Here is a 230686-nt window from a genome sequence, read left to right as displayed (position 1 = left end):
TGCCGCTATGGAAGGAGGAATGGCTTTAGGTTCTACCGCCGGGGTAATGTTGGAACCTTATACAGGCTGGCGCATGTTATTTTTGGCAACTGCACTATTGGCCGCTTTGGCATTATGGATACAAGTAGCCCGAATGGGCTGGAAACAGGAACCTCATAAATCCGGCCATACTTCATTAAAAAACATGTTAGGTGGGTTTTACAGGCTACTTGCTTTCCGGCGGGGGCTAAGGACGTATTTATTCGTATTCTGGAACGGGATCTTCCATTCAGGTATTTATACCTGGTTAGGGGTCTATTTTGTGCAAAAGTATGATCTGGGGCCAATAGAAATTGGTTTGGCCATTCTCGGTTATGGCCTGCCAGGATTTTTCTTTGGTTCCCTTATAGGGCGCACAGCTGATCGTAGGGGGCGTTATCCGATTATTTTAATAGGTTTGGCAACAGCAGCCATAGCAACAGCCAGTCTCGCTCTGGAAATACCCGTTCTTGTTGCAGCCCTTGCAGTCACCTTGATTTCTTTCGGATACGACCTCACGCAACCTTTATTTGCAGGTATAGTAACCGAATTGGGCGGCAAAAAACAGGGTGGACAAGCAATGGGACTCAACGTTTTTGCATTGTTTACGGGCTTTGGTATCGGTAGTCTGATTTTTGGGGAATTATTGAAACTAGGGTTAGATCAGGCGTTAATTATTTTTGCGGGCGTACAGGTAGTATTTACGATTGTAGCCGCACAACTTTTAAAAACAGAAATAAAATTATCAACTAAATGATAAAATACAAAATCCATTTTAATTCTGGTAAGGCCATAACCTTTTTAAGGTGGAGCATTGGCATAATTTTCATCTGGTTTGGGATGGTTAAATTTTTTGTTGGGCTAAGCCCGGCGGAAGATTTGGCTTCCTCAACCATTTGTACCCTCACCGGCCAATTCTTTCCACAAGGAAGTTGTATGCCTATATTGGCTATTTTTGAAAGCCTTATTGGCATATCCTTGTTATCGGGGAAGTTTTTGAAATGGGCTTTAGGCTTACTTTTCCTGCATATGTTAGGAACTTTTTCAACCTTCTTCATTTTTCCCGAACAAATGTTTTCCCATTTCCCATTTGTATTAACCATGAAAGGTCAGTATGTCATGAAAAATATAATCATACTGGCAGCAGTGATCGGTATTTGGAACTCAACAAGAAAAATGGTGTCCATAAGGGATGATCCCAAAAAATAGAATGTGCTGCAAACAATTTTTTAAAGCCTAGTTTAAATATAAAATTTTTAGCCTATGAGAACTACAGAAGAAGTATTAAAAGATCATCTGGAACTTTCTAAAAAGGGATCTATAGAAGAGGATCTGCAGAAAAACTTTTCCAAAGATTTGATCCTGCTTACTACGCATGGTATTTATAAAGGACATGAAGGACTAAGGGAATTAAATAAAATGCTGATAAAGGATTTCCCCGAAGCGGAGTTTAACTATATCAATTTTCTTTCTGAAGATGAAATAGCTTTTCTGGAATGGACTGCATATTCAGACAGTTCACAAATAGATGACGGAGCAGATTCCTACATAGTGCGCGAGGGGCTGATAATTGCCCAGACCATTCATTATACTATCCGAAAGATAAACTAATCATGCTACCCCGAGCAGCCCACTCCATTAGTTAAAAAAGCATATCATTCTTAAAAATAGGTGCTAAAACCTAGGTACCAGGTGGCCGTTTTTGTGGCTGGATTATTTAAAATGTCATTCTGCCACTGATAACGATAATTCAACCTTAAAACCGTTGCAGGTGACGGTCTAAAACTTATGGAAGGAGTAACCGCAATTAAATCATCCCCTATATTTGTATTAGTTTGAGTGAAGTTACCAATATTAAAATCAACATAATCTGTCCGAGCGGAGACGTTTAAGGATGCATTTTCCCAACCGAACATTTTCTTTTGCAACACTGGTTGAACTACATCCAGAAAAAATCCTGCTTGTTTATTTCCAAACTGTTGCGTAAATGTTTTTGGCACATCCACCCACACATAAGCGCCTTCTCCAACAATATAAGTGCCGGTTGATTCAATAGTAGTGCTAAGATCAATAGCGAAGACATCCACCCTCCTATTCTTTTCATCTATCTGTAGTCCATCTTCCATTACACGATTGTATGTACCGCCCATATAAGAAAAACCAACCTCACCTATATTTCTATTTCCTATAGCGAGTTTTGTAGTAATTAAAGGGTCACCGCTGAAATTTTCTTCAAAACGCTCTTCATTTTCTTTAACGGATGAAAGAGAGGTTCGATCTTTTGAATTATTAATTATACTATTGTCAAATCCATTTGAGAGGTATGCTTCATATCCGATAATCCAATCTCCAGTATTTGTTTTACCATACATTCCAAAACCTGCATTAGAAAAAGTGGCGGGTAGTAATTTTACTGCCACATCAGGTCTTTCTACAAACTCCCATTTAGGACCATCGTGATTTTGATTAAAAGCACCGATTGGATTCAAGATTATTCCACCTCGTAAATTGAGAAGAGGATCAAAGGAGATATCCATAGCAGCAAATTCTATGGCAATCTCTTTACCTCCCTCTTCAAACTCTACTTCCGTTAAAAATTTAATTCTTTTGTTAATTGAGGCAGACAGAAATAATGTTAAACGTCGTGCTTGAAAAGATAATCCTTCTGTCAATCCATCTTCCACTGCATATATCGAATTGGCTTCAAGATATCCCCCAATAGATACCGGAGCTTTATTTATTGTTAGAGCTGGTCGATTGTATACCGCATCCATGTTAAGTTGAGTATCTGTTGTATCTGACTTCGTTCTTTTAAGTATATCATCCTCGTTTTGGGCTATTAAATTTCCACTGAGGGTGAACAATATTAAGGTAATGATCAAATAATTAGGAGAATAAAATATAGATGTTTTCATCGTCTGTTTTCGTTGGAAATGTTTTTAGTTTTTGTTCAGCAGGTCCTTGTAATACGGTTCCTTCATTGGAAAATTGGCTTCCATGGCAAGGACAACTATAGATACCCCCACCAACATTAAGCTCGCACCCTCGATGAGTGCATTTTAGTAAGGAAGCTATATAGTCTTCACCAACTTTATATAGACAAATAGGGAATCTGTATTTGTTATTTTGTATAAGGACAAACTCTCTTTTAGACACCTTGTTATTTTTTTCAAGAATAAACTCATGCTTCGCTATGGTTAACTTATCTACCTCTTCCTTTGCTGTAGCATAGTAAATTCCACTGCATGAATGTAAAAAACCTAAACTTGGTATTGTTATAGCAACAGAGGAAAGGGTTTGGATAAATTTTTTTCTTTTCATCATAATGAATTTATAAATTCAAGTAGTTGCTTTTTTTCCTGATTCGATAGGGCATTGAACTCATCCCTTGAATTTTTGGCTTCACCGCCATGCATCAAAATGGCTTCCTCAATACTTCTTGCCCTGCCATCATGTAAAAGAAACAAACCTCCTCCTTGTGAGTTTTCAGAAAGGCCAATTCCCCATAGCGGAGGGGTTCTCCATTCGGATGTTTCAGCAAAACCTTCGGTATATCCATCGTCCAGACCAGGACCCATATCATGAAGTAGTAAATCTGTATAGGGATGAAATCCTTTATTAGATAGTGCTTCGATAGGCGAATATCCCGTTTTCATGCTTGGGGTATGGCAGGCAGCACATTGAATTCGGGAAAAAATTTGTTTGCCAGATACAACATCAGGATCATTTTGATTTCGAGGTATCGGAGCTTTTAAGGTTTTTAAATAAAAAACCACCTCGTTAACTACCTGAGTACTGATTTCCGGGTCCTCTTCCAGCCCGCTATAAGGATCTATAGGTTCAAATAATGATGTAATACCTATATCTTGATTATACGCACCTACTGTTTGATGCAATAAGTCATAACTAATTGCCTTTTTACCAAACCTAAAAATATATTTACCTCCACGTGAAATACTATTTGGCCGAATTTGAACATATTCAGGAGGATATGCGAAATGAGCTCTACCACTTATTCCGTCGCCATTCTCATCATAAGGATCGGCTAGAGAAAGTATACTTTCATCTGGAACAGCATCCAAAAAACCTAATCCTGTGACCGCAGGCGCAACCAAGGTTGTGAAGGGTGCTCCTGGAGGTAGCTTTTCAGGCTGAAACCCCTGAATTGCTTTATTCTGTAATTGATTTTTACCATCCCCAAAGTCTGCAAAAGGATTTCCTAAAGTATCACTTTGACCGAATCTTATAAATTGATTAAACGGGTGACCTTTACCATCCCCAGAATGACAACTAACACAGCTAGTACCTACGAAAACGGGGCCGAGTCCAGTTTCTGCGGTAAATACTTCATCATTGAACGCTATATCCCCATTCAAGAACTGAATCTGCTCTTCAACTGATAATCCTTCTACAGGGCCATCAAGAAGTTCATTTTCCTTTGGAGGAACAGGACCATATTCATCAGCTAATTTTTCACAGGATGTAAAAAAAGCGATAAAAATAATTAGACTTAACCATTCTATTTTCATTACCTAAAATATTATTTAGACAAATCTAAAATTTATTTTTTAATAATCTAAATATTGAAAGTTATTATCTTAAGAATATATTTTTAAAGTTGTAGGAATATATAGTATTAAGCTTCTTAAAAGATTTACCAACGGCGAAAACCTCGTTTGTACGTTTAAAGTTTCTAACTTGGAAGCTTTGTATTTACTCCTATGAGACAGCCTACCTATTAGGAGTATTATGAAGGTTCTCAATAATATGAGTATAATTCTGGTCGCCCCTCCTTTAGAAGTACTTGAATTGAAATACCAGAGAACTCCCGATTCCTTATATTACAGGGAATCGGTTTTTAATTGAAGTATTTTGTTTACAAAAGGTCAATTTTCTACGCCTCTTAAAACTTCAACTTTTAAAAAGAAAAATAATGAATTCCATAGAATCATTAGATTAAGAAAAAGTTGGTAGGTAAACATTTTTAAATAATCAGGGCTTATGAATAAAGTCTTTTAAGACAAAAAAATACAATAAAAATGATGCAATGACCAAAAGGATTAATGAAAAAATTCCAAAAAGCTTTTCTTTTTTAGTTATTTTATTCCGGGAAGATTTTTGACCCTTCTTCTTTCTTCTATTTCTCCTATATTTTGACATTTTTCTTCTACACTTTCTTTTGGGTAAATTGCAAACTTATCGCTTTAAAAAGGGTTTATTCCCTCTAATTAGATAAAAATTCATTGTACTGTAGTCTTACAATTGCCTTAATTTAGGGCACCTAGGATACCATAGGAATATTTCACAAATAATTCTGTGGTCTTACTGAAGGTATGAAGCTCAGGAATTCAGTTAATTTCTAAAAAATAGTGACTTCATAAACTTAAAAATGCAGATTTGTTTTCAATCCTACTATCATTTTAAAATAAGTACAGGAACTTCTGATTTGAAAATCATTTTCCGTCTCAGCCCCAGTTCAGTTAGTTTTTCTATAAAGGCATGTTTCCTGTAAAGTAGCGCCAAAATATCTATGGCATTATCTTTCAAAAAACCGGTTATTTTATCTTCAGTTTTCCCTTCGGAAAAAAGGTGAACAGAAATATTCTGTAGATTAAAAAACTCCTCATAATAGTTTTTTATCTCCTGTTCTTTAATAACTTCATCTTTACTTTTAGCAAAATGAAATATAAAAAGGCGCGCGTTAAATGCCTTTAATAGATCAGCCAGAACCTTTAGTTCCCTATCAGGTTTCAGATTATCTGAATCCAGCGCCAGACAAATTCTTTTTAAACCAAAAGTTTCTAAATCTTCAGGTACAACCAGCACAGGGCAGGGTACATCCTTGCTCACTTTTTCACTGGTAGTTCCTGCAAGGTAACCTTCTACCTCACCTGCACCTTCTGTCCCCATAATTATCAAACCTGCTTTTTCTTCTGTTGCTAATTGATAAATTATATCTGAAGGTCTTCCTGGGGCTACCATACTCTTATATTTTATTGTCGCCAGACGTGGAAAATTTTCGAGAAATTCCAGCATTTTTTCTTTGTACAATTTCTGATAAGAACTAAAGTTGTCGGGAACCGGATAAACTATAGCCCCGTATCCGGCATATTGATAACCTTCAGAATAGGCATGAACAAAGATAATTTCTGAATTTAAAGATTCGGCCACCTTTATGGCATACTCAACTCCAATTTTGGAACTTTGACTAAAATCAATCGGAACTATTATTTTCATGGTTTTTTAATTTTAATTATACATTCAGTTTTTCAATTAATTGTTTAAATAAAAGCTTTATTGTTTAATCCACTTTTTGGCAATCTCCTTTTCCTCTAAGTCAAAATATTTTACTTCAGCATTGGTAAAAGGTTTCATGAACTTTGTAATCCAGTCCTGCCATTTTTTATCACCTACCATGGCGATTTTTTCATAATCTTTTGCGTGGGCAGTATCCATTTTTAGATCTTCCCACAGGCCTGGAAAATCCCAGCCGGTAAAATTCTCCATTTCAAAATACCAGCGTACGTTTAATCCTTTGTCCAAAATAGCATGAATAATGGGATGTACCTTCTCAATATCCATTTCGGATAAATCTCCCGATGCTCTGGTTGCAATAATATTATCTCCTGAAATCTCTATAATTTGTAACATATCTATTTTTATTAATTATTAACCGCCTAAATCGTAAAACCATTCTTCAGCTTTCATAATTCCTTCTTTTATGGCATTTCCCTTAGTATAATTCTTTTCTATAACCAGACTTTTAGCAATTTCCAGGGCTTTTTGCTTCACTGCAGGATGGAGGCCATCCAAACTGGTTTTAAATTCTTCAAAGGTCCATTCCATAGCTTCATTTTAATGGTTGAACAGTTCTTTTTCTTTTTCGGGATCCATCTCATTCTTTGACTTTTTGTCCAAAAAATAATCCAGCACGATGCCCACTATAATTGCTCCCACAAAAGCAACATACACCTGCCAGTTAAACTGAACTACCAGAGACAGGCTAATAATTATGGCCAAAATGGGTAGGATAGGTACTTTCCCTATGGAAAGGGGAACTTTAAAAGGTCTTTCTTTGTCAGGTGCTTTATAACGCAAAACGATGAGTGCAATATTCACAGCTACAAAAACGAGTAACGCCCCTAAAGAGGACATTCCTGCGACAATTTTAATATCTCCCAATAACAAAAATGCCGCTACCGCAGCCATAACCACCAGTGTAGTTACCCAGGGTACTTTCTGTGCATTGGTCTTGGTCATAAATTTTGGAAGCTCGCCCACGCTTGCCATACCGAAAAGCAACCTGCTAATGGAAATAATGCCACTAAAAGCCGCATTAGCCGTAGCAAAAAGTGCCGCAACTGCCAGGGCTACGGGCAACCAGGAATTTAAATTTGAAGCGGCCAGCGACAATGGGGAATTTACCTTTGCTATTTCTGCGGGGTCACTTATATTGAGTACCGTAAAAGATATTAGTAGGTATATAATTGTGGTAAACACCATTGTCAATAAAAATGCCCTCGGAATCGTCTTGCCCGGATTTTTTACCTCGGAACCCAATGCTGCCATATGCTCAAAGCCGGTATAAACAAAAAATAAGGTAGCAGTCGCTGCCAGGGTGCCGGAAAAGGACTCCACTTTAAAAAATTCTGATTTTGGTGGTCCTGTTTCCAAAAGTCCGACCGCAATAAGAATAAACAATCCCAATAGCTGAATACTGACCATAATGATATTGGCGGTAGATGATTTTTTGATGCCCGTAATGCTTATAAATGCAAGAATCAGTAGCACAGCATAGCTAACCAGTAAGGAAGGGATGTTAAAAAACGTATTGAAATACCCTGAAAAAGCAAGTAGCACCGCGGCGATGGTGGCCGAACTGTGAAATGCAATCGTCCAACCTGTTAGAAAAGATGGAATGTCGATTTTTGGAAAAGCTTTCCGTACAAAAATGAATTCTGCACCGGCATTAGGATAGGTAGAGGACAGCTCTGCATACGACATTGCCGAGACACTGGCCGCAATGGCGGCAAAAATAAAACTCAACCAAAGGTCTGTTCCCGCCTGTCCAGCGGCTGCACCAATTACAGTATATATTCCAGCACCAACAATGGTACCTACACCATAAAAAGTAAGGCGAAGAGTACCCAGAGATTTTTTTAATTCTGCCATAATACTATTAGTAATATATTATCCATTTCTATCTAAATTCCTTTTTTCCATCTCTGCCTTTACGATGCCACGCTCAATAGCCTCTTCTTTTGAACAATTTTTGTTCAAATAGAAATCCCTTGCATATTTTAATGCTACTGCTCTAATATTTTCATCCAGCACATTAAGCCTCTCCTGGTAATCCTTAAATAAATCCTCCTTCATTTTTTAAAATAGTTTTAGAACAAAAAACACCATAGTTAAAAGATATACAATATACGCTGCATCGAAAACGAATATCTGCCATCTGCTGAACCCGTGAAGTTCCTTGCTTTGATGGACAAATACTGAATATAAAAGCGGCATCAGTCCTACAAAAGCCAGGTTGACCCAAAACAACTGGAAATCTTCGATTGGGGTCGTTACCAGTGCCAGGGGGAAAAATGCCACTGTCATGGTAACGGCATTATCTGCAATCACACTGGTGGTACCCGCAGTCACTTCACCTCCCTTTACCACACTCCATGTTTTGAATATTTCAGGGGCGGTAGTCATAATTCCGGTGATAAACAACCCTCCAACAATTTCGGAAATATTCAGTGCCGAAACAATATTTTCGGTAGCTTTTACAATAAAAAAAGCCCCCACGGCTATGGCCAGGGCCCCTGCAACCGAAAGCCATATTTTCTTTTTATCCCATTCTACCTTCTGACCCTTTTCCCTGCCTTTTATAATGGCATGCGTTAAAAAAGCCGCATAGGCAGCCAGCATGATCCACCCATCAATGGGTTGTAATCCACGCCAGGCTTTGGGAAGCGTTAATATAGCCACCAACCCGATAATTACCAGATAGGGGATAGATAATACCGAGACGGAACGTTTGTTCAGGGCCAGCAGGTTGGCATCCAAATGTTTTTGATGCTCCTTATTGTTTTTAAACTTTCTTCTGGAAGCAAAGTATGCAATGGTTACCATGAGCGGAATGGAAATGATATTGGAACCAAGCAAATTCCCCAACCCGATATCAGATACCCCACGGGCGGCGCTCGTAATATTTATCGCCACTTCAGGGCTCGCTGTTACAATAGCCAGGAAAGCTGCCCCTGCAGAAGCAGTAAGCCCCCATTGTTTGCGCAGCATCTTTAAAGGGGTAAGGAGTTGATCAGCACCCCAATGGGCAGCCCAAGCTGCCAATCCCAATACTACTACCCAAAGCCAAGCGTTCATAACTAATCGATTTTTATAATTGTCCTGTTACTTTCAGTATATTTCAACTTTTTCTTATCCGATATTTTCTGGTCTTTTTTTTGTTGGCTTTGAAAGATCAGGAGTAAAATCACTCCCGTGCTAATCCAAACATCTGCGGTATTGAATACAGGGTCGAAAAAAGTAAATTCATTACCTCCCCATAATGGCAGCCATTCCGGAAGCCTTGTATCAATAATAGGGAAGTACCACATATCCACCACATTGCCATTTAAAAATCCGGCATAACCACCGCCTGAGGAGAATATTTCTGCAATATTGCGAAGTGCGGGATCACTTTTTTCAAAAATCAGTCCGTAAAATGCACCGTCAATCAAATTGCCCAATGCACCTGCGTATATAAATGCGGCACAGATTATAAAGACTTTTGCATATCCTTCACGTATCATCTTTTTGATATAAAAGGTCCCCCAAATAACGGCTACGAAGCGAAATAGTATTAAAACAAATTTGGCCAGATAACCTTCGCCAAATTTAAAGCCCCAGGCCATGCCGGCATTCTCCAAAAAATGTAAGCGAAACCAATCCAGGCCAAACACAAAATATTCCTCGCCATAATAAAAATGGGTCTTCACATAAATCTTTATGGCCTGGTCTATTACCAACAACAGTAAAATTAATAATGCTACACTACTTTTATTCATAATTTCCTTATTCTTGCCCAACGTCTTGTGCAACATATATTTGCATTATTTAGATAATTTTAAAATTCTTATGGCGCCCCGCATTACAAACGTGAAAACGATGCCGCCAATTACCAAATCGGGCCATTTGCTATCCAGAAAATAGACCAGCACCCCGGCCAGTATCACCCCGCCGTTTACGATGATATCATTGGACGTAAAAATAGCACTGGCCTGCATATGCGCCTCCTTACTTTTGGCCTTATTTATCAACCAGAGCGAAATAAGGTTCCCCAGTAAGGCTAAAATGGAAACTATGATCATCCATTCGAACATTGGTGTTTCACTACTTGTAAAAAACCTTCTTAATACCTCTGCAAAACCAAGTGTTGCCAATGCAATTTGAAAGTAGCCGCTGAATTTTGCCACCTTCTTTTTTCTGGAAATGGCACCACCTACTGCAAATAAACTTAGCGCATATACTATCGAATCTGCCAGCATATCCAAAGAATCTGCAATTAGGCCCATAGAAGAAGAAATCCACCCCGTGGTCATTTCGATAATGAAAAAGCCGAAATTTATCCCCAGGACCCACCAAAGGATTGTTTTCTGTTTGGATTGGTCTTCTATTACGGGAGGCTCGGCTTCTTCGGTCCCCATAAATTTATCACCTAATTTTAATTCTGAAATCGAGGCTTTGATTTCCTCATTCCCTTCAAGGTGATATACTTCAAGTTTTCGATTGGGTATATCAAAATCCAAATATTTCACTTGAGCATAAGATTCCAATTTCATCCGGATCATCTGTTCTTCTGAAGGACAGTCCATTTGACTTACTATAAAAGTACTTTTGTTCATTTCTCCCATATCACTTAACTATATTTTTCCTTCCTTTATTGGAAGTTAATAAGAGAATTACCGCACCGCCAATAGCTGCAAGTAATGAAGCTATCAAAATGCTTATTTTCGAAATTTTAATCAATTCCTGATCATTAAATGCGAGATTGGTAATAAAAAGGGACATGGTAAAGCCAATTCCCGCGATCATACCAATTCCAATTATATGTTTCCAGTTTAGTGTAATATGTAATTCGGAAACTCCAAGTTTTTGCCCGATCAATGTAAAAATACCAATCCCTGTTACTTTCCCAATAGCTAATCCCAAAAGGATCCCCAGCCCTAAAGAACCGGAAACAACCTCAATTAAATTTACATCGAGCTTTACTCCCGCATTCGCGACTGCAAAAATTGGAATGATAAAGAAAGCATTGAAATCAACAAGGGAATTTTCCAGTTTGAGCAAAGGAGGCCTTGAATTCTCAGTATCTGTTTTAATAGCTTTTAAAATTATTTGTTGTTTTTTATCCTGAAGAGGATTTAATTTTTCCAGCTCTGTTTTCTCAAGATTAGTAACGTTTGTGGCGGTCCTTTCTTTTAATATTTTACTGTCTAATTTGGGCACTATTGGAATGGTAATGGCAAAAAGTACTCCCGCAATAGTTGGATGGATCCCCGAATTAAGGAAGCAATACCATAAGATGATCCCAATAATAATATACCAAATCAAATTTTTGATCCCAGTCCAATTCATTAATAATAATAACCCAAATGCCCCCATGCCCGATCCAAGGTATATCCAGCTCAACTCGTTGCTATAAAACAATGCTATCACCAATATGGCACCTATATCGTCAGCAATAGCGAGGGCTATTAAAAATGTTTTTAACTGCCTGGGGACATTTTTTCCCAGTAGGCCAATAATCCCTAGTGAATATGCGATATCGGTAGCCATAGGGATGCCCCAACCCTTTATATTTTCAGTGCCTAAATTTAGGCTAATAAAAATGAGGGCCGGAACTGCCATGCCACCTAAAGCTGCCAACAATGGGGCTGAGGCTTTTTTAATTGAAGATAATTCCCCCACCATAACCTCCCTCTTCAATTCAAGGCCGGCAACCAAAAAGAAAATTGCCATTAGGCCATCATTGATCCATTCTTCAATTGTTAGCCCAAAACTAAGATGCTCGGAAAATTCAAAAAGCAATTCATCGCCAAGAAAATGATGATAGGCACCTGCCCACTTTGAATTAGCTAAAAGAAGGGCAACTATAGTAGCAATTATTAAAAAAATCCCCCCAGCTGTTTCCCTGTCGAGGAACTTTGTTGCCGTTTCCCTGATATACCCAATAGTGGATTGATTTCGAACTGATTGCCCCATTTTATCTTATCTGTTTTTTGAGTTCATTACTTAAACCTTAATATTTCAAAAAGCTCAGTAGCGTCTTAATTTTTAAGAACTTACTGTTAGGTCAACTTTAAATATGCAACGCCCTGTCTTCGGTAGCTGCCAGACAGGCCTCCTTAAAGGTCTCGGAAAATGTGGGGTGACCGTGTGACATTCTTGCAATATCCTCGGCAGCCGCCCTAAATTCCATCGCTACCACCGCTTCGGTATAACTGTCTGCTATGCGAGGGCCTATCATATGCACGCCCAATATCTCATCGGTTTCCTTATCTGCGATTACCTTGATAAAACCATCCGTATCCATACTTATCTTCGCCCGTGCGTTTGCCTTATAGGGAAAAGAGCCCGTTTTTATACTTCTATTGGTCTTCTTCAGTTCTTCTTCCGTCAAGCCTACACCGGCGACCTCAGGCTGGGTGTACACGATATTTGGGATAAGGGAATAATTGATATGTGGCTTTTGACCTGCTATGCTTTCGGCTACAAAAACGCCTTCTTCACTGGCTTTATGGGCAAGCATTGCCCCCCGGATTACATCCCCAATGGCATACACACCCTTGACATTGGTTTCAAGGTTTTTATCTACCGTTATCTGTCCTTTCTCATTGGTTTCCACTCCTATATTTTCAAGCCCTAAACTGGCGGTGTATGGTTTTCGGCCAATGGCCATAAGACAGTAATCGCCATCTAAACTCATTTCTTCTTTATCGGAAAGATTTTCCGCTTTCAATTCTACTTTATCCTCAGTTGCCGTTGCGTTTGTCACCTTATGTTCCAAATAAAAATCAATTCCCTGTTTTCTAAGGGAACGGTGCAATTGATGTCCCAGTGCGCCGTCCATAGTGGCGATAAGGCTATCAAAATATTCTACTATGGAAACCTTTGAACCCAGGCGGGCGAATACGGAACCTATCTCAACACCGATAACGCCACCCCCAACGACCATTAAGTGCTTGGGGATTTCCTGTAGGGCAAGGGCTTCGGTGGAAGAGATGATACGCTTTTTGTCTATTTTAATATTGGGCAGTGAAGCGGGTTTGGACCCTGTGGCAATGATGATTTTATCGGTTGTTATGGTTTCCGTTTTGTCCCCGCCCTTAATCTCAATCGTGTTTTTGTCCTTGATGGTGCCGTGGCCTTGATAGACGGCAACCTTGTTCTTTTTCATCAGATAATCAACACCATTGATGATTTCCTGTACCACATCCTGAACCCTTTGGTTCATTTTCAGGATATCGACATTGGCCTCTTTAACATCAATCCCAAAATTTTCGAATTGATGCTTGAGTTTGTAATAATGCTCAGAGGCTTCCAACCAGGCTTTTGACGGGATACAGCCCACGTTAAGGCAGGTGCCGCCAAGCGTGTTGTACCTTTCAATAATGGCTACTTTTAATCCTAATTGGGCGCAACGGATCGCACTTACATACCCGCCCGGGCCAGATCCTATTATAGTTACATCAAATTTTTCCATATTCACATTTTTTTAAGTTAGTTACGGTGGAAAAAACCTTAAGCTTGACCATTGGGGGCTGGGATTCAGGCTTAAGGCACTCCCACCTATTATTTTTTACTACAGTTTTTACATATCCCTTTTAAAACTAGGTTCACATCGTTCACCTCATACTGGTTTGGCAAACTCTCTTCCGATATTTTATTTGGTAAACAGATTGTTTTCTTACAATTGGTACAATGAAAGTGCATATGTAAATCTGTACTGTGTTTACCTTTGGCGTTTTCATCGGAAATCGCATATTTTGCAAAAGCAGTTCCATCGTCAATTTGGTGCACCATGCTTTTTTTCTCAAAGAGCTTTATCGCCCTGTAGAAAGTGGTCTTATTGGCTGTTTTGATATTTTTATTGATAAAGACTTTTTGCATTTCATTTAAACTTACTGCATAAGTTTTCCTTTTGAGGTATTTGTAAATTTTCAACCTCATTTCAGTGGGACGTATCCCTTTTGACGATAATTTTTTTTCCGTTTTTGTCATTTTATATTCTTTCGAAAAACAGTCTAAGTCCGGATCTAATCTTTTTTATAAGCCAAAAGCCTTAACGCATTAAAAACCACCAGAAGCGTCGAACCTTCATGGATTACTACCGCCACTCCAATATTTGCCAAGCCGAATATGGTTGAAGGTATAAGCAGGGCCACAATACCAAGGCTAACCCAAAGGTTTTGCCTGATAATCGCCTTTGCCTTCCTGCTTAAACCTATGGCAAAGGGCAGGGTTTCCAACTTATCGGCCATTAGCGCAATATCCGCCGTTTCCAGGGCTACATCACTTCCCGCAGCACCCATAGCTATTCCTACAGTGCTGTTTGCCATGGCAGGGGCATCATTAACGCCATCGCCCACCATTGCCACCTTGGATTCCTTTTCTTTTAATTCTTTTATAGCATCCACTTTTTCTTCCGGTAATAAACTACCCCAGGCATCGGTCAATCCTATTTCTTCTGCTACTGCGTCTGCTACCTTCTGGTTATCACCAGTAAGCATGATCATTCGTTTAATTCCTATTTCTTTTAATTTTTTAAGGGTTCCCTTGGCGGCTTCACGAGGGGTATCCATTAATGCAATGATGCCTATATATTCTTCATTTTTTCGTATAAGCATTGTTGTATTTCCACCACCTTCAAGACCACGCACTTTCGTAGCTATTTTTTCGGAAGGTGTACTCTCATCAAGCCCTTCGTACAGGTCGAGGTTACCTATATAGATTTTATCATTGCCAAATGATGCTTTAATCCCTTTACCCAGAACTGCCTCTAAATTAGAGGCATTTGGGATTTCCTCGCCTTCCAGACGCTCTTTTCCATCACGAACTACAGCTTTGGCCAGGGGGTGATCACTAAGACCTTCCACGGCTACTGCTATTTTGAGAAGTTCATTGTCTGAAATATCCCCAAGTGGCACCACTTGGGTAAGTTTTGGCTTTCCTTCCGTTAGAGTTCCGGTTTTATCAAAGGCTAGGGCGGTAATAACCCCCAGGTCCTCCAGAGGGCGCCCTCCTTTAATTAATACCCCGCCACGGGCAGCTCTGGCCACTCCACTTAATACAGCACTTGGGGTCGAGATTGCCAACGCACAGGGACTTGCAGCTACTAATACGGCCATCGCCCTGTAAAAGCTGGCGCTAAAGGGTTCGTCAATAACTAAAAAAGCAAACAAAAGAATCCCGACCAAAATAAGGACGGACGGCACAAAATATTTTTCAAATTTATCGGTGAGCAACTGGGTAGGCGATTTTTGAGTCTGAGCTTCGTTAACCAGTTTCACCAATCGGGAAAGCGTTGAATCTTTGGCTGCTTTGATAACTTTAATCTCCAAAGTATTGTTCCCATTGATCGTTCCGGCAAAAACGCGGTTTTCATCTTTAATATCATCTACCTCTGAGTAATCCTTCTCAACATCTTCTACGGGAACTTTATCTACCGGTACACTCTCCCCGGTTATTGGAGCCTGGTTAACACTACTCTGCCCATCTACCACTACGCCATCTGCAGATATTTTACTATTTGGTTTCACCACAATGATATCCCCAATATTGAGTTTTTCGATACCAACTTCTTCCGTTTTACCATTTTTCTTAACCAAAGCTGTTTTTGGCGCCAGTTCTGCCAGTGCAGCTATAGATTTTCGTGCTTTGTTCATTGCATAATGCTCCAAGGCATGCCCCAGGCTAAAGAGAAATAATAACAAAGCTCCTTCAGCCCATTCCCCAAGAATAGCTGCTCCTATAGCTGCGACCAACATGAGAAAATCAATTTCAAATCCACCTTTGGCTACGGTCTGTATGGCTTCTTTTGCTGTAAAGTAACCTCCAAAAAAGTAGGCACCTATGTATAGGGATAAGCTGACCCATTCCGGTATTGATGTTACGTAGGACAAACCAAAACCAATACCCAAAAGAGCACCACAAATAATAGCAAAAATAAGTTCGGTGTTTTTCCCAAAAATACCTCCGTGGGCGTGGGAATGTTCTTCCCCGGCCCCGTGGCTATCCGCTTCTCTATGATTCTGGAGATCAGTATCTTTATGCTTTTGTTCTTCTATATCCCTTACCTTTTCTTTATTTAAATTTTGAGGATTCTTTTCGGCAGATTTAAAGCCCTTATTCTCAGCAGAGGAGCTTTTTTTAACTTGTAGGTTTTCTTTTTCGAGCTTTGTAGTTATCTCATCAAAACTTGTTTCCCGTTTATCATATTCTAAACGGATCATTCCTCCGGCATTGGCGGAAGCTTCCAAAACGCCTTTGATATTCAGCAGACTCTTTTCTAAAGTCCTTGCATGCCGGGTATGCCTAATCCCCTCAACCTCTATAAGCAAATGTCCATATTTCGCGGTAATTTCAGCCCCGGTTCTTTCTGCCAATGATTGAATGCTGTCAATAGAAATTATATCCGGATCGTAATGAAAGCACAATTGTGGCACCGTATCTTCCTGATCGTCTTTTATATGCACTTTATCAAGACCTTCTTTGGCTTCTAATTCTTCAATGAGCCTTTGCACACAAGTGTCTTTTTCATTTGGCACCTGTGGAAGGATTACGGGAATTTTGATTTTTAGTTTTTTCATATCCTTAGTTATTTATATCCAGTTTTTTGCTTGTTCTTTATCCTGAAGGTCAAAATATTTGACTTCTGAACCAGTAAAGAAATCAGTAGCTTTAGCGACCCATTCCTGCTATTTTTTTCGCCTACAAATGCCATTTTACACCTTATGATATTTACCGATGATGTTGTGGATGAGCGGATGGATTTTTTCTATATCCTTCTTTGTGATTTTACCATTGACTTTAGCGGCAATCAAGTTTTCTTTTTCTATGTCCAATACCTGTATCATTTTTTCAATTTTATAGGGTCTATATTAATTTAAGTGTATCTCCAAATACTCCAGAGCCTCAGGCATATCCAACTCACGGGTACCATTCCCGGTTCTGATAAAGAAATGCGAACGGTCACTCAAATTCAAATACACAGGTTTTTGTGATTTATGAACCCTTACATAACAGATATCCTTTTCTTCAAATTGGTGAAAAGACACTTTAACCAAAGTGCAAAAATGGGTACCCAACTTGAGGGACACCAATTGCATTATATATTGCTCAAACCCGTCCTTGCCAGGTTTTTTTAAAGTACCATAATCCTGTTCCAGCCCCAGAATACTACCTTCATCATCAATTCCGATAATTAAATGCCCTCCTTGGGTGTTCATAAACCCGGCAATTGTTTTTGCTATTACGTCTTCCAAAGCCTTATTCGGTTTAAACTGCCTCAAATCCCATCTCAAGGTAGATTTAAATTCTACTTGCTGGTTTTCTCCTGCCGCAATCAGCTCTCTGATCTCCTCCAGCTTATCTCTTCTTCCGGTCAATTGAAATATTCTTTGCCTGACCATAAACATAAGCGACAAGGCAATGCCCAGCAGTCCAAATAGCAATTTGATTATGGCTTGATCCAAATCCCATACTCTAAATTCCTGCTGATATGAAGCAAGCAGGTATTTCCACCATTCGCCATTATCTCCCTGCATGTCATACATGTGGAGTGAAATAGCCAGGGGCTGTATTATAAATAAGCCAAGGGCTAATCCAATGAATATAAAAACAAATACTTTCCGTTTTTTCATTTTTACCTTCTTTTATATGCCATAGGTGCCATCGCCTTCGATACCTGTGGCCTTATAACTACTTCTTCTTATCCTGAAGGACTTTCTTCTTTTGTTCAAATTCCTCATCGCTTATCTCGTCCCGGGCGTATCGATCTCTCAGGGCTTCCATAGCCTTATCCTTCCGTCTGTTTTGTCCCGGGGTGGGATAAGGAATTAAGAATATCCAAAAGATAAGGATTATCCAAAGCCCCCACCATATCCAGTGCATTCCCCCAAAATATCAGTCGTCCATCATAATCTTTCTGTTTAAATTTATTTAACTTTTTTAATGATTTCCTTTCTCCATCCATTCCTTGGCCAAATCTTTTTCTTCAGGGCTAAAGAATTTAATATGTGCCCTTGTAAAGGGAATCAAAACTTCCGTAAACTGTTCCTTCCATTTTGTATTTCCCACCAATGCAACCTTTTTAACGCGTTCTTCGTTCGGAAGTTTCAGTTCAATGCTCTTCCAATACGCACTTGCGGTCCACCCCTCAAAATTTTCCATTATTAGTAATAAGCGAAAAATGATAAGACGGAAATATTTATATATCACATCTATGTCCCTAATTGCGGTACAAATTTTGTACGGCAGGAGGATATTTTATTTACACTTATTACATCTCCCCAGCGCTATTTTAATAAGGCACTACTGGAAGAGGATGGGATTCTATTTATACTTTTTCATCTTTCTATGTTATTTTGAATTAAATGGCATTCACTCTTTCTTTAAAATAAGCTGGGCAAATTTTATTTCTATGGATCCTTCAAGTCCAGGAACCACTTGATTTAAGCTTGGGCTTATAGTTTTCTCTATAAATCCACCGGCACTTAAAAGACAGGAAAATGTAGGACCTTGGGGGATGTGGGTCAATGTCGCTTTAAAGTAGTTTTGCACTTCTTTATTAGGAAGCCTGATCGTTACCAACCAATTAAAATCAATTGGTTCATGTGGGCGCAAAAGGAAATCCTCAACCGGGACCTTCCCGGAAAATCTTATCCATATAGGTGCTTGAGTACTTTTAAGATAGGTGGCTAGCTGTGGATTATTTGTGTCTATAGTTCTCAAATCTATGGAACCCGTAATTTCTTTACTTGTGTAATCAAAAAACATGGAAAGTTGATGGCTTTCCGCCTTAAATGCATTGCCATCTATATTAGCTTTTATAAGGATATGCCCCTCCCGTGTACTGTATATAGTTTGGGTATGCAGGATAGGAGCCAGCATTAAAAAAAATATAGTTAGTTGTCCTTTTCCCATTATTTTTCCTGCCTAATTTTTTTCTGGCCCTTTGGTTCATTTTTATTTTGAAGTATATTTACCCGGTGTTTATATTCTTCCTCGCTTATTTCGCCCCGTGCAAAACGCTCCCTTAGAATTTCCATTGCTCCGTCTTTTTTCCGTTTTTGTCCCGGGGTGGGGTAAGGAATTAAAAATATCCAAAAGATAAGAATTATCCAAAGTCCCCACCATATCCAGTGCATTCCCCCAAAATTCCAGTTGTCCATCATAATCTTTCTGTTTAAATTTACTTAACTTTTTTAATGATTTCCTTTCTCCATCCATTCCTTGGCCAAATGTTTTTCTTCAGGGCTAAAGAATTTAATATGTGCCTTTGTAAAGGGTATCAAAACTTCGGTAAACTGTTCCTGCCATTTTGTAATTCCCACCAATGCAACCTTTTTAACGCGTTCTTCATTCGGAAGTTTCAGTTCAATGCCTTTCCAATACGCACTTGCAGTCCACCCCTCAAAATTTTCCATTTCAATATACCAGTATACTTTATGGTTTGCCTGTATATGGTTTTTTAATTGAGATATCAAATTGTCATAATCGGTAGCATCCAATCTATTTTGAGCTACCATATATACCTTGTTTTCTTTTTTATAAATTTTCATCATTGTTCCAATTTTTTAAATCAAAAAACTTAATCCAAGTCATTGCTACATTTCTCACAGACTCCCTTGGCCACCAGATTGATATCCTCTGCCACATAGCCGTCGGGCAGGTTTATCTGAGGGATTTTGTGCTCTGTAAGGCACACGGTTTCCCCGCAACTATTGCAATGAAAATGTAAGTGAAGGTCGTTTCCCACCTCACATTCACAATTGTCTTCGCACAGGGCATATTTAATGATGCCGGTGCCATCCTCAATTTGATGCACGATTCCTTTTTCTTCAAATGTCTTCATAGTACGGAAAAGCGTACTCCTTTCCGAGCTTTCGAAATCCTTTCCAAGGTCGCCTAAGCTAACGGCCACATTCAGTTGTGCCAGCCGTCTATAGGTCATCAAGCGCATTGCCGTAGGGCGGATGCCTTTGCTTTCCAACTTTTTTACTATTTTTTCCATTTGCTATAAAAGTATTTAGGGGTCGTAACGCTTTATGGATTCCCCGGTTTTTATCTGGAAGGCATCTTCAATATCGGAAAGATAAATTATTCCGTCACCGGGTTCAGTTGTTTTTGCATTCTCAAGGATAATATCTATTGCTGATTGTGCTTCTTCGTTTTGACATACCAGTTCTAACTTTACAACCGGACTGTCTGTTACACGGAAATCTAAAGAAGGTGATGCGCCTTTTGCTTTAAAAGCCCCCGTTCCTTCTCCCTGGGAAAGGGTCATACTTTTAAATCCGCTTTCACTAAGAGCTTCAATTACATTTTGAACTCGTTTCGGTTTTATAAATGCTTTTATTTCTTTCATTGCTGTAATATTAATTTTAGTATTAAGGATGAACCCTCTGGAATTTTAATTAAGACAAACATTTAACAGAGAGTCCATCCATCTAATTTTTTTAATTTAATGACCATGGGAAGTCTGGCTTTTCTGCATTTCAGAAACCAGATAATAGGCATTATTATAGGCAACCAACGTACCTTCAGGCAGAGGCTCCAGCAGTTTAATTTCAACCCAACCATCTTCATTTATTCCCGTTCTAACCTGCACTGGTTTCAATTCCCATTCGGTTTCACCATCTTCCTGGTGTTTTTGGGCCGTAAAGATGTAGGGATTTCCTTCTTCTTCAATTATTGCTTCTTCCGGTAAGGCAGGAACAGCTTCTTCACCGGTCCTGATTTTTCCGTTTATATACATCCCCGGAATTAGAAAATCTTCTTTATTATCGATTTCTGCATGCACATGTACCGCTTTGGGGTTTTGTTCAAATTGTTTCCCCACTGAATAAATTTCCCCGGTTAAATTACTGCCTGGAACCGATTCCAGTGTAAACGCAATCTTTTGGCCTTCTTTCACCTTATAAATATCTTTTTCAAAAACCATTAGATCGGCATGAACATGTTCATTATCAACTACCATAAACATACTGGTCTGAGGGTCTACATATTGTCCTACCTGTACCAGTACTTTTTCAATATAACCTCCAATTGGGCTTACTACCGGAATATATTCATATAATTCACCGTCTCTAACCTGGGAAGCATTTAGGTTTAACTGGCGCAATTGCGATTCGTACCCCCGCACTTCACCTTGTACAGACTGGTAATCTGATTGGGTTTGTTGAAAAGATTTTCCAGATCCTACCTCTGCTTCATATAAACGTTTCTGTCTTTCAAATTCCTTTTCCAAAAATTGCATCCTACTATATGCATTAATATAATCAGACTGCATTCTGGTTAAATTTGGGTGAGAAAGATAAGCCAACACCTGACCTTTATTTACCTTATCCCCCTCAATAACCTTTATAGAAGTTATATTACCGCCTAAAATTGCCGTAACGGTAGCTTCATATTGTGGCGGCACTTCTAACTGGCCATTGGCTTCCACAATACCCGACAAAGCTTTTTTAGGCAAGGTATCTACTTTAATCCCCAGACTATTGAATTTCATTTCTGAAAGATGTACCGAACGCATCCCACCTTCTTCTTCACCGTGTTCTTCATCTCCTTCCTCACCGTGATTTTCACCTTCTTCGGTATTAGTAGTTGCAGTTTCACTGGAAGCATCTTCCCCTGCCGCAGGATTTTCTTTACATCCAAAGAATATGCTGAGCGTTAAGGCAAGCATTAGAATATTTATTGATCTTGTATTCATATCGATTTTCTTATTTTAATTTTTAATTTGAATTCTTAAGGTAATATTCCAGTTGGTAGCGGCTGTCGAGATAATCGTTAAAAGCACTCCAGGCATTTACCTCGATTCTAATGGCATCTCTTATATTTTGGAGAAATGTCACATAATCGATAGCGCCTTCCTTAAAGGCCAGCACTGATCCACCTTGTTGCTCTTTGGCCAGCGGAAGTGCTTCATCCCTATAATAATTCCATGAGTTTCTCCATTTGATGTAGTCTTCACGCATATTTTTATAGGCGGTTTCCAGTTCGATTTTATCCTGATAAAAGTTTTGCTCTGCAATCTGTCTATTTACTTGTGCTTCCTGTGTACGGCCTAATTCCGGCCCAAAAAACAGCGGAATTTGAATTCCTATTTGATATTGGAAGAAACCCGATTGCCCGGCTATTTCCTGCCTACCGTACTGACCCTGAAATTTGGGCAAAAATTCAGATTTTCGTTCTCTGGTAACCGCTTTGGCAACATCTATCCTTTGTTCCGAAACCTGCAGCAACGGATGATTTTCAAGCGACTCTACCAGAAAGTTTAAAGGTTCGTCTAAAGTTTCAACAGGCAAATCTGGTACATCATAGATCGTATCACTAACAAACCATAAATTTAGACGCTGTAATGATTTCAGGTAATCTCTATAAGCTTGTTCTAACTGTATTTTCACCTCATTCCCCTGATTTGAAGTAGCAAGATACTCCAGTTTAGAGGTAGCTTCTGTTTCATACCTGATTCGTGCTGCTCTTTCAATGTCTTCAAAAATTGAATCCATTTTCTTATATACCCGATACCTCTTTTTACTTGTATAAACTGAAGCCCAGGCCCTGCTTACTTCACGTTCCACTTCTAAGGTATTTAGTTCTAAAGCATTTTCAGCAAGGGCCACCCTTTCTTTCTGTAATTTCAAACGGGGAGCTATTCCAAAAACATCTATGCCTTGTTGTTGAACACCAATTTGGGTATAGATCCCATCAGAGCCATTTCCTACCTCTTCTTTTCCTGTAAAGATTTGGGTATTCCCAAAATCATAGGCGGTTTTACGCAATACTTCCTCACTTTCAATTTCAAGTTGGGCAGCTTTTAATTGTGGAAAGTTTTGGATTGCCATTTCTTTAGCCTCTTCCAAACTAATAGTTTGTAAAGAATCCTGTATTGGATTTTCCGATGACATTTCATCAGATTGTGCATTTACGGAAAAGGTTCCGCCTAACATCAAGCCAATTATCAAAATTGTGGCTAAAGATCGTGAATTGGAAGAACCAAGCTTGTTCTGTTCCTTTTTCTCTCGTCTCTTCTCTACAAATGTATAAAGGACAGGAAGAACAACCAGCGTAAGTAAGGTAGCTGTAAGCATGCCACCAATAACAACCGTAGCAAGGGGTCGTTGTACTTCAGCTCCTGCTGACGATGAAAAAGCCATCGGCAGAAATCCAAAAATATCTGTTGTTGCTGTTAACATAATGGGACGTATTCGTTCTTTGGTTCCTGTAAAAATTCTATCTTTTATACTGGTTACCCCTTCTTCTTTTAAGGAATTAAACCTGTTAATAAGCACCAGCCCGTTTAAAACGGCAACCCCAAACAATACAATGAAGCCTACACCAGCTGAAATACTAAACGGCATATCTCTTAACCAAAGAGCAAATATTCCTCCAATAGCCGCCAGTGGAATGGCTATATAGATCATAATTGATTGGGAAAAAGATTGGAGTGCAAAGTACAGAAGCACGAATATCAGAAATAGAGCGATGGGCACTACTATTTGTAAACGCCCTTTTGCTCTTTGAAGGTTTTCAAACTCCCCACCATAAGTAATGTAATATCCTGGAGGTAAATCTAACTCTTCATCCAATTTTTGCTGGATGTCATTTACCACAGATTCCACATCCCTCCCGCGGGCATTAACTCCCACATAGGTTCTTCTAAAGGTGTTATCCCTGGAAATTTGCATAGGGCCCGGTACATAACTAATATCAGCTACTTCCTTAATCGGAACCTGAGTGCCATCCGGCAGATCTATATAGAGGGTACGTAAATCATCAATGCTTTGGCGGTGCGCCTCATCAAAACGTATTACCATATCAAACCGCTTTTCCCCTTCAAAGATCACTCCGGCCGTTCCTCCAGCAAAAGCTGCACTTATATAATCGTTAATCTTTTCAATGTCCAATCCATATTGCGCAATTTTTTTACGATTAAACCGCACCGTCATTTGTGGAAGACCAGATGTTCGTTCAGGGTTCACATCTCCTACGCCCGGTATAGTCTGTATTATTTCAGCCATTTTATCAGCTTTTTCAGCAAGAAGGTCTAAATCTTCACCATATAATTTTACCGCAACATCTTCCCTGACCCCGGTAAGCAGTTCATTAAAACGAAGCTCTACAGGCTGGCTAAAAACCAGGTTGACTCCCGTAAGTTCTTCATTAAGTTTCTCTTTGATCTTTTCTATCAATTCCTCTTTAGAACTTGCCGAAGTCCAATTATCCATATCCTTCTCTAATACAATAAACATATCGGCAATATCCATAGGCATTGGATCAGTAGGGATATCGGCAACCCCAATCCTCGCTACGGCGGTTTCTACTTCCGGGAAATTCTCAAGAAGGATATCTTCTATTTTTGTGGAAACATCAATTGCTTCACTCAAACCACTTCCAGGTCTTATTAAAGCCTGCATGGCGATATCCCCTTCATCAAGTTGAGGGACAAATTCCCCTCCCATTCTGGAAAAGATAAAACCGGCTACTATAAGTAAGACAACCGCAGACCCCAATACTATGAACTTCAATCTTAAAGCTCCTTTTAATAAAGGCATGTATCCTTTTTGAATCCCTCCAATAATTTTATCACTAACTTTTTCCAGCCAGCGTTCAAACTTTCCAAACCAGTTCTTTTTATTCTGAATTGGTTTCATAAATAAAGCAGACATCATAGGGACATAGGTAAGGCATAAGAAAATAGCACCTATCATGGCAAAACCAAAAGTAAATGCCATTGGCCGAAACATTTTCCCTTCTACCCCCGTTAGAAAAAGAATGGGCGCAAATACGATAAGAATGATAATTTGTCCAAAAAAGGCGGAACCCATCATCGTACTTCCGGCATCATAGGCTACTTCATCCATTTTAGCCTTATTAAATTTTATTTTGCCGGAACGCATCCGTTTTTGTATTTCATATACCGTACCCTCAATGATGATCACAGCACCGTCTATAATAATTCCAAAGTCAATAGCTCCCAAACTCATTAGATTGGCCCAGACATTGAATTGCTTCATCAATATAAAAGCAAAAAGAAGTGATAATGGAATGGTAGTAGCAGTTATAAGACCGCCTCTCAGACTACCTAATAATATTACTAAGGCAAAAATCACGATTAAAGCACCTTCCAGAAGATTCTGGGTCACGGTACTCGTAGTTCTTTCAATTAAAACACTTCTGTCAAGGAAGGGTTCTATTGATAAACCTTCAGGCAAAGATTGTTCTACCGTCTCCATACGATCCTGAACATTTGCAATTACTTTATTAGGATTTGCACCTTTCAACATGAGCACCATACCGCCAACAGCTTCACGGCCATCCTGGGTAAAAGCACCATAGCGTACCTGGCTACCAAACTGGACCTCTTCAGCTGCATCTCCAATTGTTACAGGCACTCCATTTTCATTCTTGATAACAATAGATTTTATATCATCTAGTGACCTGATTAAACCCTCACCACGGATAAAATTGGCCATATTATTTTTTTCTATATATGCACCGCCTGTATTAACATTATTTTTTTGCAGGGCATCGAAGACTTGGGAAATAGAAACGTTTAACGCATTCAGTTTTTCGGGATTAATGGCAATTTCATATTGTTTTATAGAGCCCCCAAATGAATTTACCTCTACTACACCTTCGACTAGGGTCATTTGACGCTTTACGATCCAATCCTGGATGGTACGCAATTCCGTAGGGGAATAAACGGTGTCATACTCTTTTTGGGGCTTTATCGTATATTGATAAATCTCACCCAAACCTGTAGTAATGGGTCCCATAGCGGGACTTCCAAATTTTTCAGGTATTTGGTCCCTGACTTCGTTTAGTTTTTCCTGAACCAGTTGACGGGGTTTGTAAATGCCCATATCGTCCTCAAAAACAATTGTAACCACGGAAAGGCCAAATCGGGAAACAGATCGTATTTCCGTAACCCCGGGCAGGTTCCCCATTGAGAGTTCTACAGGATAGGTTACAAATTGTTCAATATCTTCTGTTGCAAGATTAGGTGATTGGGTGATCACCTGAACCTGGTTGTTAGTAATATCTGGCACCGATCCCAGGTTGACGGTCATCATGGACCAAATACCCGTCCCTATCAGCGCTAAGGTAAGTAGTCCAATAATAAATTTATTATTAATGGAAAATGCGATTATCTTATTAATCATATAAATAAAAATTTAATTCAGTTAAAATTCTTGATAATAATTTTGTGCCTAACAAAATCTATCAATAGGACCAAGGATCTAGTATGAGAACCAGGATTTGGTCAAAAAAGGATATAATTATCCTTTAAAAAAACTGAATTAAACTTTTGGAGGATCTAAAAAGGAAAGAATAGGTTCTTCCACTGAGCTGTCAAAATGGACAAAGGCTTTTGATGGAATTTCAATAATCAAAGCCTTGAAATTTGAAGAACCGAAATCTACTGTATGCACATGGCAGCAATGGCAACTACAAAAAGGAGGGCATAAATCTGCTACTTTATCATGTGAATAGTCGATATCTAAATTCTGCGTAGCAACCACTGTTACTTCTGAATCAGAAATCACTTGTGAAGTGTCACTATCATTACAGGCTAATAAGTTAAGCCCGAATATATATAGAGATAATATGACAGCGATAATTTTCACACTACAAAGATAAAAAAAAATCAATGCACAGATTGTGCAAAAAGAATAGGAACAGATTTCAAAAGGTTTATCACATAATTTGATAATAATTTCAATTAAAAAATTACCAAGATCTTATACTGAAGAATTAGAACATTGTTTTTTAATAAGCTATTTAATGAAATAGAGAATTATACAAATCCTTCAAATTACTAAGTTACACTTCGAATGAGATAGGAAATATCCCCAAATAATGTTAATTAACATTATTTTCTATTCAAATTTGGCTTTCCAAAAATGTTGTACCTATGTTGTACCCAGTCCATAAAAAAAGGCCTTACATTTCTGTAAAGCCTTGTCATTGCTAGTAGCGGGAACAGGACTCGAACCTGTGACCTTCGGGTTATGAGCCCGACGAGCTACCTACTGCTCTATCCCGCGATTTCGACTGCAAATATAAGGCATTTAAATGATACTAACCAAATAAAATTTTAGATTTATTTCTCTATCTTCAGATTAGAAACATAAACTCAATATAAAACCCTGTTATAGAAATCAATATAGCTTTCAATCATTTTTTTATAATCAAATTTTTCCATCACATACTCCCGACAAGTTTTTCTTGATTTGCTGGCAGCATTCACGAAAGCTCTCCTCAATTCCTGCGGATCTGAAGTGTTCACTTGAATACTACAGCTATTAGGCAGGTAGTCCGTATTCAGGTTATCTGAAATTATCACCACCGGAGTTCCACAGCTAAATGCTTCTAAAACTAAATAGCTGGAAGACATAAATATTTTTTTAGTAATAACTGCTAAGCTTGCATTCTGCAAGCATTGCTTATAATTGTTTTCTTTTAAAGACGTATAAACTTTAATTTTATCGTTTACCTTAGGAACCACTACTTTCTCATGATAATCGCTATTTATAACATCACCATAGACAGCTAGTTGAAAGCCTCCGTCCTCTGCGGCTTCAATTATATTTTCAATATGATTTTCAGCAACAATATCACCCGCAAAAAATAGGGTATTACTTTGCGGCTTAAGATTAAAAGACCAAGCATTATAATCAATTCCACAGTAAATAATATCATCAATTTTACTATGCCCTGTACAGGCATTAGCTATCGCATGATCAATAGCTATATAAAAGTTATTGGAGGTTTGATTTAGCTTAAGTGCGCTTTGTAATAATCCCTGAGGTCTTTTAAATAAAGTAGTTATTGTTGGTATTTCTAAAAACTGAGCTGTAAAGACCGGGATTTGATTTTGAGAGATATTATGTACCAAATCAAAATCTGTTTCTTGTAAATATTTAAAGATTTCAAAATAACTATGTTGTTCTTCTCCAAATTGTTTGAAACCGTCAGAAACATTTTCATCATAGCTCCAATCTATAGAATTTAAATTTAAGGGATAAACCTCACAAGGCAGCTTAGAACCGTATAACCCAAAATAAGTCACCTCATAACCCAAATCGACCAAGCCTTTAATTAAATGATAGGTATATTCTTGTAAATAATTATTAGCCTTGGGAAGGACGGGAAATCCGCTAAAACCGATAACAGCTATTTTCATTAATGGAGTTTAGTTTGAGTTTATTAAAAATTATGTAATTTAGTTATCAAATTTCATAAGAAAGTAGACAACCTATTAACTCATTTCAAATAATAAATACCTTAAATACATCGATGAAAGACCTTTACGTAAAATCATTGCCATTAAAAGACGTAATTTTAGATTTATCTAAGGAGTTTTCCTGTGGTATTATAGAACATTGTGATGAATTTATTTTAGAAATACCCAAAGAATTTGGCAATGGCTTTATAAGAGGTATCAATTTTGGTAAAGGACTCGGGGTAATAGAATACAATTGTTCTTTTAAGGAAGACCTACAAATTCATTTCTCCTTAAGCCAAGTTCACCCTTTAAAATTTATTTTTTGTAGTGAAGGCTCTATGAAACATTGTTTTGAGGAACTTGAGCAAGCCAATACTATTGAGACCTATCAAAACGTATTGGTGGCCAGTAGCGATTTTAATGGACATATACTCCATTTTGAGGCTAACATAAAAGTACATATCAATAGCTTGGAAATTAACAGGCAAGAATTTGCCAACTATTATCATTGTAGTTTATCTAAATTTGATCATCCCCTAAAGCCTTTACTTCAAGATGTTGACGCTAAAAAGCTATTTTATTATCAGGGTAATTACAGTCTTCAAACCGCCGATATAATTTCTGAAATGAATACCGATTTATTTTCAGACTTCTTAAGAGCTCTCAAGCTTGAATCCCAAGCCCTTAATATGCTTTGTGTACAAATAGACCAGTATGCAGACGACTTAAAAATCAGTAAGAATCAGTCGGTAATCAGAAAACAGGAAATTGATAAGATTGTAGATATTACTCAACGAATTACCGATGACCTTTCTGTAACCTATACGGTACAAGAATTAGCTGATAAGATCGGGATGAATATTAACAAATTACAAGAAGGTTTTAAATACTTATATAAGGATACGGTTAATAACTATATTCAAGCCTTACGCTTGGAAAAAGCTAAAGATCTACTATTGAATACAGACTTGAGTATTGGTGCCATTACAGAAAGAATAGGATTAACAAACCCAAGCTACTTTTCAAAAGTATTCAAAGAAAAGTATAAAATAACACCAAATCAATATAGAAAAGGCATTATTAACCCCGAAAAACAAAATAATTCTTAATTTTTTTAAGAATTACAAATTCTCCACGTTAAATTAAAGCCAAACTAGCGTTCACCGATTGACTAATAATTCTTTTAAATTTACCTTTAAACAAAAAAAGTGAAGGTAAAAGAATTTTATTATGAAAGTGAGATGATTTCTGAAATAAGAAATTCTCTCCCATTGGAAAGTTCTTCTATAAAGAGAACTTCAGACAAGCTTTATTGTTTTTTAATCAAAAACCACTTTAAAGCAGAAAATGTAGTGATTGACTATCAAAGAAAAATTGCTTTTTTGCAATTTAGTCATACCAATCCATATGTGACTGATGATAAAATTTTAGTAGCTAACACAAGAATTGTAGAAGTACATTATACAAACTTAAAAACCCTACTACTGTCTTGTATTAAAAAGAATAACAAAAACCTTTCTTTTTATTATCAGGTAAAGCAGGGGTTTTCAACTTTCAACAACAAATCAATACTAACCACTAAAAATTAATTATTATGATACGATGGATTGTAATTTTCTTAATCATCGCTTTAGTAGCTGCAGTTTTCGGTTTTGGCGGAATTGCAGAAGGAGCGGCTGATATTGCCAAAATCATTTTTTACATTTTCATAGTCCTCTTAGTGATTTCACTAATTTCCAGACTATTTAGAAGGTAAGTTTAATTTTGATAGATTTTGAAAAGGATGCCATTGCATCCTTTTTTATTGTTCTATATTTTCTGCTTGAAAAGAAATCAATTCACCATTTTCAAAACTCACACTTACCTTAATTGGATTGCAGCAGACTTCACAATCTTCTATATAAGTCTGATTTTGAGAAGGGTCTAATAACATTGAAACCTCTTCCCAACAATAAGGGCATTGAAAAAAATGTTCAAGCATAATCTTATTCGTTATATTCTTCAAACTGAAGCTGAATATCTTCCCAATCTTCCATCAAGGCACTTAAGGATTTCTTTTTGGCCTGGTATTGATCGAAAAACTCAGGATCGGCAACGGTTTTATCATAATTCACCTCCAACTCCACATCAATTTCTTTAATCTCTTTTTCTAGCTTGCTAATTTTTGTTTCAATATTGCTTAGCTTATTTTTTAACGCTTTAATTTTCTTTTGGTCTTTATAAGAGTTTTTAGACTTAGCTGGTTCTTTCTTTTGTTCCTTAACGACGGTTTTCTTTTCTGCATCCCGTAAATCTTCGATACTACGTTCTTTTAAGTAGTAATCTATATCACCTAAAAACTCTTTTATTTGATGATCTTTGAACTCATAAACTTTTTTAGTTAATCCTTGAAGAAAGTCACGGTCGTGAGATACCAAAATTAAAGTACCCTCAAAATTGGCCAGCGCATCTTTTAATACATTTTTTGACTGTATATCGAGATGGTTTGTAGGCTCATCCATCACCAGTACATTAAATGGTTGCAAGAGCAGTTTTGCAAGTGCCAAGCGATTTCTTTCACCTCCAGAAAGCACTTTTACATACTTATCTACTTCTTCCCCACGGAATAGAAAAGCTCCTAATATATCACGTACTTTTGTCCTGTTAGTTTCATTAGCGGCATCAATCATCGTTTGATGCACGGTTTTGTTTCCATCTAAGTATTCGGCTTGATTTTGGGCGAAATAAGCAATCTGTACATTGTGTCCTAACTTTAAATGTCCTTGATGGGAGATTCCCCCCACAATAATTTTCGCCAAGGTAGATTTTCCTTGTCCGTTTTGACCTACAAAAGCAGTTTTGGTATTGCGCTCAATCATTAAATCTACTTCTCGAAGTACTTTCTTATCACCATAAGATTTAGATAGTTTTTCTGCTTCAATAACAACTTTACCTGGATTTACTGATACCGGAAAATTTAATGTCATTACCGATTTATCAACTTCATCTACTTCTATCCTATCTATTTTATCTAGTTTCTTAATAAGGGATTGGGCCATAGAAGCTTTGTTAGCTTTTGCCCTAAACTTCTCAATAAGCTTTTCTGTATGCTCAATTTCTTTTTGTTGATTTTTCTGCGCAGCTAATTGTTGCTCCCTTCGCTCTTGACGCAAGACTAAATATTTAGAGTAAGCTTTGTTATAATCGTAGATTTTACCCAAAGAAATCTCGATGGTACGATTGGTTACATTATCTAAAAACATCTTATCGTGAGAGACAATCACTACAGAACCGGAATAGTTTTTAAGAAAACCTTCTAGCCAAATTATACTTTCAATATCTAAGTGGTTAGTAGGCTCATCCAACAATAATACATCGTTATTTTGAAGCAAAAGTTTAGCCAACTCTATTCGCATACGCCAGCCTCCTGAAAAAGTATCGGTGAGCTTATCAAAATCTTCTCTTTTAAAACCTAAGCCTTGTAGAATTCGTTCTGTTTCCCCTTGGTAATTATAACCTCCCAATATTTCATATTGATGCTGAACCTCATTTAAATCTATCATTAATTGATGATAAGATTCACTTTCATAATCGGTTCTTTCAGCCAATTGCTGATTAATTTCAGCTAGTTCTTTTTCTAACTTTTTAATCTTTTCAAAAGCTTCATAAGCTTCTTCCAAAACCGTTCTTCCTTCTACAAAATCTATATCCTGTTTCAAAAAACCTATACTTAAGTTTTTCTCACGGGCAATTTGTCCCGTATCTGGTTCTAATTCACCCGCCAATATTTTTAGCATGGTAGATTTCCCGGCTCCATTTTTACCTACCAAACCAATGCGATCCCCCGCACCTAAACGATAAGTAATCTCTTCAAACAAAAATTCTCCTTGAAAGGAAATAGATAGATTATGAATATTTAGCATATGTGACTTTAATTACCTTTATATTGTGCAAAGATGCTTAAATTTGTATTGGTATAAAAATTATGAAATGGGCTTATTAAAAGGAACTAAACTTTATAGCATTTTTACAGGTACTTGTCCTGTATGTCAAGAAGAAAGCATGTACAAAGAAAGTAATCCATATAAGCTATCCAGCATTCACGATATGCACGAGCATTGTAGCCATTGTGGGACAAAATATAAAATCGAGCCTTCTTTTTTCTACGGTGCTATGTACGTGAGTTATGGGGTTGGAGTCGCTTTTGCAGTAGCAACTTTTATAATTGCACACGTATTTCTAGGAGCCGGTTTGCTAGGTTCATTTATTTCTATTGTTGCTGTACTCATTTTAGCAATGCCATTAATTATGCGTTTATCCAGAAATATTTGGATAAACTTTTTCTTCAGCTATAAAGGAAAAGATTAATAGAAACGTTTAATATCTACTTCTTTTGGCAATTCTATTCCCTTTTCTATAAAATTAAACATCCAATTGGCTGCGGATGGAGCCATAATTATTCCGCGGCTTCCAAAACCATTATTTACATAAATATTTTTATAGGTTGGATGTTGACCTAAAAGTGGACGTCTATCTTTAGTTGTAGGCCTCACTCCGGCTTCTTGTTTGACAACTTCAAAAGGAACGCTTAATACTTTTTCTAATTTTGAAACAATTTCTTCTTTAGCTTCAGAAGTAGCATACCTATCCTGAAAATCCCTATTATAAGTAGCACCAACCTTAAAAAACTGATCGCCTAAAGGAATAACAAAAAATGAAAATTTGAGCATACAATCTTTTAATTCTAAACCATCACATTTAATGGTTATATACTCTCCTTTGTTTCCCACTAATTGTAAATGATCAAAATACGGATTTTGCTTTAATCCAAATCCTTCACAAAATACAATCTGTTTTGCAGTGATTTCTTTATAATTTACTTTAGAAGAATCCATTGATAATTCATCATAATCAAAAGACTTTTCAACTAGTAAATTTTCATTTAGTAATTTCTCTTTATAAGCAGCAACTAATCGATTTGTATCAAGAATTCCTGTTCCTACGACTTTCCCAAAAGAATAAGAAGAGTTCACGCCTTCTACCTCTTTAATTAATGAAGTATTTAGATAGTCTTCCAAAAAAGTTTTATCAGCAGCATCAAACCAATTATTCTGTTCTTCTACGGAATTAAAACGTCGTAAAATTGGCAAAGCTTTTACCAGTTTTACTCCCAAATATTGCTCTAATTCAGTATAAAAATCTTTTGCAAGAGGCGCTTGTTCTTGAGCATTCCAAGCTAATGTAAAGCGCTTTAAAATTACGGGGTTAAAAATACCTCCTGCCACTAGAGAAGCGTCTTGTGACTGATTATCATAAACCACAAAAGTTTTATGCTCTCTTCCAAGCTTTTCAGCTAAACATAATCCGCTTAAACCGAATCCAACAATAATATAATCTACGTTCATAATTTTGGCTATAAAAAAACGCCCTTTTTCAAGGGCGTTTGTATTATTTTGATGAAACAATAATTAGTAATTCCACATATCAGATTCAAAGTTTCTTATAGATTCTTTGATTCTTTGGGATTCTAACAATTGCATTAAGGAGTTATCTACAATGTAATCATCTACAGCTCTATCACCTTGTACATTATCTTCTTTATAAATAGTTGCATCAAAGCGTCTAGCATTTAAAAGATAATCAAAAGTAATTGGATTAGCAGAATTCTTACCATTAAACACATAATGTCGGTGAAGCTTATTTCTTATTTGGGGATAAAAAACCCAAAATAATTCTACTCCCTGAACTTCAATATCAGGATTTTCTTGCTTTTGCAATAAGTTCTGAGCTGAATAAACAATTGGTGCAATAGCAAGTAAACGATATTTTAATTCACCTTGACGTTTATCAAAATACCAATATCCTCTAATTCTATATGCTTGAACTTGAGCTGCAGTAGTTTCTGCAATATTATACATCCAATCTTGCACTTCTTCACCTGCATTTTGAGCTTCCAATCCAGCATTACTTAATTCTTTAGCCTTTAAGTTAAGGTTAATTTCTTCAGTAGTCATTTCCTGATTGAAATAAGAATCTCTATAGGCTTTAATGCCGTCTTCGGTAACTGCTTCCACTAAAAGATCAAATAGTGCTTTTCTTTCACTACTTACTTTGTCTATAGGATAAAGCAAAGGAAAATTAACCCGTTGATCTAGATCTATCTCTTCCCAAGTTGTTTTTGCCCATAAAATATCACGTTCTCCAACATATCCATAGGGTAGTGGTTCGTCATCATTATTAGCTTGCGTAGCAGCTTCACTTATTTTCCCAATTTCATCAGGCTTACCTGCATTAAGAATATTAACCTGTCCATAAGAATAAATGGTAGAAAATATTAATAATGCTATAAAACAACTCCTTTTCATCGTTTAATTTTTTAATCTTAATTAGTTAATTCAATAACAAGTGGGGCTACTTTTGGTAATTTATACGAACCATTACCAGCTATTTTTGCTTGGATGTCGAAAATTTGAACGGTAGCACCTCTTTTAGCTCCTGCTAAAGCAGATTTTGCAGAACCATTTAAACGGGTTCCACTCACTTGAATTACAGGCTGACCAATTACTTGGAATTTAAATCCACTTACAGTTAAATTTAAATCGAAATCAAAATCTGGTAAGGTAGCTGAAACAGGACTAATTTCTACTTGGTTTCTGTTCATTCTTATAATTCCACCTGAACCATCTTTAGCTCCAATCACACCAACTGGTCTTGGGATCTCTTTAATTCTAAACTTCTTACTATCTGAAACAGTTTCTCCTGTAGGAAGCTTCCCTGAAACATTAATAGTAACTTCTCTAGATTTTACATTAGTAACATCCATTACATAACTACCAGCTCCTCCACTTTGAGATAAACCAGGTGCATTTGCAGTTACAGATGGCACTCCAGGAATAGAAATAGTCATTGGGTTTTTAACACCACGGTAAACTACATTCATTTTATCTGCAGATATTACAGCTGAATTTGGTTTAGGAATTACTGCGTAAGAAGTGGTAAATGGAAGGTCTACAATAGAATCCCCTTCTTTAAATTGAAGTGTTCCTTGTATTTTTTGCTCTCCAATATTCCCAGCAGGAAAATCAAGGTTAACAGTTCCTGTACCAGGATTATCAATTTCCTTTTTATTAATAACTACTTTATCAAAACTTAAAGAGTTATCAAAACGACCTAATACAACCTTTCCTTTAAAGTTTTCACCACTAAAGAAAGCTGTTTTATCTGGAATAACGATTGCCTCGTAATTACTCATAGATAATTGACTGGCTTGCTCTCCTTGTAACATTTTAGAAAGCACTTCGTTTTCGATAGTTTTGATATCGTTTTGCATTTGAGTCAACTTTGTGATCGATGCAATTAAAGGGAAACCTACGAAGTTATAATAGATCCATTCTTTCTTCACCCCTTCATTATCTTCAACTTTTTCTGTAGAGAATTTACTCTTTACCTCTTTAGTTATATCAGGATAATTTTCACCTATTAAAGCAGTCATTTGGTTTCGGTACTTATCGACTTGAGCGACAAAATCCTCACCATCTTTAGTTACTTTACTTTGGTAAAACCGCTCATTAAAGTAATTAGCTTTATCCATTGCTTCATAATCCTTAGGATCTTTTTCTGTTGCTAAAGCTCCCTCTTTTAACTGAGCAATATAGTTATTCAAATCTGAAGAAACCTTCTGGATTTTTTGAGCTTTTTCCTGTAAAGGCTTATATTGTTTTGGCTGCTCATTTGCTTTAGCTGCCAAACCTGCCATAAAAGCCGTATTTCTCTGCTCTGCATTTTGATTAGCTTCTGTTAAACTTTCGTTTATTAAACCAAATGCAGTAAGCACTTCCTTCGACATATTTAATGCCATCATCGCGATGAACACCAAATACATCAAGTTAATCATTTTCTGTCTTGGGGTTTGTTTTCCTCCTGCCATGTGTAGTAATTGTTTTTAATTATTAATTAGGCTTGAGGTCTCATTGCGGTTAACATACCTCCGTAAACATTATTTAATGAAGATAAGTTTGTAGTTAACGACTCCATTTCAGCTTTTAATTTCACAGCATTATCTGCTACTGCCTGATTAACTTCAGCTTGTTTACTTGCAGACTCAACTTGAGCTTTATATAGATTATTTAAAGACTCCATTTGAGAAGCTGCCAAGGTCATTTCTTCACTGTATTTCTTTTGAGAAGCCATTGCATCAGTAGTTGGGGCAATTCCTTTTGCTGCTCCTTCAAAGTTTTTAATGCTTTCTCCAAGACTGTTCATTAAAGCTCCATCAATTTTAGCTTCTTTCAACATCTCATCTAATTTTTTAGATAAAGATACTTCCGCTTCTTTTACATCTCCTTTTTGAGCCACATTCATAGGACTTCCAGCTCCTCCTGCTAATTCAGGATAAACCAAAGACCAATCGTATTCATCATCTACAGATTCGAAAGCTGAAATAGTAAATACCAAAGCCTCTGTTACCAATCCTGCAATAAGCATCCCATTACCTCCTGGCCAGTGCATAATTTTGAATAATGCACCTAAAATTACTACGGCCGCTCCAAGACCGTATACCATATTCATTATTTTTTTTCCTTTTTTAGACTTTGCCATAATTAAAGTTTTAGTTGTTTAAGTTAAGTTTAGTAAAATATTAAAAATTAAGGTTCTCAAGTTTATTTTGACTATCGTGGAGGCTGGTTAAGATCTATATCTTCACCTAGATAATCTTGAACGGTTCTAAAACCAATGTAACTTCTAGCTGAATCTTGATATTCATAATCTCTAGAACTTACCTGAAGGAAGTAGGAAACATCTTTCCAAGAACCTCCCCTCACTACCTTACGACGATTCTTAGGATCGTTTACCGTAGGGTTCATAGAAGAATAAAATTCGTATGACGAAGGATCGTAAGAAGAGTTAACCCATTCTGAAACGTTTCCTGCCATATTGTATAAATTATAATCGTTAGGCTCATAAGAATCTGCTTCTACTGTGTATAAAGATTGATCTGCAGCGTAATCACCTCTCAAAGGTTTAAAATTTGCCAAGAAACAACCTCTATCATTTTTAGCATAAGGACCACCCCAAGGATAAGTTGCAGACTCCAAACCTCCTCTTGCTGCATATTCCCATTCTGCCTCAGAAGGTAAACGGTAAGTATTTACATTATGCAATCCTTTAGATTTTCTGTAACCATTATGAAATTGAGTTCTCCAATCACAAAAAGCTTTAGCTTGTGTCCAAGTCACCCCAACTACCGGATAATCATCATAGGCCGCATGCCAAAAGTAATCATTGTGCATAGGCTCATTATAAGAATAATTAAAGTCTTTTATCCATACTGTAGTATCTGGATAAACAGGTACTTTTTCTTCTTGAATATATTTTTCACGATTCCCTTTATCTCTTGCCGCAGCTTCAATATCCATTGTCTTGTAACTATACACAAATTTAGTTACATCCATTAGACGCTGACCGTTATATGATTGACTTGGTGGAAGATAAATTTCATCCATTACCTCAACATAATATTGATCAGGATAATCTGCTGTTGCCCATAAAATTTCTGGATCCCAATTTAATCTTTGGTTAGTTGGATCGTAGTGAATTGAATATTGTTGATAAGGAGTCTCAGTAGTTTGCCCTGTACCATTATTACGTCTACCTCCATTCTGATTCGCTCCTTTAAAAGCATAATCATCGATAGAACCAGATTTACCTCCATTATTTCCTTGGGCACCGCCACCGCCTCCAAGCTCGGCTGCTTCTGCTAATTTCTGTCTTACGATAGAATCTCTAACCCACTGAACAAACTGACGATATTCGGCATTCGTAATCTCGGTTTCATCCATATAGAAAGAATTCACCGTTACAGTTTTTGTAGGAGCATTATCAAGACCAGCAATATCATCATCAGACTTCCCCATAATGAACGATCCTCCAGGCACTTCGGTCATCCCGTAAGGCTTCACCGGATGCCACTTTTTACCTCGGGCACCTACCAGTTGACCTTGATTACCACTATTACAACTAGCCAAAAAAGAAGCTACTGCAATAATTAAAAATACTTTCTTCATAACATTTAGGTTAAGGGTGATCTTAAATTTAAGGGCGTAAACCTATTTATTTATTTCCTAAAAAACAATTTTTTAAGAAAAATATTTATAAAATAGACTTAATAAAATCACAAAATTAAATTTCATTTTTTCTGCAAGCCTTGTACCATCTTTCTGGAATTAAATGATTGCAAGCATCCAGATAATCCTGATGGCTACATGACAATAACGATTGTTTATTTAATTTATTGTTAAAACTTTTTGAATTTGGTATTTCAACCCACCATCTTCCCGATAATTCACTTCGATAAAAAACAAGTGTTTCATCTTGCAATGGAACCGTAAACTTTGTAAACTCTTTTAAGAACGAATTATTGTATTCTTTTTTACGAAAATTAACGCCTTCAATAAAGTACCATAAAATTTGGGATACCAACATAGCACTATTTTTAGAGATATGCAAATCCTGAATTTCATAAACCCCAAAGGAACTTACTTTATCACTTATTCCGGCATAACGAGCCAGCGCACATATTTCTTTTCCATTAAAGCCATTAGGCATAGCAGGATTAACACCAGGCATTGCCACAGAGGAAACATCAAGGCTCACTATATTTGCATCCCGCATAACGGGTTCTGAGAGTGTAATATCAGAAGAAATATCTCCTAAACGATAAGCCTCAAAAAAAAGTTTTTCTATTAAGTTTATTTCTTCCTGCGGATTAAAATAGGTCTGATAGCCAATATTCGCATAATTAAATAAATTGTAAGGCTCATTCACTACCATTTTCCCCACATAGGACTTATTGCATAATTCCTGCTCAGTATCTCCTAAATCAAATTTCGCATCTACGTTTACCAAATTCACCATTTGTCCGTAATCATCGTAAGCACGATACTGCGCATAGGCTAAATCTTGACTCCCGCCTAAAATAATGGGTATTATACTTCTATTAAGTAAATCTTCGGTAATAGACTTTAGCAGAAAATATGTATCATCAACACTTTCTCCAGGATAAATATCTCCTAAATCGGCAATTTGCTCATTCCAATTACCGGAGTAAAGTTGGTAAAACTCTTCCCGCACTTGATTGTAATGAAAAGGGATGTCTTGTGGATGCTGACTTCTTCTATCTTCAATCACTCCCACGATTGCCATTTTCACATTCGACAAATCAGGCATTCCTTCTTCAGAATGAAATAAAATTTGATTTCCAAGTGCAGATTTATGAAGCGACGCGGCTTTTTCAACCAAATTGCTATCTACAGGACGCAGAAACTCAAAACTCATGCACGATTATTTTTTGGTAGTTTTCTTTTTTGCTGTGGTTTTTTTCTTGGTGCTTTTTTTAGCGGTTTTCTTTTTAGGAGCTTTTTTCTCGATAAGCTTTTTCACCTCTTCTAAAGTAAGCTTAGCAGCATCTACCGTCTTAGGCAATTCTATTTTAGTCCTTCCTTTGGTAATCTTACTTCTACCCCAACGTGCTTTTTCCACTTTAATTCCTTCATCTTCCCAATGATGAATTAATTTCTCTTTCTCTTTCTTTTTCTTATCTTCAATCAATTCAACGATATCATCTTCAGAAAGATTATCAAAATCGTATTTCTTACTAACGTTAATAAACATTCCGTCCCATTTTAAATAAGGACCAAATCTACCAACCCCTTTTTGCACGTCTTTTCCTTCGTGATTATAAATAGGAGCGTCTGCTTTTTCTTTTTCTTTAATCAGCTCTAAAGCCCTATCGTAAGAAACATCTAACGGGTCTTCTCCTTTTTCTAAGGAAACATATTTTTTTCCAAATTTCACATAAGGACCATAGCGACCATTATTCACCTCAACTTTCTCTCCTTTATATTCTCCTATTTCTTTTGGAAGCTGAAACAAATCTAAAGCTTCTTCAAAAGTTATAGAATTTAGGGTTTGATCTGGACCTAAACTGGCAAACTGAGGTTTTTCTTCATCTTCCACAGAACCTATTTGAACCATCGGACCAAATTTACCCAAACGCGCACTTACCGGTTTTCCGGTTTTAGGGTCTTTACCCAGCACACGCTCCCCTACTTCACGTTCGGCATTTTCTGCTACATCTTGCACCGTAGGATGAAACTCTTTGTAGAACTCATTCATCATTTCGGTCCATTTCTCATTACCTTCAGCAATATCATCAAAATCCTGCTCTACTTTTGCCGTAAAGTTATAATCTAAGATATTTTTAAAATGCTGAACCAAGAAATCATTCACCACCATTCCCACATCGGTTGGTATCAGCTTCCCTTTATCTGAACCGACCATTTCGGTCAATGTTTTTTCTGAAACTTTATCCTTCTTTAAAGTAAATTTTGAGTAGTTACGTTCTTGACCATCAATTGAACCTTTCTCTATATATTTTCTATTTTGAATAGTGGAAATGGTTGGCGCATAGGTGGAAGGTCTTCCTATCCCCAATTCCTCTAACTTTTTAACCAAAGAAGCTTCAGTATACCTAGAAGGCGGTCTGGTAAAACGCTCCGTTGCGGTGATGTAGTTATTTTCAAGCGAATCATTCACCTTCATTGCAGGCAACAATCCTGCTTGCTCTTCTTCTTCGTCATCGGTTCCTTCTAGATAAACTTTTAAGAAACCATCAAATTTTAAAATCTCTCCGTTCGCTGTAAACTGTTTATCGTGATTATCAGCTTCAATCTTCACGTTGGTTCGCTCTAATTGAGCATCACTCATTTGCGAGGCAATTGCACGCTTCCAAATTAATTCATACAAACGTTGCTGATCTCGCTCTACATTTACCGTATGGTTTTCAAAATGGGTAGGCCTAATTGCTTCGTGAGCTTCTTGCGCTCCTTTAGACTTCCCTTTATAATTTCTAGGCTTTAAGTATTTTTCTCCATAAGCCGAAGAAATTTCTCCTGCAGCTCCTTTTTTAGCTTCATTTGATAGATTTACACTATCAGTTCTCATATAAGTAATATGACCGGCCTCATATAGTCGTTGCGCCATGGTCATGGTTTTACTTACCGAGAAATATAATTTTCTGGCGGCTTCCTGCTGAAGCGTAGACGTAGTAAATGGTGGCGCTGGAGTTTTCTTAGCAGGTTTTTTAGTTAAATCTGCGACTTTAAAATTAGCTCCTATATTTTGTTGAAGAAACTCTTCTGCTTCTTCTCTCGTATCAAAATTCTTAGGGATTTTTGCTTTAAACGATTTCCCCTCTTCGGTAGAAAATTCAGCATCAATACGATAGCTGGCGGTAGTTTCAAAATCTTGAATTTCCCGTTCGCGCTCTACAATCAATCGTACTGAAACCGATTGTACACGCCCGGCAGAAAGACCACCTTTTACTTTTCTCCATAATACCGGCGAAAGTTCATAACCTACCAATCGGTCTAAAACCCTTCTGGCTTGTTGCGCATTCACCAAATCATAATTGATCCCGCGTGGATTTTCTATCGCTTTTAAAATGGCATTCTTAGTGATTTCGTGAAAAACAATACGTTTTGTTTTATTTTTATCCAGCTTAAGTTCTTCCGCTAAGTGCCAAGCTATCGCTTCTCCTTCACGGTCCTCATCACTCGCTAGCCAAACCATTTCAGATTTATCAGCTAAGTTTTTCAACTTTCTAACAACATCCTTTTTGTCTTTACTAACAATATATTTAGGTTGAAAATCTCCATCTACATCAACCCCCAACTCCTTGGTAGGCAAATCGGCTATATGACCAAAACTGGACTCTACCTTGTAGTCTTTTCCTAGAAATTTTTCAATGGTTTTTGCTTTCGCAGGTGACTCAACTATCACTAAATTCTTCGCCATAGATCAATAATTTATTGGATGCAAAAGTAGTTGATTTTTTTTATTTGAAATTTTTTCGTGTTAAAATCCTGAAATACTTTCAAATCATTCATTAAAAATTTATTTCAAAAAAAGGTTTTCATTTGCATCACCCCCAACAGTTTCCTTTGCTAAATTTCCTTCAAACCCAATGGTCTTTTTATATATAAAATATTGTGGTATCAAACTAAAAGATGCAGTAAAGAAAATCCCCACAAAACAAAGCATCATCCCTACAAATTGAGCTAAAATACCGGAGATAAACATTAAACCGAAAGCAAGAAACCACTTTTTTGTACCAAGTTTAAAACTTGCTTTTATGATTTCTTGAGCAGTTAACTCTGGATTGAAAGCAAAAAACAGCGGAATAAAATTAATAGGTATTGCCGCATAAATCATGGGCAAACCACAAAGCAATAACGCCACAATTGAAATACCAGCAGTCATTAAACCTAACAAAACCGCCTTACCTAAATAATCTTTTTTGAAATAATAGAAATAATCTTCAGCATCAGGAATTTCTAAATCTTTGTTTTTACAAATCCTGTAGAAGGCGGCCCGCATTAAAAAACCAACTACTGAAACAAATATGAGAAATACTACATAAAAGCCAATCATAGGAATGATAAGCCACCCTGAAGGTTCCGCATTATTTTCAAAAAATTCAGGATTAATTAACCCAATAGAAACCATTGGCAAATACAACACAAAAATCAATGGTACGATTAATAAAGCAGATAGTAAAATTACCAGAAAACCCTGCACCCAAACTTTTTTAAAAAGTTCGATAGAATTATTAAAAATATCACCAAAATCTAAATCAGGTGCTTTTTCTATTTTTTGTTGAAGCGTAGTTAAATTCATACAAAGAGAGGTGTAAATTAGTTTTTCGCCAAAGAAAAGGCTTTTTAGCTATTTAAAACAAAAAAGCCCCCTATAAATAATATAGAGAGCAATTTTCCATAGCAATTGAACCAACTTAATTTAAACTAAACGTACTTAATAATTGAATACCTTCTGAAGTATAACGATATTGATAAAGTTTCTCTCCACCAACCATTAACAACACATCTTGTAAGGGAATCACATCAAAAGTTTCAATATCCTCAAACCGATCGATTAACGTAAGTTCCGGTGAAGCTGAAGCGTCATAAACTTTTAAACCTGCACTTCCATCACATACAAATAAGTGATTATCTTTTATTCCTAAACCGTAAGGTTCTTCCATTTCATAAACCGCAATACGCTCCGGCATGGCTTTATCTGAAACATCGATAATCTCTAGCTGACTAAAATCTTGACCGCACATATTTCCGCCACGAATAGTCACATAAGCTAAATCTCCTTGAACCACTACAGGATCACAACCCATCACATGGCTTATTTGCGAAACATAAGTAGGGACTGTAGCATTTGTAATGTCATAAATATACATTCCATCAGCACTTCCTAAATACAGGTAATCGCCTTGATTAAAAATGGTTTCTATTTGCCAACCTACATATTCAGTATTTACTGCTGTCGGGTTTTCAGGAGTCGAGATATTAAATATATGTATTTGGTTTTCGGTAACACTATAGAGATAATCTTTTATAATCTTAAACCTCGCCATAGAACCTCCGGTTCCACTTCCACTTAAAGCATCTGAATTTTCAACTCCATCAAACACCCTTACATCTTCGATCTTTCTAAATTCCGTCTTCACTTCATAACCTATAATAATTTCAGAAGCAAAATCAATTTCAGGATAATCTACATAATCGGCTTCCTCCATAACCGGTGGATAGTAATTCGGAAAAACATGTTCCATCCTTGTTTCATATTGGATTCCATTCACATTACTAATATCGAACACCACTAAATCGGGACCACTATTCGCATACAGCTTGTTATCTTTAACAGCAACATCGGTATTCTGCGGAATTTTCAAAAAGTTTTTCTGAACAGGGTTGGAAGGATCACTATTGTCTATTACGTGAACTCCTTTTAGATTATCATTAATAAAAATTAAATCTTGATAAGTATAAATTTTACCAGACTCTTCAATAGATTGAGCACTCTCTACACTAACAGACGACCTCAATTCATCTAAAGACATGGTTAACGGAACGGCTACTTGCACCCGCTCTAACTTTGAATTGTTATCATCATCACAACCCAAACAAAGACCAGCAAAAACAAAAAGTAGAAGTATTTTTTTCATTAAAGTTATAATTAATTGATTAGCTACACTTTGTAGATACTTGTTGAATAGAAAGGTTGCGTAATAAAAATTAAAAATTCTTAAAGCTGTCAGTTTGTCAGAATTTGTATTTAACTGTATCTTTGCCGCTCAACTTTTAATAAGAACCTTGATTTATGGAGAAGGTAATTGACGAAAAAAAACAAGGAAGCCCATTGGTGATGGAACCAAAGAAAGAGAACGGCCGTAAGCTTTTTATCGAGAGCTATGGTTGCCAAATGAATTTTAGTGATAGTGAAATTGTCGCTTCCATTTTAGCCAAAGAAGGGTTTAACACTACCGACCAGTTAGAAGATGCAGATTTGGTTTTAGTGAACACCTGCTCTATTCGTGAAAAAGCAGAACAAACCGTTAGAAAACGTCTAGAAAAATACAATGCCGTAAAACGGAAAAACCCGAAAATGAAAGTAGGCGTATTAGGTTGTATGGCAGAACGCTTAAAGGAAAAATTCTTAGAAGAAGAAAAAATCGTAGACCTTGTTGTTGGTCCCGATGCCTATAAAGATTTACCCAATTTAATTGATGAAGTTGAAGAAGGGAGAAATGCGGTAAATGTGATTCTTTCTAAAGAAGAAACTTATGGAGATATTTCTCCGGTACGTTTACAAACCAATGGTGTTTCCGCTTTTGTATCGATTACTCGAGGTTGCGATAATATGTGTACGTTTTGCGTGGTACCTTTTACCCGCGGAAGAGAACGTAGCCGAAACCCGCAAAGTATCTTAGAAGAAGTGAACGATTTAGCTGAAAAAGGGTTTAAAGAAATTACGCTTTTAGGTCAGAATGTAGATAGTTACTTATGGTATGGTGGCGGACTCAAAAAAGATTTTGTTAAAGCTTCTGAAATGCAAAAAGCAACTTCAGTAAATTTTGCCGGACTGCTTGATATGGTAGCCAAAGCACAACCTAAAATGCGCATACGATTCTCCACTTCTAATCCGCAAGACATGACCTTAGACGTGATTGAAGCAATGGCGAAACATAAAAATATATGTAAATACATTCACTTACCGGTACAAAGTGGCAGTGATCGTATTTTAAAGAAAATGAATCGCTTGCATACGCGCGAAGAATATTTTGAACTAATCGATAATATCAGAAACATCATTCCTGATTGTGCCATTTCTCAAGATATGATCACCGGTTTTCCAACAGAAACGGAAGAAGATCACCAAGACACCCTCTCGTTAATGGAATATGTAAAATACGATTTCGGATTTATGTTTGCTTATTCTGAAAGGCCCGGAACCATGGCTGGTAGAAAGTTTGAAGATGATATTCCGGAAAAAGTAAAGAAAAGGCGTTTGCAAGAAGTAATTGATCTTCAACAAAAACATTCTCACTACCGTACCCAACAACATTTAGGAAAAGTAGAAGAAGTACTCATTGAAAAAGAATCTAAAAAATCTGATTTACACTGGAGCGGTCGAAATACCCAAAATACGATGGTTGTTTTCCCAAAAGAGCATTACAAAGTGGGTGATTTTGTAAACGTAAAAATTCTTGACTGTACAACAGCAACATTAATTGGCGAACCTGTAGGCTATTCAGATAACAACTAACAAATGGAATCAGTTCAAGCAACAAAACAACGCTTTGGCATTATCGGTAATGACAAAGGTCTTAACCGAGCCGTCGAAAAAGCGATCCAAGTAGCTCCTACCGATATTTCCGTTTTAGTCACCGGAGAAAGTGGAGTTGGTAAAGAAAGTATTCCTAAAATAATACATTCCCTATCCCATCGTAAACACGGAAAATATATTGCGGTTAACTGCGGTGCGATTCCTGAAGGAACGATAGATAGTGAACTTTTTGGTCACGAAAAAGGAGCCTTTACCGGAGCTACACAAACCCGAAATGGTTATTTTGAAGAAGCTGACGGCGGCACCATTTTTTTAGATGAAGTAGGCGAATTACCATTAACCACACAAGTACGCTTGCTACGTGTGTTGGAAAACGGAGAATTTATTAAAGTAGGTTCTTCTAAGGTACAAAAAACCAATGTTCGGATTGTCGCAGCGACCAATGTGAATATGTTTGAAGCTATTAAAAAAGAAAAGTTCAGAGAAGATTTATACTACCGATTAAGCACGGTAGAAATTCACCTTCCACCATTGCGCGAACGTGATGATGATATTCATCTATTATTCAGGAAATTCGCTTCAGATTTTGCACTAAAATATAAAATGCCATCCATCAGGTTAGACGAAAACGCTGTACAAGTACTTCAGAAATACCGTTGGAGCGGAAATATTAGACAATTACGCAATATTGCCGAGCAAATTTCAGTTCTAGAACAAGAAAGGAGTATTGGCGCAGATAAATTACGCTCGTATTTACCCAATGTAGGCGACAATCTTCCGGCATTGGTAAACGAGAAGAAAAGCAAGAGTGACTTCAGCAATGAGCGTGAGATTCTTTACAAAGTTCTTTTTGACATGAAAAATGATCTTAACGATCTAAAGAAACTTACAATGGAACTCATGCAAAATGGAAACAGTGAAGAAGTAAGAAGTGACAATGAAGGGTTAATTCAGAAAATTTACGGAAACGACGAAGAGCAAGCACAATATGAAGAAGATTTAGAAGAACAAATGCAAGTACTTCAGATTCCAGAGAAAAGTCAGAAAGCACCCGTGTCGCAAACGCCGCAAGAAGATAAATACTCTTTTGCTGAAGAAATTGAAGAAGAAGAAACCTTATCACTTCAGGATAAAGAAATAGAGCTTATTAAAAAATCTTTAGAGCGTCATAACGGAAAACGGAAAGCTGCCGCTGAAGAATTAGGAATTAGTGAACGTACCCTTTACCGAAAAATAAAACAATACGATCTATAAATGAAGCTACGCCTATCTTTTCAACTCAAAGCCCTTTTTGCGCTTATCTTCATGGCGGCCACTTTACAAGGTTGCGGAATTTATTCTTTTACGGGAGCAGACATTGGTAATGCAAAAACTTTTCAGGTAAATTTCTTTCAAAATAATGCCGATTTGGTAGAACCTGGAATTGACAGAACATTCACCTTTCAGCTTCAAGATTTAATTCAGAACCAAACCAGTTTAAGTTTGGTCAATTCCAGTGGAGATTTAATTTACGAAGGAGAAATTACCCAGTATTACATTTCTCCCATGACGGCGACCAGCGATAACCGGGCAGCACAAAACCGTTTAACTATTGCAGTCAATGTAAGGTTTTACAATAATTTAGATCCTGAAAAAGATTTTGAAAAACAATTTTCGTTTTATTATGATTACCCCGCGGGACAACAATTGACCGGTCCACAATTAGAAACAGCCATAGATGAAATTTACACAAGAATCACACAAGATATTTTTAATGCATCGCTAACCGATTGGTAATGACTTCAACTGAATTTTTAGAACTCATAGAAGAAGAAACTGCGCTTACCCAATCGCAGACTCACCAATTGGAAGCTATTGTTGAAGAATACCCGTATTTTCAAGCAGCGAGAGCACTTCTTTTAAAAGGGCTTAAACAAAACCATCATTTCTCTTATAATGCTGAATTAAGAAAAACCGCAGCATATACTACGGACAGGAGAATTTTATTCGATTTTATTACTTCCGAGCATTTCAATCAGCACCAAATTTCCGCAGTAATAAAAAATAGAAGTGCCAAAGAAGAGCAACAGGAAACTTTTGACGAAGCAGTTAAAATGAACATTTCTGAAGCCAATCAGGTATTAGACCCTGACCTTTTTAAAGCTTCAGAAAAGAAAAAAGCTCCACCAAAAGAAAAAAAGGAACCAGACCAACTGGAAATTGGCCAACCGCTGGATTTCAATAAAAAAGAATCGCATTCTTTTTCAGAATGGTTAAAACTCACCAGTGCTAAGAAAATAGAACGCAAAGAAGAGAATTCTTCTGAAAATCAAGATCAAGAAGTTTCTAAAAAATTTGAATTAATAGATAATTTTATAGCCAATAATCCTAAAATTGTTCCGAAGAAAGAAAATAGCCCTAAAGAGCTAAAGCTAGCAGACAAAGGCCCTAGCAATCAATTAATGACAGAAACTTTGGCGCGTGTTTACCTAGAACAAAAAAACTATTCCAAAGCAATTCAAGCATATAAAATTTTAATTTTGAAAAATCCCGAAAAAAGTGGTTTATTTGCAGACCGAATTGAGGAGATTAAAAATTTACAAGAAAATAAAACACAATGAGTACGTTTACAATATTTTTAGCTTTAATCGTTATCGTAGCATTTTTACTAATAGTTGTTATTATGGTTCAAAACCCTAAAGGAGGTGGTTTATCTTCTTCGTTTGGAGGAGGTGGCACTCAACAACTAGGAGGTGTGAAGAAAACAACCGACTTTTTAGATAAAAGTACTTGGACATTAGCTACTGTTCTTTTAGTACTTATCTTATTATCTAATGTTGCCATTATGGATACGAGCGGTGCTAGTGGCTCTAGAATTATTGGTGGTGATGAAGCTCCGGCAGCTCAACCAGCAACAGAAATTCCTGCTACAGATCAAGCTCCGGTAACTCCACAAACGGAAAACAATTCAGAAGAGTAAGAGAGTATATTTACAATTTCATAAAAAATGCCAACTGTCAATGACAAGTTGGCATTTTTTTTTGCCTTCTGGCAGCAAACTTCTATTGGCATAATTTTCGAATCATCTAAAGCCAAACAATCAAAATATATTAACTAAAATATTTAACAATATGGGATTAAAATTTAAACCTCTAGCCGATAGAGTTGTAGTAGAGCCGGTAGAGGCAGAAACTAAAACCGCTTCTGGTATTTACATTCCGGATTCTGCAAAAGAGAAACCTCAACATGGGAAAGTAGTAGCCGTAGGTAATGGTACTAAAGATTACGATATGACCGTAAAAGAAGGAGATCAAGTTCTTTACGGTAAATTTTCTGGTACCGAGCTTAAATTAGAAGGTAAAGATTACCTTATTATGAAAGAAAGCGAAATCTTAGGTATTCTTTAATTAATCTCAATTCACAAAAATTCAAGTAAGAATTAATCAATTAAAAATTTTAAGAAAATGGCAAAAGATATAAAGTTTGATCTCGAAGCAAGAGACGGTATAAAACGCGGCGTAGATGCTTTAGCAAACGCAGTAAAAGTTACGTTAGGCCCAAAAGGACGTAACGTAATTATCAGCAAATCTTTTGGTGCCCCAGTAGTAACCAAAGATGGTGTTTCTGTAGCTAAAGAAATTGAACTAGAAGATGCATTGGAAAATATGGGAGCGCAAATGGTAAAAGAAGTGGCTTCTAAAACCAACGATCTTGCCGGAGACGGAACCACTACCGCAACTGTATTAGCACAAGCAATTGTTGCAGAAGGTTTAAAAAACGTTGCTGCCGGTGCTAACCCAATGGATTTAAAAAGAGGTATCGATAAGGCAGTAGCAAAAATTACGGAAGAACTAGCTAAGCAAAGTAAAGAAGTAGGAAGTACTTCTGAGCAAATTAAACAAGTAGCTTCTATTTCTGCCAACAACGACGATGTAATTGGTGATTTAATTGCTCAAGCTTTTAATAAAGTAGGAAAAGAAGGAGTAATTACAGTTGAAGAAGCCAAAGGAACTGACACTTATGTAGATGTTGTGGAAGGTATGCAGTTTGATAGAGGTTACCTTTCTCCTTACTTCGTTACCAACAGCGAAAAAATGACCACCGATTTAGAGAATCCGTACATTCTTATTTACGATAAGAAAATCTCTACGATGAAGGATTTAATGCCGGTTCTTGAGCCCGTTGCTCAAAGCGGAAAGCCTTTATTAATTGTTGCGGAAGATGTAGATGGTGAAGCATTGGCTACCTTGGTAGTAAACAAATTGAGAGGTTCCTTAAAAATCGCTGCCGTAAAAGCTCCAGGATTTGGAGATAGAAGAAAAGCTATGTTAGAAGACATTGCTATCTTAACCGGTGGAACTGTCATTTCTGAAGAAAGAGGATTTACTTTAGAAAGCGCCACTATCGATCAATTAGGTACTGCAGAAAAAGTAAGTATCGATAAAGATAATACTACCGTAGTAAATGGTGCTGGTAATGATAAAGCTATCAAAGCTAGGGTAAACCAAATTAAAGCTCAAATTGAGAGCACAACTTCAGATTACGACAGAGAAAAGCTACAAGAACGTTTAGCGAAGCTTGCCGGTGGTGTTGCTGTACTTTATGTAGGAGCAGCTTCTGAAGTGGAGATGAAAGAGAAAAAAGACCGTGTAGATGATGCACTTCACGCAACGAGAGCTGCGGTAGAAGAAGGTATTGTCGCCGGTGGTGGTGTAGCTTTAGTAAGAGCCAAAGAAGCGCTATCAAAAATTAAAGCTGAAAACAAAGATGAAGAAACCGGAATTCAAATTGTTAACCGTGCTATTGAATATCCATTAAGAACGATTGTTGAAAACGCAGGAGGAGAAGGTTCTGTAGTCATCAACAAAGTGCTTGAAGGTAAAAAAGGATTTGGTTACGATGCGAAAACCGAGCAATATGTAGATATGCTTAAAGCCGGAATTATCGATCCTAAGAAAGTAACCCGTGTTGCTTTAGAAAATGCAGGATCTGTATCTGGAATGATCTTAACTACAGAATGTGCATTAATCGACATTCCTGAAGAAGACAAAGGTGGTGGAATGCCACAAGGAATGGGAGGCGGAATGCCAGGAATGATGTAAGATCAAGCATCTTAAATTTACAAACCCTGCTGAAATACAGCAGGGTTTTCTTTTGTTAAAATATAGTTTACAAACAGCAAGCCTAGTTTTTAAATAACTACTTTTAGAAAAAACTAGGGAATGACCAACTTTTCTGAAAAACTTCAACACTATCAAAAATTTTTCAGCTTTATGCTGAAGTATTGGAATAGTGAACTGCTAAAATACACTTCTTCCCAAGCGATGGAAGAAACTCAAAGTCGGAAAGATTTTCACTTTGAACATTCTCCTGAAGAGTTAGCAGAAGATTTAAAGAAAATGGGGCCTACCTATATTAAATTAGGCCAATTACTCTCTACCCGACCCGATTTACTGCCCGAGCCTTATTTAAATGAATTGGCTTGCTTACAAGATGATGCGCCTACCATTCCCTATGAAAAAGTGCATGAAATTGTTGAAGCAGAATTAGGCACGCGAATCTCTAAAGCTTTTGAAGAGTTTGACGAAAAACCTTTAGCCAGTGCTTCCATTGGTCAAGTGCATATGGCCCGCTTACGATCAGGTAAAAAAGTAGTGGTTAAAATTCAGCGCCCCAACATTCAAGAAGACTTTTTAAAAGACTTAGATACGCTTTCAGAAATTGCAGATTTTGCAGTTAAACATTCTAAAACCGCTAAACAATACGCTTTTAATGATGTACTGGAAGAACTTCGGTATATTCTTTTACAAGAATTAGATTATGAAAAAGAAGCCCGGAATTTAACTATCCTGAGTAAGAACCTGCAACATTTCAAAAAAATTAGAATCCCCAAGCCCATTCAAGATTATTCCACCAAACGCGTATTGACCATGGAATATATGGAGGGTGTAAAGGTGACTTCTATTTCTCCCTTCAAAAAAATTGAAGAGAATTACACTCCACTTGTAGAAGAATTGGTAGAAGCCTATTTGCAGCAAATCTTAGAAGATGGTTTTGTACACGCAGATCCTCATCCGGGAAATATTCATCTTAACAAAGATTCTGAGTTAGTCTTACTCGATGCAGGAATGACAGCTCGGTTTTCTTCAACTTTAAGAGAAAACATTTTACAGCTTTTAATGGCTGTCAGTAAAACTGATGGCGATAAAACAGCAGACCTTTTACAACAAATAAGCGAAATAGATAAAGATGCCGATATCGAGCATTTTAAACATATCTTAAATCGATTATTATTTGAAAGCGAAAACAGCAAAGCTAAAGATTTAAAAACCGGGCGATTGCTTATTCAGATTAACCAAGTAGCAGCTCAAAACGGAATTCACATCCCTGTGGAAATCAATATCCTTGGAAAAGTACTGATGAACATGGACCAGATCATTGCTGAATTAGATCCGGAATATGAATTACAACCTGCCATTAGACATCACCTAAAAAAATTAATGCAGAAGAAAATGTGGGAGGAATTGAAGCCGGAAAACTTCTTCCACGTACTTATTGATTTAAAGAAGTTAATTGAGCAAGCCCCAAGCCGATTAAACAAAGTCTCCAGTTTATTAGCGAATAACGACCTAAAACTAAACTTAGAAGTTCTAGATGAAAAACAACTCACGCAAGGCCTTCAAAAAGTTGCCAACAGAATTACACTGGGCTTAATTCTAGCTTCCTTAATTATCGGAGCAGCTATGCTGATGCAAGTTCCTACCAGTTTCACTATTTTTGGGTATCCCGGCTTAGCGATTATCTTGTTTCTTCTTGCTGCACTTGGTGGGGTAATATTAATGTTTAATATTATTTTTAAGGATAGGTAGTATTAAGAAAAATCACTTCTCGACTACACTCGAAGACACGTCATTTTTGAGATTCTAATTTAAAAAAAATTACCCTAAGACATCTTTACACTGAAACTTCCCTTCTAGACAGGCGAGGCTTAATTTAGCTTCTTAACAACCTTAAAGTTTTATTTTTAATACGATATGAGATTCAGGATCAAGTCTGGAATGACGGAAAAATATCAATAAGAAGTTGGATTTCTTATGAAGTTAAAAATTTAACTTAAAAAAAAACCCACTCAAAATGAGTAGGTTTTTAAAATATCTGCTTATACAATTCTTAGGAAACTGCTTTCAATTTCTTGATGGTTGATTTCTGCAAAGCTTTTTCTGCATAAGATTTCGTAACCTTAAATTCAGTTTCATCACTTTCAGGTAAATCGAACATCGCATCGGTTAGGATAGCTTCACAAAGCGAACGTAAACCTCTTGCTCCAAGTTTATATTCTATAGCCTTCTCCACAATATAATCTAAAGCACCTTCGGTAATATCAAACTCGATATCATCCATAGCGAATAGCTTTTTATATTGTTTTACCAAGGCATTTTTAGGCTCGGTAAGAATCGCTCTTAATGTTTCCGCATCTAGTGGATTCATAAACGTTAATACAGGAAGACGACCAATAATTTCAGGAATTAAACCGAAATCTTTTAAATCTTTTGGAATAATATACTTTAAAAGATTTTCCTTTTCAATTTGATCTTCACTTCGGGAAGCTGAATAACCTACCGCCTGAATATTTAATCGCTTAGATATATTGCGTTCAATACCATCAAAAGCACCACCGGCAATAAACAAAATGTTACTGGTATCTACCTCAATAAATTTTTGATCTGGATGCTTTCTTCCTCCTTTTGGCGGAACGTTTACAGTGGTCCCTTCTAATAACTTCAACAATGCTTGTTGCACTCCTTCCCCACTTACATCACGAGTAATGGAAGGGTTATCGCTTTTACGGGCAATCTTATCGATTTCATCAATAAAAACAATTCCTTGTTGTGCTTTTTCTAAATTATAATCTGCTGCTTGAAGCAAACGGGTAAGAATACTTTCTACATCTTCCCCTACATAACCTGCTTCGGTTAAAACAGTAGCATCAACAATTGCCAAAGGTACATTAAGCATCTTCGCAATGGTTTTTGCCATTAAGGTTTTACCGGTACCGGTTTGCCCCACCATAATGATATTACTTTTTTGAATTTCAATATCATCTTCATCTTGTGGTTGCAACAAACGTTTATAGTGATTGTAAACCGCCACAGAAAGTACTTTTTTAGTATAATCTTGACCAATCACATAATCTTCTAAAAAGGCATGTATTGACTTCGGCTTACGAAGCATTAATTCTGAAGTAAGTTCTTTTGCGCCTTCTTGCTTAGATTCTTCCACCACAATACCGTGTGCCTGTTCAATGCAACGATCACAAATGTGCGCATCAAGTCCGGCAATGAGTAAATTGGTTTCTGGTTTTTTTCTTCCGCAGAAGGAACATTCTAATTCTTCTTTCGCCATAAATTATTCTTTCTCTCTAACTAAAATTTCGTCGATCATACCGTATTCTTTAGCTTTATCTGCCTTCATCCAGTAATCACGATCACTATCTTCATGAACTTTATCATAGGATTGACCACTATGCTTAGCGATAATCTTATAAAGTTCTTCTTTTAAGGTTAAAATCTCACGAGCCGTAATTTCAATATCGCTGGCTTGTCCTTGAGCTCCACCTAAGGGTTGGTGAATCATCACCCTTGAATGAGGCAATCCGCTACGTTTTCCGGCTTCTCCAGCACATAATAGCACGGCTCCCATAGAAGCTGCCATTCCTGTACAAATAGTAGCTACATCGGGCTTGATAAACTGCATGGTATCGTAAATACCTAAGCCCGCATAAACGCTTCCTCCCGGTGAGTTAATGTAGATTTGAATATCTTTATTGGCATCGGTACTTTCTAAAAAAAGTAATTGTGCCTGAATGATATTTGCCACTTGCTCGTTAATAGCAGTTCCCATAAAGATAATACGGTCCATCATTAAACGTGAAAAAACGTCCATCGCTACTGCGTTCATCTGGCGTTCTTCGATAATGTTGGGTGTCATGCCTTGCGGCATCATACTGCTTACAATTTTATTGTAGTAATTGCTGTTAATTCCTTGATCTTTTACAGCAAATTTTTCAAATTCTTTTCCAAAATCCATAGTTATAAATTCCTTTCGGTTTTTGCACGGGAAATCCGTGTATTTTGACTAAAAAAGGCGTTATTCCTTACTGGTTTAACGCCTTAAATATAGTTATAAATTATCAAAAAAATTACTTATAAACTTCCTTAACAAAATTTTCGTAAGTAACTTCTTTTTGTTCTAAGTTAGCGTTCTCTTTGTAGAAATCCAATAACTTTTGGTTCATTACCTGTTCTGATATTTTCTTCACCTCATCTTGGTTAGAAAGCACTCTTGCTGTAATATCTTCTAAGTCTTTTTCTGAAGGATCCATTTGACCAAACTGAGCCATTTGCATTTTAATGCGGTCTTTGGTTAAGTCTTTGATTTCTTCTAACTGAACCTGAAGCTCATTTTCTTGGATTAATTTTCCTTCTATTAACTGAAAACGTAGCCCTTTTTCGCTCTTTTCGTATTCTTCTTTTGCTTCGTCTTCGGTAAGTTCTTTCTCTCCACTTACCATAATCCAACGTTGAAGAAATTCTGAAGGAAGATCAAAATTTGTTTTTTCAATTAAAGCTTCCGTTACATCATTCAATAATTGTTGATCGCTTTGTTGCTTAAATTGATTTTCTGCGTCTTCTTTGATTTTCTCTTTTAATTCGGTAGCGGTTTTTACATTATCTTTTCCGAATAATTTATCAAACAATTCCTGATCTAATTCTGCAGGTTCTTGTTTATTGATTTCAGTAATTTCAAAAGTCACTTCAATATCTAAGTCGTGTGCTTTATCGTGTTCAACTTTTAAGAATTCGATTAAATCGTGATCGTCTTCAAAAAGGCCTTTTGTTTTTAATTCTAAAACATCTCCAACTTTAGCACCTACAAATTTATTTAAGTTACGCTTTCCTTTAATTTTTTCTAGTGGAAGCGTCGTAGTGTTTTCAATTCCTTCTTCTTCATTTTTGAAAGTACCGGCTACTAAATCTCCTTCTTCTGCTTCGTCTTTAGAAACTAATTTCCCGTATTGCTTTTGAATGGTTTTAATTTGATTTTCTACCATCTCCTCATCAGCAACAATTTGATAATGGGTAATAGGTTCTTTGGTTTTTACATCTACCTCAAACTGCGGAGAAAGCCCTAATTCAAACTCAAAAGAGTAGTTGTCTTTATTCCAATCGAAATCTTCTTGCTCTTTTGGAAGTGGATTTCCTAATACATCCAGTTTTTCTTCGGTTAGGTATTTATTTAAGTTTTCCTGAAGAAGTTTGTTCACCTCATCTACAAGTACCGCTTGCCCATACTGCTTTTTAATTAAGCCCATAGGTACGTGACCTTTTCTAAAGCCCGGTATATTGGCATTTTTACGGTAATCTTTTAAAACTTTTTCAACTTTTGGATTGTAATCGTCTTTTTCTATTTCAACTTTCACTACAGCATTAAGCTCGTCGATATTTTCTCTTGTGATGTTCATTCTTTAATCTTCTAAAAAATTGGTGTGCAAAATTACAATTTATTTACCTGCCAACCAAGTTTTTAATCCTTAGGATTTCTTTTCATCAAAAACCGAAAATAATACGGCTTGAAAAAAGGAAAGCAAAATACTAAAAAGTAATGCCCACCAGAAACCATCTACCACAAAACCACCTATTAAACCGTCGACCATTAACACAATAAAAGCATTAATTACCAAAAGAAACAAGCCCAATGTAACGATGGTTACCGGTAGGGTAAACAAAACGATAATGGGCCGCACAATTAAATTCATTAAGCCCAGAACAGCTGCTACCAAAATACCGGTAAAGTAATTTTGAATTGCTACTCCCGGCAACAAATGAGCTAATGCGACGACGATAAATGCCGTAATTAAGATTTTTAGTATTGTCTTCATGATAAAACTTTATGTTATAAAATTAAAAAAGTGTCTACATTTTGCAGACACTTTTAGCTATTTTTTAAAACTTTTACAGTTATTTATTATTGGGCTGAACCGCTTCCTATCGCAGGACCTCCACTATAATACCCAATATTCACTACGGGTATTGTTGCATTATAGGTTTCATTAAGCTGTTTAATAATTTCATTAGCAATTACAGCATTTCCTCTTGGTGTTAAATGAATTCCATCCAAAGAGAAAGCGCCACCTGTAGCAAACTCTGCAGTAATAACCCCTCCATCATAAGATATCCCACCATTGGCGACTTTATTTAAGATAGCATTCGCATCTACCATAGCCAAACCATTAGCATCGGCAACATTTTGAATGGTTGCATTGAAAGCTGCTGTGGCTTGTGCTACTATTTGTTGTTCTTCTGTAGTTAACACATGCTGATCACCTAACGGAACACTTACTCCATTTATTAGAGTCGGGTCATCATTGACTAAAGTCCCTAAAAATGAAGCAGAAGTAAGAGGTATTAGATCTGCATCTGTCGCCTGTCTTAATTGCCCTAAAACAGCTGCTTGCTGTGGACTCAAATTAAATGGAGGCCCTTGAAGAATCTGAGTTAAATCTGTTAAATCTTCATCTGCAATTGTTACATAATTTTGTCCTTCTTCAAAATTAATTTGTCTTGCCTGAGCTTCTTCAGCAGTAATTACACTTTGTTGAACCATTCCTGGAAGGACTTGTTGATTATAAGCCGCAAATTGAGAATTCAAAAAGGCTGCTGTATCCGCATCTAAAGGTATTGCATTTACAGGTACTGTTGTAAAAAACGGTGTATCGGTTACACTAGGTATATTGATCACCACACCACTTGAAGCTGATTCCATTAATGCTGAAACTTCAGAAGAATAAACCTGAGCAAATACATTCGGATCTGTAATATCATTAGGACCATAGGTAGTTGGATCGAAGTTACCTTGCTGATTAACACCTATTCCTCCAGAAGTTGCAAAACTCAAAACATCGTTATTTCCTATCCATAAAGAAAAGAAGGTAGGATTTTGTGCTACTGCATCTCCTAATACACTTGCCTGTTCTGAGGAGCTGAAACGCACAAAATATGGATTTGCTTGTCCCGTAGGAACTCCAGCAGCATTACCATAACCTTCTGCCACCAAATGAAAACTTTTTGCACCCGGCACTCCCATATTATTAAAAGATCCCGAAAGTTTATTGGTGATTTCTGTAGTTGGTGTACCCGGAATGTTACCTGGAGCCGGTGAGCCATTAGCGCCTAGTTCTAAAATTAAACGTGTATCTTGAATTTGAGTTCCATTTAATAAAAGACCTCCTAAATTATCATTCATTAAAGGTTGGGTAAACTCACCTCCATCTACTTTCTCTAGCTGGTGAGCTAAAATGTTGGGGTAAGAATTTTCTTGTCCTTGAATGTAAAGCGCTCCATCAGCATAACCCGCAGTTAAGGAATTTCCCAAGGCTACATAAGTACTAAAATCTGCTTCTCCACTATCGTAAAAACCGTCATTATCTTCTACAGAATTGTCAAACTCCGGTTCACAAGCTACTAGCCCCAAAGCTAGTACTGCCATATATTTTATATAATTCTTCATCGTTGTATTCTTTTATTATAATTTAAGTGTAACTCCTAATCCCGGTAAGAACGCATTACTTTTATAAGTTCCTCTAAAGGAAACTTCCTGACCGTTTTCTTGATAATGATCGTAAGACTCATTTACTTGTTTAAATCTTAAGTAAACAAAGGAAGCATCGATAGCAATTTTAGGGGTGATATCGAACGAGAAACCTCCTGTATATCCTTGAGAGTCGTTACGTGGAGTTTCTGGAGCAAAATATCCTGATTGTACAGGAGATTGATCATAGTAATACCCCAACCGCAGCGCTAGGTTATCTAAAGCTTTGTACTGTACTCCAAATCGATAGGTAGAGGAATCTTTGTAATTTCTCGGGTTAATAGAATCTGGAATATCATCGGGAATAAAATCAATATCTAATGATTCGTAAACACTCCAAAAAGTACGATTATAATCAAAGGCAAAAAGCCATTTATCAAATTCATAAGAAGCTCCGATAGCTAGCTCTGCAGGCAATGGTAATTCTGCATTAAACGCAACTGTTCCATTAGAAACCGGTGCTAAAGGAGAATTGGGAACATTACTAAAAGTAGCATCACCATCTTCCGCCTTTAATATAATTTCAGACCTATAATTCACACCAATTCTTAAACTATCAATAGGAGAAAACATAGCACTAACAGACCATCCAAAATTGGTTACTCCAGAGGCATCTATTTCTACATTAGACCTTTTTCCTTCTTCATTAGTAAGTGTTCTATTAAGATTTCTATTGAAATTCACAGAACCTGTAACAAATATTGGCCCACCCCCTACACTTAAGTTATCTGTTATTTTATAAGATATTAAAGGTTGAATATAAATAGCTTGTAAATCTATATTATTTACCAAGTGAGAACCAGACCAGTCAGTTGGCCATTCTACACTACTCCCATAAGGAGTATAAATACTTAAGCCTAAGGCTAGTTTTTCTGAGATACTATAAGATGCGTACAAATAAAATGGAGTTCCTAAGCTACTGTCTGTTTTAGCAAATGCCCCTGTCATTTCATTTTGATATTTCACGTTTGAAATAACTCCCGTCATCCCCGCAGAGATGTTCAATTTGTTTTCCAAAAAAACCAAACCGGCAGGATTAAAAAAAGCAAGTTCTGCAGAATTCACCACCGCAACTCCGGCATGTCCCATTGCTAAGGCTCGTTGTCCTTGCGTACTCACACGGTATCCTCCTGCATAAGTTGCTGCTGCAAATAACAGGAAAACCATCACTAAAGAAAGTTTCTTCATAATTAAAGCTGATTATATTTTTCTAAAAATTCGTTAATCAAATTTAGTAGAATAAAAATTTTATGCAACTAAAATTACGAAATATTATGCAAGCACAGTAATTTTTTTACACATTCTCAATAAATTTCACAACTGATTGATAAAATTCACCTGCTTTTTCAGCGTGTAACCAATGCCCTGCATCTTTAATGGTGACCAGTACAGCAGCAGGAAAATGTTCTTTTATTAAAGATTTATCTTCTTTTTTAATGTAATTGGATTTGCCGCCATTCAAGAAAAGGGTTTTGCCTTCATAAACATCTTGTGAAGTTAAAGCTTGGCCTATTTCATTTACTTTTTCTTTTAAAACCTCTAAATTCATTCGCAAAGCAAGCTTTCCTTTCTCTTTCCAATACAGGTTTTTCAAAAGAAATTGCCGCACACCCCACTCTTTAATATATTCTTCTAACTTTTCATCGGCTTCACCCCTACTGGTCAGTTCAGAATTACTGAGCATGGTAAGCCCTTCTAAAATGGTTTGATGATGTGGTGCATAATATTTAGGAGCTATATCTGCAATAATCAATTTTTCGACTAAATCAGGATATTCGCAAGCGGTTTTCATAGCGGTTTTCCCTCCCATGGAATGACCTAACAGAATGATATCCTTTAAATTATTCTTATCGCAATATTCTTGAATATCTTGAGCCATGAGCTCATAGCTAAATTCTTCTGTATGCGGACTCCTACCATGGTTCCGTTGATCTACTAAGTGCACTTCAAAACCCTCATCAGTAAAACGCTTTCCTAAGGTTTTCCAATTATCACTCATCCCTAAAAACCCATGAAGAATAATAAATGGCTTTCCTTTCCCTAAAACATTGGCATATAATTTCATCTAAATTATTTTAAAAGTTGAAGATATTTTTTAATAACCGTTTCGAGTCCTTGGTAAAGTGATTCTGCAATAAGGGCATGCCCTATAGAAACTTCGTCTAAACCTGGAATATTCTCTTTAAAAAAACGAATATTTTCAAGTGATAAATCGTGGCCAGCATTTAAACCTATCCCAATATCTTGAGCCACTTTTGCGCATTCCATATAAGGTAAAATTCCGTTTTTGTTGCCCTGCGCATATTTTTCTGCATAGGCTTCGGTATATAATTCCACCCTATCAGTACCGGTATATTGTGCAGCTTCTATTTGTTTAGGGTTTGGGTCCACAAAAATGGAAGTTCTAATTCCGTTTTGTTTGAATTCCTGAATCACTTCTATTAAAAAATCTTTATGTTTTACTGTATCCCATCCTGCATTGGAAGTAATCGCATCTTCAGCATCAGGAACCAATGTTACTTGGGTCGGTTTGTTTTGAAGTACTAAATCTATAAATTGTGGAATTGGGTTTCCTTCAATATTGAATTCTGTAGTTACTGCAGGTGCCAACTCCCGAACATCTTGATAACGAATATGACGTTCATCCGGTCGCGGATGCACAGTAATTCCTTCGGCTCCAAAGTTTTCAATATCCTTGGCAGCCTGTAAAACGTTGGGAACATTACCTCCGCGGGAATTACGAAGGGTGGCAATTTTATTAATATTCACGCTCAATTTTGTCATTTCAATCTTTTTAGATCACAAAAATACAAAGTAGAAAAGCTTTCTTGTGCTATAATTTCCTTAATTTGCATAAAAAGCGGCTATGAATATTAATGATTATATTATAAACGATTTAGAAATACAATCGGTTAACCAAAAGACAAAAGAATTTAAAAAGCTATTTGATGAACTTACCTATTCTCATATTCCCATTGAAAAAAATAGAGAGTTCATAGGTTGTATTTCAGAAAATGATGTGCGCTGTTTTGACAACGAGAAGAACCTAGAGGATTACCAATATTCTTTAGAACACTTTTCTGTACGCGAAACCAATAACTGGCTGGATATCTTGGAAAGTTTTGCTGAAAACAACACGAATTTAATGCCGGTACTTTCTGAAGAAGAAAACAAATACTTAGGTTATATTGAATTAGGAGACATTTTGATGTATTTGGGAGAAACCCCTTTTATGGATTCACCCGGAGCTATTGTCGTCATTGAACGCGGCTTAAAAGATTATTCCTTTAGTGAAATAAGCCAGATAATAGAGTCTAACGACGGCAGGATGCTTGGTGCCTTTGTTAGTAAAATAAATAACGACGTAGCAGAAATCACTATTAAAGTTGGCTTATTAGGTTTAAATGAAATCATCCAAACCTTCAGAAGGTATAGTTATAAAATTGTAAGCGCTCATCAAGAAGACGTTTTCTTAAAGAACCTCAAAGAACGTTCTGATTACCTCGACAAATACCTCAATATATAACTTATGAAAGTAGCTATTTACGGACAGTTTTACCATCAAAACTCAGAAAAATATGTACAGCAACTGCTGGATGCTTTAGAAGAAAGAAATATTGAAGTACACATCGAAGAAAATTTTCTTCAAATTATCAGGGAAAACGAAGTCATTAAAAAAGATTACCAAAAATTTAAAATCTTTACTCAATTAGATAATAGCTACGATTTATTTTTCAGTATAGGTGGTGATGGCACTATTTTGAAAAGTATAAATTATGTAAAAGACCTAAAAATACCAATTGTAGGAATAAATACCGGAAGATTAGGCTTTTTAGCAACTATTCAAAAAGAGGAAATAGAACAAACGATTGCTTCTATACTTCAAAAAAATTATAATATTTCTCAACGGGAATTGTTAAGCATTGCAACATCTCCCAAAAACGAAAGTCTCTCTGATGTCAACTTCGCCTTAAACGAAATAGCGATAAGTCGAAAAAATACGACATCTATGATTACAATTAAAACTTGGCTAGACGATAAATACCTCACCGCTTATTGGGCAGATGGTTTAATTATCACCACTCCCACAGGCTCGACAGGTTATTCCTTAAGTTGTGGCGGACCGGTAATTACCCCAGAAACCGATGCTTTTGCCTTAACCCCGATAGCCCCACACAACTTAAATGCCCGCCCCTTGGTAGTCCCTAAAAAAACGGAGATTAAATTAGAAGTTTCTGGACGGGAGGAAGAATACTTGGTTTCTTTAGATTCAAGATTAACCACGCTAACTAACGACACCACAATTACCATAAAAAAAGCCCCATTTACCATAGGATTGGTTTCTTTGCATGAAGACAGCTTTATAAAAACCCTTCGGCAGAAACTTTTATGGGGAGAAGATAAACGTAATTAAAACAATAATTTTTACTGAAAAGTGTTTTTATACCAAATAGACACCTATATAATTAAGTGAGTGAGAACTTAATTTATATATTTGCAAACTTTTAGAAATTTATGAGGTATATAACAGCACTGATAATAATGGTATTATTTAGCTCTACATCATATTCGCAAACCTATGAAATAGGTATCATGGCTGGCGGCGCCAATTATATTGGCGATGTAGGGAGCACTAGCTACATCTCTCCTAATAAATTTGCTTTTGGCGGTATTGCCAAATGGAACCGAAGTAACCGCCATTCATTTAGGGCAAGTTTACTGTACACCTCTTTGTCGGCAGATGATGCTGATGCAGACGATTCTAGAAGAAACCAAAGAGGATACGAATTTGAAAATTCTATACTGGAAGGATCTTTGGGATTGGAATATACTTTTTGGGAATGGAATTTACACAACTATAAACCCCAATTTGTTCCTTACCTATACACAGGGATCACTGGTTTTTTAAGTAACGAAATGGCACTTGATAGAAATAACGAAATCAGTGAAAGAAAAAGAAAAATAGATTTCGCCATTCCGATGGTGTTAGGGGTTAAATGGACATTTGATACACATTTTGTTTTTGGCTTTGAAGTGGGTGCGCGTTACACTTTTACCGATAATTTAGACGGAAGTTCCCCGGAAGAGTTTGATGGCGGCGAAAATTTGCCTTCCTTTGGCAACCCAAATACAAATGATTGGTATATGTTTACAGGTTTCACCATAACCTATACCTTTGGAAGAAAACCTTGTTATTGTAATTTTTAAATGAATTTAAAAGCACAAATAAATAGAGAAAAATTACCCAAGCACGTTGCAGTCATTATGGACGGTAACGGCAGATGGGCTAAAAGACAAGGGCTGCTAAGAGTAAAAGGGCATGAAACCGGAACTACCGCTGTACGGGAAACCGTAGAGGTTTGTGCAGAAATTGGTATTAAAAATTTAACCTTATTTGCCTTTTCTACTGAAAATTGGAACCGACCAAAACTGGAAGTAAAAACCCTAATGAATTTATTGGTCTCTTCCCTAAAAAAAGAGATTTCAACCTTGATGGATAATGACATTAAATTAAAAGCCATTGGTTGCATTGACAATTTACCTTCTAAAGCCAAAAAAGAACTAGAGGAAGTTATCCAAAAAACTTCCAATAATTCTATGATGACTTTAACCTTAGCACTTAGTTACGGTTCCCGTGAAGAAATTGTAAGTACTGTAAAAGCTATTTCTCAAAAAGTAAAAGAAGGTAAGATTTCAGTAGAAGAAATTAACGACGATATTATTCAGCAAAATTTATACACCCATAATCTACCCGATGTAGATTTACTTATAAGAACAAGCGGGGAACAACGCATTAGTAATTTCTTATTATGGCAAATTGCGTATGCCGAATTGTATTTTACCCCAACTTTATGGCCAGACTTTAGAAGAGAGAATTTGTTAGAGGCCGTATTAAATTATCAAAATAGAGAACGAAGATTTGGAAAAACGAGTGAGCAACTTAGTTAATGTAATGATGAACAAACAATTTTTACTACTTATAATCTGCACCATTACATTTGGTTTTAAAAGTATAGCCCAAGAAGATATTCCTATTGCAAATGGTAAAGAATACACCATTGCAGATATTAAGGTAACCGGAAGTTCTAATTATAGCGAAAACACAGTAATTACCTTTACCGGCTTACGTGTAGGAGAAAAAATATACATTCCGGGAGACCGCATGAGTAATGTTATTAAAAAGCTTTGGGACCTAGGGCTTTTTAGCGACATTAATTTCTATATAGATAAAGTTGAAGGAAACGATGTTTATCTGGAATTGGAAATTCAAGAAGTTCCTGAACTTAGAAATGTAAAAATTAACGGGTTAAAAAAGAAAAAACACCGTGAAGAAATACTCAAAAAGAATAAGCTCAAAGCTGGTACAAAAGTCACCGAAAACCTTATTGCTACCACGCGTGCTAACATTAAAGAAAAATACACCAGCGAAGGCTACCTCAATACTGATGTAAAAATTGTTACCCGTGAAGTAAAAGACACTGCAGACGTTCAACAATCCAACAGCAAAGTTGATATGATTGTGAATGTAGAAAAAGGCGATAAGGTAAAAATCAAATCGGTTAATATTTCAGGAAATGAAGTTTTCAGCGATTGGAAAATAAGACGACAAATGAAAACCAAGCGTAAAAACTTTTTACGCTTTTGGAAACGCTCTAAATTTATTGACGAGCAGTACGAAAAAGATAAAGATAAAATCGTAAAAAAATACAAGTCACAAGGTTATCGTGATGCCAGAATTGTTTCAGACTCCATCATCCGATTAGATGAAGACGATATAGCTATAAACCTAAAAATAGAAGAAGGCAATAAATATTATTTTGGTAATATTTCTTTCTTAGGAAACAGTGTTTATTCAGATGAACAATTAAAACAAGTTTTAGGTATTCAAAAAGGCGATGTTTATAACGGTGTCTTATTAAAGAAAAAAATTGCCGATACCGAGAGACCGGATGGAGACGACTTAACCAATCTTTACCAAAACAACGGTTATTTATTCTCTCAAATCAATCCAGTTGAAACAAGGGTTTATAATGACACCATTGATTTTGAAATAAGAATTGTTGAAGGAAAAGAAGCTTATTTTGACAATGTAGTGGTAAAAGGAAACGATAAAACCAACGATCACGTAATTTATAGAAACCTAAGGACACGTCCCGGTCAAAAATACAGTAAAGAAGATGTCGTTAGAACCGTTCGTGAATTAGGGCAATTAGGCTTTTTTGACGCAGAGCAATTAAGCCCTGAATTTAAAAACGTAAACCCTAACGACGGTACACTAGACTTAGAATACAATGTAGTAGAAAGCGGTGCCAGCCAAATTGAATTGCAAGGAGGTTATGGCGGCGGTGGCTTTGTTGGTACATTAGGTTTATCTTTCAATAATTTCTCTTTAAAAGGAATTTTTGATAAAGATGCTTACAAACCCTTACCTATGGGAGACGGTCAAACGCTTTCTTTAAGAGCACAAGCAGCAAGCTACTACCAAACCTATAGTTTATCGTTTTCTGAGCCTTGGTTGGGCGGTAAAAAACCTATTAGGTTAACCACTTCATTTTCCCATACCATTCAGTATTACTATGATTTCTACAACAGGGATAAAAATTCCAATAGAAGTTTCTTAATTACTGGAGGTTCCATAGGACTCGCCAAAAGGTTAACTATACCCGATGATTACTTTACACTTTCAACAGCATTAAGTTTTCAACATTTTAACCTTAAAAATTACAACGTAGGTCTGTTTAATTTCCCTGATGGATATTCCAATAATTTCGCAATTACTGTTGGGCTAAGCCGTGATAATACTTTCACTAATCCTATTTACCCGATGGGAGGTTCTAAATTTAGCATTACCGCAAAATTCACCCCTCCTTATTCACTTTGGAATGGTATTGACTATGGTAACCTAAAAAACAAACCGGAATATCAAGATGAAAACGGAAATCCTGATTTAGCTAAAATCGATCAGCAAAAATTCAACTGGTTAGAATATTATAAAATTAAATTTAACGGAGATTGGTACAATAATTTATTCGATAAATTTGTTTTAAGAACTAATGTTGAATATGGTTTCTTAGGAGCTTATAACAATGATCGTGGAATCCCACCTTTTGAAAGGTTCTATCTAGGTGGTGATGGTTTAGGAGGCTACAGTCTTGACGGAAGGGAGACTGTTCGTTTAAGAGGTTACCCTAACCAATCGTTAACACCTATCGACAGAAATTACACAGCTACCACACGTGGTGCTACAAGAAACGATGGAGCAACCATCTATAATAAATATAGTTTAGAATTGAGATACCCTATTACCTTAAAGCCATCAGCATCTATTTTCGCTTTAACCTTTGCAGAAGGAGGAGCATCATACGATGGATTTAGAGATTTTAATCCTTTTGAATTAAATCGTTCTGCTGGTTTTGGAGTTCGTATATTTATGCCGGCCTTTGGTCTATTAGGAATTGATTTTGGATATGGTTTCGATCCTATTCCAGGAACCAATTCTGGACCTAATGGATGGGAAACCCATTTTATTATCGGTCAACAGTTTTAAGCTTTGGCACGATATTTTCTATAAACAAAAAAATTATGAAAAAAAGATTTTTATTTGTATGCTTGCTTTTTCTTAGCTCCTTAGCGATAACTGCTCAGAGAGGAATTAAAATGGCCTATATTGATATGGATTATATTTTAAAAAATGTACCGGAATATCAAGAAGCCAGTCAACAATTAGAAGCAAGGGTACAAAAATGGAGATCTGAAATTCAGAAAAAAATGCAGAATGTCGAAGACATGAAGCAAGACCTAAGCAATGAAAGAGCACTTTTAACCAAAGAGTTGATTGAAGAGCGAGAAGAAGAAATTGCTTATGAAGAACAAGCGATCTTAGAATATCAGGAAGAAAAATTTGGACCCCAAGGAGCTTTTATTGTTCAAAAAAGACAATTGGTTCAACCGGTACAAGATCAAATTTTTAATGCCGTGCAGGAAATAGGCGAGAAAAGACAATATGACTTCATATTTGAAAATTCTGCCGATGCGCTTTTACTTTTTTCAGCAAAAAGGCACGATATTAGCGATCAGGTTTTAAATATCATTCAACGTTCTTCTAGAAAGTTAGATTTAGAAGATAGAAGAAAACAAAAGGAAGAGGAAGAAAACAGCAAAATTGAAGAGCCCTATAAGTCTGTTGAACAAGCGGCAGAAGACAAAGAAGAAGCTGCTGAAAGAGATGCCATAAGACAAGCAAAAGAAGATGAAAGAGAGCAGATGCTTAACGAAAGACAACAAAGAAGAGATTCAATTAGAGCTGCAAGGCAAAAAGAATTTGAAGAAAGAAGAGCTAAATTATTAGAAGCACGAGAAAGAAGAAGAGATTCTTTAGAAAAGCTAAGAAATCAAAAAAATAATACCACGCCACCAGGCAGATAAAAGTTTAAATAATAATCAATTAAATAAATCTAATTACCTTAATTTTTATATCAATGAAAAAGTTTAGAACATTATTAATAGCATTATCTTTTGTTTTTGGAGCAGTAGCATTAACAAATGCACAAGATTCCAAAATTGCTCACATAAACACTCAAGAGCTAATTGAGTCTATGCCCGCCTACAAAGATGCCATGTCTCAATTACAAAAACTAGAAAGCACCTACAAAGCAGATATCGAAGATTTACTAAAAGAAGCGCAAAGCAAAAATCAAAGATACCAGCAAGAAGCTGTTAACAAAACAGAAGAAGAAAACGCTAAAAGAGCGCAGGAGTTACAGGAAGATCAACAGAAAATAATGCAATTCCAACAGAATGCCCAAAAAGAGCTTCAAAAGAAAGAAAATGAATTACTGAGACCAGTTTATGAAACGGCTCGTAAATCTATCCAAAAAGTAGCAAGAGAAAAAGGATTTGATTATGTATTAGATTCTACTACAGGAGCAGGTGGAGTAATCTTGGCAGACGGATACGATTTAATGCCTGATGTTAAATCTGACCTAAAAATCTAAAGAAAAAATAAAACTTATATTTATTTTAAGCACTTTCATTAATTTTGAAAGTGCTTTTTTATTTATGAAGAAATCTCAACCCATAGGCATATTTGATTCCGGTATTGGCGGCACTTCCATTTTTAAGGAAATTCACACACTACTGCCTTCTGAAGATATTATTTATCTAGCAGATAGTTTTAATGCCCCCTACGGAATAAAATCTAAAGAAAAAATTATAGCGCTGAGTAAAAAAAATACAGAGCTATTACTACAAGAATCTTGTAAAATTATCGTAGTAGCATGTAATACCGCAACAACTAATGCTATAGATTTTCTAAGGAATAATTATGATGTACCTATTATTGGGATTGAACCTGCCATTAAACCTGCAGCTTTAAAAACCAAACAAAAAGCAATAGGAATCTTAGCTACAAAAGGAACTCTTTCGAGCGAATTATTTAATAAAACTTCCGGATTGTTTGCCAAAGATGTTGAAGTTATCGAAGTAATCGGTTCAGGATTAGTAGAAGCAATTGAAGCCGGTGAAGAAAACACGCCATCCACAAAAAAATTACTAGAAGAATTGCTTCAGCCTATGTTAGCAAAAAGTATAGACTATCTGGTCCTGGGTTGCAGCCACTACCCATACCTTATCCCAATCTTACAGGAACTCTTACCAAAGAATGTGGTTATTATCGATTCTGGAGAGGCTGTAGCGCGTCAAACAAAATTTATACTTAACAGCCTCGGACTTTTAAATGAAGAGCAAAAAAAAGCTTCTATTAGTTTTTACACCAATAAAAGCCCTGAAATATTAAAGCATTTTGTACCCGATCATCCGGTACACTATTTAGATTTTTAGTAATTAATCGCTGGACAGTTACATTCGTAAGGTTTAGAATCTTCACCAAAGTTGTAACCTAGGGTAATTTGATGGAAACCAGAATTAGATAAAACGATAGAATTTGCTTGATAAGTATAAGTATAAGCAAACATGAAGTTACCATAGTTTATTCCCACAAAAGGAGAAACATATTGTAGTTTTTGGTTATCTACAGAAGTACCATTTGTTGTGTATTCTGCCCCATCAAAACTTCTTCTATAAGATAAACCTCCCCAAAGTTTACCAAAATCAAAATCACGGTAAGCCTTAAAATTCACATCAATAGAAGCCTCTGAGGTTTCTTCTTTTACCTTAAACAAAATAGAAGGCTCAAAAGCCCATTCGGTACTGTAAGGATCGATTATATAGCCGGCAGAAAACAAGTATTGCCTTTGATTATCACTTTCAAATTCTTGAGAAAAAATATCTCTTTGTTGCGGGATTAAGTTATTTACCGTAAAGTGAGCATAAAACTCAAAAAGGTAATAAGACATCCCAAAATCTACATTAAAAAAAGAATCCCTTTGTCCTGCACCAGAAATAATTGGATCGTTAGGGTTAGGACCTCCTATTAAATCACTTTCATCCAACTTTTCCTGTAAAACTCCAACATTTAAACCAAACGAAAGCTGGTTTAAGTCAATCCTATTTCGAGATAAAAGTAAATGATAGGCAAAAGTAGCATATACCCCTTGTTGGGAAAACCTACCATTACTATCATTGTATAAAATGGCACCGAGACCAACATTTTCCCCTACTCTACCATTTAAACTCGCTGTTTCAAGTGTTGGAGCATCATCTACACCAAACCATTGTCGTCTTCCCGTAAGTCTTAATTTGGTTTGAGAAGCCGCTCCTGCCATTGATGGATGGACTAAATAAAGATTATCTGTTAAATAATCTGAATAGACTGGAATCCCACGCTCTTGCGCTTGTAAACCAAATGAACCAATAAAAAGTAGAAGTATTAATAAAGGGTTAAGTTTTTTCATGGGTAAAAAAGGGTTATTTCGTCACTAAAATAAGCTTTAAAACAACTTTTGCAAAATTTGTTGCTAAATTGTTAAAGTCTTATAACTATCGGCAAATATATTAATTCTAATTAAACCACCTAAAATAAGATAAGTTAAGCAATTAGATAAATTTAATAATAAAATATTGCCCGTAAATATATTGATTTCATTGTATTTCTTTTAGTATTTTTGTCGAAAATTTATGTTATGAGTAATTATTCTATAGAAATAAAGCCTACCAATAATACTTCCATCATTAAATTTGAAGCCAATTCATTCTTAATAAAGGGAGAAGGCTTTGAATTTAAAAATATAGACGAAGCCAAAAATTCTCTACTTGCGCAGCAATTATTCCATCTTCCTTTTGTTAAAACGGTTTATTTAGCACAAAATTTTGTTGCCATCGAAAAATATAACATTGTTGAATGGAAAGATGTAGAAAACGAAGTTGCTGAACAAATTGAAAATTACTTAAATTCTGGTCAAGAAATCGTAAAAGAAACCAAGCAGAACATCCCGATTACCGTTTATGCAGAGAGCACACCCAACCCAAAGGTGATGAAATTTGTAGCTAACAAAAAATTAGTTTTACAATCCATTGAATTTAAAAATATTGATGATGCTAAAAATTCTCCTTTAGCACAAAAATTATTTCACTTTCCTTTTGTAAAAGAGGTGTTTTTTGACGAAAACTATGTTTCTATCAATAAATACGATATGGCTGAATGGGAAGAAATCACCATGGAATTACGCGAATTCATCAGAAATTTCTTGCAAGAAGGAAATGATGTATTATTAGATGACATAAAAGCAGGAAACTCTTCTTCAGCTACTACAGAAAACACCAGCCAAGAAGTTTCTACTGAAAATTTAGACGATATCTCTAAACAAATTGTAGCGATTTTAGATGAATATATAAAACCTGCCGTAGCAAGTGATGGCGGTAATATTATGTTCAATTCATATAATCCCGAAACTAAAAATGTAAGTGTCGTTTTACAGGGAGCTTGTAGCGGATGTCCTTCTTCCACCATTACTTTAAAAAATGGAATTGAAACGATGTTAAAAGAAATGCTTCAAGGAAAAGTAAATACTGTAGAAGCGATTAATGGGTAAAACTGTTATTGATTTCACACCAATAAAAAAGGAGAATCAAATTTGATTCTCCTTTTTTTATTTAAAGTGTTTTATACTTAAAACTCTCGTTTAGCATCTTCATAATATTCTTTAAACAGCTGAAGAAGACTCATGGTAGAAGTTACCAAATCTTTTGTCTCCAATAGCAGACCAAAGTACAGCTTTGTATTTTTTGGACTGGTTTCAGAAGTTCTAATACGTTCAATTTGTTTTTGAATTAATCCTGAAACTTTATCTACAAGGGCTTGTTTATCGTTTAAAATCTGATCGATCCTAGAGAAAGAGTGATTATCAAAAGTTTCGATGATTTCATCAAAAAGCACTTGCATTTCCCTATCAATACTCTTTAAGTCCCTAATCTGATTAAATTTCAAATTCTTATGATTGTTATTCACGTGGCGATAACTAGAGCGTGTAATCTGCCCAATTGACTGAACCATATCTTGAAGGATATCTAAAAACAAGATATAAAATTTACTTGCTCCTACTGAATTATCTTCCAATGACTTTATAAAGTAGAACACGTTATCTTTCAACTCATCCACTTCATCTTCTAAGTTATTCAGCTTCTTGGTATCTTTTCTGAGTTTACTTAAATCGTGATACCCAAGGTGATCTACCGTTTTACTGTAACGCTTATTAATACCATTAATTACACTAGAAATATTTTGAGAAGTTTCTATGGTAATTTCATTAATCGTAATAATATCATGACGATTAAAACGCTTCTTGCTTTTTTCTTCTTTAACCTTTTTAGAATGAATTATTGCACTTCTAATGATTAAAACAGCCGCTAAAACTACTAAAATCGCTAAAGCAATATTACCGCCATACCAAATGATAGCTGCAAAAATAGCAGCAGCTAAAAATGCTACCCCAGCAGTAACAAACCAACCACCAACAACATTCACCACTCCGGCTACACGATAAACAGCACTTTCTCTATCCCAAGCGCGATCTGCCAAAGAAGTACCCATCGCTACCATAAAAGTAACATAGGTAGTAGATAATGGTAATTTTAAATTAGTACCTATTGAAATCAATATACTTGCCACTACTAAGTTGACAGAAGCTCTTACGGTATCAAAAGCTGGAGCATCAACTCTTCTATCAGCTAATGCTGAGTTAGGTTTCTCAAACTTAGATTCTATTTTGTTTTTTACACGTCCGGGAAGTATGCTTGTTACCACATTACTTGCCACAACAGAATACCTTACTAAAATTCTAGCTAAAGAATTAGGTTCAAACCTTTCTGCTCCGTCTCCCTGCCTTGCTAAATTCACACCTGTATCAACGACTGCCCTAGCTTTACTGGACAACCAAAGCGTAAGCACCATTACTCCTCCAGCAATGATTAGTAAAAATTCTGGGGTTTGTACACTTCCGGCAAGACCATTCATCGCAAATTCTGAAGGCAAAACACCTGAAGTCTCATAAGCCGTTTGCCACAATCCAAAAGATTGCCATGCGGCTATGGGAACTCCTATAAAGTTCACCAAATCGTTTCCGGCAAACGCTAATGCCAAGGCGAAAGTTCCTATTACAATAATCGCTTTTAATATATTGGTTTTAAAAACAGACATTAATAATTGAGAAACCAAAGACCAAAAAACAAAGCTTATTAAGATTATTAACCAAGTATGCTCATTCACATAGTCTTTTAAATCAGAAGATAAAAAAGTAATACTTTTCATCCCTTTAATAAAGATGAAATAAGAAATGGAAGCCATAGAAGCACCTCCAAAAATAGCACCGAAGTATTTTAATTTCTTTTCATATTGAAAGGTAAATACCAATCTCGAAATATATTGTACAACAGCACCAATAGTAAACGCCACTACTACAGAAAGCAAAATACCCAATACAATTTCAGTTGCTTTAGCTGTATTTATATATTCTGAAAGTAAAGAAAGGGACTCTTCTTGCGTATAAAGTTTAATAACCGCTATAGAAACTGCCGCACCCAATAATTCAAAAACAATAGAAACCGTGGTGGAAGTTGGTAAGCCTAATGAATTAAAGAAATCAAGCAGCAAGACATCGGTAATCATCACCGCCATAAAAATAATCATGATTTCATCAAAATAAAACTGGCTAGGCATAAAAATACCTTTTCTGGCTACTTCCATAAGTCCGCTGGAAAAAATAGCCCCTACTGCTACCCCTAAACTCGCAACAATCATGATTGTTCTAAGAGAAATAGCCTTAGACCCTATAGCAGAATTTAAAAAGTTAACAGCATCGTTACTCACTCCTACTACCAAGTCTGTAATTGCTAGGGCAAAAAGCACCACAAGCATTACAATATAAATATTCTCCATAAATAGCTTTTATTTACAATCTGCAAAAATGCCCTAATAATTTAAAATTTTTCAGCTTCCATTGTTATCAAAACATTAAATCAAAAGCCTATTCTTATTAGACACAAAGCTTGTAACTTTATCATTTTGATGCCAATATTACTCAATTATGCAAGAACTAAAAAATATACTTTCTAAAGAATCCAGTCCTTATTTATTACAGCACGCACAAAACCCCGTAGCTTGGCAGCCTTGGGACGATAAAGTTTTAAAACTTGCTAAAGATAACAATAAACTTTTATTAATAAGCATTGGTTATTCTGCCTGCCATTGGTGCCATGTGATGGAACATGAATGTTTTGAAGATAAAGAAGTTGCTCAATTAATGAATAAAAACTTTATCAACATTAAAGTTGATCGGGAAGAACGCCCGGATGTTGACCAAATCTACATGAATGCTCTACAAATTATGACCGGGCAAGGCGGTTGGCCATTAAATATTATAGCTCTTCCTGATGGTAGACCGGTTTGGGGAGCTACTTACCTGCCTAAACAAAAATGGATGGGAACACTTCACCAACTAAAAGATCTATTTCAGCAATCACCGGAACATATGGAAGAATACGCTGAAAAATTAGCAGCTGGAATGAAGCAATTGAACCGACTGGTTGTTGAAGAAGTAGAGGAACAAGAATTCTCTTCTTCTTTTTTAGAGGAAGCCATCCACCAATGGTCAACAAAATTTGATTTAGAGAATGGAGGCTTTAAAGGTGCTCCAAAATTTATGATGCCCAACAACCTTTCATTGCTATTACGCTACGGATTTCAGCTCAAAAACAAAGAAGTTCAAAATTTTGTTGAATTCAGTTTAGAAAAAATGGCAAAGGGCGGAATTTACGATGCAATTGGTGGCGGATTCTCACGATATAGCGTAGATGAACGCTGGCACATCCCACATTTTGAAAAAATGCTTTATGATAACGCTCAATTAATCGAATTGTATACAGAAGCTTATTCCGTTTATCAAAATGAGATTTTTAAAAATGTAGTAGAAGAAAGCATAGAATTTATAGAACGGGAACTTACTGCACCGCAAGGTTATTTTTATGCCGCCCTAGATGCCGATAGTTTAAATGAAAACAATAAAAAAGAAGAAGGTGCTTTTTATAGTTGGAAAAAAGAAGAGCTTCAGCAAGCCTTAAAAAATGATTTTGAAGTATTCGCCGAATATTACAATGTGAATCCCTATGGTTATTGGGAAAACAACAATTATGTCTTTATCCTAACGAAAAGCGAACAAGAAATTGCAGATAAATTTTCTTTATCTCTAGAAGGACTTCAACAGAAAATTAAAAATTGTAAAAAAATTCTATTCCAAAAAAGAAAGGAAAGGCAACGTCCTGCTCTAGACGACAAAGGACTTACATCTTGGAACGCCATGATGATTAAGGCTTATGCTAAAGCCTATCAAGTTTTTCAAAAAGAAGATCATTTGCATTCGGCGGAGAAAGCAATGCATTTTATAACTGAAAATTTATTGGAAGGACTTCTGCTATTTAGAAATTATAAAAACCAAAAAAGTATTCGGGCAAATTTGGAAGATTACGCACTGTTGATTGATGCTTTAATTGAATTATACCAAACTACTTTTAAAGTCCCTTACCTAACACTAGCTAAAAATTTAACTCAAAAGGTTTTTGAAGATTTTTATGATGCAGAAAGTAATTTTTTCTTTTTCACTTCCAAAGATGTACAATTAATTCAGCGAAGCATAGAAACGCAAGACAACGTCATGCCTGCCTCTAACTCTGTAATGGCAAACAACCTCTTTAAGCTTTCAAAATTTTACCTGGATGCAGATTGGCGGAAAGTAGCTGAATTAATGCTGAAAAAAATCACTCCTCAAATCAATGATTATTTTTCAGGCTACAGCAACTGGCTTTCTTTATATTTAAATTATACAGAAGAATATTATGAACTGGTATGTTCTGTAAAGAATGATTCTGCCATTAGGAAAATTCAACAAAACTATTCCCCTCAACTAATCTGCTGTGTGACACAAGAAGAAATTCCTTTAACTCAAGGTAAAGAAAGTAACGAAGAATTTTACTTTCTTTGCCAAGAAAATTCCTGTCAAGCACCACAGAAAAGCATAGAACAGGTGCTATCTGGATTTTTCAAATAAGTTTAACAAAAATTAAACGAAGAAAAAGGTAAAAATTCATTTAAATTGAAAATTCTAAAAATTAAACTTAAAAATTAATTATGGAGAAACTTAACGATTTTTCTCAACTAGCTAAAGAATACATCGAAAAATTCATAGACTTTTTGCCCGATTTAATCGCGGCCATTTTAATCCTCATCATAGGATTTTGGATTGCCAAGCGATTGATAAAATATATGAAAAAAGCCCTTCAAAAGAAAGATTACGATCCTGCCTTAGAAGGTTTTTTAACCACTTTAGTGAGTTGGGCTTTAAAAATATTGGTAATTATTGTTGCTATTTCGCAAGTAGGTATAGAAACTACTTCGTTAGTCGCAGTACTTGGTGCCGCAGGTTTAGCTATAGGATTAGCCCTACAAGGCTCATTAGCCAATTTTGCCGGTGGGGTTTTAATTATTATTTTGAAACCTTTTAGAATTGGAGACTGGATTGAAGCCCAAGGAGTTTCCGGTAGCGTAAAAGAAATAAGTTTATTTTACACCAAAATTGACACGTTTGGCAATCAAGAAGCAGTTATCCCTAATGGAAGCTTGGCTAACGACAATATTGTAAACTACACAGTAAATGGTAAACGCCGTGAAAACTTAAGCTTTGGTATTTCTTATGATGATGACATTAAGAAAGCAAAAGAAGTATTAATGCAATTAGTAAAAGAACAAGATGGCATTCTAGAAGATCCTGCTCCGCAAGTACTCGTTTCTGAATTGGCTGATAGCTCAGTTAACTTCTCGGTACGTTATTTCGCCCCTAACGATAAATTCTGGGATATTCACTGGAATATGATTGAGCAAGGTAAAATTAGATTAGAAGAAGCTGGCATGACCATTCCTTATCCTCAAAGAGACATTTATGTTTACGATCAGACAAAAATGAACGGAACAGTAGAAAAGGAATCTAAGAAAGAGGCTTAATTTTTCTTATTTACCTTAAAATCCTTTAAATAATAAGGCTCAAAATAAGCGACATCTTCGGTGTCGCTTTTTTTGTACTTCTCTTCAGAAAGCTTCACCATTTCCCTAGCAGAAGGAAGCGCATCTATAAAAAATGCATTTTTAGCGCTAGAAATTTCTTCAAACTTCTTCACTCCGTCTCCCACAAAATGAACAGGAATAAAATCGCTAAAATAGTTTGCAAAAGAATCTTCTTCTAAAATTTTAGCTTCCACAGGAGAAATCAATACATGTCTATTAGAATAAACCGCGGTATAGACTTCCATACGACGAGCATCCAACATTGGGACAATCACTTCTTCTTCCTTAGCTGAAATTTGCTTTGCCAATACGGTTAAGGTAGAAACAGAAATAAGAGGAATATCCAAGCTAAAACACAGTCCTTTGGCTGCGGAAACACCTATGCGCAACCCCGTATAGGAACCTGGGCCTTTACTTACCGCAACAGCATCTAAATCTTTATAATCTAAATTTACTTCTTTTAAGGCTTCCTCAATAAACAGATGTAGTTTTTCTGCGTGGGAATAGCCTTTTTCTTTATCTTCTTTTAAAACGGCAACTTCTCCATTAATTCCAATTGCTACCGAACAATTGGTGGTAGAAGTTTCTAAATTTAAAATCGTAGCCAAAAAGTTTTATTTTTTGTTAGCAGATTGTACTTCAACTTTATCTCCAGATTCTAAAACTTTGGTAACGATGTTATACGGACCGGTAATCACCTCATCTCCATCTTCCAATCCGGAAATTACTTGAATATTACTATCGTCCTGAATACCTGTTTTCACCACCTGAAGTTTTGCTTCTTCTCCTTTTTTCAAAAATACGCATTCAAACGTTTCTTCACTAGCATTTTTAGAAGCTTTTCCTGTTTTGGTTGCTGTAGTATCGTTTTTAACAACAATAGAACTAATAGGTACGGCAATGATATCTTTTTCTCGATTGGTAACAATATCGACTGTAGCCGTCATTCCCGGTCTAAACGGGTAATAATCTTCTGGCTTCCCTTCAAGTAAATCTTGATAAGAATCTTCTAAAATTCGAACTTTTACATCAAAATTGGTTACTTGATCGGCGGTTAAATCGTCTGCGGCAGAATTGGAAATTTCAGTAACAATACCTGTAAATTCTTTTCCTAAGTATGCATCTACTTCAACTATAGCAGAGTCACCAACAGCAACTTTTACAATATCATTTTCGTTTACTTCTACCTCTACTTCCATTTCACCTAAGTTAGCTTCTCGCAAAATTTCGGTTCCGGCCATTTGTTGAGTTCCCACAACACGTTCTCCTAATTCTGCGTCAAGCTTAGAGATCGTTCCGCTCATCGGTGCATAAATAGTAGTTCGGTTTAAATTGTCTTTTGCTTCATTAACACTAGCAGCAGCACTTTGCACATTATAGTAGGCCGATTGTTTATTGGCTTGGGCTACTTCATATTGAGAAACAATATTATCCCATTCAGATTTCGAAATAACCCCCTTATCGTATAAGGTTTTGTTTCGCTCATAATTGGCTTTTGCTTGTTTTAAAGAAGCTTCGGTTTGCGACAAATTGGCTTTTATATTTTGGTAACTTGCTTCCGAACGCTGTAAACTACTTTGGTATAGATCTGGATTTATTTTCACCAATAAATCCCCTTTTTTCACTTCTTGCCCTTCCGCTATTGGAAGTTCTATAATTTCCCCGGAAACTTCTGAAGAAAGCTTTACTTCTACTTCCGGTTGAATTTTCCCAGTTGCAGAAACGGTTTCGGTAATATTCATCTTTTCAACAATAGTGGTTTCCACTTGTTTAAAATTACCGGTCTTCCCAAACAGTCCTGATTTTTTCCCAACAATAAGGGCAATAATCAAAACTACAACAACAAGGAGGATAATAAGAAGTGTTTTCTTTTTCATGGATTATAATTTAATATCTTCAGGATCTACTCCAAAGTATAATTCTAAAACCTTTAGCTTAAAAATATAATTATACTTGGCTTGAATTAATTGACTTTGGGTATTAGACAGCCTGAATTTAGATTGACTAAAATCGAACGCATTGGTCAAACCTACATCATAACGATCTTGAGCATAGGCATAGGCTTGCTCTTGTGATTCTAATGCAGTTTTAGCTGCTTCATAGGCCTTCGCAGAACCTTGCGCATCTACATAAGCTTGATATATGTTAGACTCTAAATCGAGTTTTGCCTGCTCTAATTGATATTCTGCTCTTTTTACGTTTATTTCATTACGCTTTACTGAATTTCTTGTCGAAAAGCCATTCAAGATAGGCACGTTAAGTTGTACCCCGTAAGAAATACCATCATTTAACCATAACTGATCAATAAATGGTCTAGGCGGAAGGGTTTCTAATGCAAAATTTGGAGCTACAACTACTTCACCTGTAGATTCAACCTGACCAATAACCTGAGTGGGTTGACTAGAATCTACGCCACCTTGGGTAATTCGTTCAGCTCCCGACTCACGCGTATTATAATTAAAAAACGCACTCAAGGAAGGGTAATAAGCCGACTTTGATATTTCTACATCCTTTTCAGCTAGTTCAACATTTTGTTCGGCTAGTTTGATTTCATATCTATTTTCTTTGGCATTATCGATGATTTCTTCTGGTTTTTGATCAAGAATACTAGCCATAGGAGTATTGTAAGTTTCCTTTACTATATCAAAATTTTCATAATCTTCAATCAATAAAGTTTGTGCTAAACTTATTAATGCTATACGAACATTGTTTTCGGCAACAATAATTTGCTGTTTTTCGTCAGCATTGGTCGCTTTTATTTCTAACAAATCTCCTTCTGGTAAAGTTCCTGCATCTACCAAGTCTTGTGTTCTTTGATATTGTTCTTTTGTTAATTGGTTTTGTTCTTTTAAAACTTCCAACACTTCTTTATTCACCAACACTTCTAAATAGCTATTGGCAACAAACAAAGCAATATCATTTTCCATTTGCTCCAAGGAATACATCGCGGCAATTCTCGAAAGTTTTGCACGTTGCAATTGCCTTAAGTTTCTTAAACCATTAAACACATTAACACTAGCAGTAACACCAGCAGATAAATTTCGCGTAGTTTGATTTTGAAGTACTCCTGTCGTCACATTTTGGGTTAAACCTGTATTCCACGAGTTAGAAGCTTGTCCATTTATACTAGGCAAATAATTTCCAATGGCATCAGATTTATCTATTTCAGCTGCTTCTAAATCTAACTGTGATTGTTTTACAGATATATTATTTTCCAACGCATAGGTAACACACTCTCGTAAAGTCCATTTTTTACCTTCTTGCGCATGGGCGGTAAAAAACACACCAAATAATGCTGCGATAAGGGTTAATTTTTTCATGCTGATTGATGATTTCTAATGAGTAAGTCTATTCTAATTTATTTTGTTACAGTTTACGATAACTATCTCCCGAAATTTTGAGAAGGTTTTACTTGGTTCCAGACTTTTATCTCATCGTCTTTACTTAAACCATCTTTAATTTCCACATAAATACCGTCACTCAGTCCAAGGCTTACTTCCCGTTTTTCAAATTTTTGATCTCCGGTTTTCACTTCTACAAATGGCTCTTGTGTTTTAGGATCAAATTGAAGCAAGGATTCTTTAATAGCCAATACATCTTCTACCTTATCTAAAATAATGGATGCATTTGCACTTAACCCGGAACGAATAAATGTGCTATCCCGATTTTTTAAGGTTCCTTCAATTTCAAATTGAATAGCTCCATTTTCGTCAAGCCCTTTCGGTGCAATATAATCTAATACGGCATCAAACTTTTTGTCTTCAATAGCTCCGATAGTTATTTCTAAAGGTAAATCTTCTTTGATTTTACCAACTTCAGATTCATCTACTTTTCCTTCAAAAATCATTTTATCCGTATTTGCCAAGGTAGCAATAGTAGTCCCTTCATTAAAGTTATTAGACTCTATTACTTGGTTACCTTCTTTTACAGGAACGTCTAGCACCATCCCCGCAATTGTGGCTCTAATCTGAGTATTCGCAGCAGTGCCTACTCCGCTTGCCGTACCGGTCTTTACAATTTCATAAGTTTGCTGTGCTGCAGCGTAAGTTTGTTTTGCTTGTTTATAAGCTACTTCTGCCTGGTCAAAATCATTAGCAGAAATCACTCCTTTATCAAACAATTCTTTTTGGCGGTTATAAACTTTCGTCTGATTATCTAATGCTATTTTTGCTGAAGTTATTTGGTTTTTACTGCTCGCTAAATTAGAAACATTAGGCACCACTTTTAACTGCGCAATTAAATCGTTCACTTTTACTTGATCTCCGGCTTCGATATATATTTTATCGATAATTCCCGAGATGTTTGGTTTAATTAAAATTTCTTCTTTAGGAACAATACTTCCTGTAGCCACCGTTTGTTTAACAATGGTTTGCATAGAAGGTTTTTCGGTTTCGTAAACTACTGGGCTTTCTTGATTTTTTTGGTATAAATAGTATAGTGCACCTCCAAAACCGACTACAATTATTATTAAAATTGAAATAGTTATAATTCTTCTCATTTTATTATTTTATTTTTAATTTATTCTGCACTTAGAGCATCTACAGGCTTTATTCTAATTGCATTTTGTGCAGGAATTAGCCCTGCCAATAATCCTGAAATCACGAGTACAAGTAATGCAATAATTACAACCACTACATTTACACTTGGATTTGCAAACATCATATCCGAAGTATTATTTGCATCTAAAAACCTATTAACAGACCATAACAGCAGACTCGCAAGTATAATACCCGCCATACCTGAAGCAATTGTAAGAACTACAGATTCCATTAATATTTGACCTCTAATTGATGCTGGAGTAGCTCCTAAAGCTCTACGCACTCCAATTTCACTCGTTCGATCTTTAACTACTATAAGCATGATATTACTTATTCCTATAACTCCTGAAAGCAAAACTAAAATACCCACAAAATAAGCTACGGCATTAAGTGCGGTAAATAAGCCTGTAATTTTATTAAACTCTTGATACAAGTCAAAATTCCCTACCGCCCGATCGTCTTCCGGGTGTATATCGTGTCGTTTTTTGATTACTTCAAAAATCTCTGATTTTAAATTGGTAATGGAATAATCGTCCTTTGCGGTGATAGCCATCCAGCCTACAATTTCCCCCATATTAAAAGCTTGGGAAAACGAGGTAAAAGGAACATAGATTTCTTTTTGATCTTCTTCTGAATTTCCACCACCGCCACTTTTTTTTCGGTAAGTACCGATCACCTGAAAATTAACTCCATTAATTTTGATATAGCTCCCCAAAGCACTTTCATCATAATCATACAAGGAATTTTTAACCCCTTCTCCAATAATAGCTACTTTTCGTTTTTCTTTGATATCGTTATAATTTAAAAACCTACCGGAAGTCACGTCCATGGGTTGCTGCTGAATAATTTCGGGATAATCACCATATACATTAAATGCTCCAGATTTTAGTCCACGGATTACATTGTTATTCCCTCCGAAACCACCTAGCTGATTTCTAGGAGAAACAAACCGCAACCCATTCACATTATCTTTTATAGCTTGAACATCACCTATTTTAAAATTATACCTTCTTCCTTTAGGCATTCCTTTATAAGATTTAGAAGTAGTTTGTGTCCACATAAACATAGAATTACTTGCCATTCCACTAAAACCTCTCATAATTCCATTTTGCATTCCCTTTCCCGCAGCCAATAATATTACTAGCAAAAAAATACCCCAAAGAACCCCTAATGAGGTCATAACTGTTCTAAACCAATTAGCACTTAGCGATTCTATTATTTCATTCCATTTATCCCTACTAAACATACTATTCGTCTCTTAATGCAACAATTGGTTTAATTCTAGCTGCCCGCCACGCTGGGAAAAATCCCGCAAATGCACCAGCAATTATAAGAATTAAAACTGTTGTAACTGCCACTTGAAAATTCACTGTTGGATTGTATATAAAATCGCTTTGAAAAAATGGAATATATGGGCTTATAAACTGAAGAAAAAACATCCCAATTAAAAGGCCTGTAAAACCTGAAATTATGGTTATAAATATTGATTCATGTAAGACCATACCAATTACAGACAAAGGTTGAGCACCTAATGCCTTTCTAATTCCTATTTCTTTGGTGCGTTCCTTTACAATGATGAGCATTATGTTACTGACTCCAACTACACCTGCAAAAATAGTAGCAACCCCAACAAACCAAAAAAATAATCTTACTATATAAATAGTGGCATATACATTTTTCATATTCTCTAGCGAATTATTTATACGTATAGCACTCACATCCTCTGGAGCTACGGTATGAAATTCCTTTAATTGTCGGGAGAGTTTTTCGGTAAAAGCTTGAGAGTTTTTTACCGCTTTTTCAAAGTTATCCTCCTGGGGTAAAGTAAAAGCCAACTGGTCAAGATTATCTCCTGCACCAAACACCTTTTGTGCTGTTTTTAAGGGAACGAAAACCCGCGCTTCTTCTCTTTCTCCTCCGGGATCGCTATACACTCCTACTACTTTAAAAAGCACCCCCCTAATTTCAATCTGTCTGTTGACTGCCGGTTTTTTATCTTTAAAAAGGTCGTTATATACTTTCATACCAATAACGGCAACTTTTCTATATTGATCGTTATCTGAATAATTGATATACCTTCCTTCGGTTAAATCTTCGCTTTCTAAAAATTGATAATCCGGCAAAACCCCTTCAACACGATAACTTCCTGACTCATTTTTATAATTTACCAATCCACCCCAAATTCGATATAAAGCCGATTTATATTCCAATTGATCTTTATATTTTCGATCGGCCAAGGCATAATCCCTGTTTTTTAGTTGAATTCTCCTACCGGGATTTAAGCCTTTATATTCTACTGAAGTAACGCCGGTCCAAACTGAAATTCTATTGGCAGCATCTCTTTGAAACTGCTGCTGAACACCATTTTGCATTCCGGTACTAACCCCCAATAAAATCACTAGAATAAAAATACCTGAAGCTACAGAAACTCCTGTTAAGAAAGTTCTTAGTTTATTTTTACTAATGGTTTCAAATATTTCTTCCCAGCGTTCTAGACTAAACATTTTCTATGGCTCTAACTTGTTGAACACGGGAATCATCTAGGATAATTCCGTCTTTTAGGTTTACAATACGCTTAGTCATATGGGCAATATCATCCTCGTGGGTAACTATCAAGATGGTTTTCCCTTCATCGTTAATACCTTGTATTAAATCCATTACTTCGTAAGAAGTTTTGGTATCTAGCGCTCCGGTAGGTTCATCTGCCAACAAAACTTTGGGGTCACTGGCAAGCGCACGGGCAATAGCTACTCTTTGTTTTTGCCCTCCGGAAAGTTCATTAGGCAAATGCTTTGCCCAATCTGCCAAACCCACTTTTTCTAGGTAAGCATACGATTTTTCCATTCTTTCGTTTCGGGAAACTCCTTGGTAGTATAATGGAAGTGCTACATTATCTAAAGCAGATTTATAATTGATAAGATTGAATGATTGAAAAATAAATCCTAAAAATTTATTTCGGTATTTGGCGGCGATTCGCTCATTTAGATTTTTAATAGGAACTCCATCAAGCGTATAAGAGCCTTCATCTGCTTCATCTAACATTCCGAGAATATTAAGCAAGGTAGATTTTCCAGAACCAGAAGAACCCATGATAGAAACCAATTCCCCTTCTTGTACGCTAAAATTAATACCTTTTAAAACGTGGAGAGAGGTTGCTCCTGTTCGGTAAGATTTATGGAGGTCTTTTATTTCAATCATAAAGTATAAATTTCTTCTGCTAAGAAGTATTTACCCATATGACTATAGAAAAGCGGAATCGTTACATTAAAAACCTTACTTAAATGTTAAAATTAACAGTTCATCAATTTTTAACAGACTTTCTAATCATTCGATAAATAAGAAAACCTACTCCTCCAATAAGCAAGTAAGGCCATATCATAAGGTAAATTATCCCATCATTAATACCTTTTGCCGCGCCTCCATCTGCATCACTTTCTAATACCGCTCTACACATAGCACATTGAGCACTTGCGGTTAATGGAAGAGCAAAGAGTAAAATTAAAAATGCTATTTTTTTAAAATATTTCATCATTAATAATAAGGTATCATAAACAAATAAACTAAAACTCCGGTAATGGATACGTATAACCAAATGGGAAAAGTCCAACGGGCAATTTTACGGTGTTTTTCATATTGTTTAGTCAAGCCTCTATACATCGTAAACAATACTAATGGAACGATAATGGCGGAAAGTACAATATGAGTTATTAGAATAAAGAAATAGATAGGACGTAAAAAACCTGTTCCTCCAAAAGGGATGGGATCGTTACTGATTTTTGAAATAACATAGCTCACTAAAAATATACAGGAGAGCACAAATGCTGAAATCATGACATTTCTGTGCGCTTTCATTTTTCCTGCTCTGATGAAGAAAAAGCCTAACATTAATAAAACTGATGTTAGCCCATTTATGATCGCGTGAAACAATGGAAACATCCCTACTTTCACGCCAAGAAAATTATAACGCTCGGGTAAATTCATTAAAACTAAAACAATTAACGGAACTAATACCGACAAAATAATAATGACGGGAATAGCAACTTTATCTTTTTTTTCAACAGCCATAGTTTATAATAGTTTATTAATATCTTCCCTTAACATTTTCAAATCATCTTCTTCAAGACCATTGTAAGCAATGATAGGATTACCGTATTTATCTAACCTAGACCTTAAATAGCCTTCTTGATCGACTAGCGCAAAATAGCCTGAGTGTTGGAAATTACCGGCAACTTCAGGGTTTTCTGCTACATATAGGTTAAAACCTTTGTTAGCTAATTCGTAGATCTTTTCCCTTTCTCCGGTTAAGAAATACCAATTGGGGTTTTTAATTCCGTATTCGCGAGCATATTCTTTTAATATTTCTGGGGAATCATTCTCAGGATTGATACTGAAAGAAGCAATAGCAAAATTAGGATTTGCCCTAAAGTTCTTTTCTACATCTTTTAAATTAGAAGTCATTTTTGGGCAAATGGTTGGACAAGTAGTAAAAAAGAAATCCACTACGTAAACTTTACCCTGCAAATCTTTATTGGAAATAGGGTCTCCTTTTTGATTGGTAAATTCAAAGTCTGGAACTTTCGCTTTTTCACCATCTAAGATGATGTAAGCTAATTCTTTTTGATGAATATCAGGGTTATTGTTTAATCGATCATTTTCTATGACCTCATTACCAACAGTTCTTTCTATTATTTTAGGAATTACGATTACTCCAAAAACTAATATAATTACCGCTAAACCTATATATGAATATTTACGCTTCACTGCAGCCCTTCTTTTTTGTTATACTTTTTCAATTCTAATCGATATTCAGCTAAAATCACCTTAACATCGTCGGTCATAACGTTACTTAATTCTGCAACAGAAGAAGTATCATAACCATATTTTACAGCTTCATCTTCTTCTTTTGGCCTACCTCTTAAATTTCTAGACTTATCGATAATAAACGCATAGGATGTACTTGTATTTTCATCTAAAGGAACATCTGCTTTCAAACTTTGGTAGAATTTTTTGATGTCGTTTTTTGTACCAAAGAGGAAATTCCACTTTTTGGTATCTATGGTGGTCGATAATTCTTTCAATAATTTTTTAGCTTGTTTTTCGGTTCCTTTTTCTGCTAAAACCACAAATTGAAAATCATTAAATTGATAGTTCTTATCGTAGATTTTTTCATTTAAGTTAAAAGCATTTCCTTCCCTCGCTTCAATATCACTTCCATAAATGGAGAGAATAGTGATTTTATCATTCAAGACCACCTGATCCCCATTAAGCAATTGGAAATTAGATAAATTATCCACATCCCTTGTTAAGATAGGAAGTTTAGCAAAATTGTTTACTCCAGAAGAAAAAAATAGATAGGCAACCAAAGGGAGAACAAATAAAACGCCTAGTACAAAAAACTTTTTCATTACCTAACTTTCAGTTGGTACAAAAATAAAAAAGACGGCTCAATTAGGCCGTCTTTTTACAATATTAATTTCTATAGGAAATCATTAAAAATCCCAAGCTATATGTCCGCTTTTATAAACTTCATAAATATAATCTCCTTCGGTCAATAAAATAAAAACCAAATAAGCTACCAAGAAGATAACCGTCCAAACTACCGACCTTCTTAAACCTTTAGTTTCGTGATCCATGTGCATAAAAGCCCAAGTAATATAATATGCTTTATAAAGTGTAAGGATAATAAAAATCCAGTTTAACAGACTCATGTAAAGCAGCGTAGTTTCGGTAAACCATTCTGGTCTAAAAATACCTAAGAGAACTTCAACAAGAGTTAATACGGAAAGTATTCCAAATACCGTCCAAATTCTTTTACTAGCTGATTTATGTTCGTGAGTAGCTTCGTGTGCCATTTTAATACTCTTTTAATTGAATTATACTAAATAGAAGAATGTGAAAACAAATACCCATACTAAATCTACGAAGTGCCAGTAAAGACCAACTTTTTCTACCATTTCGTAGCTTCTTCTTTTTTCATAGGTTCCCAACACTACATTAATAAAAATGATGATGTTAATTAAAACCCCGGTAAATACGTGGAAACCGTGGAAACCTGTAATAAAGAAAAAGAAATCTGCAAATAAAGGTGGGCCATATTCGTTATGTGTTAGGTTAGCACCTTCCACAACTCCTACTGCGTTATTCTTTAAGATTTCTAAGGATTCTTCTCTTGATAAAACTTTTCTTACTTTAGAGTGATCTTCCTCTTCATTCAAAACATGTGTTCTCACCAAGAAATCATCCTTGGTTTCAAAGCCTTTTATCACTTCTTCTAACGAATAGCTCGACATCGTAGAAGGCTCTTTAAGAAACCACACACCATTATTATTTTCGTGTTCTGTTCGTACGCCTTCAATTGGTGTTGCGACATCTTTTAAAGAAACACGCTCTCCTTCGGCATTCACAAAATGTAAAATACGACCATTAGCAGTTTCTATTGCTCCGTGCTCTCCTTTAATAAAATTTTTCCATTCCCAAGCTTGTGAGCCTACGAAAATTAACCCTCCGATAATGGTTAAGAAAAGGTAAGTAGTTACTTTACCTTTCTTTAATTGATGTCCTGCATCTACCGCCAACACCATTGTTACTGAAGAAAAAATCAGAATAAAAGTCATTAATGCCACGTAATACATGGGAGCATCTACGCCATGCAAAAATGGAAAGTGATTAAAAACTTCATCGGCAATTGGCCATTCATCTAAAAATTTAAATCTTGAAAAACCATAAGCGGCAAGAAACGCAGAAAACGTTAGTGCATCTGACGTGATAAAGTACCACATCATCATCTTACCATAACTAGCTTTTAACGGAGACTTAGAACCACCTCCCCAAGTTTTACCCTCGGTTCCTGTCCTTGCAACAGTAGCATCCATAAAGAGAAATTGTTGTTAAATATTACGCAAAAATAGTTAAAAATCTTATCTATAGAAATATAAAAACAAAAACAAGAAAATCCATAGTACATCTACAAAGTGCCAAAAGGTTGCACCCAGTTCTATACCAAGCATTTGCCCTGCTTTGTATCGTTGTTTATAATGATTATAAATTACAACCAAAAGAACGATAATTCCTGCAAAAATATGCGCTAAATGCGCAATTACAATTAAATACACGAAGGTAGTAGTAATACTACTAGCACTTCCGGTAAAGTAAAAACCTTCCGATAAAATCTGCTCAAACCCAGAAATTTGTAAATAAACAAATGCCGCTCCTAAGAGTAGAGTAATCCACATTAGATAAGAAGCTTGATCTCTTTTGTTTTTTACAATTAATTCTTTGGCAAAATGAAGGGTAAAACTACTCAACAAAATTATTAGTGTACTCCAAACAAATGCTGAAGGCAATTCAAACTCACTTAACCAATCGGGTCTTGTTTTACTTACCACATAAGCACTGGTGAGTCCGGCAAACATCATAGACATGCTAATAATTGCAAACCACAACATCATTTTTTTAGAGCGTGCCCTTTTCTCTTCTTCGGTACCTTTTGTTAAATCCATGCTCTTATAAATTTATCTAATACGTAAATTATCTGTAATAAAGTAATATAGGTTACACTGGCAAACATTAATTGCCGTGCGGTTTTTTCATCTCTTCTTTTATAAAGCAAAATAGCGTACCTCAACATTAACAATCCTAACAGAAATATTAAAACTCCTGAAACGGGTGTTAAATAAAGGCTTCCTGTTTGCCCTGTTACCGGAACTAAAGAAATGATAATAGTCCAAATGGTATAAAGTATAATTTGAACTGCTGTTCCTGTATCCCGCTTTCCGGTAGGCAACATAAAAAACCCACCTCTCTCATAATCATCGTACAACCACCAACCTAAGGCCCAAAAATGTGGGAATTGCCAAAAAAATTGAATCATAAACAAGGTGCCCGGTTCTATGCTAAAATCGTTAGTAGCAGCAACCCAACCCAACATAAAAGGAATTGCACCAGGAAATGCCCCTATAAAAACCGAAAGCGGTGTTTTGGTTTTTAAAGGTGTATAAACGGCCACATACAAAACAATTGAAATTGCGCCGAACATGGCGGTTATAGGATTTATAAAATATAAGACTGCCACGCCCAAAACTGTAAAAATACTTGCGATAATTAGAGCTCGAGTAACCGACATCCTCCCCGAAGGTATTGGTCGATTTTTAGTTCTATTCATCAAGGCGTCAAGATCCCTTTCAATTACTTGATTGTACGCATTAGAAGCCCCAACCATCAAGTACCCACCAATAGCAAGTAATAAAACCGTAACAAAATCGATTACGTTTGCACCAAGAAAATACCCTGCCACTGAAGAAAACACGACGCTTACCGCTAACCGCATTTTGGTGATTTCTTTAAAATCTGAAGTTATGTTTACGCTAGTGGTAACTGCCAAAACCTTGCTTAAGAGATATTTAATTTGCGCCTGCAAAGATAGTCTTAAAAACCCGTTTCACAAGAGAGAAAAGAAGCTTATTTTGGTTTTAACTTTCTAAGAATTAAAAGTCGTAATACCAATTAAATAAATCTGTTCTAAAACCAAAGTTCAACCAAGTAGTATTTTCCTGGAAATTTATGAAAGTATCATCTAATTCCGGTTTAATATTTCTATTGATAAAATTGGCGTAGACTTTTAAATTAGTGGCTGGATTTACTATATAGCCCAATTCTAATTCTCCATAAAGAAAATCGGCAGTATTCCCTTGATACATTTCGTTTCCGGTATCTGAAATTCGTTCTTCATCATTTCCGTAGATATCACTTCCATAAAAAGGGTTTAAATCTTCTTCTAATTCAAAACCTCTCTTTCCGGCTATTAACTTAAGGTGACCATACCACCTATTTTTTTTATAGCGTGCAATTGCAATTAATTCACTAAAGTTTGCCCCCCATAAGTGTGCCAAGGATTGGTTCTGATGCCCGTAATTCAACACAATTTCATTATGGGAATAGGTATAGGGGCGCACTCTATTGTATTCTAATTGAAGGTATAAATTTTCAACATTAAATGCATTGAAATATTTCGCCCCTAATTGAAGTCCAATTTTGTTTTTATAACTTTCATTGGTAGAAAAAATATTGGCTGAAGAAAATTCATCAATCATCACCTGCCCGTAAGTATTAAAATGGTCGCTCCACTTGAATTTATACGTTAGCCCTATCAGGGCATTTCCACCTCTTCCCCCATTAGAAAATTCCACTGCCCGATAAAAAATCACAGGATTCAAATAATTCAAATCAAAGCCTTGCCCATTGTCGTTTTCCCACACAACTGACTCAAAAAATCCAACATTTAAACGTTTGCTCACGTTATAACTCAAATAATGATTGGCAACATACTTCGTTCTGAAAGTTCCACTTTCTGTTACATCTGGTCTAACATCCCGCATAGCCATCCATGTATTGGTATATTTTAATTTCCAAAATGTGGTATTTAATTTAAAATATGGATAAAGACTTGCCACATCACTCAATATTAAAGAACGGTAACCATCCCCAATAAAGTTTTTACCGTGACCAAATTGAATATTAAAATGTTTACTTGGACTAAAGGAAAGATAACCTTCAGCCACCGGATAATCATAATCTTCCCCAAAATCTTTGGCAATTCCACGCCCAGGAATTATCGCAGGATTTCCACCATCAGGCCTAATAGATTCCGCATATTGATTAAAATATTGCGCAAAGCGTCCTTGACTTTCGTAAACTGCAGCGTAAAAATTTAAGTTCTTACCTAACCCTCCTTGAATTACCGCTGCCCGTGTATTATTATAAGTAGTATTAAAATCGGCATCAAAATCTTTACCTATTTGTAAATCGGCAGCAATATCGGCAACCAACCAATAATCTTCCCCTTGTAACCTGACTAAATGTTCATTGAAAAATTTTCTGCCCAACCAAGAATCAACATTATACTCTACTGCTTTATTTTTCTTTCTGAAGTTGTAATAAGGATTCACATCACTATAAAGCAATGGCTTAGAAGCGGTATGCGTATTAGTGCCCACCATATTTAATTCATCATCAAACCTATTATAGACTTCATGAGAAAAAGGAATATTTAATTGACTCGTGTATTGTTGATGAGTATATGGGACTTGTGCCTTAGTTATACTATCGTACTCTTTTTGAAGTGGATTTTCTTCTGATGAATTTGAAAAAGAAGTATTCTTTTCTACTATCTTATTGGATCCTTTCAATGTTTCATTTCTATCTAGAGGAATGTAAATAGGCATCCTAAATTGCATAAAAATCGGATTTCCACTATAGGTCGCCGGTTTTACAGCAGGTAATGCTTCAAAAGCTTCCTCCACCGCTGTTTTTAACTCATTGTAATAGGCATCAACGTAGATTAACCTGAATTCACCTTCCGGGGTAGTTTCAAAAAGAATAGTCATTTTCCCTTGATAACCATCTTTAGCAACTACAGAAGGAACAGTTAAATTATCTATTAGTTGGGTTCGAACTTGATTATTGAAACAGTTTTCCTGTTCGACATAGCTTGTATTTTCACAATCAGGAAAAACAGGATAACGTTCGTCTTCTGGAAGAGAATTTTGAGCTTTTAAATTTAAACCAAAAAGGGCACTCAAAATAACCACGTAATATTTCATAGAAATAATTTATTTTCAGGGGGAAATATACGTAAAAATTAGGTTATCCTGAATACCCTTAAAAGATCGGAACCTCTTTCTAAACATTATAGTTTTAATACAATGGGCAACGAATAAACAACATTAACCGGCTGCCCGTTTTGTTTACCGGGCATCATGGAAGGTAAAAGTCTAGCTACTCGCTCTGCTTCTTTTCTTAATTCTTTAGATTTTGAATTAGCTTTCACGTCTATAATATCTCCATTTTTGTTAACTGTAAATTGAACATAAATTCGTTGCTCTCCTTGCAAACCTAGTTCTGACCCTAAACTACCATCAAACTTTCTATGTACCAATTTTGCTACGTGATCTGAAAAACATTCGATACGTTCTTGTTTAGTTGCATATTTTTCGCAGCCTGGAAATACAGGAACTTCAGAAACAGTATTTAAATTTCTTGGACTATCATCTATAGTAATAGTTGGCACCTCTATATCTCCATCTTCTGGGTTTTCAAGACTATCAACATTTAAATCTTGATTAGAAGAATCACTAGGCTCAAAAATTTCAGTAATATTATCTACTTTTTTAAATTTAAGAGTAGGCTCTTTAGGTTTGCTTGTTTTAGCTTGTTTCTCTGGAACTTTCTTCTCTTTTTCTACTATTATTTTTTCATGGTAAGCCTCTTCAATTTTAAAAGTATCGTGATCTACCTTATTTGCCTCATAACTTACCTTTTTTGTGCTATGTTCAATAAAGAACAATGCTGAAGCCAATGCGATGATAAGCCCTAATTGAAAATAGATTCTACTGCTTTTTACTTTTGGTTTTTCGTTAAAATTTCTCATAATATTAAATTTTATGTTAATATTCATGAGGATATCAAGGATGCTGCCAAAAATTTAAACACAAAAAAACCTTCAAGGAAACTTGAAGGTTTTTTAAACTATAAAAGTATAATAATTTAGTCTTGAACTTGGAAGACAATAGGAAGGTTATACAAAACCCCTACTGGTTTACCTCTCTGTTTTCCAGGTGTCATACTAGGTAACATTTTCACTACCCGCTCAGCTTCTCTTTGAAGTCTTGGGTGAGGTGCTCTTGCTTGAACATCTACAATATTACCCTTATTATCAATTTTAAACATTACGTAAACTCGGTTAACACCACTTAATCCTAACTCTGAACCAAGATCTGTGTTAAATTTATTATTTACAAAATCTCTGATTTTGTCACTCATACATTGTTTACGCTTCTCGTTATTTTTAAATTTCTCACAACCAGGAAAAATAGGTACATCTTCAATCGCAGAAAAAGGCACATCTGCAATAGGCTCTTCTTCAGGAGCCTCTGCAACCTCACTAACTTCCACTATTTCAGGAACTTCTTCAGTTACTTCTGTAGATTCAATTACCTGCTCTTCAATTTCCACATCATCTTCTACCACTTCAATCACATCCGGTTCTGGAGCTGGCGGTGGCGGTGGAGGTGGTGGAGGCGTATTTGGCGGCATCACCATTACTTGTTCTTCTTCATCAAGTTGATCAAACTGAACAACCTGTTGTTCTATTTCTTTTTTCTCGTAGGTTTTCCACTCAATTGCCCGCCATACGAAAAGTAACATCAAAATAAGACCTACTTGAAAATACAGACCACTGTACTTTCTCATGTCTTTTTTTGGATTCTTTTTAGGTTCCATAATTATTTTTTATGTGTTGCTAAAGTAATTATTTTTTATAAAAATCTAAATTATAATTGGCTTTTAACTTTTTTCAATTTCTCTTTAAAAGAAACGATAAGTATAAAAGCTAGCGAAACACCAATACTATTTGCCAAAGCATCTAAGCTATCTATAGTACGGTAAGTCGTTAGTGTTCCCTGTAAAACCTCAATAAAAATGCCAAAAGCGATTATTGGTAAACAAATAATTACAATAGGCTTCAAGAACACCCAACTCCATTCTTTTCTGCTAAAATAATAAAGATACCAAGTTATTGTAAGTACAAAATAGGCTGAAAAATGCAATAATTTATCTGACTGGTTAAAGTTCTTCACAGGTAACTTCTCAGGATTCATCAAAGAAGAAACCAAAATAGCGACAGTACAAAAAATTGCCAGTATCAGCGTATATTTAGGCTCCAATAAGTTCTTGATAAGCTTTTTCATCTAAAAGACCTTCTACCTCATCAGGATTAGAAATTTGTATTTTTACCATCCAACCCTCTCCATAAGGATCTGTATTTACATTTTCTGGTTCGTCTTCTAAAGACTCATTAAATTCAATAATCTCACCAGAAAGTGGCAAATATAAATCTGAAACTGTTTTCACAGCTTCTACAGTACCAAAAACTTCTTCTTTATCAAGTGTTTCTCCTACTGTTTCTACTTCAACATAAACAATATCACCCAATTCTCCTTGTGCGAAATCTGTGATACCTACTGTTGCGACATCACCTTCAATTTTTACCCACTCGTGGTCTTTGGTGTATTTTAAGTCTTTAGGAATTGCCATATAATCGATTTTTTAGTTGTTATTAATTTCCAAAGTTATACCTTAATGTTATACCAGATCTAATTGTTGTTTGCGGAAATGCTGTTGATATAGCATATTCTGAAAACGTATGATCGTAATAAAATATAGCCGTTAAATTTTTAGACAATGCATAATCTGTTGTGAAATTAATGGTCCAGATATCTTGCCCTGCCGTGGTCTGGCTATTATTAATGTCCAAATATCGGATTATTGTTTCATTTCTCCTAAAAGAAACGTCTGCTTTAAAATTTAAATCACTACTTAAAACCCTTGGTTGTCCAGCAATTTTAGTAGAAACCTTTAAGTCTTTTACCCGATAGCCAAGTCCCAAAGTATATTCATTTCCTTGAACTTCAGTTAAAAGGTTGTTATCAAAACTTAAAGAAAGTGACCTATCTTTTCTTACTTCTGCAAGAATTTTTACAGAATTTTTCATCTCCATATCTACTTTTACAAGTGGTGAGAATTGTTCCACCAAGTTAACCGTAGAAATTAAATATTCATTTTTAAAGTTTCCAGATTGATCGCGGTTTAAATCTCCATATGGATTATTTCTATCGTAATCTAAATTGGTTTGAAACTGGTTTACATTATAAATAGAAGAATATCCATGTTGCAAACTAAAACGCCTAAATCTTTTCTTGAACCAATCTAAACGCATCAAACCGGTATATTTTACATTCCAGTTAGGAAGTGGCGTACTTTTTTTGAATCCCAAATTTACATCTTCTGCATTTTGCGTGGTATAAGCAGAAAGAAATGCAGGAAGTAAAACCGCTTGAGAATTTTTACCAAAACCAGTAGGATACCCTTCCTCATCCAAATTATCAGGATTATTGGTATCTATTCCTGCTTGCTGTGCTAGTCGATTAGCAACAGTAAGCCTATTTTCCCTAAATGTTTCAAAAGCTTCTGAAAAATCTTGGTTACTTTCACTAAAGGCTGTACCAATCATAATATTGGTGATGCTAAAATTACCAAAAGTATTTGGGGTAAGGGAGCGGTATTGTAGGTCTTGTTGATTAACCCGGTAGTTTTCTGTATAAGTTTCAGAATAGGTTCGGTTAGCATTTAAATCGATAGTTAAATCAGGCAATAAGTCCAGTTGCGCTTGAAGTGTAAGCGTTTTCATTTCGTTTTCTGTATACTGCTCGTTAAACTCTTGATACATGGTTAACCAACCATTTCTTGCCGCAATTTCCCTAATATCTGCTTGGCTACCAAAAGTAAAGCCCGCTGTTGGTTTTAAGGTACCTGCAAATCCAATATCATTGGTATAACCTGGCATATAAATACCATTGGTTTCTTGATAGTTTGCAGTAATCCTCCTAACAGCCGTAACCATATCGATTAATGTATTCTTAGCTTTATCCCCTGCAGAGAGTTTGTTATCATCATTTTCTCCTCCTTGCGAACTTTCATTTTCACCAACCCTAGAAAACCCTAAACGATTACCCGACCTTTGTGAGTTGATCCTGCCATTTCTAAGATTAGCTCTACTACTTGCTGGACGCTTCTTTTTTAACCCGACAAAGTTATACAGCTTAGCCATATCGAAAGTTGCATTGATTTGATGGGTATTGGAGTTTTGAATGGTATTCCCTAAATCTGGAATTCCTTCTAAACTTCTCAATATTTCAGAACCTTTTTGCCATTGGAAATTACCGGTATAGGAATATTGAGCTCTTAAAAACTCTAAAGGCGGAAGCTTATTAAATGGGATATCATAATTAAGCTGTAAACTTTGATAGTGCTGATTGGGTTGCCCAACATCGAAGAACCCGTCCCAAATACCGATGGAATTATCCTGAACATTGTCTTCATTGATATAATTTCTTACAATTCTGTTGTTAGAAGAATTAAAAGTAAACCTCAAAGACTCGGTTAAATTATGGTTCACGGTATATTGCCAATCGAATACATAATTTCTTTGGTAAAGTTTTGGTAAACCTAAAGAACCCGGAGGCAAATTAATTTCACGATAAACTTGTTCGTTATATTGACGAGTAATATTAGAACTTGCCGATAGACTGGTGGGCAATAAATTGAGGTTGAAATCTTTTATAGCTTTAAAATATTCACTACTATCTAAATACTTAATATTTTTAAACGGTTCTAACTTAAAAGGCTCAAAACCATAATCGTAAGTTGCCCCAACATTCACACTCTGATTTAATGATTGTTCAATTTCAAAATCTCGATGATCTACTTGATTATAAGTACCCGAAAATGCAAAATTTTCTACATCCCACGGCATTGGCTTAGAAGCTTCTTCTCCGGGTTGCGTCACCCTTTCTTTTCTTAACCCTATAACGCTAATGCTTTGTCTTCTTGTATAATCTTCAGCTCTTTCGCGTAATTCATCCTTTCTCTCTTCACTTTGGGTATTGTCCAAAAGTGTTTCCAATTCAATATCTAAATACTCCGGATCGTATTGCGGAGTTATTAGCTCTTCTCCTCTACTGTAACTTAACGGAACATTTATTCCCCAAGTTTTAGGTAGCAATTGCCCCATATTAAAATTGGTGGCAACATCATATTGTTTTACATCTTCTCGGCTTCTTTGGTTAGGACCTTGTTCTATTGAACCAAAACCAACGGTACTTCTTCTTCCTGTTGCAGTGATATTGGCAAAATCTGCAAAGTTGGTATCCATATTTACGACGGCTGCCCAACCTCCTTGATTTTTTAACCCGGCCAGTCTTAATTCATTAAACCAAACTTCCCCTGCAGCATCTGTACTTCCGGTATTTTTAACCCCAAGCATCATTAAACGGATGTTTCCAAAACTCGGATTACCTTTAATACCTATACGCATTTCACCTAAAGCAGTACCTACTGAAGGTTCTAAGTCTGAATTGAAGAAATTTAGCTCTGCTGGATTATAAGTATCATTTCCTATAATAACCGATTTTACTTTCTGTAGTAACGATAGCGGCAAATCCATATCATTTTCAATAGGCCAAACATCTCTAGGATTTGTAGAATTTAAATCACTAATGGTTAAAGGAATTTCAATTTGATAGAAGTTATCGGTTAAATCGGTTCCCATTCTTAGGAAGGCAGTTAACTCTCCATCTTGTAAAGTTGGTGATGGTGCCGGAAGGCTTTCGGCATGTAAAAACATTTTCAAGCTTTCATATTGACGCATATCTACTTGAAAGTTCTTATAAACCCCTCTTGAATCATTAGGATCCAAACCTTTTACGGTTAATGCCAAGGATTGTTCGTCTTCCCTAATAGTTTGATTATTATTCACCAACTCTTCCCTAACTACTCCCGGTGGCGTCACATAGTCTGATGTTTGCTCTTCACTTACGGCTGTTACTTCTAAAGTTGTTCCCGGAGTATTATCAGGGTCACTTCCATTAGGAACAATGGCTTGATTATATCTTCTATAATCCCCTCTTACTAAATTCAACGCTCCTAATCTTACCACTACATCGTCTTGAAAACCAGAAAGGAACATTCTCATAAACCTTATTGAACGCAAATCTGCAATACCATTTACGGCATATTCACTCTCAGTTCTTAAAGGAATTTTAAATTGAACCCAACGTACGGGAATTTGATCTCCGTTTTGCATCGTGGTATTCAATTCTTTTACATCTGTAATATAATCTTCATTTATCCCAGCGATAGAACTCGTATTGTTATCAACACTCATATCCCTAAAAATAGGAACTTCGTATTGAAAGTAACTATCAATAGTATTCATAGTGTTATCACGGTTCACATCTTCCACGGAAGGCACGGTCGAATTTCCGCGATTATTCTGGCCAACTTCGGTAGGTGAATTTCCTTGAGTACCATTGTATTTGTAATAACGTTCTAAAATTCCTCCTTCACGTGCCAAATAGTATTCATAGTTGTCATTAGAAGGATCTTCAAGCCCGGCAAAAGCAGAGAATTTGGCTTGTTCTTCAGCATCGCTAAGCCCATCTAGACCAATATCTTGATTAGTCCTTTGCTGCCCTTCTGTATCGAACGCATAAACCAAGGACTGATTGGCTGGAACTCGACCAAATGCTGTTTCTAAAGTATTCTCAGTAGATCCATCACTAGGCAGACCGTTTTCGTATTGTTTTCTTCCATCTTTTAAAACATCTTCAGAAATACTTCCGAGGTTAAAGGTCATTTTACCCTCATTAATTCCATTATTTTCATTGTAGACGAAGGGGTCCATTACCCAAACCTCAATAAACTCTACATTTGATTGCTCGAAGTTAGTGGTGGTGATTTCCCGCATAATACCCCCAAAATTCCCTTCAGGATCAGGTAAATTATTACCTCCCGAAGCTGCCGGATTGTAATTGAATTGCCCTCGTTGGCCGGGATAATAAGCTAAATCTAAAGTATATATTACTTGTGGCTGACCTTGAACGATATCTGTGTTAGGGTAAATTTCATCTATAAAAACACGTCTTGTTGCATAAGTTGAAAGGTCTTCATCACTTATTCCGCCGGGACGTTGATTACTATAAAAGATAGGATCTATATTGTACCAGTTTAATTTTGCCCGTTTATAATTTACCGCTAAATCATTATTAGCCAATTCTCCTCCAAAGCCAACAGGCGCACTAGATAAACTCCATGACAGCGGTGATAAAATAGAAATAGAAGTTTGGGAAGCTTCAAAATCATCTACATAACTGGTTACTTCTCCATTAAAATTATCACCTTTTGGTGAGCCTGGATGTAAATAAGCGAATTCACCTCTTACCGAAAGATTAGATTCTACATCGGTATCAATATTAGGAAGCTTATTAACTAAACGCGTAAAGAAAGGAACTTTGGTAGAATAATTAATATTGAAACCATACATCGAGTTATTGATAGGCTCATAACTATAATTTGCTTTCTGGGTTAATGGACGTTCATTTAGATTAACATACGTACCTCCTATCAAGAAGTTTTCATTGAATTGATGCTGAACATCAATTCCTGTAAAACGTTTGGTTTGCTGACCGAACATCGCATTATTTTCGGTGGAAACCTGTATGGGTGTATCTGAAGCTAATAATGCTTCATCTATAATCTTCACCCTTCCTAATTGATAATCTACAGTATAATCTACTCCTTCTTGAAGTACACGTCCTCCAGCGGTTACAGTAACCGATCCTTGCGGAACATTAAATGCTCCAATAGGGATACCGTCTTGACCCGATGATTTGTAACTTCCTTTTAACTGAAATTTATTTTTATCTGCTTGCTCTTGCTCGGCTTGGGTCTTGGTGGTGTTATATAAAGACCTGAAAACGTATTTTTGTTGGTTATCGTTATAGGTTACAGGATTATTGTAATCTTCCGATCCGCCATTGGGGGTATTATCTAATTTTTCGAATAAATATTCCCCAAAAGGCTCTACTTTGGTAAAGATAATTCTACCATTTTCGGTATCGATAGTAGTGTTGGGTACGTAATCAAAGAAACCATCACCTCCCACCACAGGGTCATTATTCAAGTTTAGGTTATCTAAATAGAATACCCGTAACAGGTTTGTATCTTCTACATCGCTAGGTAAAGGTGTAGATCCTGCAGGAGTAATATAGTTTAACGGCTGCGGATCTGTATAAAGAATATTAAACCTAAAATCTTCTTTTTCTAATTGATATGCTCCTAAACTATAGATGTTTTTCATCATTAAGTCCCAAATAGGTTCATTTACATTGGTAATGGGACTTTTTAGCATTTTTACAACTAAATTCTGTGTTATCGCAACATCTACATCTTGATCGTTATTGGGTTGTTGTTCAGGATTAGTAGCTTGAACTCCGTCATTGGCAAATTCTCCAACTTGAAAAACCTGACCGTTTACCGTATATTGATAAGCTACTGCTAAAACTTCATCGTTGGTAATTCTCTGATTTAAGGATATATAACCTAACTGCGGATATAATGTATATTCATTATTTTGAAGCTGTCTGGCATTTTCAAGTTTAGCATAATCTACTCCTTCGCTTACATCGCCAGAATTCACTCCAAATCCTTGTTGAACACTTGAGATATCCCTAATTGCTTGTGTTAACACCGATTGTTGTGGACCTGTAATTCCTAACGGATTAAAATCGTTATTAGCGTTACTAGGATAAGACCCAGGCGCAGCATTAAGAAAACTGGCAAATGCCGGATCGTTATTTAGATTTCCTTCTGCATCTAATAAAACACCAATATTTTCAGGATCAGACTCTCCTAAATCCTGAATCGCTACAATATTTCTGGCATTGGTTAAAGATTGTGTGTTGTTAGTTCTATTGGTTACCCAAATTTGAATTCTGGTAATCTGAACGTTACTATTTCTAAATGGATAATTCTCTAAAGCCTTATTGTAATGATCCCTAAAATAATGAGCTAAGAAAAAGTGTTTATTTTCGTCGTAGTCTAAGATGAATTTTTCAAACTCCTGTACCGCTCCGCCACCTTGCACTTGTGTTGTTTGACGTTCTGAATTTTGTTCTGAAAAGACTCCGGTAATGGTGGTTCTTCCAAACTGAAGTTGTGTTTTCACCCCAAACAAACTCTGTGAACCTTGGATAAGTGAATTATTGATAGGCATACTTACATTACCTACTTCAATCTTTCTTACAATATCATCTTCATCAGGCGTATATTCTAACTTAATCTGATTCTGGAAATCGAAGGTAGATTCGGTATCATAATTGGCATTTACTTGTAAACGCTCCCCTACTTTACCTAATAAACTTAAACTAATTCGCTGTTCAAAATCAAAAGTTAAGTTACTTCTGTTCCTCGGAGAAAGGGATGGGTTATCTTGTTTAGAATACAAAACTCCTAAATCTACTTCCACCGAACCTTGTGGAATAACTTCTATTTCAGTTCCTCCGAAAATAGATTCAAAAAATTCATTATCTACATAAAAAATAGGCAGGAGGTTTTTTTGAAATTCTTCTGAATCCTCATCCCTTCCTGAAACTGCATCAGATTTTTGTTTGAAGTATTCCCTCATTTGCTCTTCCAGAATGAGCTCTCGGTATTCTTCACGAGTTAACACAATGGGATAAGAAACATCTACATCACCAATCTTTTCTGTATATAAATAGCGATCTAAAACTGGATCATAGGTATATTTCCCGACAATACTATTGGGATTTTGCAACTGAATTTCACCTAACTTATAACCTGTTTTGGTTGAATCTTGCTCGGTTTCACTATCTTCTTCCTGAGAAAAAGCACCCATCGTTGCTAAGAAGAACGTGATTGCAAAAAAAGAAAAATTAAAATTAAAGAAATTATTTTTTCTCAAGGTACTAGAGGTTTTTTAAAGCAAGCTTAATAATTGTTTCTACAGAAGCTTCAGCATCGTTCTTAATAATTCTGTTTACCACTTTCTCTGATTGCTTTTTGGTATATCCTAAGGTTTCTAATGCAGATAACGCTTCATCTTTATACGTATTGCGTGAAGACGTTACAATTTCATTAACATCTGCTGAAACTTCTCCTAATTTATCTTTCAGGTCTATAATTACCCGTTGTGCTGTTTTAGCACCAATCCCTTTTACCCCTTTGATTACAGTTACATCTTCGTGGATAATGGCCTCAATAACTTGAGATGGCGTTAAGGAAGATAACATCGTCCTTGCCGTACTAGCTCCTATCCCAGAAACTGAAATAAGCTTCCTAAACACTTCTCTTTCAGATTTTTGCATAAACCCAAAAAGCGTGTGAGCATCTTCCCGTACTTGAAGGTGAGTATAAATAAAAATATTCTCCTCGGTAGGAAGTTGTGAAAATGTGTGTAAAGAAATATTTAAAAAATACCCAACTCCATTACATTCAACAATAATATCTGTTGGGTTCTTTTCAACTAGTTTACCCCGTAAGTGTGCAATCATTAGTTAAGCAAAAGTTAAAAATCCTTCAAATGTAGGAAAATTATTAAGATACCAAAATCCCCATGTTCAGTTTAACAACTGCTTTCTTATTAAATCCCTACAGGTATTATCCTTTTTCTTTCTTTTTCTTGGGCATCTACTACGGCTACTGCTGCCATGTTCACCATTTCTTCTACACTAGCTCCTAGCTGTAAAATATGTGCAGGTTTTTTTAATCCCATCATAATAGGTCCGATAGAATCGGTATGGTTAAGCTCTTTAATTAATTTATAAGTACCATTAGCTGAATCTAAATTTGGAAAAACCAAGGTATTCACTTTTCTTCCCGCCAATTTTGAAAATGGAAATTTGCTTTGGTGCATATTTTTATTCAATGCAAAATCTACTTGAACCTCTCCGTCAACTGTAATTTCTGGGCAATGCTCATGCAAAATGGAAACTGCATCTCTCACTTTTCTGGCATGAGGGTTTTTAGAAGAACCAAAGTTAGCATAAGAAACCATTCCTATAACAGGCTCCATTCCAAACATTTTAACGGTATGAGCCGTCATTTGTGCAATCCTTGCCAAATCTTTGGCATCTGGATCTATATTAATAGAACTATCGCTTATAAAAAGTGGCCCTCTTGAGGTGTTCATTAAATTAGTAGTAGCTATTCTGCTCACTCCTTTTTCCATTCCAATTAAATCCAACATGGGCCTTACTACTCCTGGATAAGCTCTAGAATAACCGGTTAATAAAGCATCTGCATCACCTTCATTCACCATCATGGCTGCAAAATAATTTCGTTGGCGCATCAATTTATGGGCGTCTAATTGCGTAACACCATTTCGTTGACGTGATTTCCAAAATACATCTCCATACCTTATCGTATTTTCTTTTTGATCGTCTTCTTTAGGGTCGATTATTTCAATATTCTCATCATCAAATTCTATTTCGCTCATCAACTCCAAGATTACATCTTTTCGTCCTAATAAAATAGGCTTAGCTATGCCCTCATCGTTTACAATTTGAGCAGCTTTGAGTACATCAAGATGATCTGCCTCCGCAAAAACCACTCTCTTCGGATTAATCTTGGCACGGTTGATTAATAAACGGGTAATTTTATTATCGTTACCCATACGTTCGTAAAGCTCTTCTTCATAACGTTTCCAGTCGTAAATAGGCTCTTTTGCCACACCGCTTTGCATTGCTGCTTTTGCTACCGCAGGAGGAACTTCAGTAAGCAATCTAGGATCAAATGGTTTAGGAATAATATAATCCCTACCAAAAATTAACTTTGTTTCCCCATAAGCAATATTCACTTGTTCAGGTACATTTTGCTTGGCCAAATCTGCCAAGGCCCTAACGGCCGCCATTTTCATTTCTTCATTAATAGCAGTAGCACGAACATCTAAAGCCCCTCTAAAAATAAACGGAAAGCCAAGCACATTGTTTACTTGATTTGGATGATCACTTCTTCCCGTCGCCATAATAATATCGTCACGGGTTTTCACGGCTAAATCATAATCGATTTCCGGTTCAGGATTGGCCATGGCAAAAACGATAGGATTTTCGTTCATGGTCTTCAGCATTTCTGCAGTAAGCACACCTCCTACTGAAAGTCCCAAAAACACATCGGCATCTTTTACTCCATCTGCCAATGATTTATATTCTTTTGAAACCGCAAAGTTCTTTTGCATTTCCGATAAATCATCTCGATCTTCATGAAGCACACCATTTAGATCGAACATCACGATATTTTCTTTTTTAACCCCAAGCGAACAGTATAAAGAGACGCAAGCCATTGCAGCAGAACCAGCTCCTGAAACTACAATTTTTACTTCTTTAATATTTTTTTCGGCAACTTCTAAGGCATTCAATAAGGCTGCGGAAGAAATAATTGCCGTCCCGTGCTGATCGTCATGCATTACAGGAATATCAAGCTCTTCTTTAAGTCTTCTTTCAATTTCAAAAGCTTCTGGAGCTTTAATATCTTCTAAGTTAATTCCGCCAAAAGTTGGGGCTATATTTTTTACAGTATTTATAAATTCATCTATATTCTTGGTATCAACTTCAATATCAAAAACATCGATATCGGCGAAGATTTTGAATAATAAACCTTTTCCTTCCATCACCGGCTTTGAAGCTTCGGGACCAATATCTCCTAAGCCCAAAACGGCTGTTCCATTAGAAATAACAGCTACTAAATTTCCCTTAGTAGTGTATTTGTAAACGTTTTCTTTATTTTTTGCAATTTCTAGACACGGTTCTGCCACTCCTGGAGAATATGCTAGCGACAAATCGCGTTGTGTACTATATTTTTTAGTAGGTCTTACCTCTATTTTACCAGGCTTTGGCTTAGCATGATAAACTAATGCTTCTCTTCTCTTACGTTCGTTACTCATCGTTTTAGGTTTAGATGAATAACAAAGGTAGTTAACCATTTAAAATAGAAAAACAACTAATCTAAAAAGTTGATATTTCTTTTAAGTCCTTGATATTTTGTTCTTTTTACGGCCGATTTCCGGAAGATTTCACTGAAGGTTTCCCGCGTTATCTCTTCCCAATCCTGCTTGGTCATTTGCAAAAGATCGGGATGGGGATCAAACAAGGGTTCGCTATGCGGTTTTGAGAAACGATTCCATGGACAAACATCTTGGCAGATATCACAGCCAAACATCCAGTCTTCAAACTTTCCCTTTTCAGATTCAGGAATACTGTCTTTTAATTCAATAGTATAATACGAAATACATTTACTTCCATCTACTTTGTAAGGCTCGTAAATCGCATCTGTTGGGCAAGCATCAATGCACGCGGTGCAACTTCCGCAGTGATCGGTCACCGGTGTATCGTATTCTAGTTCTAAATCGATAATTAATTCAGCAATAAAAAAGAACGATCCTACTTTTTTGGAAAGCAAGTTGGAGTTTTTACCAACCCAACCTAAACCACTTTTTGCTGCCCAAGCTTTATCTAACACGGGTGCTGAATCGACAAAAGCACGCCCATGAACTTCTCCTATTTCTTCATTAATGAAATGAAGGAGACTTTTCAACTTATCTTTTATAACGAAATGATAATCCCTTCCGTAAGCGTATTTGCTCACTTTGTAGGAATCTTCTCGCTGGAATTCATTCGGATAATAATTCAACAGTAAAGAAACCACACTTTTTGCACCGGGAACAAGTAGGCTTGGGTTTAAGCGCTTATCAAAATGATTTTCCATATAGCTCATTTCACCGTTTCGGTTTTCATTGAGCCATTGCTCCAATCTAGGTGCTTCCTCTTCCAGAAACTCTGCTCTGCTTATCCCGCAGGACATAAAGCCTAACTGCAAAGCTTCTTCTTTAATAAGCTTTGTATATTTTTCTGATTGGTTGAGCATATTATCGCGGAGTAAAATTCAAGAAAGCATTCTTAGGCTTCAAGGTGATTAGCGGCGTAATTTGTATAGGAGCTTTTTTCTCTTCAATTTTGAACTTGGCAATGACTTCTGAAATGGCCAAAATCATTTCGTACATCGCAAAATTATTACCTATGCATTTTCTCGGACCGGCACCAAAAGGATAGTAAGCAATATTTTTTCGTTGCTTACCATCGGCAAAACGTTCAGGAATAAATTTTTCGGGCTGTTGCCAATAATCATTGTGACGGTGAATCTCGTAAATGGAAAGTAATAAACTTTCGTTACCACCAATCCCGACTCCTTCAAATTCATCTTCGGCTAGACTGATGCGGTCAATAAAATAAGCGGGCGGATACAAACGCATAGACTCGTCTATTACCAAATTCGCATAAGTTGAACGCTGAATAAATTCCATTAAATTTGAAGAATTCTCTTTTGCCTGAATTACATCGGCATATAATTTTTCTTGAATCTCTGGATGCCTAGCCAGCAATTCGCAAGTAAACGTTAATGAATTTGACGTTGTTTCGTGACCTGCGGTAAAAAGAATTAGAATCTCATCTATGAGCTGTTCTTCATCCATCTCGGTACCATCATCATAACGAGCATCAAGCAACATATCTAGCAAGTCATCTTGTCTAATGGAAGACTTTTTACGCTCTTCAACAATCTCTTTTAGTATTTGTCGAGCTTCTTGCGTAAGATTGATATGTTTCTGGATTTTGCCACTTAACCGAAACCACCAGTTTTTAAAAGGTTGCCGCAACTCTTTTACCAGCATTTTTTGATCGGCCTCGGTAATGTATTGTAGTCTATTAATTTCTTTTTCACCCACGGCACTGCTAAACAATGATTTCACTACAGTTTGAAAAGCCAAATCATTAAATACAGGGAAAATATCGAATTCTTTATTGGTTTCAATTCTTTTGACTTCGGCTTGTATAGCCGAATTCACCGTATCCATTAACTTTTCTAATTGTTTTTTGTGAAATGCCGGTTGAATAAGTTTTCGCTGTTTTTGCCAATGTTCACCGTTTGCTGTTAAAAGTCCGTGGCCCACATACTTCGCCAAATCTTCGGTTTGAATGGGGGACTTATGATAATTCTTCTGATTTTTTTGAAGAATGTGCTGAGCTATTTTAGGGTTTCTAGAAAAGATAACCGACTTACTTATCCCCAATCCTAACCTTAACCTAAAAATATCTCCTAACTTCTGAAAATTCTCCTGATGAAACGGAAGCGGATTTTCAATAATTTGAGCAGCGTGTCTTAAAAATTTGAACGCTGAAACTTCAGGTATTTGATTGGAGTTTTTCAAAATAATCCTCCTTGAGAATGATGTTTTGTCTTCCCTAAATGCCGATAAGCCGCTTCGGTTACTTCCCGACCACGAGGTGTTCTAACAATAAATCCTTGCTGAATTAGAAATGGCTCGTATACTTCCTCAATAGTTTCTGCACTTTCACTTACAGCTGTCGAAAGTGTAGTGATCCCAACAGGGCCACCTTTAAATTTTTCTATAATGGTAGAAAGGATTTTATTATCCATTTCATCTAAACCATTGGCATCTACATTAAGGGCTTTAAGGCTATATTTCGAGATTTCAATATCTATTTTCCCATTACCCTTGATTTGTGCAAAATCACGAACACGACGCAATAAAGCGTTCGCTATACGTGGTGTCCCTCTACTTCTTCCAGCAATTTCAATGGCCGCTTCCATCGTTATTGGGACTTTTAAAATTTCTGCACTTCGTTGTAAAATATCTGAGAGTAATTCGGTAGTATAATATTGTAATCGGCTTGAGATTCCAAATCGTGCTCGCATAGGTGCAGTTAGTAGTCCTGAACGCGTAGTGGCACCTACCAACGTAAATGGATTTAAATTGATTTGAACTGAACGTGCATTAGGCCCGGATTCAATCATAATATCAATTTTAAAGTCTTCCATAGCAGAATATAAATATTCTTCAATTACCGGACTCAACCGATGTATTTCATCTATAAAAAGCACATCCCGCTCTTCTAAATTGGTTAACAACCCGGCCAGGTCTCCAGGTTTATCCAATACGGGGCCTGAAGTCACTTTGATTCCTGCATTTAATTCATTAGCCAATATATGGGCCAAGGTAGTTTTACCAAGTCCCGGAGGTCCGTGAAATAAAGTATGGTCTAAAGCTTCATCCCGTAAGTTAGCCGCTTTAACGAATACCTGAAGATTATCTAAGACTTGGTCTTGGCCTGCAAAGTCGTCAAAGCTTAACGGGCGCAAGGCTCTTTCTATATCAAATTCTTCTGGAGAGAAACTTTCTCCGGTAGCATCTAGGTTTTCGTTCATATTACAAATATAAAGAAAAAGCCTTTTCTACTGAGAGAAAAGGCTTTTGATATGAATGTATGTTATTCTTTTTAGTGATTCAATTCTTCTTCGTTTTTTTGAAGAGGAATGTTCTGTGGTATATAATCCTGTCCTGCAATCACGTAATCTGTTTCATCTTTATTCAACTTACTGTAATCATAAGACCAACGATATACGGATGGGATTTTACCAGGCCAGTTACCATGAATATGCTCTACAGGAGTAGTCCATTCTAAGGTATTGGATTTCCAAGGGTTTTGTGTTGCCTTTTTTCCATAGAAAATTGAATGGATAAAGTTATAAATAAACACCAACTGAACTAATGCTGTGATGATAGCAAATACAGTAATCAATACGTTTACATCGGCTAAATCATCAAAGTAAGGGAAGTTAGTATTTGTATAATAACGTCTTGGTAAACCTGCCATTCCTATAAAGTGCATAGGGAAGAAAACTCCGTAAGCTCCAATCGCGGTAATCCAGAAGTGAACATAACCTAAGTTTTTGTTCATCATTCTTCCAAACATTTTTGGGAACCAATGGTAAACTCCGGCAAATAAACCGTAAAGTGCAGATATACCCATTACCAAATGGAAATGCGCAATTACGAAATAAGTATCGTGAACGTTAATATCTAGTGTACTATCTCCTAAGATAATTCCTGTTAAACCACCAGTAATGAAAGTTGAAACCAATCCTATAGAAAATAACATTCCCGGATTCATTTGCAAGTTACCCTTCCATAGTGTAGTGATATAGTTAAACGCTTTTACTGCTGAAGGAATCGCGATTAATAGGGTGGTAAAAGTAAATACTGAACCTAAGAAAGGATTCATCCCTGAAACGAACATGTGGTGACCCCAAACAATTGTTGATAAAAATGCAATTGCTAAAATAGAAGCAACCATCGCACGGTAACCGAAAATTGGTTTACGGGAGTTGGTAGCGATTACTTCTGAAGTGATTCCTAAAGCCGGAAGTAATACAATGTAAACTTCAGGGTGACCTAAGAACCAGAACAAGTGCTCGAACAATACCGGAGATCCTCCTTGATGAGCTAACACTTCTCCTTTTATATAAATATCACTTAAGAAGAAAGAAGTACCAAAACTTCTATCCATAATAAGCATTAACGCTGCCGATAAAAGTACCGGGAAAGAAACTACCCCGATAATTGCGGTTACAAATAAAGCCCAAATAGTTAATGGAAGTCTTGTCATAGACATTCCTTCTGTTCTAAGGTTAATTACAGTAACAATATAGTTAAGTGACCCCATTAATGACTGAGCAATGAAAAGTGCCATAGAAACTAACCATAAAGTCATACCGGTACCAGAACCGGGAATAGCTTCAGGCAATGCACTTAATGGAGGATAGATAGTCCATCCTGCAGATGCTGGTCCGGATTCTACAAATAAAGAGCTTAACATAATCACACTGGAAGTAAAGAAAATCCAGTAGGAAAGCATATTCATAAATCCTGAAGCCATATCGCGTGCTCCAATTTGCAACGGAATAAGTAAGTTACTAAAAGTACCACTTAGACCTGCCGTTAAAACGAAGAATACCATAATGGTACCATGAATAGTCACTAAAGCTAAATAAGCATCTGGATTCATCACGCCATCGGTGGAATATTTATTACCTAAAAATAAATCGAACACCCATGAAGACTCTTCTGGCCACGCTAATTGGATTCTAAATAAAATTGACATTAAGATACCAATGGTTCCCATTACCAAACCGGTAATTAAGAACTGCTTGGCAATCATCTTATGATCTTGACTAAATATATATTTAGTAATAAAAGTTTCTTTGTGATGATGTCCATGATCACCGTGGTCGTGATGATCGTGAGCTGCTGTTGCGGTTGCGGTTGCTGACATATCTTTCTACTATTACTTTTTTAGTTATTGCTTGTTACTTGCTGTTCTTTTTGTTTCTCTAGGCCTTCTCCAAAAGTAGCTTGTTCACCAATCCACTCTTTAAAAGCATCTTCTTCCTCTACGACAATCTTCATTTGCATATTGAAGTGAGAAATTCCACATATCTTGTTACAAAGAAGATAGTAATCAAACTCGTAAGGATCTAAAGCTACATCTCCATTAGCTACAAGTTCTTTACTCTTTTCTTTACGAATTTTATTAAGCTCTTCAACTTTATCAAGCATAAATTCAGAATTTCTCATATTTTCTGAAGTAATTGTTGGAGTAAAACTAAATTGAGTAATCATACCGGGGACTACGTTCATTTGAGCTCTAAAGAATGGGAAATAAGCAGAATGTAAAACATCTTGTGATCTAAACTTAAATAGCACAGGCTTATCTACCGGCAAGTGTAATTCTGTTGTGATTTTATCGTCCATTGCATAGCTATCACTTTCATCTATACCCAGTACATTTACTCCTTCAATAAAACGAACATTTGCTTTACCTAGGGTATTATCTTCCCCAGAATATCTAGCTTTCCATCCAAATTGATAAGCATAAATTTCAACAACCATCGCATCATCATCTTCTTCAATATTCATGATCTCAGACCAAGTAAACAATCCGTAAATGATTAATCCTGCTAGTACAATTACCGGAATAATTGTCCAAATGAATTCTAATTTATCGTTATCTGCATAGAATAATGCTTTTTTACCTTTTTCTCCACGATATTTATAAGCAAAGAAATAAAGTAAAAATTGAGTAACTAATTGCACGAACATGATAAGTGCAATAGAGATAAACATTAAAGTGTCATAATCCACTCCGTGAGCAGAGGCAGCTTCAGGAAGATAAAGGTCACCCCAATTCCAGAAACTATAGAACATAAAAATGTAAAGCAATATAACAAAGCACAACATTAAATAGCCTTGTGTGCTATTATCTTTATCGTTAGCTATTTGGGATGAATCATGGTTCGCCGGTTTCGATAACTTGAGGATTTTTGACATCTGCCAAAAAGTAACTCCTAACAGCGCTACAACTACTATGATTAAAAATACAGTCATTGTGATAATATCTTCTTTAGAACAAATTTATTTAATAATGGTAATTTTCACTTTCCTTCAAGAATGGATTGTTCTTGATTTTCAATGGTGCTTTTCCTAAACCGCTTCCTACAACTAGTATAAATAAGCCTAAGAAGAATAAGATGGCAGCAATTTCAGTTACACCAAAAGACCAATGCAATCCTACTGTAGAAGGCATTACTAATAAGTAAACATCTATATAGTGACCTACCAAAATGAAGCATCCTGCTATAATTACAAACCAAGGAATACGTTTAAAATCACTATTCATTAATATCAATATAGGGAATACGAAGTTAATCACCAACATTCCAAAGAATAACAAGTTATACTCTTGTATTCTAATAGTGAAATAGGTTACCTCTTCCGGAATATTTGCATACCAAATTAACATAAACTGACCGAACCATAAATACGTCCAGAATACACTAAAACCAAACATAAACTTAGCTACATCGTGTAAATGGCTATCATTTACAAATGGTAAGTACCCGAATTTTTTAAGAATGATTGTTGTAATTGCTATAACAGTTAATGCAGACACAATCATTGTTGCAAAAATATACCAAGCATATAAAGTACTATACCAGTGTGGCGTCATAGACATAAACCAGTCCCATGCCATCATTGATTCAGTTAATATAAAGAACAATAAGAAAAATACAGAGTATTTATAGTTCTTTTTGTAAGGGCCATAATTAGATGCAGTTGCTAAAGCTCTAGAATTTTTAACGGCAAAATATCTGTAAAGGTTCCATCCAATTACATAGATAAACGCTCTAATAACAAAGAACGGAAAGTTTAAATATCCTGATTTACCTTGTAAGATTTTATCTTCGGCAACTAACTCATGGTCTTGCCAAGGATAAAAATGTTCTCCTGCAAATAATACAATAACTAAAACAATAATTGAACCCGGTAAAACATAGGAAGTAATTCCTTCCATTACCCTAAACAACACAGGAGACCAACCCACTTGCGCGACATATTGGATCGCATAAAATGCAAGTACCCCTAAAGCTATCATCAAAAAGAAGAAACCGGCTACCAAAGTAGCTGCCCAAGGTTTTGTTTGTAATTGATGAAGAACATGCTCTAAATGATGATCCTCGTGAGATTCACCGTGAGCCTCTTCACCGTGGTGAGCTTTTGCTGCTTCCTCTCCGTGAGCAGAATGTCCTGTTGCATTCATTTCTGAATGATGACCTTCAGCTTCCATCGAATGAGAACTCTCTGCTTCATGGCCTTCACCATGTCCACTATGTTCCGCAGCTAATATTTCTTTAGCTTCATCTATAGTAGATGGAGCTGTTAAAAAACCATAACCAATACCTAAGGCACCTATTACGATTAAAATGATAGAAATTAATTTTACTTTACCAGATAGCTTGTACATATCTAAAAAATATAATGCAGTTTAATCTTTATTTAGTTCTCTTCTGAAGTTTGCTCTGCTTCTGAATGATTTTCTGTATTTGCATTCATATCTGAATGCTCTTCACCTTCCTGACCTTCTACTTCAACAGGATCGTGACCTTCTTCTTCTATTGCCTCAACGCTCTGATCTCTTAAAGCAATACCTTTTGCCATAAATGAAGGCTCATCGGTATTTTCTTTTACAAACTCACGTTTTGGTTCTCCATTAAGTTGACGCTTAAGATCGATTACATAATGATCTATTTGCCAACGTTCAACCTCATTGGTCTGTGCAGCATACGATCCCATGTTGTTAATACCGTAATACATTACGTGGTAAACGCTTCCTTCAGTAATTGCTCTTCCCGGATCGTTATAAGCAGGAATACCTAATATTTTCTCTCGTTCAGCCAAGGTTCCTTTACCATCACCTTTATCTCCGTGACAAATTGCGCAGTAAATAGTGTAAAGCTCTTTTCCTTTATTAAGGTTTGCTTCTGTATAAGGGACTGGATTTTTAAGATTGGCTTTGGCTTGAGCATACCCCTCATTAGTATCTTCATACTCGTAAGGCAACCAACCCCTAGAAATTGTTCCTTCTACAGGAAGCTTTGCTTCTTGACCATCTTTAAAAATACTATTATCATAACCTACATAAGTTTCATAGCTAGGAGACTTGTACATGTTGGGAAAGTATTGATAGTTTCTATCTTGTTTATTATCAAAACAAGAAACCACTAACAATGAAACTGTGATTAATGTTATTATGCGGAATAAACTTTTCATGGGTTTATTTAATCTATTAATTTAACTTCAGAAGCTCCAGTATCATTAAGAAACTTAACTAAGGCTTCTTCACTATGATTAGCCACTTCTACTTCAATTAAGAAATGATCGTCGGTAGTACGAACATCTGGATTTTCTGCTTCTTTAAAAGGCCAAATCCTACTTCTCATATAAAAAGTAATTACCATTAAGTGAGCACCAAAAAACACAGTAAGCTCAAACATAATTGGAATAAATGTTGGCATATTGTCTATGAAACTAAAACTTGGTTTACCTCCAATATTTTGAGGCCAATCATCAATCATCATAAAGTTCATCATTAACACAGCAACCGTTAATCCAGTTAAACCGTATAAAAATGAAGTGATTGCCAACCTAGTAGGAGCTAAGCCCATTGCCTTATCTAACCCGTGAACAGGGAAGGGGCAAAAAACCTCTAAAATATGATAGTTCTCGTCCCTGATTTGTTTTACGGCCTGTAAAACCAAATCATCATCGTTATATATAGCATGTAAAACCTTTGCCGCCATACTAGTTGTTTTTAAGTTTTTGTGCCTGTCCCGCAAAGTCTTTTTCTTTGGCCACAGAAGCACTAAAGGTTTCTATAATTAAATCTAAATCATTGTATTCTTTCATCGTCATTTTACTCACTTGATGGTAAGTAAAAATACCTAACTCATGAAGTTGTTGAACAGTTATTGGTCCTAATCCGTTAATCTTTTCTAAATTATCTTCAGATTGTTTTTCAGGATCAAATTCTCCAACTTTATCAATTAATCTTTCAGCTGCTATACGCTTCTCTTCAGTATCTAATAAAGCATTTTCAATTTCATCTTCATCATTTTTATTAGTTGAACCAAAGCTATCTAAATCTTCTTCAGATTTATTACCTTCTATATTTGCAGAAGGTCCACCAGATGCAGGATATTGCTCTATTTCACCAATATGATGATCATCGCCGTGCTCTTCTCTTAATCTCTTATATTTATCTCCTGAAGATTTTAAGATAGATTTCACCTCTGCTTGTGCGATTACAGGGAAAGTTCTTGCATATAATAAGAACAATACAAAGAAGAACCCTATAGTTCCAACAAAAGTACCTATATCGATAAATGTTGGAGAGAACATTGCCCAAGAAGAAGGAGTTCTACCTTTACTCAAACAAAGTACAATAATATCGAAACGCTCAAACCACATTCCTATGTTAATCACAAGAGCTACGATAAACGTCCAGAAAATATTTCTTCTTAATTTTTTTACCCAAAGTGTCAATGGCACAATAAAGTTACAGGTAATTAATGCCCAGAATGCCCAAGCGTAAGGTCCTGTTGCCGCTCCAAAAGATAAGTAGGTATAGTTTTCGTAAGAAATCCCAGAATACCAACCTATAAAGTATTCAGTAACATAAGCAACGGTAACAATACCACCTGTTAAAATGATTACTTTATTCATATATTCAATATGAAGAATAGTAATGTAGTTTTCTAGGTTGATTACCTTTCTCATAATAATAAGAAGGGTTTGTACCATAGCAAATCCAGAGAAAATCGCCCCTGCAACGAAATAAGGAGGGAAGATGGTCGAGTGCCATCCCGGTACTAACGAAGTTGCAAAGTCAAAAGATACAATCGTGTGTACAGAAAGTACAAGTGGAGTTGCTAAACCTGCAAGTACTAAAGACACTTCTTCAAAACGTTGCCAGTCTTTTGCACGACCACTCCAACCAAAACTTAAAATACTATATATTTTCTTCTGAAAAGGTTTTGTTGCTCTATCACGGATCATCGCAAAATCTGGAAGTAAACCTGTCCACCAAAACACTAATGAAACAGAAAGATACGTTGAAATCGCAAAAACATCCCAAAGCAAAGGTGAGTTAAAGTTCACCCATAAAGAACCAAATTGGTTAGGAATAGGTAACACCCAATACGCCAACCAAGGACGTCCCATGTGAATAATTGGAAAAAGACCCGCCTGCACTACCGCGAAAATTGTCATCGCTTCGGCAGAACGGTTTACCGCCATTCTCCATTTTTGACGGAAAAGCAATAGTACAGCAGAAATCAACGTTCCTGCGTGACCAATACCTACCCACCATACGAAATTGGTAATATCCCAAGCCCATCCAATGGTTTTGTTTAATCCCCAAGATCCGATACCTGTAGAAACAGTATATATTATACAACCTAATCCCCATAAAAATGCCACTAAGGCGATAGAGAAAACTAACCACCAAGATTTATTTGCTTTCCCTTCTACCGGTGCCACAACATCTAAAGTAACATCGTGGTACGATTTCTCTCCAGTAACTAAAGGCTCTCTTATAGGTGCTTCGTAATGTGACGACATATTCTTAATTAATAATTGATTCTTTAACTAATTTTATAAATCTCCTGTGTTTTTTACCAAAGTTTGATACATCACATTAGGTTTTGTACCTGTACTTTCTAACAGATGATACATACGATCATCTTCTTTCAACTCAACAATTTTGGAGTCTTTATTATTAATATCACCAAAAGTCATCGCTCCTTGGTCACAAGCTCTAGAACAAGCAGTGAAGAATTCATCATCTCCAACTTCTCTTCCTTCACGCTTAGCATCAAGAATTGTTTTTTGAGTGATTTGAATACACATAGAACATTTCTCCATAACCCCTCGTGATCTTACGGTCACATCAGGATTAAGAACCATTCTTCCTAAATCGTTATTCATATTATAATCAAACTCTTCATTCTCACTGTACAAGAACCAGTTAAAACGACGTACTTTATATGGACAGTTGTTTGCACAATATCTTGTACCCACACATCTGTTATATGCCATATGGTTTTGACCTTGACGACCATGAGAAGTGGCTGCTACTGGACAAACTGTTTCACAAGGCGCGTGATTACAGTGCTGACACATTACCGGCTGAAAAGCTACTTCTGGGTTATCATAAGAAGCATTCTCTATTTTATCGTAAGTCTCAAAAGCTCCAAGGTTTTCTAAATCTTCTTGTTCTTGCTTGAAGGTATCTGCAGAAGAATAGTAACGGTCTATACGCAACCAGTGCATATCTCTAAACTTCCTTACCTCCTCTTTACCTACAACAGGAACATTATTTTCAGAGTGACAAGCAATCACACAAGCACCACAACCGGTACAAGCGTTTAAGTCAATAGACAAATTAAAATGATGTCCAATTTCTCTATCAAACTCTTTCCACAAGCTTGCTTTTTCTTCTCTTACTGAAATTTCATTATGATCGTAATCTACTTCAGGAACTGGATTCCAGTAATGCTTATCTTTAGAATTAAAAATCTCTAAAGTAGTCTCCTTAACAATATCATCACGACCTGCCATCGTACTTTGCAACTGTACGCAAGCAAATTCGTGCATACCATCTGCTTTTTCGATAGTCACATTTTGAAATGCACTAAAGTCCTTATAAAGTGGATAAGCATTTACCCCTACCTGCATTTCTTTTTGAATAGCTTCTTTTCTTCCATAACCTAAAGCTAAACCAACTGCTCCTTTTGCTTGACCTGGCTGAATAATAACCGGTACGTTTTTCACAACCGCATCTCCAACTTTCAAGTTAACATAACTTCCGTTTAACGCTCCATTAGATACTGTTGGGTTTTTAACTCCCAATTTATCAGCATCAGGTTTAGAAATCAACAAGTAGTTATCCCAAGAAACACGAGTAATTGGATCTGGAAACTCTTGCAACCAAGGGTTATTGGCTTGACCTCCATCTCCTAAAGAAACTTTAGTATAAAGACTTAATTCAAACTCAGAACCTTCATCCGAAGATAAGTTATTGACTGCTGAAGAATAATTAGGAGCACTCATCGTCCCCATTCCTGCAACATCACCTTCCTCAGTCGCTATTGATGATACAGGTGAATTTGCTTCAAAAACACCATCATGCAATGCCTGATTCCAACCTCTTCCAGAAAGATTACTAGCCCAAGTCTCTTTAATATAATCTCTATAATTCATTTCAGAACCTGTCCATTTCAATAAAGTATCTTGAAACTGACGGGTATCAAAAAGCGGTCTAATTGTAGGCTGCATTAAACTAAAATTCTTCTTAGTTAACTGCACATCCCCCCAACTCTCTAAGTAATGAGGTGTAGCCGCTATATATTTTGAAAGCTTAGCGGTTTCGTCTTTTTTCATTGAAAAAGCCACAGAAACCTCCACTTTTTTCATCCCTTCTTTAAAAGCTTCTGCATTCGGCAAACTAAAAGCAGGATTCACCCCAACAGTTAAAAGTGCTCCAACACTACCGGAGTTCATATCTTTTACCAATTGAGCCACTTGCTTAGCATTACCTTTACGAATCAGTTTAGGATTATTCCTATCCATCACCCGACTACCTAAAGCTTCATTTATCGCCAACACCAACGATTGCGCATCTACATCTGGAATACCAGAAACCACAACCGCACCGGCACCGGCACTTCTTAATTGTCTTGCCGCCTTCACTACAACATCATCCAACGCTGGCGACAATTTATTTTTTGAACCTCCACCAACTACATAACCATAAATAGCAGCTAACACCGCTTTTTGCTGAGAAGGCTTTAACGGAACACGCTTGTCTGCTTTTGCTCCTGTTTGTGTCATATTAGATTCAAACTGAATATGACGAGACATTTTTCCATTTTTAGGGATTCTACTTTTAGAATACCCTACATCGTTTCCACCGGCTTGCCAATCTCCTAAGAAATCCGCCCCAATAGAAACTATAACTTCAGCTTTTTCAAAATCGTAATTCCCTAAAGCACGCTCTCCGTATTTCATCTGATACGCATCTAACGCCGCATCTTCAGAAACCGCATCATAAACCACATGCTTTACATTACCATATTTAGCTGAAAATTCTTTGATCAAATTAGAAGTTGAAGGACTTGCCATTGTTGAAGTCAACAACACTTTTTGCCCACCAACATTTTGCAAAGCATTACCCACTTGACGATCAAACTCTTCCCAAGAAACATCCTCACCATCAATCTGTGGACGCTTTATTCTTTGATTATCATATAAAGATAAAACGGAAGCATGAACCCTAGCATTAGCACCAAGGGAAGCTTTAGCCATTTTATTACTTTCAATCTTAATAGGCCTTCCTTCTCTTGTTTTTACTAAAACACTAGCAAAATCGAATCCATCCGCCATAGTGGTAGCATAGTAATTCGCTACTCCAGGAACAATTCTATCTGGCTGTACAACGTAAGGAATGGTTTTAGTAACAGGACCTTCACACGCCGCTAAAGACGCAGCCGCTGTACTGAAACCAACGAACTTTAAAAAATCCCTTCTTGAAGTTGCTGAACTTTCTAAAGATTCTTTATCACCCAAAAACTCATCTGTAGGAATTTCTTCTACAAATTCGTTTTGTCGAAGCTTCTCAACAACAGGGCTAGTTTCGTTTAGCTCCTCAACACCTCTCCAGTATTTCTTGTTTGATGACATATTATATATAGAATTAGCTTCTTATTAAATTAGTAATGACATTTTCCACATTCTGTAGCACCCATCTGTGCCGCTGTCAATGTCTCTACACCGTATTTTTTTGATAATTGTTCGTGAATTTTATCGTAGTAACCACTACCTTCTAAATTCACATTCGTTTCTCTGTGACAGTTAATACACCAGCCCATCGTTAATGGAGCAAACTGATAAAGCACTTCCATTTCCTGAACAGGACCATGACACTGCTGACACTCGATTCCAGCGACAGTTACGTGCTGCGAGTGATTATAGTATGCAAAATCTGGCAAGTTATGAACTCTCACCCATTTCACAGGTTGTTCTTCACCAGTATAAGATTGCGTAGTTGCATCCCAACCAACTGCATTATACAACTTAGCGATTTCTTTATCGTAAAATTCTTTAGAAAAATCTTCCGTAGCCGTTTCAGGAGCAACTTCACTAATCACCTTATGACAGTTCATACAAACATTCAAGGAAGGCACACCGGAAGTTTTACTAACTCTAGCTGAAGAGTGACAATACTTACAATCCACACCATTATCTCCCGCATGAATTCTATGTGAGAAATGAATAGGCTGCACAGGCTGGTAAGTTTGATCTACACCTACCTGCATCAAATAACCATAAGCAAAATAAGCCGCTGCCAACAAGAAGAAAATAGAAGTTACAATTACCAAGAATTGGTTTTCCGCAAAAGCTCTCCAAATCGGCTTACCACTAGTTTCTTTTTTAGAAAGCTCTACGCCGCTTGCTGCTGCAAAATTGTTCAGGGTTTTGTTTACTAAAACCAAAACCACTACTAACAACAACAATACAAATGCCAGCACCCCTAAAATAATATCTGTAGAAACACCACTACCACTTCCTGAACCGGAAGCACCACCAGCACCTCCATCTACTACTGCAGTAGGTTCAGGTTTTGGCTGCTCTACATAAGCTAAAATATTATCGATATCCTCATTAGAAAGTTGAGGGAATGGCGTCATTGCCGTTTGATTAAACTCCTCATAGATAGCTACTGCCTCAGCATCACCTGACGCAATCATAGCTTGACTATTTTTAATCCAGCTATACAACCAATCCATACTATGTCTACTGGTCACACCGTTCAACGCAGGACCGGTAGATCGCTTGTAACGTTTATGACAAGAAGCACACAAAGAATTAAATAACTCCTTGCCTTTAGCAGGATCACCTAGCCCATCTGCAGCAGATTCCGCAGTATCTGAAGCTCCGGCAGTCTCTTCTTGAGCAGCCTGAATAGCCTCCCCGTTATCTTGACCGCTAGCGGATTTCTCCTGACCAAATGATTGTGAAAATGAAAATAAGACTACTAATAAGAAAAGTAGCGTTTTTGAAATTGAATGGCGGATGTTCACCTTTTCCATATTACAGCTGAATTAACATCTTAGTTTGGTACGGTTTTTATAATGAATAAGTTAGCTCGTTAACCTTCAAAACAGACCGTAAAATTCCCCGACAAAAGTAATACTTAAAGATGATTTTAGGAATGTTAGCGTATTGTTAATGTCTAATTTATAATATTTCTAAATAAAGAAGCTTGATTAGAAATACAGAATAAGTTCTATTTTTGTATAAAATTGTTTAAAATGAAAATGAAATCAATCCTTATAGCTAGCTTATTTGCAGCAACTTGTTTTTTTACTGCCAGCAAATCAAATGCTCAAAATTCAATTGAAGCCGATCCCTTAATACAAGAATTATTGGTACTAAAGGCAAAAATGACTGAAAACAATCAATTAAATGAACGCTACAAAATCCAGTTGTTTTATGGATCTAATTTAAATGAAGCAAACAAGGTAAAAGATAAATACGAAAAACTCTTTAGCGAATGGAAATCAGATATTGTTTTTGAAACCCCTAACTACAAAGTTTGGGTAGGCAATTTCAGGAACAAACTAGAAGCTGAAAGAGCATTTGCAAGGCTTCATAATGAATTTAAGAGCGCTATTATTTTCAAGCCTTAAAACTCATAAGAAATGAAAACAAAAAAGCGACTTGATGATCAAGTCGCTTTTTTTATTGAATATAAAACTTAGCTTTATTTAAGCGTTTTCTTCACCTCTACTTCTCGGTAAGCTTCAATTACATCTCCTTCTCTAATATCATTGTAATTCTTCACCTGCATACCACAATCGTAACCTTTTGAAACTTCTTTTACATCGTCTTTAAAACGTTTTAAGGAAGCTAATTCTCCGGTATAGACAACCACACCTTCTCTAATTAGTCTTATACCACTATTTCTGTAAATTTTTCCACTGGTCACCATACAACCTGCAATGGTTCCGATTTTAGAAATTTTAAAGGTTTCCCTAATCTCTGCGGTACCGGTAACTTCCTCTTTCAATTCTGGTGAAAGCATACCTTCCATCGCATCTTTTAAGTCGTTGATTGCATCGTAGATGATAGAATATGTTCTAATATCTATTTCTTCACGGTCCGCAACCTGACTAGCATTTCCTGCCGGTCTTACGTTAAATCCGATAATAATCGCATCTGAAGCAGAAGCTAACAACACATCACTTTCTGTAATAGCCCCAACTCCTTTATGGATAATATTTACTTGTATTTCTTCTGTAGATAATTTCTGGAAACTATCTGTTAAGGCTTCCACAGAACCATCCACATCACCTTTCAAGATAATATTCAGCTCTTGGAAATCACCAAGTGCAATACGTCTACCAATTTCATCCAAGGTAATATGACGCTGTGTTCTTACACTTTGCTCTCGCTGCAACTGTGTACGTTTAGCAGCAATTTCTTTCGCCTCACGCTCATCCTGCATCACCGAAAACTTATCTCCTGCTTGTGGCGCACCATCAAGCCCTAAAATAGATACCGGCGTTGAAGGACCTGCCTCTTTTACATTATTACCTCGCTCATCCTGCATCGCTTTGATCTTACCACTAGTAGTACCGGCTAACACATAATCACCAATTTTAAGGGTTCCTGCCTGAACAAGAATGGTAGAAACATAACCTCTACCTTTATCTAAATAAGCCTCTACCACTGCTCCAGAAGCTAATTTATCTGGATTGGCTTGTAGCTCTAAAATTTCTGCTTCTAAAAGAACTTTTTCAAGTAATTCATTAACCCCGGTTCCTTGTTTTGCTGAAATATCTTGCGACTGAACTTTACCTCCCCAGTCTTCTACCAATAAATTCATAGAAGCAAGTTTCTCTTTAATCTTTTCTGGATTAGAGGTTGGTAAATCCACTTTATTTATCGCAAAAATAATAGGAACTCCTGCTGCCTGAGCGTGAGAAATAGCTTCTTTGGTTTGCGGCATCACATCATCGTCTGCTGCAATTACAATCACCGCAATATCGGTAACTTGTGCTCCACGAGCCCTCATCGCCGTAAAAGCTTCGTGACCCGGTGTATCTAAAAATGCTATTTTTTGACCGCTATCCAACTCTACTCCATAGGCTCCGATATGCTGGGTAATACCACCACTCTCTCCTGCAATTACATTAGCTTTACGAATATAATCCAGTAAAGAGGTTTTACCGTGATCTACGTGACCCATTACGGTTACAATTGGAGCACGAGGGGATAAATCTTCCGGCGCATCTTCTTCCACATCAACGGTTTCTTCAAGATCTGCCGTAACAAATTCTACTTCATAACCAAATTCTTCAGCAACAATAGTTAAGGTTTCAGCATCTAAACGCTGATTCATCGTCACCATCATTCCCAGTGACATACAAGCAGAAATTACCTTTGTTACCGGTACATCCATCATCGTAGCCACTTCACTTACCGTAACAAACTCTGTTACTTTAAGTGTTTTACTTTCTTGCTCTAATTGCGCTTGTTCTTCTTCGGTTTTTTGACGGTGCTGATCTCTCTTATCTCTTCTATATTTAGCACCCTTACCTTTAGATGATTTCCCTTGAAGTTTTTCTAGGGTCTCTCTAATTTGCTTTTGTACTTCTTCTTCTGTAGGCTCTTCCTTAGCAACTTTCTTTCTTCCGCGTGCCGGTCCTCTATTGTTGCCTTTGTTGAAGTTTCCTTTTTTATTATTACCGCTACCAGAATCTTTACTAATTCTTCTTCTACGCTTCTTCTTATTATCTGAAGCTTTTTCGTTTTTCTTATCGTCTTTCTTCTTCGCAGGCTTTTTAAATTGACTTAAGTCTATCTTCTGACCTGTAAAGTTAGGACCATCGAGTTTTTGGTACTTGGTTTCCACTCGATCTTCTTTAGGCGCACTAGGTGTGCTTTCGGTATCTTTTTTAACTGAAGAAGCCACCGGTTTTTTAGTTTCCGGCTCAGGTTTTTCTTGCTTTTGAGGCTGAGGCTTATTCTCTTTTTTAGGCTCTTGCTTTTTAGGCTTTCTACCTTTATCAAGATCTATTTTCCCTACTTGTTTAGGGCCATCCAATTTACTTGTAGCCTTAACTATACGCTCTTTCTCTTTCTGCCTTTCTTTCTCCTTCTCCTTCTCTTCCTCTTCTTTCTTTTTACGCTCCTCTTCTAATTTGCGTAATTTTTCCTGCTGCTCTTTTTCACGAGCTAGACGAAGTTCTTCTTTCTCTTTCTTGCGCTCTTCACTCACTTCTTTAGAAGCTACTTTCTTACTTTTATCTGTTTGAAATTTTTCAAAGAGAACCTGATAAACTTCACCTGAAATTTTAGTGGTAGGACGCGCATCAATATCGTACCCCTGTGAAGAGAGATACTCCACAGCGCGGTCCAATGAAATATTGAATTCACGTAATACCTTATTTAATCGCACATTTTTTGCTTCAGCCATAAATTGCCTCTAAATTAACCTCTTTATTCTTAATATAATTGACTAATGGTTCAACTTAATAAATAATTAACCTTAGTCTTCAAATTCTTCTTTTAAGATTTGGATTACATTTTGAATAGTTTCTTCTTCCAAATCTGTCATTTTCACCAAGTCACTTACATCTTTTTCAATGATGCTTTTTGCGGTATCTAAACCTACACGTGAAAATTCTTTAATTACCCAATCTTCAATCTCGTCACTAAATTCCCTAAGTTCTACATCTTCTTCCGCTTCACCGTCTCTATAAACATCAATTTCATAGCCGGTAAGAAGACCTGCCAACCTAATATTGTGACCTCCACGACCAATTGCTTTTGAAACCTCTTCAGGCTTCAACATAACTTCTGCCCTTTTAGTTTCGTCGTCAATTTTCACAGACATTACTTTCGCAGGACTTAAAGCCCTAGTTATTAACAATTGACTATTGGTGGTATAATTAATAACGTCAATATTTTCATTCCCTAACTCACGAACAATTCCGTGAATTCGAGAACCTTTCATTCCCACACAAGCTCCTACAGGATCAATTCTATCATCGTAAGAATCTACAGCTACTTTTGCTTTTTCACCTGGTATCCTTACTACTTTCTTAACCGTAATCAACCCATCAAAAACTTCTGGGATTTCTTGTTCAAATAATTTTTCCAAGAACACAGGCGCTGTTCTAGAAAGGATAATTACCGGTTTGTTACCTTTTAACTCTACACTTTCTATTACACCTCTTACATTCTCTCCTTTTCTAAAGAAATCTGAAGGAATTTGTCGGTCTTTTGGCATGACCAATTCGTTACCTTCATCATCTAGTAAAATGATGGCACGATGACGAATATGGTGAACCTCAGCACTGTAAATCTCTCCTTCTAAATCCTTAAACTGTTTGTAGATATTGGTATTATCGTGTTCATGAATTTTAGAGATTAAGTTTTGTCTTAACGCTAAAATTGCCCTTCTCCCTAAATCTATTAATTTTACTTCCTCAGAAACATCTTCCCCTACCTCAAAGTCAGGTTCAATTTTTCTTGCTGCGGAGAGTGATATTTCTTGGTTATCGTCTTCAACTTCACCATCTGCCACTACGACCCTATTTCTCCAAATTTCTAAATCCCCTTTATCAGGGTTTATAATTATATCAAAATTATCATCTTCTCCAAATTTCTTTTTCAAGGCATTTCTAAACACATCTTCTAAGATCGCCATTAAGGTTACACGATCTATCAACTTATCATCTTTAAATTCTGAAAAAGAACTAATTAGCTCGATATTCTCCATATCAAAAACAGATTAAAATGTTATCTTCACTTTTGCTTCTACAATGTCTGCGTATGTTAACACAGCTTCTTTCTTAACAGTCACTTTGCCCTTCCCTACCGGTTTAGGCTCTCTTGCTTTCCAAGTAAGGGTAATCCCCTCTTCAGTAACAGCTTCTAAATTTCCTTCAAATTGTTGTTCTTCGGTTTTCACTTCCAGCTTTCTCCCCAAGTTCTTTTGGTATTGACGCGCAAGCTGTAAAGGGGAAGTAGCCCCTGCTGAAGTTACTTCTAGGGAAAAATCTTCTTCTTCCCTATCTAAATTATGTTCAATTTTTCTGCTAACCGCTATACAATCGTTCACTGAAACGCCTTGATCGCCATCTATAACAACTAAAATTTGATTATCACCCTTGATTTCAAATTCAATTAAAAACAGTGATGGGTTTTCTTCCAGCGCTTCCTCAATGAGTCTTTTTACTACTTCTTCCCGCATGAAAAACTTTTATAAAAAGAGGGGACTAGATTGTCCCCTCAATATTCATTTTTAACTTCCGCTTGCAAATATAGTAAAAATTTTGACTTAATAAACCTGATTACCAACTAATTTATTAGTAACTTTACTATTAAGAAATAATTATCCTAAAAACTTTAATCTAATTATGAAAAAAATTCTTGTCCCAACAGATTTTTCTGAGCAAGCAGATTATGCGTTAGAGGCCGCATCACAGTTAGCTCGAAAATATGACAGCGAGATTTACCTTTTACATTTACTGGAGCTTCCAGAACAACTCATAGACTTAAACCCAACTTCTACCGGGAGCAACCAAGTTCCTGAAGCCATATTTTTTATGAGAAAAGCTCATGAAAAGTTTGAAAAGGTAAAACAAAAGGAAATCTTAAATGGTATTCCGGTATACGAGACCGTTATTTTTAAAGAAACTTTTAACGGGATTCTAGAAGTCGGCAAAAAAAATGATTGCGATTTAATTGTAATGGGGTCTCACGGAGCAAGTGGACTGAAAGAAGTTTTTATTGGCTCTAATACTGAAAAGGTGGTAAGAAATTCTGATATCCCAGTATTGGTGATTAAAGAGAAAACCGATATTTTAAATACAAATGACTTAGTATTTGCGAGCGATTTTGTTCCTAACGTTAAAAACTCTTTTGTAGAGGCTACCAAATTTGCTGAAAAAATAGGCGCTAAAATACATTTGGTTTACATTAATACTGCCAATAAATTTAAAACGACCGAACAGCTTGAGAAAAAAATGAACAAGTTTTTAGAAGGTGTCGATTTTAAAAATTACACCTTAAATGTGTATAACGCCGAATCTATTGAAAAAGGAATTTTAAAATTCAGCGCTAAAATGAATGCTGATTTAATAGGAATTAGCACTCACGGAAGAAAAGGCTTGGCTCATTTTTTAAATGGAAGCATTAGCGAAGATTTGGTTAATCACGCTAAAACCCCAGTGATTACTTTTAAAATACAATAATCGATTTGCGAAGCCCAGCTTCGATGCATACCCAGAAATAATTCCAAAAAGATTTGGTAGGATCACGTTCAACAGCATCTACATGCTTTTCTGTACTGCCATTCTTTTTGGAATTTTTCTTTACAGCGAGGTTGGCAAGAAAACTCATGAAACCTTTTTTTTCTGAACTCCCTTTCTTTAACACCTCTATTTTAAAATTTTCATAATCTATACCTAAATCTCCACTTGCCTGTACAGAGTTCCCTCTAAAATTAAAATAGAGATCATTTACTTCTCCCTGTGTTTTTATGGACATAGCAGGCACAAAAAAGGAATTAATAGATTCTTGCGGAATGTTATGACTACTTCCGCTTATGGTGAAAACATCGTTGGGGTTATTCACTTTAAACCCCCAATCTACTTGAATAGGAGACTTACCCATAAATTGAGACTGAATTGAAATTTTGGTTTCAGGAAAATCCTCTCTACCTAGATTTTTATTAGTGACATGGGCTATATCTACATTTAAATCTTCAAAGAACAACTTTCCTGGCGGTCTTGATTTTTGAATTAATTCTTCATACTCAATATAAGCGCGTTTAATTTTTACGCTATCAATAGACAATTTCAATTTTAAATTCCGGAGCATTTTGCTGTAGAGATTCTTTTTCCGGGTATCATCTTTTACAGTTTTATCGCGATAAATAGTAAAATATATAGAATCTAAAACCACTTTCTTTGCATCAAATTCGTTTCCGGAATCGTTGAGTACGAAATCGTAATCTTCTATATTTAATTTCTTCAGCTTTAAATTCATCAGGTCTTTTTCATATGGAATTACTTCCACATAATCTTGTCTAGAAAAACGGGGTTTTAAATCAATTTGAGTGAATTCAACTTGAGAGGGAGTCAACTCCAAATGTTCTACTGCAATATCCTGTAATTCATTAACTGTATAATCTAACCGAGAAAGACTCACTAAAAAGTTTTTATATTGAAAAGGTACTTTTTGCTTCAAGGTGTTTTCATTAAGACCTAAAGAATCTATTTGTACAGAGAAATTTTCGACTTTTAATTTTCTTAAAGTGTCCTGCTGAAAAGATAATTTTCCATCTTCTAACTTCACATTCTTTACAACTACGTCTTTCTTAAATTTTGATGATTTAGATTTTTTTGTTGAAGTAGAATCTTTTGATGAATTTGAAGACACAATTTCGATAACGGGTTGATGAATAATAAGTTCATCTACCACTATCTTTTTATCCACTAAATAATCGTAGTAACTAAAACCGGAAGCACTAATTTTTTCAGTTTGAATGTTTTTTCCATCTCTATTGAATTTAGGCTGAAAAACCTTTACACTTCCCTTCCATAAATTTACATCTACTTCTTTGAATTCTATTTCTTTCTGCAGAAAACTTTCAATTTTACTTTCAGCAAGGCTTTGAAGTATAAAATATGCCAAGACAATAATGGCTATTATAGAGGTTAGAATAATTAAAAATTTCTTCACTAAGTATCATTTTGCTACCTAATTTATCATTCTTTTTTATTCTAAAATTCTATTTAAGAGTTTTTAACTTAAAAACATTTAGTAAGTATGCGGTTCAAGTTAAATTTGCGCTAAATAATTACAACTCCTACATTTCAAGGCATCTAACTACTATATTTGCAACAAACCAATAATCAACTAATGTTTGCAAAATTCGCCTTCTTATTATTTTTCATTATTGCCGAAATTGCTTTGGGAATATACAGTCTTGCGATGAGCGAAAGTTTAATGGCTAAATTTTTATTTTTCTTGCTTTCTGCCATAATTGTTTGTGCTTTGGTGATGAAACTTTCCAACCATTTACTTCCAGACGACGATAGAAGGGAAAAGAATCTTAAAAGAAAGACAGAATAGTTTACGTACTTTCGTTTTCTGTTTAAAATCCAACCCATGCAAATTACATGTATCTCTGATACCCACAACCTCCATGACAAACTTATTATCCCCGAACAAGGAGATGTAATTGTTCATGCAGGAGACATTACAGAAGGAGGTACACAACGGGAATTACGTGATTTTTTTAAATGGTTCGCTCAACTCCCCTTTACACATAAAATATGCATCGCAGGAAATCACGACTTTTTCTTGGAAAACATTTCAGAAAAAGCAATAAAAAAATTGATTCCCGCTAACGTCACCTATTTAAATGATTCTGGCATTTCCATCAACGGATACAAATTTTGGGGATCGCCTTATATTCCTTTTCAACAAAACTGGGCTTTCACTAAATCACCCATCGAAATTGAAGAGCATTGGAAAAAAATACCTGAGGATACTGATATTTTAATCACCCATACACCTCCTAAAGGAATTTTAGACATTACCAATTACGAAGTAGAAGTAGGTTGCCCTGCACTAAAAAAAGAAATAAGTAAGAAGAAACCAACTATCCATATTTTTGGGCATCTTCACGACAATTACGGAAAAGTAATGCGGAAAGACATTACTTACATCAACGCCACTTCCTTTTACAATCACCTGAAATTAACCAATTTACCCATACAGGTAGAAATTCCCGATTAAGCCAAACATTTCTAAAATAATAGTTAATTATATGCTAATCAACATTTCCTTAAAACTTTTTTAAGAAGATATCTTTTAAGTTTATGGTAGTAAAAAAATCATGATATGAAAACTACTTATGAAAACAACGCTATCTTACAAGAAATGAACAAACTTATTTCTTCTAGCTGCCAACAAGTAAATCCTAAGTTCGAAAAGTTTCAACAAGCATTAATCAAAAAACATTTCGGAGCCCTTCAAGCAACTAATGATTTACTAAAAAAAGAAGTTCATTTAAAGTTAATGGTTAAAGAAGGCCAATATACTCATGTAGTAGTTCAATACAATAACTTTGAAGAGTTTTTAAAATCTTGCTTAGAAGACGACCTTGGAAATTTAAGTTTTTACCAAAACATGCTTACTTTTTACAATACCAGTGTAGACGTGGCGTAAAACATTCATAAAAACAACAAATATCTAACTATAAATTTCTAATTCATTTTAGAAAAAACCCCAACCTAAAAAGATTGGGGTTTATTTTTTGCTCGCCTACAGGGCTTACCTCTACTAGTCTCCCCACATGAACTTTTCGCTCTAAAACCCTTTGTGCTTTTCAAAATAAAAAAACCCAACCTTAAAAAGGTTGGGTTTTCATTCTTGTTGGCCTACTAGGGCTCGAACCTAGACTCTTCTGGACCAAAACCAGACGTGTTGCCAGTTACACCATAGGCCAATTGCGTAATGCGGATGCAAATTTAATACATTCTTACAATCTTCCAAATAATTTTTAAATTTATTTTTTAAAATATTTTTAGCCAAGAAACGTTTCTACTACATTCAGCATTTATTCTTAAATTCGCCCAAGATTATTAAGACCTTAATGACGCTTTATGACAAATTTTGACTTTCGAAAGTGGAACAAAATATTAGGATGGTTGGTATTTGCTATTGCCCTCATCACTTATATGTGTACCGTAGAACCTACAGCAAGTTTTTGGGATGCGGGAGAATATATTTCAACTTCTTCTAAATTACAAGTAGGGCATCCCCCAGGAGCACCACTCTTCCAGATGATGGGAGCTTTCTTTTCTACTTTCGCATCAGATGCAGATCAAGTAGCGCTTATGGTAAATTTGGTTTCTGCTTTCAGTAGTGCGTTCACCATTCTATTCATGTTTTGGTCCATTACTTTATTAGTTAGAAAAATAGCCGGACCAGAAGAAACACTTTCTACGTCTTCTAAAATTGCAGTGCTAGGAAGTGCTTTAGTAGGTTCTTTAGCTTTTGCATTTACCGATAGTTTTTGGTTTAGTGCAGTAGAAGCTGAAGTTTACGCTATGGCAAGTTTCTTAATGGCGGTATTGTTCTACGCCGGTTTACTATGGGAAAGAGATATGTTTAAACCACGCGGAAACCGTTGGCTTATTTTAATTTCCTTTATTATAGGGCTTTCATTTGGGGTACATTTCATGGCGTTACTTACCATACCCGCCATTGGGTTCTTATACTTCTTTAAAAACACAGAAAAGGTTACGGTTAAAAATTTCATTATCGCCAATATTATTGTAGTGGCCATATTAATGTTTATTTTTAAATTACTTTTACCCTATAGCTTAAGCTTCTTTGCGGTGGCAGAAGTTTTCTTTGTCAACTCTATAGGATTACCATTTAATTCTGGGACCATTATTGCTGCTTTAGCTTTAATCGCGCTTTTCTATTTTGGTTTAAATTATACGCGAAAGAAAAATTACATTCACGCAAACACCCTATTATTATGCGTGCTTTTTATTTTTGTAGGCTTCTCCAGTTGGATTATGCTTCCCATACGTGCCAATGCAGGAACCACCATCAATGAAAACAGTCCCAATAACGCAAGGGAATTATTAGCCTATTATAATCGTGAACAGTACCCGGAAACAAAATTATTCTACGGCCCACAGTTCACCGATATCTATGGAGGTTTAGACCCTGACGAACCTTATATTGACGATAAGCCAAAATATGAGGAAGATGAAAAAACCGGTAAATATGTTATCGTAAACGAATGGAAAAATGCGAAGCAGAATTCGAGCGCAGAGCATAAAACGTTTTTGCCTAGAATGTGGAGTACCGATCATGTGGCTAATTACATGCGATTTACCGGCCCCATCAATTTTACTATTTTACCTGAATACCAAAGTGAACAACAACTTGTACAAACGGTAAATGAATTTAGAAGGGCTTACAATATGGGAAAAATCTCCAATGATGATTACGCAAGTTTCCTTCAGCAATTTGCCCCTTATATCAAAGTTGAAAAACCTTCTGCTTCTTCTAACTTCAGGTATTTATTTGAATACCAAATAGGCTATATGTATTGGCGCTATTTTATGTGGAATTTTGTTGGGCGTCAAGATGATCAACAAGGGCAATACGGAAGATTACACGGCAATTGGTTAAGCGGAATCGATTTTATAGATGAATGGCACATTGGTTCGCAAGATAATTTACCGAGTGATGTAGAAAACAATAAAGCTAGGAACACCTATTATTTCTTACCTCTTATCTTAGGATTAATAGGCTTTTTCTTTCATTTAAATAAAGACAACAAAAGTTTCTGGGTACTATTGGTATTTTTCCTTTTTACAGGAATTGCCTTAAAAATTTACCTCAACGAACGCCCTTTTGAACCCCGGGAAAGGGATTATGCACTTGTAGGTTCTTTTTACGTTTTTGCTATTTGGATTGGTTTTGGGGTTTATGCGCTTTTCGATTCGCTCAAAAAATACGTCACCCCAAAAATTCTGGCTCCGGCAATTACAATTGTTTGCTTATTGGCAGTTCCCGGCATTTTAGTGGCTAATAACTGGGACGATCATGACCGTTCCGGTAAATACACCGCTACCTCTATGGCCAAAATGTACCTCGACTCGGTCGATGAAAATGGGATCCTCTTTACCATTGGGGACAATGATACGTTTGCCCTTTGGTATGCTCAAGAAATTGAAGGTTATCGAACCGATGTACGCGTTATCAATACTTCTTTATTTGCTACTGATTGGTACATCGATCAAATGAAGCGTGCCGCCTATAAAAGCAAAGCGGTAAAAACTACTTTAGAGCATAGCGATTATAGCTATGGAACCAATGATTATGTCAGGTATTACAAAGACCCTAGGGTTCGTGATACGATGTTAATTGAGAATTGGATTAAATACATTAAAAGTGAAAATCCAAGTACAAAAGCTGAAATGCAAAACGGACAAATGATCAATACCTTCCCAACGAAGCATATTAGACTACCGGTAAATGCCACTAATGCTATTGAAAGCGGGATTGTGAAAGCAAAAGACAGGGATAAAATTGTGCCTTATATCGACATTAACATTAAAAGCAACGCTATTTACAAGAACAGGCTTTTAATGTTTGATGTAGTTGCGAATACCGATTGGAAACGTCCTATTTATTTTACAGGAGGAAGTTTTAACGACTCCGATTACTTATGGATGAAAGATTATTTACAATTAGAAGGGGTTTGCTATAAGCTAGTCCCCATTAAAACTCCAATAGATCCTAAGACTCCGTATGATATGGGTAGGATCGATACTGATAAAATGTACGATATTGTGATGAACTGGGAATGGGGCAACTCTGGAAGTGATGATATTTACCACGACCCAGAAACCCGTAAAAATTCGATTACCTATCGTGGAAACTTAGCAAGATTAGTAGAAAATCTTTTAGCAGAAAAAGACACCCTTAAAGCCAAGAAAGTACTTGACTTAGGAATGGAAAAAATGCCGGTAGACAAGTTTGGGTATTACACCCTATTAGAGCCCTTTATTCAAGGTTATTATGAAATAGGTGAAACTGAAAAAGCTCGGGAACTTTGGCAAAAAGTAGCTGAAAAATATCAAGAAAAACTAACGTATTTCAGTCAGCTGCCATTACAAGACCAATACCAATTAGGTGATGAAATTATCACTAATATAGAACGTTACAGAAGCTTGGTAGATATTTTGATACTTCAACAAGACGAAAAGCTAATGCGTACAAAGGCTGAAGAATTCAATAATTATTTAAAGAAGTTTAAGCACTTCTACGATGAAAATGAAGGTTTCGAAGAAGATTCTGAGCCTACCGAAAATTCAGAAATCGACGGATTGGAAAATGAGCTTATGCAGCCCAGAACATTAGATGTTGATACTACTTCACAACTAAAACCTAACTCTTAGTTGTGAAGTGGTTCAATACACTTGTTCCTTTTTTAAAAACTGTTTACCCTAAAAGACTATGGCGCTTGCCTTCAAAAAAAGAAAAGGTATTTTACCTTACTTTTGACGATGGCCCCATTCCAGAAGTAACGCCATGGGTACTTCAACAGCTAAAAAAATACAGGGCTCAGGCTACTTTTTTTTGCTTGGGGAAGAATATTGAAAAACACCCAGGTATTCTTCAACAAATAAGAGAGGGTGCACACCAAATAGGCAATCATACTTTTGACCACCTCAATGGCTGGAAAGTTAATACAGATGAATATTTACAAGATGTGACCCAATTTGAAAAGTTAGGGCACTCCACAGCGTATTTTCGGCCTCCTTATGGTAAATGCACTTCTGCTCAAGCAAAGGCAATACTTAAAAAAGGTTACAAAATTGTGATGTGGGATATAATTAGTGAAGACTACAATAAAAACCTATCCCCTGAACATTGCTTACGAACAGTTTTATCCCAAGCTAAAAACGGAAGCATTATTATTTTTCACGATAGTTTAAAGGCAGAAAAAAACCTTCGGGAAATCTTACCAAAGGTTTTAAAACACTATTCGAATTTGGGGTATGTTTTTAAAAAGCTACCTTGATTAATGAATGGTAAGGTTGGTAGAGAAGATCACTAAAGTATCTGTCCCACCCCCACTTAATCGTTCAGCATAAATCTCAATATAATCTCCGGGATCCAATTTCACCGTTGTTGTTATTGAAACGGACTGGATATCACTATCATTAATGATTCTTTGTACCGAATTACTTTCTACTAACTCAACACCATTTTTAGCGATTAAAAAAGCATAAAAATTTCCCGATGCATTGATTACCCTTTCAGAGACTGAAGCATTCACCTGAAAATTTCTGGTTTTTTCTCCTTCATAAGTCAACCTTCCCGTTTGCGGGGAAGAAAACCGAAATAGATTTGGTGCCGCTGTAGAACCATTGGTAGCAATGCTAAATGCATTATTATCACTAACGCTTATTGCATAACCAGTGGTTAAATCACCATCATAATAGATATTTCCTGTAGCATTGATATCAGACTCTAAAGGTATACCGGCACAATTTACAGCCCACTCTTTGGTAAAACTAAAGCCTGCATAAGTTCCCGCAGTGTAAGGATTTATCCTTGTTCCAGCTCCATCAAAAACAAAATCCATTATAGCCGCTGCTCTGTTAACGGTAGGATTCGCGCTTAAATCAAAGCCTACTTCTCCTGTATCTACGATAATCCGACCATTATCAAACTGAATATCGTTAAACGTACCGGAAAGTTCTTGAAACGTACCAGCATTAGATTGCTCCCAATACCCCAATTCAAAAAAGTAGGCACCTATATTTGAAGCTTGAATCCCATCGGTATTATTTACAAAATCTATGAGGTCAAAAAAAACTAACCCTAAATTAGAAAATGAACCAACACTACTCGCCCCTGCCATAATACAGGTATGAAAAGTAAACTGCTGAGAACCATCTCCACTAACGTTAAACAGCTGATTGTTATTACCGTTTAAAGTTAAGTTTCTTAGGCTGCCCCCCGAGGAAGTACTTTGAAAAAGCGTACCGCCCGTAGCATTCACCAATACATCTTCGCCAACATCTAATCCTGCTAAGTAAGCATCATTAATATCAATAGGATAATCAATGGTTATCGTTCCACTAACCTCATAAAAAAAATTAGAGCTAAGCAGGTAAGAACTACCTCCCCCAGCTACTAGTTCATCCTGAAGATCGGCGGTAGATTTTATTACTTTATAATTATCTCTTTTTACTGCATCACTCAAAATGGCTCTCCAATTAGGGGTAGAAGTAGTTCCTTCGTTATATTGATACTGTTTTAAATCGGTATCATACAGCATTAAAGAATTTGCAGGATCTACTATTGCTGTTTTTTGGGAAGTTGTCATTCTAGGAATTAATATTCCGCCGTCGGTACTTTCAATATCCAAGGCAGAAGAAGCATCTGGCGTAGCCGTATTAATACCAACTTGTGATTTACATACAGTGATATTAAAAATCAACAAGATTAAAAAATATATCTTTTTCATAATTATAGCTATTTACAACCAATTCTTCCAAATCACACTTGAAGAATAATTGGTTTTTATAGTAAATATTTATATAATTATGAGTGTATTTTATTTTTTTCGATTATTCAATAATATAAGAAGACTAAAAGCTGTTTTTACCTGATAAACAGATTGTTGATTTTAAGCGTAAAAAACAGCAGATAATCTTAATAAAGTATTTTAAATAATCAATCTAAGGTTAAACTTACCGAATAGACCCTAATGTTATTTCTTGCAGTTCCTGAATTGGAAATTAACTGTCCATATAGCCTTACATAATCTCCCGGAGCCAAGGTTACTTTTCCACTTAAAGGTATCGCCCTCACTAAATAATCTCCACTTGTCGCGTTGGAAGCGCTTCCCACTTCCTCATATACTTCTGTTCCTAATGGAATATCAATTGAATTTCCGGCATTATCAAATCTCCTAATATAAAACGCATATAAAGTAACTCCTCCTTGCGAGGTAGGCTCAAAAGCTAAATTACCATTTACACTAAATGTACGTGTTTCTTTACCTTCATAAACCAAAATATTATTGTTGGTAACATTCACATTATCGGTAGAAAACCTGAATAATTCCCCTTCAGCTATACTTGCATCAATAGGAGTTGCGGAAGCAATACTAAATGAAGGATTATTGGTGGTAGAGTTTCGTTGAATATAAATATTACCAGAAGCATTATTATCAGATTCTCTTGGAATACCAGGACAATTAACTTCCCAATCATTGGTGAAATTATACCCTGAGTAGGTACCCGCACCTGTATAAGGATTCACCCTTGTACCAGCGCCATCAAAAGTTACATCGGTTATCACGGCAGATCGATTAATAGTAGGGTTTGAGCTTACATCTAAACCGGTTTCTCCTGTTTCTGTAATAATTCTTCCACTCGCAAACTGAATATCGGTAAAACTACCAGACAAGTTTTGAAAAGTACCCGAATTAGATTCATTCCAATACGCTAAATTAAAAAAATAAGAATTAATATCTGAAGAGGTAAGCCCACCTCTATTGTTTACAAATTGTACAATACTAAAAAATACGACATTCATATTAGAAAAAGACCCTACACTATTAGCACCTGCAATCACACAATTATTCATAATAAAACTCTGAGAGCCGTCACCACTAATACTAAAAAGTTGAGCGTCATTTCCGTTTAAAGTCAAGTTTCGTAAGCTTCCACCAGAGCTTGTACTCTCAAAGAGACTACCACCAGTACCATTCACCAATACATCTTCACTAGTGTCTAAACCAACCACGTATGCTCCATTTAAATTAATAGGATTATCAATAACAACAGTCCCGTTAATCTCATAAAGGGTATTCTCTTCAAGTTCATAAGTAGATCCTCCGCCCGCTGTTAGTTCGTCTGCTAGATCACTGGTAGCATTGACCAATTTAAAATTTTTACGTTCATTGTTAGAAGTTAACAATAAAACCCAGTCTGGGTCAGCAGTGGTTCCTCCATTAAAATAATACCCCCCTAAATCAGTATCATAAATTAATAGGGAAGTTTCAGGATCTATTATAGCATTTCTTTCTGCGGTAGTCATTCTAGGAATTAATAATCCAGCTTCTGTACTTTGAATATCTAAAGCCGCAGATTCATTTGGTGAAGTAGTATTTATACCCACTTGGGCACTTACATTCAAGGTCAATAAACTTAAAAGTATAAAAGTCGAGAGGGAGCGTAATTTTGTTTTCATTTTCTTTCATTTACTCAAAAATAAAAAACAACTTCGACGAACGGTATTATAAATCCGTTAAAATAATAACTAAAATTATAAATATTTCTAAAAATTAAGCTCTTTTTCTTAACTTAATCACAGAAATCTCCGGCCAAATGCCTACTCTCCCAGGATAGCCTATATAACCAAAACCTCTATTTACATTGATATAATTTCCAAATTCTTCGTAAATCCCGGCCCAGTTTTTATACCTGTATTTCACCGGACTCCATTTAATCCATCCCGGAATTTCAATTCCAAACTGCATACCGTGGGTGTGACCACTTAAGGTAAGTTGATATTTCTTAGGATCATTTTTCAATTTCTCTTGCCAATACGAGGGATCGTGGCTCAACATAATTTTAAAATCTTCTGCTAAAAGTCCTTCAGAAGCTTTATCGGCATCACCGTGTTTTACAAAACCACCGGCTCCCCAGTTTTCAACCCCTACAATGGCTAACTGATCTTCTCCTCTTTTTAAAATTCGATGTTCATTCAGCAACAGCTCCCAGCCCATTTCTTGTTGAAGATTCTTTAAACGTTGAAGGTTTTCCGCTTTTGCTTTAGCACTGCTCCAATCTACATAATCACCATAATCATGATTTCCTAAAATGGAAAACACCCCATCTTTTGCTTTTAAGGTTGAAAACAGCGATTTCCAATCTTTCATTTCAGAAGCTAAATTGTTGACTAAATCTCCCGTAAAAAAAATCACATCACTTTGTTGTTCATTAGCCAAATTCACGGCATATTCGATTTCTTTATGATTATCAAAACTCCCGCTGTGTATATCACTAATCTGTGTGATTTGGTAGCCATCAAACGCCTCCGGTAAGTCATCAAAGGTCAATTCATATTTTAATACGCGGTAATTGTACTTTCCTTTATACATTCCGTACAATAAAGAAGCAAAAGGAATGGCTGCAATACCCAAAGCAATTTTACTTAAAAAGCCCCGTCTTGAAGGAATCATTTTTTCTGCTTGGCTACCGGAAACTTTACGAATTCCACCAATCACTAAGCGTACCAAATCTTCCCCGAACATAAACAGCACTAGAATTAATTTAGCAGAAAGCAAAGACAACAAAAACCCAAACGCATAACTTTTGGCAATTGAAAGTACCCGACCTTGTCCGGGTTGTAGAAACTGATAAAGAAAGTTACCCAATACCAATAAAGAAATGGCCAAATAAAAATAATGAACCCAACTCGATTTAGTGATGGTTTTTATGGCCTGAAACGCATAAATATCTAACACCACATAAATCACTATAAAAATTGCCCAACGCATATACTCCATTTTTTTGCGAAGATAATCTGCTTTTTATTTTTAAATTGCAAGCAACAGATTTTAACTAAAATAATTGACTAGCTTCTGCATCAACATATACTATTCCAAAAATATAATACACCTAAAATCATGAACACCAATAGAAAAAAACTTCAGCTTACTTTACTTAGTCTTTTCGTTTTATCCACCCTGTTTATTGCCGCTTGTTCTCAAGAAAAAGATCCTTTTGTGGGGACTTGGGAAAATACGGGTCACTACGGAACCTTAAAATTGGAGATTAAAAAAGACGGTAAAGATTATTTAGTTTATCATAGCCACGAACCTTTACAACACGAAGGCCATGATCACGATCACAATCATAACACAGATGAAAAAGTAGAACCCTACAAAGCTTCCCTTAGAGATGGAAGTCTACATTTTAAGATAGAAGGTAAGCAAAGGGAAATCAAGTTATCTAAAGATCAAAAAGTATTGACTGTTTTTGAAAGAAAGTATAGAAAAATATCACCTAAAGAGTAAAACACTACCAAATTTCCCTTCATTCAAAAAAAGATTTCCCCTGCTTTTTCTAATTTTAAATGTAATTTTGAATATTAAACGCTAAACCTACTTCCTAATGGCTGAACAAAAAAGACTTTTCCTTCTCGATGCTTATGCACTTATATTTAGAGGATATTATGCTTTAATCAAAAACCCGAGAATCAACTCCAAAGGTCAAGACACCTCAGCTATTATGGGATTTATGAATTCTCTTTTTGATGTGATTAAAAGGGAAAACCCAGATCATTTAGCGGTATGTTTTGATAAAGATGGAAGCGCCGAGCGTAAGGAGCTTTACGAAGATTACAAAGCCAATCGGGATGAAACGCCTACGGTTATCAAAGATTCGGTGCCCATTATTCAGGATATTTTAAAAGCCATGCACATTCCTTGTATAGAACTTTCGGGACTGGAAGCTGATGATATTATTGGGACTTTGGCCAAACAAGCCGAAAAAGAAAACTACCAAGTGTTTATGGTGACACCCGATAAAGATTTTGGACAATTGGTTTCTGAAAATATTTTTATGTACCGCCCGGCAAGAATGGGCAATGGTATAGAAATTTGGGGAATTCCTGAAATACAAAAACGTTTTGGAGTAGAACGTCCCGAGCAAGTGATTGATTATTTAGGAATGATGGGCGATGCCTCTGATAACATTCCGGGACTTCCCGGCGTTGGTGATAAAACGGCTAAAAAATTTATAGCGCAGTTTGGCAGCATGGAAGGTTTGTTGGAAAATACCGATCAGTTAAAAGGGAAGATGAAAGAGAAAGTTATCGAAAATTCTGAATTAGGATTGCTTTCTAAAAAACTGGCGACCATTTTCACCGAATGTGATGTGCAATTCGATGCAGATGATTACGAACTCTCCCAACCCAATGCCGAAAAGGTTATTGAGATTTTTAAAGAATTAGAGTTTAGAAGACTTACCGAGCAGTTTGTAAAAATGTACAATCAGGAAGGTGAAGTTTCTACCAAAGGTTTAACCACTCCGCAATCTCCTTCTGAAAAGAAAAAAAGCCCAACGGCTGGCGCAGGACAATTTTCACTTTTTGGAAACGACAGCGATTCAGAAAATATTTCTGCAGAAAACATTCAGGGCTATTTAACTATTGAAAAGACCTCCCACTTTTACCAAACGGTTGAAGAAGGTTTTGCTACTGATATTTTTATCGGAAAGTTAATGGAACAAAAATCGGTGTGTTTTGATACGGAAACTACCGACTTAAATACGCATCAAGCGAAATTGGTAGGAATTGCTTTTAGTTGGGAAAAAGGAAAGGGCTATTATTTGCCTATTCCTAAAGAGGATGATAAAGCACAACATACCGTAAATTTACTGCGCCCATTTTTTGAGGCTGAAGAAATAGAGAAAATAGGTCAAAACCTGAAATACGATATCAAGGTGATGGCTAATTATGATATTGAGGTAAAAGGGCCTTTGTTCGATACCATGTTGGCACATTACATTATTAATCCCGATATGCGCCATAACATGGATGTGCTATCAGAAACTTATTTAAACTATCAACCGGTTTCTATTGAAAGCCTTATTGGAAAGAAAGGAAAGAACCAAAAAACAATGCGTGAAGTTCCTGTAAAGGAGCAAACGGAATATGCGGTGGAAGATGCTGATATTACGCTTCAGTTAAAACGTTTTTTTGCGGAAGAATTAAAAGAGGCCAATAACGAAAAGCTATTTAACGAAATTGAAATCCCTTTACTTCGAGTGTTGGCTGCCATGGAAATGGAAGGAATTCGACTGGATAAAGATTTTCTAAAAAAATTATCGGATGCTTTAGAGAAAGATATTCTTCAATTGGAAAAAACCATTTATGAAGAAGCTGGGGAAGAATTCAATATTGGTTCTCCTAAGCAGTTGGGTGATATTCTCTTTGGAAAATTAAAATTGGTCGATAAACCTAAAAAAACCAGAACGGGACAATATTCTACGGCAGAAGATGTACTTTCTTACCTAGCTAACGATCATCAAATTGTAGCCGATGTGCTTGAATGGCGCGGACTGGTAAAACTGAAAAATACCTATGTGGATGCACTCCCGGAACAGATTGAAGAAAAAACGGGAAGAATCCATACTGATTATATGCAAACGGTAGCAGCGACGGGAAGGTTAAGTTCTAACAACCCGAACTTGCAAAACATCCCGATTAGAACAGAGCGTGGTCGTGAAGTAAGAAAAGCATTTATCCCGAGGGATGAAAATTATGTGTTGCTAGCTGCCGATTATTCGCAGATTGAATTAAGGATTATCGCTGCGTTGAGCAAAGAAGAAAATATGATGAAGGCTTTTCAGGACGGGGAAGATATTCACGCTTCTACTGCAGCAAAGGTATTTAATGTCCCGATGGAAGAAGTAACCCGCGAGCAACGAAGCAACGCTAAAACGGTAAACTTCGGAATCATTTATGGGGTTTCGGCTTTTGGCCTCAGCAACCAAACCGATTTAAGCCGAGCTGAATCGAAAGAATTAATCGACACTTATTACAAGACTTATCCGAAACTTCGGGATTATATGGATGAGCAGGTGGAATTTGCCCGTGAACACGGTTATGTTTCTACGGTAATGGGAAGACGTCGGTATTTAAAAGATATCAATGCGAAAAATCACGTGGTGAGAAGCGGGGCGGAACGTAATGCGGTAAACGCTCCTATTCAAGGTAGCGCAGCTGATATTATTAAAGTGGCGATGATTAACATCCAAGAGAAATTAAAGGCAGGCAATTACAAATCTAAAATGTTATTGCAGGTACACGATGAATTGGTTTTTGATGTGCATAAAGATGAATTGGAAGAACTAAAACCAATGATTCAATCAGAAATGGAAAATGCCTTTCAACTGGAAGTTCCTTTAGATGTAGAATTAGGTGTTGGACAAAATTGGCTGGAAGCGCACTAAACCATATTAGGTTGTAGGGAATAGGCTGTAGGTATTAGGCCGTAGGTTGTAGGGAATAGGTTATAGGTATTAGAAGTAAAAAACTATGAAATTCAGTCAAGAATTTAAGGAAGCAGTGCTGCATTTATCTGAAAGCGAAAAAGATAAGCTTCTCATTCGATTATTAAAGAAAGATGAAAACTTGGTTAACCGACTTTATTTCGAGTTGATAGACGACCAAACGGTAGACGATCATCGCTTAAAACTGGAAACCCGCGTCGCTGAAAGAGCTAAAGAAATTACCGGATATGCTAAATCGCTGAATCATCTAAAAATGCTCACGCGCTATCTTAGCGGAGAAATTAGTGAGCACGTAAGGATTACCAAAGATAGGTTTGGGGAAGTTTCTTTAAATATTTTAATGCTCAACAACTTATTACAACAATCAAAAAAACTTTATAAGCAATCAAATGCGAGACAAGCGCAAAAATTCAATTTGTATGTGATTGTAAGAACTTACCGAATTCTGATTCATATTTCCAAAATGCACGAAGATTTACATATGGAATTTGAAGAGGGTTTAGCTGAATTAGGAGAATTGATTGCGGAGCTGCCTACATTAATGCATATGGCTATCCAAAACGGTCTCGACGTAAACTGGCTCATCCAAAATCAAATTCCTGAAGATATTGCCCAATACCACAAAGATTTAAAAGCTCAAGGGTTTTTAAAGTGATTTTAATCTATTTGAAAACTCTTCAGAGGGCTTTCAATTTTTTTTTCGGGGTTACTACTTCTTGTACTTTTCTATTTAATGTCTTTATTTAATTGATGGGGTTTTGTCTCGTATCAAATAGAGTGATAATTTCAATTTCGCTAGATTCTTCTAGTAAATAAGCTAAGAGCTGGGTGGGTTTTGATTCAGCTAGTTCTAACAAAAACACCTTCATCAAGAGATTTTCTTTAGAAAAGATTCATAACAAACTCTCTTGCCGTTTTTTAATTACCGAATACCTTTTTTAATTTCTTTTTGTTCCGCAGAGCCTAACTCATTCCAAAAATCTGCTTTTTCCCTTTTCACGAAGTGAGCCACTTTTTGAATGAATTCAGAATTCTCATTTTCTATAATAGCCTTCAGTAACTCAAATTTTGTAGTGTGGATGTCCATTTACACAATCTTTATTACGAATTCACAAAAAAATACAATTTAGGCTAAAAGCAAGACAGCCAAAGTTATAGACTCTAAGAATGTAAAATGAATACAGATGAATAGAAATTCCTCTTGCTACCCTCATCTTAATATAGCTTGATGAGCGATTTGAGTAGGTAATTTTTCTTCGTTTAATCATATTTTTGCTCGGTGTATATTTCCCAAACCTTCTGGTCGTAAGTGATTAAAAACTCACTTAACTTCACTTTTTTAGAGACAGCTTCATAACTGTTATTTTTAAACTCCACTAATGGTTTTAACTTTATAGTGTCATTTTTAATCTCATAATGACCAATATACTTAGTTAAGATTTTCTTGTATTCACCATAATCAGTGAACTTAAAAACCTGTTCTCTTAATTCTAATTCTTTAAATCCGTTTGATTTAATATAAGTGAATAGTTGATGCTCTTTTTGAAAGGGAAATTTATTTTTCACATTTCCATATGCTCTTTCAATTTTACATTTTAAGGGATTATCGGTTTGATATTCGATTGCTATAGAGTCGCCTATACTCAGGTCGGTATATTTATTATTTAAAGTTAACTTTGTAAAGTATAGAGAATCTTGAGTTTTAAATAAAATATCAACATTTAGGTTTTTAGTATGGGTTAGTTTGCCTACTACAATTTTTGAATTGACGATTAATGCATCGGCTTTTCTAGTTTCTTTAAATGAATAAAAAAAGGGATTTCAAAGTTATTGACCATAAAAGCAACAGCTAAGAAAAAAAACAAAACTCCGAATGCCCAAGGATTTTTTTTCATTATGTTCCAAATTTCCCCCATAACTTTGGATATCTATTTGGTAATTCACTTTCTTCCCATTCTTTCCCAAAGATTTCTAAATTTTCTTGTATTCCTTGAGGAATTGGAGCTCCTGTTTTTTGTTCATAAACTTCAGTAGGAATATAACTTAATCCTTCCCAATCTCCCTCATTTGTATCATCAAGCATTACTAAAGTTTCTATATCCTGTACAGCATTTTCAAAAACCAATTTTCCTTGTCCAATTAGCCAAGCCCGAAAATCAGAAAAACAATCATCAGAACACCCTCCATTTATTATATAAGCAGCAGCCCAAAAATCCCATCTATAAACTTCTCCCCTTAATGTTCTAAACTTATTATCGAATTCTAAGACTTCTATGGCTGTGAGTTTTTGCAGTTCTTTTTCAAGTTCACATTGTTGTTTGTTATAATTTCCTGAACTTTTAGATTTTGTAGTTTCAATAATCTTCCAAAAGTTCTCCTCCTCCATGATTTGTTTAGAATCTTGTACTGATTCTGTTGGAGAATTTTGGAATTTAAAAAACGCCTTAAAACTTTTAGAGAAACCAAAATGATAAATAGCCATTGCATAGACAAAAATCATAACCAACAAAGGAGTTTTGTTTATGAAAAGTGAATCTAAACTTCCAACCCCGATTATTGCTCCTATAAGGCCTAAAGAAAATAAAATCACAGCAAGAATTTTCGCCCAATTCTTTCCTTTATAAACCATTATTAGAAGTCCAACAGTTAATAAAAACCGTATTACCTGTTGGATAAGCTTTTTTAAATCAATTTCAGGTCTTACAGAATGATAAAAATATATGGTGTGAATGGATACTAATAAAACACTTATTGAGATTAATATGGTTCTTTTCTTTCCTAGTTGTGCTAATTCATTCATTTTTTTAATTCAGTTTATGTCAATATTTGTAAACTCTCTAAAGAACCAAAATAGTCCATATACCGTATAGTAAATTTTAAAATTGAGGAAGCTTAATATTGCTAAAATTTAAAATTAAAGATTTGACGTTGATGGCAATTTATAAGAACAGCTCTAAAAACTTAAGCTTTCTTGCCTATGTATTGCTTATTATTTTTCATTTTTATAAAGTTCAATAGCTTTTAAATATTTTACTCCTCCGGTTTTGGTTTGATCGTGAATAAATCCTGATAATTCAGGGTGGTTATTTTCAATCCAATTTACGAGTTCATCTCTGTTTTTAACAAAGATAGCATCTTTAAAAACGACATAATTGACGGTTTCAATACGGCTTATCTTATTGTTTTCGAAATGGATAACTTGTTCCGTAATAATTGGCTCTTGATGAAGGAAGGAAATCCTTTTATCCATTTTAGAAACTTTAGCTTTTACAGTTCCGTTTTCCTGTTCAATTTCAAGTATTTTGTAAGTTGGCTCAAATACAGCATCCCAAGTTAACCAATCTACGTATTCCTTTTTCGTAAAGATTTGTTCATAATCGTATTGGGTTTCCTTTGTTAAAAGGCTATCGGTGAGTAAATTTTCAACTTCAGAAACATTGGATTGTTCAAGAACCTCATAATATTTTTTAGCAATTTCCAATCGGTCAATTTCTTTGTCTGGATTTTTACAGGAAGTGAATCCAATTACTACAAAGCATAAAAAAAGAGGAATTTTACTCATGTTTTTGCTGTATATCTTGAAATGCTTGTGATGGGAAGTAAGCCTGTTAATAGATAGCCCTATAATTCTCATACAGTATAGTATCTTTATTTGATGATTTTGAGTTGTTTTAATGCTTGAAACGTTATTTCCTTTCTCATCATAGGGAACATCTCCATATCAAATTCTTGTTGAGGTTCTACATTTGTGGCGAAAAAATAGGTTTTGTCTTGGGTTTCTACAAACCCTACAAACCAACCATTATTATTTCCGTTTCTTATGGACCAGCCTGTTTTACCACTAAGCTTATACGCCTCTTGATTTTCTATGAGCATCATTCTTTTCATAATAGCTTCGGTACGATGAGAAATTGGCAACTTAGATTCGTACAATCTTTTTAGAAAATCTATTTGTTGAAATTGATTAATTTTAGATTCTCCTGCTAGCCAAAACATATCAATAGTGCTGGAATCAACTTTTATATCTCCATATTCTAACTTATTCAAATATTCGAGCATTCGTTTAGCACCAATATTTCTTGCTATTTCCTGATAACAAGGCACACAGGAGTAATGAAAAGCTTCTTTGAGTATTAGATCTTGCTCCCAAATTGTTAACCTCCCTTCTTCTCCATTCCATTTAAAAAGCGTGCTGTCATTTTCAACTACTTTGGTTTCTAAAGCTATTATTGAATTTGCTATTTTAAATGTTGAAGCCGGCAAATATCCCTTTTTCGCCCATTGAAAATTATTGGAATAATAGGTATCCTCTTTTAAATCGTAAATTAAAAGGGAACCTTTAAGCTTTGCCGAGTCGATAATTGTTTGAAATTCCGGAATAATAATTTCCCGTTCTGTATGCGTACTTCGGTTTTTGTGAGCTTCCGTCTTTTTATGTTTGCAAGAAAACATTAGAATTAACACCCATAAAAAATAGATTTTTTTCATGCGTTTATTCTATTCTAACGTGTTTATTTCCAACTTTAGTAATTCGGCATATGGATTTCCTTTCAAGCCTAATAGTTGAGCAAAAGCTGGTTCTGTTTTTAGTCCGTTAGATTTTAGCTGTTTTATTTTCTGTTTAAAGTCTACTCCTTTTTCGTTTAAAATTCTGTCTTCAACAAGCATATGTCGATAAGCGTTTTGCTTTTCAGTGGGAATATGTTGTCCAAAGATTTCAATCAAAAAATTATCTGTTTTAAACTCAGCAATAGTAGATTCGACCCCATTTTGCGTTTTTAAACCATATATTTTGAAACCTTTTTTCTCCGAAAACTGACTTGATAAATACCTTTTAAATTCAGTATGGTTTTCGCATTGACAAATAATGTCTAAATCACTTTCGGGTAAATCAATTCCGATGGGAATAGTTCCGGTCAATATTGGGTTATACTTTTCGAGAATCTCTAAAATTCTATGCTGTTTAATTTCATGAAAAGCGAGTTTTTGTCTTTCGCTTCCAAATTTTAAATATTCTATATCTTTAAACTTTTCAATCAAATCTCGATTTTTTAAAACTTTGGTTAACGAATGGTTTAAGAACTGTTGCGTGCTAACGGCCTGTAAGATAAAAAAAGAAAACAACATTAGGAATGTCCATAGGACTTTCTGATAAGCACTGATCTAGTAATTGTTTTTATACAGTGACTGGCATTTTTCCTTTTCTTGCTGTCAGGCGTTGCTGACTTGTGAGTATACTGAAAAAATAAAGAATTTAATTAAAGGATTGCCTAAATTCTAAAGGTGATTGATTGGTTTTGATCTTAAATAATTTACTGAACGATTGTGAATGTTCAAAGCCTAGTTCATAGGCGATTTCGCCTACCGTTAATTCTGTTGTTGCTAATCTTTCTTTGGCTTTTTCAATTAACTTGTCGTGAATGTGCTGTTGAGTGCTTTGTCCTGTAAGGGTTTTAAGCAAACGGCTTAGATAACTTACAGAAACATTCAGTTCCTCAGAAACATACTGAACAGTTGGCAAGCCTTTTTGAGTTAGCGTAGCATTCTTGAAGTAATCCAACAATAATTTTTCAAACTTGTCAAGAATTTGATGATTGACTTTCTTTTGTGTGAGGAATTGACGATGATAAAAACGGTTGGCATAATTCAATAGCGTTTCTAAATGGGCTATGATGATGTCCTGGCTAAAATTATCAATGTTTGCGTGATACTCTTGCTGAATGTTTTCCATAATTCCAACAATCGTTTTTTCTTCTTGCTCTGAAAGCATTAATGCTTCATTTGCCGAATACTCAAAATACTCGTATTGCTTCATTTCCGGGTTGTGCTGCAGTGCCGTTTTGGTACATTGGTCCAAAAGGCTCTTGATGTCTTTATTGGCCATATGGCTTACCTTTGTCTTTGTCTTTCCCTTCCTATTGTCTTTTACCGTAAGGCCTTCCTGCCAAGATTCAATTGATAAATCGAATGCTTCCCTAAAGCTTAACAAAACTGCTTTTTTTATAAATTTTTTTATATTACACTTTTTTAATTAAATTTCTTTTCTAAATCAATTAGCACAGTGTAAAAAAGAGCTACATAAGGCTTTTCAAAAATCTCTATAAACTTTTAAGGATACCGGTCTTTTGAAAGTATAATAGGTGTCACCGATATTAAAATACTTATGGATAAAGTGTCTTCCTCCTACTAACCAATAGTAAAAAAGATGGAAAAAAGTACAGAAGAATATGAGATTGCTTTCAATGGGTTAAGAGAACACCCCTTTTTCAAAAATATTGATGAAAACATATTAAATACACTACTTAAAGCAATGACCCTAAAGAGCTGGGAAAAGGGTCAAGAGTTTTATAGTATTAACGATACGCTTAGAAGATTTCATATCATTTTAAAAGGAAGGGTTAAGGTTTATCAGATTGATCCTACCACCACCCGAGAATTCACCCTATACATTTTAGCAGAAAATGATGTTTTTGATGTAATTACTTTGCTAGATGGACACAAACACACAAAACTGTTTAAGACTTTAGATACTGTTACAGTTCTAAATGTTCCTATGGAAATGGCAAGAAAATGGATACAGATACATCCGGAAATTAACAAGACCTTAATGCCATACCTTGCTAGCCGCATGCGATCACTAGAAACCAACCTTACCAATAATGTTTTGTCAGACATTCCCACACGTTTGGCTAAATTGATTTTGCAAAATATCGATAAATCTTCTAATGAATTACAGCTTATCCATAATTTGACCAATGATGAAATAGCCAGTTTGATAGGTTCTACCCGTGCAGTTGTAAACAGACATTTGCAAAGACTTAAAAAAGAAGGGATTATTGAAATGCAACGGAGACACACTGTAGTTAAAGACATTGAAGCCCTCATAAAAAAAATTGAGAATCGTTTTTAAGTTATAACTTTAATTTATTCAAGATGAACGCTATTCAAATATTTTACTTTTGCTACTTAAGTAGCATTCAATCCCAATACCGGTAAGTATATTTACTCTATTATAACTAAAATTTAAACCACGATGAAAAACAAAATCTATATCCTGTTATTCTTATTTATGATAGGGAAAAGTTCAACTATTTTTGCTCAGCAAGAAGAAAATACAACTCCGCTGGAACAATCGGTTATACCAACCGCTGTCAAAAATGCAGTAAAAAAAGAGTTCCCAAATTACACCGCAACACAATACTCAGGCATACATCAAGAAAGAACAGATGATGAGTTTGTTGAAGAATCTAACGGAGGATTGATAGATAATTTTGAAGCTTTTTCAGTTAATCTAGAAGGAGATGACAATGAACTGCAACTACTTGCCACATTCAATTTTGATGGTAAACTCTTAAGTGTACTTAGCAACAAACCCAATGACACTATCTCGCCTGCCTTGAGTGCTAAAATAGCTAAAAATTATCCTGGGTGGAAAATAGTAAATAGTTATCGCCACCTTACCGGAGGTACCATTACCTATTTTATAGTACTTAATAAAAACGACAATACCATAACACTATATTCTGATGAGGATGGCAACTTTGTTGAAAATTAGAACGATGAAATTTTTGCTCAACATTCTTTTTATAGCCTCACTCACTTTTGTATTTATAGGTTGCAATGAAACAAAAGAACGAAAAGGACTCAACCAAATAGAAGAAAATGTACTGAATCGCACTCCTAATAAATCAGACAGCATCTTTAAAAAAGCCCTTTCGTTAATGAAAGAAGATAAAAAAACAGAAGCTGCAAATGCAATTGACAAAGGTATTGTGGCACTTCAAAAAGAAGGAGTAGATTTGAAAGGCCTCTATCATTTGAATCTTGAAATGGCAATAGATGAATTAAAGAAAATTTCAGCAGCACTAAAAAAAGGAACTTCCATCTCTCCGGAAATGGCAAAGGAATTTATAGCTGATGCTGAAATCAATATAGCCCATTAAAATAACCGAAACTCACAAACTAAAAATTTAAAAAGAATAATAATGAAAACAATCATAGTACCTACCGATTTTTCTGAAACTGCAAACTATGCACTGGAAGTTGCCGTACAGCTTTCAAAAAAATACGACAGTAAATTAATCGTATTGCATTTACTTGAAATACCAGACCACGTTATAGATGATAAGTACAGCACAAACGATGTTGCAAATCTAACTACCCCCAACAATCCTCCCGCTGCTCTTTTTTACATGAAATTGGCTCAAAAAAACTTTGAAAAAACAAGAAATCTCGATTTTATGCAAGGCGTTGCTTTTGAAGAAGCCGTACAAAATCACTTGAATTTCAAAGAAATAGGCATCACAGCACAAAAGCACAATGCAGACCTCATCGTAATGGGTTCTCACGGAGCAACTGGGATTAAAGAGTTTTTTGTGGGCTCTAACACAGAGAAGGTAGTGAGACATTCAGAAATACCTGTAATGGTCATCAAAAAAAGAATGGAAAAATTTAACCCTACATCGTTTGCTTTTGCTTCAGATTTAAACACCGAAGGTGCTTCAGCTTTAAAGCAAGCAAAGGAAGTTGCACAACAATTTAACACCAACTTCAGTATCATACATATTAACGATTATAATGATTCTGCGGTCGCTTCTGAAAAAATGAAGGAACAATACCATGAATTATTGGAAGCTGCTGGCATAAACTCTGCAGATGCGCCATTATTGGTACATAACGATGACGATGTTGAAAACGGCCTACACAATGCTATTACTAAAAACAACATAGAATTATTAGGTATCGCTACGCACGGCAGAAAAGGATTGGCGCATTTATTTAACGAGAATATAAGCGAAGAATTGATAAATCATTTGAGCCTACCTATAATTACTTTCAAAATGAACGATTAATTTTTTTCAAATAAATCATGAATACTATTTCAGGAAAGTTCATTGGTTAAATTGTTGCCAACATGCAGATAAATGCTATTGCGTTTATTTAGCTATTTATAGCTTACCCAAATATAAAGATTTTAGCTAATTTTATTTTACTGGCTACACCGGCATAAAAAAAGCCATCTCAAAACGGGATGGCTTTCGTAAAGATTTTGAATTTGACTCTTCCTACTTCACTATTTATTTTGAGTTGAAGTTTTTCCTTCTTGATTTAATCGAACCAAATAAGTTCCTGTTTGTTAACATCTATCACTTTTATCTGATTTTTAAGAGTTTCAAACTGCTTATTATATACTTGTTTTCATTACCCTTTTAAATATTAATTTATTAAAAAACTATATTTTAACAAAGTTTTTCGGTTTTATTATTAAATTTTTAAAGGATATTTATAGAAATTCACCATTTAACTTAAACATATTAAAAATGCCACTTATTAGAATAGATCTTACAGAAGGAAGATCAGAAAAAGAAATTAAGGATATAATGGACACGGTCCAGGACTGTTCTGTGGAAGCTTTTAAAGTACCTGTACGTGATCGCTATCAAATAGTTACGGAACATAAACCTGGAAGAATGATTTTGCTCGATACAGGCTTAGGCTTCGAGCGTAGCGAAAAAGCCATCGTAATCCAAGTATTTACAAGTCCCAGAGCCACGATTAACAAAAATAAATTCTACAAATTATTGTCTCAAAATTTACAGGCGAATTGCAATTTAGACCCTAAAGACCTGCTGGTTTCGATTATGTCCAATACCGACGTCGACTGGAGTTTTGGCTTTGGAAAAACCCAATATTTATCTGGAGAGCTACCAAAGGAAGAAGAATCTTAATAAGAATAAGCTAATTTTAGATTTGATAAGCTAAACCCCTTAAGTATCTTACAAGTCCTGAATTTTCGAAGTAATTGCTAGGAGGGTTTAACTCAAAGTGCTTTTATTCTAAAACTAGTCAAAGCACCACTTGCTTCCCAAGGACCGGTTATGGTTATCTGCATATACTACTATGGTCTGAGACTTCCCAGAATTGCCTAAGCCTTCGTCCTGTAACGACTTAGGCTATTTTTAGATGCTGTTGTAAATCTTATGTTGGTTGATTAAAACCGATACCCTAAATGAGCCCCAAACCTTGCAACAATTGTATGGTCAGTCTTATCTGCATTAAATAATAGTTTACCATAACCAGCATTTATTTCAATGATAAATCCGCCTTTAGTAACCCATTTTGTACCTAATCCTAAACCAAGAGAAAAATCTATAACGTCTGCACTTTTGTAAAAGTAGAATCATCTTCTTTATCATATATTTTTTTTCCGTCAATAGAACTTAACATTCCAAATCCTTCAACAAAAAAACCTGATGCAGTTTTTTTACCGAAGTACCTTCTATAATATGGCGATAGCATAAAATTTACATCTTCGTTTGAGTTTTCATTGTTAAACACATACAAAGTAGAAATCCCTAACGATGATTTTTCGTTTAAGATTCTTTCATAAGTAGCTTCAAAAGTTCCCAAAACAAGTAATGGGACATTTAGCTTTAATTCATTTTTTTCTCGTAAGAATTTAGCTGGTTATCTGTCTGATTTTGTGCTTTGAGAACAACAAACGAAAATAGCATGAAGATTAGTAGATAGTTATTTCTTATCTAGGCAATTTGTTAAGTTTTATTATCAACTATAGAGACTTAACAATTTTAGTTCAGTTGCAGGTCTTTTTTCTAATGTGCTTCACTACTAAAATGTTTTTACATTTTGCTATAGCACGTTTAATTGATTACCTATTACGCTTTTCACCTTGTTGTTATGTTCGTTGTTAGACTCACCGAGTTTAAGAAATCCAACTTATCAAAAGACAAAAAATCTATATCTATTTTAATCTGAAGAATTTTTCACTTGCTACACTGGTATAAAAAAGCCATCCCGGAATGGGATGGCTTTAGTAAATATGTCCATATGAGACTTACTACTTCACTATTAATTTTTGAGTGTAAGTTTTTCCTTTTTGATTTAATTGAACCAAATAAATCCCTGTTTGCAAAGCAACCTCAGTTACTTTTATTTGATTTTCAAAAGTTTCAAACTGCTTACCATACACTTGTTTCCCTAGCATATCAAATACTTTTACCTCTAAACGATCTGCACTTGAACCTGCCAATTGAATAGTAAATTCACCGGTATTGGTAGGGTTAGGATATAGTGCGAAACTATTTTTATCTATAGTTGTATTTGCCAAATTACTATCTGCAAAAGTGATCGAGAAACGAGTTGGAGAAACACTTTCTTCATCAGCTTCATTTACATTAAAACTAATTACATTCTCTTCATTATTTACCAATGGAGTTTGGGTTCCTAAATATTCATCTACTAAATAAGCGGTTACTCCATTAATGTTATTCAAATTAATTCTGAATACGTAATCTTCTTGACGGTAATTACTTAGGTAAAAAGGAATCACTTCACCTATTTGAGGTAAATCCCTAGTTTCTATACTTAGGTAATGACCTCCATTAACAATAGAAAGCGTTTCGTCTATATTACCAAGCTTTGCGGCATCATTTGCTTCAATACCATTAGAAGCATTCGCTACAAATTTCAATAAAGCTCCATCAGCCATACTTCCATTATTGGCATAAGCCAGTTGGCTCTGTAGGTCAATATTGATTGTTGAAGTATTGAATTGATCTGAATTTCTAAACACACCAGTCATGCTTTCTCCGGTAGCCTTATCACTTTCTTCAAACAAAATAGAAGCATCAGCATTGGTTAAGGTAGTTACAAATGCGGCTTGCCCGGGTTGTATAAATTGATTGGCAGCCGAACCAGAAGGGGTTGGTGCTCCAGTAGATAAATCTACCGTAACATAAGCTCCCTGTGTATTCATATTAGGATCCCAAACATAATACTGGTTGGTGTTTAAATTGGTAGAATTATCTAACACCAAGTTCATATCTACAATTGCCTGATAAGGGTTTCCTATAAAATTAAAATTATCTTGAGTATTTGCTAAGTTGGTTGTTTGATCCCCAGTCGCTAAAGTCCCTGTAGCTCTCAGGGTCGTAGCGGTGGCAGTAGAACTATTTTGAGAAACATCTATCGTCCTATCCCCTCTTACGAAAACCCTATAAGGTTCTCCGGCAACAAGGGTATTTACATCTGTATTATCAATACTAAACCAAGCTTCATTTGCATTATCAAAACCAAAAAGAGAAGGATTTCCACTAGGCGTTGCATCAAAACCATTACTTCCGTCGGTAGAACCTGTAATATGTATGCCATAACCTTCACTAGAAACATCATTTTCTTGCCAATTGGCATGAATGCTTGTTGAAGTAGTTACCGTACTGGTTAAGAACCTAAATGCTCTATTGCCTCCGGGAATGTACCTTTGTACGTTAATATCGTTACCAGTGATACTTCCATTAAATTCACCTAACTGACCTACACTTGTATTATTGCTTATAAAGGTAAGGGAACCATTATTGGTAATATCCCCATTCACACCAAGTACAGCTTCTACTGTTAAGGCTCCATCTGAGTTGATGATGAGATCATTGACCTCAATGTCTGAAGAAAAGTTCACTTGTCCATTTTCTATCACTATATTATCTGAAGAAGTAACGTTGCCTTCAGGATTTGCCGGAGACCAAGTACCCTCTGAATAGGTATAGGCTACAGCTTCTCCACTATTAGGAGTCATATCTTCCGTATTAGCAGCAGTGATATCCCACTGAGAGGCAATCCAAGTAGCAGAAGGTTCATAAGACAAGCTATTTCTTACCGCTCGTGAATCTTTGTATTCCCAAGCTTCACCAGTACCATCTACACCGATTTCTCCATAAATATCCAATAAAGTCCCACTATTTTCATCACCATTTTGATATAGTGCATACACATCGTCTCCATTACCAGAAACAAACCCACTATACAAATCTGCTTCAAAACCATATGCTGAAGGAAAAGCACTTGAACTATAAGCTATTACATAATAGTCTCCTGGGGCTAATGTACCGGTCAACTCTACGCTAGAATTATTAGTGGTAGTGTTACCATTAGAATATCTTGCTAAATAAACTATTTGAGAAGAAAAATCTATCGTTGAAGAACCATTGTTATAAACTTCAACAAATTTAGCGTTTGGAGTATTTCCGGGATCTGCTACTTCAGATATTATCAAGCTCAAAAGTTCTAAAGAAGTATAATTTTGTGTTGTACTAGTACTCGTTTCAGGAGAAGTATTGGCATCTGTGGCTACAATTTCATAATACACGGTAGTACCATCTGCTTGAGCAGGGATATCGGTATCGGCAACATACGTATCACCACTCGATAGGTTCATCGTGATCTCATTAGGGAGATTCCCGCTTTCTGTCCCCCAATTTAAAACTACGGATGCAATACCATCACTATCAGTCACATCTGCTGAAACGGTAACAGCATCACTTGGAGTAACGCCTGTAGCAGGACTTTGAGAGATATTGTTAATAGCCGGACCTACATTACCTAAAACACCTGAAAGTTCCACATCATCAATTCTCCATAAAGAGGAGCTTCCCGGACCTGTCCCCGATGAGGTATAATGAAATGCAATTCTAACCGCATTACCAGAAATAGCAGAAAGATTTACATCGCCAGAAGGCGTCCAGGTTTCTGAATCTGCAGAAGCAAATGTAGCGTCTATAGATTGCCAAGTAGTAGTGGAGGGATCTCCGGTATAAGCAGTAGTATATAACAACTCTACCTCTGCACCATCAATATTATCATCTGAATATTGATTATAACTCTCAAAAGTTAACACTTCATTGCTATAAGTATCAAGGTTTAATTCTTCAGATATTAAATAATCGTCAGCGGCTTCATCTGCATTGTATGCATTAATCTGTTCATATCCATTTGAATTTGAACACTCCCAATTAGCAGTTGAGCTTACACTAAATGCTGTAAAAGATATATTATCACAATCTTGAAAATCTTCATAAATAATTTCTACATTATCAGAAGAAGAAAAGGCTGTAATACTCAAATCATCAATAGCAATTCGATTACCATTAGATGGCGTCTCTACAGTCAAAACAAAGCTTCCGGAAACATTCGCTGTAATAGTTGAAGTTTGAACAGAAGCATCATAAGGAGCAACGCCTACCAATACATCATTAACATAGACAGTCAAATCTCCACTACCACTATCACCAAATTTACGCTGTGTCGTTAAGGTAATCGTACCCGCACCTCCAGTAATACTTGGAGAAGTTAACTTTCCATCTCTTATGGTTATGGCTTTACCATTAATAGATTCATCTTCTCTAGCATCTGTAGCTGTCCAAGTACCCCCATCATCACCTGTCCAAGTACTTGTGCCATAACTACCACTATTTCCTATATTACTAAAGCTTTCTGTAACTGGAGTGGTTTGCCCAAATAGGCTAACACTAACCAATATCGCCAATAAAGGTAATTTTAAAAGTATTTTTTTTATCATGATATTAATTTTTGTCAAAAATAAATATATTTCCATCAAAACCATTTACAATAAGTTTACCTATTTATTAACATATTGTAAACTCATTTGTTTGATTTAGACAACAATCACCTATTAAATATTTGGTTATTAGAAGTCTTACTCAAAAATTATCTACCCACACCCCTTGCTAAATAAATTTATAATTGTACATTTGCACCCCGTTTCCCAGAATTGGGAAGGGAATGGAATGTTTAATTTTTAAAAATAGTTAGTGTGGACACATTAAGTTACAAAACAGTATCTGCCAACAAGAAGACCGTAAATAAAGAATGGGTCGTGTTGGATGCTGAAGGACAATCGCTTGGCCGTCTTGCTTCTATTGCTGCAAAGTTTATTAGAGGAAAGTACAAGCCAAATTACACCCCACACGTTGATTGCGGTGATAACGTAATTGTTATCAATGCAGAAAAAATCAACTTGACCGGTAAAAAATGGGACGCGAAAGAATACCTTCGTTATACCAATTACCCAGGTGGGCAAAGAAGCTTAAAAGCTAGTGAGTTATTCGAGAAAGATCCTACGAGACTTATCGAAAAATCAGTAAAAGGGATGTTACCTAAAAACAAATTAGGAGCGGCTCTTTTCAAAAATTTAAAGGTTTATGTAGGTTCTGAACATGATCACGAAGCTCAAAAGCCTAAATCTATTAACGTAAACGAACTTGTGTAAATGGAGACAATTCACAAAATTGGTCGTAGAAAGACTGCCGTAGCTCGTGTTTATCTTTCTGAAGGTAAAGGAAATATTACCATCAACAAAAAAGAGCTTAACAATTACTTTACTACCGGAACTTTACAGTATAAAGTAAACCAACCTTTAATGTTAACTGGTAACGAAGGTAATTTTGATCTTAGCGTAAGCGTTAACGGTGGTGGTATTACAGGACAAGCAGAAGCTGTACGTTTAGCAATTGCTAGAGCAATGTGCGAATTAGACGCAGAAAACAGAGCAGCCCTTAAACCAGAAGGATTACTTACAAGAGACCCTAGAATGGTTGAACGTAAGAAATTTGGACAGAAGAAAGCTCGTAAGAAGTTCCAATTCTCAAAACGTTAATTGGAAATTATTTTTTCAAAAAATTAAAATATTTAAAAAGTATTTGTTGTTACTCTGTCAGCCGGCAGAGATTAGTTTAGCATCTAAATAAGCAAGGCCGAAGATCATCGCCACTTGTTTATTGCTATCTCAACAGAACGTAAACTATTACAAAAATGGCAAACAAAGTAGAAGTTAAAGAATTACTTGATGCGGGTGTACATTTTGGTCACTTAACCAGAAGATGGAACCCAAACATGGCTCCTTACATTTATATGGAGCGTAATGGCATCCATATCATCAACTTGTATAAGAGTGCTGCAAAAATGCAAGAAGCCGCTGAGGCGCTTAGCAAAATCGCAGCAAGCGGTAGAAAGATATTATTTGTAGCTACCAAAAAACAAGCAAAAGAAATTGTTGCAGAAGAAGCCAAAAAAGCAAACATGCCTTACATCACCGAGCGTTGGCCTGGTGGAATGTTAACCAATTTCGTTACCATTCGTAAAGCAGTTAAGAAAATGGCCTCTGTAGACCGTATGAAAAAAGACGGAACTTTTAACTCTCTTTCTAAAAAAGAGCGTCTTCAAGTAGATCGTATGAGAGCTAAGTTAGAGAAAAACTTAGGTTCTATCGCAGATATGACCCGTTTACCCGGAGCATTATTCGTAGTAGATATTACACGTGAGCACATTGCAATTAAAGAAGCACAAAAATTAAACATTCCCATCTTTGCAATGGTAGATACCAACTCAGATCCTCGTGAAGTAGACTACGTAATCCCTGCCAACGACGATGCCTCTAAATCAATCCAGAAAGTAATGTCTTATGTGGCAGATTCTATCGTGGATGGTTTAACAGAAAGAAAAGCCGACAAAGAAGCGAAGAAAGAACAAAAAGCTACTGCTAAAAAAGAGCAAACTGAAAAAGTTGAAGCTCCTAAACCAGCAACAGGTGAAGTTCCTTCTAAAGACGATGAAGACAAGAAGGCAATGAAAGAAGCTAAAAAAGACGTTAAATTAGAGTCTAAAAGCGAAACTTTAGAAAAAGCTGATTCTAAAGAAGACAAATAAGATAACAATTTTATAAATTTAATGATAAGTCGTTTAGCTCTTTTATTCTTAAAATCGTAAGCTAAACGACTTATTTTTTCAACGATAAAAACAAACAACATGGCAAAAATATCTGCTGCTGAAGTAAATAAATTAAGAAAGGCTACTGGAGCCGGAATGATGGACTGTAAAAAAGCTTTAGTGGAAGCTGAAGGAGATTTTGACAGCGCTATCGAAGTATTACGTAAAAAAGGTCAAAAAGTTGCGGCTAAAAGAGCCGACAGAGATTCTTCTGAAGGAGCTGCAATTGCAAAAGTAAATGCAGATACCAACAAAGGAGTAATCATTTCTTTAAACTGTGAAACAGATTTCGTAGCTAAAAATGATGATTTCGTAGCTCTTGCTAACGATTTCGCAGAATTAGCTTTAGGATTAAATTCTAAAGAAGAATTATTAGCTGCAGATTACAAAGGAATTACTGTTGAAGAAAAACTTACTGAACAAACCGGTGTTATAGGTGAAAAAATCGAAATAGGTGCTTTTAAAACCTTAGAAGCTCCATTCGTAGGTTCTTATATTCACGCAGGTAACAAAATTGCGGTTTTAACAGGTTTATCTAAAGGCGGTGACAATGCAGAAGAAGTAGCTAAAGACGTGGCTATGCAAGCTGCTGCTATGAATCCTGTTGCGTTAAACGAAGAAGGAGTAGACCAAGAAACTATTGACAAAGAAATTGAAATTGCTAAAGATCAATTACGTCAAGAAGGTAAGCCAGAAGAAATGTTAGACAATATCGCTAAAGGTAAAATCAAACGTTTCTTTAAAGACAACACCTTGGTTCACCAAGCATTCATTAAGGATAACAAAAAATCTGTTGCACAATATGTTACAGATAATTTAGGAAAAGACGTAGAAGTTACCGCTTTCGAAAGAGTAGCTTTAGGATAATTTCCTGAAAACATAAATTTTTATAAAAACCACTTTCATTTATTTTGAAAGTGGTTTTTTTATACAAGACTTTTTCAAATTAAGATAATCACTATATTTGCACAACTCTACAAGAAAAACTATGCAATACAAAAGAATTCTTCTAAAACTTTCCGGTGAAGCACTAATGGGTCAACGCCAATATGGAATAGACCCAGAACGATTAGCAGATTACGCAAAAGAAATAAAATCTGTAGTAGATCAAGGCGTACAAGTAGCAATCGTCATAGGTGGCGGAAACATTTTTAGAGGAGTAGCGGGAGCAAGCAAAGGGATGGACCGCGTTCAAGGAGACCATATGGGAATGCTCGCTACCGTCATTAACGGTTTAGCTTTACAAAGCGCTTGTGAAGATGCAGGTATAGAAACCCGGTTACAATCTGCTGTAAAAATCAATGAGGTAGCAGAACCTTTTATTAGAAGAAAAGCCTTAAGGCACCTAGAAAAAGGGCGTGTGGTTATTTTTGGCGGAGGTACAGGAAACCCTTACTTCACCACAGATTCAGCAGCGGTGTTGAGAGCCATCGAAATTCAGGCAGATGTTATTTTAAAAGGAACAAGGGTAGATGGCATTTACACTTCAGACCCTGAAAAAGACCGCCAAGCGACTAAATTTGACTTTATTTCGTTTGAAGATGTGATTAACAAAGGATTAAAAGTAATGGACACCACAGCATTTACGCTTAGTCAAGAAAATGAATTGCCCATTATTGTTTTTGATATGAATAAAGAAGGAAACTTAACAAAAGTAGTTTCCGGTGAAAATATTGGTACAAAAGTTAACCTCTAAGTTGAACTAAAACAGGTTTAAAAATTAAGTTATGGATGAAATTAATTTTATTATCGATTCTACGGAAGAGTCGATGCAAAAAGCAATAACTCACCTAGAGAAGGAATTGATAAAAATCAGGGCCGGAAAAGCCAACCCTAATATGGTAAGTAGTGTACTGGTAGAGTATTATGGCTCTAAAACACCTTTAAATCAGGTTGGGAATATAAACACTCCTGATGCTAGAACTATTTCTATTCAACCTTTTGAAAAATCATTAATTCCTGAAATAGAAAAAGGCATTCAAAAAGCTAACCTAGGTTTTAATCCTATGAATAATGGAGAAAGCGTAATTATTAGCGTACCACCATTAACTGAAGAACGTCGTAAGGAATTGGCAAAACAAGCTAAAGCAGTAGCAGAAGAAGCTAAGGTTGGAGTAAGGAACGATCGTAAATCTGCTATGAACGAAATTAAAAAACTAGAAGATGCTTCTGATGATTTAAAGAAAAATGCAGAAGTAGATGTACAAGCACTTACCGATAAGTACATTGCTAAAATAGATACCGTCTTAACGCATAAAGAAAAAGAAATTATGACCGTATAAATAAGGCTATAATTACTAAATTTTAATTAAAGCGACAGTTTTTGTCGCTTTTTTTCATTTTATTAGCCTCCTGATCAATTGTTGTGTTTATGAACAAACCCCTACAAGCTTTTATTATTTTTTGCTTTGCTTTAGCGATTTCACCGGTCAACGCGCAACAAATTATTGAAGGGGTAGTGAAAGACCAAGAAACCCAACAAGCTTTACCATACGCTAGCCTTCAACTGCTTCCGAGCAAAGAGAGTTATTTAACAAATACTGATGGCACTTTTCAGTTTCAAATCTCAGACAGTATTACTCAATTTTCGATCAGCTATATTGGCTATAATTCTAAATTGATTCGAATCAATGATGCCGATTTTTATGAAATTCAGCTTCAACGCAATCCAGAAGAATTAAATAAGATTTTCATTTCTTCCGAAGACAATAAAGCCAACGCTATTATCCTAGAAGCAATTGACAGAAAACCACAAAATAACCCCAAGCAAAAATTTTCAACCTATCAATATTCCAGCTACAATAAATTTATCATCGACAACCAAAAAGAAGAATTAAATATTTCTGCAGATTCTTCCAATGCAGGTATTAAAAAAGTTATTGAAGATGGAAGAAATTACTTAGCTGAAAAAAGCAGTTTAATTCAATTTGAACAAAAAAAAGGAGAGAAAGAAACCATAGAAGCTACCCGTACCGCAGGTTTTAAAGAACCTGTTTATGAGCTTTTAACCACCAAAGTACAATCGAATAGTTGGTACGAAAAAGATTATGTGATTTTCGGTTCAGAATACGCTTCTCCCCTTTCCAACAAGGCTTTTAAAAATTATAATTTCAAAATCTTAGATACAACTTCAACGCAGCGACCGGCTTATGTAATTTTATTTCAGCCTAAGAAAAATAAAAATGTAGCCCACTTAGAAGGTGTGCTTTATATAGATACCGAAAATTATGGCTTGCAAAAAGCCATTGCGCAACTAAAAGGAAAAGCCAATCTGGAAGCAGTACAAGAATTTAGTTACTACCCAAAAGAAAACATTTGGTTTCCAAAGCAAAATACCGTTACCATCAAACCTGGAAATCAAGGAAAAGGAATTTCCATCTTTGGAGGGAATATTGATTTGGGTAGGCTTCCTGAAAAGAGCGACAATAATGAAAAACTCTATTTAAAATCGGTTACCACTTATCAAGACGTTGAATTTAATATTCCTCTCAACCTCAAGAGCAAGCAAGCCAAAGTACAACTTAGCAGTGAAGCCATAAAAACCAGTGATAGCACATGGCAAAAGCTAAGAACCATTCCGTTTACCAGTAGGGATCAAAAGACTTTCCAACGAGTGGACAGTGTTATTAAAGCTGAAAATATAGATCGTAAAATTGAACTCATACAGCATTTTAACAATGGTTATTTTCCGCTAGGCTTTTTCGATTTCGATTTAAGAAGAATTATCAAATACAACCGCTATGAAGGATTCCGTTTAGGCTTAGGCGGAGTAACCAACGATAATCTTTCAGAAAAGTTTAGGCTTCAAGGATATGGCGTATATGGGTTTAAAGACCGAGAAGCCAAGTATAGTTTTGGAGGTGGCGTTTTATTAAATAAGAAAAAACAAACTTGGCTTAATGCCATTTATACCGATGATATTGCAGAAGTAGGAAGTTTCTTTTACCTTACTGACGCCCGTGTCTATTCTCTGTTTGAGCCACGCTTAGTAAATATTAATTACTATTATAAATACCGAAAATCACAAATAAGCTTACAGCACCGTTTTTTACCGGAATTGCTAAGTGAATTTCAAATTTCCCGCAACAGTATTGAACAAACCCGAGGCTATATCTACAACCACAACAATCAACTCTTCAGCAGCTATAAACTCACTATTTTGACCGCCTCTTTTAGATGGACTCCATTTAGTGATTATTTACAAGCTGACGACAGAAGCATCGAAATCAAAGAAGGCTATCCCATTTTTTCTTTTCAAGCAGAACAAGCACTCAACAATATTTTAGGTAGTGATTTTGCCTTTACCAAATTTGCCACAAAAATTAACTACACCTACAAACGCCTTAACCAAACCGCCACTCAATTTATTCTAGAAGGGAATTATGCGGTTGGTGATTTGCCTCTTACCCACACTTTTCATGCTTATCCCAACAATCCCAATAAAGGAAGTGTTTTTCAGCGTTTCTCGGTAGCAGGAAGAAGAACTTTTGAAACCATGTATTACAGTGAGTTTTTTATTGATAAATTGGTCAATCTTCAAGTAAAACACTTTTTTAGACCTTTGGAATTAGGTAAACGCTCAAAACCGCAATTAGTGTTAATCACCCGGCACGCTATTGGTGGCATGAAAGACAAAATCAAACATTTAGGGATCAACTTTGAAAAACTTGATCGGTGGTATAACGAATCAGGTTTTGAAGTGAATAATATTTTCGCCGGATTTGGTCTCAATTTCGCTTATCGTTATGGCTATTATCACCTTCCTGAAATTACCGATAACATCTCTTTTAAATTTACGTTTTATTTCAAGCTTTAATACAATTTTCAATAGGTTATTAACTAGCATTTTATACCTTTGCGCCCGTAATTTTTAGATATGTCTAAGATTTTTAGTTTCGGGTTTTGGAATACCATTGCAGGCGTAATTTTGCGTAATCGTACTGTAATCTTGGTGATTATTGGCGCTATCACCATTTTTTTAGCAATGCAATGGAAAAACATGCGCTTCTCTTATACCGAAGCGAATTTACTTCCAGACCATCATGAAATTAATCAGGAATACCAAAAATTTCTAGATCAATTTGGCGAAGAAGGAAATGTATTGCTTATCGCCACCAACGATCCCACTTTATTTACACGTGAAAAATTCAATGCTTGGAACAAACTTGCAGAAAAGTTAGATTCTTTTCCTGAGGTTGAATATACCATTGGGATTGGCGAACTTAAAAAACTTCAAAAGTTCAGTAATCCTCCACGATTTGAGTTGGTCCCTTTAGTAAAAGAAGACCAAGTTAATCAAAAACAAGCCTCTAATTATAAAAAAGAACTTTTTGATAGCCTTCCATTTTACGAAGGTTTGGTATACAGTAAAAACACCAATACGGTACAAACCGCGGTTTACATCAAAAAAGACATTGTAAATTCCAAACGGCGGAAAATTTTTATTTTAGATGAAATTGTTCCGCTTATTAAAAACTTCGAAAAAGAGCAAAACATCGAAGTTCATGTTTCTGGAATGCCTTACATCAGAACCCTGAATTCCCAAAGTATTATTGACGAAATCGGACTCTTTGTCGGGGGAGCTTTATTGGTAACCTCCTTAATTTTCTTTTTCTTTTTCAGGTCATTTAGAGCCACTTTCATTTCCATGTTTACCGTAATTATTGGAGTAATGTGGTCCTTTGGTTTCTTAGGCTTAATGCACTACGAAATTACCGTTCTTACTGCTATAATCCCACCGTTAATCATTGTCATTGGGATCCCTAACTGTATTTTCTTGATTAACAAGTACCAACAAGAAATTAAGAACCACGGTAATAAGGCTAAATCATTACAACGGGTAATCACCAAAGTAGGGAATGCTACCTTAATGACCAATGTAACTACCGCTGCCGGATTTGCCACCTTTATCATTACCGAAAGTACGCTGCTAAAAGAATTTGGTATTGTCGCTTCGGTAAACATTTTGGCTATTTTCGTTTTAAGCCTGCTTATAATTCCTATTATTTACAGCTATATGCCCCGTCCTAAGGAAAAGCATTTGAAACACTTAGGAAAAACGTGGATTGAAGGCTTTGTGGACTGGATTCAGCGTACAGTAAGACACAGAAGGATTACCATCTACATCTGTTCCATTCTATTTTTAGTGGCCAGTATTATTGGAATATACCAAATTAAAGTCTCGGGAAGCTTATTGGAAGATATGCCAAAAGACACAGGCTTCTTTCAGGACATTCAATTTTTCGAAAAAGAATTTGATGGAATTTTACCGCTTGAAATTTTAATTAACACTAAAAAGAAAAAAGGGGTTTTAAAGCTTTCTACCTTAAAGAGAATGCAACGATTAGAGGAGTTACTCTTAGATATCCCTGAACTTTCACAACCGGTTTCTGTGGTAGATTTAGTAAAATATTCTAAACAGGCTTACTATAACGGAAACCCCAAATACTACCAGCTGCCCACTTCGCAAGAACAAAATTTTATTTTCCCTTACATCAAATCGCTTTCCAATGGAAACAGCAATCAACTGGATGCCTATGTAGATTCTACCGGACAATATGCGAGGATGACGGTTTTTATGAAGGACGTAGGAACCGAGGAAATGGAAAAGATCGAAGAAAACCTTTGGCCTAAAATCTATAAAATTTTTCCGAAAGACCGTTACGAAATCACCATGACGGGACGTGCATTGGTTTTTCAAAAAGGAACTACTTATTTAGTCAAAAACCTAGTCATGTCTCTGGCTTTAGCCATTGTACTAATCGCTATTTTTATGGCTTGGATGTTCCGTTCCTTCAGAATGATTATTATTTCACTCGTACCAAATTTGCTTCCGCTATTAATTACTGCCGGAATGATGGGCTTTTTGGGTATTCCCATCAAACCTTCTACTATTTTGGTATTTAGTATTGCCTTTGGAATTTCAGTAGATGATACCATTCACTTTTTAGCGAAATATCGCCAAGAACTAAAAGCTCATAATTGGAAGATCAAAAAGTCGGTTTATCCTGCTCTTCGGGAAACCACGGTGAGTATGTTTTATACCTCTATTGTGTTGTTCTTTGGTTTTTCGGTATTTATGATTAGTAGTTTTGGAGGCACCAAAGCTTTAGGAGGATTGGTTTCTGCCACTTTACTTTTTGCAATGCTCTCTAACTTGTTGTTATTACCATCTCTATTACTTTCCTTAGAAAGGAATATTGCCAATAAGAAAACGCTTAAAAAGCCTCATTTACAAATTTTAACCGATGGGGAAGAAATGGAGGAAGAAGAGAAAGAGGACAAAGAAAACTAAAACTTTAATTTCCTTAGCTCTTCCTTTTTAAGCTTTCCCGAAAAATTTATCTTTGCTTCTTAATTATTAAGAAAAATTGAATAAGCCTAAACTTTTTGATTACTTAATTTCTAATTAAAACTGAACTGATGAAACACACAAAAATTGCTGAATTATTAGAAAGCGACCACTTTTTACAAGACTTTACCGCTAAAGGTTGGGTACGCGCCTTTAGAAGTAATCGTTTTATTGCATTAAACGACGGTTCAACCATCAATAATTTGCAATGTGTGGTAGATTTTGAAAATACACCAGAGGAAGTCCTTGAAGAAATAAATGTTGGTGCTGCGATTGAGGTAAGAGGAATGCTCAAGGAAAGCGAAGGAAAAGGACAGCGGGTAGAAATTGAAGCCAAAGAAATTAAAATTCTTGGAACCGCAAATCCGGAAGAGGTAAAGAAAACTATTCTTTCCCCAAAACGTCACACCCTAGAAAAATTAAGAGAACAAGCTCATTTGCGAGTACGCACCAATACTTTTAGTGCCGTTATGCGTGTACGCTCACAATTATCGTTTGCTGTACACCAATACTTTAACCAAAACGGTTTTAATTACGTAAATACGCCAATTATTACCGGTAGTGATGCGGAAGGTGCTGGAGAAATGTTTAAAGTCACAAATTTTGATTTAAACAATCCGCCTAAAAATGAAGACGGTTCCATTAACTATAAGGAAGATTTCTTTGGAAAAGAAGCCAATCTTACCGTAAGCGGGCAACTAGAAGGTGAAACTTACGCCTTAGGATTAGGACAAATTTATACCTTCGGGCCCACCTTTAGAGCTGAAAACTCTAACACGTCTCGTCACTTAGCCGAATTTTGGATGATTGAACCTGAAGTCGCTTTTTGTGATTTAGACGGAAATATGGATTTGGCGGAAGATTTCATCAAGCATGTGATCAACCACGTTTTAGATAATTGTGACGACGATTTAGCCTTTCTTGAAAATAGAGTAATCCAGGAAGACAAATCTAAACCACAAGCCGAACGTGCACCAATGGCTTTACGCGAAAAGCTTCGTTTTATTGTAGAGAATAACTTTAAGCGAGTAAGTTATACCGAGGCCATCGATATTTTAAAGAACTCTAAACCTAACAAGAAGAAAAAATTCAATTATGTAATTGAAGAATGGGGTGCAGATTTACAGAGTGAACACGAACGTTATTTGGTAGAAAAACACTTTAAATGTCCGGTAATTTTATTTGATTATCCGGCAAACATTAAGGCTTTTTACATGCGTTTAAACGAAGATGGAAAAACCGTTCGAGCTATGGACATTCTTTTCCCGGGAATTGGAGAAATTGTTGGAGGTTCACAGCGTGAAGAACGTTTAGATGTTTTACAAAGTAAAATGCAAGAATTGGGCGTAGATGAAAAAGAATTATGGTGGTATTTAGATACGCGTAGATTTGGTACTTGTGTACACAGTGGTTTTGGTTTAGGATTTGAGCGTTTGGTTCTTTTTGCTACCGGGATGGGAAATATCAGAGACGTAATCCCTTTCCCTAGAACACCAAAAAACGCTGAATTTTAAAATATTATAATTGCTAAAAAAGTTAGACCTCACAGGTTTTTTTATGCTTACTATAATAGAAAAAACAATACCTAAAAGGTTTTAAAAACCTGGCAAGAAATCCAATTTTAAAATTTGAGTTATTAAAGACCTTGCGGGTATAATAAATACAGCTTATTTTCAGGAATTGTTTCCCAAAAACATATCATAAATTTGAAAGTAGTAGAAAAACATATCGTTCCGCAAATTCAAAACCCAATTCGATTGCAAGAATATGCCTCTTCTATTTTTAAAACGATTACCACTCGTAGCGGAATTAAAAAAGCTATAAAAAAGCAACTTATTCTTCTTAATAGAAAACCGGCCAATACCGGAGATTGGATCAAAGAAGGTCAGTTATTAGAATTATTAGCAGAAGAACTTCCGCAGAAAAAGATATTTAGACTCCAATTAAAAATCATTTTTAATGATAACTTTTTAGCTGTCATTCAAAAACCTTCGGGTTATCCCACCAACGGAAACTATTTTAAAACCATTGAAAATGCACTTCCGTACAATTTAGAAAATTCAACAGAAAAAGATGCACTCCCCTATCCCACTCCTGTGCATCGCCTAGACAACCCAACCAGCGGACTTTTACTAGTTGCCAAAACTAAAAATGTGCAGGTGAAATTGAATCAGGACTTTGAGGAGAAAAACATTCGAAAATCATATTTGGCAATTGTTTCAGGAGAAATTCCTTCCACAGGAACATTCAATTCTCCTATTGAAGGAAAAACAGCAGCAACCAAATTTCAGTTAAAGAAAACATTCCAAAAGAACGATAAAACCTATTCGCTAGTTGAACTATTTCCTATCACCGGAAGAACACATCAAATTAGAATTCATTTAAGTAAAAATGGAAACCCCATTGTGGGTGATGAAGTTTACGGTTCTTCAGAAAACGCAAAAGGGATTTTATTGGCGGCTCATTCGCTTGCGTTTACCCATCCCTCAACTAAAAAATCACTTCATTTTGAAAATACTTTTCCGAAGAAATTCGAAAAGTTTATCGGTTAAAAATTTTTATGCTTTTGAAGAAGCTTAACAAAATTTTGGTAACAATTGTCGTGCCAATTTCGTTAATTTTGTAATAAGCAATTTAATGAACCATGCTAAAGCAACAATTAAAATTTAAATTATCACAAAAGCTATCACCGCAACAAATACAGCTCATGAAGCTTATACAGTTGCCTACACAAGCTTTTGAACAACGAGTAAAGCAAGAATTGGAAGACAATCCTGCTTTAGATAGTGGTAAAGAAAAAACTGATGAGTATGAGTTTGAAGACGAATTTAAGAACGAAGACCAGGACACCGACTCAGAAGTAATTGAAACGGAAATAAATGTAGATGAATATTTAAGTGATGATGAAATACCAAATTATCGTTTACAAGCTAATAATTACAGTAAGGATGATGACGAAAAAACAGTTCCCTATGCGTCTGGGACCAGTTTTTCTCAGCATTTAAAAACACAACTGCAAACCTTTCGGCTAAAAGAAGATGAAATGCAAATTGCCGAATTTTTGGTAGGAAGCGTTGACGAAAGTGGCTACATAAGGAGAGATGTTCCCGATATTGTAGATGATTTGGCTTTTACTCAAAATGTGTACACCGATGAAGAAACGGTGGAACGGATTTTTAAAATTGTCCATCAGTTGGATCCCGCTGGTGTTGGTGCTAGAAATTTACAGGAATGTCTACTTATTCAACTGAAAAGGAGAAATGAAACCGCAAGTGTAGAATTAGCAGAGAAAATTTTAAAGGACGCATTCGACCAATTTACCAAAAAGCACTACAATAAATTACTTGCAAAATTTGACATTACAGAAGACCAGCTTCGGGACGCGATAGATGAAATTGAGCATTTAAACCCAAAACCAGGTGGAACATATTCCGGTAATTTAAAACCGGTAGAACACGTAACCCCAGACTTTACCATCAAAATAAAGGATGGAGAACTAGAACTTTCCTTAAATGGTAGAAATGCACCGCAAATGCATGTTTCTAGGGAATATAACAATATGCTGAAGGGCTACAAAGAATCGAAAAAGAAAACCAAAGAGCAGAAAGATGCAGTAATGTTTATTAAGCAAAAACTGGATGCTGCCAAATGGTTTATTGAAGCGATACGACAACGTCAAGAAACCCTTTTTGTAACGATGAGCGCAATTATGCATCATCAAGAGGAATATTTTTTAAGTGGTGATGAACGCGACTTAAAACCTATGATCTTAAAAGATATCGCTGAAGAAATTGAAATGGATGTTTCTACCGTTTCACGTGTTGCCAACAGTAAATATGTAGACACACCCTACGGAACAAAACTCATCAAGGAATTCTTTTCAGAATCGATGAAAAACGATCAAGGAGAAGATGTTTCTACTCGTGAAATTAAAAAGATTTTAGAAATTACAGTGGGTGAGGAAGACAAGAAAAAACCGTTAACAGATGAAAAGCTTTCAAAAATTTTGAAAGATAAAGGTTATCCTATTGCGAGAAGAACAGTCGCCAAATACCGTGAACAATTAGATATCCCGGTGGCTCGTTTACGTAAAGAAATTTAAATGAAAGTATTTATTAAACTGGCATCCTATCTATTTCACCCGATATGGATGCCATTTATAGGAGCATTGATCTTTTTTGAAATCACTCCGCGTTTTTTTCCTGATCCCGTCGTAAAAGCTAAACTATTAGCGATAAGCATTCTTACCGTTTTTATTCCTATCGTCTTTTACTTTCTGCTGAAGAACTTAAATTTGGTAGATAATATGATGCTAAAAACGGCTCAGGAACGAAGGTTACCAATGCTCTTTTTTTGTTTGGTAATTTTAACGGTGATTAATTTTATTTTACCGGAACGCGAATATATTGCGCTCTTTTATTTTTTTAGCGGCATACTTTATACTTCGATGATGGGACTACTTTTGGTTATTTTCAAGTTTAAAGTTAGCCTTCATATGATGGGTATTTCTGGAGTGGCTGTTTTTTTAGCCTGTTTAAGTATCACTTATGGCATCAATTTAAGCTACCTCATTGCATTTACTTTATTCGCAATAGGCTGGACGGCATCTTCCCGAATTCAACAAAAAGCACATTCTAATATAGAATTGATTGTTGGGACGCTTATCGGTGGATTACCACAGTTTATTCTTCTGATAGGAAAAAATATTATTTTATAAAATATAAAAAGTGAATCCTATCTTTAAAGGATGCAAACCTATTTGCCTTCCAGATTCGTAGGTTTGAGCATCAAATAAGGGGTTTAAGCTGTAGTAAAAATGAAAATTGAAGGTATTATAACCAAAAGTAAACATGACGCCGTAACGCCATCTATTCAATTCTTCTACTTTGGTCTGAATGACATTATTGGGAGTTCCTTCGTACTTAGACTTAAAATGATAAAGATAACTCACTTTAAATCCTGCGTAAATCCTCCAAAACTTATATGAACTTGGCGTACTGTTTCTCCATCTTAATTCAAGTGGAGCTTCTATCAAATAAGTGGTAAACCTATTGGTAGAATATTCATAATCTTCATCTAAGGCTATAAAAAGGCTCTCGTCATTTTTAGTTTCAGTCACCAATAAATTTTGGCCGTAAGTATTGATACTCCATCCCAAACCAGGAGCAATAGCCAAAGTACGAGATTTATTAATAGGCATATCTCTTAAATAACCAGCTTGAAAACCACCCGAAAAACCAGATTGGTCTACTCCTTTTGGTTTATTTAAAAGCAGGTTAAAGGTAAAGCCCAAATAAAACTGATCTTCCCGGTATAGACTATCTGCTACTCGCTTACCTATTACAATAGAATCATTTTCTTTAATAGATCCTTTCTCTTGAGCAATGAGATGGGATATAGCCACAAAAAAAAGGAGAAGGCTTAATTTAAATTTCATAGGAAAAAGATAATCAAAATAATGGGTAGAAAATAAAAACATCCAACTAATTTACATAGTTGGATGTTTTTTATATATGCGAACAACAAGTAAGTTTTATTGCATATTTTGTGCGGCATCACCAGTTCTGGTCGTGTAATTAATACGATAAGCTTCTGCTTTTCTTAGTTCATATTTAATATCTGAAACTAAGCCCATATTGGTTTCTTGATCTACTTTTAAAGAAGTTGTCAATTTATTTTGCAACTCTTCTCGTTTAGATTCCTTTTCCTGAAGAATAAATTGTTTGATATCTCCTATATCGGCAAATTTATCATTCAATTGTATTCTTGCTTCTGTACCAAACTGACTCTGATATCTAGCACTGGGTTTCCCTGCATAAATATACATTACCAAATCTTTCTTTTGTAACTTCTCTACTTGGTCTGCAAAAGGTAAGTCATTCTGAATCATCAAAGTAGTTTCCCTCATTGTAGTAGCCACCATAAAGAAGAATAAAAGCATAAATACAATATCCGGTAAAGATGCTGTTGATATAGCCGGTAAATCACCGCTTTTTTTCTTTTTAAATTTAGACATAGTTAAATTTTATTAGCGTCTTGATTTTATTCCCTTTCCTTAGGTTCAGCTTCAGAAAGTTTTAAAGGATACATTTCTCGAATTTGCGTAATCTTTTCTTCAAGCGATTCTTTATTTCCTTCGTAACCTCCATCGTTGAAATTCGCTTCCATCGTGGTAAAGTTCTCTCCAAATAAACGCTGAGCTTCACGATTTCTAAGCGTATTATATGCAGCTACTAATTCATTTTGAACTGCGATATAAGTGGCATATTCCGTTTCCCTTACATGCTGTAAAGAAACAACAGCTTTAATTGGATTATCTGACGATGCTGGATCTCCTTTTCCTTGGCAATAATCACAATCTTGACCTCCGTTATCGATAAAGTCTATTGCAGCTTGTCTAATATTACCAATTTCCATTGGCTCATCTTCAACCAAAATATCATTATTTTGATTGATTAAAACCTGAAAAATATTCTTTTTCTTTAATGGTGGCGGATCTTCTGGTTGATCTTCAATTGGTGGCAATTTACGATTAAGACCTGCATCAGTCTCAATAGTAGTTGTCACCAAGAAGAAGATAAGCAGCAAGAATGCGATGTCTGCCATCGATCCTGCATTTACTTCTGGTGCACTTCTTTTTGCCATAACTTATTTTCCTAATTTTTTAACTCCTGAGAATATCATTGCTCCAATAGCTACTGCAGCTAGGATATAAAATATTATCAATCCTGCTCCTACCCATTGAGAACCTGAAGCAGAAACTTCAGTTGCATCAACACCTGGAGGTAAGTCTGGAGAAGCCATCAAATATCCCGCCAGAACAATCACAGCAAAAGCTCCAATGGACATTAATGTTTTTTTGATATCACCGTGAATTAAATCTTTAACTACAGAAATAACCACCAATAATATTACTGCTGCCATTACAAAATAAGACAGGAACATGAAAGGAGCCAACACGCTAGCTTGCGTATCTGCCGAAGCTTCTATCGCATCGTCACCGGCAATAATTATTCTCGCAAGAAGCACAAGACCAATTACACCAATAACAATGGCTAAATATTTTAAAACTTTATGTAAAGTCATAATTTATATTCTATTAAATTATTTTTTTCTTTTATAAGCTACTAAGATATCAATTAAAATAATTGATGCATCTTCCATATCGTTAACGATACTATCGATTTTTGCGATAATGTAGTTATAAAAAATCTGAAGAATAATTGCTACGATAAGACCAAATACGGTTGTTAAAAGTGCAATTTTAATACCTCCTGCAACTAATGCCGGTTGCATATCTCCTGCTGCTTCAATTCTATCGAATGCTTCAATCATACCAATTACTGTACCCATGAAACCAAGCATCGGTGCTAATGCAATAAATAAAGAAACCCAAGATACGTTTTTCTCTAATTGTCCCATCTGTACACCTCCGTAAGCTACTACCGCTTTTTCAGCAGATTCTAAACTCTCATCTGCTCTATCTAAACCTTGATAATAGATAGAAGCAACAGGTCCTTTTGTATTTCTACAAACATCTTTTGCAGCTTCTACACCACCACTATTTAATGCATCCTCTACTCGTTGTGCTAACTTTTTAGAGTTCGTAGTAGATAAGTTTAAGAAAATGATACGCTCAATAGCGATTGCTAATCCTAAGATTAAACAAAGAAGTACAATCCCCATAAAGATTGGTCCACCTTCAATAAAACGTTTTTTTAATTCCTGATGGAAACTTACTTTTTCTTCGCTAGCATCGTCTGAAGAAGCTGTTTCATCATCCTGAACGATATAACTAATAGCCGGAGCAAAATCGTTAACCTTATTAGTCGCATTAACTTTAAGGCCAGTAGTGACCATAATTGTAGCGATTACCAAAATTGAAAATAATCTTTTCATTACTTGTTGTCTTAATTTAATTAGTTAAAGGGTTAAATATATAAAAATTATTACTCATTAAAAATGTAAATTAGCAGAGAGGAAGGGATTCGAACCCTCGATACGCTTTTGACGTATACACACTTTCCAGGCGTGCGCCTTCGACCACTCGGCCACCTCTCTATTAACTACTAAATATTAACATTCTTATTTAGGCGTGGCAAATAACAAAAAAAAAGTTTTTCATTCAAACCTACAACGTTAATTTTTTATGACATTTCACCCCTAAGTGAGGTTTCAAAGATAGTTTTAAATACTTTAGATGATAAATTTTTAGGTATTAAGTACATTAATTTTGCTACTGCTGCTTCTGTGGTCATGTCTTTTCCAGACACTACACCCAAGGATTTTAGCTTTGTACTTGTTTCATAATGCCCCATAATCACACTACCTCCAACACATTGGGTCACATTTATTACTTTTATTCCTTTTTTAATAGCTTGCTTGATAATATCTGTAAACCATTTTTCATTACAAGCATTTCCACTACCATAGGTTTCCAGAACAATTCCTTTTAAGCTGTCTAAATTAATAAAATATGACAAAGTTTTTTCATTAATGCCCGGAAAAAGTTTAATAATGATAATATTATTGTCTAATTCTTTATGAATGAAGAATTTTTTTCGGCCATGTATTCGTTTTAGCGTCGCTTCATAAACTTGAAGTTCTACACCAGATTCGGCCAAAGGTGGGTAATTGGGTGAAGCGAATGCCTCAAAATGGGAGGCATTTACCTTTGAGGTCCTATTAGCACGATATAATTTATATTCAAAGTAAAGCCCTACTTCCCGAATCACACTCTTTCCGTTCTTCTTTAAACCGGCCAATTGAATGGAAGTAATTAAATTTTCCTTAGCATCGGTTCTTAAATCTCCAATAGGCAATTGTGAACCTGTATAGATAATAGGTTTATTTAAATTTTCTAACATAAAACTTAATGCAGATGCAGAATAAGCCATAGTATCGCTTCCATGAAGCACCACAAAACCATCATACATCTCGTAATTTTCTTCAATAATCTCGGCAATCTTTAAATAATATTCCGGATTCATATTGGAAGAATCAATAGGCTCTTCAAAACTTACGGTTTCTATGCTATGCTCCAAATGCTTAAGCTCTGGAATATTTTGCAACAATTCATCGAAATTGAAGGCCTTTAAAGCTCCTGTTTCATAGTCTTTAATCATACCAATAGTTCCACCGGTATAAATCAACAAGATTTTAGAGATATTATCGTGCATGAAAATTTTATTTTACATTGAAAACTTCTAAAGCATTTTGTGTAGTGATTGCGGCAATTTCTTCTACAGAAGTTTCATAAACTTCCGCTAACTTTTCAGCTACTTTCAATACATAAGCGCTTTCATTTCTTTTTCCTCGGAAAGGCTTTGGAGCCAAATAAGGCGAATCGGTTTCTAAAACGATATGCTTTAACTCGATTTCATTTAAAAACTGATCGATTTTCCCGTTTTTGAAAGTCACCACTCCACCAATTCCTAATTTCATGTTGTAAGAAAGGGCTTGTTGAGCTTGTGCCAAAGTTCCTGTAAAACAATGAAAAATCCCGAAAAGATCGTCATTCTTTTCTTCTTCCAAGATTTCAAAAACCTCATCAAAAGCATTTCGGCAGTGAATTACAATCGGCAACTCATACTTTTTAGCGAGTTGAATCTGCCTTCTAAAAGCATCCTGTTGAATTTTTAAAGTAGATTGGTCCCAATACAAATCAATCCCAATCTCTCCTATTGCATAGAATTTTCGTTTGGTTAATTCTTCTTCAACGTGCTTTAATTCTTCTTCATAATTCTCTTTTACCGAAGTAGGATGAAGCCCCATCATTAAGCACATCCGATCTGGAAATATTTTTTCTAAATCGTACATGGCCTGTGTAGTTTCAGAATCAATCGCCGGAATGTAAAATTTATCGACGCCATTTTCTATTGCCCGTTCGATCATTTCCTTTCGATCTTCCTCAAAGGCATCACTATACAAGTGCGTATGGGTATCTATAAGTTTCATGGGGTTTTCAATTTATTTTTACTGAAATGCCAAATTCTTCATTCTTTTCAATGAAAGTAAAGCTTTTTCATTTGGCAAAACTAATTTAAATTCTTCGTCTATCTTTGCTGAAAAAAGAAGAATGTCGAGCTTGCGAAAATTTTTAACAGAAAAAGGTTACCACAGAATCAAATTAACCACAACCGCTACCAATCATTTAGAGTTAGTTGCTGAAATAAATGGCATAGAGGGAAATTTTATTTTAGACACCGGCGCTTCCAGTTCTTGTGTGGGACAAGATGTGGTAGAACATTTTAAACTTTTTGCAGAAGACAGCGATGTTCGTGCTGCCGGAGCAGGAGCCACCAATATGCTCACGCAAGTTTCCACTAAAAACCGCATCGAGATTAAAGATTGGAAAAAGAAAAAAATAGATTTGGTGGTCTTTGATTTAAGCCATGTCAACCAAGCACTAACAGAACACGATGCCGAAAAAGTTCACGGCATTATCGGTGCAGATATTTTAAAGAAAGGAAAAGCAGTGATTGATTATAAATCTAACTATTTGTTTTTAAAGTAAGGTTTTACCTTAAATAGATAAAAAACAAAAAGCCTTGATCTTTCGACCAAGGCTTTTTTATAGAAATACGTTTTGTTATTATAATTCTAAGGCTTTTTTGATATTGCCATCCATCAGTAATTCTTCTGGACTTTCTAAAGCTTCTTTTATAGCTACCAAGAAACCAACAGATTCTTTACCATCAATAATTCTATGGTCATAAGAAAGTGCTAAGTACATCATAGGTCTAATTTCCACTTTACCATCAATTGCTACAGGACGCTCGATAATATTGTGCATTCCTAAAATACCACTTTGTGGTGGGTTAATAATAGGAGTAGAAAGCATAGAACCAAAAACTCCACCGTTAGAAATAGTAAAGGTTCCTCCAGTCATTTCATCTACTGTGATTTTACCATCCCTAGCTCGAAGCGCTAAACGTTTTACTTCAGATTCAATTCCTCTAAAGCTTAAGTTTTCAGCATTTCTAATTACCGGTACCATTAAGCCTTTTGGCCCTGAAACGGCAATACTAATATCTTTATAATCGTAAGTAATCATTTCTTTTCCATCGATCATACTGTTTACAGCAGGGTATTGATCTAAGGCGCGAATGACTGCTTTGGTAAAGAAAGACATAAACCCTAAGCTTACATCGTGCTTAGATTTGAAGTCTTCTTTGTATTTTTTTCTAAGTTCAAAAATAGCCGACATATCCGCTTCATTAAACGTAGTAAGCATGGCAGTTTCGTTTTTGGCACTTACCAAACGTTCTGCCACTTTACGACGAAGCATCGACATTTTTTTACGGGATTCACTACGGCTTCCGTTACCGGGAGACCCCATAGAAGGTTTAGCTTTCTCGGCATCTTCTTTGGTGATTCTACCGTTTTTGCCACTACCTTTTACCTCTTTAGCATCTATTTCCTTTTCATCTAAAATTTTCCTAGCTGCCGGAGAAGGTGTTCCTGTTGCGTAATTTTTATCATCCTGCTCTTGATCTGGAGTGGAAGGCTTGGAAGGCTTTTCAGTCTTCGCATCTGCTTTATCACTGTCATCATCTTCTGCTTCTTCCTGTCTTTTTGCTTCTTCTTTTTCAGCAGATTCTCCACCACCAGGTTTTTCTGCTTCGGTATCGATTAAACAAACTACCTCTCCTACTTTCACAGCGTCACCTTCTTCTGCTTTCAAAGTAATAATTCCGCTTGCTTCTGCAGGTAATTCTAGTGTTGCTTTATCACTATCTACTTCTGCAATAGCTTGATCTTTCTCTACATAATCGCCATCTTCAACAAGCCATTCTGCTATTTCAACTTCTGTAATTGATTCCCCTGGTGAAGGGACTTTCATTTCTAAAGCCATAATCTAAATAATTTCGGTATCGTATTTCTAAAGTTAGTCATTAATTGTTTTATCGAACACACTATCGATAACTCTTTCGTGTCTTCGCTTAAATCTCACAGTACTACCTGCTGCGGGAGAACCGTAGAATTTTCTGCTACAGACCCTAAAATCCCTCATTTCTTTTAAATGAAGTAATAAGTGAGAATAGGCTCCCATATTTCTAGGCTCTTCTTGCGCCCAAACTAAATCGTCTGCTTGCTCATATTTATTGATGATTTCTAAAATTCGGCTGGTTGGAATTGGAAACAATTGTTCTAACCGAACTAAAGCTACATCATCGCGTTCTTCTTTTTCTTTTCTTTCTAAAAGATCGTAATAGAATTTACCGGTACAGAACACCAAACTTTTAATTTTGCTTACATCTGCGGTCTCGTCATCAATTAAGGTTTGGAAACTTCCGTTGGCGAATTCTTCTTTAGTGGACACCACTTTAGGATGCCTCAACAAACTTTTAGGAGTGAAAACGATAAGTGGTTTTCTAAATCCTACTTTCACTTGCCTTCTTAACAAGTGGAATAAGTTTGCAGGAGTTGTTACATCGGCTACGTACATATTATCTTTTGCACAAAGCTGCAGGTATCTTTCCATTCTTGCGGAAGAATGTTCTGCTCCTTGCCCTTCATACCCGTGTGGTAAAAACATCACCAATCCGTTTTGCAACTTCCATTTATCTTCTGCTGCAGAAATATATTGATCTATCATAATTTGGGCTCCATTGCTAAAGTCTCCAAATTGGGCTTCCCAAATACTCAAGGTTTTAGGATTTGCCATAGCATAACCATAATCAAAACCAACTACAGCATATTCTGAAAGCAAGGAATTATAAATATAAAAATGACCTTGATCTTCGGCTAGCTTGTTATGCAATATTACTTCCTCCTCACTATCTTCTACCTTTAAAACAGCATGACGGTGAGAGAACGTACCCCGTTCACAATCTTGACCGGTCATTCGCACATTATGTCCTTCTTTAAGAAGAGTTCCATAAGCGAGTAACTCTCCCATTCCCCAGTCAAGTTGGTTCTTATCAAAATACATTTCGTGACGCATGTTGATAAGCTTCTTTATTTTTTTAAGGAATTTTTTGTCCTCGGGAAGCTGCGTTATTTTTTCGGCAACCTCTGTAAGTTCTTCTATATCTACTCCCGTATTGACGGTTTCCATCATATCACTTTCAGATCCATAAGAAAAACCTTCCCATTCATCTTGCATAATAGGGAAAATCTGTGTGGTTTCTTCTTTACGGGAACTTTCAAGATCTTCTTCTAATTTTTTCTTGTAATCTTCCTCTAACTTTTCTACATAACCTTTTTCGATTACCCCATTCTTCAACAATCTTTCGGCATAAATATCTCTTGGGTTATCGTGCTTCGCTATAGCTTTGTATAGTTTTGGCTGAGTAAATCTTGGTTCATCTCCTTCATTGTGTCCATATTTTCGATAACCCAACAAGTCGATAAACACATCTCTACCAAATTCCATTCTGAAATCCAAAGCAAAAAGCATCGCATGAACTACCGCTTCTACATCGTCTGCATTTACGTGTAATACCGGCGAAAGGGTTACTTTCCCAACATCTGTACAATAAGTAGAAGATCTACCGTCTAAATAGTTGGTGGTAAATCCTATTTGGTTATTCACCACAATATGAATAGTTCCTTCGGTTCTATAACCTTCCAACTGTGACATTTGAACAGTTTCATAAACCACTCCTTGGGCTGCGATTGCAGCATCCCCATGAACTATAATTGGAAGTACATTTTTTGGAGAACCTAAGTAATGACCATCTTGTTTTGCACGGGCAATTCCCTGCACAACCGGTCCTACAGTTTCTAAGTGAGAAGGGTTAGGAGCTATATTTAAGTTGATTTCTTTACCGCTATCGGTCGTACGGCAAGAGGTCCAACCTAAGTGATACTTCACATCTCCATCAAATATTTCCTGCTCATAATCTTTGCCATCAAACTCGCTAAAGATGTACTCTGCACTTTTTCCAAAAATATTGGTCAAGGTATTTAAACGCCCTCTGTGAGCCATACCCATCACAAATTCTTTTACATCTTTTTCTGCTGCAGCTTCAATCAAGGCATCTAATGCAGGGATTAAACTTTCGTTCCCTTCTAAAGAGAAACGTTTTTGCCCTACATATTTTCTATGTAAAAAATTCTCAAAAGAAACCGCTTCATTTAGCTTCTTAAGAATATGTTTTTTTCGATCTGAAGAAAAATCAGGATGGTTTTCATTTACATTCAATCGGTTTTGGATCCATTTGATCTCTTCCGGTTTACGAATGTACATATATTCGATCCCAATAGATTCACAGTAAATTTTCTTAAGGTGATCAATAATATTTTTAAGGGAGGTTGTTCCTATCCCTAGGATTTCTCCAGCAGAAAAATCGGTATCTAAATCGTCTTGAGAAAGCCCAAAATTTTCGATATCCAAGGTGGGAACATACTTTCGCCTTTCCCTAACAGGATTGGTTTTTGTAAACAAATGACCTCTTGTCCTGTACCCATCGATAAGTTGTACAACCTGAAACTCTTTTAAAACATTCTCAGGAATATTAACTACCGTACCATCACTTGATTCTACAAATTGTTGGTCTTTTGACGATGCTACTTCTTCATCATATATTTCTTTACCAAAATCAAAACCTTGGAAGAATGCCCTCCAACTTGGTTCTACACTATCTGGAAATTGTAAATATTGATCGTAAAGCTCTGCAAAATAGGCGGTGTGTGCCGCATTAAGAAATGAAAATTGATCCATAAAATAGGAAAATACACTTATGTTTTTAAAACATGGTCAAAAATACAATTTTTACCAGATATAGCTTTGAAATAAATTATAAATTTCCCCTATACCAAGACATATTTCCATCTATAGTCAAAAAGATTCGTTAAAATTAACAAATACTTCACAATCGATGAACTAAATGGTTCGCGTTAGCAAACTTTCCCCAAGTTCTTTCAAAAGAACTTTTTGCCCTTTTTGAATGTTTATTTCCTCTAGCAGACGAAAGGCTTCTTCGGTATATTTTACAATTTCCTCTCGGGTTTTCGCTGCCGCACCACTTTCTTCAAATAAATGGGTAACGGCCTCCACTTTCTGCTGCGTATCTGAAGGGAAAATAGTGTACAAATGCCGAAGTTGCTCTGATTCTGAAGAAGAAAGCTTTTGTAGTGCCTGCAAATACAAATAGGTTTTCTTGTTTTCGATGATGTCACCCCCTACTCGTTTTCCAAACGTTTCAGGATCTCCAAACGCATCTAAGTAATCGTCCTGTAATTGAAAAGCGATCCCTATTAATTTTCCGTAATTATAAATTTGCTCTTGTTCTTTCTTAGGAGCATTCGCCACAATCGCACCCATTTCTAAAGCTGCCCCCACCAAAACCGCAGTTTTATATTCAATCATTTTTAAATATTCCTCAACGGTCACATCCTCTCGGGTTTCAAAATCAATATCGTATTGCTGTCCTTCACAAACCTCTATCGCGGTTCTACTAAAAAGCTTGGCCAGTTCTTTAAATTGTTCTCCTTCGTAATTTTCAAAAAGCTGGTAAGCTTTAATCAACATGGCATCTCCCGAAAGAATTCCTGTATTTATATCCCATTTTTCATGCACTGTCGCCTTCCCCCTTCTTAAGGGAGCATCGTCCATAATGTCGTCGTGTACCAAAGAGAAATTATGAAAAACTTCAATGGCCAAGGCGGCATCCAAAGCTTTTTCATAAGAAACACCAAAAGCTTCTGCTGCAATCAACACCAAGGTAGGACGCAATCTTTTTCCTCCTAAATTTAATATATAAGAAATGGGTTCGTATAAATTTTTAGGTTCTTCAACAGTAAACTCTTGTTCAAGATGATTTAAAAACGCATTTCTATAGAAAGAGAGATCATTCATAATTCAAAAAAAATTTTCGCTAAAATACCATAATTACATAATAATTCAGTCCGAGAATTTATTTAATAAAAAAATAACTTGAAACTTAGGAAACTTTTTTGGTATTTAAAGTTTCCTGATTATTTTTGCCGCTGAATTATGAAAGAAAAAATTTTAGATACCTCAACAGAAATGTTTTTAAGTCTCGGCTTTAAAAGCGTAACCATGGATGATATTGCCGATAAACTGAGCATTTCTAAGAAAACTATTTATAGTCACTTTTCCAATAAAGAACAATTAGTAGAAGCCTGCGTCCTAGAATTGTTTGAAGAAATCAGCACTAATATTGATGATATTGTTGCCGAAAACCACAATCCTATCGCAGAACAACTTTACATTCATGAGTTTATCCTCAACAAATTAAAGGAAGAGAATGCTTCGCCTCAATTTCAGCTTTATAAGTATTACCCCGAAATAAATGAGAAACTCCGGGAGAAAAAAATTGAACATACAGAAAAATGTTTATCCAAAAACTTAACCAGAGGAATTAAAGAAGGCTTTTACAGAGATGACATCGAAATTAAACTAGTTCTTAATTTCTACTTTATGACTTTAGAAGGCATAAAAAATAGTGACTTTTTCTCCATGGAAAATTATCCCATTTCTTTTCTAATCAAACATTTTCTAGAATACCATTTTAGGGCAATTGTCTCTGAAAAAGGTTTGAAATACATCAACAGTTTAAAACACAAAAAATCGATATGAGAATATTTCTTACTGGTTTCATGGTATTGATAAGTTGTTGGGCAAATGCTCAGGAACTTTCAAGCCCTCCAAACACTTATAAATTCACCCTTGAGGAAGCTATCAACTTTGCATTGGACAGCAGCTATAACGCTATTAATGCAAAACGTGATATTGCAGCAGCAGCAAAGAAAAAATGGGAAACTACCGCAGATGGATTACCTCAAATTAGTGCCGCTATAGATTATCAAAACAATCTTAAAAGACCGGTACAATTATTACCTGGAGAAATTGTAGGGCAAGCACCAGGAACTTTTATCCCTGTTCAATTTGGAACAAAGCAAAATATGAATGCTACCGCCACCGCCAGTCAATTATTATTTGACGGTTCCTATATTGTTGGAGTGAGAGCAGCAAAAACTTTTGAAAAATATACCAAGACTTCCGCCAATAAAACAGCCTTAGAAATCAGGCAAGATGTCATTGACGCCTATGGTAATGTGCTTCTCGCAAAAGAAAGTGTAGAGGTTTTACAGAACAATAAAGACAACCTGGAAGACAATCTGGAAGAAACCAGAAAAATTTTCGAAAATGGACTTCAAGAAGAGGAAAGTGTGGAGCAATTACAAATTACCTTTCTACAAATTAGTAATGAGTTAAAAAATGCAAAAAGGCTAGTAGAAATAGCTACTGATGCTTTAAAACTCACACTAGGGATTCCCTTAGAAAAGCAAGTGAACCTGCTAGATACGTTAAAGGGTTTAACCGAAAAAAACATTAGTCTTACGTTGATGAATACCGATGCTAGTATTGAAGAAAATCTAGATTATCAATTAGCGCAAGTTCAAATAGAACAACGAGAACACGAGCTTAACTTACAAAAAGCAAAAGCCCTTCCCCGCTTAACTACTTTCATTAATTACGCAACTACCGGAAACAGTGAAAAATTTACTTTTTTAAACGACAATCAAGAATGGTTTCAATCCTCCATTTGGGGAGTGAGTTTAAACATTCCTATTTTCAGTTCTTTAAAAAGAAGTGCACAAACCGCTCAAGCTAGAATTGCACTAGACCAAGCACAAACACAATTTGAACAATCTAAAGAACAGATTAGATTGGGAATTAACCGGGCAAAAAACAACTATCAATATGCCATTGAAAAATACCAGACCGCTGAGCAAAATTTAGCACTGGCAGAACGTATTGAAAATAAAAATCAAATTAAATTCTCTGAAGGGATAGCCACTAGTTTTGAGTTAAGACAAGCACAAACTCAACTTTACGATGCCCAACAAGGATTATTACAATCGATGTTAGAAGTTCTCAATACTAAAGCAGAACTAGAATCTTTATTAAACACACCCAACCTTAACTTTACCAATACCGAAAAATAATATGAAAAAGTTTTTATTCATTTCATTCATCAGCTTAAGTTTTATTGCTTGTGGAGAAAAAGAAAAATCTGTAGATGATGTAATTGAAAGCGGAAACCTTTCAGAAATAAGAGCTAAGAAGTCTGAAATCACTACAGAACAAAACGCTTTACAAGAAAAAATTGAAAAGCTAAATACAGCTCTCGAAAAGCTAGATACCAACAAAAAAAGGTTGTTGGTGACGGCAGAAACCCTTAAAGACACCATTTTTAAACATTATGTAGAAGTTCAGGGTGATGTGGAAACCGACCAAAATATTATTATCTATCCTGAATTCAATGGTATTTTAACCGATATTTATGTAAAAGAAGGCCAAGAAGTAAAAAAAGGTCAACAATTAGCAAAGATTGATGATGGCGGTCTTTCAAGTCAATTGGCGCAAATGAACAACAAACTTTCTTTGGCCAAGACCACTTACGAAAGACAAGAGCGTTTATGGAATCAAAACATTGGTTCAGAAATTCAATATTTAGAAGCTAAAACCAATTTTGAAGCGCAACAAAACGCTGTGAACCAATTGCAAACGCAACTTTCAAAAACTATTGTTCGCGCTCCCTTCAGCGGGACTATTGATGAAGTAATTACCGACCAAGGCCAAGTAGTGAACCCTGGACAAAACCAATTGTTTAGGCTGGTTAATTTAGAGAAAATGTATGTGACCGCCGAAGTCCCGGAAAACTACTTAGGAAAAATTGATAAAGGCACCGAAGTACTTATAGAGCTGTCTTCCATAGGAGAGGAATTTGAAGGAGATATTCAGCAGGTTTCTAATTTCATTAATCCCAACAACAGAAGCTTCCAAGTGAAGGTTTCTGTTCCCAACAAAAATGGAGCTATAAAGCCTAACCTTATCGCTACCATTAAATTAAACGACTATACCAATAAAAATGCGATTGTTATTCCGCAGAACATTTTACAAGAAAATGCCCAGAACGAGTATATCGCTTATTTAGTCAACAAAGAAAATGACTCTTTGGGAGTAGCTCAAAAACAAGTAGTAGAAACCGGACTTAATTACGATAATAAAATAGAAATCACCAAAGGTTTAAAGGCGGGAGAAACTATTATTATTGAAGGAGCAAGAAGCATCAGAGAAGGACAGGAGATAAAAATTACCGAAAATGAGCAGTAAAAAAAATACCGATAAAGAATTTGGCATCTCCTCTTGGGCGATAGACAATAAAATGACGGTCTACGTCATTATTGCCATCGTACTTCTTGGCGGACTAATGTCTTATTACAATATGCCAAGGGAAGCATTCCCAGAAATCATAGAGACCAAAATATACGTAAGCTCTATTAATCCCGGGAACTCGGCAGAAGATGTAGAAAAATTTATTACCGAGCCGCTCGAAGAAGAATTTAATGACATTGCGGGCGTGAGAGAAATCACCTCTACTACACTTCAGGATTATTCCATGGTAATTGTCGAGTTTGAAGAAGACATTAGTGTTGACGCAGCGAAACAAAAAGTGAAAGACAAGGTAGATTTCGTAAAAGCCGAAACTACTTGGCCTACTTTAGATAATGGTGCAAAAGTAGAACCAAATGTTTTCGATTTAAATATTTCTGAAGAAATGCCTATTCTGAATGTGAACCTCACCGGAGATTTTCCCGTTCAGAAATTAAAAGATTATGCTGAATATCTTCAAGATAAAATTGAACTGCTTCCCCAAATAAAAGAAGCTACTATTCGTGGTGCCGAAGAAAAGGAAGTAGAAGTCGCTGTAGATATCTACAAAATGACAGCTTCCAAAATTAGCTTTAACGATATCATAAATGCTATTGGTTATGAGAACAAAACAATTTCCGGAGGTAATATTACCCAAAACGGTGTTCAAAAAAACATTCGGGTAGTAGGTGAAATTGAAAGTCCAAAAGAACTGGAAAATATCGTGGTGAAAAGGGAAGGTGGAGTTACCTACCTACGGGATATTGCTCAAGTGAATTTTCAAGAAAAAGACCCTACTACTTTTGCACGAGAGTATGGAAAACCGGTAGTAATGCTTGACATTAAAAAGCGTGCCGGTAAAAATATGATTGAAGCGGTAGAGCAAATCAAACAAATTATAAAAACCGAAAAAGAAGATTACTTACCGGAAAACCTTCATATTTCCGTTACCAACGACCAATCTATCAAAACCGAAAACCAAGTTAACGACTTGGTAAACAATATTATTTTCGGGGTGATTTTAGTGGTTACTGTCTTAATGTTCTTTTTAGGGTTTAGAAATGCTCTATTTGTTGGGGTAGCCATTCCATTATCGATGCTTTTATCTTTTATTATCTTAAGCAGTTTAGGCTACACCCTTAACACCATGGTGTTATTTGGTTTGGTAATGGGACTAGGAATGTTGGTAGACAATGGTATTGTTGTGGTAGAAAACGTGTATACGTTAATGAGTGAAGGCATGCCCCGTATAAAAGCAGCCAAACAAGGTTTAGGTGAAATTGCTTGGCCTATTATCGCTTCTACAGCCACTACGCTAGCCGCATTTTTCCCATTAGGCCTTTGGCCGGGAACTATAGGGAAATTCATGGTTATTTTCCCAATTACACTTTCGGTAGTCTTAGGTTCTTCCTTATTTGTGGCCTTAATTATTAACTCTATGCTTACTTCTCAATTTATGCAAGTGGAAGAAGAAGACATGAAAAGAAAAAGAGCCATTCGGGTAAGTCTAATTTTAGGAATTGCAGGAATTGTTGTTTTAGCTGCCGGTTTCTTTATGGATTCTGGCTTATTCAGAGGTTTAGGAAACTTGATGATCTTGGCCGTTATCCTTTTATGGCTTTATAGATTGTTCCTTAAAAAAGCTGTTTATTATTTTCAGTATAAATCTTTAAAAAAACTAGAGAATTCTTACGAAAGGTTTTTACGCTTTGCCTTAGGAGGAAAAAAATCCTATCTATTTTTCTTTGGAACCCTCGGTATTTTAATCCTAAGCTTTGTATTGGTAGGCTTAGTACAACCCAATGTATTATTCTTCCCGGATAATGAGCCCAATCAAATTATTACTTATATAGAATATCCGCAAGGAACCGATATTGAAAAAACCAACGAGCTTACTAAAAAAATTGAAAAACGTATTTTTGAAGTCATCAAAAAATATGATGATAACGGCTACAATTATATGGTAGAATCGGCTATTTCTCAAGTAGGAGAAGGTGCAGGAAACCCACAAACCGATGGTGGCCAACAAAATGAAATGCCCAATAAAGGAAAAGTAACCTTATCTATGCGTGAATTTAATGAGCGTAGAGGTGTAAAAAGTTCACAAGTGCTTTCTGAAGTGAGGCAAGCGGTAAAAGGTTTTCCCGGAGCTTCAGTAATTGTAGAAAAAGACGCTGTTGGTCCGCCGGCAGGGTATCCAATTAACATTGAAATTACCGGTGATAATTACGATAAAATGTTAGATGAAGCCGAAAAAATGCGAACCTTCATCAACGAACAAAATGTTGACGGAATTGAAGAACTGAAAATTGATGTGAATAAAGTAAAGCCTGAGTTAAATGTTCGGGTAGATCGTCAAAAAGCAGGTATGTTGGGCGTTTCTACCGTACAAGTAGGACAAACTCTACGCCGTGCTATTTATGGTGAAGAAGCTTCTACTTACAAAGAAGGAGATGATGATTACGAAATTAATGTGCGCTTTAACAAAAGTGAACGTTACAACGAAAACGCAATTTTCAATCAGCCCATTACCTTTAAGAATCAGAATAATGGAGAAATCATGCAGATTCCTATTTCTTCCTTGGTAAGCAAGAAACAAACCGCCACGTTTAGTTCCATTAAAAGAGATGACCTCAAAAGGGTAATTACACTTTATTCGAACGTATTGGAAGATTATAATGGCAATGAAATCGTTCAGCAATTAAAATCTGACTTAAAGAATTACAAATTACCGGAAAAGATGAGTTACAGCTTTACTGGAGAGCAGGAAGAGCAGCAAAAAAACATGAGCTTCTTATTAAAAGCTTTACTTATTGCCATTGGTGGGATTCTATTAATTTTAGTAGCGCAATTCAATTCGATCTCCAAGCCTATTATCATTTTGATGGCCGTTTTACTAAGTTTAGGAGGAGTGTTTTTAGGCTTAGTTATCTTCCATATGGATTTCGTAATCATTATGACCATGATGGGAATTATTTCGTTAGCCGGAATTGTGGTAAACAATGCGATTGTATTGATTGATTACACCCAAATTTTAATAGATAGGAAGAAAGAACAACTAGGATTAGAAGAAAGCGATTACCTTACGAAACAACAATATTTTGAAGTGATCGTGGCCGGAGGTAAATCTAGGTTAAGACCGGTATTGCTAACAGCAATTACCACCGTGCTTGGATTAATTCCGCTAGCAACAGGGTTAAACATTGATTTCTTCAGCTTAATGATTAACTACGATCCTAAAATTTACTTTGGTGGTGATAACGTAGTTTTCTGGGGACCGCTAGCATGGACTGTAATCTTCGGATTAACCTTTGCTACTTTCTTAACCTTAATTATTGTTCCCGTGATGTTCTACTTGAGCAACCGGGGTAAAATTAAAATCAAGAAAAAGCGAGGTAAAGAACTTCAACCTTCGCAAGCATAACAAACAAAAGGCTTTCTAAAATTTAGAAAGCCTTTTTTATATTTTGATTTAACCATTCAGCAATAATAAATACATGTTAGTTCAAGTCTGTATGCCGAGAGTAATGCGGAGTTGAGAACTCCTATTTCTATAAATAGGTTTTCGACTAAACAACAATGATCTTTTTTCTGAATGCTATAAACTACTCCTCTTCTTGCGGATTAATCTTATAGGTAAAACCTACCCCTAAAACTTCCCTTACCTGAAATGCTTTTACAGCATTATCATCGTAAATGGTTTGAAAAATAAAGTTCGCAGAAAGGTAGTCGTTCACTTTCATATTCAACTTTCCAGTGTAATCCAAATCGACGTTTTGCGGATCTTCCAAATAGTTAGAATATAGGTTAATCATATTTTCAAAAGTCACATTTTCCACAAGGTCAAACTTGGCGTAAGCACTTACCGAAGCACCAAATTCAAAACGCATGGATTTTCCTTGATCTACCCCAAAATAGTCGCCATCTTCATATCCTTCCATGGTGGTAAACCTATCATCTACAAAAATAAAACGTGCAGTGGCCGGTGCAAAATTCACCTTAAAGTTTTCGTTCTTTTTCCACAGCATGCCAGGACCTACTTGCAAATAACCAGGAGACATAAAATGTGTGGTTTCAGTTCTAACGATTTCTGTACCCACTACATTTCCAGTAACTTCATCAAGCACATCTACTTCATCATATTCATAACCTTTAGCAAACTGGGTCCTAAAATTAGCAAAGAAAGAATAGTACCAATTGGAATCATTAATTTCCCATCCTGCAACAGAGTTTACCTCTAAGCGGTCGTTGGTTTTTCTTACATATTCGTCATTCTTCACTTTGGTTAAACCAAAATCACCTAAAAAAGTATTATCCCAAGTAAAATTGCCTTTATTGTAATTCAGGTTGTAACTTATGGTAGCATTTCCTGCATAGTTAGAACTACCTCCTCCTTGCCATTCGGCATTAAAAGCGGCCTGATTAAAAAGTAATGAAAATGTTCCGGTCCCTAACCAACCTTGTTTTGGCTCATCAGATTCATTATCGTCTTGAGCAAAAATAACTTGAGTAAAAAGTAAAATAGGTAAAATGAATAATAGTTTCTTCATAGTGCAAAATTTAATAGTAAAATTGCCTACAAAGTTAATTTATTTCAACAAGTGAATCTTAAAGATTTATTAAATATAAAGTTGAATTACTTCTTCTTTTTAAAAAGTGGCACCGAAGAGCAAGCTTCGCCAAACATAATTGTTTTCACAACCGGTTGAAGTTTTTGTACAATTTGAAGATAAGCATTCTCAGGAACGGGTTTTTTAGAACAGCCTTTTACAATGACAGGCAAATCCCTAAACTCCTCTACTTCAATCTCATTAATGATATCTTGATAGATACTGGTTTCTAATTGCTGAAGGTTTCCCAGAATTACCCTTTTGGCATACGGCTGAAGCTCTGTAGTAATCAACATATAAGCCCAAGCAGGAATAATCGCATCTGAAGAACAAGTAAGCGCCAAATATTTATCTTGGTATTGTGACCAATCGTGTTTTTTTACTTCGGCACGAAAATCTTTCTCCCGAAGTACAAAACCTTCATAAAGCCAGTCTTTAATATCAAAAAGCACACGCTCTCCTTGCGGATAGTACTCTTCTAAATTAAAGGTAACCAATTTGCTGTTGGCTACTCTATTGATAATTTCTTCTGCCATAATTTTAAATTCTGAAATATGCTATTTAAAAAGGTAAAAAGACGTCATTCTGAATTTATTTCAGAATCTCATCAATTTAATAATCAAAACTTTATGAGAACCTGAATCAAGCCCGCCTGCCGGACGTGCAGGTTCAAGTTAACGCAAATTAAACCAAGAAGCTTAATCTTATAACATTCCCAACTCGAGTTTCGCTTCTTCACTCATTAAATCTTGTGACCAAGGCGGGTCGAAAGTCAGCTCTAACTCTACATCGTTCACTTTATTTAATGACTTCACTTTTTCTTCAACTTCTTGCGGAAGGGTTTCTGCTACCGGGCAGTTAGGAGTGGTTAAGGTCATTAAAATTTTTACATCGTAGTCTTCATTTACAAAAACATCATAAATAAGACCTAACTCGTAAATATCTACCGGGATTTCCGGATCGTAAATCGTTTTTAACACCTTTACAATCTTCTCTCCTAACTCTTGAGTATCTATTGTTTCTGCCATTATAAATCCAATTTGTAATTCTATTATATAGTCTGATAATTTAGCGATTGCTTACGAACTATCTGTACAATAATTTATCTCAAGTTACAAAACAGTTGAGACCATCAGAGCGAAAGGTACTGCTAATTTATTCTATACAAAAGTGAAAAATGAGGAAAATTAATCCAGTTTCTAAATTTATCTATGCCATGAACACCTGTTTGCATTGTAGGATTAGGAGTCGAAGAATGCCAGGTAAAAATATCTTTAAATGTTATTTCAACAATCCACTCATCTGCGATAAAAAAGTTCAAGCTAAAATTGAGATAAGATTTCCCGTAATGGGCATCTGTTAAGAAATGCTCATTTAAAAAGTGACCTTTGCGGTTAATGTAATTGTAGTTTAGTCCAATTTCTGAACCAAGGTAAATTTGAGGAATAATTTTTAAAAAATAATATTTCAATTGCCCACCTGCTTTATAATTGTTTTCTCTAATTTTTTCTGAGTCCTTGCTGGTATAGTTTAAATAACCGTAACCAATATGTGGACCTATAAGTAAGCGATTAGCAATCGCAAAATTTAGTTTTGGAATAAGCTGGAAACGAAATGAATTATTAATGGTTTGATTAAAGTAGGATTGCTCACCTATTCTAGCAAGTTCGTTATTTGAAAAATTTAAACCTACCTGCCCTTCAAGCCATATACTACCTTTTTCTAAATATTCATTATCATGTTGCGCATAACTAGCAAATGTAAATAGAACGACCGCAAAAAAAAGTAATGGGTGTTTCATAAAGATCATTGGCTAATTAATAATAGCTTTTTGGTAAGCGTCAGGTATAGCTTTTATTTCTTCTAAATCCATAGTTACAAAAACATATGGTATATTTTCATGATCGCGTAAATGATTAAGGAACATCAGATATTTAGACATAAAATTTTTCATTTTAGAACTATACAAAATAACAGCTGTTATTTCATCTTCAGGAAATGAATAAGTACTTTTATCTTCAATACTTTTTAAAACTAGGTCTTCATACGACTTATTATTATTTAGATATTTTTTAATATCTTCTGCCGTAATAAAATCAAAATTACTACAAGAATTAAGTGGCTTTAAATTGCCATTCCCATTTTCATCTACCATAATTTCATCAATTGAAGTAGAAGTATTTCCTTTTACAAAAGAAATTAAAGATGGCTGCATATTATCTATAAAGTTTGCCGAGGATTCTTTAGAAACATAGTGAAATGATGCTTTAGGTATCTGTAGGTACTCTGCATTTTTTTTCACATAATCTTGAGAAGTTGATGTAGAACTTTTTTCTCCTATTTTAACGCTAAAACAAGAAATAAAAAAGAAACATAAACTTGTTAGGATAAACGATGTATATTTCTTTTTGATGATTATAAAATTTTTCATTTTTATTTAGCTGATTCTATAGCTATAGTATAAGTGTAGTTTCCATTGTCATCAATAACAAGAGGATATTCACCTTCTAAAAAATCTACTTCTCCGTGTGTTCTTCTTTCTGGTACAATAAAATAATCAAAATCAGATGTACTATGAAATTTAGATTTAGCAATATCGGCAGGAAATGTTAACTTAACATTTGAATCATCAATAATTTCAGCTAACATCTTTACTTTTCCTGTTTCTAGATTAATTTCAGGAACAAAAATATCATCTATAGGTTCTTGATAAAATCGAATAATAATCCTTACACAAAAACCAAAATTAAACTTACAATCTAAACTATTTCTTTGAGGCACTTTTAAAAATTCGAATACTAGTTCAAAAGCATTGGTTTCATCAATTCCTTCTACTGCGTCATCATACACTATTTCTGTAGCAGAATTATTTGATTCAATATTATTGCTTATTTTTTCATCTAAATGTGAATTTCCAGAATTAGTCACACGATTCTCAGGATCTTCTGTACTGCAGGAACATAATAATAATAATAGAGATAAAATTAAACTTGAAGTTTGAAGTTTGCATAATTATATATTTTTTATTACTGTTTTAAATATACAAAAAACAATTCTTTCAAACAACATTTATTTTTTTGCCTGATATGCCAAAGCATACATTTTTAATTGTTTGATCATACTTACCAATCCGTTGGCACGGGTGGGTGACAAATGTTCTTTTAACCCGATTTCATCTATAAAATCGGTATTGGCATCTAAAATAGCTTGTGGTTCTTGGTTAGAAAATACCCTGATTAAAATAGCAATAATCCCTTTGGTAATAATCGCATCACTATCGGCTGTGAACACTACCTTCCCGTCTTTCATATCGGCATGAACCCAAACTTTACTTTGGCAACCTTTAATAATATTCTCGTCGGTTTTGTATTGCTCGTCGATTAACGGAAGTGATTTTCCCAGCTCAATCATATATTCGTAACGCTGCATCCAATCATCAAACATTTCGAATTCTTCTACAATCTCTTCCTGTATTTCCTTTATATTACTCAAACTATTTTTTCTTTTTTGCCTCTATTAAAACTTTACCTTCAGCATTAGTGAACTGTAATTTTTTTGCTGAAAACTGATAAGCTGTGGTTTGACGAAGTGCTTCTAAAAAACCATTTTCTGCCTGCATCGCATTTGGACACATTTTTCGAGTAGAAACAACTTGCATAATCTTCAGCTTATTTTCTTCAGCAGTGTTTAAAACACCGCTGTAGTCATTACAACCTGCAAAACCATTAATTCTGTCTTCTCCTAAATTGATATTCATTGTCAATTTAAAATCTTCAACAGACATCTCTCCAACTTTTTCAACAGTATATGCTGCAGTTTCTAATGCCTTAGTTGAATTCTCTTCCGAATCCTTACAACCTATCAAATTGAAAGCTACAAACAATAAAATGAAACCTTTTAATTTCATATCAATAGATTTAAATAGGTTGAAATTTATAAAAATTAAAACTTTTTAGTTCGTTAAGACAACATCACCTTGGCTCTTTTCACTGCCTGAATAAAAGCGTCAATTTCTTCTTTAGTGTTGTAAAAACTAAAGGAAGCTCTTACGGTTCCCGGAATTTTATAATAATCCATAATGGGTTGCGCACAATGATGACCTGTTCTAACGGCAATTCCTAGTTTATCGATAATCGTTCCGATATCATAGGGATGAATTCCTTCAATATTAAATGAAATAACAGCTGTTTTTTCTTTTGAAGTTCCATAAATTTTTACGCCTTCAATTTCCAATAATTGTTCAGTAGCGTAAGTCAACAATTCATGTTCGTAAGCCGCAATGGTTTCAAAGCCTATTGCATTTAAATAATCGATGGCTTTTCCTAAAGCGATTCCACCACAAATATTGGGTGTTCCTGCTTCAAATTTATGAGGTAATCCGGCGTAAGTGGTTTTTTCAAATGTGACTTGATCTATCATCTCACCTCCACCTTGATAGGGCGGAAGTTTCGTTAACCATTCTTCCTTCCCATACAACACTCCTACTCCGGTTGGACCGCACATTTTATGTCCCGAAACTACGTAAAAATCGACATCCAAGGCCTGAACATCAGCTTTAATATGTGGTGCAGCTTGAGCTCCATCAATGAGTACGGCAGCTCCTTTTTGATGCGCTTTCGTAATTATTCTTTCAATATCATTTACTGTTCCTAAAGCATTAGAAACGTGGTTTACAAAAACCAACTTTGTATGCTCTGAAAGTAATTCTTCGTAAGCATCTAGATTCAACTCACCCGATTCTGTCATTGGAATGACTTTTAATGTTGCTCCCGTTTTTTCGCAAAGCATTTGCCAAGGAACAATGTTGGAGTGATGCTCTAAAGCAGAAACAATTACCTCATCGCCTACTTTTAATTCTGAAGCAAAACCATTGGCCACCAAGTTAATTCCGTGTGTGGTGCCTGATGTAAAGATGATTTCTTCTTTTTTCTCCGCATTAAAATGCGCTCTTATAGTTTCTCTAGCTTCTTCGTAAGCATCGGTAGCTTCTTGTGATAAACTATGTACACCACGGTGAATATTGGCGTTGTAGCCTTCGTAATATTCTACAATCGCGTAAATGACTGCTTTTGGGGTTTGTGAGGTGGCTGCATTATCAAAATATACCAGCGGATGCCCATTTACTTTACGTGAAAGTATGGGGAAATCTGCGCGTATTTTTTCTATATCTATTTGGTGACTCATAAATGAGTTGTTTTTATAATAAAGTTGAAATATCTACATTCAAAAGACCATACACACCCAATGTTTTGGCACTGGTTTCGTTATCTTTTAGAATATTAGTAAAGCCATAATCGCCTATCACTTCAAAAGAGAAATGTTTTAAAAATTTTATTCCTGCACCTAATTGCAAACCCAAATTAACAGATGAGTAAAATTCTTTTACATCTAGTTCATCATCTATTTCATTATCAAAAGGATTATCCCCTGATTGCCAAGAAGTGTCTTTCATTGATTCACTATTAGCGCTTAATAAAAAAGAAACTCTAGGACCGCCTAAAAGGTATAATTCGTTATTACTCCCAAGGTTACTTAAAAAATTATATTTTAAAAGTGGCGACACATGAATTTGTTTTTTTTTATGCTTAAGTTCGAAATTCATTGTTTCAGACAACTCCAATATTTGAGATTGATTAGAGCTAAGGTTATAGAGTAAATAATAAGTATCTCCTAGATAATCAAAAGCATAAAACGGACCACCTATTCCACTAGACTCTCTAACATTAACATGATAATTTTCTTCAGAGGAATTAAATAATAAATTAAGTTTTACACTTAACTTTTCGTTAAAGCGATAACTACCAAAAAGACCAATATTTAAATTCAAATGACCATCTTGGTTAGAAGTAAAGTCACCTTCTTTGGTAGAAATACTGTACATATCAACTCCTCCTAAAATTCCATAAGAAAACTCTTGAGCGGTTAGGTTAGTAAAAGTAAAAACTAAAACAACTAGGCTGAATAGTTTTTTCATAAACATAAACTGATTTATAAATCAAAACCTAAGTTTACACTCAGCTTCTCTGCAATCATTTTATTCACGCGTTTTTTAAGTTCGGGTATTTTTACACTTTCCAAGACATCGTTGGCAAAAGCATACATTAACAGTGCTTTTGCTTCTTTTGCAGGAATACCGCGACTTTTTAAATAAAATAAAGCGTCTTTATCTAACTGACCTATGGTACAACCGTGGCTACAAGCTACATCGTCAGCAAAAATTTCCAGTTGTGGCTTGGAGTTACAAGTAGCCTGATCTGTTAACAAAATATTGTTGTTGCTTTGAAAAGCATTGGTTTTCTGAGCTTCTTTTTCTACGTAAACTTTTCCGTTAAAAACACCTGTAGATTTTTCATCAAAAATTCCTTTGTAATCTTGATGACTTTCACAATTAGGCTCAATATGATGAACTAATGTATTATGGTCTACGTGTTGTTTTCCTTCGATAATGGTGACTCCTTTCATCGTAGAATCAATGCGTTCTCCTTTTTGGTAAAATTCTAAATTGTTTCTTACCAGTTTTCCGCCGAAAGAAAAAGTGTGCACTGAGCATAAACTTTCTTGGTGTTGCTCTACAAAAGTATTATCGATTAAGGAAGCGGTTTTTCTATCGTTCTGTATTTTGTAATAATCGACAATCGCTCTTTTTTCAGCAAAAATTTCGGTTACTGAATTGGTAAATACCGGATTATCGTTTAAACTTTGGTGACGCTCGATAATTTGAACTTGCGAATTTTCCCCTACAATTACTAAATTTCTAGGCTGAAGCATCAACGCTGATTCATTACCGGTAGATAGGTTAATAATTTGAATAGGCTTATCTGCCGCTATATTTTTAGGAATATTAATAAAAGCTCCTTCTTTGGAAAAAGCAGTATTCAAATTGTTTAATCCTGAACCTTTAGGGGCTATTTTATTGAAATAATTATCGATAATCGCTTTATACTTTGGCTTGGAAAGCGCTGAAGACATCAAGCATGCGTCAAATTTATCGTGCGTGGTTTGCGATAAATATGAGGAGTAGATCCCATCGATAAAAACAATGTTATAGGAATCTATATCGTTCGCTAAATATTGTTTAACGTCTTTATAATCTAACGTATCTTCTTTCTTGGGAAAAAGGCTATAATCTTCCTTTAATAATGATTTGAGGGAAGTATATTTCCATTCTTCATCTTTTCTTGAAGGGAAACCTACCGTTTCAAAATTTTTAATGGCCTCGCTTCGTATATCGTGTATTTCGCTATCGGTATCTACTTGCTCTTCAAAAGCAAAATAAGAAGAGATTAATTTTTCTTTTAAATCCATAGGGTTACTTTTTAATTCAATTCAACATTAATCTAAAAGAAGTTTACAGCGCTTTGGCTTCTTCTTTTAACCAATCGTAACCTTGCTCTTCTAATTTATGAGCCAATTCTTTTCCGCCTGATTTTACAATTTTACCATTTAGTAAAACGTGAACGTAATCGGGCACGATATAATTGAGTAAACGCTGGTAGTGAGTAATCACTAATACCGCATTATCTTTAGTTCTTAATTTATTAACTCCGTTAGAAACAATTCTAAGCGCATCGATATCTAACCCAGAATCGGTTTCATCTAAAATGGAAAGCTTTGGCTCTAACATAGCCATTTGAAAAATCTCGTTACGTTTTTTCTCTCCGCCCGAAAATCCTTCGTTAAGCGAACGGGACAAAAATTTTCTGTCCATATCCAACAGCGCAGATTTTTCACGAATTTTCTGAAGCATGTCTTTGGCAGGCATTTCTTCTAAGCCTTGTGCTTTGCGGGTTTCGTTAATCGCAGTTTTCATAAAGTTAGTGACAGAAACACCAGGAATTTCTACCGGATACTGAAAAGAAAGGAATACCCCTTTGTGTGCTCTTTCATCTGCTTCCAGTTCTGAAATATCTTCATTTTCAAAAATGATTTCTCCTTCCGTTTGCTCGTATTCTTCTTTTCCCGCTACAACAGATGCCAAGGTACTTTTACCAGAACCATTAGGCCCCATAATTGCGTGAACTTCACCGGGATTAATTTCTAAATTTATTCCTTTTAATATTTCTTTGCCCTCTACACTTGCGTGCAAATTTTTTATCTTTAACATATCTTCTTTTTAACTTTATTCTCCTTTTACTTTGATTGCAGGTTCTGCAGTAGGCTTTTCTACTTTTATGATTTCTTTAATCTCTACAATCTTTTCCCAACCATCTTTATCTGGATTATTTTTTACCTTCCCTTTTAAAATTACCGGGACCATATCGTAATCTTCACGTTTTAAAGGCTTCACCTTTTCTGCGAGTTCTTTTGCTTTTTCATCCAATTGAACTCCGTAAATAAAATCGTTTCCTTTTAAAACAGCGGCTTCATCGGTATAAATAAATTCTCCTCTCAAGGTGAATTCTCCTTTTTTATTGATAGCGTTTTGCAATTCTACAGTTTCCACAGCTTTTTCTTCTGTAGCTTCAGAATCTTTACTTTCATTTTTGCAACTCACCATAAGGGTTGCCACTGCCATTAGGCCGATTACGATTTTTTTCATTTTTTAAATTTTATCCTACTGAACCTTCTAATGATATTTCTAATAGTTTTTGCGCTTCTACGGCAAACTCCATTGGTAGTTTATTTAATACTTCTTTACTAAACCCATTAACGATTAAAGCAATTGCCCTTTCGGTATCTATCCCACGTTGGTTACAGTAAAAAATTTGATCTTCTCCAATTTTACTGGTGGTCGCCTCGTGCTCTACTTGTGCGCTTTGGTTTTTAACTTCAATGTAAGGGAAAGTATGTGCTCCACATTTATTACCCATTAATAAAGAATCACATTGTGAGAAGTTTCTAGCGTTCTCTGCTCGTTTATTAATCTGAACTAATCCGCGGTAAGAGTTTTGTGATTTTCCGGCAGAAATACCTTTGGAAATAATTGTACTCCTAGTGTTTTTCCCTAAGTGAATCATTTTAGTACCGGTATCTGCCTGCTGATAGTTGTTGGTAACTGCAATAGAGTAAAATTCTCCGATGGAATTATTCCCTTTTAACACACAGCTTGGATATTTCCAAGTAACAGCTGATCCTGTTTCTACCTGCGTCCAACTAATTTTTGCATTGTCTTCGCATAAACCTCGCTTGGTCACGAAATTGAAAACTCCTCCTTTTCCTTCTTTAGTTCCAGGAAACCAGTTCTGCACAGTGCTGTATTTAATTTCTGCGTCATCTAAGGCGATGAGCTCTACTACCGCTGCGTGCAATTGATTTTCATCACGCGTAGGAGCGGTACAACCTTCTAAATAACTTACATAGCTTTCTTTATCGGCTACCACCAAAGTTCTTTCAAACTGACCAGTTCCTGCTTGATTAATTCTGAAATAAGTAGAAAGTTCCATTGGGCATCTTACGCCTTTTGGAATGTAACAAAAAGAACCGTCACTAAATACTGCTGAATTTAAAGCGGCATAGAAGTTATCGGTTTTCGGAACCACGGTCCCTAAATATTTTTTAACTAATTCAGGATGTTCTTGAATTGCTTCTGAAATGGAACAAAAGATAATTCCTTTTTCAGCCAATGTCTTTTTAAAAGTGGTGGTTACCGAAACAGAATCCATTACGACATCTACGGCAACACCGGCAAGCTTTTTCTGTTCATCTAAAGAAATTCCAAGTTTTTTAAACGTATCTAACAACTCGGGATCAACCTCATCTAAACTATCGTATTTCGGTTTTTTATTAGGTGCCGAATAATAAGATATATTTTGAAAATCTGGTTTTGGATAATTTACATTGGCCCAATCAGGTTCTTCCATTTCTTTCCACACCCGAAAAGCTTCCAAACGCCATTCGGTCATCCACTCAGGCTCATTTTTCTTCTTAGAAATTGCCCTCACGATATCTTCATTCAAACCAACGGGAAAGGTATCAGATTCTATATCGGTATAAAATCCATACTCATACTCTTTGGTTTCGAGCTCTTTCTTTAAATCATCTTCAGTATATGCCATAATTTCTTTTTCAATTCAATAGTTAAAATTCAAAATTGTTTGAATTTATGCTTTCATTTTTTAAAGCGAAAAACTTTCTCCGCAGCCACATGTTCTTTGCGCATTTGGATTGTTAAACACAAATCCTTTTCCATTTAAACCTCCGGAATATTCCAATATGGTTCCCACCAAGTATAAAAAGCTGCGTTTATCTACCAATATTTTTATTTGGTTATCTTCAAAAAGTTTATCTTCTTCAACTTGTTCTTTATCAAATTTTAAATCGTAAGAAAGACCGGAACAACCTCCGCTCTTAACTCCCACACGCACATAATCTTGCACCGCATCAAAACCTTCTTCAGTCATTAACTGAGCTAGTTTCTTTCTTGCATCGTCACTTACTTTTATCATAACGTTTTTTCTTATTTTGCAAATATACCATTTAGTCTTGTGAATACCATATAAGTAAAGATTATTCTAATTTATAAAATTATCACGAAATGTTATAGATAGATTATCCAAAACAGATCGGCATTCATCCAGTACATTTGTCGAAAATCATCCATAAAACTGACGAATATCTACTATTAATAATTCTTTAAAATTCGATTTCTGAAAACTTCCTAACTACTTAAAAGTTCATATTTCCACATAAAATAACGTAGCTTTGCAATTTGAAAGCTGAAAGACTATGTTTGATAATAAAGAAAGTAAAACTGACTTATCTGAATTAGGTGAATTTGGATTAATAGATCACCTCACTCGCTACTTAACCATCAATCAACCATCCACTAAAATAGGAATTGGCGACGATGCCGCAGTTCTAAATTTTGAAGGAGACCAAACTGTAGTCACTACCGACCTTTTGGTAGAAGGCGTGCATTTTGATTTATCATTTATGCCTTTAAAGCATTTAGGCTACAAAGCTGTGATGGTGAACCTTTCTGATGTGTATGCGATGAATGCTGAAGCTACTCAAATTACAGTTTCTATTGCGGCTTCCAATAGATTTCCTGTTGAAGCTTTGGAAGAATTATATGCCGGAATTCAATTAGCCGCTGAAATTTACAAAGTAGATGTAGTGGGCGGTGACACAACTTCTTCTACTTCCGGATTAATGATTAGTATTACCGCACTGGGAAAAGCTACACCAGAAAAAATCACTACGAGAAGCGGAGCAAAACCAAATGATTTATTAGTGGTTTCGGGTGATTTAGGAGCAGCGTATATGGGATTACAGGTTTTAGAACGCGAGAAGCAAGTGTTTAAAGCCAACCCAAACGCACAACCCGATTTAGACGCTTACACTTATATTGTTGAACGACAACTAAAACCGGAAGCTCGAAAAGATATTCCTGAATTATTTAACGCTTTAGAAGTACAACCAACTTCGATGATCGACATTAGCGATGGACTTTCTTCGGAAGTGATTCATCTTTGTAAGAATTCAAAAGTGGGTGCCAATATTTTTGAAGAGAAAATACCGCTAGATCCGACAGTAATTTCTGTTTGTGAAGAGTTTAATATCGATAGTACGATGGTGGCTTTAAGTGGCGGAGAAGATTATGAACTTTTATTCACGATCGATCAAAAAGATTACGACAAAATAAAAGGCAATCCTCATTTAACGGTCATCGGTCATATGACGGAAGAAAAAGAAGGAATGCACCTCATCACCCGAGCTAACCAAAAATTACCTATACAATCTCGTGGATGGAATTCTTTTGATGATGCAAAAGATGAAGAATAGAATTTAAGAGTATTATTTATAAATAAAGTCCTGCTGTAAAGTGGGATTTTTTATTTCTTCAAATTCTTAATTGCTGCAAAGGCCTGTTCTACTAAATCTTCTTCTACTAAAACCGTAAACTCGTTCGTGGTAGAAACCACTTCATACAAAGCAATATTTTGCCAAGCCAGGTGTTTAAAAAGCTGATAGTACAAACCGGCTACTTTTACATTATCCTGTGGTAATTGTACACTCACCGCAGCTAAACCTTCTCTTTGAATAATCAAATTCTCTTCTTTAAAAAAAGAATTCACTTTAGCAGTCTCCGATCCGGAAATCATAATATTACTTTCTAAAATTCCGCGGGTAAAGGCATAAAACAAATGGGTATTATCAGAAACATAAGTCAGTAGTTTCCCGTGGCAAGTCACCAAGGTACTGGTATTTTTAAAGGTAAAAGCAGAAATATTGGAGCGTACCGTAATATCTCCCAATCTTTGAAAAGCTTTTTTTACTTTTATATTGTTACTCACCCCTACCGGAACTTTATACCTTCGTAAAGCCATCATAATGGCACCTGTCTTTACCGGTTTTTTTAAAATTACTGAAATTTCATCTTGTAATTCTTCAGCCAATGCGCTAAAATTGATAATATTTCGCTGTAAAGCATCTTCTAAAAAAGGTTGCGTTTTTAAAATCTGTTCTACACTCTGAGCTACGGTTTTCATTTTGTTAATTATTTAACTTCTTGTGTAAATTTAGTAAAATTTACACATTTTTAAGGTAAACCATTCCCACTCAATTACATTCGGTAAAAATTAAACTAAAAATGAAAGTTTTAAAATTTGGAGGAACTTCAGTAGGAAGCATTGCCAATATTCAAAATGTAAAAGAAATTATTAACGATGGGGAGCCCAAGATTGTGGTTCTATCTGCAATGAGTGGTAGCACCAACAAGTTAGTAGAACTTTCTCAGCATATAAAAACCAATCAAGTTGAAGAAAGTAGAGCTCTCATTTACCAATTAGAACAAAAATATTTAGCGGCGGTTTCCGGTTTAATCAAAGGTGAAGAGAGAACCGAAACCATCAAAAAGTATATTTATTCCCTTTCTCAACAACTTCAGTATTTTGTAGAACAGCAAATTAGTAATTACAATGAAATTGTTGCTCAAGGAGAACTTTTTTCAACCTATTTGGTGAATCACTTTTTGCAAGAACAAGGAGTGGCTTCTTCATTGATTCCTGCACTGGATTTTATGCGAATAGATAAAGAAAAAGAACCTGATTACTTCTATATTCAACAGAACCTTAACCGAATTTTAAAAGAAAATCCCAATCAACAAATTTACATTACCCAAGGTTTTATTTGCTTAAGTAACGAAGGAAACATAAGCAACCTTAAACGCGGTGGCAGTGATTATACGGCAAGCATTATCGGCGCGGCAATCAGGGCGGAGGAAGTACAGATTTGGACAGATATCGATGGATTTCATAATAACGACCCCCGAATCGTGCACAACACCAAATCTATTGCACAACTTTCGTTTGACGAAGCTGCTGAACTAGCTTATTTCGGAGCTAAAATACTTCACCCACAAACCATATTACCGGTTAGAAACCTAGCTATACCCGTACGTTTAAAAAACACTAATTTACCGGAAGCTGAAGGAACTTTAATTTCTAATCAAATCATAGGTGAAGGCATCAAAGCTATTGCTGCTAAAGATGAAATTACCGCTATTAAAATTAAATCTGAGCGAATGCTGTTGGCGCATGGATTTCTAAAAAAAGTATTTGAGATTTTTGAAAAATACGAAACAGCCATCGATATGATTACCACTTCAGAAATTGCCGTTTCCTTAACTATCGATGATAAAACCTACTTGAATGAAATCACTTCAGAATTACTAAAATTTGCCCAAGTAGAAGTGGAAGAAAATAAAAGTATCGTTTGCTTAGTGGGTAATCATATTATTCATCACGAAACCACCCCGCAATTATTTCAAATTTTACAAGATGTAAATGTAAGAATGATTGCTTATGGCGGTAGCAATAATAATATTTCTTTACTTGTAAGCACCGAAGATAAACCCCAAACCCTAAAAATGCTTAATGATTACGTCTTTAAGCTAACACCAACTATTGCTTAATTTATTTGAAGTAAATGCTTGCTGAAAAGACTGTCTTAGGGCAGTCTTTTTTATTTAAAGAATCTTTTTCAATTCTTCTGTCAATTCCTCTTGGTTTTCTAGATAACTCATATGTCCGCCTTCAAAACAAATAAAGGTTGAATTTGTTTTTTCTGCGATAGCTTGAATCTCTGTAAAAGGCACCACCGGATCGTTTTTACCTGCAATAATTACTTTTTTGCCTGAATATTGTTGAAGAATAGCTGTTCTGTCTTTTCGGTTTTTTAAACCTTCCACAGAAGCGATGATGTTCTCTTCCGGAAGCTGAATGGCTTCTTCTACCAAAACATGAATTTCATTTCTTAATTTATTGCGGTTAGCATCGGTAAACAGGTTTTTAATAGCCATACTTATAAAGGCTTGTTTATTTTGCTTTACCAAACGTTTGGCGCGATCCCGATTTTCTTTTCGCTCTTCAGAATCGGCTACCGTAGTCGAATTCAATAAAATTAATTTTTCTATTTTCTGCGGAAATTTTTCAGCAAAGGCCAACACCACATAGCCTCCCATAGAATGGCCAATAAACGAAGCCTTTTCAACTTTCATTTCAGCTAAAACTGCATTTACCGTTTCTGCCATGGTTTCCATGGAATGGATATACCCCAACTTATCGGTTTTTCCATGTCCAAGTAGATCGATCGTAATAACTTGATGGGTTTCTTTAAAAGCCGAAACTATATTTTTCCAAATGGAAGAACTTTCTAAAAATCCGTGTAATAAAACGATTGTTTTACCTTTACCTTCAACAGTAAAAGCAATTTGTATATTTTTGTAGGAGATATATTCTTGCATAACGCAAAAATATAATTTCAAGATAAAAAAAGCGTCATTCTGAATTTATTTCAGAATCACATCCTTTTACGATAAGAACCTTAAACAACACTTCGACTCCGCTAGAGGGACAGTTCAGGTTGACGTATTTATTTTATTTTAAATAGCTTTTAAAACAAATTATTCAATTTACACTTTCATGAAAAAAACAAACTTCCTTTTTCTTTTTGGTATTCTTATTTCCATAAGTCTTTCAGCACAGATTAAAAATCGCAAACTCGATAAAGTCATTCAAAATTCTATAGAAACTTTTGATGTTCCCGGTATTTCGGTAGGGATCATTAAAGATGGTGAAATTGTTTATGCAGAAGGTCATGGCGTTCGTTCTCTTAAAAACAACCAACCGATGACCAAAGAAACCCTAGTGGGTATTGCTTCTAACAGTAAAGGTTTTACTTGTTTTTCATTAGCGATGCTAGTAGATGAAGGAAAAATGGATTGGGACGATAAAGTGCGAAAATACATTCCTGAATTTCAAATGCCTGATGCTTTTGTTACTGAAGAATTCACCATTCGTGATTTAGTCACCCACCGAAGTGGTTTAGGACTTGGTGCCGGTGATTTGATGTTTTTTCCTGAAGGAAGCGATTTTACCGTTGACGATGTGATTGCCAATATGAGCAAGCAAGACAAGAAAAGTGCTTACCGCAGTTCATTTAAATACAACAATAACATGTTTATCATCGCCGGGGAAGTGATTCGCCGTGTTAGTGGATTAACTTGGGAAGTATTTGTGGAGCAACGCATTATGAGACCTGTTGGAATGAAAGACAGCAAAGCTTCTTACAAGCGGTTAACCGACAAATCGAATATTATTGATGCGCATACCAGAACCGAAGGCAAAGTGATTCAAATTCCGCACGATTGGAACGAACTTGCGAATCCTGCCGGTGGAATTATGAGCAATGTTTCTGATATGCTTACCTGGGCTGAGTTTTTAATGAATGATGCCGTTACCAAAGATGGAGAACGTTTATTAAGCAAAGAACAAATGTACAATTTATGGCAATTACAAAATCCACTTCCTGTGCGAAAAGACAATGATTATAACACGCATTTTTCTGGTTATTCCTTAGGTTGGTTTGTGAGTGATGTAAAAGGCGGTTACAAACAAGTTACCCATACCGGAGGATTATTGGGAACAGTTACTCAATTCACCATGATTCCCGAATTAGAATTAGGAATTGTGGTACTTACCAATCAAATGTTGGGAAGTGCATTTAGCTCGATTACCAATACGATTAAAGATAGTTATTTAGGATACGAAAATCGAAATTGGGTAGAAAAATACGGTAAGAAAAATGAAAAATGGATTTCTTATAACGATAGCATTAAAAAAGCGGTTTACCAACAAGTTGAAGAAATGGAGAAAAAAACTGCGCTGGAAGCTTCACAAATTACCGGAACTTACGAAGATGATTGGTTTGGCGATATCACGATTGAAGAACAAGGCGATGAACTTAGGATTACCTGTGAACGTTCTACGCAATTAAAAGGAGTATTACTTCCGTACAATCTAACCACTTATGTTGCCAAATGGGATAATCGCAGTTTTGATGCCGATGTATTTGTATTGTTTTCCTTAAACGAAGAAGGACAAGCAGTAGAGGCTAAAATGAAACCTATCGCTCCTGTTACCGACTTTAGTTTCGATTTTGGTGACTTGCATTTTTATAGTTCCGAAGAGTAGTTAGATTGAAAAATGACCCACAAAAGAAACATTAAAAGCTAAATAAGTTTGGCTGTTTTATTTAAATAGTATAAAAAACCCAGAAAGCTAAAACTTTCAGGGTTTTTCATTTTATAAATTTGTGAAGCTTAGCCTACAGGCTGATCTTTTTTGTAAGCATCACTATGAATATTCGCCACAGCCCTACCGGATGGATCGTTCATATTTTTAAAAGACTCGTCCCACTCCAAAGCGGTTGGTGTACTACAAGCAATCGATGGAACCGAAGGCACCGATAATGCGGCAGCATCACTAGGGAAATGTTCTGCAAAAATAGAACGGTAATAATATTCTTCTTTACTGCTCGGTGGCTGAATGGGAAATTTAAAGTGCGCATTAGCTAATTGCTCATCGCTCACTTTTTCATTTACCATTTCTTTTAAGGTATCGATCCAACTGTAACCAACTCCATCAGAAAATTGCTCCTTTTGTCGCCAAGCTACGCTTTCCGGCAAATAGTCTTCAAAAGCTTTACGCAAGACCCATTTTTCGATACGTTCACCATTGATCATTTTGTCTTTCGGATTTAACCTCATGGCCACATCCATAAATTCTTTATCTAAAAATGGTACACGCCCTTCAATTCCCCAAGCACAAAGCGATTTGTTTGCGCGTAAGCAATCATACATATGCAATTTATCAAGCTTTCGAACGGTTTCTTCATGGAATTCTTTATCGTTAGGTGCCTTATGGAAGTACAGATAACCTCCAAAAATCTCATCAGATCCTTCTCCGGAAAGTACCATTTTAATTCCCATTGACTTGATATGACGCGCCATTAAATACATAGGCGTAGAAGCTCTTACTGTAGTTACATCATAAGTTTCTAAATGATAAATCACATCTTTAATCGCATCTAAGCCTTCTTGAATCGTAAATTTTATTTCGTGATGCACCGTATCTAAATGATCGGCTACTTTTTTGGCTGCCGCTAAATCTGGCGAACCTTCTAACCCAATAGCAAAAGAGTGTAAACGTGGCCACCAAGCTTCATCTTTATCTTGACTTTCAATACGCTTTTGTGCATACTTTTTTGCTAAGGCAGAAGTAATGGAAGAGTCTAAACCTCCGGACAACAACACGCCATAAGGAACGTCACTCATTAATTGACGGTGAACAGCTTTCTCCAAAGCTTCCTGCAATTCTTCGATACTCGTTTCATTGCCTTTTACATTTTCGTATTCCATCCAATCACGCTGATACCAACGTTGAAAACCTTCTTCTTTACTTGATAAATAATGCCCGGGAGGGAACAATTCGATCTTCATGCATTTTCCTTCCAAAGCTTTTAATTCTGAAGCTACATAGAAGGTTCCGTTTTCATCCCAACCAATATATAATGGGATAATCCCCATATGGTCACGTGCAATAAGGTATTCATCTGTTTCTACATCGTAAAGTGCAAAGCCGAAAATACCATTCAATTCATCTAAGAATTTCGCTCCTTTTTCTTTATACAATGCGAGTATAATTTCACAGTCAGAATTGGTCTGAAAATTATAATTACCATTTAGCTGATTTCGTAGAGTTAAGTGATTATAAATTTCACCATTGGCAGCAAGTACCAAATTACCATCTTCAGACAACAAAGGTTGTTTTCCCGAAGTGGGATCTACAATTGCCAAGCGCTCGTGCGCCATAATGGCCTTCTCGTTACTGTACACACCGCTCCAATCTGGACCACGGTGACGAATACATTTCGCCATTTCCAGTAACTGAGGTCGTAACGTTTCAGAAGCTTCCTTTAAATCGAAAGCGCAAACAATTCCGCACATAAAGTTACATTTTATAAAAATTAATAAATCATCAACTTCTTCCTTAGAAGCTGATTTTAAATGTTGAATAAACTAATATAAATGAAAAAGTTTAGAAGGAAGTCTTCTTAAATGTGCTTTTCTAAACATTTGTACTATCTGCAATAAACTACTCTTCAAAAAATGAAAAATTCATTTAAATCCAATTTTACTGATTTTTCAAAATTTTACTTTAAATAAAATTCGCCAATTCCCATAATTTAAAACATTAATACAATTATAGCTTTTTATTAAGACTCGAAATGAAGCAATAATAGTAACTTTAATAAAAAAACATATTATGAGTAAGTTTAAAGATAAATCCATCATTATTACCGGTGGTTCAGGAAGTATAGGTTTTGTTACTGCTAAAGAATTGGCCCAAAAAGGAGCTCAAGTTTTATTAGTAGATATTGATGAAAAAGCCTTAAAAGAAAAAGAAGCAGAAGCTAAAAAAGAAAATTTAGAAATTTCTTATGTAGTAGCAGATGTAACAAAAGCAGAAGACGTTAAAAAGTATGTAGCTACTTGTATTGAGCGTTATGGAAAAATAGACTGTTTCTTTAATAATGCAGGGATAGAAGGTAAAGTTGCCCCCATGCATGAATATCCCGATGATGTCTTTGATAAAGTAGTCGCCGTAAATATAAAAGGAACTTATTTAGGTATGAAATACGTAATTCCGGAAATTAAAGATGGCGGAAGTATTGTAATTACATCATCTGTTGCCGGCTTACAAGGATCTCCAAATATGGTACCTTACATTACCACTAAGCATGCTGTAATTGGAATTATGCGAACTGCGGCTTTAGAATTAGCAGAACGTAATATTCGTGTGAACACGGTGAACCCAGGCACTGTCGATAATCGTATGATGCGTTCTATAGAAGAAGGTGTAAATCCCGGTCACGGTAATGAAGTAAAAGAAGCTTATACCGCAACCATCCCATTAGGAAGGTATGCTACTCCGGAAGATATTTCACATATGGTTTGTTATTTATTTTCTGATGACAATACGTATGCCACAGGGCAAACATTTGTAGTTGATGGCGGAATGAAAGCTTAATCAACTAGAATTAAGATAAGGGGGAACTAAACATTCCCATTTATATGAAATTATGAAAGCAATAGTTATTACAGAAGCAGGCGGACCTGAGGTTTTAAAGCTACAAAAAACGGATAAGCCTGCTCCCAAAGAAAATGAAGTTCTTGTTAAAATAAAAGCTGCCGGGGTAAACCGAAGTGATATTTTAACCCGTGAAAACCCTGATGCTTATGGTGAGGATTTGCCATCTGCTCAAATACCGGGATTGGAAGTTGCCGGGATTGTTGAAGAGGTTAAATCTAAAAATTCTAAGTTGAACGTTGGTGATAAAATTTGTGCCCTCGTTGCCGGCGGCGGTTATGCTGAATATATTTGTGTAGATGAACGCTTGTGCTTACCAATACCCAAGGGTTTAAGTTTTGCTGAAGCAGCTTCTTTACCGGAGGTGATTTTTACAGTTTGGTTCAATTTATTTCAAAAAGCAAAACTTACAAAAGGAGAAAAATTACTTATTCACGGTGGTACAAGTGGGATTGGAGTGATGGGTTTACAAATCGCTCAAGCATTAGGTATTACTACTTATGCTACCGCAGGTTCTTCAGAAAAAATAGATTTTTTAAAGAAAATCGGAGTTTCCAAAGCTATTCATTATAAAAAAGAAGCTTTTTCAGAAATTCTAAAAGAAGAAAAGCTGGATGTGATTTTAGATATGGTCGGTGGTGACTACACAAATAAAAACTTAGAATTACTTCAATCTAAAGGGAGATTAGTAAACATTAATGCTATGAAATCTGCAAAAGTAACTATTGATTTATGGCAAATAATCTCGAAAAACCTCATCTTAACCGGAAGCCTTCTAAAACCTCAACCCATTAACGTAAAAGCTAAAATTGCTAAAGAAGTTGAAACCACGGTATGGCCTTTATTTAAAGACAAACAAATAAAGCCTTTTATAGAAAAAACTTTTCCGTTAGAAAAAGCCGGAGAAGCTCATCAATTAATGGAAAGCAGTAGCCATATTGGTAAAATTATTCTAAACGTTGATGAATAGAAATGACATTCCTCATCATTAAGCATCTGATTATTAATTAAATTTAAATCAAAAAATGAAAACTTTAGAAGACAAAGTTGCCTTAATCACCGGAGCTGGTTCAGGCATTGGTAAAAGTACGGCCTTATTATTCGCTGAACACGGTGCTAAAATTATAGTAACCGATATAAATGAAGAGCACGGAACTAGTGTAGTAAAAGAAATTGAATCCAATGGTGGAGAAGCAATATTCATAAAGGCAGATACTTCAAAGCCAAAAGATTCTGAAATGACTGTTCAGAAATCAATTGAAAAATTCGGAAAGCTAGACATTGCTGTTAACAATGCAGGAATTGGAGGACCCGCTGAACCGATAGGAAACTATCCTATTGATGATTGGGATAAAGTGATAAGCATTAACCTATCGGGTGTATTTTACGGAATGCGCTATCAATTACCCGAAATGGAAAAAGCAGGAAAAGGAAGTATTATTAATGTTGCTTCCATTTTAGGACAAGTGGGTTTTGCCAATAGTTGTGCGTATGTTGCTGCAAAACATGGCGTGGTAGGTCTTACCAAAAATGCTGGAATAGAATATGGGAAAACCGGGGTTCGTGTAAATGCGGTGGGGCCCGCTTTTATTGAAACCCCACTGGTAAAAGATTCCCTTTCTGAAGAGGCTTATAATTCTTTGGCGGAGATGCACCCAATGGGAAGATTAGGCAGACCTCATGAGGTAGCCGAATTATTTTTATGGCTTGCCAGCGATAAAGCTTCTTTTGCTACTGGAGCATATTACCCTCTTGATGGTGGGTACTTAGCGAAGTAATACAACTTTGAATCTATTAAAATAATAGAAACTAGCTCAACTTTGTTGGGTTATTTCTATTATTTTATCTTTTGTAATTGGTTTGGTGAGATATCCTTTTACGCTTTTATATTCTTTAGCTTTTTCTATATCTGAATAGGCAATAGAAGAGGTTGCTAAATATATTTGTGAAATTTCTATTTGTTCATCATTTAAGCGTTTTAAAAATTCCCATCCATCCATTTGTGGCATGTTGATGTCGAGTAAAAGCACATGGCAATCACATCTGGTCTTTTTATAATATTCATAGGCATCTTCTCCATTATAAAAAGCCTTAATAGAAATAGAGGGATCTATTTTTTTAATTATCTTCTTCATAAGAAGTTGGTAAACTTTATCATCATCTACTATACAAATCTCCATAACTATTTCTTAAAATAAAGGGTAAAGGTAGAACCTATATTTATTTCACTGCTCACTTCTATTTTCCCTCCCATTGCCTGCATTTGATTATTGGTTACAAACAAACCAATCCCCCGGGAATTTTTAAAATCGGTAAACGTTTTATACATCCCAAATAAATTGCTTTTGTTTGTCTCTAAGTCTATCCCTATACCATTATCACTAATTTCTAATATCTTAAATTTTTCATCTTCGCTAAAGGTAATTTTTATCTCAGATTTTTTATCAGGGTCTCTATATTTTACCGCATTAGACATAATATTTAACAGAACACTTTGTAAATAGGCAGAATTAAACCACACCTTTTTATCTTGAGGCACATTTACACGAAGGTCTATATCGTTAATTTTTATTTCTCTATGAAGTATTTTTATGACTCTATTTATAAAATCATATAAAGTTAAATCACTAATAATGCCGTTCGAATTTTTATGAATGTGAACTACTTCATTTAAATCTTTTAAGGTCTCGTTTAACGAAATAGCAACATCTTCTATAAGTTGGAGCATTTCCCGCATCTCCTCCTCTGAATCTACCTCTTTTAAGTGTGTGACTAAACCTTGTATATTACTGGAATGTGATCTTAAATTATGCGAAACGATATAAGAGAAGTTGAGTAACCTCTCGTTTTGTTCTACCACCATCTGGTGAGAGTGTTGTAGGTTAATCAATGCTTGTCTTTTTTCTGTAACATCTACCAGCGTACCTTTAATCTTATGAAGCTTCCCATTTTCTTCTTCGCATTCTACCCTACCCAAAATATGTAAAACTTCTTCTTTTCCGTCTTTATTTCTTGTAATGCGTGTTTCAAAAGTAGAACCTTTTTTAGTCTCTAGAATTTTTTTTATCTGTCGCTTGTAAAGCTTTTTATCGTCGGGATGGACTTTTTGAACGATTAGATGTGAATTGAGGTTTTGTTCTTTACCAAAATTAAAAATTTCATACATCCTATCTGACCAGGTAATTTTATCGGTTTCTAATTCCCACTCCCAATATCCAAGTCTGGAAACCCTAATAGCCATTTGCATTCTACTTTGCAAATGTTTAAGTTTATTTTCTGCCAGTTTTCTTTTGGTAATATCTTCTATAAATAAAATATGTGTTTTCTTTAAGTTTAAGCTTAAGGTTGAATTGGTGATTCTAATATGTTTTTCAGAATTATTTTTGGTACTAAGCTTTGCTTCAAACTTTTCATGATTAAGTATCTTTTGAAACGAGCTACCTTTTAGACTAATCAAATTTGAAAATTTCATTCTGGAAATTTCATAAAAAGTATATCCCGTCATTTCTAAAAATCGAGAGTTTACCTCTAACACTCCTTCATTTTCATCTATATGAACAATTCCTAAACCAGCTTCTTTAAAAATTGCTCTATATTTTACTTCAGAATGCAGTAACTTTCGGGCTTGAAGTTTAATGTGCCGTTTTAACTGGGCTGGTTTTTTTAAAATTAGAAAAACCGAAAAAGCAAATAAGCAGGATAACACTAATCCAAAAATCAAAAATGGTAAAGCAGAAATATAAGCCTCATAATCACTGTCCATTAAAAGGTAAATTTCCCAATCAGCCTCTTCAAAATATACTTTTGTGGCTTTTTCAAAATCAAAATCATCATTACCATCCGTAAAAATCTTCCTTTTTCTTGTAGTTGGATTTATTTTCGTAAATCTATAATTGAGCCCTTTTTCTTCTAATTCTTGAATGCCTGAATACTTTAAAAAAGTATCCATTTTAATGATCACTACAGAAAACCCCCAAAATTCATTATTTATAAAAATAGGAAGCCTACCTATAATCCCTTCTCCCCCTTGTTTTAAATTTAAAGGACCTGCAAAATGCATTTTCCTATTTTCAATAGCTTTGTAAGCTTCTATTCTAGAATATTCATATTCTAAAATATTTAGTCCAATTGCCGCTTTATTTTCCTCATAGGGATAAACATATTTTACCACACCACCGCGAACTAATTCAACCCCATCAATATACGTATTGGTCTCTATAAGTTTCTTAGCAACATTTTCGAAATTTTTGGGATGACCACTATTATCAATAGTTAATGCCAAAGAGAGGGTCGTAACATAACCACTTTTTAAAATTTGGTCAATGTTAGATTCAACATTATACAAAATGTTCTCTTTCTCTTGTTCTTCTTTTTCATTATAAATAGTGTAATCTTTTATAAAAATAAGTAAGGAAAGAAAAAATACCACACTAAAAGCACATGCTGAAACGAGCTTTGGATGGTTATAAAACCAATTATTGAATTTTTGGTTATCCCTTAATTTCATCTAAGAACTTGGTTGATTTCTATAAATTTAAATAAACTATCAAATTAAGCAAGTTTAAAGTAAGGTATTTATGATATACTACTCCCTGTTATTAATATTTTATACAATAATTAAGAAAAATTAAGCATTAAATTAACACATTATCAATACATTTAAATTAAAAGCAAATTATGTCAAAATCATATTATGACCCCGCAGATCTAAGAAAATTTGGTGAAATCACAGAATGGAGCAAAGAACTTGGAGAAAAGTTTTTTGATTATTACGGAAAGGTTTTTGAAGAAGGAAAACTTTCTGCCCGAGAAAAATCACTCATTGCGTTAGCGGTTTCCCACGTGGTAAAATGTCCCTACTGTATTGATGCCTACACCAAAGATGGTTTGCAGCGTGGTATTACAAAAGAAGAAATGATGGAGGCCGTGCACGCAGGAGCGGCCATAGAAAGTGGCGCCACCCTTGTTCACGGCGTACAAATGATGAATAAATACAAAAAACTATCGATGTAACTTAAAACTGAAAAGCTCCTTTTTTCGTTACATATCTCAACCAAAATACATCATTTTATGAGTACCAAATCTCTCTCTGCTAGAAATAATGAATTATCCAATCCTGCAAAACAATTGGAGTTTTTAAACGATGGATTATTTGCAGAAGGAGAGCTCCCTACCTTTAAAAACAAATTGGAAAAATCTGATAGCGCACCCCTCCAACCAAAAAAATTAGAAATACTTCAACTTAACTTAGGGTATATGTGCAATCAGGTTTGTTCGCATTGTCATGTAGATGCCGGTCCCGACCGAAAAGAAATTATGACAGTAGAGACCATGCAGCATTGTCTAGAGGCGATTAAAAAAACCGGAGCACACACCTTAGATTTAACTGGAGGAGCTCCGGAAATGAACCCTAATTTCCGTTGGTTTGTAGAAGAAGCTTCCAAAGCAGGAATCAACGATTTTATCGTTCGCTCGAACCTCACCATTATCGTCGCCAATAAAAAGTATTACGATTTACCTGAATTTTTTAAGAAACACAATGTTCATGTAGTTTCTTCCTTACCTTTTTATAAAAGGGAAAAAACAGATCAACAACGGGGGGAAGGCGTTTTCGATAAATCTATCAAAGCATTAAAAATGCTGAATGAAGTAGGTTACGGAAAAGAAGGCAGCGGACTAAAACTGGATTTGGTGTACAACCCTTCCGGAGCTTTTTTACCCACCAATCAAGAAGCCATGGAAAGTGATTTTAAAAAAGCGCTTTGGGAAGATTTTCAAATTGAATTCAATAATCTTTTTGCCATTACCAATCTACCCATTAGTCGGTTTTTAGAATACCTCATCGCTTCAGAAAATTACGAAGATTATATGTATGAATTGGTAAACGCCTACAATCCTACTGCCGTGAAAAACGTCATGTGCAGAAATACACTTTCCATAAGTTGGGATGGTTGGCTCTATGATTGTGATTTTAACCAAATGTTAGAGCTCAAAGTAGCCAGTAAGATTAAACACATTAGCAATTACGACGAAGCTGTTTTAGAAAACAGAAATATTATCACCTCACAACATTGTTATGGTTGTACAGCCGGTGCAGGAAGTAGTTGTCAAGGATCGGTGGCGTAATGAGGTTTTTTATCAATATCTTATTCTTCATCACTTTTATAAGTTACTCGCAAGATTCGTTAAACAATCTTTTAGAGCGAAGTACCAAACATTCCATTCCCTTTATTTCAGTAGAACAATTAAAGGCCCATCAACAAAACTTTCTGTTATTAGATGCCCGCGAATGGGAAGAGTTCCATATCAGTCATCTTCAAAATGCCTTATGGGTAGGATATAAAAATTTTTCTGCGGAAGAAATTCAGCAACAAATAAAAAATAAAGAAACTCCTATTGTTGTTTATTGTTCCTTAGGGATTCGGTCTGAAAAAATTGGAGAACAACTTAAAAAATTAGGCTATAATAATATTCAAAACCTTTACGGAGGCATTTTCGAATGGAAAAATAAAGGTTATCCGGTTTTCAACAACCAAGAACAAATCACCGAAAAAGTCCACGCTTTTAATAAACGTTGGGGAAAATGGCTCCATAATGCCGAAAAAGTTTACGAATGAAAAATAAAAACCTATTGCTCATCTTCACCAAAAATCCCGAATTGGGCAAATGCAAAACCCGCTTAGCGAAAAGTATTGGTGATGAAGCTGCTTTATCCATCTATAAACATTTATTACAACACACCGCTAGCGTTTCACATCAAGTAAATTCAGACAAACAGGTTTTCTATTCAAAAGAAATTATTCAGGAGGATGATTTCGATTCAAACTTATTTCAGAAAAAACTTCAACAAGGAAAAGATTTAGGAATAAGAATGAGTAACGCTTTTGCAGAAGCTTTTCAAGAAGGCTACCAAAAAGTAATTATTATTGGAAGCGATTTATACGATTTACATTCAGAAACTATCGAAGAAGCTTTTCAAAATTTAGACACTCATGAAGTGGTGATTGGTCCGGCCAAAGACGGCGGATATTATTTATTGGGAATGAAATCGTTTATTCCTGAAATTTTTCAGCAAAAAAAATGGAGTACAGCTACTGTTCTTCAAGATACGTTAGCAGATTTAAAAAGTAAAAAAGTAACTTTGTTAGCAACCAAAAACGACATCGACACTTTTGAAGATATTAAAGGCATTAGTGTTTTTCAACAATATTTAAAATTATGAGATACATAGAACAAACGGTAAAATATTTAAAAAATAAAGGATTTAAAGCTCCTGAAGTCGGAATTATTTTAGGAACTGGTTTAGGCAAGCTTTTACAAGAAGTAAAAATTATAGAAGAAGTTAGCTATAACCATATTCCCAACTTTCCTACAGCGACCGTAGAATTTCACAAAGGTCATTTAATTTATGGCGAATTAGAAGGCAAAAAAGTAGTGATTATGCAAGGTCGCTTTCATTTATATGAAGGCTACAGTTTACAAGATGTCACTTTCCCAGTAAGGATTATGCACCGTTTGGGAATTAAAAAACTGTTGGTTTCTAATGCGGCGGGGGCTATTAACCCTAAATTTAAAAAAGGGGAAATAATGCTCATTGACGACCATATTAATTTATTGGGTGGTTCTCCTTTAGCCTTTAAAGGCGTTTCTCAATACGGGGAACGTTTTGTAGATATGAGCTGTCCTTACGATCAACAAATGACCCAAAAAATTGAAAGCATCGCCCAAAAACACGATTTAAAATTAAACAAAGGAGTGTATGCTTCTGTCTTAGGACCCCAATTAGAAACCCGGGCAGAATACAGAATGCTTCGAACAATGGGAGCAGATGCTGTTGGAATGAGTACCGTACCGGAAATTATTGTTGCCAATCATTTAAAATTACCGGTGGCTGCCGTTTCTGTATTAACCGATGAAGGTGATCCCGATAATTTACAACCCGTGAATGTAAAAGAGATTATCGCTATGGCAGAACAAGCCGAACCGCAAATGATCATCTTATTTAAAGATTTAATTAGAGAAATTGAAATTTCATGAGCTATTTAGAAACTACCAAAAATGTTTATAAAGAGGCCGCAGAAACGCCCAATGTAGGACTCTGTTGCACGACGAATCCTGTTTGGGAATTGCCGGGTTTAAAAATCCCTAAAATTATGCAGGAGATGAATTATGGTTGTGGAAGCACTGTACATCCCCGTGACTTGGTGAACCAACCCAACATATTGTATGTAGGTGTTGGTGGCGGAATGGAACTCTTACAATTTGCCTATTTCTCCAGACAGAAAAATGGAGTGATTGGAGTAGATGTCGTTGATGAAATGCTCGAAGCGAGTCGAAAAAATTTCAAAGAAGCTGAAGCAACCAATCCGTGGTTCAACTCAGAATTTGTAGAACTAAAAAAAGGTGACGCACTTCATTTACCGGTAGAAGATAATTCAATTGATGTGGCGGCACAAAACTGCTTGTTCAATATTTTTAAAACTGAAGAATTGAAAAAAGCCATTGCAGAAATGTACCGGGTTTTAAAACCTCACGGAAGATTGGTAATGAGCGACCCTATTTGTGAACAACCGATGAATGAAGAACTCCGTAATGACGAACAATTAAGGGCACTTTGCCTAAGCGGAAGCCTACCCATGGCAGAATATGTAAAAATGCTTACCGATGCCGGTTTTGGTACGATTGAAATTAGAGCGAAAAAGCCTTATCGCATTTTAGCCCCTGCCCACTATCCTACCGATGAACTTATTTATATTGAAAGTATAGAAGTAGCAGCCATTAAAGACCCAATGCCTAAAGACGGTCCTTGTGTGTTTACAGGAAAAACAGCTATTTATTACGGACAAGAAGATTTCTTTGACGATAAAAAAGGACACGTTTTATTACAAAACCAACCTTTAGCGGTTTGTGATAAAACAGCTAACGCGCTTCAAAGTTTAAATAGAAAAGATATTTTTATAAGTGAATCTACCTTTCATTATGATGGTGGAGGATGCTGTTAACACAAAAAAACCGCTACCAATTAAGTAGCGGTTTTACTTATTATTATAAAACTACTATCTCGTAATCTCTAAAATTTCAAAAGTCATCGTTCCGTTGGGGACTTTAATATCAGCGGTATCGCCTACTTTTTTTCCTAGCAAACCTTTACCTATGGGAGAATCTACCGAGATTTTTCCCGTTTTTAAATCGGCTTCGCTTTGCGCAACCAATTTATATTTTACTTCGGCACCATTGGTGGTGTTTTTTATCTTTACCGTACTATGAATAAGCACTTTAGAAGTATCTAATTGAGATTCATCAATCACTCTTGCATTCGCTACGACTTCCTCAAGCTTAGAGATTTTCATTTCTAATAATCCTTGCGCTTCCTTAGCGGCATCATATTCTGCATTCTCACTTAAATCACCTTTATCCCGTGCATCTGCAATAGCTTGTGAAGCAGCAGGACGCTCTACATCTTTCAGATGGTTTAATTCATCTTTCAATTTTTTTAATCCTTCTTCAGTATAATAAGATACTTTACTCATAACTTCATCGTTTATATATACAAAAAGAATCCCACGTACCATGGGATTCAACTAAAACAAAGATAATAAATTTTAACAAGCTTAGCAATTATGTTATCTTGCGCCACTAAAATTTTTAAAATGAAAAGTTTACTTGTATTCATGTTTTCCGGATTGATGCTCATAAGCTGTAGTAGTGACGATCACCGACAAAACAACCCCAATCTTCTTAACGTGAATGTAAATTTCATGGTAGATTTAAGCTTACCTCAATATAGTAATCTAAAATTCCCCAGCAATTCGGTGTATGTGGGGCAATATGGCAATGGTGGAATTATTTTAATGAACACCGGAAGTAATTATGTAGCATATGACGCGGCAGACCCTAACCATCCACGAAACGATAGTTGTATTTCGATGGAAGTTGTTGGTGACATTAGATTAAAATGCAGCTGTGAAGGAAATACCTACGATCTTTTTACCGGAAATTTTATTGAAGGAGAAGATTTAGAATATACGCTTTATCCTTATCGAGTGACGGATAATGGCAATGGTACTTTAAGAATAACCAATCGATAATTACTATAAATCTTCCCACCACTTACTTGTTGGGTAATGTTCACCTAACACCACAGGTTCTCCAATTTGAGGAGTGGCTAATTGTATTTTAGAATTTTTAGGGGCCTTTATTAATCGTTGGATGGGTTCTTTCCAAGGATGATGTGCCAATGCAAATTTCGCCCAATGTACCGGAAGAATACATTTAGGCTGAAGGATTTCTGCTATTTTCAATAATTCTTCTGGGAAGCTATGAATGTTAGGCCAGTATTCATCGTATTGACCGCATTCTAAAATGGCTAAATCAAACTTGCCAAACGCATGACCAATTTCTTGAAAATGATTTCCGAAACCAGAATCACCTCCCAAAAATAAACGGTATCCAAACATTTCTAACACATAAGAAGACCAAAGCGAAGTATTCCGTTTTAAGCCTCTTCCTGAAAAATGCCTAGCCGGAGTAGCTGTAATTTGGAATTCTGAAGAAATTTCTGCGCGCTCACCCCAATCCAGTTCTGTTATTTTTTCAGAAGAAATCCCACAGCTTAATAAATCTTTCTTCACGCCTTTTGGCACTATACAGTTCTTGGTTTTCGCTGCTAATTTTTTAAGCGTTTTCTTATCTAAATGATCGTAATGATTATGCGTTTGAATAAGATAATCGATGCTGGGCATCTCTTCTACTCCATAATGATTAGCACCGGCAAAAGCTTTAATCATAAACGAAAATGGTGAAGCATAACCACAAAACACCGGATCTACCAAAATATTGATTTTTCGATATCGAATTAAATAAGAAGAATGCCCAAACCATACGATAGTTGGATGGTGAGCAGGAAGCTTATTCAAGTCTGTTTTCACTATCGGAATTTCTGAACTTGGCTTTATACTTTTTGGCTTTGAAAACTGCTTCTTTAAAATTTTAAAGACAGAAGCTTCTTCAGCCATTTGTGGGGTTTCTTCTATGTTTTGAAACACTCCATCTTTCACTAAAGAAGAAGTAATAGTTGGGTTTTTGGTTATTTTCATGGAATGGTTTTTAAACGCTTCTAAATCCGTTGGGGGTTAATTTTTCATTCTTTTTAAAAAATTTGATGAAGTAAGAAGGATCTTCAAAACCCAAACTCCAAGAAATCTCTGCAATTGTCCAGTTGGTGTGTTTTAACAATGCCCTTGCTTCCAATACAAAGCGTTCGGCAATAAGTGCTGAAGTGGTTTTACCCGTCGCACTTTTTAAAACTTTATTGAGGTAATTATTATGAATGTTTAATTGCTTGGCAAAATCACCGGGAGTCCTTAAATTTATTTTCTGTTGAACAGATTCAATAGGAAACTGGCGTTCTAACAATTCGGAGAACAGGGAAGTAATCCTTTCGGAAGCATTAGAAACGGTTTTTTCTTCATTTTCTAGTTGTGCCGGACGCATTTTTAAGGCTGTATGAATCAATTCAAAAACCAAATTTCGTAATACATCATATTTGTAGGCATATTCAGAATTTATTTCAGTAAACATTTTTTTATAAATCTGTTGAATTTGCTGAAACTCTTCATCATTCAAAGAAAGTATAGGCGTCCCATTAGTTTGAAATAAGGGATAATCTTTAAAATTCCCAAAATCTTCAAAAAACGCTTCAGTAAATACACAAAAAGCCCCGGTTTTATCTTCGGAAAGTGGTTCCCAATTATAAGGAATTTGTGGGTTGGCAAATAACAACATATTATCTTTAACCCTTAAGGTTTTATCTGCATAATGCACCGTATTTTCACCAGAGATAAGACTTATCTTGTAATAATCCTTTCGGCTATAAGGCATCTCTTTAGAGGTTCCGAAATAGTCTTTTAGCTTAAAAACATTAAACTCACCGATCTTTTTAAAAAAATCACTCGGTAAAACCCCCAGTTTTTTTCTATAAAACTCTTCTAAGCTAGTTGTTTTTTCCATCATTATAAATTTAGTCTTAAAGCAAAAACCCACAAAGCAAAATAGTGGGTTTATTGTAAAAGGGAATTAAAAAAACTCTGGTGCATTGTACAGTTTTCCCTTCCAAACCGCCAATTCGAGTAAAAATCGGTTAAGGTTTTTGTATCGAGAATTAGGACTTGAAGCTAAAATTAAGTTCTCGATACAATTTTGCTTCGTTTCACTTCGCAAAATCACTCGAACTGACTAATTTCAATTTATTAATGCATTAAGGATTCATCAATTATAGATTCTGCCCGCCCGAAACTTCTATTCGTTGTCCGTTAATCCATTTTGCCTCTTCGGTACAAAGAAAAGCAACCACTCCTCCAATATCATCCGACTGACCTACTCTCCCCAATGGGATTTGACTACTTACTATTTTATTTACATCTTTATTATCCCTCACTAAACCTCCCCCAAAATCGGTTTCAATGGCTCCGGGAGCAACCACGTTAGAACGAATGCCACGCTTTCCCAATTCTTTTGCCTGATAACGGGTAAGCGATTCAACAGCCGCTTTCATCGCTCCATAAGCACTGTAACCGTGCATGGTAAATCTAGCCAGTCCAGAAGAAATATTTATGATTCCGCCTTCGTTAGCAAGCATAGGCAATAATTGCTGTGTTAGAAAGAAAACGCCTTTCAAGTGAATATTAACAAGTTTATCAAACGTAGCTTCAGAAGTTTCTGCAAAAGCTTCATTGATACCTATTCCGGCGTTATTGACTAAAAAGTCTATTTTTTTAACTTTAAATACTTCAGAAAGCACCCTTTGCAGTTCTTCTTGAAAGTTCAAGAAGTTGGATGTATTGGAAGTATCTAATTGCAAGGCTACCGCTCTTTGACCTTTATCTTTTATTGCTGAAACCACTTGATGGGCTTCTTCTTTATTCTGATGATAGGTAAGGATAACATCTAAACCTTTTTCGGCTACTTTTAAAGCCATATTTTTTCCTAATCCTCGACTTCCTCCGGTAATTAAAACTAATTTGTGATTCATCTTTTTCTTCTTTTTTGATTACAGGACAAAAGTAGGATTGGAACCCTCGTTGAGTATAGTGCTATTCAAACCAAGCATGGTAAAATTCAAACAAAAAAGGCTTTCCGTTTCCGGAAAGCCCTTCAATTGAATGGTTAGTTAGTTAGTTCAATTTAAAATTTTAAGGTAATGCCTGCTAAAAAGTTTATTGTAGCTTGAGGATAATATATAATATACTCACTGCTATAGAAGTTTCCATTAGAAATATAATTGACATCAAAAATATTATTGACTAAACCTGTAAATACGACTTCTTTAAAAAGGGGAGCTTTATCCCAAACATACTGTACATTGAAATCGTTCACAAAATAAGATTCCAGCTTAGAAGCTTTTAATTCCAAGTTGGTCATATATTGTTCTCCTACGTATTTAGATAACCAATTAAGTTGAAGATTTCTTGCGGGAGAAATTCGAATTATATTTCCTGCTATAATGTTAGGAGAATAAGCAATATCGGTATCACCAAGGTTTTGTTGAATATCATCATCAAAACCAACAAAATCTTTGTTCTTATTCTGGCTAACTGCTATATTTGGTCTCAAGGACAACCAATCGTTTACTTGAATATTGGCATCTACTTCCAATCCTAACCGATAGCTTTTACCACTATTTTTTCTAATCGCCGCTCCTTCTTCATCAATTTCCCCGGTCAACACCAATTGGTCTTTATAATTCATAAAGTATAAATTGGTATTTACTTGCGTTTTTCCTGATTTAAAACGCCAACCCAATTCATAATCTACCAAGCGCTCTTCCGTGGGCTCATTTTCACCATTCTTAAAAGCATCTTCATAATCTGAACGTGAAGGTTCACGATGAGCTACTGCTACCGATCCATACAACTGATTTTCTTCATTGAACTGAAACGTAAACCCTCCTTTAGGATTGAAGAAACTGAAGTTAGCATCGATAGGAAAATCAGGGAGTTCTTGTGTGGGCCCATTCCCTTCATAATTAATGGTTCTTATTTGTAAATCTCCATAAACCGCCAATTGATCTGTTAAAGAAACTGTTGCTTTGGTGTACAAATTAAAATCTGTCTTTACCGCATTGTTTTCGTAAAACGGCTCATAAGGATCGTTATTTCTTGCAAACCTAGTGTAAATTACTTCTCCAAAGTGATCGCCATCATAACGGTTCCAACCACCGCCAACAATAGCATCTACTGTATTATTTTGGTAGTTTACGCTAAAAGTAGTTCCGTAAAAATGATTATCTAACCAACTCGTGTTTACTAAATCTGATTTTGTTACTTCTTCCCCATTCGCCATAAACGGTTCTAGACCAAAGTTGGTTAAAACTCTATCTACTTCATATTCTTCATAATAACCTTTTCCTCGTGTATAATGAAAAGCCAAATTAGAAGACCAGTTTTTATTGTATTTCTGATTCCATAAAAGCTGATAATGATCTTGTTGGTAATTATCGGTTTGATTATTATAAAACTTCACATTTCCATTTTCATCAGTGTACCTTCCGGCAGGATTATAAGTTCTCCCAAGCGAATCAATTTCTTGTTGAGTTACTCCATACCAAGCTTGATAAGTTCGTTCTTTACCTCCAAACATAATGGCTTTTACGAGGGTTCCATCGTTTACATAGCTTCCTTGTAAGAAGTACGATTTTAAGTCTGACTCAGCACGATCAATATACCCATCACTTTTAATTTGTGAAGCACGCCCGGCAAATTCCCAATGATCATTAAATAATCCTGTACTAAATTTTACCGTATGTTTATGCGTATTGTAAGACCCGTAACTATTGGCCACTTCTGCATAAGCTTCTTCGCTATACCGGTCGGTTAAAATATTAATACTGGCCCCAAAAGCTCCGGCTCCATTAGTTGAAGTCCCTACTCCCCGTTGTAGTTGTATATTTTCTGTGGAGGAAGCAAAATCTCCCATATTTACCCAAAAAGTTCCTTGACTTTCAGCATCGTTTATCGGAATCCCATTTACGGTTACATTGGTTCGTGTCGCATCACTACCACGTACCCTGATTCCGGTATAACCTACACCATTTCCAGCATCGGTAGTGGTAACTACCGAAGGCAAATAATTCATTAAAACAGGAATATCTTGCCCGAGGTTACGTTCTTCAATTTCTTCATTGGTTAAATTGCTATAGGTAATGGGCGAATCGGCATCTACCCGAATGGAAGAAAGAAAGACTTCCTCTAAACTCTCGTGTGTTCCTGTAAGATCTACATCTAAAGTTTGATCTCCGGTCAGTTCGACTTCTACTGTTTTTTGATTTCCGTAGCTAAAAATAAGCGTGTAATTCCCTTCTTCTAATGCTAAAGAATAAAATCCGTTAAAGTCCGTCGTTGTTGCTTTACTGCTGTTTTTCACCGTGATATTGGCGCCAGGTAAAGCCGTGTTGTTTAAAATAACTGTACCGCTAAGTGTGTAGGTTTCTTGTGCGATACCGAGTAGGCTTATAAAGCAAAAGCCTACTAAAAATAATACATTTTTCATCCGTAATTTGTTTTACGAATAAAAGGGGCGATTATTCTTAGGTTTTAGATTAAATTATAAAATAAAAAATCCTGAAAAAACTTCTACCATATAAAGTTTATTCAGGAGTAACATACGATTGTTGAAAGACCGCTAGCAAGTCTTTCTTGTCCCTTGGCAGCATTACCTGCCCAGGTTCATCGGGTATGATCTCAGCCACAATGGCACCCCTTTGAGATTTGCAGCAAACTTAGGAGTTAATTTTTAATTTACAATAATTTTAAGGCGTTTTTATTTCTCGAGCCAGTATTTTTGAATTTATGGTGAAAAACACTAAAAAATCGATAACTTTTAAAGTCCTTCTAGGATATATTTTGCTTACGGTTTTTGCCGGGATTACGATATGGTTTATTTATGGTAAAATTGAAACCCTTACCAAAACAAATAAAGTAGGAAGTATCAATAACCAGCGGTTATTTTTAATTAGTGAAGCGGTCACCAATTTATATACTGCAGAAGGGATTAGCCGAAATATTATCCAGAATAAAAAATCAGAAAAGATAAGTGATTTCAATGCGCAACTCGACACCATTGGAGTACTCATCGATTCGTTAAAGCAAACCTATCCTTCCCAAACTGAGACAAAGGAAAGTTTGGATAGCATCCAGCAATTACTTTTGCTGAAGAAAGAAAACTTATTAGATCTGTTGGCGCTTCGTAAAGAACAAGGAAGTGAAAACTATTACGATCGGGTGTTAAATGAACTGGAAAAAACCAATTATATTTTTGAGGATGATAATTACGAAGAACGACTAAAAGAATACAAACCCCACGTTCGGGAAGTTTTGGTGAAGTATTTGGAATATGCCAAAAAAGACAATGCCAACCGACTTACCCAGCAATCGGCCGATTCGTTAATCAATACGATGAAACAGGTGCTGAGCCGTTTGGAAAATGAAGAAATTGAGTATCAAAATTCGGTGATTTCCAAAGAAAATGAACTGCTGGAAAACGATAGAAATCTAACGGCACAATTAAGAAAACTACGTTCACAAATTGAACAGGAAGAAGTTCAGAAATCGGTATTACAAGTAGCTCAATCTCAAGAAGCGTTAGAAGACACCTCTAATCTAATGATTGTTTTGGGAGTAGCTTGCATACTTACCATTTTGCTTTTTGTAGTTCTAATTCTAAAAGACACCAACCGTAGCCAACTTTACCGTAGCGAATTGGAAAAAGCCAAAGCTTATGCCGAACTTTTATTAAAACGTCGCGAACAGTTTATGGCTACCGTAACACACGATTTACGTTCGCCATTAACGACCATTACCGGCTATTCTGATTTGCTATATAAAACGGATTTATCTGAAAAACAGTCGCATTACTTAGAAAAACTTCAGAAATCTTCCGGTTATATTTTACATTTGGTAAACGACTTATTGGACTTTTCTAAACTGGAAGCCGGAAAAATGCAGGTTGAAAAGCTTCCATTTACGCCTAAAAATTTAATTAAAGACAGTATTGACGGCGTCATTCCTTCAGAAGATCCTAAAAATTTAGAAATACAACTGAAGTTAGAAGATTCATTTGAAAATTCTTATTTGAGTGATCCTTTTAGAATTCAACAGATCTTAACTAATTTACTGGGAAATGCATACAAATTCACTCAAGAGGGGAGTATAAAAATCGCTGGGGTTTTAGATACTTCTTCTATTAAAACCAATAAATTAAAAATTACCATAGAAGACACAGGAATCGGAATTTCTAAAGAACAAGAGCAACGCATTTTTGAAGAATTTTCGCAAGCCAAAGCTTCTATTGAAAAACAATATGGTGGTTCTGGTTTAGGTTTGGCCATTACCAAAAAACTAGTGAATTTATTAGACGGAGAGATTTACCTAGAAAGCAACCCCGGTCAAGGAAGTAAGTTTACGGTATTTATTCCGGTGGAAAATGCCAAATATACTTCGACGAAAGAAAATGCTAAAGAAGTAAAGATTTTAGACACGAAAGGGAAAAAACTGTTTATTCTGGACGACGAACTTACCCAATTGGCACTTACGGGAGAAATCGTGAAACAAGCCGGTTTTGAGATTATGGCTACAGAAAAACCTGAAGAAGCTTTACGTCTTCTCAAAAATGGTGCTTTTGATTTGATTCTTTCTGATATTCAAATGCCAAAAATGAATGGATTTGAATTGATCAGGAAACTGAAAAAAGATAAAAAATTAAAACATATCCCGGTAATTGCACTTTCCGGAAGAACAGAAATTAGTCAGCGTGTTTATACCGAAAAAGGCTTTGAAACCAATGTGATTAAACCTTACGAAGCAGGAGAATTGCTTATTAAAATCGCCAAGGTTTTAGACTTGCCTTATGAAGAATTTAGTAGAAAAGCCACCTCAAAAAAGCCTGAAAGAGAAAATACCTCCAAATTGTATGACTTGCAAGATTTAAGGGTCTTTTCTGATGGCGACGAAGAATCCTTAACGATATTGCTTCAAACTTTTATAGAAAATTCTACAAAAAATTGTGAAGATTTACAGAAGGCTTCGGAAGAAAAAGACACTCAGCAAATTGCTTTCGTAGCCCATAAAATGCTACCGATGTTCCGGCAATTAAAAGCAAAAAATGTTATCCCCATTGTCGAAAAACTAGAACAACAACACGAATTACAACTCCGCTTAAAAGAGGTATTAGCACTCGTCAAAAAAGCGATTGTGGAAGTTAAAAAGTTATTGGAAGCTTTACAGAGTGAGATTAAAGCTTGATATCGTATTGCTTCAATTTATTATATAGCGTTTTTCTATCGATATTTAAGATTCTGGCAGCTTTACTTTTGTTACCATCAGCTTCCTCCAGTGCATCTAAAATGAGTTCTTGTTCATTTTTGTTTTTAAATAAACTATAACTTTCTTTTTCGGTGGTTGCTATATGCATTTGGTTTGGTAAAACTTCGGTGGTAATCAATTTATCTTGCGCCAATAAAACCGAACGCTTTATCGTGTTTTGCATTTCCCGTAAATTTCCCGGCCAAGCATAGGTGGTAAATAATTCTAGCACATCATCAGAAAAACCTACAATCTCTTTTTCTAATTCTTCATTGGCTTTTTCCAAGAAATGATTGGCAAAAAGCATCAAGTCTTCTTTTCGTTTTTTAAGCGCTGGCACCTGAATACTGAATTCATTTAAACGGTGATAAAGATCTTCGCGGAAATCGCCATTTTCAACCGCTTTCTTTAAATCTTCATTAGTTGCAGCAATTACCCGAATATCTACCTTGATCTCCTCATTACTCCCGACGGGTTTTATTTTTCGTTCTTGTAATGCCCGAAGCAATTGAACTTGCAAATCGTAATTAAGATTTCCTATTTCATCTAAAAACAAAGTTCCTTTATTGGCCGCTTGAAAATGCCCGGTTTTATCGTTTACCGCTCCTGTAAATGAACCTTTGATATGACCAAAAAATTCACTCGAGGCAATTTCTTTAGGTATCGCTCCACAATCTACCGCCACAAATGTTTCATTGGCACGTTTACTCTGATCGTGAATATTCTTGGCGACGTACTCTTTTCCAGTACCACTATCTCCAATAATCAATACCGACATATTGGTGGGGGCCACCAATTTAATATAATCGTTCAATTTTTTAGAAGCATCACTTACCCCACCCACATAACTCGTAGTATCTTGAGGGGTAATTTCTTTTCGTGTAGATTTAGTACCGGTTTGCTTTTGTTGCATTTCCTCTTTACCCGACAATGCTTTCTGAATAGTTTCCAGCATTTTTTCAGGGTTAATAGGTTTGGATATATAATCGAAAGCTCCCGTTTTTATAGCATCTACCGCAAGGTTCACTTCAGCATAACCCGTCATTAAAATTACTTTGGTTTTCGGGAATTTATCGGTAACCGTTTTTAGAATGGTGTTTCCGTCTTTATCGGGAAGTCGTACATCGGCTAAAATAATATCGTAGAAACTTTCATTTATTTTTGTCATTGCATCGTTTCCTGTATGGGAAACGCTAACTTGAAACCCTTTTTTTGATAAAAAAGTCTCCAACATTTTGCAAAATGCTACATCGTCTTCTACTATTAAAACTCTAGCCATAAAGATTGCTTATTGCACAAAATTAGAAAATATGACGGCTTGCCTGTGTAAAATAATCATAAAAAAAGAGGTCAACCTAAATTGACCTCTTCTAAGGGCAGTAAAAAATTACTGTTGGGTAACCTCGTTAATGATATAAATAAACAAATAACTTCCCTATAGTTAGTTTTCAACAAAGTCTAAAAGATCACGCTTAACCATCGTTGAAAAATATCATTTTTGGTTACCAAAAAAATTAATTCTTAAAAATTACTATGCTTCTTTACTGCCCCCTATCTTAAACAAACGCCAATCCATTTAAGAAGTTCATGATTGCTTTTATAATTATTAGGCGGAAGGTTTTATCCACTTTCCTTCGACACTCGCATAAACGGTTTTTGGAGTGCTTTCTGTACCGGTTTTTATTTCCAATTTATATTCGTCCTTACTATTTTTATAAGCTTTGGTAATTTTAGCTCCTTTAAAGTCACTAGCTACTGCCGCCACTATGGGAGCAGGAACCTGACTTACATCTACAGGTTGAAAAGTTTCCTGTTCTTTGCTTTCTTCGCTCATTATTTCAACGCTATTCTCTTTGCCCTTTTCTTGAGCTTTTATGCTTGATATTGCACATAAACCTAAGATCGCACAACAAGTGATTAACTTTTTCATCTTTTAAATATTTATCGTTTCTTTTAGTTAGATTGAAATAGTTATGCCATTTAAAATTTTATGAATGAAAAAACTCAAAAGACACTTATTTTCAACCCCTTAAACCTTATTTAGCAAAATTTTATTGGAAATACCGAAACTGTAGAAAACAAAAAAACCACAATAGCCCTGTGGATTTTTTACACATTTTTAATAAAAAAGCAGACTTTTAATTTCAATAAAATCACACATTACATCAGGCATGTAATCATGGCTTTCAAAATCACTTAAGCGGATTTTTTCGATTGGCTTTCTTTTCAGATTGAATTCGTTTATCTTTTAAACGTTGTATTTTTGACCTTCGAGAAGGCTTGGTCTTTTTTCTTTTCTTCGGAATTTTCAAAGCATCTTCCAACACCTTAAAGAAACGCTTCACCAATATTTCTTTGTTTTTATGCTGACTTCGGGTATGGTCTGAACTTAATTGAAGGACTTTATCTTTTGTTAATCTGTTATTGAGTTTCCAATGCAATCGTTCTTTTTGCTCTTCAGTAAAAACCTCAGAATCGGTTAAACTCCAATTTAAAACCACTTTTGTACTGGTTTTATTGGCATGTTGCCCACCGGGCCCCGAACTTAAAACTGCTTTAAAATCTGCTTCGTTTAGCAACTCTTCCTTACTACCCAACATTAAACTCACTGGTTTTCATTTAATAAATTAACTACATTTTTTACAAAGTTAAAGGTAATTATTGTAACTTATATAATCGTGGATATTCCAATTCAATAGCCATTTGAGCACTATCAATAATTTGCAAAAGAAATATTCGCTTTATCACCCCAGAGAGGCTGATTCTCAAAAATTTTCCAGAACCAAAAAAATAATCCCACGCATTATCTAGAGATCTATAGGTTTCCTAACGCGTAGTGTAGCTTTTAAAATCAAAACCTACCTATTCTATTAGCACAAACAAAAAAAGCACCCCATATGATATAGAGGGTGCTTTAAATACCATCCCACACAGCACCAAAAGGTCCTGTAAGGTTGTTATAACAGGGCTGTTTTAATTGATCACAATAAATTCACTTCGCCTGTTGAGCTGATGTTCCGCCTCGCTA

At 35.7% G+C, this 230686-nt stretch carries 209 protein-coding genes, 3 tRNA genes and 1 pseudogene (1 of these 213 cut by a window edge); 72 read left to right on the top strand and 141 right to left on the bottom strand.

Annotation, left to right across the window (positions count from 1 at the left end; all coding sequences use genetic code 11):
- The 3 genes in view from FVB9532_RS10330 to FVB9532_RS10320 are tightly spaced (at most 54 nt apart) and all read left to right on the top strand, a layout consistent with a single transcriptional unit that may run on beyond the window.
- Positions 1-775: the 3' portion of an MFS transporter gene (locus tag FVB9532_RS10330; protein ID WP_037317179.1), read on the top strand. It extends 425 nt beyond the left edge of the window; the window shows 775 of its 1200 coding nt (coding positions 426-1200); its start codon lies off the left edge, out of view; its stop codon occupies positions 773-775.
- The gene (locus FVB9532_RS10325; protein WP_081912601.1) at positions 772-1227 is read left to right on the top strand and encodes a hypothetical protein; all 456 of its coding nucleotides are present in this window, start codon (positions 772-774) and stop codon (positions 1225-1227) included. The genes FVB9532_RS10330 and FVB9532_RS10325 overlap by 4 nt, the downstream gene beginning before the upstream one ends.
- A gap of 54 nt (positions 1228-1281) precedes the next feature.
- Positions 1282-1629 carry a nuclear transport factor 2 family protein gene (locus FVB9532_RS10320; protein ID WP_037317185.1) on the top strand — a complete coding sequence of 116 codons (348 nt, stop codon included), beginning with the start codon at positions 1282-1284 and terminating at the stop codon, positions 1627-1629.
- Positions 1630-1679: 50 nt separating this feature from the next.
- Here the strand turns inward: FVB9532_RS10320 and FVB9532_RS10315 are convergent, their stop codons facing one another.
- From FVB9532_RS10315 to FVB9532_RS10180, 30 genes and pseudogenes are all read right to left on the bottom strand, one after another.
- A complete protein-coding gene (locus tag FVB9532_RS10315; RefSeq protein WP_037317188.1) occupies positions 1680-2933 on the bottom strand; it encodes a hypothetical protein in 1254 nt (417 codons plus the stop codon).
- Positions 2905-3339: a QcrA and Rieske domain-containing protein gene (locus tag FVB9532_RS10310; RefSeq protein WP_228482292.1), complete on the bottom strand. Its 435-nt coding sequence runs from the start codon at positions 3337-3339 to the stop codon at positions 2905-2907. Before FVB9532_RS10310 ends, FVB9532_RS10315 begins: the two co-directional genes overlap by 29 nt.
- Positions 3339-4547, bottom strand: a complete 1209-nt coding sequence (locus tag FVB9532_RS10305; RefSeq protein ID WP_013073438.1) for a di-heme oxidoredictase family protein — start codon at positions 4545-4547, stop codon at positions 3339-3341. Before FVB9532_RS10305 ends, FVB9532_RS10310 begins: the two co-directional genes overlap by 1 nt.
- A gap of 886 nt (positions 4548-5433) precedes the next feature.
- Positions 5434-6255, bottom strand: a complete 822-nt coding sequence (locus FVB9532_RS10300) for a universal stress protein (protein WP_013073440.1) — start codon at positions 6253-6255, stop codon at positions 5434-5436.
- Positions 6256-6312: 57 nt separating this feature from the next.
- Positions 6313-6669 carry a SpoIIAA family protein gene (locus tag FVB9532_RS10295; protein ID WP_008615606.1) on the bottom strand — a complete coding sequence of 119 codons (357 nt, stop codon included), beginning with the start codon at positions 6667-6669 and terminating at the stop codon, positions 6313-6315.
- Positions 6670-6687: 18 nt separating this feature from the next.
- Positions 6688-6864, bottom strand: a complete 177-nt coding sequence (locus FVB9532_RS19475) for a hypothetical protein (protein ID WP_013073441.1) — start codon at positions 6862-6864, stop codon at positions 6688-6690.
- A 9-nt stretch (positions 6865-6873) separates the two neighbouring features.
- The gene (locus FVB9532_RS10290) at positions 6874-8190 is read right to left on the bottom strand and encodes an APC family permease (RefSeq protein ID WP_013073442.1); all 1317 of its coding nucleotides are present in this window, start codon (positions 8188-8190) and stop codon (positions 6874-6876) included.
- Positions 8191-8208: 18 nt separating this feature from the next.
- The gene (locus FVB9532_RS10285) at positions 8209-8394 is read right to left on the bottom strand and encodes a hypothetical protein (RefSeq protein ID WP_013073443.1); all 186 of its coding nucleotides are present in this window, start codon (positions 8392-8394) and stop codon (positions 8209-8211) included.
- Positions 8395-8397: 3 nt separating this feature from the next.
- Positions 8398-9396 (bottom strand): sodium:calcium antiporter, encoded by a 999-nt coding sequence (locus FVB9532_RS10280; RefSeq protein WP_013073444.1) that lies wholly within the window; start codon positions 9394-9396, stop codon positions 8398-8400.
- A 2-nt stretch (positions 9397-9398) separates the two neighbouring features.
- The gene (locus FVB9532_RS10275) at positions 9399-10079 is read right to left on the bottom strand and encodes a lipoprotein signal peptidase (protein WP_041579156.1); all 681 of its coding nucleotides are present in this window, start codon (positions 10077-10079) and stop codon (positions 9399-9401) included.
- A 45-nt stretch (positions 10080-10124) separates the two neighbouring features.
- Positions 10125-10916, bottom strand: a complete 792-nt coding sequence (locus FVB9532_RS10270) for a cation efflux transmembrane domain-containing protein (RefSeq protein ID WP_217806691.1) — start codon at positions 10914-10916, stop codon at positions 10125-10127.
- Between the two features lie 10 nt (positions 10917-10926).
- Positions 10927-12276: a Na+/H+ antiporter NhaA gene (gene nhaA / locus FVB9532_RS10265; protein ID WP_057482990.1), complete on the bottom strand. Its 1350-nt coding sequence runs from the start codon at positions 12274-12276 to the stop codon at positions 10927-10929.
- Positions 12277-12373: 97 nt separating this feature from the next.
- Positions 12374-13777 carry a dihydrolipoyl dehydrogenase gene (lpdA, locus tag FVB9532_RS10260; RefSeq protein WP_057482989.1) on the bottom strand — a complete coding sequence of 468 codons (1404 nt, stop codon included), beginning with the start codon at positions 13775-13777 and terminating at the stop codon, positions 12374-12376.
- Positions 13778-13866: 89 nt separating this feature from the next.
- The gene (locus FVB9532_RS10255) at positions 13867-14295 is read right to left on the bottom strand and encodes a Fur family transcriptional regulator (protein WP_057482988.1); all 429 of its coding nucleotides are present in this window, start codon (positions 14293-14295) and stop codon (positions 13867-13869) included.
- Positions 14296-14330: 35 nt separating this feature from the next.
- The gene (locus FVB9532_RS10250) at positions 14331-16883 is read right to left on the bottom strand and encodes a heavy metal translocating P-type ATPase (RefSeq protein ID WP_150545109.1); all 2553 of its coding nucleotides are present in this window, start codon (positions 16881-16883) and stop codon (positions 14331-14333) included.
- 12 nt (positions 16884-16895) lie between these two features.
- A pseudogene (locus FVB9532_RS20050) lies at positions 16896-16979 on the bottom strand (STAS/SEC14 domain-containing protein); the annotation flags it as partial.
- A gap of 39 nt (positions 16980-17018) precedes the next feature.
- On the bottom strand, positions 17019-17150 hold the full coding sequence (locus FVB9532_RS19905) for a hypothetical protein (RefSeq protein ID WP_258539130.1): 132 nt from the start codon (positions 17148-17150) through the stop codon (positions 17019-17021).
- Between the two features lie 24 nt (positions 17151-17174).
- Positions 17175-17936, bottom strand: a complete 762-nt coding sequence (locus FVB9532_RS10240) for an AlbA family DNA-binding domain-containing protein (protein ID WP_150545108.1) — start codon at positions 17934-17936, stop codon at positions 17175-17177.
- Positions 17937-17994: 58 nt separating this feature from the next.
- Positions 17995-18087 carry an SHOCT domain-containing protein gene (locus tag FVB9532_RS19740; protein ID WP_011709086.1) on the bottom strand — a complete coding sequence of 31 codons (93 nt, stop codon included), beginning with the start codon at positions 18085-18087 and terminating at the stop codon, positions 17995-17997.
- A 156-nt stretch (positions 18088-18243) separates the two neighbouring features.
- Positions 18244-18465, bottom strand: coding sequence for a SpoIIAA family protein (locus FVB9532_RS10230; RefSeq protein WP_013073459.1), 222 nt, complete (start codon positions 18463-18465; stop codon positions 18244-18246).
- 210 nt (positions 18466-18675) lie between these two features.
- Complete coding sequence (locus FVB9532_RS10225) at positions 18676-19218, bottom strand: hypothetical protein (protein WP_013073460.1); 543 nt, start codon at positions 19216-19218, stop codon at positions 18676-18678.
- Positions 19218-19469, bottom strand: coding sequence for an SHOCT domain-containing protein (locus FVB9532_RS10220; protein WP_150545107.1), 252 nt, complete (start codon positions 19467-19469; stop codon positions 19218-19220). The genes FVB9532_RS10225 and FVB9532_RS10220 overlap by 1 nt, the downstream gene beginning before the upstream one ends.
- Before the next feature lie 30 nt (positions 19470-19499).
- Positions 19500-19859 (bottom strand): SpoIIAA family protein, encoded by a 360-nt coding sequence (locus FVB9532_RS10215; RefSeq protein WP_128766681.1) that lies wholly within the window; start codon positions 19857-19859, stop codon positions 19500-19502.
- Positions 19860-19885: 26 nt separating this feature from the next.
- Positions 19886-20308 (bottom strand): Fur family transcriptional regulator, encoded by a 423-nt coding sequence (locus FVB9532_RS10210; RefSeq protein ID WP_128766680.1) that lies wholly within the window; start codon positions 20306-20308, stop codon positions 19886-19888.
- A 15-nt stretch (positions 20309-20323) separates the two neighbouring features.
- Positions 20324-20662: a P-II family nitrogen regulator gene (locus FVB9532_RS10205; protein WP_009778856.1), complete on the bottom strand. Its 339-nt coding sequence runs from the start codon at positions 20660-20662 to the stop codon at positions 20324-20326.
- A 96-nt stretch (positions 20663-20758) separates the two neighbouring features.
- Positions 20759-22009, bottom strand: coding sequence for an efflux RND transporter periplasmic adaptor subunit (locus FVB9532_RS10200; RefSeq protein ID WP_190324899.1), 1251 nt, complete (start codon positions 22007-22009; stop codon positions 20759-20761).
- Positions 22010-22031: 22 nt separating this feature from the next.
- On the bottom strand, positions 22032-26465 hold the full coding sequence (locus tag FVB9532_RS10195; RefSeq protein WP_150545106.1) for a CusA/CzcA family heavy metal efflux RND transporter: 4434 nt from the start codon (positions 26463-26465) through the stop codon (positions 22032-22034).
- A gap of 138 nt (positions 26466-26603) precedes the next feature.
- Positions 26604-26930, bottom strand: a complete 327-nt coding sequence (locus tag FVB9532_RS10190; RefSeq protein WP_225573949.1) for a DUF6660 family protein — start codon at positions 26928-26930, stop codon at positions 26604-26606.
- A 347-nt stretch (positions 26931-27277) separates the two neighbouring features.
- Positions 27278-27350, bottom strand: a tRNA-Met gene (locus FVB9532_RS10185).
- Between the two features lie 89 nt (positions 27351-27439).
- Complete coding sequence (locus tag FVB9532_RS10180) at positions 27440-28489, bottom strand: glycosyltransferase (protein WP_150545105.1); 1050 nt, start codon at positions 28487-28489, stop codon at positions 27440-27442.
- A gap of 113 nt (positions 28490-28602) precedes the next feature.
- On the opposite strand from FVB9532_RS10180, the gene FVB9532_RS10175 reads away from it, so the two are divergent.
- The 3 genes from FVB9532_RS10175 to FVB9532_RS10165 all read left to right on the top strand — a co-directional run bounded on the left by FVB9532_RS10175 (position 28603) and on the right by FVB9532_RS10165 (position 30287).
- Positions 28603-29640 (top strand): helix-turn-helix domain-containing protein, encoded by a 1038-nt coding sequence (locus FVB9532_RS10175; RefSeq protein WP_150545104.1) that lies wholly within the window; start codon positions 28603-28605, stop codon positions 29638-29640.
- Positions 29641-29739: 99 nt separating this feature from the next.
- Positions 29740-30120: a hypothetical protein gene (locus tag FVB9532_RS10170; RefSeq protein ID WP_150545103.1), complete on the top strand. Its 381-nt coding sequence runs from the start codon at positions 29740-29742 to the stop codon at positions 30118-30120.
- A gap of 5 nt (positions 30121-30125) precedes the next feature.
- Positions 30126-30287, top strand: a complete 162-nt coding sequence (locus tag FVB9532_RS10165; RefSeq protein WP_150545102.1) for a DUF1328 domain-containing protein — start codon at positions 30126-30128, stop codon at positions 30285-30287.
- A 45-nt stretch (positions 30288-30332) separates the two neighbouring features.
- Here FVB9532_RS10165 and FVB9532_RS10160 read toward each other — a convergent pair whose 3' ends face one another.
- Both FVB9532_RS10160 and FVB9532_RS10155 read right to left on the bottom strand, forming a co-directional pair.
- Entirely contained in the window at positions 30333-30512 is a 180-nt protein-coding gene (locus tag FVB9532_RS10160; RefSeq protein WP_150545101.1) for a CPXCG motif-containing cysteine-rich protein, read from the bottom strand.
- Between the two features lie 4 nt (positions 30513-30516).
- Entirely contained in the window at positions 30517-32433 is a 1917-nt protein-coding gene (locus FVB9532_RS10155) for an ABC-F family ATP-binding cassette domain-containing protein (protein WP_150545100.1), read from the bottom strand.
- Positions 32434-32500: 67 nt separating this feature from the next.
- On the opposite strand from FVB9532_RS10155, the gene FVB9532_RS10150 reads away from it, so the two are divergent.
- The gene (locus FVB9532_RS10150; protein WP_150545099.1) at positions 32501-32878 is read left to right on the top strand and encodes a DUF983 domain-containing protein; all 378 of its coding nucleotides are present in this window, start codon (positions 32501-32503) and stop codon (positions 32876-32878) included.
- Here the strand turns inward: FVB9532_RS10150 and FVB9532_RS10145 are convergent.
- From FVB9532_RS10145 to FVB9532_RS10105, 9 genes are all read right to left on the bottom strand, one after another.
- Positions 32875-33915, bottom strand: coding sequence for an NAD(P)/FAD-dependent oxidoreductase (locus FVB9532_RS10145; protein WP_150545098.1), 1041 nt, complete (start codon positions 33913-33915; stop codon positions 32875-32877). The genes FVB9532_RS10150 and FVB9532_RS10145 overlap by 4 nt on opposite strands.
- Positions 33916-33978: 63 nt before the next feature.
- Positions 33979-34875 (bottom strand): type IX secretion system ring subunit PorN/GldN, encoded by an 897-nt coding sequence (gene porN / locus FVB9532_RS10140; RefSeq protein ID WP_150545097.1) that lies wholly within the window; start codon positions 34873-34875, stop codon positions 33979-33981.
- A gap of 17 nt (positions 34876-34892) precedes the next feature.
- Positions 34893-36437 (bottom strand): type IX secretion system motor protein PorM/GldM, encoded by a 1545-nt coding sequence (gene porM, locus FVB9532_RS10135; protein WP_150545096.1) that lies wholly within the window; start codon positions 36435-36437, stop codon positions 34893-34895.
- A gap of 26 nt (positions 36438-36463) precedes the next feature.
- Complete coding sequence (porL, locus tag FVB9532_RS10130) at positions 36464-37108, bottom strand: type IX secretion system motor protein PorL/GldL (protein WP_150545095.1); 645 nt, start codon at positions 37106-37108, stop codon at positions 36464-36466.
- Between the two features lie 71 nt (positions 37109-37179).
- Positions 37180-38574 (bottom strand): T9SS ring complex lipoprotein PorK/GldK, encoded by a 1395-nt coding sequence (gene porK, locus FVB9532_RS10125; RefSeq protein ID WP_150545094.1) that lies wholly within the window; start codon positions 38572-38574, stop codon positions 37180-37182.
- Between the two features lie 115 nt (positions 38575-38689).
- The gene (locus FVB9532_RS10120; RefSeq protein ID WP_150545093.1) at positions 38690-39844 is read right to left on the bottom strand and encodes a formimidoylglutamase; all 1155 of its coding nucleotides are present in this window, start codon (positions 39842-39844) and stop codon (positions 38690-38692) included.
- 6 nt (positions 39845-39850) lie between these two features.
- Positions 39851-42364, bottom strand: coding sequence for a type I DNA topoisomerase (gene topA / locus FVB9532_RS10115; RefSeq protein WP_150545092.1), 2514 nt, complete (start codon positions 42362-42364; stop codon positions 39851-39853).
- 99 nt (positions 42365-42463) lie between these two features.
- Positions 42464-43246: a hypothetical protein gene (locus FVB9532_RS10110; protein ID WP_150545091.1), complete on the bottom strand. Its 783-nt coding sequence runs from the start codon at positions 43244-43246 to the stop codon at positions 42464-42466.
- A 115-nt stretch (positions 43247-43361) separates the two neighbouring features.
- Positions 43362-44585, bottom strand: a complete 1224-nt coding sequence (locus tag FVB9532_RS10105; protein WP_150545090.1) for an LVIVD repeat-containing protein — start codon at positions 44583-44585, stop codon at positions 43362-43364.
- Between the two features lie 155 nt (positions 44586-44740).
- Here FVB9532_RS10105 and miaB point away from each other — a divergent pair, with 155 nt between their 5' ends.
- The 8 genes from miaB to FVB9532_RS10065 all read left to right on the top strand — a co-directional run bounded on the left by miaB (position 44741) and on the right by FVB9532_RS10065 (position 53055).
- Positions 44741-46186 (top strand): tRNA (N6-isopentenyl adenosine(37)-C2)-methylthiotransferase MiaB, encoded by a 1446-nt coding sequence (miaB, locus tag FVB9532_RS10100; RefSeq protein ID WP_150545089.1) that lies wholly within the window; start codon positions 44741-44743, stop codon positions 46184-46186.
- Positions 46187-46189: 3 nt separating this feature from the next.
- Complete coding sequence (locus tag FVB9532_RS10095) at positions 46190-47461, top strand: sigma-54 interaction domain-containing protein (RefSeq protein WP_150545088.1); 1272 nt, start codon at positions 46190-46192, stop codon at positions 47459-47461.
- A gap of 51 nt (positions 47462-47512) precedes the next feature.
- Complete coding sequence (locus tag FVB9532_RS10090) at positions 47513-47983, top strand: LptE family protein (protein WP_394349653.1); 471 nt, start codon at positions 47513-47515, stop codon at positions 47981-47983.
- Positions 47983-48807 (top strand): DUF8458 domain-containing protein, encoded by an 825-nt coding sequence (locus FVB9532_RS10085; protein WP_150545086.1) that lies wholly within the window; start codon positions 47983-47985, stop codon positions 48805-48807. Before FVB9532_RS10090 ends, FVB9532_RS10085 begins: the two co-directional genes overlap by 1 nt.
- A complete protein-coding gene (gene secG, locus FVB9532_RS10080; RefSeq protein ID WP_150545085.1) occupies positions 48804-49166 on the top strand; it encodes a preprotein translocase subunit SecG in 363 nt (120 codons plus the stop codon). Before FVB9532_RS10085 ends, secG begins: the two co-directional genes overlap by 4 nt.
- A gap of 151 nt (positions 49167-49317) precedes the next feature.
- A complete protein-coding gene (locus FVB9532_RS10075; RefSeq protein WP_150545084.1) occupies positions 49318-49593 on the top strand; it encodes a co-chaperone GroES in 276 nt (91 codons plus the stop codon).
- Positions 49594-49650: 57 nt separating this feature from the next.
- Positions 49651-51288 carry a chaperonin GroEL gene (gene groL / locus FVB9532_RS10070; RefSeq protein ID WP_150545083.1) on the top strand — a complete coding sequence of 546 codons (1638 nt, stop codon included), beginning with the start codon at positions 49651-49653 and terminating at the stop codon, positions 51286-51288.
- A 120-nt stretch (positions 51289-51408) separates the two neighbouring features.
- Positions 51409-53055, top strand: a complete 1647-nt coding sequence (locus FVB9532_RS10065) for an ABC1 kinase family protein (RefSeq protein WP_150545082.1) — start codon at positions 51409-51411, stop codon at positions 53053-53055.
- A 301-nt stretch (positions 53056-53356) separates the two neighbouring features.
- Here the strand turns inward: FVB9532_RS10065 and clpX are convergent, their stop codons facing one another.
- The 8 genes from clpX to FVB9532_RS10025 form a co-directional block, all read right to left on the bottom strand.
- Complete coding sequence (gene clpX, locus FVB9532_RS10060; protein ID WP_150545081.1) at positions 53357-54589, bottom strand: ATP-dependent Clp protease ATP-binding subunit ClpX; 1233 nt, start codon at positions 54587-54589, stop codon at positions 53357-53359.
- 3 nt (positions 54590-54592) lie between these two features.
- Positions 54593-55273: an ATP-dependent Clp endopeptidase proteolytic subunit ClpP gene (gene clpP, locus FVB9532_RS10055; RefSeq protein ID WP_150545080.1), complete on the bottom strand. Its 681-nt coding sequence runs from the start codon at positions 55271-55273 to the stop codon at positions 54593-54595.
- 112 nt (positions 55274-55385) lie between these two features.
- The gene (tig, locus tag FVB9532_RS10050) at positions 55386-56708 is read right to left on the bottom strand and encodes a trigger factor (protein ID WP_150545079.1); all 1323 of its coding nucleotides are present in this window, start codon (positions 56706-56708) and stop codon (positions 55386-55388) included.
- Between the two features lie 69 nt (positions 56709-56777).
- Positions 56778-57125, bottom strand: coding sequence for a phage holin family protein (locus FVB9532_RS10045; RefSeq protein WP_150545078.1), 348 nt, complete (start codon positions 57123-57125; stop codon positions 56778-56780).
- 86 nt (positions 57126-57211) lie between these two features.
- Positions 57212-58753 (bottom strand): SGNH/GDSL hydrolase family protein, encoded by a 1542-nt coding sequence (locus tag FVB9532_RS10040; protein ID WP_150545077.1) that lies wholly within the window; start codon positions 58751-58753, stop codon positions 57212-57214.
- A 15-nt stretch (positions 58754-58768) separates the two neighbouring features.
- Positions 58769-60022: an OmpP1/FadL family transporter gene (locus FVB9532_RS10035; RefSeq protein ID WP_150545076.1), complete on the bottom strand. Its 1254-nt coding sequence runs from the start codon at positions 60020-60022 to the stop codon at positions 58769-58771.
- A 106-nt stretch (positions 60023-60128) separates the two neighbouring features.
- Positions 60129-60899, bottom strand: coding sequence for an alpha/beta fold hydrolase (locus tag FVB9532_RS10030; RefSeq protein ID WP_150545075.1), 771 nt, complete (start codon positions 60897-60899; stop codon positions 60129-60131).
- Between the two features lie 5 nt (positions 60900-60904).
- The gene (locus FVB9532_RS10025) at positions 60905-61618 is read right to left on the bottom strand and encodes a pyridoxine 5'-phosphate synthase (RefSeq protein WP_150545074.1); all 714 of its coding nucleotides are present in this window, start codon (positions 61616-61618) and stop codon (positions 60905-60907) included.
- 82 nt (positions 61619-61700) lie between these two features.
- Here FVB9532_RS10025 and FVB9532_RS10020 point away from each other — a divergent pair, with 82 nt between their 5' ends.
- From FVB9532_RS10020 to murI, 8 genes are all read left to right on the top strand, one after another.
- Complete coding sequence (locus tag FVB9532_RS10020; RefSeq protein ID WP_150545073.1) at positions 61701-62360, top strand: CBS domain-containing protein; 660 nt, start codon at positions 61701-61703, stop codon at positions 62358-62360.
- Between the two features lie 3 nt (positions 62361-62363).
- Positions 62364-63248, top strand: a complete 885-nt coding sequence (locus FVB9532_RS10015; RefSeq protein ID WP_150545072.1) for an NAD kinase — start codon at positions 62364-62366, stop codon at positions 63246-63248.
- A 101-nt stretch (positions 63249-63349) separates the two neighbouring features.
- The gene (gene porG, locus FVB9532_RS10010) at positions 63350-64042 is read left to right on the top strand and encodes a type IX secretion system protein PorG (RefSeq protein ID WP_150545071.1); all 693 of its coding nucleotides are present in this window, start codon (positions 63350-63352) and stop codon (positions 64040-64042) included.
- On the top strand, positions 64043-64783 hold the full coding sequence (locus FVB9532_RS10005) for an undecaprenyl pyrophosphate synthase (RefSeq protein ID WP_150545070.1): 741 nt from the start codon (positions 64043-64045) through the stop codon (positions 64781-64783).
- A 7-nt stretch (positions 64784-64790) separates the two neighbouring features.
- Positions 64791-67382 carry a BamA/OMP85 family outer membrane protein gene (locus FVB9532_RS10000; protein ID WP_150545133.1) on the top strand — a complete coding sequence of 864 codons (2592 nt, stop codon included), beginning with the start codon at positions 64791-64793 and terminating at the stop codon, positions 67380-67382.
- 35 nt (positions 67383-67417) lie between these two features.
- Entirely contained in the window at positions 67418-68260 is an 843-nt protein-coding gene (locus tag FVB9532_RS09995) for an OmpH/Skp family outer membrane protein (protein WP_150545069.1), read from the top strand.
- A 53-nt stretch (positions 68261-68313) separates the two neighbouring features.
- Complete coding sequence (locus FVB9532_RS09990; RefSeq protein ID WP_150545068.1) at positions 68314-68829, top strand: OmpH/Skp family outer membrane protein; 516 nt, start codon at positions 68314-68316, stop codon at positions 68827-68829.
- Between the two features lie 64 nt (positions 68830-68893).
- Positions 68894-69673: a glutamate racemase gene (murI, locus tag FVB9532_RS09985; RefSeq protein WP_150545067.1), complete on the top strand. Its 780-nt coding sequence runs from the start codon at positions 68894-68896 to the stop codon at positions 69671-69673.
- Here murI and FVB9532_RS09980 read toward each other — a convergent pair.
- Positions 69670-70686 (bottom strand): PorP/SprF family type IX secretion system membrane protein, encoded by a 1017-nt coding sequence (locus tag FVB9532_RS09980; protein ID WP_150545066.1) that lies wholly within the window; start codon positions 70684-70686, stop codon positions 69670-69672. The two genes, murI and FVB9532_RS09980, sit on opposite strands and share 4 nt — an antisense overlap.
- Positions 70687-70914: 228 nt before the next feature.
- Between FVB9532_RS09980 and FVB9532_RS09975 the strand changes: the two genes are divergently transcribed.
- Positions 70915-71823, top strand: coding sequence for a NifU family protein (locus FVB9532_RS09975; protein ID WP_150545065.1), 909 nt, complete (start codon positions 70915-70917; stop codon positions 71821-71823).
- A gap of 77 nt (positions 71824-71900) precedes the next feature.
- Here the strand turns inward: FVB9532_RS09975 and FVB9532_RS09970 are convergent, their stop codons facing one another.
- Complete coding sequence (locus FVB9532_RS09970; protein ID WP_150545064.1) at positions 71901-74165, bottom strand: inorganic phosphate transporter; 2265 nt, start codon at positions 74163-74165, stop codon at positions 71901-71903.
- A gap of 148 nt (positions 74166-74313) precedes the next feature.
- On the opposite strand from FVB9532_RS09970, the gene FVB9532_RS09965 reads away from it, so the two are divergent.
- On the top strand, positions 74314-76329 hold the full coding sequence (locus tag FVB9532_RS09965; protein WP_150545063.1) for a thioredoxin domain-containing protein: 2016 nt from the start codon (positions 74314-74316) through the stop codon (positions 76327-76329).
- Between the two features lie 80 nt (positions 76330-76409).
- Positions 76410-77279, top strand: coding sequence for a mechanosensitive ion channel family protein (locus FVB9532_RS09960; RefSeq protein ID WP_150545062.1), 870 nt, complete (start codon positions 76410-76412; stop codon positions 77277-77279).
- Here the strand turns inward: FVB9532_RS09960 and tsaB are convergent.
- The 34 genes from tsaB to FVB9532_RS09790 form a co-directional block, all read right to left on the bottom strand.
- A complete protein-coding gene (gene tsaB / locus FVB9532_RS09955; protein WP_150545061.1) occupies positions 77276-77947 on the bottom strand; it encodes a tRNA (adenosine(37)-N6)-threonylcarbamoyltransferase complex dimerization subunit type 1 TsaB in 672 nt (223 codons plus the stop codon). The two genes, FVB9532_RS09960 and tsaB, sit on opposite strands and share 4 nt — an antisense overlap.
- A 6-nt stretch (positions 77948-77953) precedes the next feature.
- Positions 77954-79216: an efflux RND transporter periplasmic adaptor subunit gene (locus FVB9532_RS09950; RefSeq protein ID WP_150545060.1), complete on the bottom strand. Its 1263-nt coding sequence runs from the start codon at positions 79214-79216 to the stop codon at positions 77954-77956.
- 3 nt (positions 79217-79219) lie between these two features.
- Positions 79220-80659 (bottom strand): TolC family protein, encoded by a 1440-nt coding sequence (locus FVB9532_RS09945; protein ID WP_150545059.1) that lies wholly within the window; start codon positions 80657-80659, stop codon positions 79220-79222.
- Between the two features lie 62 nt (positions 80660-80721).
- Positions 80722-81837, bottom strand: a complete 1116-nt coding sequence (locus FVB9532_RS09940) for an efflux RND transporter periplasmic adaptor subunit (protein ID WP_150545058.1) — start codon at positions 81835-81837, stop codon at positions 80722-80724.
- Positions 81838-81857: 20 nt separating this feature from the next.
- The gene (locus FVB9532_RS09935) at positions 81858-83123 is read right to left on the bottom strand and encodes an ABC transporter permease (RefSeq protein ID WP_150545057.1); all 1266 of its coding nucleotides are present in this window, start codon (positions 83121-83123) and stop codon (positions 81858-81860) included.
- Between the two features lies 1 nt (position 83124).
- A complete protein-coding gene (locus tag FVB9532_RS09930; protein WP_150545056.1) occupies positions 83125-84381 on the bottom strand; it encodes an ABC transporter permease in 1257 nt (418 codons plus the stop codon).
- On the bottom strand, positions 84374-85075 hold the full coding sequence (locus FVB9532_RS09925; protein WP_150545055.1) for an ABC transporter ATP-binding protein: 702 nt from the start codon (positions 85073-85075) through the stop codon (positions 84374-84376). Before FVB9532_RS09925 ends, FVB9532_RS09930 begins: the two co-directional genes overlap by 8 nt.
- A gap of 103 nt (positions 85076-85178) precedes the next feature.
- A complete protein-coding gene (locus FVB9532_RS09920) occupies positions 85179-85409 on the bottom strand; it encodes a CAMCR motif-containing small membrane protein (protein WP_394349652.1) in 231 nt (76 codons plus the stop codon).
- A complete protein-coding gene (locus FVB9532_RS09915; protein ID WP_150545054.1) occupies positions 85409-85942 on the bottom strand; it encodes a DUF420 domain-containing protein in 534 nt (177 codons plus the stop codon). The genes FVB9532_RS09920 and FVB9532_RS09915 overlap by 1 nt, the downstream gene beginning before the upstream one ends.
- A gap of 3 nt (positions 85943-85945) precedes the next feature.
- On the bottom strand, positions 85946-86638 hold the full coding sequence (locus FVB9532_RS09910; protein ID WP_150545053.1) for an SCO family protein: 693 nt from the start codon (positions 86636-86638) through the stop codon (positions 85946-85948).
- Positions 86635-87282, bottom strand: a complete 648-nt coding sequence (locus FVB9532_RS09905; RefSeq protein WP_150545052.1) for a hypothetical protein — start codon at positions 87280-87282, stop codon at positions 86635-86637. Before FVB9532_RS09905 ends, FVB9532_RS09910 begins: the two co-directional genes overlap by 4 nt.
- An 84-nt stretch (positions 87283-87366) precedes the next feature.
- On the bottom strand, positions 87367-87729 hold the full coding sequence (locus FVB9532_RS09900; protein ID WP_150545051.1) for a cytochrome C oxidase subunit IV family protein: 363 nt from the start codon (positions 87727-87729) through the stop codon (positions 87367-87369).
- A gap of 21 nt (positions 87730-87750) precedes the next feature.
- Positions 87751-88749, bottom strand: a complete 999-nt coding sequence (locus FVB9532_RS09895) for a cytochrome c oxidase subunit 3 (protein WP_150545050.1) — start codon at positions 88747-88749, stop codon at positions 87751-87753.
- Positions 88750-88794: 45 nt separating this feature from the next.
- The gene (locus FVB9532_RS09890; RefSeq protein ID WP_150545049.1) at positions 88795-89376 is read right to left on the bottom strand and encodes a cytochrome c oxidase subunit 3; all 582 of its coding nucleotides are present in this window, start codon (positions 89374-89376) and stop codon (positions 88795-88797) included.
- Positions 89367-90257, bottom strand: coding sequence for a heme o synthase (gene cyoE / locus FVB9532_RS09885; protein ID WP_228482291.1), 891 nt, complete (start codon positions 90255-90257; stop codon positions 89367-89369). Before cyoE ends, FVB9532_RS09890 begins: the two co-directional genes overlap by 10 nt.
- Positions 90258-90360: 103 nt before the next feature.
- Entirely contained in the window at positions 90361-92475 is a 2115-nt protein-coding gene (locus FVB9532_RS09880; RefSeq protein WP_150545048.1) for a gliding motility outer membrane protein RemB, read from the bottom strand.
- 86 nt (positions 92476-92561) lie between these two features.
- The gene (locus FVB9532_RS09875) at positions 92562-93302 is read right to left on the bottom strand and encodes an energy transducer TonB (protein ID WP_194716525.1); all 741 of its coding nucleotides are present in this window, start codon (positions 93300-93302) and stop codon (positions 92562-92564) included.
- A gap of 116 nt (positions 93303-93418) precedes the next feature.
- The gene (locus tag FVB9532_RS09870; RefSeq protein WP_150545046.1) at positions 93419-94153 is read right to left on the bottom strand and encodes an energy transducer TonB; all 735 of its coding nucleotides are present in this window, start codon (positions 94151-94153) and stop codon (positions 93419-93421) included.
- 50 nt (positions 94154-94203) lie between these two features.
- Positions 94204-94620: a VanZ family protein gene (locus tag FVB9532_RS09865; protein WP_228482290.1), complete on the bottom strand. Its 417-nt coding sequence runs from the start codon at positions 94618-94620 to the stop codon at positions 94204-94206.
- Positions 94586-94966 carry a glycine cleavage system protein GcvH gene (gene gcvH, locus FVB9532_RS09860; protein WP_150545045.1) on the bottom strand — a complete coding sequence of 127 codons (381 nt, stop codon included), beginning with the start codon at positions 94964-94966 and terminating at the stop codon, positions 94586-94588. Before gcvH ends, FVB9532_RS09865 begins: the two co-directional genes overlap by 35 nt.
- A gap of 22 nt (positions 94967-94988) precedes the next feature.
- Positions 94989-102185: a T9SS outer membrane translocon Sov/SprA gene (sov, locus tag FVB9532_RS09855; RefSeq protein ID WP_150545129.1), complete on the bottom strand. Its 7197-nt coding sequence runs from the start codon at positions 102183-102185 to the stop codon at positions 94989-94991.
- A gap of 70 nt (positions 102186-102255) precedes the next feature.
- On the bottom strand, positions 102256-102840 hold the full coding sequence (ruvA, locus tag FVB9532_RS09850) for a Holliday junction branch migration protein RuvA (RefSeq protein WP_150545044.1): 585 nt from the start codon (positions 102838-102840) through the stop codon (positions 102256-102258).
- Positions 102841-102929: 89 nt separating this feature from the next.
- On the bottom strand, positions 102930-105227 hold the full coding sequence (locus tag FVB9532_RS09845) for an NADP-dependent malic enzyme (protein WP_150545043.1): 2298 nt from the start codon (positions 105225-105227) through the stop codon (positions 102930-102932).
- Positions 105228-105283: 56 nt separating this feature from the next.
- Positions 105284-106207 carry a tRNA epoxyqueuosine(34) reductase QueG gene (gene queG / locus FVB9532_RS09840; RefSeq protein ID WP_150545042.1) on the bottom strand — a complete coding sequence of 308 codons (924 nt, stop codon included), beginning with the start codon at positions 106205-106207 and terminating at the stop codon, positions 105284-105286.
- A 1-nt stretch (position 106208) separates the two neighbouring features.
- Positions 106209-107546 carry a cytochrome P450 gene (locus FVB9532_RS09835; protein WP_150545041.1) on the bottom strand — a complete coding sequence of 446 codons (1338 nt, stop codon included), beginning with the start codon at positions 107544-107546 and terminating at the stop codon, positions 106209-106211.
- A complete protein-coding gene (ruvB, locus tag FVB9532_RS09830) occupies positions 107543-108565 on the bottom strand; it encodes a Holliday junction branch migration DNA helicase RuvB (RefSeq protein ID WP_150545040.1) in 1023 nt (340 codons plus the stop codon). Before ruvB ends, FVB9532_RS09835 begins: the two co-directional genes overlap by 4 nt.
- A 71-nt stretch (positions 108566-108636) precedes the next feature.
- On the bottom strand, positions 108637-110472 hold the full coding sequence (locus FVB9532_RS09825) for a cytochrome c oxidase subunit I (RefSeq protein ID WP_150545039.1): 1836 nt from the start codon (positions 110470-110472) through the stop codon (positions 108637-108639).
- A 20-nt stretch (positions 110473-110492) separates the two neighbouring features.
- Positions 110493-111584: a cytochrome c oxidase subunit II gene (locus tag FVB9532_RS09820; protein ID WP_150545038.1), complete on the bottom strand. Its 1092-nt coding sequence runs from the start codon at positions 111582-111584 to the stop codon at positions 110493-110495.
- A 31-nt stretch (positions 111585-111615) separates the two neighbouring features.
- Positions 111616-113001 carry a quinol:cytochrome C oxidoreductase gene (locus FVB9532_RS09815; RefSeq protein ID WP_150545037.1) on the bottom strand — a complete coding sequence of 462 codons (1386 nt, stop codon included), beginning with the start codon at positions 112999-113001 and terminating at the stop codon, positions 111616-111618.
- Between the two features lie 32 nt (positions 113002-113033).
- Positions 113034-113807, bottom strand: coding sequence for a c-type cytochrome (locus tag FVB9532_RS09810; RefSeq protein WP_150545036.1), 774 nt, complete (start codon positions 113805-113807; stop codon positions 113034-113036).
- Positions 113808-113815: 8 nt separating this feature from the next.
- Entirely contained in the window at positions 113816-114337 is a 522-nt protein-coding gene (locus FVB9532_RS09805) for a DUF3341 domain-containing protein (RefSeq protein ID WP_150545035.1), read from the bottom strand.
- Position 114338: 1 nt separating this feature from the next.
- Positions 114339-116156, bottom strand: coding sequence for an NrfD/PsrC family molybdoenzyme membrane anchor subunit (gene nrfD, locus FVB9532_RS09800; protein WP_150545034.1), 1818 nt, complete (start codon positions 116154-116156; stop codon positions 114339-114341).
- Positions 116157-116189: 33 nt separating this feature from the next.
- The gene (locus tag FVB9532_RS09795; protein ID WP_150545033.1) at positions 116190-119276 is read right to left on the bottom strand and encodes a TAT-variant-translocated molybdopterin oxidoreductase; all 3087 of its coding nucleotides are present in this window, start codon (positions 119274-119276) and stop codon (positions 116190-116192) included.
- Between the two features lie 29 nt (positions 119277-119305).
- Positions 119306-120685 carry a c-type cytochrome gene (locus FVB9532_RS09790; RefSeq protein ID WP_150545032.1) on the bottom strand — a complete coding sequence of 460 codons (1380 nt, stop codon included), beginning with the start codon at positions 120683-120685 and terminating at the stop codon, positions 119306-119308.
- A gap of 228 nt (positions 120686-120913) precedes the next feature.
- Between FVB9532_RS09790 and FVB9532_RS09785 the strand changes: the two genes are divergently transcribed.
- Entirely contained in the window at positions 120914-121285 is a 372-nt protein-coding gene (locus FVB9532_RS09785) for an SPOR domain-containing protein (RefSeq protein WP_194716524.1), read from the top strand.
- A 74-nt stretch (positions 121286-121359) separates the two neighbouring features.
- Here FVB9532_RS09785 and infB read toward each other — a convergent pair whose 3' ends face one another.
- The 3 genes from infB to rimP form a co-directional block, all read right to left on the bottom strand.
- Positions 121360-124077, bottom strand: a complete 2718-nt coding sequence (gene infB / locus FVB9532_RS09780; RefSeq protein ID WP_150545030.1) for a translation initiation factor IF-2 — start codon at positions 124075-124077, stop codon at positions 121360-121362.
- Positions 124078-124149: 72 nt separating this feature from the next.
- Positions 124150-125385: a transcription termination factor NusA gene (nusA, locus tag FVB9532_RS09775; RefSeq protein ID WP_150545029.1), complete on the bottom strand. Its 1236-nt coding sequence runs from the start codon at positions 125383-125385 to the stop codon at positions 124150-124152.
- Between the two features lie 12 nt (positions 125386-125397).
- Positions 125398-125859: a ribosome assembly cofactor RimP gene (gene rimP / locus FVB9532_RS09770; RefSeq protein ID WP_150545028.1), complete on the bottom strand. Its 462-nt coding sequence runs from the start codon at positions 125857-125859 to the stop codon at positions 125398-125400.
- 166 nt (positions 125860-126025) lie between these two features.
- Between rimP and FVB9532_RS09765 the strand changes: the two genes are divergently transcribed.
- Positions 126026-126862 (top strand): universal stress protein, encoded by an 837-nt coding sequence (locus FVB9532_RS09765; protein ID WP_150545027.1) that lies wholly within the window; start codon positions 126026-126028, stop codon positions 126860-126862.
- On the opposite strand, the gene FVB9532_RS09760 is transcribed toward FVB9532_RS09765, so the two are convergent.
- Positions 126849-128354, bottom strand: coding sequence for a hypothetical protein (locus tag FVB9532_RS09760; RefSeq protein WP_150545026.1), 1506 nt, complete (start codon positions 128352-128354; stop codon positions 126849-126851). The two genes, FVB9532_RS09765 and FVB9532_RS09760, sit on opposite strands and share 14 nt — an antisense overlap.
- Before the next feature lie 180 nt (positions 128355-128534).
- On the opposite strand from FVB9532_RS09760, the gene FVB9532_RS09755 reads away from it, so the two are divergent.
- From FVB9532_RS09755 to FVB9532_RS09745, 3 genes are all read left to right on the top strand, one after another.
- Positions 128535-128747 carry a hypothetical protein gene (locus FVB9532_RS09755; protein ID WP_150545025.1) on the top strand — a complete coding sequence of 71 codons (213 nt, stop codon included), beginning with the start codon at positions 128535-128537 and terminating at the stop codon, positions 128745-128747.
- Between the two features lie 36 nt (positions 128748-128783).
- The gene (locus FVB9532_RS09750; RefSeq protein ID WP_150545024.1) at positions 128784-129416 is read left to right on the top strand and encodes a metallophosphoesterase family protein; all 633 of its coding nucleotides are present in this window, start codon (positions 128784-128786) and stop codon (positions 129414-129416) included.
- 105 nt (positions 129417-129521) lie between these two features.
- Entirely contained in the window at positions 129522-129848 is a 327-nt protein-coding gene (locus FVB9532_RS09745) for a hypothetical protein (RefSeq protein ID WP_150545023.1), read from the top strand.
- A 207-nt stretch (positions 129849-130055) separates the two neighbouring features.
- On the opposite strand, the gene FVB9532_RS09740 is transcribed toward FVB9532_RS09745, so the two are convergent.
- Positions 130056-130128: transfer RNA gene (locus tag FVB9532_RS09740), tRNA-Gln, on the bottom strand.
- Positions 130129-130285: 157 nt separating this feature from the next.
- Between FVB9532_RS09740 and FVB9532_RS09735 the strand changes: the two genes are divergently transcribed.
- Together FVB9532_RS09735 and FVB9532_RS09730 are read left to right on the top strand one after the other, a co-directional pair.
- Complete coding sequence (locus FVB9532_RS09735; RefSeq protein WP_150545022.1) at positions 130286-133609, top strand: glycosyltransferase family 117 protein; 3324 nt, start codon at positions 130286-130288, stop codon at positions 133607-133609.
- Positions 133610-133611: 2 nt separating this feature from the next.
- Positions 133612-134235, top strand: coding sequence for a polysaccharide deacetylase family protein (locus FVB9532_RS09730; protein ID WP_150545021.1), 624 nt, complete (start codon positions 133612-133614; stop codon positions 134233-134235).
- On the opposite strand, the gene FVB9532_RS09725 is transcribed toward FVB9532_RS09730, so the two are convergent.
- The 3 genes from FVB9532_RS09725 to FVB9532_RS09715 form a co-directional block, all read right to left on the bottom strand.
- Complete coding sequence (locus tag FVB9532_RS09725; protein WP_150545020.1) at positions 134236-135690, bottom strand: phage tail-like protein; 1455 nt, start codon at positions 135688-135690, stop codon at positions 134236-134238. It lies immediately after the preceding gene.
- Positions 135691-135899: 209 nt separating this feature from the next.
- Positions 135900-137423, bottom strand: a complete 1524-nt coding sequence (locus tag FVB9532_RS09720) for a phage tail-like protein (protein ID WP_150545019.1) — start codon at positions 137421-137423, stop codon at positions 135900-135902.
- A gap of 94 nt (positions 137424-137517) precedes the next feature.
- Complete coding sequence (locus FVB9532_RS09715; RefSeq protein WP_150545018.1) at positions 137518-138735, bottom strand: metallophosphoesterase; 1218 nt, start codon at positions 138733-138735, stop codon at positions 137518-137520.
- A gap of 129 nt (positions 138736-138864) precedes the next feature.
- On the opposite strand from FVB9532_RS09715, the gene FVB9532_RS09710 reads away from it, so the two are divergent.
- The 3 genes from FVB9532_RS09710 to FVB9532_RS09700 all read left to right on the top strand — a co-directional run bounded on the left by FVB9532_RS09710 (position 138865) and on the right by FVB9532_RS09700 (position 142910).
- On the top strand, positions 138865-139254 hold the full coding sequence (locus tag FVB9532_RS09710) for an FABP family protein (RefSeq protein WP_150545017.1): 390 nt from the start codon (positions 138865-138867) through the stop codon (positions 139252-139254).
- Between the two features lie 97 nt (positions 139255-139351).
- A complete protein-coding gene (gene polA, locus FVB9532_RS09705) occupies positions 139352-142195 on the top strand; it encodes a DNA polymerase I (protein WP_150545016.1) in 2844 nt (947 codons plus the stop codon).
- A gap of 85 nt (positions 142196-142280) precedes the next feature.
- On the top strand, positions 142281-142910 hold the full coding sequence (locus FVB9532_RS09700; protein WP_150545015.1) for a hypothetical protein: 630 nt from the start codon (positions 142281-142283) through the stop codon (positions 142908-142910).
- Between the two features lie 267 nt (positions 142911-143177).
- On the opposite strand, the gene FVB9532_RS19470 is transcribed toward FVB9532_RS09700, so the two are convergent.
- The 7 genes from FVB9532_RS19470 to FVB9532_RS09670 all read right to left on the bottom strand — a co-directional run bounded on the left by FVB9532_RS19470 (position 143178) and on the right by FVB9532_RS09670 (position 148244).
- Entirely contained in the window at positions 143178-143342 is a 165-nt protein-coding gene (locus FVB9532_RS19470; RefSeq protein WP_194716523.1) for a hypothetical protein, read from the bottom strand.
- 173 nt (positions 143343-143515) lie between these two features.
- On the bottom strand, positions 143516-143821 hold the full coding sequence (locus FVB9532_RS09695; protein ID WP_150545014.1) for a hypothetical protein: 306 nt from the start codon (positions 143819-143821) through the stop codon (positions 143516-143518).
- Positions 143822-144149: 328 nt separating this feature from the next.
- Positions 144150-145055 carry a DUF4240 domain-containing protein gene (locus tag FVB9532_RS09690; protein ID WP_150545013.1) on the bottom strand — a complete coding sequence of 302 codons (906 nt, stop codon included), beginning with the start codon at positions 145053-145055 and terminating at the stop codon, positions 144150-144152.
- A 189-nt stretch (positions 145056-145244) separates the two neighbouring features.
- Positions 145245-145817 (bottom strand): hypothetical protein, encoded by a 573-nt coding sequence (locus FVB9532_RS09685; RefSeq protein ID WP_150545012.1) that lies wholly within the window; start codon positions 145815-145817, stop codon positions 145245-145247.
- Between the two features lie 86 nt (positions 145818-145903).
- The gene (gene blaOXA / locus FVB9532_RS09680; RefSeq protein WP_150545011.1) at positions 145904-146743 is read right to left on the bottom strand and encodes a class D beta-lactamase; all 840 of its coding nucleotides are present in this window, start codon (positions 146741-146743) and stop codon (positions 145904-145906) included.
- A 9-nt stretch (positions 146744-146752) separates the two neighbouring features.
- Positions 146753-147295: a DUF4269 domain-containing protein gene (locus tag FVB9532_RS09675; RefSeq protein WP_150545010.1), complete on the bottom strand. Its 543-nt coding sequence runs from the start codon at positions 147293-147295 to the stop codon at positions 146753-146755.
- Positions 147296-147509: 214 nt separating this feature from the next.
- Complete coding sequence (locus tag FVB9532_RS09670; RefSeq protein WP_228482289.1) at positions 147510-148244, bottom strand: helix-turn-helix domain-containing protein; 735 nt, start codon at positions 148242-148244, stop codon at positions 147510-147512.
- A gap of 216 nt (positions 148245-148460) precedes the next feature.
- On the opposite strand from FVB9532_RS09670, the gene FVB9532_RS09665 reads away from it, so the two are divergent.
- From FVB9532_RS09665 to FVB9532_RS09645, 5 genes are all read left to right on the top strand, one after another.
- Positions 148461-149165, top strand: coding sequence for a Crp/Fnr family transcriptional regulator (locus FVB9532_RS09665; RefSeq protein ID WP_150545009.1), 705 nt, complete (start codon positions 148461-148463; stop codon positions 149163-149165).
- A 123-nt stretch (positions 149166-149288) separates the two neighbouring features.
- Complete coding sequence (locus FVB9532_RS09660) at positions 149289-149810, top strand: PepSY-like domain-containing protein (protein WP_150545008.1); 522 nt, start codon at positions 149289-149291, stop codon at positions 149808-149810.
- A gap of 4 nt (positions 149811-149814) precedes the next feature.
- The gene (locus tag FVB9532_RS09655) at positions 149815-150198 is read left to right on the top strand and encodes a hypothetical protein (RefSeq protein ID WP_150545007.1); all 384 of its coding nucleotides are present in this window, start codon (positions 149815-149817) and stop codon (positions 150196-150198) included.
- A gap of 42 nt (positions 150199-150240) precedes the next feature.
- Complete coding sequence (locus tag FVB9532_RS09650; RefSeq protein WP_150545006.1) at positions 150241-151107, top strand: universal stress protein; 867 nt, start codon at positions 150241-150243, stop codon at positions 151105-151107.
- A 468-nt stretch (positions 151108-151575) separates the two neighbouring features.
- Positions 151576-151983, top strand: a complete 408-nt coding sequence (locus FVB9532_RS09645; RefSeq protein WP_150545005.1) for a tautomerase family protein — start codon at positions 151576-151578, stop codon at positions 151981-151983.
- A 421-nt stretch (positions 151984-152404) separates the two neighbouring features.
- On the opposite strand, the gene FVB9532_RS19735 is transcribed toward FVB9532_RS09645, so the two are convergent.
- Together FVB9532_RS19735 and FVB9532_RS09635 are read right to left on the bottom strand one after the other, a co-directional pair.
- Positions 152405-152665, bottom strand: a complete 261-nt coding sequence (locus FVB9532_RS19735; protein WP_228482287.1) for a hypothetical protein — start codon at positions 152663-152665, stop codon at positions 152405-152407.
- A 448-nt stretch (positions 152666-153113) separates the two neighbouring features.
- Positions 153114-156626 carry a T9SS type A sorting domain-containing protein gene (locus FVB9532_RS09635; RefSeq protein ID WP_194716522.1) on the bottom strand — a complete coding sequence of 1171 codons (3513 nt, stop codon included), beginning with the start codon at positions 156624-156626 and terminating at the stop codon, positions 153114-153116.
- 255 nt (positions 156627-156881) lie between these two features.
- Between FVB9532_RS09635 and rplM the strand changes: the two genes are divergently transcribed.
- The 12 genes from rplM to FVB9532_RS09575 all read left to right on the top strand — a co-directional run bounded on the left by rplM (position 156882) and on the right by FVB9532_RS09575 (position 170901).
- Positions 156882-157337 carry a 50S ribosomal protein L13 gene (gene rplM / locus FVB9532_RS09630; RefSeq protein ID WP_150545003.1) on the top strand — a complete coding sequence of 152 codons (456 nt, stop codon included), beginning with the start codon at positions 156882-156884 and terminating at the stop codon, positions 157335-157337.
- Positions 157338-157724 carry a 30S ribosomal protein S9 gene (gene rpsI, locus FVB9532_RS09625; RefSeq protein WP_150545002.1) on the top strand — a complete coding sequence of 129 codons (387 nt, stop codon included), beginning with the start codon at positions 157338-157340 and terminating at the stop codon, positions 157722-157724.
- Between the two features lie 155 nt (positions 157725-157879).
- A complete protein-coding gene (gene rpsB, locus FVB9532_RS09620; RefSeq protein ID WP_150545001.1) occupies positions 157880-158773 on the top strand; it encodes a 30S ribosomal protein S2 in 894 nt (297 codons plus the stop codon).
- Between the two features lie 99 nt (positions 158774-158872).
- Positions 158873-159700, top strand: coding sequence for a translation elongation factor Ts (gene tsf, locus FVB9532_RS09615; RefSeq protein ID WP_150545000.1), 828 nt, complete (start codon positions 158873-158875; stop codon positions 159698-159700).
- Positions 159701-159821: 121 nt separating this feature from the next.
- Entirely contained in the window at positions 159822-160529 is a 708-nt protein-coding gene (gene pyrH / locus FVB9532_RS09610; protein WP_150544999.1) for a UMP kinase, read from the top strand.
- 31 nt (positions 160530-160560) lie between these two features.
- Positions 160561-161115, top strand: a complete 555-nt coding sequence (gene frr, locus FVB9532_RS09605; protein ID WP_150544998.1) for a ribosome recycling factor — start codon at positions 160561-160563, stop codon at positions 161113-161115.
- Between the two features lie 89 nt (positions 161116-161204).
- The gene (locus FVB9532_RS09600) at positions 161205-163649 is read left to right on the top strand and encodes a DUF5686 family protein (RefSeq protein WP_150544997.1); all 2445 of its coding nucleotides are present in this window, start codon (positions 161205-161207) and stop codon (positions 163647-163649) included.
- A gap of 60 nt (positions 163650-163709) precedes the next feature.
- Positions 163710-166127, top strand: coding sequence for an efflux RND transporter permease subunit (locus FVB9532_RS09595; RefSeq protein ID WP_150544996.1), 2418 nt, complete (start codon positions 163710-163712; stop codon positions 166125-166127).
- 128 nt (positions 166128-166255) lie between these two features.
- Positions 166256-167698 carry an asparagine--tRNA ligase gene (asnS, locus tag FVB9532_RS09590; protein WP_150544995.1) on the top strand — a complete coding sequence of 481 codons (1443 nt, stop codon included), beginning with the start codon at positions 166256-166258 and terminating at the stop codon, positions 167696-167698.
- Positions 167699-167890: 192 nt separating this feature from the next.
- On the top strand, positions 167891-168736 hold the full coding sequence (locus FVB9532_RS09585) for an RluA family pseudouridine synthase (RefSeq protein WP_150544994.1): 846 nt from the start codon (positions 167891-167893) through the stop codon (positions 168734-168736).
- A 92-nt stretch (positions 168737-168828) separates the two neighbouring features.
- On the top strand, positions 168829-170286 hold the full coding sequence (gene rpoN, locus FVB9532_RS09580; protein WP_150544993.1) for an RNA polymerase factor sigma-54: 1458 nt from the start codon (positions 168829-168831) through the stop codon (positions 170284-170286).
- Entirely contained in the window at positions 170287-170901 is a 615-nt protein-coding gene (locus tag FVB9532_RS09575) for a hypothetical protein (RefSeq protein ID WP_150544992.1), read from the top strand. It abuts the gene before it with no gap.
- On the opposite strand, the gene FVB9532_RS09570 is transcribed toward FVB9532_RS09575, so the two are convergent.
- The 8 genes from FVB9532_RS09570 to FVB9532_RS09535 form a co-directional block, all read right to left on the bottom strand.
- A complete protein-coding gene (locus tag FVB9532_RS09570; RefSeq protein WP_150544991.1) occupies positions 170896-171621 on the bottom strand; it encodes a porin family protein in 726 nt (241 codons plus the stop codon). The genes FVB9532_RS09575 and FVB9532_RS09570 overlap by 6 nt on opposite strands.
- A gap of 96 nt (positions 171622-171717) precedes the next feature.
- Positions 171718-172200, bottom strand: coding sequence for an ExbD/TolR family protein (locus tag FVB9532_RS09565; protein WP_150544990.1), 483 nt, complete (start codon positions 172198-172200; stop codon positions 171718-171720).
- Positions 172201-172226: 26 nt separating this feature from the next.
- Positions 172227-172829, bottom strand: coding sequence for an ExbD/TolR family protein (locus FVB9532_RS09560; RefSeq protein ID WP_150544989.1), 603 nt, complete (start codon positions 172827-172829; stop codon positions 172227-172229).
- A 3-nt stretch (positions 172830-172832) separates the two neighbouring features.
- Positions 172833-173270, bottom strand: coding sequence for a hypothetical protein (locus tag FVB9532_RS09555; RefSeq protein WP_150544988.1), 438 nt, complete (start codon positions 173268-173270; stop codon positions 172833-172835).
- Positions 173271-173288: 18 nt separating this feature from the next.
- Positions 173289-174083: a MotA/TolQ/ExbB proton channel family protein gene (locus FVB9532_RS09550; protein WP_150544987.1), complete on the bottom strand. Its 795-nt coding sequence runs from the start codon at positions 174081-174083 to the stop codon at positions 173289-173291.
- 74 nt (positions 174084-174157) lie between these two features.
- Positions 174158-174245: transfer RNA gene (locus FVB9532_RS09545), tRNA-Ser, on the bottom strand.
- A gap of 86 nt (positions 174246-174331) precedes the next feature.
- Positions 174332-175363, bottom strand: coding sequence for an asparaginase (locus FVB9532_RS09540; RefSeq protein WP_194716521.1), 1032 nt, complete (start codon positions 175361-175363; stop codon positions 174332-174334).
- 7 nt (positions 175364-175370) lie between these two features.
- Positions 175371-176141 (bottom strand): TatD family hydrolase, encoded by a 771-nt coding sequence (locus FVB9532_RS09535; RefSeq protein WP_150544986.1) that lies wholly within the window; start codon positions 176139-176141, stop codon positions 175371-175373.
- Positions 176142-176262: 121 nt separating this feature from the next.
- On the opposite strand from FVB9532_RS09535, the gene FVB9532_RS09530 reads away from it, so the two are divergent.
- Positions 176263-176700, top strand: a complete 438-nt coding sequence (locus FVB9532_RS09530; protein ID WP_150544985.1) for a retropepsin-like aspartic protease — start codon at positions 176263-176265, stop codon at positions 176698-176700.
- Between the two features lie 78 nt (positions 176701-176778).
- On the opposite strand, the gene odhB is transcribed toward FVB9532_RS09530, so the two are convergent.
- The 3 genes from odhB to FVB9532_RS09515 all read right to left on the bottom strand — a co-directional run bounded on the left by odhB (position 176779) and on the right by FVB9532_RS09515 (position 181992).
- Positions 176779-178041 carry a 2-oxoglutarate dehydrogenase complex dihydrolipoyllysine-residue succinyltransferase gene (gene odhB, locus FVB9532_RS09525; protein ID WP_150544984.1) on the bottom strand — a complete coding sequence of 421 codons (1263 nt, stop codon included), beginning with the start codon at positions 178039-178041 and terminating at the stop codon, positions 176779-176781.
- 33 nt (positions 178042-178074) lie between these two features.
- Positions 178075-180855 carry a 2-oxoglutarate dehydrogenase E1 component gene (locus FVB9532_RS09520; RefSeq protein ID WP_150544983.1) on the bottom strand — a complete coding sequence of 927 codons (2781 nt, stop codon included), beginning with the start codon at positions 180853-180855 and terminating at the stop codon, positions 178075-178077.
- A 162-nt stretch (positions 180856-181017) separates the two neighbouring features.
- Positions 181018-181992, bottom strand: coding sequence for a polyprenyl synthetase family protein (locus tag FVB9532_RS09515; protein WP_150544982.1), 975 nt, complete (start codon positions 181990-181992; stop codon positions 181018-181020).
- Between the two features lie 138 nt (positions 181993-182130).
- Between FVB9532_RS09515 and FVB9532_RS09510 the strand changes: the two genes are divergently transcribed.
- Genes FVB9532_RS09510 through FVB9532_RS09495 form a run of 4 tightly spaced genes read left to right on the top strand, consistent with a single transcriptional unit; the run spans position 182131 to position 188743 of the window.
- Positions 182131-182736 carry a TetR/AcrR family transcriptional regulator gene (locus FVB9532_RS09510; protein WP_150544981.1) on the top strand — a complete coding sequence of 202 codons (606 nt, stop codon included), beginning with the start codon at positions 182131-182133 and terminating at the stop codon, positions 182734-182736.
- On the top strand, positions 182733-184109 hold the full coding sequence (locus FVB9532_RS09505) for a TolC family protein (RefSeq protein ID WP_150544980.1): 1377 nt from the start codon (positions 182733-182735) through the stop codon (positions 184107-184109). Before FVB9532_RS09510 ends, FVB9532_RS09505 begins: the two co-directional genes overlap by 4 nt.
- 1 nt (position 184110) lies before the next feature.
- A complete protein-coding gene (locus FVB9532_RS09500) occupies positions 184111-185280 on the top strand; it encodes an efflux RND transporter periplasmic adaptor subunit (protein WP_150544979.1) in 1170 nt (389 codons plus the stop codon).
- Positions 185270-188743, top strand: coding sequence for an efflux RND transporter permease subunit (locus tag FVB9532_RS09495; protein ID WP_150544978.1), 3474 nt, complete (start codon positions 185270-185272; stop codon positions 188741-188743). The genes FVB9532_RS09500 and FVB9532_RS09495 overlap by 11 nt, the downstream gene beginning before the upstream one ends.
- Positions 188744-188924: 181 nt before the next feature.
- On the opposite strand, the gene FVB9532_RS09490 is transcribed toward FVB9532_RS09495, so the two are convergent.
- From FVB9532_RS09490 to FVB9532_RS09420, 15 genes are all read right to left on the bottom strand, one after another.
- The gene (locus FVB9532_RS09490) at positions 188925-189869 is read right to left on the bottom strand and encodes a DUF3078 domain-containing protein (RefSeq protein ID WP_150544977.1); all 945 of its coding nucleotides are present in this window, start codon (positions 189867-189869) and stop codon (positions 188925-188927) included.
- 86 nt (positions 189870-189955) lie between these two features.
- Positions 189956-190465 (bottom strand): DUF2480 family protein, encoded by a 510-nt coding sequence (locus tag FVB9532_RS09485; protein WP_150544976.1) that lies wholly within the window; start codon positions 190463-190465, stop codon positions 189956-189958.
- A gap of 168 nt (positions 190466-190633) precedes the next feature.
- The gene (locus FVB9532_RS09480; RefSeq protein ID WP_150544975.1) at positions 190634-190957 is read right to left on the bottom strand and encodes an SUF system Fe-S cluster assembly protein; all 324 of its coding nucleotides are present in this window, start codon (positions 190955-190957) and stop codon (positions 190634-190636) included.
- Between the two features lie 122 nt (positions 190958-191079).
- On the bottom strand, positions 191080-191730 hold the full coding sequence (locus FVB9532_RS09475) for a hypothetical protein (protein WP_150544974.1): 651 nt from the start codon (positions 191728-191730) through the stop codon (positions 191080-191082).
- Between the two features lie 12 nt (positions 191731-191742).
- Positions 191743-192360 (bottom strand): hypothetical protein, encoded by a 618-nt coding sequence (locus tag FVB9532_RS09470; RefSeq protein WP_150544973.1) that lies wholly within the window; start codon positions 192358-192360, stop codon positions 191743-191745.
- A gap of 2 nt (positions 192361-192362) precedes the next feature.
- Positions 192363-192857, bottom strand: coding sequence for a hypothetical protein (locus FVB9532_RS09465; protein ID WP_150544972.1), 495 nt, complete (start codon positions 192855-192857; stop codon positions 192363-192365).
- Between the two features lie 141 nt (positions 192858-192998).
- Positions 192999-193421 (bottom strand): SufE family protein, encoded by a 423-nt coding sequence (locus FVB9532_RS09460; protein WP_262714389.1) that lies wholly within the window; start codon positions 193419-193421, stop codon positions 192999-193001.
- Position 193422: 1 nt separating this feature from the next.
- Positions 193423-193836 carry an META domain-containing protein gene (locus FVB9532_RS09455; protein WP_150544971.1) on the bottom strand — a complete coding sequence of 138 codons (414 nt, stop codon included), beginning with the start codon at positions 193834-193836 and terminating at the stop codon, positions 193423-193425.
- A 53-nt stretch (positions 193837-193889) separates the two neighbouring features.
- Positions 193890-195113, bottom strand: a complete 1224-nt coding sequence (locus FVB9532_RS09450; RefSeq protein WP_150544970.1) for an aminotransferase class V-fold PLP-dependent enzyme — start codon at positions 195111-195113, stop codon at positions 193890-193892.
- A 13-nt stretch (positions 195114-195126) separates the two neighbouring features.
- Entirely contained in the window at positions 195127-195903 is a 777-nt protein-coding gene (locus FVB9532_RS09445) for a porin family protein (protein WP_194716520.1), read from the bottom strand.
- Positions 195904-195917: 14 nt separating this feature from the next.
- A complete protein-coding gene (sufD, locus tag FVB9532_RS09440; RefSeq protein ID WP_150544968.1) occupies positions 195918-197234 on the bottom strand; it encodes a Fe-S cluster assembly protein SufD in 1317 nt (438 codons plus the stop codon).
- Between the two features lie 43 nt (positions 197235-197277).
- Positions 197278-198033, bottom strand: a complete 756-nt coding sequence (sufC, locus tag FVB9532_RS09435; RefSeq protein WP_150544967.1) for a Fe-S cluster assembly ATPase SufC — start codon at positions 198031-198033, stop codon at positions 197278-197280.
- Positions 198034-198048: 15 nt separating this feature from the next.
- Positions 198049-198468 (bottom strand): hypothetical protein, encoded by a 420-nt coding sequence (locus tag FVB9532_RS09430; protein WP_150544966.1) that lies wholly within the window; start codon positions 198466-198468, stop codon positions 198049-198051.
- A 10-nt stretch (positions 198469-198478) separates the two neighbouring features.
- Positions 198479-199924, bottom strand: a complete 1446-nt coding sequence (gene sufB / locus FVB9532_RS09425) for a Fe-S cluster assembly protein SufB (protein WP_150544965.1) — start codon at positions 199922-199924, stop codon at positions 198479-198481.
- 60 nt (positions 199925-199984) lie between these two features.
- Positions 199985-200314: a HesB/IscA family protein gene (locus FVB9532_RS09420; RefSeq protein WP_150544964.1), complete on the bottom strand. Its 330-nt coding sequence runs from the start codon at positions 200312-200314 to the stop codon at positions 199985-199987.
- A gap of 280 nt (positions 200315-200594) precedes the next feature.
- On the opposite strand from FVB9532_RS09420, the gene thiL reads away from it, so the two are divergent.
- Positions 200595-201653 (top strand): thiamine-phosphate kinase, encoded by a 1059-nt coding sequence (gene thiL, locus FVB9532_RS09415; protein ID WP_150544963.1) that lies wholly within the window; start codon positions 200595-200597, stop codon positions 201651-201653.
- 50 nt (positions 201654-201703) lie between these two features.
- On the opposite strand, the gene FVB9532_RS09410 is transcribed toward thiL, so the two are convergent.
- Complete coding sequence (locus FVB9532_RS09410) at positions 201704-202360, bottom strand: hypothetical protein (protein WP_150544962.1); 657 nt, start codon at positions 202358-202360, stop codon at positions 201704-201706.
- A gap of 101 nt (positions 202361-202461) precedes the next feature.
- Between FVB9532_RS09410 and FVB9532_RS09405 the strand changes: the two genes are divergently transcribed.
- The gene (locus FVB9532_RS09405; RefSeq protein WP_150544961.1) at positions 202462-203784 is read left to right on the top strand and encodes an aspartate kinase; all 1323 of its coding nucleotides are present in this window, start codon (positions 202462-202464) and stop codon (positions 203782-203784) included.
- A gap of 54 nt (positions 203785-203838) precedes the next feature.
- On the opposite strand, the gene FVB9532_RS09400 is transcribed toward FVB9532_RS09405, so the two are convergent.
- Positions 203839-204615 (bottom strand): alpha/beta fold hydrolase, encoded by a 777-nt coding sequence (locus FVB9532_RS09400; RefSeq protein WP_150544960.1) that lies wholly within the window; start codon positions 204613-204615, stop codon positions 203839-203841.
- A 178-nt stretch (positions 204616-204793) separates the two neighbouring features.
- On the opposite strand from FVB9532_RS09400, the gene FVB9532_RS09395 reads away from it, so the two are divergent.
- Positions 204794-206344, top strand: a complete 1551-nt coding sequence (locus FVB9532_RS09395; protein WP_150544959.1) for a serine hydrolase — start codon at positions 204794-204796, stop codon at positions 206342-206344.
- Positions 206345-206472: 128 nt separating this feature from the next.
- On the opposite strand, the gene asnB is transcribed toward FVB9532_RS09395, so the two are convergent.
- A complete protein-coding gene (gene asnB, locus FVB9532_RS09390; protein ID WP_150544958.1) occupies positions 206473-208158 on the bottom strand; it encodes an asparagine synthase B in 1686 nt (561 codons plus the stop codon).
- Between the two features lie 319 nt (positions 208159-208477).
- On the opposite strand from asnB, the gene FVB9532_RS09385 reads away from it, so the two are divergent.
- Genes FVB9532_RS09385 through FVB9532_RS09375 form a run of 3 tightly spaced genes read left to right on the top strand, consistent with a single transcriptional unit; the run spans position 208478 to position 211080 of the window.
- Positions 208478-209242, top strand: coding sequence for an SDR family NAD(P)-dependent oxidoreductase (locus tag FVB9532_RS09385; protein WP_150544957.1), 765 nt, complete (start codon positions 208478-208480; stop codon positions 209240-209242).
- A gap of 52 nt (positions 209243-209294) precedes the next feature.
- Positions 209295-210272 (top strand): NAD(P)H-quinone oxidoreductase, encoded by a 978-nt coding sequence (locus FVB9532_RS09380; protein ID WP_150544956.1) that lies wholly within the window; start codon positions 209295-209297, stop codon positions 210270-210272.
- A 55-nt stretch (positions 210273-210327) separates the two neighbouring features.
- A complete protein-coding gene (locus tag FVB9532_RS09375; protein WP_150544955.1) occupies positions 210328-211080 on the top strand; it encodes an SDR family NAD(P)-dependent oxidoreductase in 753 nt (250 codons plus the stop codon).
- 36 nt (positions 211081-211116) lie between these two features.
- Here FVB9532_RS09375 and FVB9532_RS09370 read toward each other — a convergent pair whose 3' ends face one another.
- Positions 211117-211482: a response regulator gene (locus FVB9532_RS09370; RefSeq protein ID WP_150544954.1), complete on the bottom strand. Its 366-nt coding sequence runs from the start codon at positions 211480-211482 to the stop codon at positions 211117-211119.
- Positions 211483-211484: 2 nt separating this feature from the next.
- Complete coding sequence (locus FVB9532_RS09365) at positions 211485-213809, bottom strand: sensor histidine kinase (RefSeq protein WP_150544953.1); 2325 nt, start codon at positions 213807-213809, stop codon at positions 211485-211487.
- Positions 213810-213979: 170 nt separating this feature from the next.
- Here FVB9532_RS09365 and FVB9532_RS09360 point away from each other — a divergent pair, with 170 nt between their 5' ends.
- Genes FVB9532_RS09360 through arsM form a run of 6 tightly spaced genes read left to right on the top strand, consistent with a single transcriptional unit; the run spans position 213980 to position 218304 of the window.
- Positions 213980-214315 (top strand): arsenosugar biosynthesis-associated peroxidase-like protein, encoded by a 336-nt coding sequence (locus FVB9532_RS09360; RefSeq protein ID WP_150544952.1) that lies wholly within the window; start codon positions 213980-213982, stop codon positions 214313-214315.
- A 57-nt stretch (positions 214316-214372) separates the two neighbouring features.
- A complete protein-coding gene (arsS, locus tag FVB9532_RS09355) occupies positions 214373-215428 on the top strand; it encodes an arsenosugar biosynthesis radical SAM (seleno)protein ArsS (protein WP_150544951.1) in 1056 nt (351 codons plus the stop codon).
- Positions 215428-215919, top strand: coding sequence for a rhodanese-like domain-containing protein (locus FVB9532_RS09350; protein ID WP_150544950.1), 492 nt, complete (start codon positions 215428-215430; stop codon positions 215917-215919). Before arsS ends, FVB9532_RS09350 begins: the two co-directional genes overlap by 1 nt.
- A complete protein-coding gene (locus FVB9532_RS09345) occupies positions 215916-216524 on the top strand; it encodes a TIGR04282 family arsenosugar biosynthesis glycosyltransferase (RefSeq protein ID WP_150544949.1) in 609 nt (202 codons plus the stop codon). Before FVB9532_RS09350 ends, FVB9532_RS09345 begins: the two co-directional genes overlap by 4 nt.
- Positions 216521-217339, top strand: coding sequence for a purine-nucleoside phosphorylase (locus FVB9532_RS09340; protein WP_394349651.1), 819 nt, complete (start codon positions 216521-216523; stop codon positions 217337-217339). Before FVB9532_RS09345 ends, FVB9532_RS09340 begins: the two co-directional genes overlap by 4 nt.
- Positions 217336-218304, top strand: a complete 969-nt coding sequence (gene arsM, locus FVB9532_RS09335; protein WP_150544947.1) for an arsenosugar biosynthesis arsenite methyltransferase ArsM — start codon at positions 217336-217338, stop codon at positions 218302-218304. Before FVB9532_RS09340 ends, arsM begins: the two co-directional genes overlap by 4 nt.
- 54 nt (positions 218305-218358) lie before the next feature.
- Here the strand turns inward: arsM and greA are convergent, their stop codons facing one another.
- Entirely contained in the window at positions 218359-218832 is a 474-nt protein-coding gene (gene greA / locus FVB9532_RS09330; RefSeq protein WP_150544946.1) for a transcription elongation factor GreA, read from the bottom strand.
- Between the two features lie 120 nt (positions 218833-218952).
- On the opposite strand from greA, the gene FVB9532_RS09325 reads away from it, so the two are divergent.
- Positions 218953-219390: a Rieske (2Fe-2S) protein gene (locus tag FVB9532_RS09325; protein WP_150544945.1), complete on the top strand. Its 438-nt coding sequence runs from the start codon at positions 218953-218955 to the stop codon at positions 219388-219390.
- A 3-nt stretch (positions 219391-219393) separates the two neighbouring features.
- Here FVB9532_RS09325 and FVB9532_RS09320 read toward each other — a convergent pair whose 3' ends face one another.
- From FVB9532_RS09320 to FVB9532_RS09305, 4 genes are all read right to left on the bottom strand, one after another.
- Positions 219394-220398 carry an MBL fold metallo-hydrolase gene (locus FVB9532_RS09320; protein WP_150544944.1) on the bottom strand — a complete coding sequence of 335 codons (1005 nt, stop codon included), beginning with the start codon at positions 220396-220398 and terminating at the stop codon, positions 219394-219396.
- 10 nt (positions 220399-220408) lie between these two features.
- Complete coding sequence (locus FVB9532_RS09315) at positions 220409-221311, bottom strand: helix-turn-helix domain-containing protein (RefSeq protein ID WP_150544943.1); 903 nt, start codon at positions 221309-221311, stop codon at positions 220409-220411.
- 262 nt (positions 221312-221573) lie between these two features.
- Entirely contained in the window at positions 221574-222332 is a 759-nt protein-coding gene (locus FVB9532_RS09310; protein ID WP_150544942.1) for an SDR family NAD(P)-dependent oxidoreductase, read from the bottom strand.
- A 152-nt stretch (positions 222333-222484) separates the two neighbouring features.
- Positions 222485-224848, bottom strand: coding sequence for a TonB-dependent receptor (locus tag FVB9532_RS09305; RefSeq protein WP_150544941.1), 2364 nt, complete (start codon positions 224846-224848; stop codon positions 222485-222487).
- Between the two features lie 299 nt (positions 224849-225147).
- Between FVB9532_RS09305 and FVB9532_RS09300 the strand changes: the two genes are divergently transcribed.
- Positions 225148-227598, top strand: coding sequence for a hybrid sensor histidine kinase/response regulator (locus FVB9532_RS09300; protein ID WP_150544940.1), 2451 nt, complete (start codon positions 225148-225150; stop codon positions 227596-227598).
- Here the strand turns inward: FVB9532_RS09300 and FVB9532_RS09295 are convergent.
- The 3 genes from FVB9532_RS09295 to arfB form a co-directional block, all read right to left on the bottom strand.
- Positions 227588-228937, bottom strand: coding sequence for a sigma-54-dependent transcriptional regulator (locus tag FVB9532_RS09295; RefSeq protein ID WP_150544939.1), 1350 nt, complete (start codon positions 228935-228937; stop codon positions 227588-227590). The two genes, FVB9532_RS09300 and FVB9532_RS09295, sit on opposite strands and share 11 nt — an antisense overlap.
- A gap of 327 nt (positions 228938-229264) precedes the next feature.
- Positions 229265-229588: a hypothetical protein gene (locus FVB9532_RS09290; protein ID WP_150544938.1), complete on the bottom strand. Its 324-nt coding sequence runs from the start codon at positions 229586-229588 to the stop codon at positions 229265-229267.
- A 262-nt stretch (positions 229589-229850) separates the two neighbouring features.
- Complete coding sequence (gene arfB, locus FVB9532_RS09285; protein ID WP_150544937.1) at positions 229851-230258, bottom strand: alternative ribosome rescue aminoacyl-tRNA hydrolase ArfB; 408 nt, start codon at positions 230256-230258, stop codon at positions 229851-229853.
- Positions 230259-230686 lie beyond the last annotated feature (428 nt).

The organism is Mesonia oceanica, from assembly GCF_902499555.1.
GTDB lineage: Bacteria > Bacteroidota > Bacteroidia > Flavobacteriales > Flavobacteriaceae > Mesonia > Mesonia oceanica.
This window is presented reverse-complemented; position numbering and strand designations above follow the sequence as displayed.

Coding starts and splice junctions, on each gene's coding strand:
- FVB9532_RS09470 (WP_150544973.1), bottom strand. CDS start 192,360: ATGAAAAATTTTATAATCATCAAAAAGAAATATACATCGTTTATCCTA.
- FVB9532_RS09750 (WP_150545024.1), top strand. CDS start 128,784: ATGCAAATTACATGTATCTCTGATACCCACAACCTCCATGACAAACTT.
- FVB9532_RS09690 (WP_150545013.1), bottom strand. CDS start 145,055: ATGAATGAATTAGCACAACTAGGAAAGAAAAGAACCATATTAATCTCA.
- FVB9532_RS09735 (WP_150545022.1), top strand. CDS start 130,286: ATGACAAATTTTGACTTTCGAAAGTGGAACAAAATATTAGGATGGTTG.
- rpsB (WP_150545001.1), top strand. CDS start 157,880: ATGGCAAACAAAGTAGAAGTTAAAGAATTACTTGATGCGGGTGTACAT.
- FVB9532_RS09430 (WP_150544966.1), bottom strand. CDS start 198,468: ATGAAAAAAATCGTAATCGGCCTAATGGCAGTGGCAACCCTTATGGTG.
- FVB9532_RS10020 (WP_150545073.1), top strand. CDS start 61,701: ATGAATATTAATGATTATATTATAAACGATTTAGAAATACAATCGGTT.
- polA (WP_150545016.1), top strand. CDS start 139,352: ATGGCTGAACAAAAAAGACTTTTCCTTCTCGATGCTTATGCACTTATA.
- FVB9532_RS09515 (WP_150544982.1), bottom strand. CDS start 181,992: ATGAATGATCTCTCTTTCTATAGAAATGCGTTTTTAAATCATCTTGAA.
- FVB9532_RS09325 (WP_150544945.1), top strand. CDS start 218,953: ATGAAAAGTTTACTTGTATTCATGTTTTCCGGATTGATGCTCATAAGC.
- FVB9532_RS09790 (WP_150545032.1), bottom strand. CDS start 120,685: ATGGAAAAGGTGAACATCCGCCATTCAATTTCAAAAACGCTACTTTTC.
- sufB (WP_150544965.1), bottom strand. CDS start 199,924: ATGGCATATACTGAAGATGATTTAAAGAAAGAGCTCGAAACCAAAGAG.
- FVB9532_RS09980 (WP_150545066.1), bottom strand. CDS start 70,686: ATGAAAAAACTTAACCCTTTATTAATACTTCTACTTTTTATTGGTTCA.
- FVB9532_RS09290 (WP_150544938.1), bottom strand. CDS start 229,588: ATGAAAAAGTTAATCACTTGTTGTGCGATCTTAGGTTTATGTGCAATA.
- FVB9532_RS09880 (WP_150545048.1), bottom strand. CDS start 92,475: ATGAAATATTACGTGGTTATTTTGAGTGCCCTTTTTGGTTTAAATTTA.
- thiL (WP_150544963.1), top strand. CDS start 200,595: ATGTTTGATAATAAAGAAAGTAAAACTGACTTATCTGAATTAGGTGAA.
- FVB9532_RS09305 (WP_150544941.1), bottom strand. CDS start 224,848: ATGAAAAATGTATTATTTTTAGTAGGCTTTTGCTTTATAAGCCTACTC.
- FVB9532_RS10295 (WP_008615606.1), bottom strand. CDS start 6,669: ATGTTACAAATTATAGAGATTTCAGGAGATAATATTATTGCAACCAGA.
- sufC (WP_150544967.1), bottom strand. CDS start 198,033: ATGTTAAAGATAAAAAATTTGCACGCAAGTGTAGAGGGCAAAGAAATA.
- FVB9532_RS09450 (WP_150544970.1), bottom strand. CDS start 195,113: ATGAGTCACCAAATAGATATAGAAAAAATACGCGCAGATTTCCCCATA.
- FVB9532_RS19905 (WP_258539130.1), bottom strand. CDS start 17,150: ATGATACAGGTATTGGACATAGAAAAAGAAAACTTGATTGCCGCTAAA.
- FVB9532_RS09685 (WP_150545012.1), bottom strand. CDS start 145,817: ATGAGTAAAATTCCTCTTTTTTTATGCTTTGTAGTAATTGGATTCACT.
- FVB9532_RS09950 (WP_150545060.1), bottom strand. CDS start 79,216: ATGAAAAAGAAAACACTTCTTATTATCCTCCTTGTTGTTGTAGTTTTG.
- FVB9532_RS09540 (WP_194716521.1), bottom strand. CDS start 175,363: ATGCACGATAATATCTCTAAAATCTTGTTGATTTATACCGGTGGAACT.
- FVB9532_RS10110 (WP_150545091.1), bottom strand. CDS start 43,246: ATGAATTTAACTACGCTTCAACAAAAAATAGAAAAAGCACCTGATTTA.
- FVB9532_RS09485 (WP_150544976.1), bottom strand. CDS start 190,465: ATGGCAGAAGAAATTATCAATAGAGTAGCCAACAGCAAATTGGTTACC.
- sufD (WP_150544968.1), bottom strand. CDS start 197,234: ATGGATTTAAAAGAAAAATTAATCTCTTCTTATTTTGCTTTTGAAGAG.
- tig (WP_150545079.1), bottom strand. CDS start 56,708: ATGAACATCACAAGAGAAAATATCGACGAGCTTAATGCTGTAGTGAAA.
- greA (WP_150544946.1), bottom strand. CDS start 218,832: ATGAGTAAAGTATCTTATTATACTGAAGAAGGATTAAAAAAATTGAAA.
- FVB9532_RS10290 (WP_013073442.1), bottom strand. CDS start 8,190: ATGGCAGAATTAAAAAAATCTCTGGGTACTCTTCGCCTTACTTTTTAT.
- groL (WP_150545083.1), top strand. CDS start 49,651: ATGGCAAAAGATATAAAGTTTGATCTCGAAGCAAGAGACGGTATAAAA.
- FVB9532_RS10180 (WP_150545105.1), bottom strand. CDS start 28,489: ATGAAAATAGCTGTTATCGGTTTTAGCGGATTTCCCGTCCTTCCCAAG.
- FVB9532_RS09990 (WP_150545068.1), top strand. CDS start 68,314: ATGAAAAAGTTTAGAACATTATTAATAGCATTATCTTTTGTTTTTGGA.
- tsf (WP_150545000.1), top strand. CDS start 158,873: ATGGCAAAAATATCTGCTGCTGAAGTAAATAAATTAAGAAAGGCTACT.
- FVB9532_RS09300 (WP_150544940.1), top strand. CDS start 225,148: ATGGTGAAAAACACTAAAAAATCGATAACTTTTAAAGTCCTTCTAGGA.
- FVB9532_RS09360 (WP_150544952.1), top strand. CDS start 213,980: ATGTCAAAATCATATTATGACCCCGCAGATCTAAGAAAATTTGGTGAA.
- nrfD (WP_150545034.1), bottom strand. CDS start 116,156: ATGTCGTCACATTACGAAGCACCTATAAGAGAGCCTTTAGTTACTGGA.
- FVB9532_RS09895 (WP_150545050.1), bottom strand. CDS start 88,749: ATGGATGCTACTGTTGCAAGGACAGGAACCGAGGGTAAAACTTGGGGA.
- FVB9532_RS10175 (WP_150545104.1), top strand. CDS start 28,603: ATGAAAGACCTTTACGTAAAATCATTGCCATTAAAAGACGTAATTTTA.
- rpsI (WP_150545002.1), top strand. CDS start 157,338: ATGGAGACAATTCACAAAATTGGTCGTAGAAAGACTGCCGTAGCTCGT.
- nhaA (WP_057482990.1), bottom strand. CDS start 12,276: ATGGGGCAATCAGTTCGAAATCAATCCACTATTGGGTATATCAGGGAA.
- FVB9532_RS09920 (WP_394349652.1), bottom strand. CDS start 85,409: ATGATGAAATATTTTAAAAAAATAGCATTTTTAATTTTACTCTTTGCT.
- clpX (WP_150545081.1), bottom strand. CDS start 54,589: ATGGCGAAAGAAGAATTAGAATGTTCCTTCTGCGGAAGAAAAAAACCA.
- FVB9532_RS09660 (WP_150545008.1), top strand. CDS start 149,289: ATGAAAAACAAAATCTATATCCTGTTATTCTTATTTATGATAGGGAAA.
- arfB (WP_150544937.1), bottom strand. CDS start 230,258: ATGTTGGGTAGTAAGGAAGAGTTGCTAAACGAAGCAGATTTTAAAGCA.
- porG (WP_150545071.1), top strand. CDS start 63,350: ATGAGGTATATAACAGCACTGATAATAATGGTATTATTTAGCTCTACA.
- FVB9532_RS09310 (WP_150544942.1), bottom strand. CDS start 222,332: ATGAATCACAAATTAGTTTTAATTACCGGAGGAAGTCGAGGATTAGGA.
- FVB9532_RS09570 (WP_150544991.1), bottom strand. CDS start 171,621: ATGAAATTTAAATTAAGCCTTCTCCTTTTTTTTGTGGCTATATCCCAT.
- FVB9532_RS10310 (WP_228482292.1), bottom strand. CDS start 3,339: ATGAAAAGAAAAAAATTTATCCAAACCCTTTCCTCTGTTGCTATAACA.
- FVB9532_RS09410 (WP_150544962.1), bottom strand. CDS start 202,360: ATGAAAACCGTAGCTCAGAGTGTAGAACAGATTTTAAAAACGCAACCT.
- FVB9532_RS09810 (WP_150545036.1), bottom strand. CDS start 113,807: ATGAAAAGTTTATTCCGCATAATAACATTAATCACAGTTTCATTGTTA.
- FVB9532_RS09375 (WP_150544955.1), top strand. CDS start 210,328: ATGAAAACTTTAGAAGACAAAGTTGCCTTAATCACCGGAGCTGGTTCA.
- FVB9532_RS10035 (WP_150545076.1), bottom strand. CDS start 60,022: ATGAAGAAACTTTCTTTAGTGATGGTTTTCCTGTTATTTGCAGCAGCA.
- FVB9532_RS10240 (WP_150545108.1), bottom strand. CDS start 17,936: ATGAAAAAACGGAAAGTATTTGTTTTTATATTCATTGGATTAGCCCTT.
- FVB9532_RS09520 (WP_150544983.1), bottom strand. CDS start 180,855: ATGGATCAATTTTCATTTCTTAATGCGGCACACACCGCCTATTTTGCA.
- FVB9532_RS10315 (WP_037317188.1), bottom strand. CDS start 2,933: ATGAAAACATCTATATTTTATTCTCCTAATTATTTGATCATTACCTTA.
- FVB9532_RS09965 (WP_150545063.1), top strand. CDS start 74,314: ATGCAAGAACTAAAAAATATACTTTCTAAAGAATCCAGTCCTTATTTA.
- FVB9532_RS10250 (WP_150545109.1), bottom strand. CDS start 16,883: ATGAAAAAACTAAAAATCAAAATTCCCGTAATCCTTCCACAGGTGCCA.
- FVB9532_RS10320 (WP_037317185.1), top strand. CDS start 1,282: ATGAGAACTACAGAAGAAGTATTAAAAGATCATCTGGAACTTTCTAAA.
- FVB9532_RS10255 (WP_057482988.1), bottom strand. CDS start 14,295: ATGACAAAAACGGAAAAAAAATTATCGTCAAAAGGGATACGTCCCACT.
- FVB9532_RS09635 (WP_194716522.1), bottom strand. CDS start 156,626: ATGATAAAAAAAATACTTTTAAAATTACCTTTATTGGCGATATTGGTT.
- FVB9532_RS09550 (WP_150544987.1), bottom strand. CDS start 174,083: ATGAAAAGATTATTTTCAATTTTGGTAATCGCTACAATTATGGTCACT.
- arsS (WP_150544951.1), top strand. CDS start 214,373: ATGAGTACCAAATCTCTCTCTGCTAGAAATAATGAATTATCCAATCCT.
- FVB9532_RS09565 (WP_150544990.1), bottom strand. CDS start 172,200: ATGTCTAAATTTAAAAAGAAAAAAAGCGGTGATTTACCGGCTATATCA.
- murI (WP_150545067.1), top strand. CDS start 68,894: ATGAAGAAATCTCAACCCATAGGCATATTTGATTCCGGTATTGGCGGC.
- FVB9532_RS10145 (WP_150545098.1), bottom strand. CDS start 33,915: ATGAACGTAGATTATATTATTGTTGGATTCGGTTTAAGCGGATTATGT.
- clpP (WP_150545080.1), bottom strand. CDS start 55,273: ATGGATTTTGGAAAAGAATTTGAAAAATTTGCTGTAAAAGATCAAGGA.
- FVB9532_RS09925 (WP_150545055.1), bottom strand. CDS start 85,075: ATGATTGAAATAAAAGACCTCCATAAATCTTACCGAACAGGAGCAACC.
- FVB9532_RS10155 (WP_150545100.1), bottom strand. CDS start 32,433: ATGCTAAATATTCATAATCTATCTATTTCCTTTCAAGGAGAATTTTTG.
- FVB9532_RS09745 (WP_150545023.1), top strand. CDS start 129,522: ATGAAAACTACTTATGAAAACAACGCTATCTTACAAGAAATGAACAAA.
- FVB9532_RS09595 (WP_150544996.1), top strand. CDS start 163,710: ATGTCTAAGATTTTTAGTTTCGGGTTTTGGAATACCATTGCAGGCGTA.
- FVB9532_RS10075 (WP_150545084.1), top strand. CDS start 49,318: ATGGGATTAAAATTTAAACCTCTAGCCGATAGAGTTGTAGTAGAGCCG.
- FVB9532_RS09455 (WP_150544971.1), bottom strand. CDS start 193,836: ATGAAATTAAAAGGTTTCATTTTATTGTTTGTAGCTTTCAATTTGATA.
- porK (WP_150545094.1), bottom strand. CDS start 38,574: ATGAAGAAAGTATTTTTAATTATTGCAGTAGCTTCTTTTTTGGCTAGT.
- FVB9532_RS09870 (WP_150545046.1), bottom strand. CDS start 94,153: ATGGAACCTAAAAAGAATCCAAAAAAAGACATGAGAAAGTACAGTGGT.
- FVB9532_RS09875 (WP_194716525.1), bottom strand. CDS start 93,302: ATGAGAAATTTTAACGAAAAACCAAAAGTAAAAAGCAGTAGAATCTAT.
- porN (WP_150545097.1), bottom strand. CDS start 34,875: ATGAAAAGGAGTTGTTTTATAGCATTATTAATATTTTCTACCATTTAT.
- rimP (WP_150545028.1), bottom strand. CDS start 125,859: ATGCGGGAAGAAGTAGTAAAAAGACTCATTGAGGAAGCGCTGGAAGAA.
- FVB9532_RS09530 (WP_150544985.1), top strand. CDS start 176,263: ATGTCGAGCTTGCGAAAATTTTTAACAGAAAAAGGTTACCACAGAATC.
- FVB9532_RS19470 (WP_194716523.1), bottom strand. CDS start 143,342: ATGGACATCCACACTACAAAATTTGAGTTACTGAAGGCTATTATAGAA.
- FVB9532_RS09400 (WP_150544960.1), bottom strand. CDS start 204,615: ATGCAAGAATATATCTCCTACAAAAATATACAAATTGCTTTTACTGTT.
- infB (WP_150545030.1), bottom strand. CDS start 124,077: ATGGCTGAAGCAAAAAATGTGCGATTAAATAAGGTATTACGTGAATTC.
- FVB9532_RS09665 (WP_150545009.1), top strand. CDS start 148,461: ATGGAAAAAAGTACAGAAGAATATGAGATTGCTTTCAATGGGTTAAGA.
- topA (WP_150545092.1), bottom strand. CDS start 42,364: ATGGCGAAGAATTTAGTGATAGTTGAGTCACCTGCGAAAGCAAAAACC.
- nusA (WP_150545029.1), bottom strand. CDS start 125,385: ATGGAGAATATCGAGCTAATTAGTTCTTTTTCAGAATTTAAAGATGAT.
- FVB9532_RS09295 (WP_150544939.1), bottom strand. CDS start 228,937: ATGGCTAGAGTTTTAATAGTAGAAGACGATGTAGCATTTTGCAAAATG.
- FVB9532_RS09725 (WP_150545020.1), bottom strand. CDS start 135,690: ATGAAAAAGATATATTTTTTAATCTTGTTGATTTTTAATATCACTGTA.
- FVB9532_RS09720 (WP_150545019.1), bottom strand. CDS start 137,423: ATGAAAACAAAATTACGCTCCCTCTCGACTTTTATACTTTTAAGTTTA.
- FVB9532_RS09905 (WP_150545052.1), bottom strand. CDS start 87,282: ATGAAAAAGTTTTTTGTACTAGGCGTTTTATTTGTTCTCCCTTTGGTT.
- FVB9532_RS10085 (WP_150545086.1), top strand. CDS start 47,983: ATGACTTCAACTGAATTTTTAGAACTCATAGAAGAAGAAACTGCGCTT.
- FVB9532_RS09935 (WP_150545057.1), bottom strand. CDS start 83,123: ATGTTTAGTAGGGATAAATGGAATGAAATAATAGAATCGCTAAGTGCT.
- arsM (WP_150544947.1), top strand. CDS start 217,336: ATGAGCTATTTAGAAACTACCAAAAATGTTTATAAAGAGGCCGCAGAA.
- FVB9532_RS09865 (WP_228482290.1), bottom strand. CDS start 94,620: ATGAAAAAGCTTATCAAGAACTTATTGGAGCCTAAATATACGCTGATA.
- FVB9532_RS10280 (WP_013073444.1), bottom strand. CDS start 9,396: ATGAACGCTTGGCTTTGGGTAGTAGTATTGGGATTGGCAGCTTGGGCT.
- ruvB (WP_150545040.1), bottom strand. CDS start 108,565: ATGAACGAAAACCTAGATGCTACCGGAGAAAGTTTCTCTCCAGAAGAA.
- rpoN (WP_150544993.1), top strand. CDS start 168,829: ATGCTAAAGCAACAATTAAAATTTAAATTATCACAAAAGCTATCACCG.
- FVB9532_RS19740 (WP_011709086.1), bottom strand. CDS start 18,087: ATGGAAGCCCTGAGAGATCGATACGCCCGGGACGAGATAAGCGATGAG.
- FVB9532_RS10215 (WP_128766681.1), bottom strand. CDS start 19,859: ATGATGAAAATTTATAAAAAAGAAAACAAGGTATATATGGTAGCTCAA.
- FVB9532_RS09940 (WP_150545058.1), bottom strand. CDS start 81,837: ATGAGAAGAATTATAACTATTTCAATTTTAATAATAATTGTAGTCGGT.
- FVB9532_RS09930 (WP_150545056.1), bottom strand. CDS start 84,381: ATGTTTAGTCTAGAACGCTGGGAAGAAATATTTGAAACCATTAGTAAA.
- FVB9532_RS09915 (WP_150545054.1), bottom strand. CDS start 85,942: ATGGCTGTTGAAAAAAAAGATAAAGTTGCTATTCCCGTCATTATTATT.
- odhB (WP_150544984.1), bottom strand. CDS start 178,041: ATGGCTTTAGAAATGAAAGTCCCTTCACCAGGGGAATCAATTACAGAA.
- FVB9532_RS09340 (WP_394349651.1), top strand. CDS start 216,521: ATGAGATACATAGAACAAACGGTAAAATATTTAAAAAATAAAGGATTT.
- pyrH (WP_150544999.1), top strand. CDS start 159,822: ATGCAATACAAAAGAATTCTTCTAAAACTTTCCGGTGAAGCACTAATG.
- FVB9532_RS10150 (WP_150545099.1), top strand. CDS start 32,501: ATGGGCTTATTAAAAGGAACTAAACTTTATAGCATTTTTACAGGTACT.
- FVB9532_RS10305 (WP_013073438.1), bottom strand. CDS start 4,547: ATGAAAATAGAATGGTTAAGTCTAATTATTTTTATCGCTTTTTTTACA.
- FVB9532_RS09385 (WP_150544957.1), top strand. CDS start 208,478: ATGAGTAAGTTTAAAGATAAATCCATCATTATTACCGGTGGTTCAGGA.
- queG (WP_150545042.1), bottom strand. CDS start 106,207: ATGCTCAACCAATCAGAAAAATATACAAAGCTTATTAAAGAAGAAGCT.
- FVB9532_RS10095 (WP_150545088.1), top strand. CDS start 46,190: ATGGAATCAGTTCAAGCAACAAAACAACGCTTTGGCATTATCGGTAAT.
- FVB9532_RS09600 (WP_150544997.1), top strand. CDS start 161,205: ATGAACAAACCCCTACAAGCTTTTATTATTTTTTGCTTTGCTTTAGCG.
- FVB9532_RS10015 (WP_150545072.1), top strand. CDS start 62,364: ATGAAAGTAGCTATTTACGGACAGTTTTACCATCAAAACTCAGAAAAA.
- miaB (WP_150545089.1), top strand. CDS start 44,741: ATGGAGAAGGTAATTGACGAAAAAAAACAAGGAAGCCCATTGGTGATG.
- frr (WP_150544998.1), top strand. CDS start 160,561: ATGGATGAAATTAATTTTATTATCGATTCTACGGAAGAGTCGATGCAA.
- FVB9532_RS10065 (WP_150545082.1), top strand. CDS start 51,409: ATGACCAACTTTTCTGAAAAACTTCAACACTATCAAAAATTTTTCAGC.
- FVB9532_RS10325 (WP_081912601.1), top strand. CDS start 772: ATGATAAAATACAAAATCCATTTTAATTCTGGTAAGGCCATAACCTTT.
- FVB9532_RS19475 (WP_013073441.1), bottom strand. CDS start 6,864: ATGGAATGGACCTTTGAAGAATTTAAAACCAGTTTGGATGGCCTCCAT.
- FVB9532_RS09555 (WP_150544988.1), bottom strand. CDS start 173,270: ATGACTTTACATAAAGTTTTAAAATATTTAGCCATTGTTATTGGTGTA.
- FVB9532_RS09960 (WP_150545062.1), top strand. CDS start 76,410: ATGGAGAAACTTAACGATTTTTCTCAACTAGCTAAAGAATACATCGAA.
- FVB9532_RS09395 (WP_150544959.1), top strand. CDS start 204,794: ATGAAAAAAACAAACTTCCTTTTTCTTTTTGGTATTCTTATTTCCATA.
- asnB (WP_150544958.1), bottom strand. CDS start 208,158: ATGTGCGGAATTGTTTGCGCTTTCGATTTAAAGGAAGCTTCTGAAACG.
- FVB9532_RS10300 (WP_013073440.1), bottom strand. CDS start 6,255: ATGAAAATAATAGTTCCGATTGATTTTAGTCAAAGTTCCAAAATTGGA.
- FVB9532_RS09505 (WP_150544980.1), top strand. CDS start 182,733: ATGAGAATATTTCTTACTGGTTTCATGGTATTGATAAGTTGTTGGGCA.
- FVB9532_RS10025 (WP_150545074.1), bottom strand. CDS start 61,618: ATGACAAAATTGAGCGTGAATATTAATAAAATTGCCACCCTTCGTAAT.
- FVB9532_RS10210 (WP_128766680.1), bottom strand. CDS start 20,308: ATGGAAAAAATAGTAAAAAAGTTGGAAAGCAAAGGCATCCGCCCTACG.
- secG (WP_150545085.1), top strand. CDS start 48,804: ATGAGTACGTTTACAATATTTTTAGCTTTAATCGTTATCGTAGCATTT.
- FVB9532_RS10105 (WP_150545090.1), bottom strand. CDS start 44,585: ATGAAAAAAATACTTCTACTTTTTGTTTTTGCTGGTCTTTGTTTGGGT.
- FVB9532_RS10090 (WP_394349653.1), top strand. CDS start 47,513: ATGGCGGCCACTTTACAAGGTTGCGGAATTTATTCTTTTACGGGAGCA.
- FVB9532_RS09970 (WP_150545064.1), bottom strand. CDS start 74,165: ATGGAGAATATTTATATTGTAATGCTTGTGGTGCTTTTTGCCCTAGCA.
- FVB9532_RS09795 (WP_150545033.1), bottom strand. CDS start 119,276: ATGTCATCAAACAAGAAATACTGGAGAGGTGTTGAGGAGCTAAACGAA.
- FVB9532_RS10120 (WP_150545093.1), bottom strand. CDS start 39,844: ATGAGTTTTGAGTTTCTGCGTCCTGTAGATAGCAATTTGGTTGAAAAA.
- FVB9532_RS09495 (WP_150544978.1), top strand. CDS start 185,270: ATGAGCAGTAAAAAAAATACCGATAAAGAATTTGGCATCTCCTCTTGG.
- FVB9532_RS10160 (WP_150545101.1), bottom strand. CDS start 30,512: ATGCTTGAACATTTTTTTCAATGCCCTTATTGTTGGGAAGAGGTTTCA.
- FVB9532_RS09345 (WP_150544949.1), top strand. CDS start 215,916: ATGAAAAATAAAAACCTATTGCTCATCTTCACCAAAAATCCCGAATTG.
- FVB9532_RS09815 (WP_150545037.1), bottom strand. CDS start 113,001: ATGTACAAGCTATCTGGTAAAGTAAAATTAATTTCTATCATTTTAATC.
- FVB9532_RS10230 (WP_013073459.1), bottom strand. CDS start 18,465: ATGGAAAATTTTGAGGGGTGGACCGCAAGTGCGTATTGGAAGAGCATT.
- sov (WP_150545129.1), bottom strand. CDS start 102,185: ATGGGTGCTTTTTCTCAGGAAGAAGATAGTGAAACCGAGCAAGATTCA.
- FVB9532_RS09945 (WP_150545059.1), bottom strand. CDS start 80,659: ATGAAAAAATTAACCCTTATCGCAGCATTATTTGGTGTGTTTTTTACC.
- FVB9532_RS10285 (WP_013073443.1), bottom strand. CDS start 8,394: ATGAAGGAGGATTTATTTAAGGATTACCAGGAGAGGCTTAATGTGCTG.
- porL (WP_150545095.1), bottom strand. CDS start 37,108: ATGGCAAAGTCTAAAAAAGGAAAAAAAATAATGAATATGGTATACGGT.
- FVB9532_RS09785 (WP_194716524.1), top strand. CDS start 120,914: ATGAAATCAATCCTTATAGCTAGCTTATTTGCAGCAACTTGTTTTTTT.
- FVB9532_RS09535 (WP_150544986.1), bottom strand. CDS start 176,141: ATGAAACTTATAGATACCCATACGCACTTGTATAGTGATGCCTTTGAG.
- FVB9532_RS09655 (WP_150545007.1), top strand. CDS start 149,815: ATGAAATTTTTGCTCAACATTCTTTTTATAGCCTCACTCACTTTTGTA.
- FVB9532_RS09820 (WP_150545038.1), bottom strand. CDS start 111,584: ATGACTGTATTTTTAATCATAGTAGTTGTAGCGCTGTTAGGAGTTACT.
- porM (WP_150545096.1), bottom strand. CDS start 36,437: ATGGCAGGAGGAAAACAAACCCCAAGACAGAAAATGATTAACTTGATG.
- FVB9532_RS09975 (WP_150545065.1), top strand. CDS start 70,915: ATGAGTAATTATTCTATAGAAATAAAGCCTACCAATAATACTTCCATC.
- FVB9532_RS09575 (WP_150544992.1), top strand. CDS start 170,287: ATGAAAGTATTTATTAAACTGGCATCCTATCTATTTCACCCGATATGG.
- FVB9532_RS09370 (WP_150544954.1), bottom strand. CDS start 211,482: ATGGAGATTTGTATAGTAGATGATGATAAAGTTTACCAACTTCTTATG.
- FVB9532_RS09900 (WP_150545051.1), bottom strand. CDS start 87,729: ATGGCACACGAAGCTACTCACGAACATAAATCAGCTAGTAAAAGAATT.
- FVB9532_RS10045 (WP_150545078.1), bottom strand. CDS start 57,125: ATGAAGACAATACTAAAAATCTTAATTACGGCATTTATCGTCGTCGCA.
- FVB9532_RS09510 (WP_150544981.1), top strand. CDS start 182,131: ATGAAAGAAAAAATTTTAGATACCTCAACAGAAATGTTTTTAAGTCTC.
- FVB9532_RS09765 (WP_150545027.1), top strand. CDS start 126,026: ATGAAAAAAATTCTTGTCCCAACAGATTTTTCTGAGCAAGCAGATTAT.
- FVB9532_RS09650 (WP_150545006.1), top strand. CDS start 150,241: ATGAAAACAATCATAGTACCTACCGATTTTTCTGAAACTGCAAACTAT.
- FVB9532_RS09445 (WP_194716520.1), bottom strand. CDS start 195,903: ATGAAAAAACTATTCAGCCTAGTTGTTTTAGTTTTTACTTTTACTAAC.
- FVB9532_RS10200 (WP_190324899.1), bottom strand. CDS start 22,009: ATGAATACAAGATCAATAAATATTCTAATGCTTGCCTTAACGCTCAGC.
- asnS (WP_150544995.1), top strand. CDS start 166,256: ATGAAACACACAAAAATTGCTGAATTATTAGAAAGCGACCACTTTTTA.
- lpdA (WP_057482989.1), bottom strand. CDS start 13,777: ATGGAAAAATTTGATGTAACTATAATAGGATCTGGCCCGGGCGGGTAT.
- blaOXA (WP_150545011.1), bottom strand. CDS start 146,743: ATGAAAAAAATCTATTTTTTATGGGTGTTAATTCTAATGTTTTCTTGC.
- FVB9532_RS10220 (WP_150545107.1), bottom strand. CDS start 19,469: ATGATGGACAACTGGAATTTTGGGGGAATGCACTGGATATGGTGGGGA.
- FVB9532_RS09490 (WP_150544977.1), bottom strand. CDS start 189,869: ATGAAGAAACTATTATTCATTTTACCTATTTTACTTTTTACTCAAGTT.
- FVB9532_RS09995 (WP_150545069.1), top strand. CDS start 67,418: ATGAAAAAAAGATTTTTATTTGTATGCTTGCTTTTTCTTAGCTCCTTA.
- FVB9532_RS09890 (WP_150545049.1), bottom strand. CDS start 89,376: ATGGATTTAACAAAAGGTACCGAAGAAGAGAAAAGGGCACGCTCTAAA.
- FVB9532_RS09805 (WP_150545035.1), bottom strand. CDS start 114,337: ATGGCGGCAAAGGTTTTACATGCTATATATAACGATGATGATTTGGTT.
- FVB9532_RS09715 (WP_150545018.1), bottom strand. CDS start 138,735: ATGCGTTGGGCAATTTTTATAGTGATTTATGTGGTGTTAGATATTTAT.
- FVB9532_RS09700 (WP_150545015.1), top strand. CDS start 142,281: ATGAAATTCAGTCAAGAATTTAAGGAAGCAGTGCTGCATTTATCTGAA.
- FVB9532_RS09315 (WP_150544943.1), bottom strand. CDS start 221,311: ATGGAAAAAACAACTAGCTTAGAAGAGTTTTATAGAAAAAAACTGGGG.
- FVB9532_RS09475 (WP_150544974.1), bottom strand. CDS start 191,730: ATGAAACACCCATTACTTTTTTTTGCGGTCGTTCTATTTACATTTGCT.
- FVB9532_RS09500 (WP_150544979.1), top strand. CDS start 184,111: ATGAAAAAGTTTTTATTCATTTCATTCATCAGCTTAAGTTTTATTGCT.
- FVB9532_RS10205 (WP_009778856.1), bottom strand. CDS start 20,662: ATGAAAGAAATAAAAGCATTTATAAAACCGAAACGAGTTCAAAATGTA.
- FVB9532_RS10195 (WP_150545106.1), bottom strand. CDS start 26,465: ATGATTAATAAGATAATCGCATTTTCCATTAATAATAAATTTATTATT.
- FVB9532_RS10040 (WP_150545077.1), bottom strand. CDS start 58,753: ATGAAGAATTATATAAAATATATGGCAGTACTAGCTTTGGGGCTAGTA.
- FVB9532_RS09845 (WP_150545043.1), bottom strand. CDS start 105,227: ATGAGTAACGAACGTAAGAGAAGAGAAGCATTAGTTTATCATGCTAAG.
- FVB9532_RS09710 (WP_150545017.1), top strand. CDS start 138,865: ATGAACACCAATAGAAAAAAACTTCAGCTTACTTTACTTAGTCTTTTC.
- FVB9532_RS10000 (WP_150545133.1), top strand. CDS start 64,791: ATGAACAAACAATTTTTACTACTTATAATCTGCACCATTACATTTGGT.
- FVB9532_RS09350 (WP_150544950.1), top strand. CDS start 215,428: ATGAGGTTTTTTATCAATATCTTATTCTTCATCACTTTTATAAGTTAC.
- FVB9532_RS09480 (WP_150544975.1), bottom strand. CDS start 190,957: ATGGCAGAAACAATAGATACTCAAGAGTTAGGAGAGAAGATTGTAAAG.
- FVB9532_RS10165 (WP_150545102.1), top strand. CDS start 30,126: ATGATACGATGGATTGTAATTTTCTTAATCATCGCTTTAGTAGCTGCA.
- FVB9532_RS09320 (WP_150544944.1), bottom strand. CDS start 220,398: ATGAAAATAACCAAAAACCCAACTATTACTTCTTCTTTAGTGAAAGAT.
- FVB9532_RS09825 (WP_150545039.1), bottom strand. CDS start 110,472: ATGTCAGCAACCGCAACCGCAACAGCAGCTCACGATCATCACGACCAC.
- FVB9532_RS09645 (WP_150545005.1), top strand. CDS start 151,576: ATGCCACTTATTAGAATAGATCTTACAGAAGGAAGATCAGAAAAAGAA.
- ruvA (WP_150545044.1), bottom strand. CDS start 102,840: ATGATTGCACACTTACGGGGTAAACTAGTTGAAAAGAACCCAACAGAT.
- FVB9532_RS09365 (WP_150544953.1), bottom strand. CDS start 213,809: ATGAAATTAAGGGATAACCAAAAATTCAATAATTGGTTTTATAACCAT.
- FVB9532_RS09755 (WP_150545025.1), top strand. CDS start 128,535: ATGTTTGCAAAATTCGCCTTCTTATTATTTTTCATTATTGCCGAAATT.
- FVB9532_RS09405 (WP_150544961.1), top strand. CDS start 202,462: ATGAAAGTTTTAAAATTTGGAGGAACTTCAGTAGGAAGCATTGCCAAT.
- FVB9532_RS10275 (WP_041579156.1), bottom strand. CDS start 10,079: ATGAATAAAAGTAGTGTAGCATTATTAATTTTACTGTTGTTGGTAATA.
- FVB9532_RS09560 (WP_150544989.1), bottom strand. CDS start 172,829: ATGGCAAAAAGAAGTGCACCAGAAGTAAATGCAGGATCGATGGCAGAC.
- FVB9532_RS09380 (WP_150544956.1), top strand. CDS start 209,295: ATGAAAGCAATAGTTATTACAGAAGCAGGCGGACCTGAGGTTTTAAAG.
- FVB9532_RS09420 (WP_150544964.1), bottom strand. CDS start 200,314: ATGATAAAAGTAAGTGACGATGCAAGAAAGAAACTAGCTCAGTTAATG.
- gcvH (WP_150545045.1), bottom strand. CDS start 94,966: ATGGCAATTCCTAAAGACTTAAAATACACCAAAGACCACGAGTGGGTA.
- FVB9532_RS10030 (WP_150545075.1), bottom strand. CDS start 60,899: ATGAAATTATATGCCAATGTTTTAGGGAAAGGAAAGCCATTTATTATT.
- FVB9532_RS10270 (WP_217806691.1), bottom strand. CDS start 10,916: ATGAACAAAAGTACTTTTATAGTAAGTCAAATGGACTGTCCTTCAGAA.
- FVB9532_RS10225 (WP_013073460.1), bottom strand. CDS start 19,218: ATGGGAAAAGGACAACTAACTATATTTTTTTTAATGCTGGCTCCTATC.
- FVB9532_RS10005 (WP_150545070.1), top strand. CDS start 64,043: ATGAATTTAAAAGCACAAATAAATAGAGAAAAATTACCCAAGCACGTT.